This is a genomic window from Citrobacter sp. Cf088 (genome assembly GCF_030334295.1).
GTDB lineage: Bacteria > Pseudomonadota > Gammaproteobacteria > Enterobacterales > Enterobacteriaceae > Citrobacter > Citrobacter freundii.
The window spans coordinates 1-172,126 of the sequence record NZ_JAOWEE010000058.1 but is presented as its reverse complement, the minus strand read 5'-3'; the positions used below and the strand labels follow the sequence as shown (position 1 = coordinate 172,126).

Annotated in this window: 158 protein-coding genes, 3 tRNA genes and 1 other RNA gene; 59 read left to right on the top strand and 103 right to left on the bottom strand. The window is 52.2% G+C overall.

The features are described 5' to 3' along the window. Positions 1 to 2: 2 nt before the first annotated feature. Positions 3 to 79 (top strand) — tRNA-Met (locus OGV71_RS24145). A gap of 74 nt (positions 80 to 153) precedes the next feature. On the opposite strand, the gene amiC is transcribed toward OGV71_RS24145, so the two are convergent. Beyond that, positions 154 to 1,407, bottom strand: coding sequence for an N-acetylmuramoyl-L-alanine amidase AmiC (gene amiC / locus OGV71_RS24140; RefSeq protein WP_110249150.1), 1,254 nt, complete (start codon positions 1,405 to 1,407; stop codon positions 154 to 156). Between the two features lie 234 nt (positions 1,408 to 1,641). Between amiC and argA the strand changes: the two genes are divergently transcribed. Continuing rightward, complete coding sequence (argA, locus tag OGV71_RS24135) at positions 1,642 to 2,973, top strand: amino-acid N-acetyltransferase (RefSeq protein ID WP_003034012.1); 1,332 nt, start codon at positions 1,642 to 1,644, stop codon at positions 2,971 to 2,973. Positions 2,974 to 3,097: 124 nt separating this feature from the next. On the opposite strand, the gene recD is transcribed toward argA, so the two are convergent. From recD to rppH, 12 genes are all read right to left on the bottom strand, one after another. Next, positions 3,098 to 4,927, bottom strand: a complete 1,830-nt coding sequence (gene recD, locus OGV71_RS24130; protein ID WP_204583304.1) for an exodeoxyribonuclease V subunit alpha — start codon at positions 4,925 to 4,927, stop codon at positions 3,098 to 3,100. Next, a complete protein-coding gene (gene recB, locus OGV71_RS24125; RefSeq protein WP_204583303.1) occupies positions 4,924 to 8,469 on the bottom strand; it encodes an exodeoxyribonuclease V subunit beta in 3,546 nt (1,181 codons plus the stop codon). The genes recD and recB overlap by 4 nt, the downstream gene beginning before the upstream one ends. Next, positions 8,462 to 11,350, bottom strand: a complete 2,889-nt coding sequence (gene ptrA, locus OGV71_RS24120; protein ID WP_204583302.1) for a pitrilysin — start codon at positions 11,348 to 11,350, stop codon at positions 8,462 to 8,464. The genes recB and ptrA overlap by 8 nt, the downstream gene beginning before the upstream one ends. Before the next feature lie 179 nt (positions 11,351 to 11,529). Then, the gene (recC, locus tag OGV71_RS24115) at positions 11,530 to 14,898 is read right to left on the bottom strand and encodes an exodeoxyribonuclease V subunit gamma (RefSeq protein WP_204583301.1); all 3,369 of its coding nucleotides are present in this window, start codon (positions 14,896 to 14,898) and stop codon (positions 11,530 to 11,532) included. A gap of 12 nt (positions 14,899 to 14,910) precedes the next feature. Further along, positions 14,911 to 15,234 (bottom strand): prepilin-type N-terminal cleavage/methylation domain-containing protein, encoded by a 324-nt coding sequence (locus OGV71_RS24110; protein ID WP_003846470.1) that lies wholly within the window; start codon positions 15,232 to 15,234, stop codon positions 14,911 to 14,913. Further along, the gene (locus tag OGV71_RS24105) at positions 15,219 to 15,626 is read right to left on the bottom strand and encodes a DUF2509 family protein (RefSeq protein WP_086550438.1); all 408 of its coding nucleotides are present in this window, start codon (positions 15,624 to 15,626) and stop codon (positions 15,219 to 15,221) included. Before OGV71_RS24105 ends, OGV71_RS24110 begins: the two co-directional genes overlap by 16 nt. Further along, the gene (locus tag OGV71_RS24100; RefSeq protein WP_003033995.1) at positions 15,623 to 16,186 is read right to left on the bottom strand and encodes a prepilin peptidase-dependent protein; all 564 of its coding nucleotides are present in this window, start codon (positions 16,184 to 16,186) and stop codon (positions 15,623 to 15,625) included. The genes OGV71_RS24105 and OGV71_RS24100 overlap by 4 nt, the downstream gene beginning before the upstream one ends. Further along, a complete protein-coding gene (locus OGV71_RS24095; RefSeq protein ID WP_003033993.1) occupies positions 16,177 to 16,647 on the bottom strand; it encodes a prepilin peptidase-dependent protein in 471 nt (156 codons plus the stop codon). The genes OGV71_RS24100 and OGV71_RS24095 overlap by 10 nt, the downstream gene beginning before the upstream one ends. 183 nt (positions 16,648 to 16,830) lie before the next feature. Continuing rightward, positions 16,831 to 17,625 carry a thymidylate synthase gene (gene thyA / locus OGV71_RS24090; RefSeq protein WP_003033990.1) on the bottom strand — a complete coding sequence of 265 codons (795 nt, stop codon included), beginning with the start codon at positions 17,623 to 17,625 and terminating at the stop codon, positions 16,831 to 16,833. 6 nt (positions 17,626 to 17,631) lie between these two features. Then, a complete protein-coding gene (gene lgt, locus OGV71_RS24085) occupies positions 17,632 to 18,507 on the bottom strand; it encodes a prolipoprotein diacylglyceryl transferase (protein WP_003033987.1) in 876 nt (291 codons plus the stop codon). A gap of 188 nt (positions 18,508 to 18,695) precedes the next feature. After that, on the bottom strand, positions 18,696 to 20,942 hold the full coding sequence (ptsP, locus tag OGV71_RS24080; RefSeq protein WP_003033984.1) for a phosphoenolpyruvate--protein phosphotransferase: 2,247 nt from the start codon (positions 20,940 to 20,942) through the stop codon (positions 18,696 to 18,698). A gap of 12 nt (positions 20,943 to 20,954) precedes the next feature. Then, positions 20,955 to 21,485, bottom strand: a complete 531-nt coding sequence (gene rppH / locus OGV71_RS24075; protein WP_003033982.1) for an RNA pyrophosphohydrolase — start codon at positions 21,483 to 21,485, stop codon at positions 20,955 to 20,957. A gap of 684 nt (positions 21,486 to 22,169) precedes the next feature. On the opposite strand from rppH, the gene mutH reads away from it, so the two are divergent. From mutH to OGV71_RS24055, 4 genes are all read left to right on the top strand, one after another. Next, a complete protein-coding gene (mutH, locus tag OGV71_RS24070) occupies positions 22,170 to 22,865 on the top strand; it encodes a DNA mismatch repair endonuclease MutH (protein WP_071697461.1) in 696 nt (231 codons plus the stop codon). Between the two features lie 75 nt (positions 22,866 to 22,940). Beyond that, complete coding sequence (locus tag OGV71_RS24065) at positions 22,941 to 23,654, top strand: TerC family protein (protein WP_003033961.1); 714 nt, start codon at positions 22,941 to 22,943, stop codon at positions 23,652 to 23,654. 144 nt (positions 23,655 to 23,798) lie between these two features. Next, entirely contained in the window at positions 23,799 to 24,017 is a 219-nt protein-coding gene (ygdR, locus tag OGV71_RS24060) for a lipoprotein YgdR (protein ID WP_000758660.1), read from the top strand. A 106-nt stretch (positions 24,018 to 24,123) separates the two neighbouring features. Further along, positions 24,124 to 25,164: an NADP(H)-dependent aldo-keto reductase gene (locus tag OGV71_RS24055; RefSeq protein WP_204583300.1), complete on the top strand. Its 1,041-nt coding sequence runs from the start codon at positions 24,124 to 24,126 to the stop codon at positions 25,162 to 25,164. An 82-nt stretch (positions 25,165 to 25,246) separates the two neighbouring features. Here OGV71_RS24055 and lplT read toward each other — a convergent pair whose 3' ends face one another. Both lplT and aas read right to left on the bottom strand, forming a co-directional pair. Further along, on the bottom strand, positions 25,247 to 26,440 hold the full coding sequence (lplT, locus tag OGV71_RS24050; RefSeq protein WP_003033951.1) for a lysophospholipid transporter LplT: 1,194 nt from the start codon (positions 26,438 to 26,440) through the stop codon (positions 25,247 to 25,249). After that, a complete protein-coding gene (gene aas / locus OGV71_RS24045) occupies positions 26,433 to 28,592 on the bottom strand; it encodes a bifunctional acyl-ACP--phospholipid O-acyltransferase/long-chain-fatty-acid--ACP ligase (protein WP_003033949.1) in 2,160 nt (719 codons plus the stop codon). The genes lplT and aas overlap by 8 nt, the downstream gene beginning before the upstream one ends. A gap of 597 nt (positions 28,593 to 29,189) precedes the next feature. Here aas and galR point away from each other — a divergent pair. Further along, on the top strand, positions 29,190 to 30,218 hold the full coding sequence (galR, locus tag OGV71_RS24040) for an HTH-type transcriptional regulator GalR (protein WP_003033945.1): 1,029 nt from the start codon (positions 29,190 to 29,192) through the stop codon (positions 30,216 to 30,218). 13 nt (positions 30,219 to 30,231) lie between these two features. Then, positions 30,232 to 31,242 carry a LacI family DNA-binding transcriptional regulator gene (locus tag OGV71_RS24035; RefSeq protein ID WP_003846454.1) on the top strand — a complete coding sequence of 337 codons (1,011 nt, stop codon included), beginning with the start codon at positions 30,232 to 30,234 and terminating at the stop codon, positions 31,240 to 31,242. 107 nt (positions 31,243 to 31,349) lie between these two features. On the opposite strand, the gene lysA is transcribed toward OGV71_RS24035, so the two are convergent. Beyond that, positions 31,350 to 32,606, bottom strand: a complete 1,257-nt coding sequence (lysA, locus tag OGV71_RS24030; RefSeq protein WP_204583299.1) for a diaminopimelate decarboxylase — start codon at positions 32,604 to 32,606, stop codon at positions 31,350 to 31,352. 118 nt (positions 32,607 to 32,724) lie between these two features. On the opposite strand from lysA, the gene OGV71_RS24025 reads away from it, so the two are divergent. Continuing rightward, complete coding sequence (locus tag OGV71_RS24025; protein ID WP_003033937.1) at positions 32,725 to 33,660, top strand: LysR family transcriptional regulator; 936 nt, start codon at positions 32,725 to 32,727, stop codon at positions 33,658 to 33,660. On the opposite strand, the gene OGV71_RS24020 is transcribed toward OGV71_RS24025, so the two are convergent. After that, positions 33,632 to 34,339: an aspartate/glutamate racemase gene (locus tag OGV71_RS24020; RefSeq protein ID WP_032937454.1), complete on the bottom strand. Its 708-nt coding sequence runs from the start codon at positions 34,337 to 34,339 to the stop codon at positions 33,632 to 33,634. The genes OGV71_RS24025 and OGV71_RS24020 overlap by 29 nt on opposite strands. A 141-nt stretch (positions 34,340 to 34,480) precedes the next feature. Between OGV71_RS24020 and OGV71_RS24015 the strand changes: the two genes are divergently transcribed. Together OGV71_RS24015 and OGV71_RS24010 are read left to right on the top strand one after the other, a co-directional pair. Further along, positions 34,481 to 34,807: a cupin domain-containing protein gene (locus OGV71_RS24015; protein WP_003033932.1), complete on the top strand. Its 327-nt coding sequence runs from the start codon at positions 34,481 to 34,483 to the stop codon at positions 34,805 to 34,807. A 196-nt stretch (positions 34,808 to 35,003) separates the two neighbouring features. After that, a complete protein-coding gene (locus tag OGV71_RS24010) occupies positions 35,004 to 35,891 on the top strand; it encodes an Rpn family recombination-promoting nuclease/putative transposase (RefSeq protein WP_003033929.1) in 888 nt (295 codons plus the stop codon). A gap of 55 nt (positions 35,892 to 35,946) precedes the next feature. Here the strand turns inward: OGV71_RS24010 and araE are convergent, their stop codons facing one another. The 5 genes from araE to OGV71_RS23985 all read right to left on the bottom strand — a co-directional run bounded on the left by araE (position 35,947) and on the right by OGV71_RS23985 (position 41,972). After that, positions 35,947 to 37,365, bottom strand: a complete 1,419-nt coding sequence (gene araE / locus OGV71_RS24005) for an arabinose-proton symporter AraE (RefSeq protein ID WP_003840970.1) — start codon at positions 37,363 to 37,365, stop codon at positions 35,947 to 35,949. 315 nt (positions 37,366 to 37,680) lie between these two features. Continuing rightward, positions 37,681 to 38,442 carry a 2-dehydro-3-deoxy-D-gluconate 5-dehydrogenase KduD gene (gene kduD, locus OGV71_RS24000; RefSeq protein ID WP_003033923.1) on the bottom strand — a complete coding sequence of 254 codons (762 nt, stop codon included), beginning with the start codon at positions 38,440 to 38,442 and terminating at the stop codon, positions 37,681 to 37,683. A gap of 56 nt (positions 38,443 to 38,498) precedes the next feature. Beyond that, positions 38,499 to 39,335, bottom strand: coding sequence for a 5-dehydro-4-deoxy-D-glucuronate isomerase (gene kduI / locus OGV71_RS23995; RefSeq protein ID WP_003840972.1), 837 nt, complete (start codon positions 39,333 to 39,335; stop codon positions 38,499 to 38,501). 471 nt (positions 39,336 to 39,806) lie between these two features. Further along, on the bottom strand, positions 39,807 to 40,985 hold the full coding sequence (locus tag OGV71_RS23990; protein WP_003033912.1) for an acetyl-CoA C-acetyltransferase: 1,179 nt from the start codon (positions 40,983 to 40,985) through the stop codon (positions 39,807 to 39,809). A 102-nt stretch (positions 40,986 to 41,087) separates the two neighbouring features. Then, a complete protein-coding gene (locus OGV71_RS23985) occupies positions 41,088 to 41,972 on the bottom strand; it encodes a LysR family transcriptional regulator (RefSeq protein ID WP_071697464.1) in 885 nt (294 codons plus the stop codon). Between the two features lie 101 nt (positions 41,973 to 42,073). Here OGV71_RS23985 and OGV71_RS23980 point away from each other — a divergent pair, with 101 nt between their 5' ends. Continuing rightward, on the top strand, positions 42,074 to 42,529 hold the full coding sequence (locus OGV71_RS23980) for a multidrug/biocide efflux PACE transporter (RefSeq protein WP_071697465.1): 456 nt from the start codon (positions 42,074 to 42,076) through the stop codon (positions 42,527 to 42,529). A 142-nt stretch (positions 42,530 to 42,671) separates the two neighbouring features. Further along, entirely contained in the window at positions 42,672 to 43,901 is a 1,230-nt protein-coding gene (locus OGV71_RS23975; protein ID WP_003033903.1) for an amino acid permease, read from the top strand. A gap of 52 nt (positions 43,902 to 43,953) precedes the next feature. Here OGV71_RS23975 and rcnR read toward each other — a convergent pair whose 3' ends face one another. Then, the gene (gene rcnR / locus OGV71_RS23970) at positions 43,954 to 44,226 is read right to left on the bottom strand and encodes a Ni(II)/Co(II)-binding transcriptional repressor RcnR (RefSeq protein WP_003033900.1); all 273 of its coding nucleotides are present in this window, start codon (positions 44,224 to 44,226) and stop codon (positions 43,954 to 43,956) included. A 120-nt stretch (positions 44,227 to 44,346) separates the two neighbouring features. Between rcnR and OGV71_RS23965 the strand changes: the two genes are divergently transcribed. Next, positions 44,347 to 45,216, top strand: coding sequence for a nickel/cobalt efflux protein RcnA (locus OGV71_RS23965; protein WP_286534112.1), 870 nt, complete (start codon positions 44,347 to 44,349; stop codon positions 45,214 to 45,216). A 44-nt stretch (positions 45,217 to 45,260) separates the two neighbouring features. On the opposite strand, the gene OGV71_RS23960 is transcribed toward OGV71_RS23965, so the two are convergent. From OGV71_RS23960 to OGV71_RS23930, 7 genes are all read right to left on the bottom strand, one after another. Beyond that, entirely contained in the window at positions 45,261 to 46,643 is a 1,383-nt protein-coding gene (locus OGV71_RS23960; protein ID WP_204583298.1) for an amidohydrolase family protein, read from the bottom strand. A gap of 12 nt (positions 46,644 to 46,655) precedes the next feature. Further along, the gene (locus OGV71_RS23955) at positions 46,656 to 47,606 is read right to left on the bottom strand and encodes a carbamate kinase family protein (protein ID WP_048217187.1); all 951 of its coding nucleotides are present in this window, start codon (positions 47,604 to 47,606) and stop codon (positions 46,656 to 46,658) included. A 26-nt stretch (positions 47,607 to 47,632) separates the two neighbouring features. Further along, positions 47,633 to 49,183: a hypothetical protein gene (locus OGV71_RS23950; RefSeq protein ID WP_003840986.1), complete on the bottom strand. Its 1,551-nt coding sequence runs from the start codon at positions 49,181 to 49,183 to the stop codon at positions 47,633 to 47,635. A 117-nt stretch (positions 49,184 to 49,300) separates the two neighbouring features. Then, entirely contained in the window at positions 49,301 to 50,719 is a 1,419-nt protein-coding gene (locus tag OGV71_RS23945; RefSeq protein ID WP_204583297.1) for a YlbE family protein, read from the bottom strand. After that, on the bottom strand, positions 50,719 to 52,266 hold the full coding sequence (gene fdrA / locus OGV71_RS23940) for an acyl-CoA synthetase FdrA (protein WP_003033884.1): 1,548 nt from the start codon (positions 52,264 to 52,266) through the stop codon (positions 50,719 to 50,721). Before fdrA ends, OGV71_RS23945 begins: the two co-directional genes overlap by 1 nt. Then, positions 52,244 to 53,143: an oxamate carbamoyltransferase subunit AllH family protein gene (locus tag OGV71_RS23935; protein WP_502873633.1), complete on the bottom strand. Its 900-nt coding sequence runs from the start codon at positions 53,141 to 53,143 to the stop codon at positions 52,244 to 52,246. The genes fdrA and OGV71_RS23935 overlap by 23 nt, the downstream gene beginning before the upstream one ends. A gap of 15 nt (positions 53,144 to 53,158) precedes the next feature. Then, positions 53,159 to 53,764 carry an ankyrin repeat domain-containing protein gene (locus OGV71_RS23930; RefSeq protein ID WP_003033877.1) on the bottom strand — a complete coding sequence of 202 codons (606 nt, stop codon included), beginning with the start codon at positions 53,762 to 53,764 and terminating at the stop codon, positions 53,159 to 53,161. A 390-nt stretch (positions 53,765 to 54,154) separates the two neighbouring features. Between OGV71_RS23930 and OGV71_RS23925 the strand changes: the two genes are divergently transcribed. Then, the gene (locus tag OGV71_RS23925; protein ID WP_003033874.1) at positions 54,155 to 55,084 is read left to right on the top strand and encodes a LysR substrate-binding domain-containing protein; all 930 of its coding nucleotides are present in this window, start codon (positions 54,155 to 54,157) and stop codon (positions 55,082 to 55,084) included. Positions 55,085 to 55,126: 42 nt separating this feature from the next. Here OGV71_RS23925 and OGV71_RS23920 read toward each other — a convergent pair whose 3' ends face one another. The 6 genes from OGV71_RS23920 to pgaA form a co-directional block, all read right to left on the bottom strand. Continuing rightward, complete coding sequence (locus OGV71_RS23920) at positions 55,127 to 55,399, bottom strand: GNAT family N-acetyltransferase (protein WP_003033869.1); 273 nt, start codon at positions 55,397 to 55,399, stop codon at positions 55,127 to 55,129. An 11-nt stretch (positions 55,400 to 55,410) separates the two neighbouring features. After that, positions 55,411 to 55,641: a 4Fe-4S mono-cluster protein YjdI gene (yjdI, locus tag OGV71_RS23915; RefSeq protein WP_049016515.1), complete on the bottom strand. Its 231-nt coding sequence runs from the start codon at positions 55,639 to 55,641 to the stop codon at positions 55,411 to 55,413. A gap of 82 nt (positions 55,642 to 55,723) precedes the next feature. Next, positions 55,724 to 56,230: a poly-beta-1,6-N-acetyl-D-glucosamine biosynthesis protein PgaD gene (gene pgaD, locus OGV71_RS23910; RefSeq protein ID WP_032949990.1), complete on the bottom strand. Its 507-nt coding sequence runs from the start codon at positions 56,228 to 56,230 to the stop codon at positions 55,724 to 55,726. Beyond that, the gene (pgaC, locus tag OGV71_RS23905; protein ID WP_003033859.1) at positions 56,227 to 57,561 is read right to left on the bottom strand and encodes a poly-beta-1,6-N-acetyl-D-glucosamine synthase; all 1,335 of its coding nucleotides are present in this window, start codon (positions 57,559 to 57,561) and stop codon (positions 56,227 to 56,229) included. Before pgaC ends, pgaD begins: the two co-directional genes overlap by 4 nt. Further along, entirely contained in the window at positions 57,558 to 59,579 is a 2,022-nt protein-coding gene (pgaB, locus tag OGV71_RS23900) for a poly-beta-1,6-N-acetyl-D-glucosamine N-deacetylase PgaB (RefSeq protein WP_003846429.1), read from the bottom strand. Before pgaB ends, pgaC begins: the two co-directional genes overlap by 4 nt. 9 nt (positions 59,580 to 59,588) lie before the next feature. Next, positions 59,589 to 62,051, bottom strand: a complete 2,463-nt coding sequence (gene pgaA, locus OGV71_RS23895; protein ID WP_204583295.1) for a poly-beta-1,6 N-acetyl-D-glucosamine export porin PgaA — start codon at positions 62,049 to 62,051, stop codon at positions 59,589 to 59,591. Between the two features lie 816 nt (positions 62,052 to 62,867). Between pgaA and OGV71_RS23890 the strand changes: the two genes are divergently transcribed. The 3 genes from OGV71_RS23890 to OGV71_RS23880 all read left to right on the top strand — a co-directional run bounded on the left by OGV71_RS23890 (position 62,868) and on the right by OGV71_RS23880 (position 65,713). Then, positions 62,868 to 63,404 carry a GNAT family N-acetyltransferase gene (locus OGV71_RS23890; RefSeq protein ID WP_032949993.1) on the top strand — a complete coding sequence of 179 codons (537 nt, stop codon included), beginning with the start codon at positions 62,868 to 62,870 and terminating at the stop codon, positions 63,402 to 63,404. A gap of 149 nt (positions 63,405 to 63,553) precedes the next feature. Next, a complete protein-coding gene (locus OGV71_RS23885) occupies positions 63,554 to 64,789 on the top strand; it encodes a tyrosine-type recombinase/integrase (RefSeq protein ID WP_003033850.1) in 1,236 nt (411 codons plus the stop codon). Positions 64,790 to 65,041: 252 nt separating this feature from the next. Next, positions 65,042 to 65,713 (top strand): EAL domain-containing protein, encoded by a 672-nt coding sequence (locus OGV71_RS23880; RefSeq protein WP_003033848.1) that lies wholly within the window; start codon positions 65,042 to 65,044, stop codon positions 65,711 to 65,713. A 27-nt stretch (positions 65,714 to 65,740) separates the two neighbouring features. Here the strand turns inward: OGV71_RS23880 and OGV71_RS23875 are convergent, their stop codons facing one another. The 11 genes from OGV71_RS23875 to OGV71_RS23825 all read right to left on the bottom strand — a co-directional run bounded on the left by OGV71_RS23875 (position 65,741) and on the right by OGV71_RS23825 (position 72,616). Further along, positions 65,741 to 67,603, bottom strand: coding sequence for an OmpH family outer membrane protein (locus OGV71_RS23875; RefSeq protein ID WP_046274928.1), 1,863 nt, complete (start codon positions 67,601 to 67,603; stop codon positions 65,741 to 65,743). Then, entirely contained in the window at positions 67,603 to 67,791 is a 189-nt protein-coding gene (locus tag OGV71_RS23870; RefSeq protein ID WP_003026858.1) for an uL22 family ribosomal protein, read from the bottom strand. The genes OGV71_RS23875 and OGV71_RS23870 overlap by 1 nt, the downstream gene beginning before the upstream one ends. 110 nt (positions 67,792 to 67,901) lie before the next feature. Next, positions 67,902 to 68,942, bottom strand: coding sequence for a major capsid protein (locus OGV71_RS23865; protein ID WP_008321365.1), 1,041 nt, complete (start codon positions 68,940 to 68,942; stop codon positions 67,902 to 67,904). A gap of 16 nt (positions 68,943 to 68,958) precedes the next feature. Then, positions 68,959 to 69,336: a hypothetical protein gene (locus OGV71_RS23860; RefSeq protein ID WP_003026868.1), complete on the bottom strand. Its 378-nt coding sequence runs from the start codon at positions 69,334 to 69,336 to the stop codon at positions 68,959 to 68,961. Between the two features lie 3 nt (positions 69,337 to 69,339). Then, the gene (locus OGV71_RS23855; protein ID WP_003026872.1) at positions 69,340 to 69,561 is read right to left on the bottom strand and encodes a hypothetical protein; all 222 of its coding nucleotides are present in this window, start codon (positions 69,559 to 69,561) and stop codon (positions 69,340 to 69,342) included. A 644-nt stretch (positions 69,562 to 70,205) separates the two neighbouring features. After that, positions 70,206 to 70,538 carry a hypothetical protein gene (locus tag OGV71_RS23850; protein ID WP_003026876.1) on the bottom strand — a complete coding sequence of 111 codons (333 nt, stop codon included), beginning with the start codon at positions 70,536 to 70,538 and terminating at the stop codon, positions 70,206 to 70,208. Then, positions 70,528 to 70,737: a hypothetical protein gene (locus OGV71_RS23845; RefSeq protein ID WP_003026879.1), complete on the bottom strand. Its 210-nt coding sequence runs from the start codon at positions 70,735 to 70,737 to the stop codon at positions 70,528 to 70,530. The genes OGV71_RS23850 and OGV71_RS23845 overlap by 11 nt, the downstream gene beginning before the upstream one ends. Further along, on the bottom strand, positions 70,730 to 71,113 hold the full coding sequence (locus OGV71_RS23840) for a hypothetical protein (RefSeq protein ID WP_003026883.1): 384 nt from the start codon (positions 71,111 to 71,113) through the stop codon (positions 70,730 to 70,732). Before OGV71_RS23840 ends, OGV71_RS23845 begins: the two co-directional genes overlap by 8 nt. 109 nt (positions 71,114 to 71,222) lie before the next feature. Continuing rightward, positions 71,223 to 71,504 carry a hypothetical protein gene (locus OGV71_RS23835; protein ID WP_008321362.1) on the bottom strand — a complete coding sequence of 94 codons (282 nt, stop codon included), beginning with the start codon at positions 71,502 to 71,504 and terminating at the stop codon, positions 71,223 to 71,225. Between the two features lie 8 nt (positions 71,505 to 71,512). Next, a complete protein-coding gene (locus tag OGV71_RS23830) occupies positions 71,513 to 72,346 on the bottom strand; it encodes a winged helix-turn-helix domain-containing protein (protein WP_003026886.1) in 834 nt (277 codons plus the stop codon). A 102-nt stretch (positions 72,347 to 72,448) separates the two neighbouring features. Further along, entirely contained in the window at positions 72,449 to 72,616 is a 168-nt protein-coding gene (locus tag OGV71_RS23825; RefSeq protein ID WP_008321359.1) for a hypothetical protein, read from the bottom strand. Positions 72,617 to 74,659: 2,043 nt separating this feature from the next. On the opposite strand from OGV71_RS23825, the gene OGV71_RS23820 reads away from it, so the two are divergent. Together OGV71_RS23820 and OGV71_RS23815 are read left to right on the top strand one after the other, a co-directional pair. Continuing rightward, positions 74,660 to 75,238, top strand: a complete 579-nt coding sequence (locus OGV71_RS23820) for a tyrosine-type recombinase/integrase (protein WP_003026893.1) — start codon at positions 74,660 to 74,662, stop codon at positions 75,236 to 75,238. After that, the gene (locus OGV71_RS23815; protein WP_003026895.1) at positions 75,232 to 75,450 is read left to right on the top strand and encodes a hypothetical protein; all 219 of its coding nucleotides are present in this window, start codon (positions 75,232 to 75,234) and stop codon (positions 75,448 to 75,450) included. The genes OGV71_RS23820 and OGV71_RS23815 overlap by 7 nt, the downstream gene beginning before the upstream one ends. 128 nt (positions 75,451 to 75,578) lie before the next feature. Here the strand turns inward: OGV71_RS23815 and OGV71_RS23810 are convergent, their stop codons facing one another. From OGV71_RS23810 to actS, 3 genes are all read right to left on the bottom strand, one after another. Next, complete coding sequence (locus tag OGV71_RS23810; protein WP_032932915.1) at positions 75,579 to 76,046, bottom strand: DUF1643 domain-containing protein; 468 nt, start codon at positions 76,044 to 76,046, stop codon at positions 75,579 to 75,581. A gap of 551 nt (positions 76,047 to 76,597) precedes the next feature. Continuing rightward, positions 76,598 to 76,671, bottom strand: a tRNA-Gly gene (locus OGV71_RS23805). Between the two features lie 79 nt (positions 76,672 to 76,750). Then, positions 76,751 to 77,509 carry an amidase activator ActS gene (actS, locus tag OGV71_RS23800; protein WP_054528925.1) on the bottom strand — a complete coding sequence of 253 codons (759 nt, stop codon included), beginning with the start codon at positions 77,507 to 77,509 and terminating at the stop codon, positions 76,751 to 76,753. Between the two features lie 166 nt (positions 77,510 to 77,675). On the opposite strand from actS, the gene idi reads away from it, so the two are divergent. Then, complete coding sequence (gene idi, locus OGV71_RS23795; protein ID WP_003026905.1) at positions 77,676 to 78,230, top strand: isopentenyl-diphosphate Delta-isomerase; 555 nt, start codon at positions 77,676 to 77,678, stop codon at positions 78,228 to 78,230. 77 nt (positions 78,231 to 78,307) lie between these two features. Here the strand turns inward: idi and lysS are convergent, their stop codons facing one another. The 5 genes from lysS to xerD form a co-directional block, all read right to left on the bottom strand. Continuing rightward, the gene (gene lysS, locus OGV71_RS23790) at positions 78,308 to 79,825 is read right to left on the bottom strand and encodes a lysine--tRNA ligase (RefSeq protein ID WP_003026911.1); all 1,518 of its coding nucleotides are present in this window, start codon (positions 79,823 to 79,825) and stop codon (positions 78,308 to 78,310) included. Between the two features lie 9 nt (positions 79,826 to 79,834). Further along, positions 79,835 to 80,933 (bottom strand): peptide chain release factor 2 gene (gene prfB / locus OGV71_RS23785; RefSeq protein ID WP_096878465.1). Its coding sequence is split into 2 segments (ribosomal slippage): positions 79,835 to 80,857 and positions 80,859 to 80,933, totalling 1,098 coding nucleotides; the frame shifts between segments, so codons are not numbered across the junction. A gap of 91 nt (positions 80,934 to 81,024) precedes the next feature. Further along, a complete protein-coding gene (gene recJ / locus OGV71_RS23780) occupies positions 81,025 to 82,758 on the bottom strand; it encodes a single-stranded-DNA-specific exonuclease RecJ (RefSeq protein WP_204583294.1) in 1,734 nt (577 codons plus the stop codon). A gap of 5 nt (positions 82,759 to 82,763) precedes the next feature. Next, positions 82,764 to 83,477: a bifunctional protein-disulfide isomerase/oxidoreductase DsbC gene (dsbC, locus tag OGV71_RS23775; protein WP_003825520.1), complete on the bottom strand. Its 714-nt coding sequence runs from the start codon at positions 83,475 to 83,477 to the stop codon at positions 82,764 to 82,766. Positions 83,478 to 83,500: 23 nt separating this feature from the next. Further along, entirely contained in the window at positions 83,501 to 84,397 is an 897-nt protein-coding gene (xerD, locus tag OGV71_RS23770) for a site-specific tyrosine recombinase XerD (RefSeq protein WP_003026928.1), read from the bottom strand. Between the two features lie 113 nt (positions 84,398 to 84,510). Between xerD and fldB the strand changes: the two genes are divergently transcribed. Then, positions 84,511 to 85,032, top strand: coding sequence for a flavodoxin FldB (fldB, locus tag OGV71_RS23765; protein ID WP_003026933.1), 522 nt, complete (start codon positions 84,511 to 84,513; stop codon positions 85,030 to 85,032). 44 nt (positions 85,033 to 85,076) lie between these two features. Here fldB and OGV71_RS23760 read toward each other — a convergent pair whose 3' ends face one another. Both OGV71_RS23760 and sdhE read right to left on the bottom strand, forming a co-directional pair. Further along, positions 85,077 to 85,484 (bottom strand): protein YgfX, encoded by a 408-nt coding sequence (locus OGV71_RS23760; RefSeq protein ID WP_003026936.1) that lies wholly within the window; start codon positions 85,482 to 85,484, stop codon positions 85,077 to 85,079. Beyond that, entirely contained in the window at positions 85,465 to 85,731 is a 267-nt protein-coding gene (sdhE, locus tag OGV71_RS23755) for an FAD assembly factor SdhE (RefSeq protein WP_003026938.1), read from the bottom strand. Before sdhE ends, OGV71_RS23760 begins: the two co-directional genes overlap by 20 nt. Positions 85,732 to 85,987: 256 nt before the next feature. Between sdhE and ygfZ the strand changes: the two genes are divergently transcribed. Beyond that, on the top strand, positions 85,988 to 86,968 hold the full coding sequence (ygfZ, locus tag OGV71_RS23750) for a tRNA-modifying protein YgfZ (protein ID WP_204583293.1): 981 nt from the start codon (positions 85,988 to 85,990) through the stop codon (positions 86,966 to 86,968). 93 nt (positions 86,969 to 87,061) lie between these two features. Here ygfZ and trhA read toward each other — a convergent pair whose 3' ends face one another. Continuing rightward, positions 87,062 to 87,721 carry a PAQR family membrane homeostasis protein TrhA gene (trhA, locus tag OGV71_RS23745; RefSeq protein ID WP_003026947.1) on the bottom strand — a complete coding sequence of 220 codons (660 nt, stop codon included), beginning with the start codon at positions 87,719 to 87,721 and terminating at the stop codon, positions 87,062 to 87,064. A gap of 162 nt (positions 87,722 to 87,883) precedes the next feature. Continuing rightward, a complete protein-coding gene (gene yqfB / locus OGV71_RS23740; RefSeq protein ID WP_003026949.1) occupies positions 87,884 to 88,195 on the bottom strand; it encodes a N(4)-acetylcytidine aminohydrolase in 312 nt (103 codons plus the stop codon). A 52-nt stretch (positions 88,196 to 88,247) separates the two neighbouring features. Between yqfB and OGV71_RS23735 the strand changes: the two genes are divergently transcribed. Both OGV71_RS23735 and bglA read left to right on the top strand, forming a co-directional pair. Continuing rightward, entirely contained in the window at positions 88,248 to 88,976 is a 729-nt protein-coding gene (locus tag OGV71_RS23735; protein WP_003838265.1) for a MurR/RpiR family transcriptional regulator, read from the top strand. Positions 88,977 to 89,095: 119 nt separating this feature from the next. Continuing rightward, positions 89,096 to 90,529, top strand: a complete 1,434-nt coding sequence (bglA, locus tag OGV71_RS23730) for a 6-phospho-beta-glucosidase BglA (protein ID WP_102191048.1) — start codon at positions 89,096 to 89,098, stop codon at positions 90,527 to 90,529. 93 nt (positions 90,530 to 90,622) lie between these two features. Here the strand turns inward: bglA and OGV71_RS23725 are convergent, their stop codons facing one another. The 8 genes from OGV71_RS23725 to OGV71_RS23690 all read right to left on the bottom strand — a co-directional run bounded on the left by OGV71_RS23725 (position 90,623) and on the right by OGV71_RS23690 (position 100,840). Next, positions 90,623 to 91,366, bottom strand: coding sequence for an SDR family oxidoreductase (locus OGV71_RS23725; RefSeq protein ID WP_204583292.1), 744 nt, complete (start codon positions 91,364 to 91,366; stop codon positions 90,623 to 90,625). A gap of 61 nt (positions 91,367 to 91,427) precedes the next feature. Next, positions 91,428 to 94,301, bottom strand: coding sequence for an aminomethyl-transferring glycine dehydrogenase (gene gcvP, locus OGV71_RS23720; protein WP_204583291.1), 2,874 nt, complete (start codon positions 94,299 to 94,301; stop codon positions 91,428 to 91,430). Between the two features lie 131 nt (positions 94,302 to 94,432). Further along, positions 94,433 to 94,822 carry a glycine cleavage system protein GcvH gene (gcvH, locus tag OGV71_RS23715; RefSeq protein WP_003026965.1) on the bottom strand — a complete coding sequence of 130 codons (390 nt, stop codon included), beginning with the start codon at positions 94,820 to 94,822 and terminating at the stop codon, positions 94,433 to 94,435. A 25-nt stretch (positions 94,823 to 94,847) separates the two neighbouring features. Beyond that, a complete protein-coding gene (gene gcvT, locus OGV71_RS23710) occupies positions 94,848 to 95,942 on the bottom strand; it encodes a glycine cleavage system aminomethyltransferase GcvT (RefSeq protein ID WP_003026967.1) in 1,095 nt (364 codons plus the stop codon). 452 nt (positions 95,943 to 96,394) lie between these two features. Then, positions 96,395 to 97,597, bottom strand: coding sequence for an FAD-dependent 2-octaprenylphenol hydroxylase (gene ubiI / locus OGV71_RS23705; RefSeq protein ID WP_003838254.1), 1,203 nt, complete (start codon positions 97,595 to 97,597; stop codon positions 96,395 to 96,397). A 139-nt stretch (positions 97,598 to 97,736) separates the two neighbouring features. Beyond that, positions 97,737 to 98,915, bottom strand: coding sequence for a 2-octaprenyl-6-methoxyphenyl hydroxylase (gene ubiH, locus OGV71_RS23700; protein WP_204583290.1), 1,179 nt, complete (start codon positions 98,913 to 98,915; stop codon positions 97,737 to 97,739). Further along, on the bottom strand, positions 98,912 to 100,237 hold the full coding sequence (gene pepP / locus OGV71_RS23695; RefSeq protein WP_071697476.1) for a Xaa-Pro aminopeptidase: 1,326 nt from the start codon (positions 100,235 to 100,237) through the stop codon (positions 98,912 to 98,914). The genes ubiH and pepP overlap by 4 nt, the downstream gene beginning before the upstream one ends. Before the next feature lie 24 nt (positions 100,238 to 100,261). Then, positions 100,262 to 100,840 (bottom strand): YecA/YgfB family protein, encoded by a 579-nt coding sequence (locus OGV71_RS23690; RefSeq protein ID WP_003026978.1) that lies wholly within the window; start codon positions 100,838 to 100,840, stop codon positions 100,262 to 100,264. A gap of 167 nt (positions 100,841 to 101,007) precedes the next feature. On the opposite strand from OGV71_RS23690, the gene zapA reads away from it, so the two are divergent. The 3 genes from zapA to OGV71_RS23675 all read left to right on the top strand — a co-directional run bounded on the left by zapA (position 101,008) and on the right by OGV71_RS23675 (position 102,178). Then, complete coding sequence (gene zapA / locus OGV71_RS23685; protein WP_003026980.1) at positions 101,008 to 101,337, top strand: cell division protein ZapA; 330 nt, start codon at positions 101,008 to 101,010, stop codon at positions 101,335 to 101,337. A gap of 41 nt (positions 101,338 to 101,378) precedes the next feature. After that, a non-coding RNA gene (ssrS, locus tag OGV71_RS23680) (6S RNA) lies at positions 101,379 to 101,562 on the top strand. Positions 101,563 to 101,581: 19 nt separating this feature from the next. Further along, positions 101,582 to 102,178, top strand: a complete 597-nt coding sequence (locus OGV71_RS23675) for a 5-formyltetrahydrofolate cyclo-ligase (RefSeq protein WP_046670315.1) — start codon at positions 101,582 to 101,584, stop codon at positions 102,176 to 102,178. Between the two features lie 379 nt (positions 102,179 to 102,557). Here the strand turns inward: OGV71_RS23675 and serA are convergent, their stop codons facing one another. Next, complete coding sequence (gene serA, locus OGV71_RS23670) at positions 102,558 to 103,790, bottom strand: phosphoglycerate dehydrogenase (RefSeq protein ID WP_048217182.1); 1,233 nt, start codon at positions 103,788 to 103,790, stop codon at positions 102,558 to 102,560. Between the two features lie 271 nt (positions 103,791 to 104,061). Continuing rightward, positions 104,062 to 104,721, bottom strand: a complete 660-nt coding sequence (rpiA, locus tag OGV71_RS23665) for a ribose-5-phosphate isomerase RpiA (RefSeq protein WP_003026986.1) — start codon at positions 104,719 to 104,721, stop codon at positions 104,062 to 104,064. Positions 104,722 to 104,891: 170 nt separating this feature from the next. Here rpiA and argP point away from each other — a divergent pair, with 170 nt between their 5' ends. From argP to scpC, 5 genes are all read left to right on the top strand, one after another. Next, positions 104,892 to 105,785 carry a DNA-binding transcriptional regulator ArgP gene (argP, locus tag OGV71_RS23660; protein WP_003026988.1) on the top strand — a complete coding sequence of 298 codons (894 nt, stop codon included), beginning with the start codon at positions 104,892 to 104,894 and terminating at the stop codon, positions 105,783 to 105,785. 231 nt (positions 105,786 to 106,016) lie between these two features. After that, positions 106,017 to 108,161: a methylmalonyl-CoA mutase gene (scpA, locus tag OGV71_RS23655; protein ID WP_003838245.1), complete on the top strand. Its 2,145-nt coding sequence runs from the start codon at positions 106,017 to 106,019 to the stop codon at positions 108,159 to 108,161. Then, complete coding sequence (gene meaB, locus OGV71_RS23650) at positions 108,154 to 109,149, top strand: methylmalonyl Co-A mutase-associated GTPase MeaB (protein WP_048218558.1); 996 nt, start codon at positions 108,154 to 108,156, stop codon at positions 109,147 to 109,149. Before scpA ends, meaB begins: the two co-directional genes overlap by 8 nt. Positions 109,150 to 109,159: 10 nt before the next feature. After that, positions 109,160 to 109,945 (top strand): methylmalonyl-CoA decarboxylase, encoded by a 786-nt coding sequence (scpB, locus tag OGV71_RS23645; RefSeq protein WP_003026994.1) that lies wholly within the window; start codon positions 109,160 to 109,162, stop codon positions 109,943 to 109,945. Between the two features lie 24 nt (positions 109,946 to 109,969). Next, positions 109,970 to 111,436, top strand: a complete 1,467-nt coding sequence (scpC, locus tag OGV71_RS23640; protein WP_044700829.1) for a succinyl-CoA:acetate CoA-transferase ScpC — start codon at positions 109,970 to 109,972, stop codon at positions 111,434 to 111,436. On the opposite strand, the gene srsR is transcribed toward scpC, so the two are convergent. From srsR to OGV71_RS23595, 9 genes are all read right to left on the bottom strand, one after another. Next, positions 111,433 to 112,329: a LysR family transcriptional regulator SrsR gene (srsR, locus tag OGV71_RS23635; RefSeq protein ID WP_204583289.1), complete on the bottom strand. Its 897-nt coding sequence runs from the start codon at positions 112,327 to 112,329 to the stop codon at positions 111,433 to 111,435. The two genes, scpC and srsR, sit on opposite strands and share 4 nt — an antisense overlap. Positions 112,330 to 112,452: 123 nt before the next feature. Further along, positions 112,453 to 113,199: an oxidative stress defense protein gene (locus OGV71_RS23630; protein WP_204583288.1), complete on the bottom strand. Its 747-nt coding sequence runs from the start codon at positions 113,197 to 113,199 to the stop codon at positions 112,453 to 112,455. A gap of 93 nt (positions 113,200 to 113,292) precedes the next feature. After that, positions 113,293 to 113,928 (bottom strand): arginine exporter ArgO, encoded by a 636-nt coding sequence (gene argO / locus OGV71_RS23625; RefSeq protein WP_003027005.1) that lies wholly within the window; start codon positions 113,926 to 113,928, stop codon positions 113,293 to 113,295. A gap of 150 nt (positions 113,929 to 114,078) precedes the next feature. Then, positions 114,079 to 114,939 carry a small-conductance mechanosensitive channel MscS gene (locus OGV71_RS23620; protein ID WP_032937416.1) on the bottom strand — a complete coding sequence of 287 codons (861 nt, stop codon included), beginning with the start codon at positions 114,937 to 114,939 and terminating at the stop codon, positions 114,079 to 114,081. A gap of 126 nt (positions 114,940 to 115,065) precedes the next feature. Continuing rightward, positions 115,066 to 115,998: an HTH-type transcriptional activator AllS gene (gene allS / locus OGV71_RS23615; RefSeq protein WP_003027010.1), complete on the bottom strand. Its 933-nt coding sequence runs from the start codon at positions 115,996 to 115,998 to the stop codon at positions 115,066 to 115,068. Next, a complete protein-coding gene (locus OGV71_RS23610; RefSeq protein WP_071524481.1) occupies positions 115,916 to 116,788 on the bottom strand; it encodes an oxamate carbamoyltransferase subunit AllH family protein in 873 nt (290 codons plus the stop codon). The genes allS and OGV71_RS23610 overlap by 83 nt, the downstream gene beginning before the upstream one ends. A 38-nt stretch (positions 116,789 to 116,826) precedes the next feature. Further along, a complete protein-coding gene (locus tag OGV71_RS23605; RefSeq protein WP_048232768.1) occupies positions 116,827 to 118,089 on the bottom strand; it encodes a YlbE family protein in 1,263 nt (420 codons plus the stop codon). A 16-nt stretch (positions 118,090 to 118,105) separates the two neighbouring features. Next, positions 118,106 to 119,767, bottom strand: a complete 1,662-nt coding sequence (locus OGV71_RS23600; protein ID WP_286534103.1) for an acyl-CoA synthetase FdrA — start codon at positions 119,765 to 119,767, stop codon at positions 118,106 to 118,108. A 13-nt stretch (positions 119,768 to 119,780) separates the two neighbouring features. Continuing rightward, the gene (locus OGV71_RS23595) at positions 119,781 to 121,004 is read right to left on the bottom strand and encodes an MFS transporter (protein WP_115489258.1); all 1,224 of its coding nucleotides are present in this window, start codon (positions 121,002 to 121,004) and stop codon (positions 119,781 to 119,783) included. Between the two features lie 338 nt (positions 121,005 to 121,342). Between OGV71_RS23595 and OGV71_RS23590 the strand changes: the two genes are divergently transcribed. Further along, a complete protein-coding gene (locus tag OGV71_RS23590) occupies positions 121,343 to 122,248 on the top strand; it encodes a carbamate kinase (protein WP_048232771.1) in 906 nt (301 codons plus the stop codon). Positions 122,249 to 122,304: 56 nt separating this feature from the next. Here the strand turns inward: OGV71_RS23590 and fbaA are convergent, their stop codons facing one another. The 3 genes from fbaA to epd form a co-directional block, all read right to left on the bottom strand. After that, complete coding sequence (fbaA, locus tag OGV71_RS23585) at positions 122,305 to 123,384, bottom strand: class II fructose-bisphosphate aldolase (RefSeq protein WP_003027029.1); 1,080 nt, start codon at positions 123,382 to 123,384, stop codon at positions 122,305 to 122,307. Between the two features lie 88 nt (positions 123,385 to 123,472). Next, positions 123,473 to 124,636, bottom strand: coding sequence for a phosphoglycerate kinase (pgk, locus tag OGV71_RS23580; RefSeq protein WP_003027032.1), 1,164 nt, complete (start codon positions 124,634 to 124,636; stop codon positions 123,473 to 123,475). A gap of 39 nt (positions 124,637 to 124,675) precedes the next feature. Next, positions 124,676 to 125,704, bottom strand: coding sequence for an erythrose-4-phosphate dehydrogenase (epd, locus tag OGV71_RS23575; protein ID WP_003027035.1), 1,029 nt, complete (start codon positions 125,702 to 125,704; stop codon positions 124,676 to 124,678). Between the two features lie 374 nt (positions 125,705 to 126,078). Between epd and OGV71_RS23570 the strand changes: the two genes are divergently transcribed. The 5 genes from OGV71_RS23570 to OGV71_RS23550 are packed head-to-tail and all read left to right on the top strand — an operon-like array spanning position 126,079 to position 129,124. Continuing rightward, on the top strand, positions 126,079 to 126,504 hold the full coding sequence (locus OGV71_RS23570; RefSeq protein WP_003027037.1) for a PPC domain-containing DNA-binding protein: 426 nt from the start codon (positions 126,079 to 126,081) through the stop codon (positions 126,502 to 126,504). A gap of 24 nt (positions 126,505 to 126,528) precedes the next feature. After that, the gene (locus OGV71_RS23565; RefSeq protein ID WP_003027040.1) at positions 126,529 to 127,107 is read left to right on the top strand and encodes an ECF transporter S component; all 579 of its coding nucleotides are present in this window, start codon (positions 126,529 to 126,531) and stop codon (positions 127,105 to 127,107) included. After that, positions 127,108 to 127,815: an energy-coupling factor transporter transmembrane component T gene (locus OGV71_RS23560; protein WP_071697480.1), complete on the top strand. Its 708-nt coding sequence runs from the start codon at positions 127,108 to 127,110 to the stop codon at positions 127,813 to 127,815. After that, entirely contained in the window at positions 127,803 to 128,480 is a 678-nt protein-coding gene (locus OGV71_RS23555) for an ABC transporter ATP-binding protein (RefSeq protein WP_003846369.1), read from the top strand. Before OGV71_RS23560 ends, OGV71_RS23555 begins: the two co-directional genes overlap by 13 nt. Next, on the top strand, positions 128,474 to 129,124 hold the full coding sequence (locus OGV71_RS23550; RefSeq protein WP_071697481.1) for an ABC transporter ATP-binding protein: 651 nt from the start codon (positions 128,474 to 128,476) through the stop codon (positions 129,122 to 129,124). The genes OGV71_RS23555 and OGV71_RS23550 overlap by 7 nt, the downstream gene beginning before the upstream one ends. Positions 129,125 to 129,183: 59 nt before the next feature. Here the strand turns inward: OGV71_RS23550 and tkt are convergent, their stop codons facing one another. After that, positions 129,184 to 131,175 (bottom strand): transketolase, encoded by a 1,992-nt coding sequence (gene tkt, locus OGV71_RS23545; RefSeq protein ID WP_003027049.1) that lies wholly within the window; start codon positions 131,173 to 131,175, stop codon positions 129,184 to 129,186. 279 nt (positions 131,176 to 131,454) lie between these two features. Between tkt and loiP the strand changes: the two genes are divergently transcribed. Next, entirely contained in the window at positions 131,455 to 132,213 is a 759-nt protein-coding gene (gene loiP, locus OGV71_RS23540) for a metalloprotease LoiP (protein ID WP_003027053.1), read from the top strand. Positions 132,214 to 132,409: 196 nt separating this feature from the next. Here the strand turns inward: loiP and speB are convergent, their stop codons facing one another. From speB to yqgG, 4 genes are all read right to left on the bottom strand, one after another. Next, entirely contained in the window at positions 132,410 to 133,330 is a 921-nt protein-coding gene (gene speB / locus OGV71_RS23535; RefSeq protein WP_003027056.1) for an agmatinase, read from the bottom strand. A 237-nt stretch (positions 133,331 to 133,567) separates the two neighbouring features. Further along, positions 133,568 to 135,544: a biosynthetic arginine decarboxylase gene (gene speA, locus OGV71_RS23530; protein WP_003027059.1), complete on the bottom strand. Its 1,977-nt coding sequence runs from the start codon at positions 135,542 to 135,544 to the stop codon at positions 133,568 to 133,570. Positions 135,545 to 135,552: 8 nt separating this feature from the next. After that, positions 135,553 to 135,684, bottom strand: coding sequence for an acid stress response protein YqgB (yqgB, locus tag OGV71_RS23525; RefSeq protein WP_003027062.1), 132 nt, complete (start codon positions 135,682 to 135,684; stop codon positions 135,553 to 135,555). 91 nt (positions 135,685 to 135,775) lie between these two features. Then, the gene (gene yqgG / locus OGV71_RS23520; protein ID WP_269147429.1) at positions 135,776 to 135,913 is read right to left on the bottom strand and encodes a small protein YqgG; all 138 of its coding nucleotides are present in this window, start codon (positions 135,911 to 135,913) and stop codon (positions 135,776 to 135,778) included. 540 nt (positions 135,914 to 136,453) lie between these two features. Between yqgG and metK the strand changes: the two genes are divergently transcribed. The 8 genes from metK (at position 136,454) to ruvX (ending at position 143,633) form a co-directional block, all read left to right on the top strand. Next, positions 136,454 to 137,608 carry a methionine adenosyltransferase gene (gene metK / locus OGV71_RS23515; protein WP_003027071.1) on the top strand — a complete coding sequence of 385 codons (1,155 nt, stop codon included), beginning with the start codon at positions 136,454 to 136,456 and terminating at the stop codon, positions 137,606 to 137,608. Positions 137,609 to 138,007: 399 nt separating this feature from the next. Then, positions 138,008 to 139,393 carry a sugar porter family MFS transporter gene (locus OGV71_RS23510; protein ID WP_286534097.1) on the top strand — a complete coding sequence of 462 codons (1,386 nt, stop codon included), beginning with the start codon at positions 138,008 to 138,010 and terminating at the stop codon, positions 139,391 to 139,393. A 77-nt stretch (positions 139,394 to 139,470) separates the two neighbouring features. Continuing rightward, on the top strand, positions 139,471 to 139,968 hold the full coding sequence (locus tag OGV71_RS23505) for a SprT family zinc-dependent metalloprotease (RefSeq protein ID WP_003838223.1): 498 nt from the start codon (positions 139,471 to 139,473) through the stop codon (positions 139,966 to 139,968). Between the two features lie 94 nt (positions 139,969 to 140,062). After that, the gene (gene endA, locus OGV71_RS23500; RefSeq protein ID WP_016150969.1) at positions 140,063 to 140,770 is read left to right on the top strand and encodes a deoxyribonuclease I; all 708 of its coding nucleotides are present in this window, start codon (positions 140,063 to 140,065) and stop codon (positions 140,768 to 140,770) included. Positions 140,771 to 140,843: 73 nt separating this feature from the next. Beyond that, the gene (gene rsmE / locus OGV71_RS23495; protein WP_003027080.1) at positions 140,844 to 141,575 is read left to right on the top strand and encodes a 16S rRNA (uracil(1498)-N(3))-methyltransferase; all 732 of its coding nucleotides are present in this window, start codon (positions 140,844 to 140,846) and stop codon (positions 141,573 to 141,575) included. Between the two features lie 19 nt (positions 141,576 to 141,594). After that, entirely contained in the window at positions 141,595 to 142,542 is a 948-nt protein-coding gene (gene gshB, locus OGV71_RS23490) for a glutathione synthase (protein ID WP_003027083.1), read from the top strand. A gap of 111 nt (positions 142,543 to 142,653) precedes the next feature. Further along, the gene (locus OGV71_RS23485) at positions 142,654 to 143,217 is read left to right on the top strand and encodes a YqgE/AlgH family protein (RefSeq protein WP_003027086.1); all 564 of its coding nucleotides are present in this window, start codon (positions 142,654 to 142,656) and stop codon (positions 143,215 to 143,217) included. Beyond that, positions 143,217 to 143,633, top strand: a complete 417-nt coding sequence (ruvX, locus tag OGV71_RS23480; protein ID WP_003027087.1) for a Holliday junction resolvase RuvX — start codon at positions 143,217 to 143,219, stop codon at positions 143,631 to 143,633. The genes OGV71_RS23485 and ruvX overlap by 1 nt, the downstream gene beginning before the upstream one ends. Here the strand turns inward: ruvX and OGV71_RS23475 are convergent. Next, a complete protein-coding gene (locus OGV71_RS23475) occupies positions 143,630 to 144,610 on the bottom strand; it encodes a type IV pilus twitching motility protein PilT (protein ID WP_204583286.1) in 981 nt (326 codons plus the stop codon). The genes ruvX and OGV71_RS23475 overlap by 4 nt on opposite strands. Positions 144,611 to 144,627: 17 nt before the next feature. Between OGV71_RS23475 and OGV71_RS23470 the strand changes: the two genes are divergently transcribed. From OGV71_RS23470 to hemW, 5 genes are read left to right on the top strand one after another with little or no spacing between them, the layout of a single operon-like run. After that, complete coding sequence (locus OGV71_RS23470) at positions 144,628 to 145,332, top strand: YggS family pyridoxal phosphate-dependent enzyme (RefSeq protein WP_071687445.1); 705 nt, start codon at positions 144,628 to 144,630, stop codon at positions 145,330 to 145,332. An 18-nt stretch (positions 145,333 to 145,350) separates the two neighbouring features. After that, the gene (locus OGV71_RS23465) at positions 145,351 to 145,917 is read left to right on the top strand and encodes a YggT family protein (protein ID WP_003027097.1); all 567 of its coding nucleotides are present in this window, start codon (positions 145,351 to 145,353) and stop codon (positions 145,915 to 145,917) included. Continuing rightward, complete coding sequence (gene yggU, locus OGV71_RS23460; protein ID WP_003027101.1) at positions 145,914 to 146,204, top strand: DUF167 family protein YggU; 291 nt, start codon at positions 145,914 to 145,916, stop codon at positions 146,202 to 146,204. Before OGV71_RS23465 ends, yggU begins: the two co-directional genes overlap by 4 nt. Before the next feature lie 7 nt (positions 146,205 to 146,211). After that, a complete protein-coding gene (locus tag OGV71_RS23455; RefSeq protein WP_003027104.1) occupies positions 146,212 to 146,805 on the top strand; it encodes an XTP/dITP diphosphatase in 594 nt (197 codons plus the stop codon). Next, positions 146,798 to 147,934 carry a radical SAM family heme chaperone HemW gene (hemW, locus tag OGV71_RS23450; protein WP_204583285.1) on the top strand — a complete coding sequence of 379 codons (1,137 nt, stop codon included), beginning with the start codon at positions 146,798 to 146,800 and terminating at the stop codon, positions 147,932 to 147,934. The genes OGV71_RS23455 and hemW overlap by 8 nt, the downstream gene beginning before the upstream one ends. 115 nt (positions 147,935 to 148,049) lie before the next feature. On the opposite strand, the gene ansB is transcribed toward hemW, so the two are convergent. From ansB to trmB, 4 genes are all read right to left on the bottom strand, one after another. Next, positions 148,050 to 149,096 (bottom strand): L-asparaginase 2, encoded by a 1,047-nt coding sequence (gene ansB, locus OGV71_RS23445; protein ID WP_003027108.1) that lies wholly within the window; start codon positions 149,094 to 149,096, stop codon positions 148,050 to 148,052. Between the two features lie 188 nt (positions 149,097 to 149,284). After that, the gene (locus tag OGV71_RS23440; protein WP_032950065.1) at positions 149,285 to 150,004 is read right to left on the bottom strand and encodes a YggN family protein; all 720 of its coding nucleotides are present in this window, start codon (positions 150,002 to 150,004) and stop codon (positions 149,285 to 149,287) included. A gap of 49 nt (positions 150,005 to 150,053) precedes the next feature. Continuing rightward, on the bottom strand, positions 150,054 to 150,380 hold the full coding sequence (locus OGV71_RS23435) for a YggL family protein (RefSeq protein WP_003027115.1): 327 nt from the start codon (positions 150,378 to 150,380) through the stop codon (positions 150,054 to 150,056). Beyond that, entirely contained in the window at positions 150,380 to 151,099 is a 720-nt protein-coding gene (gene trmB, locus OGV71_RS23430; RefSeq protein ID WP_003027117.1) for a tRNA (guanosine(46)-N7)-methyltransferase TrmB, read from the bottom strand. Before trmB ends, OGV71_RS23435 begins: the two co-directional genes overlap by 1 nt. A gap of 160 nt (positions 151,100 to 151,259) precedes the next feature. On the opposite strand from trmB, the gene mutY reads away from it, so the two are divergent. The 4 genes from mutY to OGV71_RS23410 all read left to right on the top strand — a co-directional run bounded on the left by mutY (position 151,260) and on the right by OGV71_RS23410 (position 155,249). Beyond that, positions 151,260 to 152,312 (top strand): A/G-specific adenine glycosylase, encoded by a 1,053-nt coding sequence (gene mutY / locus OGV71_RS23425; protein WP_003846351.1) that lies wholly within the window; start codon positions 151,260 to 151,262, stop codon positions 152,310 to 152,312. Positions 152,313 to 152,339: 27 nt separating this feature from the next. After that, positions 152,340 to 152,609: an oxidative damage protection protein gene (locus tag OGV71_RS23420; RefSeq protein ID WP_003027126.1), complete on the top strand. Its 270-nt coding sequence runs from the start codon at positions 152,340 to 152,342 to the stop codon at positions 152,607 to 152,609. Between the two features lie 86 nt (positions 152,610 to 152,695). Further along, positions 152,696 to 153,781 carry a membrane-bound lytic murein transglycosylase MltC gene (mltC, locus tag OGV71_RS23415; protein WP_204583284.1) on the top strand — a complete coding sequence of 362 codons (1,086 nt, stop codon included), beginning with the start codon at positions 152,696 to 152,698 and terminating at the stop codon, positions 153,779 to 153,781. Between the two features lie 211 nt (positions 153,782 to 153,992). Continuing rightward, positions 153,993 to 155,249 carry a nucleoside permease gene (locus tag OGV71_RS23410; protein ID WP_003027130.1) on the top strand — a complete coding sequence of 419 codons (1,257 nt, stop codon included), beginning with the start codon at positions 153,993 to 153,995 and terminating at the stop codon, positions 155,247 to 155,249. 52 nt (positions 155,250 to 155,301) lie between these two features. Here the strand turns inward: OGV71_RS23410 and OGV71_RS23405 are convergent, their stop codons facing one another. Continuing rightward, a complete protein-coding gene (locus OGV71_RS23405; protein WP_204583283.1) occupies positions 155,302 to 157,437 on the bottom strand; it encodes an ornithine decarboxylase in 2,136 nt (711 codons plus the stop codon). A gap of 468 nt (positions 157,438 to 157,905) precedes the next feature. Between OGV71_RS23405 and OGV71_RS23400 the strand changes: the two genes are divergently transcribed. Continuing rightward, entirely contained in the window at positions 157,906 to 158,613 is a 708-nt protein-coding gene (locus tag OGV71_RS23400; RefSeq protein WP_204583282.1) for a DUF554 domain-containing protein, read from the top strand. A gap of 105 nt (positions 158,614 to 158,718) precedes the next feature. Continuing rightward, positions 158,719 to 158,794: transfer RNA gene (locus tag OGV71_RS23395), tRNA-Phe, on the top strand. A 52-nt stretch (positions 158,795 to 158,846) separates the two neighbouring features. Here OGV71_RS23395 and OGV71_RS23390 read toward each other — a convergent pair. From OGV71_RS23390 to OGV71_RS23340, 11 genes are all read right to left on the bottom strand, one after another. After that, positions 158,847 to 160,187 carry a VasL domain-containing protein gene (locus OGV71_RS23390; RefSeq protein ID WP_286534087.1) on the bottom strand — a complete coding sequence of 447 codons (1,341 nt, stop codon included), beginning with the start codon at positions 160,185 to 160,187 and terminating at the stop codon, positions 158,847 to 158,849. A 1-nt stretch (position 160,188) separates the two neighbouring features. Continuing rightward, a complete protein-coding gene (gene tssE / locus OGV71_RS23385) occupies positions 160,189 to 160,632 on the bottom strand; it encodes a type VI secretion system baseplate subunit TssE (protein ID WP_003027143.1) in 444 nt (147 codons plus the stop codon). Beyond that, on the bottom strand, positions 160,632 to 161,165 hold the full coding sequence (tssJ, locus tag OGV71_RS23380; RefSeq protein WP_003027146.1) for a type VI secretion system lipoprotein TssJ: 534 nt from the start codon (positions 161,163 to 161,165) through the stop codon (positions 160,632 to 160,634). Before tssJ ends, tssE begins: the two co-directional genes overlap by 1 nt. Further along, positions 161,140 to 162,228, bottom strand: coding sequence for a type VI secretion system baseplate subunit TssG (gene tssG / locus OGV71_RS23375; RefSeq protein WP_003027149.1), 1,089 nt, complete (start codon positions 162,226 to 162,228; stop codon positions 161,140 to 161,142). Before tssG ends, tssJ begins: the two co-directional genes overlap by 26 nt. After that, positions 162,189 to 163,955, bottom strand: coding sequence for a type VI secretion system baseplate subunit TssF (gene tssF / locus OGV71_RS23370; protein WP_048218577.1), 1,767 nt, complete (start codon positions 163,953 to 163,955; stop codon positions 162,189 to 162,191). Before tssF ends, tssG begins: the two co-directional genes overlap by 40 nt. A gap of 28 nt (positions 163,956 to 163,983) precedes the next feature. After that, positions 163,984 to 165,582, bottom strand: a complete 1,599-nt coding sequence (gene tssA / locus OGV71_RS23365; RefSeq protein WP_286534085.1) for a type VI secretion system protein TssA — start codon at positions 165,580 to 165,582, stop codon at positions 163,984 to 163,986. Next, complete coding sequence (locus OGV71_RS23360) at positions 165,579 to 168,983, bottom strand: ImcF-related family protein (protein WP_502873632.1); 3,405 nt, start codon at positions 168,981 to 168,983, stop codon at positions 165,579 to 165,581. The genes tssA and OGV71_RS23360 overlap by 4 nt, the downstream gene beginning before the upstream one ends. Positions 168,984 to 168,988: 5 nt before the next feature. Then, positions 168,989 to 170,170 carry a KPHS_23130 family T6SS system protein gene (locus tag OGV71_RS23355; protein ID WP_286534082.1) on the bottom strand — a complete coding sequence of 394 codons (1,182 nt, stop codon included), beginning with the start codon at positions 170,168 to 170,170 and terminating at the stop codon, positions 168,989 to 168,991. A gap of 3 nt (positions 170,171 to 170,173) precedes the next feature. Next, positions 170,174 to 170,431 carry a PAAR domain-containing protein gene (locus tag OGV71_RS23350; RefSeq protein WP_071887387.1) on the bottom strand — a complete coding sequence of 86 codons (258 nt, stop codon included), beginning with the start codon at positions 170,429 to 170,431 and terminating at the stop codon, positions 170,174 to 170,176. Between the two features lie 27 nt (positions 170,432 to 170,458). After that, entirely contained in the window at positions 170,459 to 171,337 is an 879-nt protein-coding gene (locus tag OGV71_RS23345) for a hypothetical protein (RefSeq protein WP_115642856.1), read from the bottom strand. A gap of 37 nt (positions 171,338 to 171,374) precedes the next feature. After that, positions 171,375 to 172,126: formylglycine-generating enzyme family protein (locus OGV71_RS23340; protein WP_286534080.1), on the bottom strand; the 752-nt coding region annotated here is incomplete at its 5' end.

Here is a 172,126-nt window from a genome sequence, read left to right as displayed (position 1 = left end):
GACGCGGGGTGGAGCAGCCTGGTAGCTCGTCGGGCTCATAACCCGAAGGTCGTCGGTTCAAATCCGGCCCCCGCAACCAACATTATGAACACCCTGACGGGTGTTTTTTTGTATCTGCGGTCCGTAAAAAAAGCGCTTTTCAGCGCTTTTTTGTTATCCTCTTCTCGCCAGCGTCGCCCCATCGGCAAAATAGGCTTTAATCCCTGCCAGAATCGACTCTGCAACTTCCTGCTGGAAGGTCGCCGTTTTGAGTTTGCGCTCTTCCTCAACGTTACTGATAAATGCCGTTTCGACCAGAATGGACGGGATATCCGGCGCTTTTAGTACCGCAAACCCGGCCTGTTCAACCTGATTCTTATGCAGGTTGTTGATTTTACCAAGCTTATTCAATACCGCTTTACCAAACTTCAGGCTGTCGGCGATGGTCAGCGACTGCACCATGTCAAACATGGTGTGGTCGACGTAACGGTCACCGCTCTTACTGACGCCACCGATGAGATCCGAGGCGTTCTGGGTCTGCGCCAGATATTTCGCTGCGGTACTGGTCGCGCCTTTGGTCGAGAGAGCAAACACCGAAGAACCGCTGGGTTGTCGACTGGTAAAGGCATCGGCGTGAATAGAGACAAACAGGTCTGCACGCTGCTTCTGCGCTTTCGCCACGCGGACTTTAAGCGGAATGAAGATATCTTCATTTCGTGTCATAAAGACCTTCATGTTGCCCTCTTTCTCTATGAGGGCTCGCAGACGACGAGCAATCTGCAGTACCACATCTTTTTCTCGCGTCTTGTATTTCCCCACCGCACCGGAGTCTTCTCCGCCGTGGCCTGGATCCAACATAATGACAATGGGACGATCGCGCCCCGCTTTACCCGGCTGCGGGCCACTTTGTGCAGGTGGCACCTGTTTATCCAGATCGCCCTTGTTGTAATCTTCCAGCAATGCCAGCAGCGGGTCCTGAACGTCCTGGGCATTCGCGGGATAGAGATCCATCACCAGACGTTCTTTAAAGCCTGCCACCGGAGCCAGCGCAAAAAGTTGCGGCTTCACATTCTGTTTCAGCTCGAACACCATCCGCACGGTCTTTGGATCAAACTGGCCAACGCGCGCCGACTTAATATACGGATCGTCAGGACGAATCTGCGTCCCAATGCCCTTGAGCACCGAGTTCAAATTAACGTCTTCAATATCCACAACCACACGCTCAGGATTACTCAGGGCAAACTGTTTGTATTTCAGCAGACGGTTAGATTCTACCGTGACGCGGGTATAGCTGGACGCAGGCCAGATACGTACGGCAACGACCTGACTCGCGGCTGCCAGACCCACCTGGCTGACGCTCAAAAGCCACATAGCACCCGCACCTTTCAATAAACGGCGGCGACTGATTGCTGAATTGGATCCCGACATGCTTCTCCCGAGCAAAAGAAATCTTTTTAGAGGTAATACGTAAAACGTCCGAATTGACCGGAAACTTTAGCGAATGACGCATAATCTGTCATCTATAAAAGGGTAAACATTCTTTTTATATTCACGGTATTACTGAGAAAAATCTTCAGCATGGGTAAAAATTACGCTTGCGCACAGAACCAAAACAGAATAAAAATACACAAATTACGAATAATCATGCAATGAGGGTGTGCCGTGGTGAAGGAGCGTAGAACCGAACTGGTACAGGGATTCCGCCATTCTGTTCCCTATATCAATACCCATCGGGGAAAAACGTTTGTCATTATGCTGGGCGGTGAAGCCATCGAGCATGAAAACTTTTCCAGTATCGTCAATGACATTGGTCTTCTTCATAGCCTCGGCATCCGCCTGGTCGTGGTCTATGGCGCTCGACCGCAGATTGATGCCAATCTTGCGGCGCATCATCATGAGCCGGTGTACCACAAAAACACGCGCGTCACCGATGCGAAAACGCTGGAGCTGGTCAAACAGGCTGCGGGGCTACTTCAGCTTGATATTACCGCCCGCCTGTCGATGAGCCTGAATAATACGCCATTGCAGGGTGCACACATCAATGTGGTCAGCGGTAATTTTATTATCTCCCAGCCGCTGGGCGTTGATGATGGCGTAGATTACTGCCATAGCGGGCGTATTCGTCGCATCGATGAAGATGCCATTCACCGCCAGTTAGATAGCGGTGCGATTGTGCTGATGGGCCCAGTCGCCGTTTCCGTCACTGGTGAGAGCTTTAATCTGACGTCAGAAGAGGTCGCCACGCAGCTGGCTATCAAACTGAAGGCAGAGAAAATGATCGGTTTTTGCTCGTCTCAGGGTGTCACCAACGATGATGGCGATATTATTTCCGAGTTGTTTCCTAACGAAGCTCAGGCTCGCGTTGAGTTGCAGGAAGAGAAAGGCGATTACAGCTCCGGTACGGTGCGCTTCCTGCGCGGAGCAGTGAAAGCCTGTCGCAGTGGTGTACGCCGCTGCCATCTGATCAGCTATCAGGAAGATGGTGCATTGCTGCAAGAACTGTTCTCCCGTGACGGCATCGGTACGCAGATCGTGATGGAAAGCGCCGAGCAGATCCGTCGCGCTACCATTAACGATATCGGCGGGATTCTGGAGCTTATCCGCCCGCTGGAACAGCAAGGTATTCTGGTCCGCCGCTCGCGCGAGCAGTTGGAAATGGAGATCGACAAATTCACGATTATTCAGCGTGATAACCTGACTATCGCCTGTGCCGCTCTGTACCCTTTCCCGGAAGAAAGAATTGGCGAAATGGCGTGCGTAGCGGTACATCCGGACTACCGTAGCTCGTCGCGCGGGGAAGTGTTGCTGGAACGGATCGCCGCGCAGGCCCGGCAAATGGGGCTGAGCAAGCTGTTCGTGCTGACCACGCGCAGCATTCACTGGTTTCAGGAGCGAGGCTTCACGCCGGTAGATATCGACCTGCTGCCGGAAAGCAAAAAAGAGATGTACAACTATCAGCGGCGGTCAAAAGTGCTGATGGCGGATTTGGCATAGGAGTGGTTGCCAGATGCGGCATACAGTTCGCTGGCACATCTTTGGTATACAGATCGTAGGCCTGATCAGACGCGATAGCGTCGCCATCAGGCACACAGCCGGATGGCGCTGACGCTTATCCGGCCTACATCATGCCATCATTAAACAACGCCGACAATCCGCTGCGGCGCTCGGTTCGGGTGGCAATGGCGCCACTCAATATCCGTTCATCGGCATACAGCGACAAACGACGACGCGCGCGGGTAACGGCGGTATAGACCAGTTCGCGAGTCACCACAGGTGAATGCTGGTTGGGTAAAATCAGCGCCGCGTGGTCAAACTCAGATCCCTGCGATTTATGCACCGTCATTGCCCAAGTGGTTTCATGTTCAGGCAAGCGGCTGGGCTGGACCGATTTGATAGAACCGTCCGGCAGCGCAAACCACACCCTCAGACCCTGCCCACGATCCAGGGCAATGCCAATATCACCGTTAAATAATCCCAGCGAACTGTCATTGCGCGCGATCATCACAGGCCTTCCCTCATACCAGCGGCTATGCGTCGAACGGTGAATTTTGCGTTTTTGCACCATCACCTGCTCAATGCGTTCATTCAAACCACCCACGCCAAACGGACCTTCCCGCAGGGCACACAATAGCTGATACTCATTGAAGGCCTGAATGACAGCATCCGGCTCGGCACGCTCGTGCAGTAAATCCAGATAGTGACCATAACCCGCCAGCGCTTCCTCCAGCATCGCAGCGTAATCTTCGCTGCTGTGCAGAGCGCGTTTTTCGATGTCACCAAATCCCTGCTGGAAGACCGTTTTTATCGCGGCTTTGTCACCACGATTAATCGCCGCAGCCAACTGACCGATTCCGGAATCGCTACCGAAACGGTAGCTCTTTTGCAGCAGGCACAAACTGTCGCGCAGAGCAGCCGCCTGAGTTCCCGAACCAGCCGGAATAGTGGTTTCAGTAAGGCGACTAAGCTGGCGGGCACGCTCCGGGGTAAAACCATCACCGACGAAAGCACAGATATCCCCCAGTACCGCCCCCGCTTCAACAGAAGCGAGCTGGTCGCGATCGCCCAGAAAAATCACCCGCCCGTGTGGCGGTAGCGCATCGATAAGGCGCGACATCATCGGCAAATCGATCATCGAGGCTTCATCCACTACCAGCACGTCAAGATGCAGCGGGTTTCCTGCATGATGCCGCAAGCGTTGGCTACCAGGCTGAGCGCCTAATAATCGATGCAGCGTACTGGCATCATCGGGAATGCGCTTCTTTTGCTCATCGGTCAGCGGCAGTTCACGCAACGCCGCGCCCAGCGAGGCGGTCAGACGTGCTGCTGCTTTTCCCGTGGGCGCCGCCAGACGAATACGACAGCGTTCACCGTCCGCCATCTGAATCAACGCCGCCAGAAGCCTCGCCACCGTTGTTGTTTTTCCGGTCCCCGGTCCGCCGGAGATCACCGATATACGACGGGTCAGCGCGACAGCAGCGGCCACTTTTTGCCAGTTAACGCCTTCAACGGGCGGAAACAGCGCTGCCAGCGTGTGGGTCAGCCGTTGCTCATCCACCTCAATGGCGTAGTTAACTTCACCGAAAAAGCGCGCCACCGCGCGTTCGTTATGCCACATCCGGTTCAGATACAAACGATCACCGTACAGCACCAACGGTGTGGGCTGCTCGCCACGGCTTACCGCCCCGGAGGCCAGCAGGCATTCCGCCCAGTCTTCGGGCTCTCCGGCTTCAGCGAGCCAGGCGCTTAACAGAGGATGGGTATCCTCGCTTAGGGATAACCGTGAAAGCGGTAAGCAGACGTGCCCTTCTCCTGCTTCACGGCTGAGCAACGCCGCTGCCAGCGCAACGGCAGGGTTGTCACTTCCGGCAACCGCCAGCGCGAACTGGGCATCCAGAGGGCGGAGCTGCTTTTGCTCAACGGCTTCCAGTAATCGTTTCTGGATTGTCATGACATATCCTCCAGCGGCACACCGGCAAACAACTCGTCCATCAAAGCGATCAACTCTCCGTCAGGTCGGGTCGCATAAATTCCCTGCTGCGGATTTTCACTGTCAACGCCACGCAGGAAGAGATAGATAACGCCGCCAAAATGGCGTTCATAATCGTAATCAGCAATGCGATGGCGCAAGTAGCGATGCAGCGCCAGAGTATAAAGTTGATACTGCAGGTCGTAGCGATGCGCCTGCATGGCAGAGGCCATCGCCTGCTGCGTATAGGCGGAGCTGTCTTCACCCAGCCAGTTCGATTTGTAATCGAGCAGGTAATAGCGCCCCTGGTGGCGGAATACCAGGTCAATAAAGCCTTTTAGCATGCCGCGCACCTGCATAAAGTCCAACGCAGGGCACCCCGCCGAGAGCGGATCGTACTGGCGAATTAACGCATCAAGTTGGCTGGCCATCAGCGGCTGCGAAATCGGCAGATAAAACTCCATCTCCACCTGTTTTTCTCGCGCGGAAAGCTGGCTCAAACTCACGCCCGTCTCGTTGAGAGGCGCCTGCAAAATGGCGTCCAGCCATTCGGCCAAAACCGGCGTCCAGTGCGCGTCATAACCGCCCAACGCCAGTTGCTCCTCGACCCAATGCGGATCCACCGGTTGCGTAAAATCGAGATTTTCAAACAGGCTATGCAAGAACGTACCCGGCGAAGCGCCGCGCGGGAACTGATGCGGTGTGAGTCCTGATTCTTCAATAACCTCACCGACGCCTGCGGCATCGATATCCAGTCGTGGGATCAGATCCTGCGCGATACCATGTCCACGCTGTTGCAGACCGGAATAACTGGTCACGCGCCAGCTATCGCCGGGCGTACGCTGCAGTATTTTTGCACTCAGTTCACTGCTAACAGACTGCGCAACCTGCCAGGGTTCGCCGTCAGGCTGCGCGGGAGTCTGGCAAGCAATATCGTTGCTGCAAAGCGCTTCAATCGCACCACGCAGACCCGTGGCATCCATCGGCTCACCTTTTTGCAACAGGCGACCAAGGGCGCTCTGATGCACATCGGTATCCCCTTTTTTATCGCCCCGACGTCGTACCAACGGCGCAACGCCAAGGCTGCAGTGCCATACCGAACGGGTTAGCGCGACATACAGCAAACGCAGGTCTTCCGCCAGACGTTCCGCTTCTGCCAGCTCAACGCTCTCCTCGGCATCGCTGAGATCCAGCACCGCTTCATAGGAGCTGCGATCGTGGTAGAAAGCCTGATCCTGGACGCGGAAATTGGTGATAAATGGCAGCCAGACCAGCGGATATTCCAGCCCTTTCGATTTATGGATGGTGACGATTTTAACCAAATGCTTGTCGCTTTCGAGCCTGAGCTGCTGACTGGACGCATTGCTGTCGGGTTCAAGAATATGCTGGGACAACCAGCGCACCAGCGCATGCTCGCTTTCCAGCTGCGAGCCCGCTTCCTGCAACAGTTCGCTGATATGTAAAATGTCGGTCAGTCGACGTTCGCCCCCCGCCGTCGCCAGCAGGTTCTCCGCAATCTGGCGGGCAGCCATCAGCGCGCGCAGCATCGGCATCACGCCGCGTTTATGCCAGATCTGACGATAACCATCGAACTCCTCGACCACCGCATCCCAGGCATTTTCGTCGTTATTTAACGCTTCAAGATCCTGCGCATTCAACCCCATCATCGAGGTCGCCAGCGCGCTACGCAGCGTGTTCTCACGCTCCGGCGTCATCACCGCCTGCAGCACCCACAGTAACTCCTGCGCTTCCAGCGTTTCAAATACGCTGTCACGGTTAGAGAGGTAAACGGAGGGAATGGCCAGTTGCGTCAGCGCATCGCGGACCAGCGCCGCTTCCTGGCGGCTACGTACCAGTACGCTGATGTCCGACGCGCGTACCGGGCTGGATGCTTTGCCACTGACCAGTTGCGCAGCGCCAGAATGTCCGGCCTTAAGCCAGTCGCGAATTTGCGTGGCGCACACCTGCGCCATGTAGTTCTGATAGTCGCCGACGCCACAGCTTTCCCCTTCCATCAGCCACATACTCATGGCTGGCTGCGTTTCACCGTGTAAAACAAACTGAAGCGACTGGTTTTTTTCTGCGAATTTTACCGGGCTGAAGGGGATTTCGCGGAACATAAAGGCGTCGTCCATCTGGCTGAAAAGCGTATTCACGCTATTGACCATGCCAGGGGCCGAACGCCAGTTGGTATCAAGCGTATAGTGTGCGCTGACTTCGCTGCGCGCCTTCATATAGGTGAAGATATCCGCACCGCGAAACGCGTAAATCGCCTGTTTTGGATCGCCAATCAGCAGAAGTGCGGTATCCGGCTGATGCTGCCAGATCCGGCGAAAAATACGATACTGCTGCGGATCTGTATCCTGAAATTCATCGATCATGGCAACTGGAAAACGGGTGCGAATAGCCGTCGCCAGCGCATCGCCGCTTTCACTGCGCAACGCTGCATCCAGACGGCTGAGCATATCGTCAAAACCCAGCTCGCCGCGGCGGCGTTTCTCCTCGGCAACCGCCGCGCGGATCTCCGCCAGCGCCCGGGTGATCACCAGATCGCGCAGGGTTAACGGTTCGCTAAGCAGTTCATCAATAGCGACGAAAAGCGGGTGCTGAGGCGTTACGCCGCCCGCTTTGGTTCGCTCTTCTAAAAAGCGCTGGGAGAATTTCTCCAACGCATCAGGCAACTGATAGCTTTGGGTTTCTTCCTGCGCCCATGCGCTGATCTTTTCGATCCACTTACCCTGGTTAGCGCGATTAAATTTACGCCGATCGATCCCGGAGGCTTCCAGCAGACCATCCAGCTCATCAACAGAATCACGCCATTGCTGCTTGATCTGGTTAATGCGTGCAAGAATTTGTTCATGCCGGGAGGCCAGCGTTTCGTCATCGGGCGGAGGAGCCTTGATAACCGGTGCTTCCCCTTGCAGATAGCGATCGATATCTCTCAGCAGCGCCTGCGGCCCTTTCCACGTTTCAAAAACCACCTGCGCAATGTCGCGGGGCAACGGGTAGCAGTGCCGACGCCAGAAGTCCGCGCAGGCCTGATAGCGCAGCAGCGATTCATCCTCTATCAGCTGCTGTTCGAACAGCATGCCAGATTCAAAGGCGTTAAGGCTGAGCATACGCTGACAAAAACCGTGGATGGTAAACACCGCCGCTTCATCCATCTGTCTTTCAGCCAATAACAGCCACTGAGCAGCCTGTTTTTTATCGGCAATTTCATCTAACAAACGGGCATATAGCGGGTTGTCGGTGGTTTCACGCAGGCAGGCAATTCGCAGTTCATGAATGTTGCTACGAATTCGACCGCGCAACTCTTCGGTAGCCGCCTCAGTGAAGGTGACTACCAGCAGTTCTTCGACGGTCAGAGGACGAGGAAAGGCGGCAGAGCCGCCCAGTCCAAGCAGTAAACGTAAATACAGGGCGGCGATGGTAAAGGTTTTACCGGTGCCCGCAGAGGCTTCAATCAGACGCTCGCCCGTCAGGGGCAAACGCAGTGGATCAAGGGACTCAGCGGCATCATTCATTCTTATCACTCATCAGGGGTAAGGTTTGCTGCAACGCGCTGACGGTCTGCCACACTTTCCAGCCTTCCGGGTGCACATATTCTGCTTGCCCGTTCTGACTGCCGGAAACCTGTGACAATATCGCCATGCCTTGCGGCTCAACCACCGCCTGATGGAAGAAGTCGGCAAGTTTTTGCGGCGTCAGCAGTTTAATCTGAGCCACTATTTTATCACGTGAATCGAAGCGCATATTGCCGCGATCAAAATCTTTGCTTAACTGTGAGGCTTCTGCCCCCAGCGTTTGCGGCGCCTGCAGCATTTGCGCAATAATCGCCTGCTGAATTTGCGCGAACTCTTCAGGTTTCATCGCCCGCAGCTTCGCTTCCGCCGTCGGGAAGAACGCTTTATAACGCTCCCAGAGGTAAGACGGCTGCTTATCACTGCTTTGCAGCAGGAACCCCATTCCCCACTGACGGCCAACGCTCATCGGGAAAGCAAATACGGCGTAACCTAACTGTTCTTCAGTACGCAGCTGATTGTAGAACCACGGCTGAACAATCTGCCCCAACATGGCGCTGTAGGCTGAACTGGTGTATTCATCGTATCCGATTGGCACAAATACCGCCGCCAGTGCTGAATCCGTGCTGCTGCCTGCTTTTTCAAAGATGACGGACTGCTTCTTGTCCACCACCACATCTTTGTTGCGACACCACTGTGACCCGTTCGCACCAAGCTGTTTTTGGATATCCCGCGCCATGCTCGTTGTCTGAGCTTCGCTCATATTACCAATGACCAGGAATTCAGGTCGCGCACCGGTTTTTAAGGCGTCGCGGTAGGTCATCACCTCTTTCAGGGTGATGGAAGGCAGCAACTGACGGCGCTCATCACGTGAAAAATAAGGCACCTGAGAAAGCATCTGCACCGGCATAATAGCCTGATCGTAGGCTTTACCCTTTTCTGCGGAATCCATCATCTGGGCATACCAGGATTTCGCCTGTTCCAGTTGTTCATCCGTTGAGGTATAGCTGAAATAGCCGCTCAGCAGCGCCTGAAAAAGCTGCGGCAAACGTTGGGTGTAGCCGTTGGCGTTAAGCATCAACCCATTGTTAGCGTTGGTAGAGAAACCAATTCCACCTACCGATGCCTGGTTACTTAACTGATCGAGCGCAATCCCCGCCAGGTAATCGTTAAGTGCGAATAAGACCTGGTTGCGGGCGCTGTCCATGGCTTTCGGGTTACGCAGGATCACGCTGACGTCAGCCTTCGGCTCGCTGGCAAAATACTGGCTTGGGGCATACACCACGCGTAAATCCGGCTCATCAACAATCAGCTCCGGATGAGCGTATTTTTTATCCGTCTTAATCAGCGTGAAATCATCCGGAATGTAGGGGTTCACCTCCGGTAACGACAGCGCAATGCCCTGTGCTTTTTGCTGCCAGTCGGCAAAGGTTTTGTCGCTGATTTTATCCACCTGGTAAGGCGCATCGACAAAATAAGCGGTTTTATTATGCGGCTCTTTCGCGCTGATATACCAGATACGCGCATTCTGCGGCGTCATCATTGCCAGACGTTGCTCAACAGCTTTCGCATCGTACTGGTCAGCAATATTCACCGCATCCAGCGTATGCTCGACGGGAACGCGGATCATGGTATCAGCCAGCCATTCCACGTAGTCCATATCACGGGTGATGGAGGGATAACGGAAATCGAGATCCAGCACATGCGCCAGCTCGTCAAAATAGCGTTTATCGACGCCTTTCTCGCGTAACAAATTGAGGTAGCTAAAGATTGCCGCGACAACTTCATCGCGATTCGCCAGCCCCTTGTCGGTTAACGTCGCGGAAATGGCTAACACGCCGCTGTTCCCGTTGACCACCGGATCGGAGTCTGCGCGAATACCTTCAACCAGGCCCTGCTTTTGCAGCCAGTCAGACAATGTGCCCGGACTACGATTGCCAATCAGGTAGGTCACCAGCTCATCGGTTTTACTGCGGAACTGCGCGCTGTTGTTATCGATACGAAACTCGACGCGCAATACTTTACGCGGCATTGCCGGAACATAGTGGATGATGATGCCCTTTTGCGCATCAGTGACGACCGGTACGGTAATTTCAGGCTTTTCGATATTTCTGTTCGGCACGCGCCCAAAGGTGTCAGCCGCTATCCGCGCCAGCTCTGGCAGCGGTTTATTGCTATAAATCACCGCCTTCATCAGGTTCGCGGAGTAGTACTTTTCATGAAATTTTTGTAACGCCTGTACCACCGGGTTGCCCGGTTTGTCACTTAATGTCTCTAGATTCCCGCCAGAGAAACGCGAGCCAGGGTGCGCCGGGTTGATAGTCTCAGCGCTCACCTGAGCCATACGCATCCCGTCTCGGGTACGCGCCAGCGTCAGCTCGGAGTTAACCGCGTTACGCTCACGGTCGGCATATTTTTTATCCAATAATGGATCGGCAATAGCATCCGCCAGGCGATCCACCGCCCCCACCAACGCGTCATTTTCGACTTCAAGATAGAAGGCCGTACGATAAGGCGCAGTGCTGGCATTGTGGCTACCACCGTGCATTTTCAGAAATTCAGCCAGGCTGTCCGGCTGCGGGTATTTTTTCGAGCCCATCAGGCACATGTGTTCGAGATAGTGCGCCAGTCCCTGATGATCGTCCGGATCTTCCAGCGAGCCCACGGGGACTACCAGTGCAGAAAGGGATTTCACGGCCTGAGGATCGGATACCAGCAGCACAACCATGCCGTTATCAAGGCGCACGGCCTGATACTGACGGGTATCTTTATCGCTTTTACGGATGGTTTCAGCTAAAGGCTGCCAACCGGTATCTGCCTGACTTACGGGAACCCAAAGGGCGACGAACAACAGTAATGCGCTGAACCAGGTGCTGCGGGGCATTCACAAACCTCATCATTAACGTATTCACCTGTTCACTACAAACCACGCATAAATACATGGTCTGAACAGGGCAAGACTATGTGCTGAACGAGCCAGCATCTTCTCTTTGTAAGAATCAGTCCGTGACAGAATGCGCATCATAGTGGAAGCTATCGAATTGCGCAATTTTTATACAGCCATCATGACTGATTGAAGCGAAAAATCGGTAACAGGTAGCGTTGAGACTGTAAAACAATAGTCTCCAGCGTATCAGCATCCAGTTGACGCCAAAGACGCTGATACCAGATATCATCACCTTCGCCACGTACTATCATGTTGCCTTCATAGGCTTGCAGAAACTTACTGCGCGCTTTTTGCAACGTTGCATCGTCATCTAACATGGCATCATTTGCGGCGTCATAACAGGTTTTTATCCATGCACCGCCGCTTTCCGGCAATACCAGCAATGGTGACGACATGCCTTCCCGATACCCCTCAATGAGTTGCGACAGATACAGCAACGCCTGTTCTGCATCCAGCGGCGGAAAACGCCATTCCCCGTCTTTACGCAGGAATAATCGGCTCTCTCCCGTACCGCCACTCGCACAATAGACAAGATGTTCCAGCCAAAGTTGCACGCCCTGCGCAATGCTGATCAAAGATGGGCGCCAGCGCAACAAACCGTCCTCTTGTACCTGCGGCAACCAACCGGTGATTTGTACGCCGTTACAGTTAAGATCGATTTCCACGCTCTGACAGGGCTGACGACAGGCGATAATACGCTCAGCCAGCGACTGCATCTCCTGACGCTGCGTATCCCACAGAATTTCGCCAAACGGCCCATAGGGTAGCGTGCCCGCCGCGCGAAAACGGCGGAACAGTCGTTCAGCGTCGTTCTCTTCAACCAGTGTATTAAGCAATTGCTGATTAAGCTGATAGCGGGTTAATCCTTCAAGGGTGAAAGGCTCCGTGTCCGGGATCTCACTCTCTTCAGAGCGGAAGTTGACCCTCAGACGCATCTGGAAAAAGGCGCGTACCGGATGTGCCCAAAATCGCTGCAGTGTTTCCAGCGTTAGCGTTTCTGGCATTTCAAAAGGAAGAGGCTGCACAAAATCCGTGTGCGCTTTTCCTGACAGACTCGCCGCAGGCAGCCATTCCCGGGCATAGCTTTGCTGTTCACCCGGCAAATAGTTTTGTGCATCAAAGGGCATACGGGTATGCAAACGGGTAATGTGCGCTTTTACCCTTGCCTCGCTTTGATCGCAGGTCAACAATTCGTCACCCGGCAGATAATGGCTTTGCCCAATGTAGTCCATCAGTTCTTGCACCAGCACCGACGGGAAGCGCTCACTGTTATCCTGGATAGAGCGGCCAATGTAGCTGATGTAGAGCGTCTGCTGTGCCGAAATCAATGCTTCGAGGAACAGATAGCGGTCATCATCACGACGGCTGCGATCGCCCCGCATCGGTTTTTGACTCATTAAATCAAAGCCCAGCGGCGCAAGCTGGCGTGGATAAACGCCATCGTTCATACCCAGCAGGCACACCACTTTAAACGGAATGGAGCGCATCGGCATCAGCGTACAAATGTTAACGGGACCCGCCAGGAAGCGCTGGCTGATGCGTTCCTGATCAAGGCGCTGGGCCAGCTCATCACGTAACAGAGAGAGCGGTATAGCATCGCCGTACTCGGCCCCTAAACCTTCGGTGATAATAGCCTGCCACTGCTGTTCAATCAGCGTCATCGCCGCTTCGGTATCCGCGTCCGGCAGGAAGAAATCATTGAGCATTTCCCGACAAACAGGTAGCCACTCTTCCAGCGGTCGTTCCTGCGCTAACCCTCTACGCCAAAGATTAAGCTGCATCAGCAACGAGGCCAGATGCCCTACCAGCTCGGCAATCAAACCGCTGGACTCATCGTAAGGCAATACCGATTGCCACTCGCCCTGCGCGCTTTCCATCGCGTAGCCGAGCAGCATACGCGTTAAACCAAATTGCCAGGTATGCTGACCTGTAGGCGGAAGTTCCAGTTCACGCACGTTATCGTCGTCAATTCCCCAACGAATCCCGGATTCATTGACCCATAAGCGAAGATAGCGCAACCCTTCTTCATCAATGTTGAAACGCGCCGCCAGCACGGGGACATCCAGTAACGCCAGGACATCCTCTGAGACAAAACGGCTATCCGGTAGAGACAGCAGACTAATAAAAGCCTGTAAGACGGGATGAGACTGGCGTGCCCGACGGTCGGAAATCGCATAAGGTAAGTAACGCTCGGCTGGTGCACTGCCAAAGACTGACTGAATGAATGGGCTATAGCTGTCGATGTCCGCCACCATCACGATAATATCGCGCGGCGTCAGCGTTGGGTCCGCTTCCAGCATCGCCAACAGCCGGTCATGCAGAATTTCCACCTCGCGCTGTGGGCTATGGCAGACATGGAAAGTCACGCTGGTATCGTTCAGATCAAGCCGGCGTTTATTGTCACTACGGGAATATTCTTCCAGCGTGACGCCCGCCACGGCATGACTTTCGAGTTCCAGAATATCTGATTGAATATTATGCAAAAGGTTGTCAGGCGTAATGTCGACAAACGCATCCAGTTCCTGACTATTTTCCAGCTCCGAAAGCAAATAAATGTAATCACGCCCCAGCTTGCCCCACGAGGCCAGCATCGGGTTGCCCACATCCTGTTCGCCATCGCTGTTAAATAATCCTTCGGCTTTCTGGTTATCACGAAACAGCGGCAGGTGCCGTTCTTCAAAGCTGTGCCGACGCTGACGCGCCATCAGCTTCGCCAGCCAGGCAGGATCTTTAATATCTCCCCAGTAGTAGCGACAAGGGTTGGTAAACAGCAGATGAATATCGATGTGCTTACCCAGCGCTTGCAATGCCTGCAAATAAACCGGCGGCAGCGCCGAAATACCGCAAATAAAGACGCGAGAAGGCAGTCCCTGCGGGCACTCGGACGCGTTTTCCAACGTATGAATAAATCGTTGGTATAAATTGGCACGATGCCAACGCGGCTGGCCCAACTCCGCGGTGTATTCCACCAGCGCTTTCCACAACGGTGCCTGCCAGGCCTGAGACTCGCCGAGTCCCTCAACCAGTCGCCCCGCTTCCCACTGGGTCAACCAGTCAGGGCGGTAGACTAAATACTGGTCGAAAAGGTCAGCCGCGCGCGAGGAAAGCTGAAAAAGCTTACGTTTATCGGTGTCGTCCGTCAGATAGTGGCGCAGCAATGCAAAGTCATCGCCATCCAGCAATTGCGGCAACAGCGTCATCAACTTCCAGCTCATGCTCTGTTTGCTGAACGCGCTCTCTTTCGGGATATCCGGCAGCACGCGCACAAACATATCCCAGATAAAACTCGCGGGCAGCGGAAAATCGATATTGGCGGCAATACTAAACTTCTGTGCAAGAGTCATTTGTAACCACTGCGCCATACCGGTACTTTGAACCAGGATCATCTCAGGCTCAAAGGGGTCGTCCAGCCGCTCGCGCTCAACGATAAACTCCATTAACGCTTCCAGCACATCCAGACGGTTGGAGTGGTAGACCCTTAACATAGCGACTCCTGACTACTGACGATTCGGGCAATGCAGACGCGTCATCTGACCCTGCCTGCCGAGGGGTGAAGAAATTATGACGTTGATGCTGACACATCCCGCTCTCGTTGTCTGCATTCGGTTAACCTGCCAGTTCACAGGCGATGAAAACTGGTACAGCTGGCTTTGCTGCCAGGCGTGACGCCAGAGTTGTTGATACTGGTTTCTGATAATAAAGCTGTTCATTAGCACCCGCTGGTATCCTGACAACGCGGTCACAATCATGATCATCAGTACCATTGCCAGCATAACTTCCGGCAGACTAAAGCCACGCTGACTGTTCAGGGGATCTGGCATAACGTCTGCTCCTTAATCGGACAAAAATCGCTCCAGCCATGCGCCGAGAATTCTATGTTGCCATCAATAACCGCCCCCTGACGCCATAAAAATACTCCTTCATAGTGGGCGATTAGCAGCACGAAATTATTGGTAAGCAGGCGCAGGCAAACCGCGGCATTCTGCGTGGGATCGCGCCGACACTGTACAACGGGTTGTAAGCGCCAGGGTTGTATACGCCCCCATTCCATCGCGGATTGCACTACCGCCTGACGCTGCAGCGCCTGACTTTGTGTGACCACACGCGCAGCAAAACTAGCCTCCTGTCTGCTAACGCCTTCCAGCAGCAGACTACCGAGCACCAGCAGCAACAGGACCATTGCCAGAGAGGATACGCCTCGCTCACGATTCACAGGTTGAATCCCGTAACGCTGTAGACCGCTTCAACAACTTTTTGTGGTTCGTCATTGCTCACTCCACGCAAACGCAGCGTAAGAAGCGGGGAATATCCGCTGAAATTCAGCCGTTCAACCTGGAATGCCTCAATCTGGATGGTAGTCTGATCGGTCATTTTCTCCCATCCTTTTCCAGTGCAACCGGTGGCTCCACGCAGGGTTTCCAATACCTTGTCCTGTAGACGAAACCCGATAGCATCAGCCTCTTTCGCGGAACTGCTCTCCCAAACGCCGTTGCCGTTGACATCCCAGCGTGCAATGACACAGTCCCCCTTAGCCGATATCACCAGTCCCTCTCCGACACAGTTTCCCCGGCAATACCCCGCCCGTTGAAGATGCTTCGCCACGGTGTAGGCTCGCTGCCATATTTCATCTTCCAGCGCTAACTGGCGCGTGTTACGCAGAATCTCTCGCTGTAGCGCCGGTAAAAATCGTGCCGAGCTAAGTAATAAAATACTGCTAATCGCCATGGCAATGAGCACCTCCAGCAGTGAAAATCCCCGTTCGTTTACTGACATAATCTGGCCTCATCGCGCTCACAAAGCCTGATTCGCCCCCAGCCAGACACCACCACGCGCCATTCCCCTGCCGCATTTTTCAGGCGTATATGTCCGGCCCATGCCGTATTGCGCAGTCCAAAAAAAGCCAGTGAAGGCGTGATATCTGCCATTTCGACATCAGCCCAGAGTGGCGCAAATATCAACGGTGAAACAGGCTGACACGAAGCTTGTGATGTCGCTGAGCTTGCCAGACACCATGTCCCCCCTTCGCGGAGTACGTTGATGACGTGATCACGATTACGCCAGTTAGCATCTTCACGCAGTTGCAGCAGGTAGTCCCGCACCTGGCAGGCGGTCTGCCACAGCCGCTGTTGCTGCTGCCAGCGCTGCCAACCATACAGCCCAGATGCACCAAGCGCCGCGACGATCAGCATCGCAATCAGGGTTTCGAGAAGCGTGTAACCTTGTTGTTTTTTCATGTCGCCAGTATGGCGTGAGGAAAATGAATAACGAGCGGGAAATTCGGTTTCTACGGCGAGCTACGGGAAATATTCGTCGCGTTGCAGACCGTTGCACTACTTCAGGAATGTTCGCCGAAGAACGTGATTTTAGACAAAAAAAACCGACGCTCACGGGCGTCGGTTGTGTCAGCATAAAGCTGGTTAGATAGCCACCGGCGCTTTAATACCCGGGTGCGGATCGTAGCCTTCAATTTCGAAGTCTTCGAAGCGATAGTCAAAGATAGATTCAGGCTTACGTTTGATAACCAGTTTCGGCAACGCGCGAGGTTCACGGCTAAGCTGCAGATGCGTTTGATCCATATGATTGCTGTACAAGTGCGTGTCGCCACCGGTCCAGACAAAATCACCCACTTCCAGATCACACTGCTGCGCCATCATGTGTACCAGCAAAGCGTAGCTGGCAATGTTAAACGGCAGGCCGAGGAACACATCGCACGAACGCTGATACAGCTGACAGGAGAGCTTGCCATCCGCGACGTAAAACTGGAAGAACGCATGGCACGGTGCCAGCGCCATTTTATCCAGCTCACCGACGTTCCATGCAGAAACGATAATGCGGCGAGAGTCCGGGTCATTTTTAAGCTGGTTTAACACGGTGGTGATCTGGTCAATATGGCGACCATCTGGCGTAGGCCACGCGCGCCACTGTTTACCATAAACCGGGCCTAAATTACCGTTTTCATCCGCCCATTCGTCCCAGATTGAGACGTTGTTTTCATGCAGATAGGCAACGTTAGTGTCGCCCTGCAAAAACCACAGCAGCTCATGAATGATCGAGCGTAAATGGCAGCGTTTCGTCGTAACCAGCGGGAACCCTTCCTGCAGATTAAAACGCATCTGATGACCAAAAATGGAAAGCGTTCCGGTTCCGGTACGGTCGTTTTTCTGTGTGCCTTCATCCAGCACTTTTTGCATCAGTTCTAAATACTGTTTCATGGTTCCTCAGGAAACGTGTTGCTGTGGGCTGCGGCGGTACGCCCAAACCATCATAATAATGCCTGCGACAATCATCGGGATAGAGAGGATCTGCCCCATGCTGATGTACTGTACCCAGGTGCCAGTAAACTGCGCATCCGGCTGGCGGAAGAATTCAACGATAATACGAAACGCGCCATAACCAATCAGGAACAGACCGGATACCGAGCCCATTGGACGCGGCTTACGAATGTACAGGTTGAGAATGATAAACAGCACAACACCCTCGAGCGCCATCTCATAAAGCTGTGAGGCGTGGCGCGGCAGCGAGCCGTAGGTATCAAAAATAGACTGCCATTGCGGGTTAGATTGCAGTAGTAAAATATCTTCGGTACGGGAGCCCGGGAACAGCATGGCGTACTTGAAGTTCGGGTCAACGCGTCCCCACAGCTCACCATTGATAAAGTTACCCAGACGCCCTGCACCCAGACCAAACGGAATCAGCGGGGCAATGAAATCAGAAACCTGGAAGAACGAACGTTTGGTGCGTTTGGCGAAGATAATCATCACCAGGATCACACCGATAAGTCCACCGTGGAAGGACATACCGCCGTCCCAGACGCGGAACAGATACAGGGGATTATCGAGGAATAACTCGAAGTTATAGAACAGTACGTAACCAATACGCCCACCGAGGAAAACCCCGAGGAAGCCCGCATACAGTAAGTTTTCTACTTCATTTTTGGTCCAGCCACTGCCCGGGCGATTCGCGCGGCGCGTCGCCAGCCACATCGCAAAAATAAACCCCACCAAATACATTAAGCCGTACCAGTGAAGCGCGACGGGTCCGATTGAGAAAATGACCGGATCGAAATCCGGAAAATGCAGATAGCTACTGGTCATCTGTCACCACAAGTTCTTGTTATTTCGCTGAAGTCAGACAGCAATTGATAAGCGCGCCTGCATAATGCAGGCGCTCCAAAGGTGCGAATGATAGCACAAGGGGTTAGAAGCGGATGCCGGGAAGATGTAAAAGATCTGTATAAGTAATCTTTACCCCGTAATGCCTGATGACGCTACGCTTATCAGGCCTACAATCCTCCGCGAATCAATCCCCCCATGCCGCGGCGCTCCATAAAGGCCGCTACCTGATGGCGTACCTCAGCCGCCATCTGCGCTTCCAGGCTGCGCTGCGCCAGCGTTTGCGCCTCATCAAAATCGATATGACGCAGCAGATATTTTACGCGAGCGACAGAACGACCGTTCATCGACAAATGACGGAAACCCAGGCCGATCAGAATAGCCACGCACATCGGGTCGCCCGCCATTTCACCGCACAGTCGTAAATCGATACCGCTTCTTTCGGCTTCCTGCGCAATCATCGCCAGCGCACGTAACATCCCCGGATGCAGACTGTCATAAATGCTGGCTACCCGTGTGTTGTTACGATCGACGGCCAGTATGTACTGGGTAAGATCGTTGGTTCCGACTGAGATAAAGTCAATCCGGTTTGTCAGATGCGGCAGCATGAACACCATCGACGGAACTTCCAGCATGATGCCAATGCGCGGTTTCGGGATCTCGTAACCGATCATCTCCTCCACTTCGCGTCCGGCGCGTTCAATCAAACGTCGCGCTTCGTCCACTTCATCAATGCTGGTTACCATCGGCAGCAAAATGCTGAGGTTGCCGGTTGCCGCGTTGGCACGCAGCATGGCGCGAACCTGGATCAAAAAGATCTCTGGCTGATCGAGCGTTATGCGGATCCCTCGCCAGCCAAGGCACGGGTTCTCTTCACTGATCGGCATGTAGGGCAGCTGTTTATCGGCACCGACATCCAGCGTACGTAGGGTCACCGGCTTGTCGTTAAACATTTGCAGCATGCCCTGATACTGCGCAACCTGTTCTTCTTCCGAAGGAAAACCGCTTTGCAGCATGAACGGGATTTCGGTGCGATACAGGCCAATACCGTCGATCCTGCTACCCAGCTTTTCTTCATGTTCCGGGCTGAGACCCGCATTGAGCATCACCTTCACGCGCTCGCCGCTTTTCAACTGTGCTGGCTGGTTGACGTCGTCTTCCGCCAGGCGGCTCAGCTCAATTTCTTCACTGATAAGACGCTGGTATTCCTGAATCAATACCGGTTCCGGATCGACCAGCAGTTCACCGCGATAACCGTCCACCACCAGCGTGCGGCGATGCAGCACCGACGGCTGGATATCGGCCCCCATAACGGTAGGGATACCCAGCGCACGAACCATAATTGCCGCATGAGAGTTGGCTGCGCCGTCCCGGACAACCACGCCGACTAACCGGTCCTGAGGAAGCTCCGCCAGCGTGGTCGCCGAAAGTTCATCCGCCACCAGTACGAAGCGTTCCGGCCAGGCATTCGGCCCCTGGATAGAGTCGTCAAGGTGGAACAGCAGACGCTGGCCGAGCGCGCGTAAATCTCCGGCCCGCTCTTTGAGGTAGTTATCGCTCAGCGCGGCAAATTGTTCGGCAAACTTTTCAATGATCGTTTTAACCGCCCACTCGGCCACTGAACCGTTATCCACTTCCGCAAACAGCTCGCGGCGCAGACGGGTATCGGAAAGCAAGTGCGAGTAAAGATCAAAGATCGCCGCCGTTTCTTTCTGCGCCCCAGCGGTAAAACGCTTGCTGTAACGGCGGAATTCGTTCGCCGCCTCTTCCAACGCACCGGTCAGTCGCTCGCGCTCAAGCACCGGATCCAGCGTTGAAGCCTGATAGACCTGCTCCATCAGCGGTAGCGTCGCATCCTGCCAGCCTTCAGCTATTGCCACGCCGGGGGCGGCAGGCAATGCACGGATGCGCGTTTGCCGGTATTGACCGAACAGCGCGTTTAGTTGCGACTGCGAAAGTATGGCCGCCATTTGCGTGGCGAGCGTGACGAGGAAAGACTCTTCACTTTCATCGTACTGACGCAGTTCACGCTGCTGCACCACCAGCACACCTAAAAGCTGGCGGCGCTGAATGATCGGTACGCCCAGGAATGCACGAAAACGCTCTTCTTTTACCGAAGGTATGTATTTAAAGCTGGGATGTTTTTGCGCATCGGCGAGGTTGATAGGTTCCGCCAGCCTGCCAACCAGGCCAACGATACCTTCATCAAACGCGAGTGCGACAGTGCGACCACGTGGTTTTTTCAGTCCCCGGGTCGCCATGAGGTAATAACAACGTCGATCGTGATCGGCCAGATAAACCGAACAGACCTCAGTATCCATCGCAAGACAGATGTCGGTAACCAGTATATTCAGCGCTTCATTCAGACGCGGAGCACTGGCCACCTTTTCGACTATTTCGCGCAGGCGGGTGAGCATAATTTGCGTAGCTTAACCTCTTTTACGTCTGTACGCAGGTGTGCTTTGCGGCTTAGGAGTGCTCTCCTGAAGCGCCATGACAACACTTGCGAATTCTTTCATCACCCTGCGATAGACATCGCGTTTAAATGACACCACCTGTCGAACCGGATACCAGTAACTCACCCAGCGCCAGCCGTCGAACTCAGGTGTACTGCTGGTTTGCATATTGATTTCAGCATCGCTGCTGACCAATTGCAGAAGAAACCATTTTTGTTTCTGGCCGATACAAACCGGCTTCGTGTCCCAACGCACCAAACGTTTCGGTAACTTGTAACGCAACCAGTTACGAGTAGAAGCAAGGATCCGTACATCTTTACGACTGAGACCCACTTCTTCAAAGAGTTCCCGGTACATCGCCTGCTCTGCTGTCTCTCCTGCGTTGATCCCACCTTGTGGAAATTGCCAGGAGTGCTGACCAAATCGCCGGGCCCACATGACCTGCCCCTGGCGGTTACAAATTACTATCCCTACATTCGGGCGGTAGCCATCGTCATCAATCACCGGACTACCTCAACATAAACCTTATATACAAACGATTGTTTCACACTCCTGAGGGGCGGTAAACCACTCTGTTAAGGGTGCGATATTCTAATAACAATTGAATAACTCACAGTTAAAGGCCGAGTTATAAACAGAAGAAGGGCAAGCAAGGCGATTTTATTCACCTTTTCTGTGGATATAGTTGTGAAGAAGTACGGAATTACTATGGGAAAACCCAGAACAGTCCGAATAAGACATTCGTCACAGAGTAAAAATAGTCTTATACATTCATAAAGTTAAAACTGATCCACGCAGATAAACACACAGAAATGTGATGTACATCACTCATACGATCTTCACGCTGATGAAAGATCGACCAGCGTCGGTTTTATCCACAGATTATGCCAATAAGTTAGGCACAATTTGTGTGAAAATTCGATTTTCGTCGCACGTCAAGGCTGTAAATTGAAACAGTAGTGGGGGTTTTTCACAGTTATCCCATCTTTCTGTGGATAACATGGTGTAAGATCCTGTTCATTGTCAGTGACCAGAATTGGAAAACCCGCTTCGCTGTTGCGCAACTCTGCAAACGTGAATCTAAAAACCAATATAAATCATATAATTGAATAAAGCATGTGGAAAAAGATAAACTCTGTCCACACGGTATAAAATCATTGCTTATTTTTTCACCTAAGGGTTAACCCGATGCCAGAACTCCGTCCGTTGCTTTCTCCCCCTGAATCTGAAGCCCAGTTGCTGAGCCAAGCACGACAGCTTTCGGGCTACGCGTTAGGAGAATTAGCGGCAATGGCGGGAATCGTTACGCCGAAGGATCTTAAGCGCGATAAAGGCTGGATTGGCGTGCTACTGGAAATCTGGCTCGGTGCCAGCGCGGGCAGTAAACCAGAGCAGGATTTTGCGGCGCTGGGCGTGGAGCTGAAAACGATCCCTGTGGACAGTCTTGGCAGACCGCTGGAAACCACCTTTGTGTGCGTGGCACCGTTAACCGGCAATACCGGCGTCACCTGGGAAACCAGCCATGTACGGCACAAACTCAAACGCGTTCTGTGGATCCCGGTAGAAGGCGAACGCAGCATCCCGCTGGCTGAGCGCCGCGTCGGCTCTCCCTTGCTGTGGAGCCCGAATGAAGAAGAGGACCGGCAATTGCGTCTGGACTGGGAAGAATTAATGGACATGATTGTGTTAGGTCACGTCGAACGCATCACCGCTCGCCATGGGGAAGTACTGCAACTGCGTCCTAAAGCCGCTAACGCCCGCGCGCTAACCGAGGCCATTGGTGCCAACGGCGAGCCCATCCTGACCCTGCCACGCGGCTTTTATCTGAAAAAGAACTTCACCCGCGCATTGCTTGAGCGACATTTCTTGCTCCAGGCGCAATAGGCACCGCCCGGCCTTTCACCCGCCGCGTTACGGGCCTATAATTACCGCTTCTTTTTTTTGGCAGGACTTTGTTCGATGTTATTTGCATGGATAACCGATCCTAACGCCTGGCTTGCGCTCGGTACGCTGACGCTGCTGGAGATCGTTCTTGGGATCGACAATATTATTTTCCTTTCTCTGGTTGTAGCCAAACTCCCGACAGCGCAACGCAATCATGCCCGACGTATTGGGCTGGCGGCGGCGATGATCATGCGTCTGGCTCTGCTGGCTTCTATCGCCTGGGTAACGCGACTGACAAACCCGCTATTCGAGTTGTTTGGCGAGGCAATATCAGCACGCGACCTGATCCTTCTGCTGGGGGGATTGTTCCTGATCTGGAAAGCCAGCAAGGAGATCCACGAATCCATTGAAGGTGAGGAAGAGGGGTTAAAAACCCGCGTATCTTCTTTCCTGGGCGCGATTGTGCAGATCATGTTGTTAGACATTATCTTCAGTCTGGATTCCGTGATTACTGCGGTTGGTTTGTCCGATCATCTGTTTATCATGATGGCGGCAGTAGTGATTGCCGTAGGCGTGATGATGTTTGCTGCTCGCCCAATTGGTGAGTTTGTCGATCGCCACCCTTCAGTAAAAATGCTGGCGCTCTCGTTCCTGATTCTGGTCGGTTTTACGCTGATTCTGGAAAGTTTCGACGTCCACGTTCCGAAAGGATATATCTATTTCGCCATGTTCTTCTCTATCGCGGTAGAGACCCTGAATCTGTGGCGTAATAAAAAAAATCCGCTCTGATAAAATTCATCGCTCCCCGCAAGGGGAGCGAATGCCCACCACACCTACCCCTTCTCACAGTTTAAGATTTTACTGCTTTCACCCTGCACAACTTCGCGTTATTACTAAACTATTGTCAGACGCAGGCCATGTGAGGATAAGCAGATGAAAAAATGGGCAGTTTTGATTTCCGCCGTAGGACTGGCTTTTGCCGTTTCCGGATGCAGCAGCGATTATGTAATGGCGACAAAAGATGGTCGAATGATCCTGACCGATGGAAAACCAGAAATTGACGATGATACCGGTCTGGTGAGCTATCACGACCAGCAGGGCAATGCGATGCAGATTAACCGCGATGATGTGTCCCAAATCATTGAACGCTGATGGTTGAGGTCAGCAGCGCGCTGGCCTTAACAATTTTACTTTCCTTTTTCGCTTCCCTCAGCCATTTTTATAATCCTTATGTCGTGATTATAAAAAGGAAACGGCTATGCAATATCACCGTATACCCCACAGCTCGCTGGAAGTCAGTACACTGGGGCTGGGCACAATGACGTTTGGTGAACAAAACAGCGAAGCCGACGCACATGCACAGCTCGATTATGCCGTAGCACAGGGCATTAATTTGATCGACGTTGCCGAGATGTATCCGGTACCGCCGCGTCCTGAAACCCAGGGTCTCACAGAAACCTACGTAGGTAACTGGCTCGCCAAACACGGCAGCCGCGAAAAGCTGATCGTCGCTTCTAAGGTCAGTGGACCATCACGCAACAACGACAGCGGCATCCGCCCGAATCAGGCGCTGGATCGAAAAAATATCCGTGAAGCGCTGCACGACAGCCTGAAAAGACTGCAAACCGATTACCTGGATCTGTATCAGGTTCACTGGCCGCAGCGCCCGACCAACTGCTTTGGTAAGTTAGGCTACAGCTGGACAGACTCCGCGCCGGTCGTTTCCCTGCTGGATACGCTGGACGCGCTGGCCGAGTTTCAGCGCGCCGGGAAAATTCGCTACATCGGCGTTTCTAATGAAACCACTTTTGGCGTGATGCGCTATCTGCACCTGGCGGACAAACACGATCTGCCACGCATCGCCACCATCCAGAACCCCTACAGCCTGCTGAACCGCAGCTTTGAGGTTGGACTGGCAGAAGTGAGCCAGTATGAAGGCGTTGAGCTGCTGGCCTACTCTTGCCTGGGCTTCGGTACATTAACCGGGAAATACCTGAATGGCGCGAAACCTGCCGGTGCACGCAATACGCTGTTTAGCCGTTTCACGCGCTACAGCGGCGAGCAGACGCAGAAAGCCGTTGCGGCCTATGTGGATATCGCGAAACGCCATAATCTGGATCCTGCGCAAATGGCGCTGGCATTCGTGCGTCGTCAGCCGTTTGTCGCCAGCACTTTGCTGGGCGCCACGACCATGGAGCAGCTAAAAACCAACGTTGAAAGTCTGCATCTGGAGTTGAGCGAGGAAGTGCTGGCAGAGATTGAAGCGGTGCATCAGGTGTATACCTATCCTGCACCTTAACATTTAGCGCCTGATGGCGCTGCGCTTATCAGGCCTACAGACAGCGTTCCCTGTAGGCCTGATTGCAACGGCATATAACAGACTAATGGCGGCGCTGCCAAATCCACAGCGCCGCAATCGCCAGCGCAAACAGCGCACCGAACCCAATACCAATCGCTACCGCCGGGATCCCCACCAGCACCGCCAGTGAGTAAATACCCAGCATCAGTAGCATCGCGCTGTTTTCACCCAGGTTCTGCACCGCAATCGCATTACCTGCGCCGACGCTTTTCTTACCCCGCTCCTGCAGTAACGCATTCAGCGGCACCACAAAGAACCCACCACACACGCCGATAAGCATCAGCAATGCGTAGGCCGGAAGCAGCGAATGTTGAAGAGAAAAAATCAGCACCACGACGCCAATCAGGATCCCTGCAGGCATACAGCGCGACACAGTTTCCAGCGTCACCAGCTTCGCAGCCGCCCCCGCGCCGACGACAATCCCGATCGCTACCATGGCATTGAGATAGGTCGGCGTGGCGTTATCGGTGATGCCGAGCGCCACCGGAACCCACAGTACCAGCAGAAAACGCAGCGTAACGCCCGCCCCCCAAAAAAGGCTGGTTCCCACCAACGAGAAGCGTGTTTCACCGTTGCGCCACAGCGAAGAGGCGGCACAGAAGAAACTGCGCGTCATTTTCCCCAGATGCCAGGACTGGCCAGGGCGAGCCGCGGCCAGTTTCGGGATATACAGGTTAGCGACCACTGCGCCAGCATAGGCCAGCGCACAGGCAGAAAGCGCGGCAATCACGTGCCAGTCGGCCAGAACGCCGCCGGCGACAGAACCGAGCAAAATCGCGGCAATGGTGGAAGCTTCCATCAGGCCGTTGGCTTTCACCAGTTTGTCGCCGGTGGTCAGTTCACCGAGAATGCCATACTTGGCCGGTGAATACGCCGCCGCGCCAATCCCCACTAGCGTATACCCGAGAAACGGATTAATGCCGAAGCAAATACTTGCCGCACCCAGCAGTTTCAGGGAGTTCGCGAACATCATCACTCTGCCTTTGGCAAAGCTATCCGCCACCTGTCCAACAAACGGCGCAAACAGAATGTAAGCACCCACAAACACCATTTGCAGGATAGGCTGGCTCCAGTCCGGATAAAATTGCTCCTTCAGCAACGCCAGCGTAGCAAACAGCAACGCGTTATCGCCAAACGCAGACAGAAACTGCGCGGCGATAACGGACATCATCCCTTTGGACCAGATTGACGTGTTAGTGTGCACTGACTCACTCATGTTGTTTTTCCGGCTCATCGACCCAGCTTTTCAGCGTAACAAAATCCGGCTTACCGCTGCCGAGTAATGGGAGTTGCTTCAGGTGGCGTATATCACGCGGTACGGCGAGTTCAGGTACGCCGTGTGCCCGCGCATACTGCTGGAGTTTTTCACGCGTGAGTTCGCTATCAGTGGTAAACAGCACCAGCGCCTCACCTTTGCTGGCATCACTCTTGATCGCAGTGGCGTGCATTTTGTCTGCTGACACCGCCAACGCCAGTTGCTCAACCATTTCCAGCGACACCATCTCTCCGGCAATTTTAGCAAAACGCTTAGCGCGCCCCTGAATCTGTACAAAGCCGTTTTCATCAAAGCGCACGATGTCTCCGGTGTCATACCAGCCGCGCTCAATCTCACCTTGCGCATTCTCTGCCGTTGGCACCTCCAGCACCCCAGGTTTTTCGACGCGCAAATATCCGCTCATAATATTAGGGCCTTTCAGCTGTAAACGCCCACCGTCCTCAATTCCCGGAACGGCCAACAGTCGAGCATCCATACCAGGCAAGATGCGCCCTACCGTTCCCGATTTTGCCGCCATCGGTACGTTAATCGACACCACCGGCGCACATTCCGTCACCCCATAGCCCTCAAGGACACGCAGGCCAAATTTCTCCTGCCATAGTTGCTTTGTGCTGTCCTGCAGTTTTTCTGCTCCCGCAACCACATAGCGCAGGCGATGGAAATCGTAAGGATGCGCGAAACGCGCGTAGTTGCCGAGGAACGTTGACGTACCAAACAACACGGTGCAGTTCCGGTCGTATACCAGCTCTGGCACAATGCGGTAATGCAGCGGGCTGGGATAAAGAAACACTTCTGCGCCAGTCAGTAGCGGCGTGAATAATCCCACCGTTAGCCCAAAGGAGTGGAACAGCGGCAGCGCCGACATAAAGCGGTCATCGGCGGTGAAATCGGCAATCGTTTTAATCTGCTCAACGTTCGCCAGAATGCTTTTATGACTGTGAACCACGCCTTTCGGATGGCCTTCTGAACCGGAGGTAAAGAGGATCACCGCAGCGTCTTCCGGCTGCTGCTTCACCTGCGCCAGATGCGGTGCCAGCAGATGTGAGAAAATCCACAGCTTATCGCTAAAGGTCACATCGGCTTTCAAGTCCTCCAGATACACCCAACGCACCTGGGTGAGCTGTTCTGGTAAATGCCAGAGTTTGCCTTTATCGAGAAACTGTCGGGATGTGAAGATCGTCTTTATTTCAGACGCAGTAATGGCGCTGGTTAATCCTTTCACACCCGCGGTGTAGTTCATCATGGCTGGAATGCGTCGACGCGCAATGGCGCCAAAAATGACCGCCGCGCTGATTCCCGCATTTGGCAGCATCAGGCCGATTCTTTCACCCTCGGTGCTGTATTTTTCCAGAATACGCGCGACAAACAGCGTTTTCGTCAGCAGTTTGCGGTAGCTGTCCGGAGTGAAATTAATATCTTCAATGCAGTTTTTGCCTGCGCCAAAACGGTATTTCGCCGCCAGCAGCGACTCGTAGAGCGTCTCACGCGGACGAACCGCCATGCGTGCTTCCATCATAATTTGATGCAGCATCTCTCCGGCGATTTTACGGCGATCGCGAGCTCGCGGTGCTTCCGGCATCGGCAGTTGTGTCGGCGGTAAGATGTGTAAGCGGATGCGCGGGAAGAATCGCTGTTTAACCAAACCTTTCAGGCGGCTAAAGCGGGAAAGCTCTGCGCCCTCAATGCGCACAGGTACGACCGTCGCTCCCGACTTAGCGGCGACAAACCCGGCACCGTCATAGATTTTCATTAACGAGCCGGTGGTCGAAATACGCCCTTCCGGAAAGATAACCACCGGGCGGCCCTGTTCGACCAGACGAACCAGATGTTTAATCGACATCGGTTTGGTTGGATCTAACGGTACGAAATCAATCAGCGGGGTTAGCCAGCGCATATACCATTGCTGGCTGATCGAGGTGTAAACAGCGAAGACGGGACGAATCGGTAAAAAGAGCGCCAACAGGATGCCGTCTATAAATGAGACATGGTTGGGAGTGATTAGAACGCGTTCTCCCTGTAGCGCGCTGACATCGCCCGTGACGCGAACGCGGAAAAGCACGCGAAACAGATTACGAAAAAAGCCAAATAGCATCTCAACTCCCTGTGCCATTAATTATATAAACATCAATGGTGGGAGAGTATACGAGTTGGGGAATAGGCGCGACAGGTAACTGTTAAATACAATCCGAAAAAAAACCTGCGCATCCGCGCAGGTTGGTGCAAGAGACAGGTACGAAGTGCGTACCGAATAATCTCACCAATCAATACCTCTGGGATCTTGATTGTGGTCGTCAGCAGCCAGATACGCCAGTGCGAAAACGCAAAGGAATGAACCCAAATGCAACGAGTTGTGTAAATTATCGGTTACTGTTACAGATAGGCTGAAGGTAAAAAAAAACCTGCGCATCTGCGCAGGCTGGTGTAATTCTAGTGATCAACCCGAAAGTTGATTTCACCTATCAATACCTCTGGGATCTCAACTCTAGCAATCTGCTCAGTTCCCTCACCAGCGAACAATCGCAACAGCACATCGCAAAGTGTAAGCAAAAATTAGCATTTTCTATTTTCTGTCTTACTTCGCTCGTGTGCGCTCACATTTGCGACGTTCTGACGGGCAATCTGCTTGAACAGCCAGCCATTTTCCGTAACACTGACGGAATGTAAGCGTTTACCCACAACAGGTACTATCATGGCGACCATAAAGGATGTAGCCCGACTAGCAGGTGTATCAGTCGCCACCGTTTCTCGAGTGATTAATGATTCCCCTAAAGCCAGCGAAGCATCGCGCCTGGCTGTAACGAGTGCAATGGAATCACTCAGCTACCACCCCAACGCCAATGCGCGTGCGCTGGCACAACAATCCACAGAGACCATCGGTCTGGTAGTTGGTGATGTGTCCGATCCATTCTTTGGGGCAATGGTTAAAGCTGTCGAGCAGGTGGCCTATAACACCGGTAATTTTTTACTGATTGGCAACGGCTACCATAACGAACAGAAGGAACGACAGGCGATTGAACAGCTCATTCGGCACCGCTGCGCAGCCCTTGTTGTCCACGCAAAAATCATCCCGGATGCTGAGCTGGCATCACTAATGAAGCAAATCCCCGGCATGGTATTAATTAACCGAATTCTGCCAGGATTCGAACAACGCTGCGTTGCCCTTGATGACCGTTTCGGCGCATGGCTCGCGACCCGACACCTCATTCAACAGGGCCATACACGCATTGGCTATCTGTGCTCCAATCACACAATCTCAGATGCGGAAGATCGTCTGCAAGGCTATTACGACGCGCTGGCAGAGAGCAATATACCGGTCAGCGATCGCCTGGTAACGTTTGGTGAACCGGATGAAAGCGGCGGTGAACAGGCGATGACCGAGTTACTTGGTCGTGGCAAAAACTTCACTGCGGTAGCCTGCTACAACGACTCAATGGCGGCTGGTGCCATGGGCGTATTAAATGATAACGGCATTGATGTACCGGGAGAAATCTCGCTGATTGGTTTTGATGATGTGCTGGTTTCCCGCTACGTGCGCCCGCGTCTGACCACGGTGCGCTATCCGATCGTGACGATGGCAACCCAGGCTGCCGAACTGGCGCTCGCGCTGGCGGAGAAGCGCCCCGTGCCTGAAATTACCCACGTTTTTAACCCAACTCTGGTGCGTCGCCATTCCGTTTCGACGCTGACAGAGCCGGGGAATTCATCGTCAAACGATTAACCAGGATAGCGTTATGACTACGATGTTGGACGTTTCACGACACGCAGGCGTCTCAAAAGCGACCGTTTCGCGCGTACTGAATGGCACGGGTCAGGTAAAAGAGAGCACGCGCCAGAAAGTGTTTAAGGCCATGCAGGCACTTGATTATCGGCCTAATTTTTTAGCACGATCTTTGGCAAACCGCACCAGCAACAGCATTGGTCTGGTGGTTTCTACATTTGATGGATTCTACTTTGGCCGGCTGCTGCAACAGGCTTCACGCCAGACGGAATCTCACGGCAAGCAGTTGATCGTCACCGACGGACACGACACACCAGAGCGTGAGCAGGAAGCCGTGCAAATGCTGGCGGACAGACAGTGCGACGCCATTATTCTCTATACCCGCTATATGAGTGAAAAAGAGATAATGTCGCTGATGAACAGCATCGCTATGCCCTTGCTGGTCATCAACCGTGATGTCAGCCAGGCCCGCGATCGCGCGATTTTCTTTGAACAGGAAGACGCGGCCTATCAGGCGGTCAATTATCTTATCTCCCAGGGCCATAGCGATATTGCTTGTATCACTGTGCCAGGCCATACCCCGACCGGTAAATCCCGCCTGATGGGGTATCGTAAAGCGCTGGAAAAAAACGGTATTCCCTGGAATCCCGACAAGGTCAAATACGGCGATTCCACGATGACACGAGGCTATGAAGCCTGTCGTGAACTGCTGGAGGAAGGGGTGAAATTCAGCGCATTGTTCGCCTGTAACGATGACATGGCATTAGGCGCATCAAAAGCGTTACATCAGGCCGGGCTGAGGATCCCAACGGACGTCTCACTGTTTGGTTTTGATGATGCACCCAGCGCCAAATGGCTGGAGCCGGGGCTGTCTACCGTTTATCTGCCGATTGATACCATGATAACCACGGCAATCGACCAGGCTATCCGGCTGGCCAACGGTGAGAGCGTCGAGCCAATCCCACCGTTTACCGGCAAACTGGTACTACGTGACTCAGTAACGCTCGGGCCGTACTTTAAGTAATTAAATGCCGGATGGCGGCACAAGCGCCTTATCCGGCCAACAGGCCCCACAGTTAATTTCATAGGCCGGATAAGCGTAGCGCCATCCGGCATTTCACCACGCTGTAATCAGATTAATTCCAGCGCTAGCAGCTCATCAATGGTCTGGCGACGGCGAATCAGCCGCGCCACGCCGTTATCGAACAAAACCTCCGGCAGCAGAGGACGGCTATTGTAGTTTGACGACATAGACGCGCCGTACGCCCCGGTATCATGCAAGACCAGATAATCACCCGGCACCACCGCAGGCAACAGACGGGTTTCCACATTTCCGCCCTCCTGCTGGGTAAACACGTCGCCAGATTCGCACAGCGGCCCGGCCACCACGGTTTCCCGTTGCGGGGTGTGTTCCAGAGAGCGACCATCCCCAGCCAGCGCGGAGATATGGTGATAGCTGCCGTACATCGCCGGGCGCATCAGATCGTTGAAGCCCGCATCGATCAGTACAAAGTGACGGCTACCCATCTCTTTTACGCTGCGTACCTGTGCTACCAGCACGCCGGCTTCCGCGACCAGAAAACGACCCGGCTCTATCTCAAGCGCGACCGGGTGACCCAGGTATTTAGCAATCTGCTCACGCGCAGCGTTCCACAATCCAAAGTAGTGATCGGTATCGATCGCCTCTTCACCTTCGCGATACGGGATTGATAAACCGCCGCCCGCAGAGATCGCCTCCAGATCCTGATCAAATTCAATCACCTGACGCACCATCGCACCGCACACCTGCTCCAGATGCGCGTAGTCCACACCGGAGCCAATATGCATATGAATCCCCACCAGCTTCAGCTTGTAGCGCTGAATCACCTCCAGCGCCGCGGGAAGATCGCTATACCAGATCCCGTGCTTGCTGTTTTCGCCGCCGGTATTGGTTTTCTGACTGTGTCCATGCCCAAAGCCAGGGTTTACGCGTAGCCACACGCGATGGCCCGGCGAGACCTGACCCAGTTGTTCCAGCATATCCACCGACCCGGCATTTACCGGAATGCGCAATTCATGCACCCGCGCAAGCGTCGCTTCATCAATCATATCGGCGGTAAAGACTATTTCATCTTTCCCCGGTACAAAACCTGCCGCTAGTGCACGTTCAATTTCGCCAAGCGAGACGGAATCAACCTTTACGCCCTGCTCGCGCATCAGGCGCAAAATATGAATATTCGAACATGCCTTCTGGGCAAAACGCACCACGTCAAACTGACTCAGTTTGGCAATCTGGGCGCGTATAATCTGCGCATCATAGACCCACACCGGGCAGCCGAATTCGGCAGGCAGGCGCTGCAGGTTGTCGGCGGTCAGGTCAGTGTCTGTGTTGTTGAGTGGGCGCGGCATGGTGTGCTCCGGTATTGGCTTTTTTATGATTACGCCACAGCCCGAAAAGAATAAAAAATATCGTTTTATCGTGAGTCTATGCAAAAATGATATGGATTGGTTCATTCGAGGATTGCCCATGCCCGCCGTTAACCTGCGACACATCGAAATTTTTCACGCCATCATGACGGCAGGCAATCTGACGGAAGCCGCGCGCATGCTACATACCTCGCAGCCCACCGTCAGTCGGGAACTGGCCCGATTCGAGAAAGTACTGGGATTAACGCTGTTTGAACGCACGCGCGGCCGGCTGCACCCAACCGTGCAAGGGTTACGTCTGTTTGAAGAGGTGCAACGTTCGTGGTATGGCCTGGACAGAATTGTGAGCGCCGCCGAAAGCCTGCGCGAGTTCCGCCAGGGCGAATTGTCGATTGTTTGCCTGCCGGTATTCTCACAGTCCTTTTTACCGCCACTACTGCAGCCATTCCTCGCACGCTATCCGCAGGTCAATATTCAGATAGTGCCGCAGGAGTCACCGCTACTGGAAGAGTGGCTGTCAGCGCAGCGCCACGATCTGGGGTTAACGGAAACGCTGCATACGCCTGCCGGAACAAAACGCACCGAATTGCTGGCGCTGGATGAAGTGTGCGTGCTGCCCCAGGGGCATCCGCTGACTAAGAAAGCGGTGTTAACGCCGCAGGATTTTCAGGGGGAAAACTACATCAGCCTGTCACGGACCGACAGTTACCGTCAGCTACTGGATACCCTGTTTAATGAGCACCAGGTGAAGCGCCGTATGGTGATTGAAACCCATAGCGCCGCTTCAATTTGTGCAATGGTGCGGGCAGGCGTGGGGATCTCGGTGGTAAACCCACTGACCGCGCTGGATTACGCCAGTAGCGGGGTCGTCATCCGCCGCTTCAGTATTTCGGTACCCTTTACGGTCAGCCTGATTCACCCACTTCATCGCCCCGCCTCGGCGCTGGTTGATGCTTTTACGGCGCATCTGCAGGACCATCTACCAAGTCTTATTGACCCGCTGGAGGCTATTTTGCATCCACAACCGAAAGCATAAATGCCACCGCATCTTGCGCATGGATTGCCGCGGTGTCGAAAACCGGTAGTGGGCTTAGCTCGGCGGGAACCAGCAGACCAATCTCAGTACAGCCAAATATCACCCCTTGCGCCCCCTGTTTCGCCAGTTGGTCGATGACGCCCAGGTAATAATCGCGGGAAGCCTCGCTGAACTCACCGAGACACAGCTCATCGAAAATAATCTGGTTTATTTTCTGACGGTCATCAGCTTCAGGAATCAGCGTGCTAATGCCAAATTCAGTCTGTAAACGACCGCGGTAAAAATCCTGTTCCATGGTGTAGCGCGTACCCAGTAGCGCCACGTTGCTCATCTGCTGCTTTTGTATCGCCCGCCCCGTCGCGTCGGCAATATGCAGGAACGGCACATCACAGGCGCTTTCAATCGCCTCAGCAACTTTGTGCATGGTATTGGTACACAGCACAATCCCTTGCGCTCCGGCTTGCTGTAGCGCTGTGGCGGCCTGCGCGAGGATCTCACCGGCTCGCTGCCAGTCACCGCTTGACTGACAGACTTCAATCTCGTGAAAATCCACGCTGTGCAACAGAATCTGCGCAGAATGCAGGCCACCCAGACGCTGTTTTACCCCTTCATTAATGAGTCGATAATAAGGAATGGTAGATTCCCAGCTCATACCGCCTAACAGACCGATCGTTTTCATCATTTCCCCTGACTCGTTGTTGTCTCTCCAGTGAACCAAAGATGTGATCAACTTTCCACATCTGTTGGCGTGCATTTCTTTTTTTAATTTTCTGATATAGGTTTAATGAAACATTGTTTTAATTAATTACAGGAAGGCCGGATGTTTATTTTTCATAAAGAGACCACGCTTGACGATCTGGGCAATGGCGTTACCCGGCGCATTCTTGCTCACGACGGTAACATGATGGCGGTTGAGGTGAACTTCGAGCAAGGCGCGATAGGCCCGATGCACAATCATCCGCACGAGCAGCTGACTTACGTGTTGTCCGGTGAGTTTGAATTTACCATCGGCGAAGAAAAGCATGTCGTTAGGGCGGGCGATACCCTGTATAAACAACCCAACATTATGCATGGCTGCGTCTGTTTAAAACCGGGAACGCTGCTGGATACCTTTACGCCCATACGCGAAGATTTTCTACACGGGTAATTTCGTTGTTCTCAAGCCGTGCTACTGACCGGCTTGAGAACACGCTAAAATGCGTACTCAGTTCCCTAAAAATGAATACGTTACAATGTGGGGCATTTTCCTTCGATACCAATTCGCATAAGCATTAATCACCCGATGCGTCTCGCCATGTGGGCGATTACAGTCACGTTATCTTAATTAACGGTGACGGATCGCCATGACAAAAATGACAACATCCACTCCACATGACGCAGTCTTCAAACAGTTCTTGTACCATCCTGATACCGCAAGAGATTTTCTGGATATCTATCTTCCATCAACCTTGCGGGAGCTATGTGATCTGCAAACACTAAAACTGGAATCAGGCAGTTTTATTGAGGATAGCCTGCGAGCCAGCTACTCCGACGTACTGTGGTCATTAAAAACAAATGAAGGCGATGGGTATATCTATGTTGTTATCGAGCATCAGAGTTCGCCAGACGCTCACATGGCATTTCGGCTAATGCGCTATGCAATGGCCGCAATGCAACGCCATCTGGATGCTGGCCATAAAACATTACCTTTGGTGATACCGATGCTGTTTTATCATGGCGCACTCAGCCCCTACCCCTTTTCACTCTGCTGGCTGGATGAGTTTGACGACCCCATAGTGGCACGACAGCTATACTCAGCAACATTTCCGCTGGTAGATATCACCGTAATACCCGATGACGAAATTATGCAACATCGCCGTATAGCACTGCTGGAATTGATGCAAAAACATATCCGCAAGCGTGATTTAATGGGATTAGTGGAACAACTGGTCTCGTTGCTGGCTACGGGATACGCTAATGACAGCCAGCTCAAAACGCTATTTAATTACATGATGCAGTTTGGAAATACGCCTCACGTAGATAAATTTATCCGTGAAGTCGCTCAGCGGGTACCACAGCAAAAGGAAAGTCTGATGACTATTGCGGAAGTGTTGCAACAAGAAGCCAAACAACAAGAAGCGTTACGCATTGCCCAGATGATGTTAGCGAATGGTATTAGCCATGAAATTATACTAAAGATAACCGGGCTGTCTGCTAAGGATCTCCTCGCAAGGCAGGCGGCTCCACACTGAAATAAGTAGTAATGAGAGCCCGATAATCAGTTGTTCTATCGGGCTCCCTGCTCACTTACACGCCAATATCTCTTAACTTCTCACCTGCCATCAGCTTACGTTCGATATGCTCAAGCGTGACGTTTTTGGTTTCTGGAATCAGCCAGAACGTAATACCGATAAACACGACGTTCAGCGCAGTATATAGCCAGAACGTGCCGGCGGCGCCAATGCTATCGAGCAGCGTCAGGAACGTTGCGCCAATGATCATGTTCGACACCCAGTTGGTGGTGGTGGAGCAGGTAATACCAAAATCACGGCATTTCAGCGGTTGAATTTCCGAACACAGGATCCACACCACCGGCGCGGCGCTCATCGCATAGCCTGCAATACACATCATCGTCATGCCAACTGACAGCCAGGATAGTCCACTGGAAGCCGTGCCGTTATCAAACTGCATCAGGCAATATCCGAGCACCAGCGTCCCGATGGCCATTACGCTGAACCCAATTTTCAACGCCGGTTTACGTCCTGCTTTGTCGACCGTGAAGACGGCAATAAAGGTAGCGAACATAAACGTTAAGCCAACCACCAGCGTGGCAATCATCTGCTGCTCTGTGGTGGTAAAACCCGCCATTTTGAAAATGCGCGGCGCGTAATACATGATGATGTTCATCCCGGTGAACTGCTGCATCGCCTGCAGTAACATCCCAAGAAAAACTGCGCGGCGCACGTTACGGTTAATTTTAAACAGCGCCCAACCACCCTGCTTCAGCTTCAAGCTTTCACGGATTTCGTTCAGCTCATCGCGGGCCTTTTCTGACGTATCGCGCAGCATGCGCAATACTTCTTCAGCTTCAATGTGGCGACCTTTTTCCGCCAGCCAGCGCGGGCTGTTGGGCAGGAACACAACCAGAATAATCAGCAATACAGCCGGAAGCGCCAGCACGCCCAGCATAGCGCGCCAGTTACCGCTGTAGCTGAACGCGGTATCAGACAAAAAGGCCAGAACGATGCCCAACGTCACCATCAGTTGATACATGCTGATCATCTTGCCACGCACGTTTTCGCTGGCCATTTCGGAGAGATAGAGCGGTGCGGTGTAAGAGGCGATCCCCACCGCAACGCCCAGTACCACGCGGGCAAAAATGAGCATTTCTACGCTGGAGGCAAACGCCGAGCCCAGAGATCCGACGACGAAAAGGATCGCCCCCGCCATCAGACTGTATTTACGTCCCAGACGGAATGACAGCCAACCGTTAAACAGCGCACCAATTGCCGCGCCCAGCATCATGCTGCTGACCACCCACTCCTGCAGGCGGCTGGTCAACACAAAGTGATCGGTGATGAAAGGCAACGCCCCGGCAATCACGCCAATGTCCAGGCCGAATAACAACCCTGCGACAGCCGCAGAGATAGAAACAAACATATTCATACGTCGCGTATCGCGCACTGAGCGCGGCGCTAAAGCAGCATCATTATTTATTGAGACCATTTTTTCCTGCCAGATACAGAGTAACCATGCCATTGAAAGTAAGGGATCCCTTGCAGGAAGCGTCAGGCGGGAAACGGCAAAAACATGGATTAAATAGCTACACCACATCGTTATGTGATGGATATTCCAATTTTAAAATTTACCGACAATCACTCAATTAAATTTAAATTATTGATATTAAAGAATATTAAAAACAATAAATTGATACGTATGAAATTTAATATGGAATAATTTATAACCACAATATGGATTTTAATGATTCAAAAGTAAAAAAAACCCTGCCATTTAGCAGGGTTTGTTGGCTCTGGAAAGCAATTAACGCGCCAGCCAGCCGCCGTCTACCGCAACGGTATAGCCGTTGATATAGTCAGATGCGCTGGACGCCAGGAACACGACAGGCCCCATCAGGTCGCTCGGCAGACCCCAACGCCCCGCCGGAATACGATCGAGGATTTCTGCACTACGCTGCTCATCAGCACGCAGCTGTTGAGTGTTATTCGTCGCCATGTAACCCGGTGCAATCGCGTTGACGTTGATGTTATGTTTTGCCCACTCGTTCGCCATCAGACGGGTAACACCCATTACGCCGCTTTTAGACGCGGTGTAAGACGGCACGCGGATCCCGCCCTGGAAGGAAAGCATAGAGGCGATGTTGATAATTTTACCGCCGTTACCCTGGGCGATAAAGTGCTTCGCCGCGGCCTGAGACATAAAGAACACGCTCTTAATGTTCAGGTTCATCACGTCATCCCAGTCTTTTTCGCTGAAGTCGATCGCATCGTCACGACGGATAAGACCCGCGTTGTTGACCAGAATATCGATATGGCCGAATTCTGCCACTGCGCGCTCCAGCAGCGCCGGAATACCGTCGATTTGACGCAGATCGGCGGTCAGGCTTAAAAAACGGCGGCCCAGTGCGGTCACACGTTCGATGGTTTCTGTCGGTTCAACAATGTTGATACCGACGATATCGCAGCCCGCTTCCGCCAGGCCCAGCGCCATACCCTGACCCAGACCGGTGTCACAACCGGTCACAACGGCGACTTTACCTTCAAGAGAGAATGCATTCAAAATCATTGTAAATCCTTAATTTTTATAATGCCCGCCGCAGCAGGCACGGCTGTCGCCCGCAACTAGCGCAGATCTTTTACTGCAACATGGTCCATATCATCAAAGACCTGGTTTTCGCCTACCATGCCCCAAATGAACGTATACGCTTTTGTGCCGACACCGGAGTGAATAGACCAGCTTGGAGAAATCACCGCCTGCTCGTTGTGCATCACAATATGACGCGTTTCCTGAGGCTGCCCCATCATGTGGAAGACGCAGGTATCTTCTTCCATATTGAAGTAGAAATAGACTTCCATACGACGTTCATGGGTATGACACGGCATGGTGTTCCACAGGTTACCCGGTGCCAGTTCAGTCAGACCCATGCTCAACTGGCAGGTTTCCAGAACATCCGGCACAAAGTATTTGTTGATGGTACGACGGTTACTGGTGAGGTTATCGCCCAGCGTCACTGGCGCAACGTCTGCAGGCGTGACTTTCTTAGTTGGGTAAGTCGTGTGGGCCGGCGCGCAGTTGTAGTAGAACTTCGCCGGTTTTGTCGTATCAATACTGGCGAATACCACCTCTTTTGCCCCTTTTCCGACGTACAGCGCGTCGCGATGACCAATTTCATAGCACTGACCGTCAACGGTAATCGTGCCCGGGCCGCCGATATTGATCACACCCAGCTCACGACGTTCGAGGAAATAGGTTACGCCCAGCTGTTTGCCGACTTCGCCACCCACAGAGACGGTTTTGGCCACTGGCATAATGCCGCCAACAATGATGCGGTCGATGTGGCTGTAGACCATGGTGTATTCATCTGCGACAAACACTTCTTCGACCAAAAACTCATTACGCAGCCCCTGAGTGTCCAGGGTTTTCGCATGCGCACTATGGATGCTTTGTCTTACGTCCACATTTACCTCCAGTGATAAATTGACCGTGAATGCTTAAACGAATAGCAAAACGCTGTTCCGTTTTATCTTATGCACTCATGATATTCCTCCCTGAATGTGTTTTCAATTATAAATAAAACGATGTTTCACTTTTTTCGCATCTTATTATCAAAAGTGTAAGTGCGATCACGCTAGCGCGTATGAATAGCGAAATGGACCTTAATAAAATGATTGAATAACAATACGATAAATTTATTTATTCATTAGGGGCGGGGATAAAAAATGGAAAATTCAGCCGAGATGATCAGTCGAAAAGACACCTTTTCTAACAAAGTGCGCAGTTAATCACATGAAATGAAACAATGTTTTGATAAGTTAACTGTGTTTAGAGTGTATGTTTCTGTAACTGGCCTTGCCCTCCTGCTGGAGGGCTTTTTTACAGGTGCAGGGAAAACACGTAGAAAGGCGTTTAAGACGGTAAATGTAAGATCGTTAATCTCGTTCGATAGCGAGCGCCACACCCTGACCACCACCGATACACAGCGTTGCCAGGCCCTTATGCGCCCGACGCTTCACCATTTCATGCACCAGCGAAACCAGAATTCGGCAGCCAGATGCGCCAATCGGGTGACCGAGCGCAATGGCTCCGCCGTTAACATTCACCCGCCGTTCATCCCACTCCAGCATTTTCCCAACGGATAATGCCTGCGCGGCGAAGGCCTCATTAGCTTCGATAAGATCAACATCAGCCAGTTGCCAGCCCACACGCTCAAGGCAGCGGCGCGTCGCATACACTGGCGCAATCCCCATGAGCGCAGGGTCGACCCCGACGCTGGCAAAGGCGCGAATACGGGCCAGTACAGGTAAGTTCAACTCTTGCGCCTTGGCCTCGCTCATCATCATCACCGCAGCGGCGCCGTCATTGATAGATGACGCGTTACCTGCCGTTACCGAACCGAGCCTGTCAAAGGTAGGATCCAGACGCGCCAGCCCTTCGGCGCTGGCATCGGTACGCGGCTGCTCGTCGGTATCCACCACCAATGATTGCCCATTACGCTGTGTTACCACCGGCACGATTTCATCTTTAAAGCGTCCAGCATCAATTGCCATCCGCGCTTTGTGCTGCGAGTGCAGCGCGTAGGCATCCTGTAATTCGCGGCTAATGCCGTATTCTCGCGCCAGGTTTTCCGCGGTAACGCCCATGTGATAATCGTTGAATGCATCCCACAGACCGTCATGTACCAGGCTGTCGACCAGTTGGCTGTTCCCCAGCTGTGCGCCGGTGCGGCTATCGGTAAGGACATGTGGGGCACGGCTCATATTCTCTTGCCCGCCCGCAATCACAATGTCGGCTTCGCCGCACTGGATAGCCTGGGTCGCCAGATGCAGCGCTTTCAGGCCCGAACCGCAGACATCGTTAATGGTGATGGCGGAAACGGTATTGGGTAGCCCACCATTGATGGCAGACTGACGCGCCGGATTCTGCCCGGCACCTGCGGTAAGCACCTGACCGAGGATCACTTCATCCACAGCATGAACGTCCACGCCCGTGCGTTCCAGTAACGCCCTGACCACCATGCTGCCTAATTCAACGGCAGAGTGGCGCGCCAGCGTCCCCTGGAAGCAGCCAATCGGTGTCCGTAACGCCCCGACTATCACAACCTCTTTCATCACCACCTCAGCGCAAAATAACACCGCAATAGTAGATGATTGTTAAAAAGAGTTATCAAGGTTGTTTAAAAACGGTGATTTTTATCACAAAGGAAATTCGTATCATTTATTGGTCATCTGAACGCCACTCTGCTGTAAATGGTCGCGCAGCCAACTTCCCGCCACGCCAGGCGGTGATTTCTTATTCCACAACAGATCGATAGAGATAGCCTTTGGCCAGCCGGGCAGCTTTAATTGAACCAATGGTTTTTCTGCCGCAAACTCCTCCACCAGCGCACACGGGAGCGCGCACCAGCCGAATCCCTGAACAGCCATACTTAGCAATAACAGGTAGTTAGGAGCCGACCAGACGGGACCGCGCGCCACGTTAGTCCCGCTTTCCAGATAGGTATTCAAACGCAGCTCGCGCCAGGTGTGTAGCTGCTCCCACTGCAGTTTTTCTTGAGCCGCCAACGGATGCGATGCCGCCACGTATAATCCCATCCAGGTTTGCATCGGCAGACGCGTAACGCCCATGTCGGTCGGGTAATCCTCCCGCGCTTCGATCAACCCCACCTGAGCACGTCCTTTTTGCAGCAGATCGATCACGTCCTCGTCTTCGCCAATCAGACATTCAAACTCGGTATGGGGAAACTTGCGATCAAACTGCACCATCAACTCTTCCAGCACATCCGGATGCAGCGTGTCTGACAACACGAAGGTCAGACGCGCTTCCGTTTCACCCGACAGCGAAATCGCCGCTTCATCCAGACGATCGCTGGCCGTCAGAATCGCCTGCACATAACCCAGCACCCGCTTACCTTCTTCGGTCAGCGTTGGCTGGCGTGATGAACGGTCAAACAGCGCAAAACCAAGGTCGGCTTCCAGATGCGCAATGGCCGTACTGATAGTGGACTGGCTTTTACGCAGCCGACGAGCCGCAGCAGAAAATGAGCCGCAGGAAACGGTCTCTACAAATGCCGTTAACGCTTCAGGAGAGTAACGCATGAACTATCTACTTTATCGATGGATACTATCTTTTAGATATCACATTAAACGATAAAATTGCCACCATTCCGTTATCCGGGCATCAAAGAAGGTTTTAGGTTATGCAACACGATACAGTCCAACGTCGCTCGTTAATGGAGCGCATTTTTCATGCCGTCTGCTTTGAAGGCATTGCCACCGCTGTTCTCGCACCAACCACCGCATGGTTGATGCAGCGCTCGGTGCTGGAAATGGGCGGACTGACAATTCTTCTCGCCACTACAGCGATGATCTGGAATATCATTTATAACGCCCTGTTTGACCGTCTGTGGCCGTCGCACCTGGTAAAACGTACGGCGAAAGTGCGAGCATTTCACGCCTTAGGTTTTGAAAGCGGTTTTATTGTGATCGGGGTGAGCATCGTGTCGTATGTGCTGAACGTCAGCCTGCTTCAGGCATTCACGCTGGAAATAGGTTTCTTCCTGTTCTTCCTGCCGTATACCATGTTCTATAACTGGGCTTATGACACGTTACGCGAGCGTGTTATGAAGCGCCGCCAGCAGCGCGTTACTGCCTGATTATTCAAACAATAGTCGGAATTTTCTCGGTTCCGGCTATTCATCCATTCACCAGCCCGCTTGTTCACATCTCCCCCAGCCCCTGCCATTTGTGGTAAATTGCGCTTCTTTTTGTTTATTTTATAGTTGATACGTTCAAATAATGTCGAAATTTTGGTCAAAAGAAGAGACTCTCTGGAGCTTCGCACTATATGGGACTGCCGTCGGCGCAGGAACCCTCTTCCTCCCCATACAGCTGGGTTCTGCAGGTGCGGTGGTACTGTTTATCACTGCTCTCGTCGCCTGGCCTTTAACCTACTGGCCGCACAAGGCGCTATGCCAGTTTATCCTGTCTTCAAAAACGTCGGCTGGTGAAGGGATTACTGGCGCGGTTACACACTACTACGGCAAGAAGATTGGCAGCCTGATCACCACCCTCTATTTTATTGCCTTCTTTGTGGTGGTGCTGATCTACGCCGTGGCGATAACCAACTCACTCACTGAACAGCTGGCAAAACATATCACTATCGACCTGCGGATCCGCATGCTGGTCAGTCTGGGCGTGGTACTGGTACTGAATTTAATTTTTCTGATGGGTCGACAAGCCACCATCCGGGTCATGGGCTTTTTGGTATTCCCGCTCATCGCGTACTTTTTGTTCCTTTCGCTCTACCTGACCGGAAGCTGGCAGCCAACGCTACTCACCGGCCAGATGTCTGTCGATCAGCACACGCTTCATCAGGTTTGGATATCTATTCCCGTGATGGTTTTCGCTTTTAGCCATACGCCAATTATCTCTACGTTCGCCATCGACAGAAGAGAGAAATACGGCGAGCAGGCCATGGGTAAATGCAAAAAAATCATGAAGGTAGCCTACGTTATCATCTGCCTGAGCGTACTGTTTTTCGTCTTCAGCTGTTTGCTTTCGATTCCGACAAACTATATCGAGGATGCAAAAAATGAAGGTGTGACCATTCTTTCCGCGCTGTCGATGATGCCTAACGCACCGGCATGGCTGTCGATTTCCGGGATCATCGTTGCCGTCGTAGCGATGTCAAAATCGTTCCTTGGCACCTACTTTGGCGTGATTGAAGGGGCTACGGAGGTAGTAAAAACATCGTTGCATCAGGTGGGTGTGAAGAAAAGCCGGGCCTTTAACCGCGCTCTGTCCATTATGTTGGTCTCAAGCATCACGTTTATCATCTGCTGCATCAATCCTAATGCTATTTCAATGATTTACGCGATTAGTGGGCCGCTGATTGCCATGATTTTGTTTATCATGCCGACATTGTCTACCTATCTGATCCCGGCGCTGAAGCCATACCGTTCAGTGGGTAACCTGATCACCCTGATTGTCGGTCTGCTGTGCGTATCTGTGATGTTTTTTGGCTAGAACGTGTTGCTTAACGGCTCATTCCATCACGTGGATGAGCCGTTAAACTGGCTTATTTGATGTACGAATCCAGTACTTTCAGAATCACATCCAAATCTTCTTCGCGCTTAATTTCATCGCCCTGATGCACAATGTGCTCGGTCAGATGACCTTTAATCACTTCGCGCATTAATCCATTTACCGCCCCGCGGATCGCCGCTATTTGCTGCAATACCGCCGCGCATTCATGCGGTTCATCCAGCATGGTTTTCAACGCCGCTACCTGCCCCTGAATCTTGCTGGTTCGGGCTTTCAGCTTTTGTTTGTCGCGGATCGTATGTGACATAACTTTACCTTTTTAACGTCTGGCTATAGGGACAATACCATCGACATTCTACTGGGGGGTAGTATTTGATACTGGGGGGGAGTAGAATCAGGCGAAATTAAACAACTAAGAATCATTCTCATGGGTGAGTTTTCTACGCTTCTTCAGCAAGGCAACGCCTGGTTTTTCATTCCCAGCGCGATTCTATTAGGTGTGTTGCACGGTCTGGAACCAGGGCATTCCAAGACGATGATGGCGGCCTTTATTATTGCTATTAAGGGGACCATCAAACAGGCGGTGATGCTGGGGCTGGCAGCAACGCTGTCGCATACCGCCGTAGTATGGCTGATTGCGCTCGGTGGGATGTATATCAGCAAAGCGTTTACCGCCCAGGCCGTTGAGCCCTGGCTGCAATTTGTCTCGGCGATAATTATTCTCGGGACCGCATTCTGGATGTTCTGGCGAACCTGGCAGGGAGAGCAGAACTGGCTGGCCCAGACGCATCACGACCACGATCACGGGCATCACCACCACCATGATCATGACGACCATCACCATCACCATCATCATGACCACGACCACGATCATAACCATGCCGCGTTAGCAGGGCTGAGCGAGGGTTCGAAAGAGTATCAGGATGCCCACGAACGGGCGCATGCCACCGATATTCAGCGCCGCTTTGCGGGCAAAGAGGTCACCAACGGCCAAATATTACTGTTCGGTCTGACCGGTGGGCTGATCCCGTGCCCAGCTGCCATTACGGTGCTGCTGATATGCATCCAGCTCAAAGCCTTCACGCTGGGCGCCACCATGGTGCTGTGCTTCAGCCTCGGGCTGGCGCTGACACTGGTAACGGTGGGCGTGGGTGCGGCAATCAGCGTGCAGCAGGCGGCCAAGCGTTGGAGCGGATTTAACACACTGGCACGCAAAGCGCCCTATTTTTCCAGCGTGCTCATTGCAATGGTCGGCTTATATATGGGGATTCACGGCTATATGGGGATCGTCGGTTAATATATGGGAGCGCAGCAGCGATAGCCGCTGCGCGGAAAACCAAACTAGCTTGCGACATTCCCCCACACCAGTTGGCCTTTGTGGAAGGTCGCAGTGCGTGGGGAGATTCGCGCGACCGCTTCCGCTGAGCATGAGGCATCTACCAGCACAAAGCTGGCTTCATCCTGCGCTTTCGGCCAGACGCGCTCACCTTTATCGTTAAGCGGCAGCACATCACCGGTAGCGAGGAACAGCGCCCGCGACAGATTAAGTTCATTCGGGCGAATATAGAGCTGCGCGTACAGATTCGCCTTCTCCAGCATGTCTCCCAGCCCGTACGGCGACCAGTGGTCAATCACGCTGTCGGTTCCGGTAATCACTTCCACACCTTTGTCACGCAGCTGCTTGAGCGGCATGTGCATCGTGCCAATCGGCACCGTCGAGGCAATGGTAATCTGCTGCGCCGCCATGCGGGTTGCGAGTTCATCCACCTGCTGTTCGTTCAGCGTAGACAGCGCAAACGCGTGGCTGATGGTCAGTTTGCCCTTTAACTGCGGCGTTTTCTCCACCGTTTCTACCATGTAATTCACCGCCGCCACGCCCGCCGGACTGGTTTCATGCAGATGGATATCCACGCCTTTGTTGTAATCGAGCGCAATCTGGAACATGGTGTCGAGGGATTTTTCCATCGCCCCATCCACGCTGGTTGGGTCCAGACCGCCGACATAATGCGCTCCCGCCTGCATCGCTTCACGCATTAGCGGTTCAGATTTTGATAACAGCAGACCATGCTGTGGAAATGCCACAATTTCACAGGCAAAACCCCGCTGGCGACGCGCCAGCACCGCCTGCAGGTTCTCCAGGTTTTTCAGTCCGGAAACCGGTTCTATGTTGCAGTGGCTGCGGGCAATCGAGGTACCTTTTGATTGCAGCAGATCGATCAGCTTTTCCGCGCGCTCCTGGGTGTAAGGCTGGAGTTCAGGCAGCAGCTTTTGTTCCAGGCGGATCATATCCTGAATGGTGGTGCCCGCCGGACGGTTCAGCGAACGCCAGGGACCGCCGTAAAAGGTTTTATCCAGATGGATATGCATGTCGCGCATGGCTGGCAGCATCAGCTTTCCACCCGCATCGTAGTGCGGCAGCGTCGCATCCGGATGCTGCTTATTCTCGCGCAGCGCAACTATTTTCCCGTCCTGGATTTCAACGGTTTGCAGCGCGGTTCGGGTGTGCACCACCACTGAGTTTTCGTAATCAAACCCCGCTTCCAGCAGGACGTTATCCAGGTAATAGTGCTTATCGTTAATCGTCATTGTGCTCTTCGACCCGCAGGTGTTCCCGACAGGATTAGCAGCATACGCGACTGGGGCGACTGCGCCAAACAGCGCGGCAGCAGTGACCATTTTTCCGCTCTGGCTTAAAAAATCACGGCGGCTGTTACTTTCCTTCATTCGCATCTCCTCTCAGGAATGGACAATATGGGTGCCCGTTTCGCCGCGCAGTGCGGCGGGCAGGCATTCCGGCGTGGTGATGATCACTCGTTTACCGCCACGCTCCAGAAACGCCAGGCTGGCAACAATCTTGGGTAACATGCTGCCCGGCGGGAAATGTCCCTCCTGCATGTAACGGGTCATCGTGGCGACATCCACCGTATCCAGCGCCTGCTGGTTAGGTTTGCCAAAATGAATACAGACCTGCTCGACGCCGGTGGTGATCACCAGAATGTCGGCGCGGATCTCCTGTGCCAGCAACGCCGTGGAGAGATCTTTATCAATCACCGCATCCACGCTCTGGTAATCCCCCTGATTGCTACGCACCACCGGGATGCCACCACCGCCCGCACCAATCACCACGAACCCCTGCTGAGTCAGCGTTTTGATCGCCTCTGCTTCAACAATACGTTTTGGTTCAGGGGAAGCCACAACCCGGCGATAGCCGCGTCCCGAATCCTCAACAAAGCGCCAGCCTGGATTGACCCGCAGCAACTCATCGCGCTGCGCTGCGCTAAAGAACGCCCCGATAGGCTTGGTCGGATTAGCGAAGCCCGGATCGTTTTTGTCGACCTCCACCTGCGTGACCACCGTGACTGCCTTCTGCTCGCCGCGCCGCGCCAGACGGTTGTTCAGCGCCTGTTGGATCAAATAGCCGATGCCCCCCTGCGTATCGGCGACGCAGTTTGCCAGCGGGGTAAGCGGCAACCCTTCACGCTCATGCGCGATTTCCGCACGTCGGAGATCCAGCCCCACCTGCGGCCCGTTACCGTGCGTCAGCACAATGTTGTAGTCCGATGCCAACATCTCCAGCACCGTATCCGCCACCGCCTTCACCGCTTCAGCCTGGTGCTCAATCGACTGGCTGGCGTTATCTTTGATAATGCTGTTGCCGCCAATGGCAACGACCACAAGTTCTTTCATAGTGTTATCTTCCGCTTACAGGCGATTCAGGTCGTTTTCGTCGGTTCCTGCTCAGGCGCAGTCACCGCTTCACGGCTATCAAGAACATGCTTGAGGACAAACATGCCGCTCATCATCAGGTAGGCCACAACAAACATCATCGAGCTGCCCTCAGCAAAGCCAACTGCCGGGGAGTGGATCACGCCAAACAGCGATAACAGTGCCCCAAAGGCTGCGGCAATCGCCCCGCGCAGCGGCTTATTCATAATGGCGAAGATAGCGACGCAGCCCCACAGCATGCTGGCCAGCGGCGCGCCGCTTCCCAGATGCACCAGTCCGTCGTAATAGACACCTTTGCTGTGCAGTAAGTCGCTACCCAGTTTCCCCGCGGATGTTCCGGCGGCGCCCATCACGCTGTTAACGATGGTCAATGCCCAGTTAGCGATCCACGGGAACAGGCAGATGAAGATAACGGGAACCTCGACTTTGGGCGTTTCTCGCACCACCTGGTTGGCGGTCACCACGCCGATAAACACCAGAATCGGCACTATCGCAGTCATCGGAATAATGGCGAGCATAAACGCGCCCAGGCCAAACAGCGGTACCAGGAACATGGTGATGCCTGAAGCGAGGGTATAGCCGATACTCGCGCCCATCGCTTTCCAGCCCGCATGCCCAACATACACGGTCACCGGGAACGGGTTGCCCAGCATGCAGCCGAGCATGGAGGCAAAGCCGTTCGCCATCATCACCTTACGGGTGTTGTACTCATCCCCCGCCGCGTGCGCACTTTCAATGTTCTCAAGGTCGAAAATGTAGTTCGCCAGACCCAGAGGAACCGCAGAAGCCAGATACGGCAGTGCATGCGGCAAACCTTGCAAGAAGCTGTCGACATGAATTTCCGGCGGGTTGAAGCCAAAGGAAGACATCGACGCTTTAATGGCTTCCGGGCTTTGTAAACCGGAGATCCACGCCAGGGCCGTACCGGCAATCAGCAGCAGCAAGCCGGTAGGAATGCGGGCAAAAATCGGCTTCTTACCGAACCAGTTAATGAAGATCAGCAACAGGACGATGAAAGAGACGGTCGGCGCTTCGAATGCCTGCAGCATCGGGTTCATCGCCAGCAGCAACAGTCCCAGGCCGGACAGACAAGAAAGCAGTACCGTACGTGGAATCATCTTGCGGATGGTCTCGCCCAGGAAGGAGCCGCCGACCAGGATCAACGCTTCGACAAAGCACCACACCAAGGCTATCTGGATAGCAAAGTTGGCATCTTTGGTTTGCTGATAAACCGGCATCAGTACCAGGAAGGTTACGGTAAAGATTGACGGTGCGCTCGGTCCGGACGGCAGCGCCGTCACGTCTTTACGCCCGGTGTGTTTTGCCATCTGCAGGCCAAACCAGGCGTAGCAGACGCTGGCCACCAGCACCGCCAGACCAAAGGCAGGCGCAATGCGACCATAGACAATTTCGGTAGGGATCCCGACGACAAAAATGAGCAGCCCCATCATTGTCAGCAGGTTAGTCAGGTTGTTGGTCATCAGCCCAAAGTAAGCTGCCCAGTCACCACGTTTCCATTCTAGTTTTATGCTGTTCATGGAATATCCTTAACAGGTTAAGCATCGTTTGCGATCGCGGAGATCGCCCAGCCCTGCAGGTAAGCAACGTTTTTCGCTTCGCTACTGTGGGGCTAACCGCGTTAGCCCCGATTGTTGTTATTGGCTGTAGCGGTCGCGCCAGTTGAGGATCGCCTTTTCAAAACAGGCGAACGGCGGGTGGACTATTCCGGCGCCGATCATGCCGATCCCCGCGTCTTTGTGCGCAATGGCGGTGTTAATCACCGGCAGAATGCCGGTGCTGCCCACGCGCGTAATATCGATAGCAGTCGGTACGCCCATAAAACCCAGCAGCGGAATGGTGACGTTGGGGTTTTCGCCGAGAGTGATTTCACGCATCTGGCGCGAGAAATCAACGGCCTCTTCGACCGTACCACCCACCAGTGCCACGATGGCCGGTGCCGTCGCCATGGCGAAACCGCCAATGCCGTAGGTTTCGGTGATCGCGCTATCGCCAATATCACGTCCGGAATCTTCCGGCTTGTAGCCTGCAAACATCGGGCCAATCACCTGCTGCGCCGGACCGGTAAACCACTGACCCGGTAAGCCGCTGATGCGCAGACCGAACTCAACACCGTTTCGCGCCATCGTCGTCACCACGGTGCTGTATTCAATGCCGTGGGCGGCGTCCATTGCGGCTTTACACATCGCCATCCAGGTCGGCCCGGAGAAGTAATCGCTGCTGAGGACGAACTCGAACACCTCACGCTGCTGCTCAACCGGATAACCGGTCTGAATAATCCACGGCGTCAGCGCCTGAATCAGCAGCGCCGTCCCGGCGTTGTTACGGTTATGGCACTCATCGCCCATGTGTAGCGCCTGCGCCAACATCAGGCGCAGATCGATTTCGCCCGCCAGCTTCATGGCGTCGCGCAGCATCGGTCCCAGCACATCACGCATCCAGTTCAGACGATCAATAACGCTCTGATCGTTCGCGCCCATACGCAGGATCTTCGCCATCTGCTCGCTCATATTGGTATATGCGCGGTTGCCGTAGGTTTTGTTCTCAACGATGTGCATAAACATCGACGCAGAGGTCACACCCGCCATCGAGCCAACGCAGTCATGCTCGTGACATGGTGAGAAGATAATTTCACCCGAGGCGGCCAGTTCGGCAGCTTCATCCAGATCTTTCGCCAGTCCTTCAAACACCAGCGCCCCGGTGACCGCGCCCTTCATTGCACCGCACATTTTTTCCCAGCGGATCGGCGGCCCGGCATGCAGGATGGTGTTGCGGGTCATCCCCGGTACGACATTGATTGCCTGGTCATAGCCAATCAGCACCGGATGCGACTGAATAATACGTTCCAGCGCCTGCTGGTTAGCGGCAGCGATTTTGTCTGCCAGCGGCGAATCGGCAATCTCGTCCAGTGCAGCAACCACCTGCATGTTGCCCTGACCCGGCGGCGTCCAGTCGAGCTGGGTCACTGGAACATTCTGCTTTTTCAGGTCATCGCTGAACATCGCGATACCGACGTTAATCACGTTCAGTGGCTGGTTAAACAGTGTCTGGCTCATCAGGCTTCCTCCCCTTTACAGATAAATTCACGCGCCAGCAATCCGGTGTTGGTGCTACTGCTCGCCCAGATAACGCCCGCATCAGTCAGCATCTGACATTGTTTTTCCAGCGACGGCGTATCAAGATCGGTCCCCAGCACATAGCCGAGGATCTCAAGCGGACGACCGTCTGCGGCGGCGATCGCTTTGGCTTCAACGATCGCGTCGAGCATCACGCCAACCGGATCTTCATGCGATCCAAAACCAAGGACGAAGTCCATCACGATCACGCCGACTTCAGGATCGCGCGCTTCCTGCAACAGACGACTAATGCGGTTGGTGGGATCGATCATCGGGTGCGGTTTACCGTTGGTAAAATCGTCATCACCGAAATCGAGGAAGGTATGCGCCACGCTGCGGTTGAGATCTTGCAGGCGGAACGCCGGGTCCGGATGAATGTTGCTGTAAACTTCGGCATGTTTTTCCATGGCAGCAAACATCGCCTCATCGCACAACGTGCCACCGCAGAACAAGCCACGGATGTACTTTTGTTGCGGGGTCAGACGGGCGCGAACCTCTTCAATCAGCGGCCAGTTGAGCGGATGCAGATCCAGGCTCTCTTTTTTCACGCCGGTAAGTAGTACAGCTTTCAACGCCGCCTCTTTAGTACCGCGGGCAAACTGCAGGCCTTTTTCATCCGCAGGCGCGGCTTCACGTCCGAGGAAACACACCACCACGGGCTTATGACAGGCGCGCGCACGTTCCAGCACCTTGCGCGCCACCGCTGGCGCAGGAGGTTTGGAGATAAGCGCGATGATCTCAGTTTGCGGATCGGCCTCCAGCATGCCAATCGCGTCAAGCATCATCAGGCCGCCAATCTTCTCACTCAGATCGCGTCCACCGGTGCCAATCAGCTGGGAAATTCCGCCGCCAAACTCGTGAATGCGTACGCTCAGCTCCTGGCTACCGGTACCGGACGCACCAATAATTCCGATGTTGCCGCGACGCACTGCGTTGCCAAAACACAGCGCCGCGCCGTTAATGATGGCGGTTCCGCAGTCTGGCCCCATCATCAACAGCCCTTTTTCGTGCGCCAGTTGCTTAAGCGTCAGCTCGTCTTCAAGAGAGACGTTGTCAGAGAACAACATCACGTTGAGGTTATTTTGCAGCGCCTGACGCGCTTCACGCGCGGCAAACAGGCCATTGACCGAGATCACCGCCAGGTTGCTGTCGGGAACGTGCTTCTTCGCGCTGGCCAGCGTGGCATAGCGCGCTTCGTGCTGGCCACCCTGCTCTTTATGCGTAAACAGATCGTCAATCGCCACCAGCGTTTGCGCGTTTGCTTCGTCGCTCGCGCCTTTAATGACAATCATCAGATCGCCACTCTTCGCCTCTTCCAGCTCAGGCGTGAGCAGGCCGAGATTCTTCAGCACGCCCTTATTCATTTCTGTCGCCATAGCCACGAACGCCTGCTCAACACCATCGAGCTTATTTGCGCGCGTGGAGATAGACATCAGTGAGACAGAATCAAAATACGTGTTCTTTTTAACAACTATCCTGATCGACATAATTCCCTCCGGACCTGTGGCTCAGGGCGCAGGCATCTGCCATGCCATACAGCATGTCGCAGCCAGAACTTGAGCCAATATTTTTAATGTCAGTAATATATTGTGTAGAAACGGGTTGTTGCTCAGTAATAAATTGGTTCAGCAGCCGTCCAATGCTTTCCCGATAACGCTGATGAAAAGCTTCCTCTAATGTTATTTTGCTGAGTAGCGTCGTATTATTTCCGGCACATTGTAAAGCTGCTAAAAAATCTTCACGATATTTCCTCAGCGGATGCCCGGGAATAAATAGAATAGTGCTTAGGCCCACTAAATAATCATCCGATGAGGGCGTCAGACCAATCCCCAGACCAATTAAATGGCTGACCGCTGTAGAGATATTTTCTCCTGTACGCAACGCCGTCAGTAATGTTTGTCGGCGGTTGTGTAATTGACGGGTGATTTCCTGAAAAAACGGATTGTCACCCTGATACAGAAATAATGTGTCGTCGCTTCTTAGCTGTTGGCGGATAACCTCATCCCAATGCTGCCAGCCGACTGCGGCAAGACTTGCTGCATCAGATGTCCACCGTGGTATTCGCCACAGCAGGCAACCGGCGGTTTCTATCCATTTATCATTGCCAACAACTATTCCCGACCCGCTAAAATTGACCAGCTCACCGGGGTGAAACAGGTCGTCACAATGCGTCAGCGCCAGCCGACAGCTGTTAGGTGCGTTATCACAATCTTCACTCAGTAACGTCAGCAGCCGCTGCTGTTCAGGTATCAACAGGTTTACCGCGTGGGAAAAAACCTGTTCAACCCGCCCCGTTCCCCGGAAAGTGAGAAACGCGCTGTCTGCGGTTAGCGCCCGTACGCATCGCCGTGATGGCGTAGCGATAATGGCGCTCCTGTGTCAGGCTCCGGCCGCAATCAGCAGCTCGGCAATTTCGTGGTACCCTTTCTCTCGCGCCAGTTCCAGCGGAGTTTTACCGTATTTATCCGTCATGTGCGGGTTTGCCCCATGGTCGAGCAGCAGCTTAACGATCTCCTGCTGCTTCGCGCCACCGTCATTAAGTACGATGGCTTCCAGGAGCGGCGTCCAGCCAACAAAATTAGTGTGGTTGACATTGATATCGGTACGCAGCAGCAGCTCACGCACGATCTCGACATGGCCTTTTTCGCTGGCTGGCGTAATACCGACACCGCCAAAACGGCTCAGACAATTAAGGTCTGGGTTAGCCGGTAATACCGTACGCAACAGCGTTAAATCATTCGTCAGGCAGCTAATCAGGAAGGGGTTAAAACAAGTTTGATCTTGTTTATTAATATCGGCACCCTCAGCAATCAATAAAGAAACACAGTCATAATGTTTATTCAGGCTGGCAATAATAATGGCAGTACGCCCCTGGCGGTTAGTGGCATTAATATCCACATTTTTTGCCAGACAGGATTTTAATCCATCGGCATTGCCCTGTTCTGCCGCCAGCAGAAATTCAGTAATGAGTTCTTTCTCTGACATAATCGCTCTCCTGCAGTTTTTTAGACTTTTTAAATATCCGATAACCTGAGAATAGCAACAGAGTGCAGAGAATAACATCCGCTTAAATTTCATTCATCGTTAGTGCATCGATTATTGAATCAATTTTAACAATGAGGACAAAACGTGCTGTAGTGCAATCTTTCCCTTATGGCTGGGGCCCTTTTAGCCACTAATCAGTAGTCCGGTGAATCAGGCGGTATGCTGCACGGATAGCGGCCTGCAATTAAAATACAGAAGTGTGATTGCCTTCAAATCAAATGTAAAACTAGTGTTAAATTTTGTTCAAAACTGATTGCTCTGTATAAGGATTACAAATACATTCAACAATCATCGTGTTGCGGATGCGCATTGTCGCCGGAGGGGAGAAAGATGAATTCAATATTTACCGAGGAAAACCTACTGGCGTTTACGATGGCTGCCCGCTACAGCAGCTTTAGCAAGGCGGCTGAAGAGCTAGGCTTAACCACATCGGCAATTAGTTACACCATTAAGCGCATGGAAATGGGTCTCGACGTGGTGCTGTTTACCCGCAGTACTCGCAGCATTGAACTGACCGAGTCCGGGCGCTACCTGTTTCGCAAGGCGACCGACCTGCTCAACGATTTCCACGCAATCAAGCGCAGCATTGATACCATCGCTCAGGGCATTGAAGCCCGGGTACGCATCTGTATTAACCAGCTGTTGTATACCCCTCAACATACAGCGCGGCTGCTGCAGGTACTCAAGAAACAGTTTCCAACCTGCCAGATAACCGTCACCACCGAGGTGTATAACGGCGTCTGGGATTCGATCATCAACAACCTGGCTAATATCGCCATTGGCGCGCCCGATACGTTACTGGATGGCGGCGGAATTGATTACACCGAGATCGGCGCGATCCGTTGGTCGTTTGCGATTGCACCGGATCATCCCCTTGCCTTTATGCCGGAACCCATTTCTGAGAGCCAGTTACGCCTGTACCCGAACATCATGGTGGAAGACACCGCACACACCATCAACAAGAAGGTCGGCTGGCTGTTACACGGACAGGAGTCGATTCTGGTTCCCGATTTTAATACCAAGTGCCAGTGCCAGATCCTGGGTGAAGGCATCGGTTTTCTGCCGGACTACATGGTGCGCGAGGCGATGGAAAAGTCGTTGCTGGTGACGCGGCAGATCCACAACCCGCGTCAGGATTCACGAATGCTGTTGGCCACCCAGCATTCGGCAACCGGTCGTGTAACTCAGTGGATTAAAAAAGAGTTTGGGCCACAAGGGATACTGACGGGGATTTATCAGGATCTGCTGCATCGGGAGTGATGAACCGGATGGCTGTTATACCTTCCGGTACACATAAGATGATCAGGCGCGGATATCGTCGTACTCGCGGGTTTTATCAAATTCATGTTTGGCAAACGGGCACAGCGGAATAACTTTGCGGTTTTCAGCGCGCATCTTCTCTACCACTTTCGCCACCAGCTGTTTGCCGACGCCCTGACCTTTCAGGCTGGGGTCGACATCGGTATGTTCAATGATGCTCAGATGCTCGCCCGTCGGCACAAATACTATCTCGGCAACCTGGTTGCCCTCAGCATCATTGACATAAAACTTGTTGTGGCCTGCAAGAATTTCCATGGTCCCCTCACTCATTTCTGGCGATATTTCAGCGCACCGCTCGGACAGGTATCGATGACCTTGATGACCGTCTCGACATTCACTTCATCCGGAATGATCCACGGTTTACGTTTCAGGTTAAACAGTTTCGCGCTTCCCCGCACGCAATTGCCCGAATGCTGACATATCGCCGTGTTGAAATAGACATCAATCTTCTCGCCGGTATAGGCCCGGTAACCTGCATCCAGTAGTTCCTTATCCACGACATTGCCTCACATTTTTTTATTGTCTGGGTCTAATCATAGACCTATGCGAGGCTGAAGGAAGCTGCTGAAAGCAGAAATATCACTCGGGCCTGTTCTGCAACGACGGCTGCTGCTCTGGTGGCAAATACTCCAGCATCGCAGGCGTTGGCGGCGGGAGGCGGTTATCGGCAATATCCCTGTCCACATCGATATGGCTGATTTCGCCACTCTCATGATGGTGGACCGTCAGCACCCTCGCCTTGTTCAGTTCCGTAACCAGCTCCCGGGTAATACGCAAACTTTCTGCCAGCTCATGGTCTTCCAGCCCGGGTCTGCGACTGCGGCGTTCCACCCGAAAACGAAACTGGTTGTACTTCGCCCAGCCAATTAGTACCAGGCCGTTGACCAGGGCGACAAGGATATAAAACGTGACCGTATCCAGCGTGGTGAAAAAGGGTCGCACCCCCATATACGGTGAATGCGCCAGGGCCGTGATCAATCCTTTATAGATCAGGTATAAGAAACCAACCCAGGCGATGAGCGTCAACAACACATCGATAATGCGAGGCAGCAGACGCCGCTCCGTAAAGATCAGTGGCTGATTCACGATTCGATCCTCCCAATTCCACGGTCAGGACTCACCCAACGCGCTCTGCCGCGTTTGCGTTTGAGCATCACTTTCGGGAACGCGACCAGCGTGGTGAACAGGCTTAGCATCCAGTACACCACCGGGAACCAGATAATCCAGAACAACGAAGCGCCAATGCCTTTTTCATAACGTCGTTCAATCATCAGGCTCACCGCAAACTGCAGCAAGCACACCACGCCGAGGATAAGTCCGGTAAAGGCTGGCGGGAACAGATGCTGCACATACAGCGAGTCCGGCATCGGGATCATCAGCCCTAACAGGAACAGCACGATACTGATCGCATAGGCAAACGACCAGGCGGTAGAAAAACAAAACTCAAGAAACAGCGGCCACATGCGACGGAACTCCCACGACCACAGACGACGCATGTTAACGATAAACACCTCTGCACCACCCTGCGCCCAGCGCAAACGCTGCTTCCACAGCCCTTTTAACGTTTCAGGCATCAGGATCCAACACAGTGCGCGCGGCTCAAAGAATACCGACCAGTGGCGCAATTGCAGCTTCCAACTGATATCAATATCTTCAGTGATCATGTCCGGGCTCCAGTAACCGACCTCAGCCAGCGCGCGACGACGAAACGCCGCAACTACGCCAGAAACGGTAAAGATCTGCCCATAGACTCGCTGAGTACGCTTAATTAAGCCGATAATGGAAGAGAACTCACCGACCTGCACACGGCCGATTAACGTAGAGCGGGTTCGAATACGCGGATTCCCCGTCACCGCACCAACGCGCGGGAACTGGATCAGTGGAGCCACAATATAGGCAACGGCATCACGATCCAGTAACGCATCGCCATCAATGCACACCAGGTAATCGCTGCGCGCCGCGGCCGCACCGGTCTTGAGCGCCAGCGCTTTGCCCTGGTTTTCAGCCAGATGAATCACCCGCAGGCTGGGGTATTCCACTGCCAGTTGTTCCAGCACGTCGTGAGTGTCATCCGTTGAACCATCGTTGATGGCAATCACTTCGATATTCTTATATCGCTGTGCCAATGCGGCCTCAATGGTTTCACGCGCGTTGATCCCTTCGTTAAAACAGGGGATCAGAATGGAAACCAGTGGATTCCCCGGCAGGGTCGGTGGTGGCGTGTCATCTCCCCATTTCCAGTGACGTTCACGGTAAAACCAGAAATAGACTCCGCCGCTTATCCACAAAGCAGACATGAACAAAGGCCAGAAGAAGACGAAGTTCAACATCACTTCACCTGTAAAGATGACAGCCACGCCAAACGGCAGGCTGAACATCAGGCAAAGTATCAGGAAAGCAATAATGCGATCGGTCATTTTTGCGGATACCAGTATGAGGAGAACGTCGAGCGAATCTCTGACATCTCAGGTTTGTCGCTGATGAAATCATCCGGGTAATAGCCGTAGTTACCTGCACCGCTTAATTTCAGCTGGCGCATCCATTCGGCTATTTGTTTTCCGCTGATTTCAGCCTGATCCCCGGATTTACGCCAGTCTCGTGCCTGCAGTTCAAACACGGTTTTATCCAGCGCCCCAGGGTTTTGTGCAACGGCATTCACCAGTCGGTCAAGCCATGCGTTGGCATCATTGGCCGGGATCTGTTCCATGAATGGCATCGCCATCGGCGCCGTCCAGTCATAGGTATTGAGGAAATCATTCAGGTTTTGTGCAAACCAGGCTTCACTTTCAGGCTCCAGTACCGGCATGGCGTAAATATTGCGCGCAGTTTGCACCTGTGGACCGCGAATATTACGCACAGACTGAGTCAGCTGTTTGGTGAAATCGATCAGCATCTTACTTTTCAGGCGCGTCCAGCGCTCGAACGCCTGAGGATTATTACGTATTTGCTCGATACTTCCCGGAAGCCCTGCGGCACGGTAGGCGGCTAACGCCTCCGGTGACGCATCTTCAAAGTCCGTCAGGAAAGCATCGTCATGAAACAAAATACCTTTGAAACTGGCGTGCTTCGCCAGGTCTTCATAGATTTCAGTGATGCGCTGACGCGCTTCGCTGCTCCAGGGTGAAAGGCGGACATAGTTCTCGTGATTGATAGCAGTACGTCCCGTTTTCGGATCCCATGCGGTTACGCGTGGAATAGACGCGTCGAGATCGAAAGCCAGAACCGGCATCCAGGCATATACCGTCACCCCTGCCCGCGTTTGTAATTGCCAGGAGATATAGTTAAAGAGATCGGCACGCATCGGCAGCCAGCGGTTGGGGAAATAGACCTCACGAATATTCCCGTCGCCTTTAGGGTCGGCATACGCCTGCAGGAAGACATGAGAAATACGCATGTCATAAACGCGCTGGATCAGCTTATCGATATTTCGCTTCTGCTGAGCAGGGTCCTTGTCATACACGTAATCCAGATCGACATGCATCACGCGCATCGTCTGTGGCTCACGGACCTGAGCGACCTGACTGGCAAAGCGCTTAAGGGATGGGTTATCAGAGATCAGCACGCGCGGAATATCATCGAGAAACGCGGCATTCGCCAACCCTTCATTAAGCGTAAAGGCCATCTTATAGCCATGCTCTTTGGCCAGGTTTAACGTCGTGCCGTTGGCTGCGCCGTACGGCCATACCCACGCGCGCGGCGATTTCCCTGTCACCGATTTTATCTTGTTAGTGATCAGAGAAATATCCGTGTTTATACGTCGCGTGTACTGTTCGTCCGTTTCGTAAGTGCCAGTTTTCTTATCATACAGGCGGTTCGCTACAGCTGGCTCTTTACTCCCCTGCGGATTGGCCTCAGCGCCAAAGTGCGAGTTCCAGGTGTGCGCACCGACTTCCACCAACGGCGATTTCCCCATTTCTTCGACCATTTTCCAGGTGGCGAATTTATCTCGCGCTGTCATTAAGCCGCCAAAATCGACTTTTTTGTTGGCTGGTGCATCAACCCAACTGCCTACTGGCGCCCAGAGCGCAGGCCAGTTGTAGGCTTTCAGCAATGGCCAGACGCGGGTATAAAAACTGCTATACCCGTCATCAAAGGTGAGTAATACCGCTTTTTCCGGCAGTACAATTTTACCGTCATGGGCATCCAGAATTTGCTGCACGCTGATCGGCTGATAGCCATTATCACGCAGCCAGGCCATTTGGTCGCTCAACGCGCTGGTACGCACAGAGAGGTAACGCTGGTCGGCAGCACCATCTTCAACATCGTGATAACCCAGTACCAGGAAACTATTTTTCGGCCACTGATGATCCGCCGTCAGCGGTGTTCTCTCCCCAGGAGGAACATAGCGAGGCGTTGTATTGTGCGCGCTGCTGCACGCGGTAATCATCAACCAGCCAGCGATTAATGCGCTAAGCCACAGGCATCTTTTCAGCATGAACAATCCTTAAAACCTGACATTTAAATCGAAAGCGAGGGAGATATTCCGCTCACGTTTACCGTCATAGGGGCGTTTATCCCAAATCAGCATCACCCCGCCATCTACGACGTTGTTCCATTTAAGCCGTTGTCCGTATCCTACCTGGACGATAGCGCCTGCATCTTCACCTTGCTGCCAGTAGCCACCTACGCCTGCCAGACCTTGCTGCGTCCAGACGGTATCATAGTGGCGGTAAAGAACCTGCTCTGCGCTCAGGCCAGGGACAACCGAAAAATCACTCTTCGGGTTGTAATACGGCACATTCTCTTTGGTGTTGGTGCTCCCGCCAATGCCCGGCGTAAAGTCCAGCGTGAAGCGAGGCGTGGTCCAGATGCGCTCTTTTCCGCTGAGTCCGTATTCGATGCGATCGTTACCGTCTGAGAAATGTGATGCAGCAAACGACAGTTGATATTCACGTCGTTCGTTTTGATACCAGCGAACGAACATATCGCCGCCGTTGGCATACACACCGCTACGCAGCGCGCGCAATGGCGTATTACGCGACAAGCGCTCGGCCGAACCGCCTACGCGCCAGTTGTCATTGAAGTCATGCCAGCCGGATAGACGCCCCCCAATCTTCTGACCATCGCCATAATTTCGGCCAGACACTTCCATTTCCGCCCAGTAATCACGGGAAGTCCATTCTGCACCCGCCGCCAGATCGCGGCTGATGCCCTTCCCTTCCTCAAATTCACCGGTAGCGAAGTTGAATCCAGTAAACAGTCGCCAGTTGTCATTAATCGGCGGACTGTAAATAGCCGTGTTGATGTTGAAGTCATTCTTACCGCTGACCGGGCTATCGGACGAGATCCCCTGCGTGCCGCTAATGCGCACTTCCGACATTTTGTGGACATCACGAATACGCGCGAGGCGCAGCGTCGCTTCATCATCCGGGCTACGGGCAATAACGTCATCCGTCAGTTCATCGGCCTGCTTCCATTCCTGGAGATCCAGCGCAACGTAAGCCTGCTGACGCTCCAGCTCCAGGTTGCTTGGCTCAATCACTTCCGCCAGCTTAAGCTCTTTCTCCGCCGCATGCGGCAATCCACGCGCTTCAAGCACAGAGGCATAGGAAATGCGCAGTCCCTGGTTACCGGAGCCTGTTCGTGCCAGATGCTCTGCGAGCTTTTCTGCCTCTGGCAGTTCATTGGCAGCGATATGATATTGCGTCAGCAGCGACTGTCCGAGCAGCCAGTTATCGTTAGGCTGCGGCGTTGGCGAGCCATAGATACGCCGCAGATACGGACTTTCTTTGATCAAATCATCGACTTGTTTTTTGGCAGCATCGAAGTTTTCATTATCAATGTGTGCATAGAACAGATCTTGTTGATCCTCTGGACTGAGCGGCGTCACCGGGATAGGCCCATTTGGGTAGTAGATGCTCGCCAACATCGCTTCGGTTTTTTCCGGCTGACGCTCGCTTAACCATGCTGATGCCACCCAACGTTTTGCGTAGTTTGGTACTTCGCCGCTTGCGGAAAGGGACTCATATTCCTCGATCACTTCGGCAGTACGCTTACGCACCAACAGGGCACCCATACGGTCTATTCTCGCCCGGCGGACATCATTCTGCGCAGACGGCTCATCTTTCCAGGCCGCCAACAACTGGTCATAACGGGCCAGCGCTTTATCCGCTACGATAAAACGTTCTTCTTCATTACGTGCGGACGTATAAGAGGATCGGACCATTTCAGCCGCCGCATCAAGCTCAAGGCGACGCTTCACAGGATCTGCCGTAGGTACGATTTCCGCCATATTTAAGGCTGGTCCGGAAACACGGTTCGCTGACAGCGCAGACAACAGCGTGGATTTTGCATTTTTGTTGCCAGGATCGACGTCATCCGCCTGGCTGGCAACCAACAGTGCATCCCAATTTTTCCCCTGAGAATGATATACATAGGCAAGCAATGCGTCGGAATCTGCGCCCGGATGTGCCTGAGCCCATTTATTCGCTTCGGTAAGGGCTTGCTGATTGTAGCGCGCATCTGCCAGCGTCATTATCCAGCCGGTGCGTACATCCACGTTATCAGGTTCTTGCTTTAAAACACTTTCCCACACCGCCAATGAATCATTCCAGTTTTTCTGGTTACGATACGCACGCGCTGCGGCGACTTTTCCCCGTGCAGGTACATCCATCTGCCCACGATACCGCTGCCAGATTTCAATTGTTGTTTTATCGTTGTTCTCAACCCAACTGGAAACTTGCAGCCAGTCGGCAACCTGGTTTGGCGTTAGCGCACTTTTCTTTCCCTGATCCTCAAGGTAGCGCAATAGCGGCGCACTATTCCCCCCCCGCGCTTCAATAACCAAAGCATCATAATCTGATACCGCAGCAGAGATTTGCATAGGGAAAAGAATGCTGGCCGTAAATAAACAGCTTACAGACTTAAAACGTTTAATGAAGTTGGCATGTCGACGCATACTGAACATATCTGCCCTTATATCTTACATCAGAGTAAAAATAAGCGTTTTCAATAAGTTAAGGTCAATCCCTGACGATTGCCGACCATGTAAGATGCACTGCCGCTTATTTCGTAATAGGGTTATAAAGCAATTAATTCTTTCGTCTTATTGACTACCCGCACCGCGTCCCCTAATCGTTGAGCAGGAGGCATAAACTCGGGAATTTTATCACTCCATGTAGTTCGTGGCTACGGAATAAGAAAATTCTTAGTCAAAAAAGTATTTTAGACTAAATAATCCTAATACTCTTGGGATTGAATTCTGGATTTAAACAAAGTTTGCCCGGTGACATCATGTGACGATGCTTACTATTGCTGGTTAGCATAGCTACACCGCGCAACTGTTTGCATGGTAACTATTTTGAGAGGTGAATAGAGAAAAGTCTGATAATAGGCTCTCTGCTAACAACAAAATATAACTTAATTTTTAGGGCTCAAACAGGGCCAATGAAATGAAAATAAGGGTACAGGCGCAAGAAGAATTAGATACAGAAACAACACATTGAAATCAAATAACTTTCTTCATCATTTTTCGAAACCTACCATAATTGGTATTTGGATACACGCTCGAAGACGTGCACAAATAATTGTGTATTACTCTACGCGTTAATGTATTTACCAACCTTGCGTATTATTGACAACATCAACCACAATCAATTATTTCCCCTTACAATATGAAAGCCTATTAGCATTGCAAGCAACTGATCGAAGCATAATTTTTTGCACTTACCTTCCCCTCAGTCTTTCAGGTAATCTGGGCAAAGACGCCAATGGGAGCCGGTCAATGAAAATCGTTAACGCAGAAGAAAAGCACATCCCCGCCATACGCGATATCTATGCACATCATGTTCTTCACGGTACCGGCAGCTTTGAAACCGAGCCGCCGGATGCTCACCAGATGTTTGCTCGTCTGGAAAAAATCCGCAGCCTCGGGCTGCCGTGGGTCGTCGCGCTACAGGAAGATAAGGTCATCGGGTATTGCTACCTCACCCGCTATCGCGAGCGTTATGCCTACCGCTATACCCTTGAGGATTCGATTTATATTGCTCCAACGGCTCAGCGTCAGGGTGTAGGAAAAGCTTTACTGCGTCATGTGATCGGCTGGGCTGAAGCACAGGGCTATCGGCAACTGATTGCCATCGTCGGCGACAGCAATAATCAGGGATCGTTAAAAGTCCATCAGCAGGCCGGATTTACGGAAATCGGCACACTGAAAAACATTGGCTTCAAACATGGACTATGGCTCGACACGGTATTGCTACAACGTAATCTGGGTGAAGGTAACAGCACACTACCACCGGATTTCGGTGTCGCTATTTAACATTTATAAAGAATAACTACAGGGAGAGAGTTTTGGAGCGGGCGAAGGGAATCGAAACTCTGTTTCATTTTTCCATAACGCGACGGTCATAGAATCAACATAGTAACTATTATTGATACTTGATTGCGAGATTTTAGAGGATCAATCTCATGACAATCAAGGGCCAGGAGTATCTTTATCTTTCACCGGACGGCGTTTGGCAGTTTCAAATCTACGTTCCTGCTTACATGCGCCACATGTTCGGCGGGAAGCGCCTCTACCGGAAAAGCACTGGTACAAGAGACATTTACAAGGCTCGACACTTCCGCAATCACATGCTGGTAGAGTGGAACAACCTGAAAGAACAATTCAAGCCAGATACAGAGGACAGGCGCATCCAGCTTGCGATCACTTCCCTGCACTCACAGATCCGCAAGAATAAAAACAAACCCCTGATTGAGGAGCGAGCCAGTTCTATTCCTCATCTGTGCCTATTACGTGACGAATACGCCACTGCTTACCGGGATCGGCGTTCACTGTCCACACTGAGCAAATCGGCGCGAGCCGTGGAGGTTTTTCTCCAGAGTATCGGGAAAGTTGATATCAGTTTGGATCAGATAGGACGGCGGCTGGTTACGGATTTCATCGAAGAACAGCAGAAACGCGACGTAGCAGGGCAGACGCTGCAAAACTGGTTAACGTCACTGGGAAGCCTCTATGAGTTTGCCAAACGTCGCTACGACGCTATAGCGCCGCTTAATCCGTTTCACGGCATGAACCTCGAAGCACGGCGCACTATTGAGAGCTACCAGCCGTTTGAATGGCATCAACTATCTACCCTGCTCAACGAAGCAGACGAAGAACTACGAGCCGTCATTCTGATCGGTTTGTTCTCTGGTGCAAGGCTGGACGAAATCGCCAGCTTGAAAAAATCAGATGTTGTTATAGTGGAAGGGATACAGACTTTCTTCATTAGCAAATCGAAAACGAAAGCAGGGGTTAGGCACATACCGATCCACGCTTTTCTGATCGGTATGGTGGATTATTATCTGAGTTTGAACACTGGAGATTACCTGTTACCACAGGCTAACAAGATTGAACGCAAAGACGGGAAAAAGGGGCCGTTCTATTCCCAGGCATTCACCCGCTTACGGCGTCGCGTAGTGCCTATGGCTACAGATCGCCAATGCTTTCACAGTTTGAGGGGGCATTTTATCACGTGTCTTGACCGTGCCGGAGTACCCGAACAGCGTATAGGCTACATCACGGGGCACTCTTCCCAAGCCGCAGCCACAGAAGCATTCAAGACATACAGCGCGGGGTGTTCCATGAAAGAATTGTCCGACTATGTGGAAATGGTGGATTATCCAGAGATCATCTTCCCTGAAACGGAAAAAGGGGCGTAAGCCCCTTATTTATAAACAAATTGATTAGATTAATAAGCTATTGTTTATGAATAATACACGCTAACTCTTGCTTTACGAACAAAGCAAGATTAAAACAGTAACAAAAAAGCATCAAAGCCATAACACTAAAACACCAAAAAAAACCCACCAAATTCAGCAGGTTACACACTTAAATAACAGAAACCATTATTGATTTTTTGTTACAAAGACCACATTATGAATGAACCTATGTAGAAATTTAAGGTGTTTGTTATGGATACTACATTCATTGCTGAACCTATAGTAAGCATTGACGAAAAGTTGTTGGGCGTTGAGCTTCTCACTCGCTTCATTTCCCCAGATGGACGCCCCCTTCATCCTGAGTTCGTAATTTCATCTTGGGATTTAGATAGGAAACGGCTTTTCCTATACGAACAATGCGGAAACATTGCCAGTATGCAAAAGTGGTTCGAACGAAAGAATCTATTTTGTACACTGAACATTGATCAGCAAATGGCTTTTCTGATACGTCATGACTACATACTTAGACAAACTTTCGAATCGATGCCATTCATCAAACTTGAGCTTTCTGAGAATTTCCTAGGTTTAGATAAAGGATTAAAAAACCCCTTGTTAAAGGCACTGAGCCAGGGTGTAAATGGGCTATGGCTCGATGACCTTGGCGCAGGAAACGCGAATGTAGTTAGTTTGATGGAAGGATACTTTGAGGTTGTAAAAGTAGATCGCTGCTTCTTTAATCAGCAGGTGCAGAAACCAACCTTCTACCCGCTGATTGCTTCCATTCAAAAACACTGCGGCAAAGTTATTATCGAAGGGATTGAGAATCGAGAACATTTGGGAATACTGCGTGAGGTGGGGATTTGGGGATTACAGGGGTATCTTATTAAATCTGTCCCTTTTAAAAATGTGGATTCATTGCTGTAGTGTTGAAACCATCACCCCTTTGATGTATCACCCACCTGTAGACGATTGACCGGACGACATTTGCAGCGTTAGCGACTGAGCAAAGCTGGCTTGAGAAGCTCTCGCCTGGAAATCAATGTAATCGCTTAATCTTGAGCTATCGCTGGCGATAGTGAGCGGTACGGATGCCTCAAGATTTAGATTGAATGTAGGATTCACCGTGTACACTGGCGCATTGCCGCTGCTGAGTGACATTGCGGAACCACGAAGAGAATCACCATTTAGGCTGTATTGATTTGCCGCTGTTCCAGCATTACCACCACCAACGCCTAACCAATCCATGATAGCTGGCCCCACTGAACGGGTATCAAAGCCAGTCTTATCCTGAATCCAATCCGCTGTAGCATTCGCAGAACCACCCACAGCACCATCGTAGAGGGCCTGGGCCGCTGGCTTATCACTATCAGTGAACCACTGAGGGAAACGAGAGCGAAGCCCTGCATTCAGATCGGAGATAACGCCGGAAATCTCTCCCACAAACCCTGTGATTTCTTTAGAAAGATTGCCTAAGCCCTCTCCAAGCATTCCAGCCGATTCAGTGATAACTTGAGTGTTTTTAACAAGCTCGTTGCCTCCATCGGCGAAACTGGACATAAAGCCAGTGAATAGACTGTTATCAACACCATTCATCAGATTACCCATTGCAACGGACAGATCGCCGTAAGCGTAGGCTTGTTTGATCTGCTCGTCGTTCAGCGTTTGACCGGAATCAACCAGATTTTTCAGAGTCGAAATAAATTGTTCACCGTTATTTTTGAAAAGATCGAGGTAGTGCATCCCATCATCAAAAGTATTTTCGAGAAGATGCCCGATCTCACCGTCTTTCATGCCACGACGCTGGCCTTCATTGACTATTGCTTGTAAGTAATCAAGCGGATCATCTTCATACTGTGATAGCTGCGATTTGTTCCAACCAAACTTATTTAACACTTCGTCAACAGCGCTATTTCCACCAGACCATTTACCGCCTTTGAACTGGCTGTTTAATACCGTTTCGCTGATTCTCTCGCGGGTATCTTTACCGAAGCCATCCGTTACTTTGTCCACAGATGCGGAATCAACACCGTGTTGCTGTCCCCAAGTGACTATCGCCTTAACAGCGTTGGGATTCAGTTTGGTACGTTCGGACATTCGGACAAGCTCCAGATTTTCATCTCCTTGCTGCTTGATACGAGACAAGACTCCTGCCCCACCCGCTAATGCAGCAGTAGCCCCGATGAAACCTGCACCGCCGCCGATAACATTCAGCCCCTTCTCTTTAATGTTAGCCGCTGCACCTTTGTAATCCGTTCTCTTCGCTTGACGCTGTGCAATCGCTTGTTGCTGTGTGCTGGCAGTGATACGGGCTTGTAATGCAGCCTCACGGCGTAAATCGGTAATACGTTCACGAATGGTAAAATTCATTCTCTGAGAAGAGATAACCCCTTTACGGAATTGTTCAGTTTGTTCCTGAATGAACTTTAAAGCCTCGTATTGTTTTGCAGGGTCTACGCCGTATTTTCCAGCAATTCCGCGAAGCTGTAAGCCAGCAGATTTAAATTTGATGTCTGCTGTTTCATTACGTTTAGCTATTTTGGCTTGTTCCCTTGCCTGAGTTTTAGCGGCTTTATCTGCAATACGTTGTTGTTTAGATTCTGACGATTTAACAGCGTTTTTTAGTTTAGCATCATCGGAAAGGGCTTCCGCTCTTCGCTGATTCTGTTTAAATGTCTTAAATCTAATTTTAGGATCTTGTAGTTTAGCAAAGTATTTCTGTAAGTCAGCAGCCGCCTTTTTAGCTTCTGCCATACTCGCTTTATCCACATTAAACGTAATGACATTACTTATTTTAGAAACGTTCAGTTCTAACATTATTTGCTTTCCTTACTGGTTAGATAATGCAGAGCATCGCTAACACTCATCCCACGGTGTAAAAGCTGGCGTAAATGTGTCGGGCTTACTTCCAGCAAACGAGCTACAGCAGAGAGATTTAATAGTTGTTCTGCTGTTGAATTATCAAGGTGCAGATGAACACCTTTACTCTTTAAAATGATTTCCATTGTTTAAACTCCATAGAGGGAAGAATACAAAGTATTTCCCTCCTTACAAATAAAAAAGGGGAAAGCGTATTTCTACCCCCTCCCCTATGCTCATGATTTTCTATTTATGGTCAGCTTGCTGAAACGCTACCGAAAACAATAGCCGTAGGAATGTTGTTAATCGCTAAATAGCTGGTTTCCGTTGCAATAGATGGGAATTGCCATTTAGCATCTGAAACAACATACTGATTGTGAAGGGTGGCAGACTTGCCAAGCGTCAGATGACGAACACCAATACCAGTATGAAGAACAAGCGCGTTTGCAGTGTCAGCCATGCGTGGGATGTAGGCGAAGCCGTCCACACCGATCTTGTCACTAATGAGGCTATAGCCTGTCACATCGATCACCGTGATCCCGTTCAGAGTCCACACCTCGTAAGCAGGGTTACTCTCTACAGTTCGTGTATAGAAGTTGTCAGAACTATTTACGCTTAGGGTGTACACCATAAAATCTTTAATAGATGGATGGTAACGCAGAGCCTTAGCAGCAGCGCCAGAAGCCAGGATCACAGCACCTTGTTTCTGTTGTGCCAGCCCTTCACCAAGAGCCACATTCTGAATACGGGCAATCTCGCTTAGTTGTTCGAAGATGTTCGCAGTGTCGGAAGTGTCCAGGGTGTATTCTGTACGAGTACCGCCAGCAAGGAAATCAAGATCGCCTTGTCCTGCATAGTCGCTATTAACACGAAGTCCTAACAGAGCATTCACCAGATCAATTTCAACGGCGTTTTCTGCCATAGAATACTGGCTATCTGAGAAATCACTCAATGCAATTGACACCTGATCGGCAGTGTCAGCAATTCCACGCGCGGCGTATTGTTGCAGGTCAAGAGAGGTTACACTGTTTAGAATACCGTGGTATTTAAGCTGGTATAGTGCATTGCTAAATTCTGGACGTTGTGCAGAGTTCCAATCGCTTTGAGCGTATGGGCTATTTTCCTTAGCCACCAGATTTTTAACATCGGTAATCTTTTCGAGGGCGATCAGATTTACGTTGTGGGATTCCTGACGGAATAAGCCCAGATTTGAAATAATACGGTTTAGCTGAGTGCTGAAAGTGAACGGGCTTGTAAAACTGTCGTACACTACACCAGAGAATAAATCTTTAGACATTATTTTAATTTCCTTATTAGGTAGTGCGTAGTGCTACAGTGTCAAAATCAGTGAAAGTAAAGCCAAGGGTTGCTAATTGCGCTTGAGCCAGAGATTTATCCAGGCTTCCAAATTCAACGCCAACCAGGGCTAAAATAGTATGTTCTGGAGAAGCTACAATAAACGCCTTATCACCAGCGCGTGCAGGTTCTACGACAACATACGCAATGTCACCAGGGGTGGCAGCTTTTGCACCTGTTGCGGTTACGAGATCGCCAACAATGAGATCGGCAGGAATACCGGATTCCACACGGATCAGCTTGTCCTGCATAATTGCATCAGATGCGTAAGCCACCACTTTATAACGGGCGTGGCTGTTATCCCCGTTTAATGTTTGAAATGTTCCAAATTGCATTGGTTATTTTCCTTTTGCTATTGCTATTATTTTTAATCGTTTCTCAAGCCCTGATAATGGGTGAGGGGTATTTGATTTTGTGATCGTGGCGGTAGGCCAGAATTTTTCTGTAGCCGCTCGAATCTCTTCTACACTTACTCCGAATACATCAGCAGCTTGTTTAATCATCTTTTCAGTGAGGACAAGTGAAGAGGATTTGTGAGTGATCACACGGTCATAGTTCATTAGAAAAATTGCTTTGTTTCCTTAACAAATTTGTTACTACAGGGGTGAAATAAACCCCAATTAAGGGGCTTATTGGGAGGCTGGCAATCTTAGGAGGAAATCCAGCCGAGATTATTAAACGTGTTTCCACGCTGGCAATAATAATCTATGGAATCTCATTAGCTATTCAACCTTTCGGGAAGCTCAATAATTAATAAGAGGGGTGCTTACATTACTGTAAGCTACAGGCAAACCATTATTCAAACACTTGATCATGTAGACATGAAACAGTTTCCCATTCATTTAAATAGTGTCGTCTGACAACTACACGTTGTTATAAACAAAGTAATAGCTGTAAAGAGCGGAATTGCTCTTCTATAAAATCACTCGTTGTGAATTATTGCTTTCAAAGGGAAGGTGTTCTCCACCGGATACCCCCTATTTATTGAGAAGAGGCAATAAATAAAGCAGTGGAAAATCCTTGCTAGAAACAAACGAAACGTAGCAATAAAGAACACAACCAAAAATCAAGAGGAATGATTTTAGAGAAGAGGACTATCCCTACAAGGGGAGGAATAGCCATCTATGGGAGAAGTGATTCGAATACTTACCCTATAACTTATTATGACATAAAAAGCACAAATTGTCAAGCTATTTCGTAACACTTATGTTATAGCGCATTCCTCTTTAATACCAGAGGATTTGAATTCTTCAATAATTTCATCCACTTGCTCTTTAACATCCTGAATGCTTGCTACAAGTTCGTTAAGCTCTTCCAGCAATGCCGGATCATCCTGTAGCCCTTCAACCTGCATACAAGCTGTAGAGATGCTCCCTAACTCGCTACAAGCCGTCATCATAAGCGCCACCACCTGCATCAGGCTTTGCGGTGTTCTGTCTCTCTGCATGGTGTTTACAGCTTCCAGGAGTGGGGCGTGATGTTCATAGTGGAATTGGTGCAGGACGTCTGTTAGCCATTCAGGGTGATTATTCTGCATCTTGCATACGCTCCTTAATAGCTTTGATAGCCTGAATCCCTGCCAGGAATGGCGCGGCCTCTGTAGCCAGTACATCAACGATAAGTGAGATCTCTTCTATTTTATTTTCTTTTTCGAGAGAGAGGGCTTGTCCGAATAGGTATTCTACGTATTCAACACGTTCTTTAAAATGTGGGTGTTGTGTGATTTCTTCAATCATAGTTGTCATTCTCCGTTAAAAATAAGCCGTCAAGTTCTCTCAATCCGGCTACGGTGTTATTTATCTGGTTATAAGTGATGTAATGCTCAAGGGATGAGAAGCCCAGGCATTGCCATTTCTTCAAATTTGAATCATCCCAACTATAAACTTTGCGTCTACGTGGTTTGTAATACAATCCGCTCGAACTTTCGAGAAGATCATTTAACGCGGCCCACTCTTCCACAGAGGGCGGTGTTGAATGTACTTCTGTCATTGTTTCAATTAATTCCCCTGAAATTTCTTCCAGAGATTTTACATAAAGACGGGTGTTTTTTTTGATTCTGCTTTTATTCTCTCGCTCAAGGCGGGAGAGCGTATTTCTTTCTTTTCGTCCCATTAATTCCTCGTAGAGGGAAACTTCCGTTTTTTCTCGTTAATGTCCATACTGCGTAAAATGCAAATAACCAATACATAGCGATGATCATAAAAGTTTCCCGTATTGTTTCTTAGTTGGTTGTAGTAATGAAGCTCACCGCTTCGTTTACGGTAATGTCGTAATACTTGCCGTGACGTTCCATAGTTATAACGGCTGCATCGTGCATTAATAACATCCAATACCGCGCCCCACTTTCACTTATACCGACACCATCAGCAATGTGTTTCACGGTGGCTTTTATTGCTCCGCTTTCACGTTTAAGAGATGCAAGGTGATAATAAAGACGTTGGCAGACAGTGTTACATTCTATTTGATGATGTGTGGCTTCGTTCAATAGGTATAGTTTATTCAATGTTACTCCTAAGTTTGTTGTGATCGTTCGTATGCTCCGCGTTTGGTTTTAAGATACTGGATTGAATGTTGATTTATTAACTTCCCCTGACTCTCAAACATTGCCAGATAAGGCAAATCAAAGTCATTAAATCCAGTAAACTGATCTGCATCGTTGTAGCGTTCCAAATACCACCAATCCCGGTTTTCATCTCGTGGCGTTTTAAACTCGAACGGGGAGACGGTTTGCTGTTTGGAGGGTGCTTTCCTTGCCGCTGGTTTCTTCGTGGGCTTTGGCTTGGGTGCTGGCTTCACTTTTTCCGGCGCTGGCGCTTCCTCTTCCGGTGCTTCGTCAAGGTTACACATCGGATCGTCGCTTTGCTCCTCCGGCTGAACGGCTGGCGCGGATTCTTTGGCGTTACCAAACACGGGATGTTTCAGACAATCCACCCAGACAGGCTTTTTTGCCGTCCCGGTGTTACGTTCGAGAAGAAATAATTCTGGAGTGAGATCGACAACTGTCCATTCGTAAGTTTTTCCAAATCTCTTTTTGGTTAGCAGTCCGGCGGCTTCCATTCTGCCAATTGCACTGCTCACTGTACCAACGTCAGAAACACCGATTGCCTCAGCGATACTTTCAATGGTGTCGTAGTGCTTACCAGTTGTATAATACTTATTGTCTGTTGATTGGTCGGTGAATAAATGAAATCTCTTTCGGAGGATCATGTATGATAATTTATCGTTACCGATTAGCTTTACTGACTCGCCTGTTTTGAGATTTGTAATTCGAGTTGCTGATAATAATGCTTCTTCGATTGAGGCGTATTTGTATACTTCCCCGTCGATAAAGTTGTTCTTTGCCATCGTTGTTTGCTCCTATGTATGCTCAGTAAATTACGAATGCTCTTCATTTAGTTTTCTCCGCTTCTCATTCGTGGGGTGGGTGTTAACGCTGGAACGCTGCTATTACGCGCCAGCTTTCGAGTATTTGACCGCCAGACTTTGGCATTCTTCAAGAAGGAGTGCGCTTACGCTCATTTTTCGGCGCTTCGCTTCTTTGAATAAAATCTGAAATGTCGCATCCGGGATCATTAACGATGTGGACGGCGGTAATTTGGTTCTCTTCTCGATCATACTGGTTTCTCCTTTCGGTATTGGTCATAACGGGCGAGAGCATCTGCGAAGATTTTCACTCGGTCTGTATACCCTCTCGATTTTGCTGCTTGCATAGATGCGTAAATAACGTGGCGTTTCACTTCGCCGTTCACCAGATCATTAAACACCTGGTCACTGCTGTAATACTTCAATAATGGCCTCCTTCGGATTTTGGATGCAAAAAGCCCCAGGCAGTTACCCCGCCCAGGGCTGAAAAGTTTCGGAAGGTTTTCTCCCCTTCTTAGTATTAAGAATACCATAGAACGCTAACGTTTGTCAATACCAAAACGGCAATTTCTTTGGATTTTTTTGATCTTTTTCAGGTGGTTATATTTTTGCTTTGCGATTAGTGCTCTTTATATACGAAATAAACAGTGGAAGTCAATCTATTTTTGTGGTAGAACTTGCCACCAGAGAAGACAGCCACCAACAAAACAGCATGTAACGCTCTCTACGGCGTTCTGACGCTTTCAGGCTACCAATCACCACCCACCCTATAAAAATCGCTCTACGGGCTTCCTGTGCGTACTGGTGACGTATGGCGCACCTCTGGCACTTACTCCCGAAATCAATAGCACAACTACAAAGGGATAACGGTAGTTATCAGGATAGTAGGTGTTGGTATTGGATTAAGGCTGGATGAACTGGAGCCATCAGCGAACAGTGAAGCCTTAGCCACTGACTTACTGAAACCTTGCATGGGTGAACGTTAGTTCATGAATAGATGGTTAAAGTTAGTCAGCTTATCAGATGGTCAATCAACGGTAGTTGGTTGGTCAGATGGTAATTCCGCGCACAGCGCAATGGTATTCGCCCGCGGCGAAAGCGATCTCTTGCCGATGGCAAATAATCGTTCGTGCCTGACTCTCGTCAGAAACGAAGTTTGCACGAGTCCAGAAGATACAGAGTAACGCTTTGCTGCGTCGTGAGCGGCTGACCGAGGAGCCACCCAAAGGCGAAACAGGTCACTTGCCAGGCGATACACGCCAGCAAATGATCTTTGCGACAAGCGCAAAACACAGATCTTTTAGAAATCTCTTTCTTTAGAATCGATTTCTAAAATCTCTTTCTATTGGGCGGGTTTTTCCCTGGTATCAGTGCCGAATACTTGGGTTTTTCCCGTGTATCCATTCTGAACAGTCGGGTTTTTCCCGAGTATCCTTCATCCTGCTAATTTCGATAGACGGGTTTTTCCCCGTGTATTACGAGAGTACCAAAACGTTACTTTCAGCCCTTCCCCCAACGGTAGACCGTCGCCCTGCTCACTACGAATCGCACATACAACAACACCTAAGATTAATCTTAGATTAACCAAAGGTTATCCCTATCAAACTGGAGCGTAATCCGCTGGTAATTCGCAGGTAAAGAAGGCCATTAATACGGGGGAAAGTTGCCATAGCCATCAAGATAGTAACAAATGAAACTATCAGTCATGTTACATAAAACCTTACGCCGTGCGGCTCACAGCGATCATTGTCCACAATGAACACTTTCATGGTAGGTGCAATTTGCTTAACGACTTTCTCTAAAAATGAAGCATCGGTTTATTTTTATGCCAAAACCGCCATTGTTGAGAACAATTCTCATCGACTCAAATCCCATCGTCACAAATGAGAAAACCTCTCATTTACCGTGCAGATCTCACCCGATTCGATACACTTTCGTAAAGTGTATTCTGTAAATTATTGATTTAGCTCATTCAGTATGCTTTTCCATCGTTTCACCGTGCAAACAGGGGTAACACCCCGCCATCAAAAATAAATCACTTGACAAAGCAACTGTTTCATGAACCATGTAATTCAATGTGTTTTCATTTATTTTTCAACCACTTACTGATATTTGCCATTTTCCACGACTGGAATTGGGGAAGTGCATCGGGCGGTGTTCGATAGGTCAGGCAACCGCGCACACATTTTGATCATTTTGTGCTCTTCTTAAATTTACGTATCGTACAACTTATTGAAAATGATCAATTTCTGATCAATGATGATTTCAACGAAACGAACATGAGGAGGGGTAAAGATGAAAGGTATTAGCCAGGCGCTAAAGAGTGCAGACGAAGTTAAAGCAGTGGCGGCAGAGCTACAGCGCAACGCCAGAAGCAACCTGTTCTATTGCTTGTGGGTGTTTATGTATGAGAGCGGGTTACGTATCTCTGACGTGCTCAAGCTCAAGTATGAGGATGTAGAAGGGCAATCTCACCTCAAGGTGAAGCAGGAGAAAACCGGAAACGTGGTAAGGCCGAAGGTGACAGCCGCGATGCTGTCAGTGGTGGCACAACGCAAGGCAGAACAAGCCGCTATGCCTGTAAAGACAGCTTTTATCTTTAGCAAGGGCGATCTCCGTAGCAAAGGCCACGCCGTCACCCGTAACACCGTTTTTACTGAATTTGGGAAGATGGGCCGTAGAGCAGGATTCTCTAATGTGGGATGCCATACACCACGTAAAAGCCGGGGCCGTGTGATGTTCGATGCAGGGGTAGCTATAGAGACAATCGCCCATTTCCTGGGACAGACAGATCCACGCTCAACCATGTATTACATCGGGTATGGTCAGGACGTGCAGGACGATTTAACAGAGGAGTTTTCTTTAGAATGGTGATCAACATGAAAGGCTTGATTGTGCTGACGCTGGCGCTACTGCCAGCCCTGGCAACCGCCGGACAGATAACAATGGTCAACCCACAGGAGGAACAGACGGAGAGCGGAAAAACGCTATGCACGTATCATAACAGCATTTATCTGTTCACCTACGTAATTAAGGGGAAATGTCCGTATGCGAAAACCTTCAATACAGAGGATTCAGAAGAGTGAAAAAAGAGGAAGAGCCGATCACCAGCTTTATCTGGAACGGTGCCACCGTGCGCGTTACAAATCCATGACATCGGCATTTTCCTTGCAGGATTAAGTATGTGTTACATTAATCACATTCAATTGATAATTTAAGTAAATGGAATTAGAACGGCATTTCTATTCACAAGGAGAGGATGTTTTGGTTCACCTGTTACATTGATTTTAAAACATTTCGTATCAGAAGGCAGAAGAGCACGCACGGTATCAGAGCGATTTAAATGCCGTCCGTCATCGCCCCATGCAGCAACCACCAATCCAGCATTAGCTACCGTTTCAACTATGTAGCGATCATTATCTGAACCAACAGGATTAGCCATTCTCATCATTTCGAAGCGATTAGTGTGTACGTATGCAAACAGATTGACAATACGCACCCCACCCCATCCCCAGCTTTTCGCAAACGAGATGCAACGGCCCATGGTACGATCGTCTTTTTCAGCATCAGCATAGGAAGGGTTCAGACCTATAAAGACTACATAGGGTTTTGTTTCATCCCAAGTCCTGGTTATTGAATAGCAATACTGCTTACAATCTGAGAACACCGCACTTTTTAACATTTCCATTTGAAAACCTTTTTTAGTTGTGTTCGTACCAACAGGTTTATCAACTTGTTAAGCGCCAGGCAATAGAAGTCTTTTAGCGCCGTGATGGGACACCATAAAAGCGCCATAGGCGCATCATCAGGGGTGTTTGTCAGTTAACCGTTCTCTTATCGAGTACCGTTCGTTTATGGCACGGTGAACACCACGAGAGAGCCAGCCCCTTTCCCGGACTGGTTAGGATTCCCATCATTTGCTCGTTTATCCGTGGCGTGTCATCACGACAGGCTGTAACGGGACACCGCGCTAAGTGTGGAACGGTTAAAAGTTAATGAGAAGTGCGATCCGTCGCTGCCTGGTGTAGGCTTTGCGTTCATTGTTGGACTATCGCGGTAAGAACTTGAAACCACCGCCGACGATTGGCTACACTCTCATTTCACCGAGTAACCATTCGTGACAAGTGTCAAAGTAGTGAACTATGGTAGAACGCATAAGCATGTTAGTAAGCACTACTGCGTAACATGCTGAAAGAACCGGAGATTTTCGAACGGTTCCACTTGGGGAGATTCTGGAGCGGGCGAAGGGAATCGAACCCTCGTATAGAGCTTGGGAAGCTCTCGTTCTACCATTGAACTACGCCCGCATTGAAGTGCGTAAGGGATTATAAACCTTACGCTCTTCTTGGCAAGGGACTAACCGACTGACTGGCGATTAATTCACCGTCAGCATTTTGGCTTACTCCCCTGCGGCGGTAAATAACGCAGCGGATCGATAGCCGTTGCCCGGTAGCGGATTTGGAAATGCAGGCGCACCGTCGTCGCATCCGAGCTGCCCATCGTCGCTATCTTCTGCCCGGCCTTCACGTTTTGACCGTTGTTCACCAGCATGGTGTCATTATGCGCATACGCAGTGATGTAGTCCTCACTGTGCTTAATCATGATGAGATTACCGTAGCCCCGCAGCTGATTACCGACATAAACCACCTTTCCTGCTCCGGCCGCATAAATCGGCGTACCGCGCGCAGCCGAGATATCAATGCCCTTATTGCCACCGTCCGCCGTAGAATAAGGCAGGATCACCTTACCGCTGGCAGGCCACTGCCAGCAACGTTGCCCTACTGGTGGCCAGGACGACTGCGGCACAGAAGAAGATGGTCTGACCGCCGCCGTTTTGGTTGAGGATTTCTTGGTTGTTTTGCCAGATCCAGAACTGGTTTTCGCGCCGCCGCTGACCTTCAGCTTTTGCCCCACTTCAATGGTATAGGGGGGTGAAATGTTATTCAGGCGAGCGATCTCTTTCACGCTGGTACCGGTGGCGCGCGAAATACGGTATAGCGTATCTCCCCGCTTCACGGTATACACGGAGCCGGAATAACTTCCTGTATCAGACGACTTGCTCCCGGAACAGCCCACTAACAGCAGACCGACACACAGCAGCATCACGATACCCAGGCCATTTTTCTTCAGGCGTCCTGCACTCAAAACAATACCTCGCAACATTTTCAGACGCTTTATCATAGCAGCCAGAAACCGGATGCCAAATCATATCGCGCAACGAACCGGCAGCTCTGGCATTTCACACCCTCTGTTAATCACTCTGACTTAATTAAGCATATAATGTGAGTGCTTAAGATTGATGGTGGACGCTATGCGACAGGAACATGTCATTTTATTGAATGAGCAGGACCAACCCTGCGGAACGCTGGAAAAGTATGCGGCGCATACCGCCACAACCCCCCTGCACTCCGCTTTCTCGTGCTGGATATTTAACGAGCAGGGCCAACTGCTGGTCACCCGCCGCTCGCTGCACAAAAAAGCCTGGCCAGGTGTCTGGACTAACTCTGTCTGCGGTCACCCGCAGTTGGGTGAAACCAACGAAGTCGCTATTGTCCGCCGGGCTCGCTTCGAACTGGGTGCAGATATCAACTTGCTCACCCCCGTATACGCTGATTTTCGTTATCGCGCCACGGACCCGAGTGGAATAGTTGAAAACGAAGTATGTCCGGTTTATGCCGCACATATCGTCAGTGAGCTACAGCTAAACCCAGATGAAGTGATGGATTGCCAGTGGAGCAATTTTGAGGATGTCTTAAGCGGGATTGACGCGACGCCGTGGGCTTTCAGCCCGTGGATGGTAATGCAGGTTGCAAACAAAGAAGCGCGTGCGCTGTTGCAGAATTACTGCCAACAAATTATTGCCTGATGGCGCTACGTTTATCTGGCCTACATAACGAATCGTAGGCCGGATAAGGCGTCAGCCGCCATCCGGCATTTCACATCTTACTTAACCGGGCGCATCGCCGGGAACAGGATCACGTCACGGATGGTGTGGCTGTTGGTGAACAGCATAACCATACGATCGATACCGATGCCCAGACCCGCAGTCGGCGGCAGACCGTGTTCCAGAGCGGTAACGTAGTCTTCGTCGTAGAACATCGCTTCGTCATCACCCGCATCTTTGGCGTTAACCTGATCCTGGAAACGCTGCGCCTGATCTTCGGCATCGTTCAGCTCGCTGAAGCCGTTACCGATCTCACGTCCGCCGATGAAGAATTCGAAGCGATCGGTGATTTCCGGGTTTTCGTCATTACGACGCGCCAGCGGAGAAACTTCTGCCGGATACTCGGTAATGAAGGTTGGTTGAATCAGGTGCGCTTCTGCAACTTCTTCAAAGATCTCGGTCACAATACGGCCCAGACCCCAGCTCTTCTCAACTTTGATGCCGATAGATTCAGCAATCGCTTTTGCAGAATCGAAGTTATCCAGATCGGCCATGTTGGTTTCCGGACGGTATTTCTGAATCGCTTCGCGCATGGTCAGTTTTTCAAACGGCTTACCGAAGTCGAAGACTTCTTCACCGTAAGGCACTTCAGTCGTTCCCAGAACGTTCTGCGCCAACGTACGGAACAGAGATTCAGTCAGTTCGATGAGATCTTTGTAGTCCGCATAAGCCATGTAGAGTTCCATCATGGTGAACTCTGGGTTATGGCGAACAGAGATGCCTTCGTTACGGAAGTTACGGTTAATTTCGAATACGCGTTCGAAGCCGCCAACCACCAGACGCTTGAGGTAAAGTTCCGGCGCGATACGCAGGTACATGTCCAGATCCAGCGCGTTATGATGGGTGATAAACGGACGCGCTGCCGCACCGCCTGGGATCACCTGCATCATCGGGGTTTCGACTTCCATAAAGCCGCGAGCAACCATGAACTGACGGATGCCAGCCATAATCTGTGAACGCACTTTAAAGGTATTGCGGGATTCATCGTTAGAGATGAGATCCAGGTAACGTTGACGATAGCGTGCTTCCTGATCCTGCAGACCGTGGAATTTGTCCGGCAGCGGGCGCAGCGCTTTGGTCAGCAGACGCAGTTCGGTGCAGTGGATAGACAGCTCACCGGTCTTGGTCTTGAACAACTTACCTTTCGCGCCGAGGATATCGCCCAGATCCCATTTTTTGAACTGCTCGTTGTAGACGCCTTCCGGCAGGTCATCGCGAGCAACGTACAGCTGAATACGGCCGCCAACGTCCTGCAGCGTAACGAATGATGCTTTACCCATAATACGACGGGTCATCATACGGCCAGCAACGGATACCTCAATGTTCAGCGCTTCCAGCTCTTCGTTTTCTTTCGCGTCGAAGTCAGCATGCAGTTGGTCTGAGGTATGATCGCGACGGAAATCGTTCGGGAACGGGATCCCCTGCTCACGCAGGCTCGCCAGCTTCTCACGGCGCGTTTTCAGTTCATTGTTAAGGTCGGCTACCGCGTCAGCGCCCTGTACGTGTTGTTCAGACATGTTGGTTCCTCATAACCCTGCTTTCAAACTTGCTTCGATAAATTGATCCAGGCTGCCATCCAGCACCGCCTGCGTGTTACGGGTTTCAACCCCGGTACGCAGATCTTTGATGCGGGAGTCATCAAGGACATAAGAACGAATCTGGCTACCCCAGCCGATATCTGACTTGGTGTCTTCCATCGCCTGTTTCTCGGCATTCTTCTTCTGCATTTCCAGTTCATAAAGCTTCGCTTTCATCTGCTTCATGGCCTGGTCTTTGTTCTTGTGCTGGGAACGGTCGTTCTGACACTGCGTCACAATCCCGGTCGGGATGTGGGTAATACGCACCGCAGATTCCGTACGGTTAACGTGCTGACCGCCTGCACCGGAGGCACGGTAAACGTCGATACGCAGGTCCGCCGGGTTGATATCGATATCAATATCATCGTCAACTTCCGGATAAACAAACGCCGAACTGAACGACGTATGGCGACGTCCGCCGGAGTCGAACGGACTCTTACGTACCAGGCGGTGTACGCCGGTTTCAGTACGCAGCCAACCGTACGCATATTCACCAGCAATTCTGATGGTCACGGATTTAATACCCGCTACTTCACCTTCAGACTCTTCAATGATTTCAGTCTTAAAGCCACGCGCTTCAGCCCAACGCAGATACATGCGCATCAGCATGCTTGCCCAGTCCTGCGCTTCCGTACCGCCAGAACCTGCCTGAATATCGAGATAGCAATCCGCGCTGTCATATTCACCGGAGAACATACGACGAAATTCCAGCTGGGCCAGCTTATCTTCCAGCGTATCGAGTTCTGCTACGGCTTCGTTAAAGGTTTCTTCGTCGTCGGCTTCTACAGCCAGTTCCAGCAGGCCGGAGACATCTTCCAGGCCCTGGCTCATCTGATCGAGCGTATCAACGATGGCCTCAAGGGAGGAACGCTCTTTGCCCAGCGCCTGAGCGCGTTCGGGTTCGTTCCACACGTCCGGCTGTTCCAGCTCGGCGTTTACTTCTTCCAGACGCTCTTTCTTGGCATCATAGTCAAAGATACCCCCTAAGAACGTCAGAGCGCTCCGTGAGGTCCTGAATGCGGTTATTTACCGGATTAATTTCAAACATTGTCTGATTTCTTTTATTGGACTAGTCAAAATGCGGTGATAAGAGCGGGATTGTAACTAATCCACGCCCTTTTTTATAGCGATTAGTGACGCTAAAGTGGCCAGATATTGTCGATTATAATCTGCAAGCTGCGGTTGCCGCGAAACTCGTTAATATCCAGTTTGTAGGCAAGCTGAACTTCGCGCACGCCGTTGTCCGGCCAGCAGGTGGTATCGACATTAAACGCAATACCGTCCAGCAGCGGACCACCGCCCACGGGCTCGACCATCACCTTCAGATGACGCTCACCGACCAGACGCTGCTGGAGCAAACGGAAATGCCCGTCAAACAGCGGTTCCGGGAACATTTGCCCCCACGGTCCGGCATCGCGCAGCATTTGTGCGATATCCATGGTCATCTCCGCCGCGCTCAGTGGGCCATCCGACACCACTTCACCTTGCAGTAAGGCAGGATCCAGCCACTCGGTTACCAGCTCGCCAAAACGCTGCTGGAAACGCTCAAACTGCGCCTCTTCAAGCGATAAACCCGCCGCCATGGCGTGACCGCCAAACTTGAGGATCATGCCCGGATAAAGGGTGTCCAGGCGCTCCAGCGCATCGCGCATGTGCAGCCCCTGAATCGAACGCCCGGATCCTTTGAGAGTACCGTCACCTGCCGGGGCAAACGCTATTACTGGGCGATGGAATCGCTCTTTAATACGCGATGCCAGAATCCCCACAACGCCCTGATGCCACTCGGGATGATACATTGCCAGGCCGCCCGGTAGCGTATCGCTACTGCGTTCCAGCTTTTCACACAAAGTCAGTGCTTCGGCCTGCATACCCTGCTCGATCTCTTTGCGCGTCTGGTTGAGCGCATCAAGCTCATTGGCCAGCACACGCGCTTCGCCAATGTTGTCGCACAGCAACAGCGCCACACCAACGGACATATCGTCCAGACGGCCCGCCGCATTCAGCCGTGGCCCGAGGGCAAAACCTAAATCACTGGCTGCCAGCTTTAGGGGGTCGCGATTGGAAATCTCCAGCAGCGCTTTAATACCAGGGCGACACTTTCCGGCGCGGATACGGCTTAAGCCTTGCCACGTCAGAATACGGTTATTGGCATCCAGCGGGACCACGTCCGCCACCGTGCCAAGTGCAACCAGATCGAGCAAATCCGCCAGGTTCGGCGGTGCAATGCCGCGTTCATCAAACCAGCCTTTGTCACGCAAAAACGTGCGCAGCGCCAGCATCAAGTAGAAGGCCACACCAACGCCAGCCAGCGATTTCGACGGGAATTCACAGTCGGGCAGGTTAGGGTTGATGATAGCCTCTGCGCCCGGCAGCGTATCCCCTGGCAGGTGGTGATCGGTCACAACGACCGGGATCCCCAACGTTCTGGCATGTTCGACACCCGCGTGAGACGAGATGCCGTTGTCTACGGTGACAATCAGCTGAGCGCCCCGGGCATGGGCCTGATCAACGACTTCCGGGCTTAAACCATAACCGTCTTCAAAACGATTTGGCACCAGGTAGTCAACGTTACTGCAGCCCAACGCGCGCATCGCCAGGATGCTTAGCGCCGTGCTGGTCGCACCATCAGCATCAAAATCGCCGACAACGATGATTCGGGTTCCTTCGCGAAAGGCGTTGTAGAGGATCTCAACCGCTTTTTCGACGCCGTTCAAATGTTGCCACGGCAGCATGCCTTTCACGCTACGCTCAAGCTCCTGCGCGCTACGTACACCACGGCTGGCGTATAAACGGCGCAGCAGTGGCGGCAAGTCGGCAGGTAGCTCGGCGGTCTCGTCGGCCTCACGCCGACGAAGTTGTATCTGTTGTTTCACGCGAATTATTTACCGCTGGTTTGTTTTGCATGTGCGTCGAGGAATTCTTTCATCTCTTTCGGGCCCTGATAACCAGGTACGACATAGCCATTGCTCAGCACAATCGCCGGTGTACCGCTGACGCCAAACTGTACGCCCAGCGCATAGTGGTTAGCGATATCCACATCACAGGTCGCCGCTTTTACACCCTTGCCAGTCATCGCGTCGTCAAAGGCTTTGTTTTTGTCCTTAGCACACCAGATAGACTTCATGTCCTGCTCAGCCTGGCTGTCCAGCCCCTGACGTGGGAAGGCCAGATAACGTACGGTGATCCCCAACGCATTGTAATCTTTCATCTCTTCATGCAGCTTGTGGCAGTAACCACAAGTGATGTCGGTGAAAACAGTAATGACGTGTTTTTCCTGCGGCGCTTTGTAGATGATCATCTCTTTTTCCAGCGCGTTCAGATGCTTCATCAGCAGTTGGTTGGTGACGTTCACCGGACTTGCGCCGCTCACGTCATACATCGGTCCCTGAATAATATGTTTACCGTCTTCAGTTACGTACAGCACGCCGCTATTGGTCAGTACGGTTTTCATGCCCGCAACCGGAGCAGGTTGAATCTCGGTGCTCTGCACACCCAGCTTTGCTAATGACTGGCGAATTGCCGCGTCGTCTGCATGTACCATGCCGGAAAACGCCGTCGCCAGCAGGGTGAACATCATAAAACGTTTTTTCATAGCCTATCCTATCCTGTCAGCACTCACGCTCGCGGGTGATGCTGTTGATGTAGTTGCCGCAAGCGCTCCGTTGCGACATGAGTATAAATTTGCGTTGTCGAGAGATCGCTATGCCCCAGTAGCATCTGCACCACGCGCAGATCTGCGCCATGGTTGAGCAGATGCGTGGCAAATGCGTGCCGCAGGACGTGCGGTGACAGCTTTTCGCTGTCGATTCCCGCCAACACAGCATAGTGTTTGATACGATGCCAGAAGGTCTGACGGGTCATCTGTTGCGCCCGCTGACTAGGAAACAGCACATCAATCGATACGCCGTTGAGCAACCATGGACGCCCATGCTCCAGGTATGTTTCCAGCCAGTACACTGCCTCCTCACCCAACGGGACAAGGCGCTCTTTGTTACCTTTACCGATCACCCGTACCACGCCCTGACGCAGGCTGACGTCACTCATCGTCAGTCCTACCAGTTCAGACACGCGCAGGCCCGTTGCATACAACACTTCCAGCATGGCCTTGTCGCGTAGCTCCAGCGGTTGATCGATAAGCGGCGCCTGCAGCAGTCGTTCTACCTGCGCTTCGCTGAGATCTTTGGGCAGACGCTGCGGAAGTTTAGGTGATGCAAGCGAGGCGCTGGGGTCATCTTCGCGATATTTTTCGCGGTACAGATGCTGAAAAAAACGTCGCGTCGCACTGAGCAAACGTGCAGAACTGGTGGCTTTATACCCTCCATCCATCCGCTCAGCCAGCAAGGCTTGCAGATCATCACTTTGCGCGGTCGCAAGCGAAGCGCCGCGGTGATGTAACCATTCCACAAGCATGGTCAGATCGCGACGATACGCACTTAATGTGTTTTCCGCCAGATTTCGTTCCAGCCACAGGGCATCAAGAAACTGCTCGATGCGCGCCAGATCCTGTTCCACTCGCGCCCCTTATTCCACTCTCATTTTTGATGCATTATGCCTCATTGTGCCGGGATTGCGGCGATTCTGTTACACTACCCGCAACGCTACAGCAGAATTGAGATGTTTACGTCATGAACATGGGTCTTTTTTACGGTTCCAGCACCTGCTACACCGAAATGGCAGCAGAAAAAATCCGCGATATCCTGGGTCCCGAACTGGTGACACTGCACAACCTCAAAGACGATTCCCCGACCCTAATGGAGCAGTATGACGTGCTCATTTTGGGCATCCCAACCTGGGATTTCGGTGAAATTCAGGAGGACTGGGAAGCGGTCTGGGAGCAACTGGACGACCTCAACCTGGAAGGAAAGATTGTCGCGCTTTACGGTATGGGCGATCAGTTGGGATACGGTGAATGGTTCCTGGATGCGCTGGGTATGTTGCACGATAAACTGATCACCAAAGGTGTAAAGTTTGTCGGCTACTGGCCCACCGAAGGCTACGAATTCACCAGCGATAAACCCGTCATTGCCGATGGACAGCTGTTTGTTGGTTTGGCGCTGGATGAAACGAACCAGTACGATCTCAGCGATGAACGCATTCAGGCCTGGTGCGAGCAAATTCTTGGCGAAATGGCCGAACACTGGTCCTGAATTTCTGCCGACTGACGGCTAAGGTCGCAACCTTACCGTCAGTGCTACTTCTGCTTCGCCTTTTGCAGCATCAACCGCCGTAAATCCCGCCACTCTGCATCATCCATACTGTCTGCCGCCAGCCACAAATGTTGACGTTTTCCGGCATCAGAGCGCAAACGCAGCATCATGCCTGTTTTAACCATCCAGGGGGCGCTAACGATAGACCACTCTTGCCCTTGCCAGCGCAGACGGCCATCCATCAACAGCCGAATCTCACCCTGACAGGCGTTGATTCGACGCTGACTGCGAACGCTATCGAATACCACCAGAGAGAGCAAAACCAGCCATAATGGGGTGTAGCTCAATGGCCAGGGCATCAATAAAATAAACACCGCGACCAGCCCATGAATTAGCAGTGAAAGCCACTGCGCGCGCCATGATACGCGTAAATCAGATTGCCACTGGACCACGTTCCCGATTCCGTGTCTGGATAAGTCGCACCATCTGCTCCAGCTCAGCATCAGCTGGTTTCCCATGATTCATCAACCAGTTAAATAAATCTGGATCATCACATTCTAGCAGACGGATAAAGATACGCTTTTCTTCGTCACTTAAGCTGTCATATTCATGTTCGAAAAACGGCATGATCGAGATGTCCAGCTCACGCATACCGCGGCGGCATGCCCAATGAATACGTGCTTTGTTGTTAATATCCATGTTCTTCTCCCTGTCTCGCGAAAACGAAGTATCCCGCTATTGTAACGTGTTTTTCCCGCTCTTTTACGGGAATATCAGTAAACTGAAGCTCGCTCGCTAAATAAAACCTTATTAAGCCAAAGGATTCACCATTTTTTGATGTTTCCTCGCAAAGCGCAATATATGGCACAAATAGCCTGTTTAAACCGCTTGCAATGGGCCATAGCTCTTTTACCATTAGTCATTATCACTGCGTTAAGCAAATCAGGACATTATTATGGCTTTTACATCTTTTCCTCCTCGCCAGCCTTTCGCGTCAACGCGTTTGCCTCTGACGCTAATGACGCTCGATGACTGGGCGCTCGCCACCATCACCGGTGTCGACAGTGAGAAGTATATTCAGGGTCAGGTCACGGCGGATGTCAGCCAGATGACCGAGCATCAGCACCTGTTAGCTGCACATTGTGACGCCAAAGGTAAAATGTGGAGCAACCTGCGTCTGTTCCGACAGGGTGACGGTTTTGCATGGCTTGAGCGCCGTAGCCTGCGTGATGCGCAGCTCACCGAGCTGAAAAAATACGCGGTCTTCTCGAAGGTGGCGATTGCCCCGGATGACGAGCGTGTCCTGCTGGGCGTTGCGGGATTCCAGGCACGTGCAGCGCTGGCCAATCTCTTTAGCGAATTACCGAACAGTGATAAGCAGGCCATTACCGAAGGTGCCTCCACGGTATTGTGGTTCGAACACCCTGCTGAACGTTTTCTGCTAATCGTTGATGCCACCACAGCAGAAACCTTGGTTGAAAAGCTGCGTGGCGAAGCAGAGTTAAATAACAGCCAGCAGTGGCTGGCGCTGGATATCGAAGCGGGTATCCCCGTTATTGATACAGCCAACAGTGCACAGTTTATTCCACAGGCTACCAATCTGCAGGCTTTGGGCGGGATCAGCTTTAAAAAAGGCTGCTACACCGGTCAGGAAATGGTTGCTCGTGCAAAATTCCGCGGAGCCAATAAACGCGCCATGTGGACTTTGGCGGGTGCCGCCGGTCGAGTACCGGAAGCTGGCGAAGACCTTGAATTAAAAATGGGCGAGAACTGGCGTCGTACCGGTACCGTACTTGCCGCAGTAAAACTGGCCGATGGTCAGGTACTGGTGCAAGTTGTGATGAATAACGACATGGAGGCCGACAGCGTGTTCCGCGTTCGTGACGACGCAAAAACGCTGCAAATCGTACCGCTGCCGTATTCGCTGGAAGAGTAAATGAATAATGCCTGATTGCGATGCGTCTATCAGGCATGCTGGCTTTTGTTTTGTAGGCCGGATAAGGCGCTAGCCTCCATCCGGCGTCAGTGATTACGCCTGACCAACGTACAGATAGATCGCCAGGAAGTGGCAAACGCTGCCGCCCAGCACAAAGCCGTGCCAGATCGCATGGTTATAAGGAATACGCTTACAGACGTAGAAAATTACGCCCAGGGAATACACCACACCGCCAACAGCCAGCAACGTCACGCCTCCCGCTGCCAACTTAACCGCCAGTTGATACACCACAATCAGCGATAGCCAGCCCATTGTCAGGTAGGTTACCAGCGACAGAACCTTAAATCGGTGCGCAATGGTCAGTTTGAATAAAATACCGATCAGCGCCAGGCTCCAGATAACAATCATCAGTCCACGTGCCAGCGGCGAATCAAGCCCCACCAGCAGAAATGGCGTGTAGGTCCCGGCAATCAGCAGATAAATCGCACAGTGGTCAAATTTTTTCAGCCAGACTTTCGCTCTCTGATGGGGGATCGCGTGATACAAGGTTGAGGCGAGGAACAGCAGGATCATGCTGCCGCCGTACAGGCTATAGCTGGTAATGGCCATAGCGCTGGCGTTGGTATCTACTGCCTGGACCAGTAATAACACCAGTCCGACAATCCCAAACACCAGCCCGATACCGTGACTGATGCTATTGGCTATTTCCTCTGCCAACGAATATCCCTGCGCGATTAATGGCTTCTGAACCATAAGTTACTCCCCAGAAACGAACACTTTCGTTATTGCGCCTCTAGCGTAACTGAGAATGGTTCCAGTGAACACCTGTTAGCTAAAATAAATATCACATTAATATTAATCCTTTAAAATCATTGTGTTGTAAGTGATTTTTCAACTAACAGATGTTTCTTTAAATCAAAGGCATTTAAAATCAATCACATAAAATTGCGTCTGATTCGGGTAAATCTCGGCAATCACATGTTTAAGTTCTTCAAGCGTCATGTTTTCCTGCTGGGCATGTTTATCCGTTAGCGTATCCAGCGTGACGGTTGAGGTGCCAACAACCTCAATCGTGCAGAAGTAACCGTCATCTTCGAAGCGCCCAACCCGTAAAATGTCCCCGGCTTTGAAGTGTGATTCGGACTCGTCACGAATGGTGATGGTCTTGCGTCCGGCCAGAATGTCATCCTGGAAACGCTGAAAAAAAGTGATGTCATTTGGCTGCATGTTATTATTCCCTGTAGATGAAGTCTGATGAGTGAGTTTTGCCATTGTGAGTATGTTCTCCCACGCTGCCATCGCCAGTCTCAACAATCTTGAGATGCTGGTCTACAACTATGTCATCAAAAACCGTGACAAAGTCATGTACATGACCATTCGCGAGCTGGCCGATGCCGTGGGTGTTTCCACTACCACCGTACTGCGCTTTTGCCGCAAGCTTAAATGTGAAGGTTACTCAGAATTTCGCGTGCGCTTCAAATTATATTTAGAGCAGAATGAACCGCAACAGGCTAATTTCGGTGCCAGCGAAATTATCAGTTTCTTTAAAGGCGTCAATAACGACGAGTTCGATAAACTGCTCGATCAGGCTGTTGATATTATATTATCGTCCGAACGTATTATATTCGTCGGAGCAGGAACGTCTGGAGCGCTGGCAAAATATGGCGCACGTTTTTTCTCAAACGTCGGTAAATTCAGTAATCACATTGACGATCCTTATTTCCCGGTAACTAACGACATGGCCAGAAACGCGCTGGCGATCGTGCTTTCCGTATCTGGTGAAACAGAAGAGATCCTGCGCTTTGCCAGCCAGTTCAGTCTGCACAACTGTAAGGTTCTGTCGGTCACCAGCCATGAACACTCTCGCCTGGCGAAACTCGCCGACTTTAACCTCTCCTGGCATGTTCCACAAACACGTATTGCCGGGGTATACGATATAACCACGCAGATCCCCGTTATTTATATTCTGGAATCACTCGGTCGCAAGCTGGCGAAAAGAATAGCGTAAAAAACAATCTGTTTTTTTGATGTAACAAATCACATTTACGCTATTTTGTTATATCGTGACATTTATCTTTCCTTTGTTAGACTCAAAATCAGATTGTATTAATTTGAGACTGAGCGCAGATGAAAAAACTTACCTTACCAAACGATTTTTTATGGGGCGGCGCGGTTGCGGCGCACCAGGTTGAAGGCGGCTGGAACAAAGGTGGCAAAGGCCCCAGCATTTGCGACGTACTGACCGGAGGGGCACACGGTGTTCCGCGAGAAATCACTCAGGAAGTTGAGCCCGGTAAGTACTACCCCAACCACGAAGCTGTCGATTTTTACAGTCATTACAAAGAAGACATCAAGCTGTTTGCCGAGATGGGGTTCAAATGCTTCCGTACCTCCATCGCCTGGACCCGTATCTTCCCCAAAGGGGACGAAATCCAACCGAATGAAGAAGGGCTAAAGTTCTACGACGACATGTTCGATGAACTGCTGAAGTACAACATTGAACCAGTCATCACCCTTTCCCACTTTGAAATGCCGCTGCACCTGGTTCAACAGTACGGTAGCTGGACCAATCGTAAAGTCGTCGATTTCTTTGTCCGTTTTGCTGAAGTCGTTTTTGAGCGCTATAAGCACAAGGTCAAATACTGGATGACCTTCAATGAGATCAACAACCAGCGTAACTGGCGCGCGCCGCTGTTTGGCTATTGCTGCTCCGGCGTGGTGTATACCGAGCATGAAAACCCTGAAGAGACTATGTACCAGGTGCTGCATCACCAGTTCGTGGCCAGCGCGCTGGCGGTAAAGGCGGCACGTCGCATCAACCCGGAAATGAAAGTAGGCTGCATGCTGGCGATGGTGCCACTGTACCCGTTCTCCTGTAAGCCTGAAGATGTGATGTTCGCGCAGGAATCGATGCGTGAGCGCTACGTTTTCACTGACGTTCAGCTGCGCGGCTACTATCCATCATATGTACTGAACGAGTGGGAACGCCGCGAATTCAACATCCGAATGGAGGCCGGCGATGAGCAAATCCTGCGTGAAGGCACCTGTGACTATCTCGGATTCAGTTACTACATGACCAACGCGGTAAAAGCGGAAGGCGGCAGCGGCGATGCCATTTCTGGTTTTGAGGGCAGCGTACCGAACCCGCACGTAAAAGCCTCCGACTGGGGCTGGCAGATTGACCCCGTCGGTCTACGCTATGCCTTATGTGAGCTGTATGAACGCTACCAGAAGCCGCTGTTTATCGTTGAAAACGGGTTTGGCGCTTATGACAAAGTAGAAGAAGACGGCAGCATCAACGACGACTATCGCATCGACTATCTGCGCGCCCACATCGAAGAAATGATGAAAGCGGTGACCTATGATGGCGTAGACCTGATGGGCTACACGCCATGGGGCTGCATCGACTGCGTATCGTTTACCACCGGTCAGTACAGCAAACGTTACGGCTTTATCTACGTGAACAAACATGACGACGGCACCGGCGATATGTCGCGTTCACGAAAGAAGAGTTTTGACTGGTACAAAGAGGTGATTGCCAGCAACGGCGAGAATCTGTAATTTTTGCCGGATGGCGGCGTAAACGCCTTGTCCAGCCTACAGGTTATACTCCCGTAGGCTGGATAAACGCAGCGCTATCCGGCAATCAAGTCCCTACTTCCCGCCCGCCAGTTCAAGAAAACTGCCCGTTACGTAAGATGCCTTCTCGCTCAACAGCCAGGTAATTGCCTGCGCGACTTCTTCCGGCTGCCCGCCACGCTGCATAGGCAACAGTGATTTCACGCGATCGACCCTTCCCGGCTCGCCGCCTGATGCGTGCATTTCAGTGTAGATAAGACCTGGTCGCACGCAGTTTACGCGGATCCCTTGCGCCGCAACCTCCAGCGCCAGGCCGGTGGTGAGCGTGTCCACAGCACCTTTCGAGGCCGCGTAATCAACATATTCGAATGGCGCACCAAGCCGCGATGCCGCCGAAGAGACATTTACAATCGCGCCACCCTGACCGCCGTGCTTGAACGACATGCGCTTTACCGCTTCCCGACAGCACAGAAAATAGCCGGTAACGTTGGTTGCCAGTACGCGATTAATTCGTTCGGCGGTTAAGTTTTCGACCGTGCTTTGCTCAAACAAGATCCCGGCATTATTCACCAGGGCAGTCAGTTGCTCGCCTTCACGGTCAATAGACTCAAACATTGCCACCACCTGGCTTTCATCACTGATATCCGCACGCAAAGCAAATGCTTTACCGCCTGCAGCGACGATGCTGTTCACCACCTCGGTTGCCGCACGAATATTGTGATGAAAATTCACGGCGACCGTGTAACCCTCTTGCGCCAGTTGCAGCGCGGTTGCTCGACCAATGCCACGACTGCCGCCCGTCACCAATGCTATAGCCATAACGTTTCTCCCAAAAAATAAAGGCGCCGAAGCGCCTTTAAAAGATAGTTGAATCAGCAGATTACTGATATTCGCTCATCGGTACACAGGAGCAGAACAGGTTACGGTCACCGTAAACGTCATCAAGGCGTTTCACGGTTGGCCAGTATTTGTTCGCCACACCCGCCGGGAAGACGGCGATTTCGCGGCTATAACCGTGATTCCACTCCGCGACCAGCTCGTTTTGCGTGTGCGGTGAGTTAACCAGCGGGTTATCTTCCAGTGACCATTCACCGGCTTTCACGCGATCGATCTCAGAGCGGATTGCCAGCATCGCATTGATAAAGCGATCCAGTTCCACTTTGCTTTCAGATTCAGTCGGTTCAACCATCAGGGTACCCGCGACCGGGAATGACATAGTCGGCGCATGGAAACCGTAATCGATTAGGCGCTTGGCAATATCCAGTTCGCTGATGCCGGTCTCTTCTTTCAGTGGACGAATGTCGAGAATACATTCATGCGCCACGCGACCATCGCGACCGGTATACAGTACCGGATAAGCATCTTTCAGACGGCTGGCAATGTAGTTAGCGTTAAGAATCGCCACCTGGCTTGCCTGCTTCAGACCTTCTGCGCCCATCATACGGATGTACATCCAGCTGATTGGCAGAATGGATGCGCTACCGAACGGCGCCGCAGAAACTGCGCCCTGACGGGTCAGCATCCCTTCAATCTGCACTACGCTGTGGCCCGGTACAAACGGCGCCAGATGTGATTTCACGCCGATCGGTCCCATACCTGGGCCGCCGCCGCCGTGCGGAATGCAGAATGTTTTATGCAGGTTGAGGTGCGAGACATCTGCGCCAATAAAGCCCGGCGTGGTGATCCCAACCTGAGCGTTCATGTTAGCGCCATCAAGGTAAACCTGGCCGCCGAACTGGTGCACAACGTCGCACACTTCACGGATCGTTTCTTCATAAACGCCGTGGGTGGATGGGTATGTCACCATGATGCAAGAAAGGTTGTCGGCATGTTGTTCTGCTTTTGCTCGCAGATCGTCCAGGTCGATGTTGCCGTTCTTATCACAGGCGACCACCACTACCTGCATACCCGCCATCTGTGCAGATGCCGGGTTGGTACCGTGGGCAGAAGCCGGGATCAAGCAGATATCGCGATGACCTTCGTTACGGCTTTCGTGATAATGACGAATCGCCAGCAGACCCGCATACTCGCCCTGCGCACCGGAGTTCGGCTGCATGCAGACGGCATCATAACCGGTCAGTTTAACCAACCACTCGGAAAGCTGGCCGATCATCTGGTGATAACCTTCAGCCTGCTCTGGCGGGCAGAACGGATGCAGCTCAGCGAATTCAGGCCAGGTGATAGGGATCATCTCGGCAGCGGCGTTGAGCTTCATGGTGCAGGAACCCAGCGGGATCATTGCCTGATTCAGCGCCAGATCTTTACGCTCCAGTGAGTGCATGTAGCGCATCATCTCGGTTTCACTGTGATAGCGGTTGAACACCGGATGGCTGAGGATCGCATCGTCACGCAGCATGCTTTCCTGAATAGAACGGCTGTCGAGCGCCACGTCTTTATCCAGCGTATCGATGTTCAGAGCGTGACTGTCGCCCAGCAGTACATTGAACAACTGCACCACGTTTTCACGGGTGGTGGTTTCATCGAGCGTAATACCTACCGCGTTATGGATATCGCTACGCAGGTTGATTTCTGCCGCTTCGGCACGCGCCAGCACTGCGGCCTTATCGGCTACTTCAACGCACAGGGTGTCGAAGTAGTGCGCATGACGCAGCTTCAATCCTTTCTGTTGCAGACCGGCTGCCAGGATATCAGTCAGGCGGTGGATGCGATTAGCAATGCGTTTCAGGCCAACTGGACCATGATAAACAGCATACAGACTGGCGATGTTGGCCAGCAGGACCTGCGAGGTACAAATGTTGGAGTTCGCTTTCTCGCGGCGGATATGCTGCTCACGAGTCTGCATCGCCATGCGCAGTGCGGTATTGCCCGCCGCATCTTTGGAGACGCCGATAATACGGCCTGGCATGGAGCGTTTGAATTCGTCTTTAGCGGCGAAGAATGCCGCGTGTGGGCCACCGTAACCCATCGGTACGCCGAAGCGTTGTGCAGAACCGAAAACGATATCCGCGCCCTGTTTGCCCGGAGCAGTCAGCAGTACCAGCGCCATAAAGTCGGCAGCGACACTGACCACAACTTTACGGGATTTCAGCTCGGTAATCAGTTTGCTGTAGTCATGCACTTCACCGGTGGTGCCAACCTGCTGCAACAGCACGCCAAACACATCCTGGTGATCCAGTGCTTTCGCCGCGTCATCAACAATCACCTCAAAACCAAAGGTTTGTGCACGAGTACGCACGACGTCCAGCGTTTGCGGATGAACATCAGCCGCAACGAAGAAGCGGTTGGCGTTTTTCAGTTTGCTGACGCGTTTTGCCATCGCCATCGCTTCAGCCGCCGCGGTGGCTTCATCCAGCAGAGAGGCGGAGGCCATGTCCAGACCGGTCAGATCCAGTGTGACCTGCTGGAAGTTGAGCAGCGCTTCCAGACGCCCCTGAGAGACTTCCGGCTGATACGGCGTATACGCAGTGTACCAGCCCGGGTTTTCCAGCATGTTGCGCAGGATAACCGGTGGCAACTGCACGGCGGTGTAGCCCATACCAATGTAGGACGTGAAGCGCTTGTTACGCCCAGCGATGGCTTTTAATTCAGCCAGCGCAGCGTATTCGGTCGCCGCCTCGCCCACCTGCGGCGGGGTTGCGAGCTGAATGTCTTTCGGCACAATCTGGCCGATCAGCGCGTTTAACGACTCGGCGCCAACCGCATTCAGCATCTCTTGCTGCTGCGCGGCGTCCGGTCCGATGTGGCGTTCAATGAAAGCGCCGCTGTTTTCAAGCTGGCTTAACGTCTGTGTCATGGGCGATGGTTCCTGAAACGTGCAGTGAATCGTGATTGTCTCTGTCTACGAGCCCGGCAGCGCTAGCGCTTACCGGGTCTACGCATGCTTTGTAGGCCGGATAAGCGCAGCGCCATCCGGCAAAAGCGTATTTACTCGTCTTCTAACAATGCTTCATATGCGGTCGCATCCAGCAGCGATTCAATTTCGCTTTCATCGCTGGCTTTGATTTTGAAAATCCAGCCGCCCGCATACGGCTCGCTGTTGACCAGTTCCGGGGAGTCGCTGAGCGCGTCGTTAACCGCCACAATCTCACCACCTACTGGCGCATAGATATCGGATGCCGCTTTTACGGACTCCGCAACGGCACAATCATCGCCCGCGCTCACAGTTGCGCCAACTTCTGGCAGGTCAACGAAAACCATGTCACCTAACAGCTCCTGAGCGTGTTCGGTGATACCAACGGTGTAAGAGCCGTCAGCTTCTTTGCGCAGCCATTCGTGTTCTTTGCTGTATTTCAGTTCTGCAGGTACGTTGCTCATCAATCAATCTCCAAAAAAGGATGAATTACGCGACGGCTTTGCCGTTACGCACAAAAACAGGTTTAGTCACTTTTACCGGCATTTCGCGGTTACGGATCTGCACGATCGCAGTTTCGCCGATACCCGCAGGGACACGCGCCAACGCGATGCTGTAACCAAGAGTTGGGGAGAATGTCCCGCTGGTGATAATGCCTTCCTGCTGGTTGCCGGAAGCATCGGTGAAGCGCACCGGCAGTTCATTACGCAGCACGCCTTTCTCGGTCATCACCAGCCCGACCAGTTGTTCGTGGCCTTTTTCACGCTGCATTTCCAACGCTTCACGACCGATAAAGTCGCGGTCAGCCGGTTCCCATGCGATGGTCCAGCCCATGTTAGCCGCCAGTGGAGAAATGCCTTCGTCCATCTCCTGACCGTACAGGTTCATGCCCGCTTCCAGACGCAACGTGTCACGCGCGCCGAGACCGCATGGTTTGACACCTGCTTGTACCAGCGCACGCCAGAAATCTGCCGCTTTTTCATTCGGCATGGCAATTTCATAACCTGCTTCGCCGGTATAACCGGTGGTTGCGATAAACAAATCACCCGCCTGAACGCCAAAGAACGGCTTCATGCCTGCTACCGCCTGACGCTGCTCGTCAGTAAACAACGTAGCTGCTTTTTCCTGTGCGTTTGGACCCTGTACCGCAATCAGCGACAGGTCGTCACGAACGGTGATGTCGATAGCGTATGGTTCAGCGTGTTGGGTAATCCAGGAGAGGTCTTTTTCGCGGGTGGCGGAGTTTACAACGAGGCGGAAGAAATCTTCAGTGAAGTAGTAGACAATCAGGTCATCTATCACGCCGCCCGAAGCGTTAAGCATACCGGAGTAGAGGGCTTTACCCGTCTTCGTTAGCTTTGCGACGTCGTTTGCCAGCAGATAACGCAAGAACTCCCGGGTGCGGCTACCGCGCAGGTCGACGATGGTCATATGCGACACATCAAACATTCCGGCATCGGTGCGAACAGCATGGTGTTCATCGAGCTGAGAACCGTAATGCAGTGGCATCATCCAGCCATGGAAATCGACCATGCGCGCGCCACACAGCGTGTGTTGTTCGTACAAAGGAGTCTGTTGAGCCATCTTTTCCTCGTTGAATAAGCGGGGCTACCAACTCTTTCGCGGTGAAATTTTCGCCACGAAACCCAGCACCGCAGCCGCTCCAGGGGCTACGACGCAAACGTTCTCTTTGTCCTGAACTTACCACCGAAACAGACGCTAAACCATAAGTCAAAATTAACCATCACATTAGCTTATGGCGAAAAACAGCCAGATCGCCAACAGAATAAAACTCTATTCACATAGTAATAAATCAGAATAAAAAACAAAGATAAGCGCAAACCTACAGCACCAATCCACATTAAATGTGGAAAAAATGTCAAAAATGGCGTTATGAAAAAAACGTGATATTAAAAAAACTAATGCGAAAAAAGGCGTGGAATTAGATTATTTCAAATGAGAGAAGCACCCCGGCGCGCAGGCCGGGAGAGGAAAGTGTGACGGGTCTCAAACTCTTAAGATTGTCCTTACGGACACTAACGTAACCACTCGGGAAGATCGTTCAGTCCCATCGCCTGACGGATGAGTTGTGGTTTTACGCCCGGGAGGGTATCGGCCAGTTTCAGCCCAATATCGCGTAGCAGTTTTTTCGCCGGATTCTCGCCTGCAAACAGTTCACGGAAACCCTGCATCCCTGCCAGCATCAGCGCTGCGCTGTGCTTACGGCTGCGTTCGTAGCGGCGTAAATAAAGATACTGACCAATATCTTTACCCTGACGCTGTAGCCGCTTAAGTTCATCGATCAGCTCCGCCGCATCCATAAAGCCAAGGTTAACCCCCTGACCCGCCAGCGGGTGGATGGTATGCGCCGCATCCCCCACCAGCGCCAGACGATGGGCGGCGAACTGACGGGCATAACGTCCCGTCAGCGGAAATGCCTGGCGTTCGCTTTCAAGGCTGCACAGCCCCAGACGATTATCAAAAGCGATATTCAGCGCCTGATTAAACTCGTCAACGCTTGCCTGCTGCATACGTTCTGCTTCCTGCGGCGAGAGCGACCAGACGATAGAACACAGGTGTGGATCGCTGAGCGGCAGGAATGCCAGGATCCCCTCGCCGTGAAACGCCTGACGCGCAACTGCACCGTGCGCTTCCTGCGTACGGATAGTCGCCACCAGCGCATGATGACGATAATCCCAGAAGGTGAGCGGAATATCCGCTTTGTTGCGCAGCCAGGAGTTAGCACCATCAGCACCAACGACCAGACGAGCCGTCAGCATTGCGCCATCTTTCAGGGTCAGAAATGCTTCGTTCTCACCCCAGGCCACCTGCTGTAATTCAGCAGGTGCCATCAGCGTAATATCCGCTGAACGCTGCGCCTTTTGCCACAGCGCATAATGAATCTCTGAGTTTTCGACAATGTGCCCCAAATGGCTGTAGCCCATGCTCTGGTCATCAAACGCAATACGCCCAAAGCTGTCTTTGTCCCAGACTTCCATGCCGTGGTAGCAGCAAGCGCGACGGGCAACAATGTCGGACCAGACGCCAAGACGGGTAAGCAGTTTTTCGCTGGCGGCATTAATGGCCGAAACACGAAGCTGAGGAGGTGCATCCGCCGCCAACGGCTGCGGAACATGTTGTTCTAATACAGCAACGCGCAACCCGCTGCCCTGTAAGCCGCAGGCAACCGCCAGTCCTACCATGCCGCCACCAACAATTGCTACATCAACACTTTGCACTGTTTGCTCCTGAAAATAGGACAATCAAAAACCGTAGGCCGGATAAGGCAAAGCCGCCATCCGGCATCAATTCCGCGACATTGCCTGATGGCGCTGCGCTTATCAGGCCTACTTCTTTAATTCGGCCTACAGATTATATTTAGCGCGCAACCCAGCCCAGGGTCCGCTCCGCCAGCGCATCGCGCGCAGGGGGGAATAATTCCATCGCCATCAGCCCGGCATTACGCCCAACAACCAGCGGGGCCCAGTGATTGGCAAACAAATACACTAAATTATTGGTCACACCAACCGTCGTATCACGATCGCTTTCGCGGCGCTGCTGATAGCGTGCCAGCACCGCATAATCACCCACATCTTCCGCGCCGTTTTCCGCCTGCGTCAACGTCTCAGCCAGGCTCATTACGTCACGCAGGCCCAGGTTGAAACCTTGCCCGGCAATGGGATGCAGCGTCTGGGCGGCGTTCCCTACCAACACGGTACGATGGGTAATCGCCTTCAGCGCTGTAGTTAACGAAAGCGGATAGGCGCTGCGTTTACCGGCCTGGGTAATACGTCCCAGTCGCCAGCCAAAAGCGGTTTGTAGTTCACGGCAAAACTGTTCGTCGGACCAGGCCATAATCTCATCACGCTGCTCCAGCGGATGGCACCACACCAACGAGCAGCGACCGTCAGACATCGGCAGCATTGCCAGCGGACCATATTGCGTGAAGCGTTCAAACGCTCGCCCGTCGTGCGGTACAGAGGTCGTGACGTTGGCAATTACCGCCAGTTGCTCATAAGGCTGTTGCAGCCAGTCAACACCGCAGGCGGTAGCCAGTGCGGAGCGCGTACCGTCGGCGGCCACCAGCAGGCGACCATCAATTATTTCGCCATTTTCCAGCGTTACTTCTACGCGCTCCTGTGTGCGCGACACGCTGGCTACGCGATCGGGGCAGTGCAATGTGATGCCCGGAGCTTTGCGCAGCAGCGCAAACAGACGCAGCCCGACGTCGTGCAGTTCTACCACCTGGCCCAGAGCCGGAATACGGTATTCCTGCGCATCCAGCGTCACAAATCCGGCATGACCGCGATCGCTGACGTGAACCGTTTTAATGGCCGTTGCGCAATCGGCAATCGCCTGCCATACGCCAATTCGCGCCAGCTGTTGGCAGGTTCCTGCCGCCAGAGCGATCGCCCTGGCATCAAACCCGGGATGGCGGTCAGTTTCAGGTTCGCTCGCTTCTATCAGATGAACCGGCAGAGTCCCATGGCTGAGCTGAGAAATGGCCAACGCCAGCGTCGCGCCAACCATACCACCACCAACGATAATCACGCTCATTGCAGTCGCGCCGCAGCCATTAAGGCTTCAATGTCATCCGCTTTCTTCACTACGCTGGCGGTCAGGTTTTCATTGCCGTCCTCGGTGATGAGAATGTCATCCTCAATACGAATGCCGATACCACGATAAGCCGGTGGTACATCGGCGTCTGGCGCGATATACAGTCCCGGCTCGACGGTGAGCACCATTCCCGGCTCAAGAATACGTGAGCGGTCCTGACCATAAACGCCGACGTCGTGCACATCCAGCCCAAGCCAGTGGCTTAGACCATGCATAAAGAATGGGCGATGTGCATTTTCGGTAATCAACTGATCGACATCACCGTGCAAAATACCGAGTTTCACCAGACCCGTAATCATGATGCGCACCACTTCGCCGGTGACTTCCTGAATGGACGTTCCGGGACGATACAGACGCAGGCTGGTCTCTAAGGATTCCAGCACGATATCGTAGATTTCACGCTGTGCTGGGGTAAATTTACCATTTACCGGAAAGGTACGCGTAATGTCGCCCGCATAGCCTTTGTATTCACAGCCAGCGTCGATCAGCACCAAATCGCCATCGCGCATTTCACTTTCATTTTCGGTGTAATGCAGGATACAGCCGTTTTCACCGCTGCCGACAATCGTGTTATAGGACGGATAACGCGCACCATGGCGGGTAAATTCGTGGTGAATCTCCCCTTCTAACTGGTATTCAAACATTCCCGGACGGCATTTTTCCATCGCACGGGTATGCGCCAGCGCGGTGATTTCTCCGGCACGACGCATGACCGCAATCTCTTCCGGTGATTTGAACAGGCGCATCTCATGCACCATTGGACGCCAGTCGATAATCGCGGCAGGTGCGTGCAGATTTTGTCTGGAGCCTTTACGCAGTTTATCCAGTGCCGTGCACACAATCTCGTCGGCCCAGGCATATTCGCCCTGTGCGTGGTAGACCGCGTCCAGGCCATTGAGCAACAGGTGCAGCTGTTGGTTGATTTCACTGAAGGCCAGCGCCCGGTCAACGCCAAGTTTTGCCGGGGCAGCATCCTGGCCCAGACGGCGACCAAACCAGATCTCCGCCGTCAGATCGCGAACCCGATTGAACAAAATGCTATGGTTATGAGTGTCATCGCTTTTAATCAACACCAGCACGGCTTCAGGTTCGTTAAAACCGGTGAAGTACCAGAAATCACTGCTTTGGCGGTACGGGTATTCACTGTCCGCGCTGCGCGTCGCTTCAGGCGCGGCAAAAATCAGCGCGGCGCTGCCGGGCTGCATTTGTGCCAGTAAAGCCTGGCGACGACGCTGGAATTCTTGCTGAGATATCTCGCTCATCACACTCTCCTTTGCGTTTCGTTCTTAGTGCAGAGTCGGTTTACGGACTTCCGGCGCAGTCGGCTGCTGACGCGTAAACGTGTCATGACACAGCAAAGCGGCTACGCGCACGTATTCGATGATCTCTTCGAGCGACATTTCCAGCTCTTCCTGATCTTCGTCTTCGTCATACCCTAACTGCGCGATATTGCGCAGGTCGTCAATCGCTTCCCCGGTTTCGCCGGTTACTTTGTCGAGCTTCGGCTGCGTGACGCCAAGGCCCAGCAAAAAGTGGTTTACCCATCCCGCCAGCGCATCAGCGCGATCGAACACGCTGACGTCATCCCCTTCAGGCAGATAAAGCTGAAAAAGGAAGCCGTCGTCTTCGAGGGCATCGCTGGTGGCAGAGTGCATTTTCAGCAGCGCCTGAGCCAGCTCGTGACCAAAGGCCAGACCTTCGTTCGTCAGGTCGTGCAACAGCGGCTGCCATGAGCTGTCGTTGTTTCCACCGCAAATCATTCCGCTTATCAAGCCGTGCATTTCGGCCGGGGTTAATCCAGCCCCTTGTTGGTTCAAAAACTGGCTAACTTCGTTGTAACCAGGCATTTCGTTCTGTATAGACATAAGCATTCGTCATCAAAGGGAGGAATATTCATGGTATGCTACCACTTTGGACCCTGGTGGACCAGAAAAGGGCTTGTATCTTGATACCAGGGTAGCTATAGTGTCGCCCCTTCGCGGACCCACGGTCTGGAGACGAAGGCAGCGCAGTCAATCAGCAGGAAGGTGGCATGTCTGCACAACCCGTCGATATCCAAATATTTGGCCGTTCACTGCGAGTGAATTGCCCGCCTGAACAAAGGGATGCGTTGAATCAGGCTGCGGACGATCTCAATCAGCGATTGCAAGATCTGAAAGTTCGCACTAGAGTCACAAATACTGAGCAGTTGGTTTTCATCGCCGCGTTGAACATCAGCTATGAATTAACTCAGGAAAAAGCGAAGACGCGTGAGTACGCGGCGAGCATGGAGCAACGTATTCGGATGCTACAACAGACCATCGAACAGGCGTTGCTTGATCAGGGTCGCATAACCGAAAAAACGGGCCAAAACTTTGAATAACACTTTTCGGTTTACTGTGGTAGAGTGACCGTGAAGACAAAATTTCTCTGAGATGTTTGCAAGCGGGCCAGTCCCCTGAGCCGATATTTCATACCACAAGAATGTGGCGCTCCACGGTTGGTGAGCATGCTCGGCCCGTCCGAGAAGCCTTAAAACTGTGACGACACATTCACCTTGAACCAAGGGTTCAAGGGTTACAGCCTGCGGCGGCATCTCGGAGATTCCCTTCTACCTGGCAACAGCCATGACATTACTTTCTGAACTCCCTTTATCCCGGCAAGAAATTCGTCAACTGATTCGGCAGCGTCGTCGTGCGCTTACCTCCGAACAGCAACGACAATACGGTCAGCAAGCCGCGACCCGAATGCTCAGCTTTCCCCCTGTTGTACTCGCTCATACGGTGGCAGTATTCCTCTCGTTCGATGGCGAACTCGATACCCAGCCGCTAATAGATCAGCTGTGGCGAGCGGGCAAGCGCGTTTATCTTCCGGTTCTTCATCCCTTCAGCGCCGGTAATTTGCTGTTCCTGCACTATCATCCGCATAGCGACCTGGTAACCAATCGCTTAAAGATCCAGGAACCACGACTTGATGTACGTGACGTATTACCGCTGTCACAGCTGGATGTACTGATTACGCCGCTAGTGGCGTTTGATGAATATGGGCAACGCCTGGGCATGGGCGGCGGATTTTATGACCGCACGCTACAAAACTGGCAGCAGCATAAGATCCAGCCCGTAGGCTACGCGCACGATTGTCAGCGAGTAGAAAAGCTGCCTGTTGAAGAATGGGATATCCCGCTGCCTGCGGTGGTGACGCCGTCAAAAGTATGGGAATGGTAGCTTTTTTGTCGATTGACAGCGCCGTTTTTTTAAACTAACTTTCTCGGTGAAGGGTGAGGGAGGCGAACCTCCCTCCTGCGTACTCTCTGTTAATATGCTGGCGAAGCGATGATTAACAGGATCAGCAGCATGATGACGTATCTCATCATCGTCCCTTTCCTTTTTAAAGCCTCTGCTTCGGTAGGGGCTTTCCCGTTTCAGCACGATGCTGAGCCCCTATCGTAAATTCCTTTTATTGATGTACAACGCAGAGCGCAGCCTTTAATTACCAATTGCGGCAAAGATCGAAAACGGAATGTATGCGTTACACAAAGAGATAGTAAGGCAGGATAATCAGAGGAAAGATGGGCAGGTCAACTGCCTGCCCATGTAGAGGAAATCAGTACAGCAGACGAGCGCGAATGGTTCCCGGAAGAGCTTTCATCGCCTGCAGCGCTTTCTCCGCCACATCTTCATCCGCTTCAATATCAATAACTACGTAACCTACCTGTGCGGAAGTCTGCAGATACTGTGCGGCAATGTTGACGCCCTGTTCGGCAAAAATCTGGTTCAGCGCGGTCAGTACGCCCGGACGGTTTTCGTGAATGTGCATCAGACGACGACCGCCGTGTAGCGGCAGCGAAACTTCCGGGAAGTTAACTGCAGACAGCGTAGAGCCGTTGTCGGAATACTTGGTCAGTTTCCCAGCCACTTCCAGACCGATGTTTTCCTGCGCTTCCAGCGTTGAACCACCAATGTGCGGCGTCAGGATCACGTTGTCGAAATCACACAGCGGCGAGGTGAAAGGATCGCTGTTGGTTGCCGGCTCGGTTGGGAATACGTCGATTGCCGCCCCTGCCAGGTGCTTGGTCGCTAACGCGTCGCACAGCGCAGGAATATCAACAACCGTACCACGTGCGGCGTTAATCAGCAGCGCGCCTGGTTTCATCAACGCAATCTCACGCGCGCCCATCAGATTTTTGGTGGAGGCATTTTCCGGTACGTGCAAACTGACCACGTCGCTCATATTGAGCAGGTCGGAAAGATGCTGCACCTGCGTGGCGTTGCCGAGTGGGAGTTTATTTTCAATATCATAGAAATAGACATGCATCCCCAGCGATTCCGCCAGAATGCCTAGCTGAGTACCAATGTGGCCGTAGCCGATGATCCCCAGTTTTTTGCCACGCGCTTCAAAGGAGCCGGTAGCCAGTTTGTTCCACACGCCGCGGTGTGCTTTGGCGTTCGCTTCGGGTACACCGCGTAGCAGGAGAAGCAGTTCGCCAATCACCAGTTCCGCAACGGAACGCGTGTTAGAGAATGGCGCGTTAAACACGGGGATCCCGCGCTTTGCCGCAGCGGTCAGATCAACCTGGTTGGTGCCGATACAGAAGCAGCCAATCGCGACCAGTTTCTCTGCGGCGTCAATCACATCTTCAGTCAGATGGGTACGGGATCGCAGGCCAATGAAGTGGGCATCACGGATGGACTCTTTCAGTTGTTCAGTGTCCAGAGCGCCTTTGTGAAACTCAATGTTGGTATAACCTGCTGCACGAAGGCTTTCGAGTGCTTTTTGATGCACGCCTTCTACCAGCAGAAATTTAATCTTATCTTTCTCCAGTGATACCTTTGCCATTTCCCCGACCCTGTCTTTTTTTATTCAAACTGATGTGTTGTGTGTGGGATTTTCATCCGCCTCTTCAACATATCAAAAAATAATATTGCGGCAATATGAACGTTTGCGTCGCCGTGCTGAAGAAATGTCATTCAGAGAGAAATGTCAGAGGAAAATACTGGCGATAACTTTTTCTTTGGAGAGATCGGCAGGACAATATTATAAACGTGACACAAGTCACCAAATTTGCCCTGCCAAAATTTTTTTAACGGGAGAAGACACTCCCATCAGATCATTTTACGATAGTTTTCACGCCGTCTGGGGTACCGATCAGCGCGACATCCGCACCACGGTTGGCAAACAGACCGACGGTTACCACGCCCGGAATCGCATTGATGGCGTTTTCCATGGCCACGGCGTCAAGGATCTCCAGACCATGTACATCAAGGATCACGTTGCCGTTGTCCGTCACTACGCCCTGACGGTATTCAGGACGACCGCCCAGCTTCACCAACTGGCGAGCCACAGCGCTGCGCGCCATTGGGATCACTTCAACCGGCAGCGGGAAGTTGCCGAGAATGTCGACTTCTTTGGACGCATCCGCGATGCAGATAAATTTCTTCGCCACGGAAGCAATGATTTTTTCACGAGTCAACGCTGCACCGCCGCCCTTAATCATCTGCATGTGGCCGTTGATTTCATCCGCGCCGTCCACGTATACGCCGAGACTATCAACTTCGTTAAGATCGAACACGTGGATGCCAAGGCTTTTGAGTTTTTCGGTTGAAGCGTCCGAACTGGATACCGCACCTTCAATCTGACCTTTCATTGTGCCCAGCGCATCAATAAAGTGTGCGGCTGTTGAACCTGTACCTACGCCCACAATGGTACCGGGCTGTACATACTGAAGTGCCGCCCATCCTACTGCTTTTTTCAGTTCATCCTGCGTCATGATCGTTTCGCCTGTGGTGTGAATATGGTGGGAAAATTCACGCGCATTATAGAACATTGTGCAGAAAAATGTCCCCACACCCGCTCGCAAGCGGCGGATTTCGTCTTTACCCAACCTAAATTTGTGTCATAGTGCAGAACAAGCAAAATTTTCAGGAGTGCGTCAAAGCAATGAAACGTCCGGACTACAGAACACTACAAGCACTGGATGCGGTTATTCGTGAACGAGGATTTGAGCGCGCGGCGCAAAAGCTGTGCATCACGCAATCCGCGGTTTCACAGCGCATAAAACAGCTTGAGAATATGTTCGGACAACCGCTGCTGGTGCGTACCGTACCACCACGCCCAACCGAACAGGGGCAGAAACTACTGGCGCTTTTGCGTCAGGTTGAACTGCTGGAAGACGAGTGGCTGGGTGATGAACAAACCGGATCGACGCCGCTGCTGCTCTCACTGGCAGTGAACGCCGACAGTCTGGCGACCTGGTTGCTTCCGGCGTTAGCCCCGGTACTGGCCAATTCACCGATTCGGCTGAACCTGCAGGTTGAGGATGAAACGCGCACCCAGGAACGTCTGCGTCGTGGTGAAGTGGTCGGGGCTGTGAGTATCCAACATCAGGCGCTGCCAAGCTGTCTGGTGGATAAACTCGGCGCGCTGGACTACCTGTTTGTTGGCTCCAAACCTTTCGCCGAGCGTTATTTCCCTAACGGCGTCACCCGCTCCGCCCTGCTGAAAGCCCCGGCGGTAGCGTTTGACCATCTTGATGATATGCATCAGGCGTTCCTGCAACAAAACTTCGACCTGCCGCCGGGAAGCGTGCCGTGCCACATCGTTAACTCTTCTGAAGCCTTCGTCCAGTTGGCACGTCAGGGCACCACCTGCTGCATGATCCCGCACTTACAGATTGAGAAAGAGCTGGAAAGCGGCGAGCTGATCGATTTAACGCCAGGTCTGTTCCAGCGTCGGATGCTGTACTGGCACCGTTTTGCACCGGAAAGCCGCATGATGCGCAACGTTACCGACGCGCTGCTGGAATACGGGCACAAGGTGTTGCGTCAGGATTAAACCGTTTATTGCTCCAGAGTGCCGGATGGTGGCGTAACGCCTTATCCGGCCGACAATCCTTACCCTCTTTTCATGCTATTCCCGCCACGTCTTTGAAATACATCACAAAATAAAACATGCCATGCGGCAAAAAACGACGCCCTGTTGGCTATTTTTTGCTGGCGACAAGCCAAATGAAAAAGCTCACCGTATCCGCAAAGATTCAACTTATTGCGTAATACGGAGCAAAAAATGGCAAATGTGCAGGAGTGGCAAACACTCGCTAATAAAGAACTCAGTCGACGGGAAAAAACCGTCGAATCGCTGGAAAGACAGACGGCGGAAGGAATTGCCATCAAGCCGCTATACACTGAAGCGGACCTCGATAATCTGGAAGTCACGGGCACTCTTCCCGGCCTACCGCCTTACGTGCGTGGCCCGCGCGCCACCATGTATACCGCGCAGCCGTGGACCATTCGCCAGTACGCTGGTTTCTCTACCGCCAAAGAGTCCAACGCCTTTTACCGCCGCAACCTCGCCGCCGGGCAAAAAGGACTTTCCGTCGCCTTTGACCTTGCCACCCATCGCGGCTATGACTCTGACAACCCGCGCGTGGCAGGTGACGTCGGCAAAGCGGGCGTGGCGATCGATACTGTCGAAGATATGAAGGTGCTGTTCGACCAAATTCCGCTGGATAAGATGTCGGTATCAATGACCATGAACGGCGCGGTGCTGCCGGTACTGGCGTTTTATATCGTAGCTGCAGAAGAACAAGGCGTAACGCCGGAGCAACTCACCGGGACCATTCAGAACGATATTCTGAAAGAGTACCTGTGCCGCAACACCTACATTTACCCGCCAAAACCTTCAATGCGCATCATCGCCGACATCATCGCCTGGTGTTCCGCCAATATGCCGCGCTATAACACCATCAGTATCAGCGGTTATCACATGGGGGAAGCCGGGGCGAACTGCGTCCAGCAGGTGGCGTTTACGCTGGCTGACGGCATTGAGTACATCAAAGCCGCGCTGTCTGCCGGGCTGAAAATTGATGACTTCGCGCCGCGCCTGTCATTCTTCTTCGGCATCGGCATGGATCTGTTTATGAACGTCGCCATGCTGCGCGCGGCTCGCTATTTGTGGAGTGAAGCAGTCAGCGGTTTTGGCGCAAACAACCCGAAATCTCTCGCTCTGCGTACCCACTGCCAGACCTCCGGCTGGAGTCTGACCGAACAGGATCCTTACAACAACGTGATCCGCACGACCATTGAAGCGCTCGGCGCTACGCTTGGCGGCACCCAGTCTCTGCATACCAACGCCTTTGATGAGGCGCTCGGGCTACCCACCGATTTCTCCGCCCGCATCGCACGTAATACACAGATCATCATTCAGGAAGAGTCAGAGATCTGCCGCACCGTCGATCCGCTGGCCGGATCGTATTACGTCGAGTCGCTCACCGATCAAATCGTGAAGCAAGCGCGCACGATCATCAAACAAATTGATGAGGCAGGCGGCATGGCGAAAGCGATCGAAGCCGGGCTCCCTAAACGGATGATCGAAGAAGCTTCCGCGCGCGAGCAGTCGCTGATCGACCAGGGTAAACGCGTTATCGTCGGCGTGAATAAGTACAAGCTGGATAAAGAAGACGAAACGTCGGTACTGGAAATCGACAACGTGAAGGTACGCAACGAGCAAATTGCCTCGTTGCAGCATATCCGCGCAACTCGCGACACAGATGCCGTCAATGCCGCACTCGCGGCGCTGACCCACGCCGCGCAGCATAATGAAAATCTGCTGGCCGCCGCCGTTAACGCCGCCCGCGTTCGCGCCACGCTCGGTGAGATCTCCGACGCACTGGAAACCGCTTTTGACCGCTATCTGGTTCCCAGCCAGTGCGTCACCGGCGTGATTGCGCAAAGCTATCACCAGTCCGACAAATCCGCCGATGAGTTCGACGCCATCGTTGCGCAAACCGAACAGTTCCTCGCGGAAAATGGTCGCCGACCGAGGATCCTGATCGCCAAGATGGGCCAGGATGGTCACGATCGCGGCGCGAAAGTGATCGCCAGCGCCTACTCCGATCTCGGCTTCGATGTCGATCTCAGTCCGATGTTCTCCACACCAGAAGAGATCGCCCGTCTGGCGGTAGAAAACGATGTGCATGTAATAGGCGCATCGTCACTGGCGGCGGGTCATAAAACGCTGATCCCGGAACTGGTTACCGCGCTCAAAAAATGGGGGCGTGAAGATATCTGCGTGGTAGCAGGAGGCGTTATTCCGCCACAGGATTACGCCTTCCTGCACGAGCATGGCGTGGCAGCCATTTATGGCCCCGGCACGCCAATGCTCGACAGCGTCCGCGATGTGCTAACCCGTATCAGTCAGCATCATGATTAACGCCGCCACGCTTGAGGATACCGTCCGTCGCTTGCGACTTGGCGAACGGGCAACGCTCGCCCAGGCGATGACGCTGGTCGAAAGCAGCCACCCGCGCCACCAGCCGCTGAGTACGCAGTTGCTGGACGCAATTATGCCGTTCACCGGTAACGCCCTGCGTTTGGGGATAACCGGTACGCCGGGCGCGGGCAAAAGCACCTTTCTGGAAGCATTCGGCATGCTGTTAATCCGTCACGGATTACGGGTGGCGGTGATCGCCGTCGATCCCAGCAGCCCGGTTAGCGGCGGCAGCATTCTTGGCGATAAAACCCGCATGACGGAGCTGTCTCGCGCCGAATCTGCGTTTATTCGCCCGGTCCCTTCCAGCGGTCATTTAGGCGGAGCCAGCCAGCGCGCCCGCGAATTAATGCTGCTTTGCGAAGCGGCTGGCTTTGACGTGGTGATTGTAGAAACCGTCGGCGTTGGGCAGTCAGAAACCGAAGTCGCAGGCATGGTGGATTGCTTTATCTCACTGCAAATCGCCGGCGGTGGCGACGATTTGCAAGGCATCAAAAAAGGTCTGATGGAAATGGCGGATCTGGTCGTCATCAATAAGGACGACGGCGAGAACCATGCCAGCGTGGCCATCGCCCGCCATATGTACGAATCCGCCCTGCATATTCTGCGCCGTAAATATGACGAGTGGCAGCCGCTGGTTCTGACCTGTAGCGCCCTGGAAAAACGCGGTATTGAGGAGGTCTGGCAGGCGATAACCGACTTTAAAACGTGCCTTAGCGCCAGCGGTCGACTGGAAAAAGTCCGCCAGCAGCAGGCGGTGGACTGGTTACACCAGCAGGCTGAAGAAGAAGCCCTACATCTGCTGTTTGCGCGGACTGATTTCGACCGCTATTTCCAGCAGACGCTACAGGCCGTCAAAAATAACGATCTGTCGCCGCGCACCGGTCTGCGGCACATCAGCGAATTTATCCAGCATCATTACTTTCAATAAAGAGAACATTATGTCTTATCAATACGTCAACGTGGTCATCATCCAGAAAGTCGCGGTTATTGAGTTCAATTACGCCCGCAAGCTCAATGCCCTGAGTAAAGTGTTTATTGACGATCTGATGCAGGCGCTGAGCGATCTCAATCGTGCGGACATTCGCTGCATCATTCTGCGCGCTCCGAGTGGAGCCAAAGTTTTCTCTGCCGGGCATGATATTCATGAACTCCCGACCGGACGTCGCGATCCGCTCTCCTATGACGATCCGCTGCGTCAGATAACCCGCATGATCCAAAAATATCCAAAACCGGTGATCTCTATGGTTGAAGGCAGCGTCTGGGGCGGCGCATTTGAGATGATCATGAGTTCCGATCTGATCATCGCCGCTGAAACATCCACCTTCTCGATGACCCCGGTCAACCTCGGCGTGCCGTATAACCTGGTCGGCATCCACAACCTGACTCGCGACGCCGGTTTTCACATCGTGAAAGAGCTGATCTTTACCGCCTCACCGATTACCGCTCAGCGTGCGATGGCCGTCGGGATCCTCAACCATGTGGTTCCTGTAGACGAACTGGAGGATTTCACTCTGCAAATGGCGCACCACATCTCGGAGAAAGCGCCGCTGGCGATCGCTGTCATTAAAGAAGAGCTGCGCGTACTGGGTGAAGCGCACACCATGAATTCCGATGAGTTCGAGCGCATTCAGGGCATGCGCCGCGCGGTGTACGACAGCGAGGATTATCAGGAAGGGATGAACGCGTTTATGGAAAAACGTAAACCTAATTTTGTCGGCCATTAATCACGTCTGAGGAAGGAGACGGCCATGAAACGGATGAGCGCCGAACAGGCGGCAGAAATTATCCAGCACGATGATATGGTGGCGTTTAGCGGCTTTACCCCCGCGGGTTCGCCAAAAGCGTTACCCACCGCAATTGCCCAACGCGCCTGCGAACAGCATCAGAACGGACAGCCTTTTCAGATCCGCCTGCTGACCGGAGCATCAATTGGCGCCGCCGCTGATGATGTACTATCCGCGGCGGATGCCGTTTCCTGGCGTGCGCCTTATCAAACGTCATCGGGCCTGCGCGAGAAAATTAATCAGGGCCAGGTGAGGTTTGTCGATCTCCATTTGAGCGAAGTGGCGCAAATGGTTAATTACGGCTTTTTTGGCGAGATCGATGTTGCCGTCATTGAAGCCTCAGCCATCGCGCCGGATGGCCGGATTTGGCTGTCCAGCGGTATCGGTAATGCCCCCACCTGGCTGCTGCGGGCGAAAAAAGTGATCATTGAATTGAATCATTACCATAATCCGCGTGTGGCGGAGTTTGCCGACATCGTGATACCCGGTGCGCCGCCGCGGCGTAACAGCGTACCCATTTTTCATACCATGGATCGCGTAGGCAGTCAGTGCGTACAGATAGACCCCAAAAAGGTGGTTGCGGTGGTGGATACCGAACTGCCCGATGCAGGAAATGCATCGGATAAAACCAATCCGGTCAGCCAACAAATTGCCGATAACGTAGTCTCTTTTCTGCTGGCAGAAATGGCGCACAAACGCATTCCAGCTGAGTTTCTGCCCTTACAAAGCGGGGTGGGCAATATCAACAACGCGGTAATGGCTCGACTGGGCGAGAACCCGGATATCCCGCCCTTTATGATGTATTCGGAGGTGTTGCAGGAGTCGGTGGTGCATCTGCTGGAAACGGGCAAGATAACTGGTGCCAGCGCCTCCAGCCTGACCATTTCAGCCCCGTCGCTACAGAAGATTTACGACAACATGGACTTCTTCGCCAGCCGGATTGTGTTGCGCCCGCAGGAGATCTCCAATAATCCGGAAATCATTCGTCGGCTGGGAGTCATTGCGCTCAACGTCGGTCTGGAGTTTGATATCTACGGTCATGCCAATTCCACGCACGTTGCGGGGGTGAACCTGATGAACGGCATCGGCGGCAGCGGAGATTTCGAGCGCAACGCCTACCTGTCTATCTTTATGGCGCCGTCGATTGCCAAAGGCGGGAAAATCTCAACCATCGTACCGATGTGCAGCCATGTCGACCACAGCGAACATAGCGTTAAAGTGATCGTGACCGAACAAGGGATTGCCGATCTGCGTGGGTTATCTCCGATGCAGCGGGCGCACACAATTATCAATAACTGTGCGCATCCGCTTTACAGAGATTACTTGCACCGCTATCTGGAGAAAGCGCCCGGCGGGCATATCCATCACGATCTCAGCCATGCGTTCGATCTGCATCGCAACCTTCTCGAAACAGGCTCGATGCTAGGTTAACTTGCACTACCGTCACGATCTTCAGCAATATTCTGGAGCATGGTGGCGGTATAGCGATGATTTTTCAGCGAATAGAGAAACTCCTGCATATACATGGGACTGCCGGGCGCGTCGAAATATTTCAGCGTCGACGGGTTCACCAGCCGCCAGGCGAAGTGAGGGATCACCGTCAAAAACTGCCCGCGCTCCACAGCGCTAATCTTGGCCATAAAGCTGTATGGACGGTAGATAATCGTCGGGTTGATCCCGCAGGGTCGCATGTATGCATCCAGCATCGCCTCAAAGTTGGCGCGATTCTGGAAGCGCATTTGCAGCCAGGGCAGCTCGCGCAGCAGATCCTGCGGCTGTTTTTCTTCATAGCGCCGGGAAACGAGAAACCCCAAACGCAGCGGAGGCAGTTCGCTGATCGCCAGATTTTCCAGCTCCTGCACGCGGGGGGAAACGTGCTGCGGCGAGATAATAAAATCCAGTTTGCGATCGAACAGGTTATCAATCACCCCATTCTCGCTGAATTCAACGGCCTGAGCCGTCACACCGTCATACTTGTCACCAAGGCTAATCAACTGGTCAAAAATAATCGTTGGGTAGGTATTGTCGATGCCGATAACAATTTCCCGCGAGCGGCGAGAGGCGTTATGGATTTCGTTATCAATGGCAGAGAGGCGCTGATAAACGGGAAACAGCTTCTGATACAGCTCTTGTCCTGCTTTATTCAGGCTGATGTTGTTATCTTTGCGGGTAAACAGCGTATAGCCGATTTGATCTTCCAGTGCAGCAATGCTTTTACCGAAGGGCGATGCGGTCATATGTATTTTTTCTGCCGCTCTGGCGATGTTATTGGTTTGCGCTAGCAGAATGAAATTACGCATCTTTTTCGAGATAAAAATATCCATAGCGTCCCCTTAAAAATCGCTATGGCCTATCCTCATTACGGCGAAAAAAAAGACCGGATGTGAAGTCTCATTTTTACAGTTGCTCACAGAAAAAACCCGGCTGGAAAGCCGGGTCTGCAACAATTACTGAGTTTTGGCTGGCGTTGCAGCTGGTTGCCTCGCCGTCGGCTCAATCTGGAAGACGACATCAACCTGATCGTCAAACTGAATAACCGGCTGTTCGTAGGTTTCCTGAGCAGAAGCAGCAGGTGCGGCATCGGCTTTCATCATCCGTACCATCGGGCTCGGCTGATAATTGGAAACGTGGTAGCGCACGCTGTACACCGGGCCAAGTTTGCTATTGAAGCCCGCAGCCAGTTGTTCTGCCTGATGAATAGCATCATCAATTGCCGCTTTACGCGCTTTATCTTTGTAAGCATCCGGTTGGGCAACACCAAGCGATACCGAACGGATCTCATTCAGACCAGCCTTCAGCGCGCCATCGAGCAGAGCGTTAAGTTTGTCCAGCTGGCGCAGCGTGACTTCAACGGTGCGCACCGCACGATACCCTTTGAGGATACTTTTACCGTTCTGGTAGTCGTAATCCGGCTGGGTACGCAGGTTTGCAGCGCTAATGTCTTTCTTCGCTATCTGGTTCTGTTCAAGGAAGGACAGATATTGCGCCACGCGCTCATCGGCCTGCTTCTTCGCTGAAGCCGCATCCTTGGCAGCAACGTTCACTTCAATTGCCAGCGTAGCGATGTCTGGTGTCGCATCCACGCTTGCTGTTCCGGAAGTCACGATGTGCGGTCCATTTGGCAACTCATTTGCCTGTACCGATAGTGCGCTGAATCCGACTAATGCCGCCAGGGCCATTATTTTGAACTTCACGGTCGTTCCTCCATGTTTCAATAATTACCCCGAAACTCAGGGCACATGCAGGCAAGCTTAGACGATCTCGCTGCGTTGTCCATCAGACAACACTTAGTTGAACAACGCATGAACGTGCGCAACACCTTCTTTTGCCAGTTGAAAAGCAATAAACCACATCACTAATCCTACCAGCGTATTGATGATGCGCTGCGCTTTAGCAGTGCGCAGACGCGGAGCCAGCCAGGCCGCCAACAATGCCAGACCGAAGAACCACAGGAACGAAGCGCTGACGGTTCCCAGCGCAAACCAGCGCTTCGGCTCAACGTCCAGCTGCCCCCCCAGACTCCCCAGCACCACAAAGGTATCCAGGTAAACATGGGGATTGAGCCATGTCACCGCCAGCATGGTGGCGATGATTTTCCAGCGCCCCTGCTTCATCACCTCGGCACTGGCCAGTTCCAGGTTACTGCTCATCGCCGTTTTTAACGCCCCGAAACCGTACCAGAGTAAAAAAGCCACCCCACCCCAGGTGACCAGCGCCATCAGCCATGGTGACTGCATCAACAAGGCGCTACCGCCAAAGATCCCCGCACAAATCAGCACTAAATCGCTGATAGCACAGAGTAAAGCAATCATGATGTGATACTGGCGGCGAATGCCCTGGTTCATCACGAAGGCGTTTTGCGGACCAAGCGGAAGAATCATGGCCGCACCAAGTGCAAGCCCTTGAAAGTAATACGATAACACGTTAATCATCCCGAACTGTTTCTCTTAGGAGCAGACTATAGCGCGGGGAAAACATTAGCGGAAATGGATAATTTTAATCGTAGATTAGGGAAATTAATGGAAAGAAAGTTTTTATCGGCCCGGAAAGCGATAGCGCCTCCGGGCGCGTAATTACTCTGCCGCGCGCTCTTTCACACGCTTGAAGTTCACATCCATCTGCGGATACGGGAAGCTGATGCCGTTGGCATCGAACTCGCGCTTAATGCGTTCCAGCACATCCCAGTAGACGCTTTGCAGATCGCTGCTGTTGCTCCAGACGCGTACCACAAAATTAATTGAGGAAGCCCCCAGCTCATTCAGGCGTACCGTCATTTCACGGTCTTTAAGAATGCGATCTTCCGACTGAATGATATCGGTGAGGATTTTTTTCACCAGATCGATATCGGAGTCGTAAGCCACACCGATAATAAATTCGTTACGTCGAACCGGCTCACGAGAGAAGTTAATGATGTTCCCGGCGATGATTTTGCCGTTTGGGATCACAACAATCTTGCCATCCACGGTACGCATGGTGGTAGAGAAAATCTGCACGTTGAGCACGGTTCCAGCCACGCCGCCGAGATCGACATACTCACCCGCACGGAACGGACGGAACATTACCAGCAGGACACCTGCGGCGAGGTTGGACAGCGAACCTTGCAGCGCCAGACCGACGGCTAAACCTGCGGCACCGAGAACGGCGATCACGGAGGCTGTTTGCACCCCAACGCGGCCCAGAGCGGCAATCAGCGTGAAAGCGATAATACCGTAACGCACCAGTGCAGAGAGGAAGTCGGCAACAGTGGCATCAATTTTACGCGCCAGCATCAGGCGGTTAACGGTATTTGATACAATGCGCGCCACGATCATACCGATAATGACAATCGCGATGGCCGCAACGATGTTGACGGCATAGCTCAACAGCAGTTCCTGGTTGCGCACCAGCCAGGTGCCCGCACCGTTTATGCTGTCGACAACATTCAAATCTTCCATTTAGTATTCCTTGGTCATGTCAAAAAAATTCATGAGATCATTCTCACAAAAACACTGTACTAAAGGTAAACAAAAAAGACCGAACATGCCATTTTTCAACATAATCCAATAAAAGCATTCGTAAATTCAATGCTCGGTTGGTTGATCAATCATCCGCAAGAACCCGCTGACCAGTGAATCTTTCTGCTTAAAGATTTCGGCAATTTCACTGACCACCTTTCCGCTACCTGCATTCTTCCAGGCGATAGAGAGCGGTGACGGTTGGCGTGGATTGATGACCTCACGGGCAACCAATGCTCCAGACTCAACATAAGGACGACACATCCTCTCCGGTAAAAAACCGACGCCAAGGCCGCTTAAATGACAGGCCAGCTTGGTGCTAAGATCTGGGACTTTTATCTCCTTTTGTCCACTAAGCAACCAGGCGACCCGACGCGTGAGGGTACGTGAGGTATCTTCAATATTAATCGCTGGGTATCGACGTAGCATATCATCTGACAGTACAGACGCGGGGTGGAGAGCCAAAGGATGATTCTGCGCCACCACAAACTGCCAGCTGATATCACCGAGCGGCAACAGAGAAATATTATTGGATAGCGACTCCGAACCGGTAACGCCAATCGCTAACTGGAAATCGTCATACAACAGTGAATCCCAGACGCCCATATACACCTGCCGGGAAATCTGGAATCGGGTAAAGGGGAATTGTTGATGCAGCCAGGTCAGCAAATCCGCTGTGGTTTGCGGCTGATATAGCAAATTATTGATTACAATATTCACCTGCCTTTCAACGCCCGCATTGATTTGCTGAAGTTCATCCGGCATAGCATCCAGCCAGTTGAGCCACTGTCGACAATGCTCAAGCAAATGCTGTCCGGCCAACGTCAGGCTGACAGTGCGCGTGGTGCGCATGAAGAGCTGAGTCCCCACCTGCTCCTCAAGCGTTTTGATACGATAGCTGATCGCCGCTGGCGTTTTATGGAGTGAGCTGGCTGCGCGGGAAAAACTCTCCGTCTCTGCAACCCAAATAAAAGTGCGTATTGTTTCCTGATCGAGCATGCATTCTCCTTGGATCGTTCCTCTGTAACCACTGTTGAGCTATTGCTATCCCTAGCAATATATCTGCTCCCGAGGTATGACCAACAGCAAGCAGATGCGCAATTGCAAAATAAGACTCACGCCCCGGTTGTAAACCGCGTATGACCTTCTGCACTGATGTAGAAAACTCTCCCACTCTGGCGCTGTTCAAATAGCTGCAACTTACTGATGTAGTGAGTTTTGCCAGCTGAGCCCCCGGAGGTAAAAAATACTGAAGTTGCTCAGAAAACCCTGCGGCATACAGTACGGCCAGCATGCCAGTCAGCATGTCATCACCGCTAGGCGTCAGCCCAGGTCCACATCCGATCAGCCAGCTCCAGTCGGGGGTCATGCCGCAATACCAACAATCAAGCTGCTTAATAATCTCAGAATAGTGCGACATCGTGTGAAGCGGTTGATTTAGCGCTCCACAGAGGCCACTGTGTTGCGTACAAAAAGAGAGGTCGACAGGGGCAATGGCGATGGAGTTCATTGGCAATTGCAGTATGCGACGCGGGCAAATTGTGATGTTTCTCCCTCGCAGGATATTTCCTTGTTTGCTTAGCCATTCAATCTGGGCCACGTGGGGAAACTGCGCGGTACTCAGCAATACGGCTGTCGGCCCCATCCCTTTTCCGTGGCGAAGCAACGTCAATAACTCCCCCTCAGGACGCCAAAAGTTAATCGCCTGCGAAAAACGGCTATGCCGTCTCCATTCGCCATCGGGAAGCCGATAAAACCCGGCGCAGGCTAGAGCATAAATTGTCTTCATTAGTAATACTCAGGGGCGGTTTTGCCGCCCCTTCAATATCAGGCGGTGATGTGATGTAGTTCGGCCAGAGCTTCAAGCGCTTTTTCAAAACAGAGCAGCGGTGCGCGTACGGTTCCCGCCCCCACCTGACCAATCCCCGCATCTTTATGTGCGATGCCGGTGTTAATCAGTGGCGTAATCCCTGTTTCGACTACACGGCGGACATCCAGCCCCAGACATGCCCCTTTGAAATCCCATGAGGGGATCTGAAACAGCGGGTTGTTGGCAAGATAAATCTCCGCCATCTCTTCTGAGGTTTCCAGCGCCGCGCCCATACCACCCGCGCCGACGAAGCGCGTTACGCCCGGCGCCGCAATCATTGCCGCACCGCCAATCCCTAATGTTTCCGTGATGGCGCTGTCGCCGATATCCGGATTCGCATCAGCCTGGCTATAGCCGGTAAAGAACAAACCCTGCGGCGTATTTACCGGCGCGGTAAACCAGCGATCGCCGGTTCCGCTCACGCGAATGCCGAAATCACGACCATTACGCGTCATAGCGGTGACCACCGAGCCTGCCTTAATTTCCGCCGCGGCATCCATCACAGCTTTACTGTAGGCCATCGCCAGGTTGAGGAAGAACTGGTCAGTGACGCTCAGGAATTGCAGCACTTCAATGATTTCCGTCTTCGGTCGATCCAGGCCAGCGATCACCGGAGAGAGTGTACGCAGTAACAGAGAAGAGGCGGCAATATTACGCTGGTGGAACTCATCGCCCATGGTGATGGCCTGCGCCATCATTGCCGTCAGATCGACGCCGTTTTCCATCTGCGAGAGCGCTTCCTGTAGTACTGGCGCCAGCGTGTCGCGCATCCAGCGCAAGCGCTTTTGCACGTCATCACCGTAGGCGCCAAAACGCATCACTTTGCCAATACCTTCATTGAGGTTGCAGCAGGACTGGTTACCATGCACAACGTCGCGCACCACCAGCACCGGCATATTAGCGGAGGTGATTCCTCCCATCGGACCTACCGCGCCAACGTGATGGCAGGGGATAAAATCAACTTCACCCTGCTCCAGCATCCGCACGGCATCTTCTTCCGTCACCGCCCAGCCTTCAAACAATGATGCGCCAATGCAGGCTCCGCGCATTGGGCCGGTCATCTCTTCCCAGGCGATCGGCGGACCAGCGTGCAATAATTTGCGTCCAGAAGACAATTCGGCCACCGCTTCTTTTGCAGGGCGCACAGCAACCCAGTGGGGACGCGCGGCTTTAATTCGTTCGATAATGGCTTCGTTGGCCTGTGCAATAGATGAATACATATCCGTACCTCTGAACTTAGTGTAACTGTTTGAGTAAACTGGCAAGACGGGCGTTTCCACCGGCAACAGGCGCCCACTGATAATGCACAACCGGCGTACCGCTGCTTTGCAGATCCAGCGCAAAGCTGCGTAATCCGGCGTTAATGACCTGTACGCCGTCAAGGAGTGCGCTATGGGATGCCGGGATGCTACGTTCCTGGTGATGTGTCAGGTTGACGGCGAGTAAAACTGCCTCTTCCAGCGTTTCTACCACCGCTATCCCAGCCTCGCGAAGTATCTCCGTCTGCCCACAGCGCCCCTGCGGATCGGCATCGGTTCCGGTCAGAGTGGCAATCACCACCAGCGGGGCGGCACGTTTGGCTCGCACCGACTCTACCGCCTCAACAACCGCTCCAGCCGGGTCAGCACAAGCGCCATAGCCCAGCACCACATCCAGAAGCAGTACGCCCACATCCGGCAACGCGGCCAGTTTTTCGATCTCAATACTGCGAGTCGTCGGGTCAATCATCGGATGCGGTCTGCCCAGGGTGTAGCTGTCGTCCCCGAGGTCGACAATGCGATGGCCTCCGCCTTCCAGCATCACTCCCTGGTCGTGGCTTTCGCTAACGGGTACTCCCAGCCCGGCAGAGAGCAACATAGCGGCTTCAGCTGCCAGCGTGCCGCCAGCATAAAGGCCATAAATACCTTTACCTGCTACTTCCGGTTGAATCTGTCTCTGCTGCGCCACACGCATCAGCAATACCGCCAGTTGCGCAGCATCAGAGAGTGAATTCGCCAACCAAACGTTACCTTCGCGACGCTGCTCCGGCTTGCTTCCCAGAAACAGTGCGACAACCGGTTTACCGACGTTTTGCATTGCGGCAATAATGCGGGTTCGCACCTGCGGCGACGGCGGTTTGGAGACAAACGCAATCACCTGCGTGGCATCATCCGTAGCCAGCATATCCAGCGCAGTCAATGCGCTGATACCACCAACATCGGCACTCAGGTCGCGACCACCCAGACCGATAGCGTGACTCACACCCTGCTGGTGTAGCGCAATCTGCGAAGTAATTTCCTGAATCCCAGTACCTGACGCGCCAATCACGCCAATCCCACCTTCAGGGAGTACGTTAGCGAAAGCTAATGGGCTGCCGGCTATCATCGCCGTTCCGCAGTCTGGCCCCATGACGAGAAGCCCACGCTCGCGTGCCAGCGTTTTCAGCTCAACTTCTTGTTCCAGCGGTACGTTATCGGAAAAGAGCATCACGTTTTTGTTGGCCAGCAGCCCCTCTCTGGCAACGGACGCGGCATACTCCCCTGCGACCGAAACCAGCAACAGATTAGCCTGAGGCAATTTCTGACACGCACTTTCGAAGCGGCGTGCTTTAACCAGTTGATGCGAGCTCCCAGACGCACTGGCAATCGCGTTCAGCTCTTTTTCCAGTTGCTCACGGATCAAATCCATTATCCCAGGCTCTTCGCCTTCAGTTCGGACCGCGACGCAAATATCGTTTGGGGTGGCGTCAGCAAAGTCGTCGTGCCAGAACCCTGTGGAATCCAGCATCGATTTATTGGCTGGCGTTCCCATCATGACTGAAACCTGATCAACTTCCGGGCGTTCACTAAGTTTTCGGGAAATGATCATCAGGCTGACGGAATCCTGAAAACTTCCCTTTTTAATAAAGGCGTAAATCATTACCGCTACCTCTTTATGTGCGTTTTTCTTTTAAAAACAGCATTGCAACTAAACCGATAGCCAGCAGAACGGCTGAAACATAGAAACTGGAAGCCAGGCTTCCGGTCATATCACGTGCCGCGCCGGCAATAATGGGGGCCAAAATAGATGAGCTCATGCCGATGAAGTTAAATAAACCAAATGCAGTACTGTAATTATTTTCATCCACACTGTCGGCAACCAGAGCGACCAGTACCGGATCCAGTGCCAGTTTACCCACCAGACCATAGACACACAGTGCAATGATTACCCCTGTCATATTCGGCATCCAAATAATTGACAGCATGCTGATAATCGCTACCGGCACCAGAAACATAATTAATGGTTTTCGCTTGCCTAATTTGTCAGAAAGGCTGGAGAATAACAGCGCTCCGGGAATTGAAATCCAGGCCACCAGCGAAGAAATAAACCCGGTTTCGCTGCCGGCAATACCACGTTCATTTTGCAAATAATAGGGAAGCCAAGTCAGGATCACGAAGAAACCGAACAGGCTACAGAACACCATTATATAAGTAATAATTAAGTTACGATTTTTAAGCAGGTCACTGAACTTACCTTTTTTCACCGGCACGCCATCAACATCTGCGGTACGTTTCTTCTCTTTTACGAATAACCAGATCGCCACCCCAACCAACACCGAGGGAACTGCCATCGCATAAAATGGCATGCGCCACGAATGACCTTGATCGTATACCAGCCAGCTTGAGGTCATCAAACCCAACGCAATACCAAAGGCCATACCACTGTTGATGATCGCACTGCCAAGAGAACGATATTTCTTCGGGATCTGCTCGGAAGAGAGACCGTATTGCGGACCGTAGTAGGTTCCTTCACCAGCCCCCGTTACCACACGGGCAAATAGCAACGTATACCAGCTTTTCGCCCAACCAGTAACCGCGGTGAAAACACCAAATAGAATAAATCCTGGAACCAGTACTTTTTTCTTACCAATTTTGTCGCCCAGAATTCCGGCTGGAACCTGAAGCAAAGCATAAGAAAAATAGAACACGGAATTAAGAATACCTAACTGTGTGCCGCTTAAACCAAATTCCTTTTCTAATTCGCCCATCACCGGATTGAGCACCGTACGGTCGGCGTACATAAAAATCCATCCGAGCCAGAACAGGAAAACGGTGACCCACCAGGCCGGTATTCCCTTTTTCTTTGTGGCCTCAGCCACTTCATATGAACCAGACATAAGCAATCTCCCGGTAATAATTACCGCTGAATACCCCATGTTACCTGACACGATACGTGAGGTTTGATGTTTTAACTGCGCCTACCTTATCGGGGTAAAAATATATTTCATTTGAACAAAGTCACACAAAACCCATTGTTATAAATCCCTGGGAACTGACCACAGCATTATTAAAAAAAGTCTAATAATCATTTTCAAAGCAATTTAAATAAAGAGACTGAGATCATCATTAATTATCGAGTTATTTTTGTAGATATTTTACTTGTCGCTCCCATCACATAATAAAGGTAATAAAACGTTATTTTGACCGCGAGATAATTTGCATAATGAGGTCATCAATGAAAAAGAGAATTGTCATTGCTCTTGGCGGTAATGCGTTATTACAGCGCGGAGAAATTTTGAGCGCAGAAAACCAGCGGCGGAGCATTCAGGTATTTGCTGAGATGGCAGCCGAATTAGCCCGTGACTATCAGTTGGTCATTGTTCATGGCAACGGCCCTCAGGTTGGCCTGCTGGCGCTACAGAATGCAGCATACAAAGAATCCCCAGCCTGGCCGCTGGATATTCTGGTCGCGGAAAGCCAGGGAATGATCGGTTTCGCTATTACTCAGGAACTGGCGTCATCCGCGGGCAACTCTCCCGTCACAATGCTGATGACCCGGGTTGAGGTGGATCCGCAGGACGAAGCCTTCTCAGTTCCCGGTAAGTATATTGGCCCCGTGTATCAACCGGATCAACAGGCAGAGCTGGAAGCATGCTATGGCTGGCAGATGAAAACCGATGGGCAATATATTCGCCGCGTGGTTCCCTCACCGACTCCGCTGAAAATTATCGATAGCGACGCCATCCGTACGCTGATGGATGCGGGACATACGGTTATTTGCTGTGGCGGTGGCGGTATTCCGGTTATTGCACAGGGTGATGGTTACCAGGGAACCGAAGCGGTCATTGATAAGGATTTGACCGCTGCCGTATTGGCACAATCCATCAACGCTGACCATCTGCTGATTCTGACGGACGCCGATGCCGTTTATGAAAACTGGGGAACACCGCAGGCGCGTGCGCTACGACATGCCACCGTTGAGGAACTTACGCCATTTGCCGCGCCTGATGGTGCGATGGGGCCTAAAGCGGCGGCGGTGATGCAATTTGTCAAACAGACAGGGAACGCGGCATTTATCGGCGCCCTGAAAGATGCCCCGCAAATTCTGGCCGGAGAAAAAGGCACCTGCGTGACAAAGTAAACCGAGATGAAAAAAGGCTTCCCGGAGGAAGCCTTGTTTGTCATTAGCAGACTGAATTACAGAACGTCAACCGCGTTCAGTTCTTTGAAAGCCTGTTCCAGACGGGTGATCATGGTTGCCTGACCAGCACGCAGCCATACGCGCGGATCGTAGTATTTCTTGTTCGGCTGATCTTCGCCTTTCGGGTTACCCAACTGGCCCTGCAGGTAAGCTTCGTTTGCTTTGTAGTAGTTCAGAACGCCTTCCCAGGTAGCCCATTGGGTATCGGTGTCGATGTTCATTTTCACTACGCCGTAGCTTACGGAGTCTTTGATTTCCTGAGCAGTAGAACCGGAACCGCCGTGGAAGACGAAGTTCAGGCTGTTGTGCGGCAGGTTATGTTTCTTAGAAACATAGTCCTGAGAGTCGCGCAGGATGGTCGGGGTCAGAACGACGTTACCCGGCTTGTAAACGCCGTGTACGTTACCGAAGGAAGCTGCGATGGTGAAACGCGGGCTGATTTTGCTCAGCTCGGTGTATGCGTAATCAACGTCTTCCGGCTGGGTGTACAGTGCAGAAGCGTCCATGTGGCTGTTGTCCACGCCATCTTCTTCGCCACCGGTGCAACCCAGTTCGATTTCCAGAGTCATGCCCATTTTGGACATGCGCGCCAGGTATTTGGAGCAGATTTCGATGTTCTCTTCCAGAGACTCTTCAGACAGGTCGATCATGTGAGAAGAGAACAGCGGTTTGCCGGTTGCTGCGAAGTGTTTTTCACCCGCGTCCAGCAGACCGTCGATCCACGGCAGCAGTTTCTTCGCGCAGTGGTCAGTGTGCAGGATAACCGGAACACCGTAGTGTTCAGCCATCTGGTGAACGTGATGCGCGCCAGAGATAGCACCCAGGATTGCAGCGCCCTGAGGAACGTCGGACTTCACGCCTTTACCCGCGATGAAAGAAGCACCACCGTTGGAGAATTGTACGATTACCGGCGCTTTAACTTTTGCAGCAGTTTCCAAAACGGCGTTGATGGAGTCGGTACCCACGCAGTTAACAGCTGGCAGAGCAAAGTTGTTTTCTTTAGCTACCTGGAAAACTTTCTGTACGTCATCACCAGTGATTACGCCTGGTTTTACGAAATCAAAAATTTTAGACATTTTACGAGTCCTGTATCTTCGGCCTTGGAAAGGGCGCGCGCCCTAAAGCGCGCTAAAATAAGGGCAGGTTTCCCTGCCCATTAAATTCTTACTTTTTAGCACGCTCTTCGAGCATGGCTACTGCTGGCAGTACTTTGCCTTCCACGAATTCGAGGAACGCGCCGCCGCCAGTAGAGATGTAGGAGATTTTGTCAGCAATGCCGAACAGGTCGATTGCTGCCAGGGTGTCACCGCCGCCTGCGATAGAGAATGCTTCGCTGTCTGCGATGGCATTAGCAACGATTTCAGTACCTTTGCGGAAGTTCGGGAATTCGAACACGCCAACCGGGCCGTTCCACAGAATGGTTTTCGCATTCTTCAGGATGTCAGCCAGCTGCTGTGCAGAAGCGTCGCCGATATCCAGGATCTGCTCGTCTTCTTTTACATCGCTAACGGATTTCAGGGTAGCCGGTGCGGTTTCAGAGAATTCAGTCGCTACGCGAACGTCGGTCGGAACCGGGATGTCGCAAGTGGTCAGCAGACGCTTAGCTTCGTCAACCAGGTCAGCTTCGTACAGGGATTTACCCACGTTGTGACCTTGAGCAGCAACGAAGGTGTTCGCGATACCACCGCCAACAATCAGCTGGTCAGCAATTTTTGACAGAGAATCAAGAACGGTCAGTTTGGTAGAAACTTTAGAACCACCAACGATAGCAACCATCGGACGAGCAGGTTCTTTCAGTGCTTTACCCAGTGCATCCAGCTCGGCAGCGAGCAGCGGACCTGCGCAAGCGACATCGGCGAATTTACCGATACCGTGAGTAGACGCCTGCGCACGGTGAGCAGTACCGAAAGCGTCCATAACGAATACGTCGCACAGAGCAGCATATTTTTTGGACAGCGCTTCGTCGTCTTTCTTCTCGCCTTTGTTGAAGCGAACGTTTTCCAGAACAACCAGTTCACCAGCAGCGACTTCAACGCCGTCCAGGTAATCTTTTACCAGGCGAACCGGAGCAGACAGTTTGTCTTTCAGGTAGTTAACAACCGGCAGCAGAGAGAATTCTTCGTTGTACTCGCCTTCGGTAGGACGACCCAGGTGGGAAGTTACCATCACTTTAGCACCCTGTTTCAGGGCCAGCTCGATGGTCGGCAGGGAAGCACGGATACGCGCATCGCTGGTTACTTTCCCTTCTTTAACTGGTACGTTCAGGTCCGCACGGATAAAAACGCGTTTACCAGCCAGATCCAGATCGGTCATCTTAATTACAGACATGGTGAATCCTCTCGTTGATTCATAAAGTTTTGTCGACGCTCAAGCGTCGAGCCTGAAACCAATAGCAGCCATCGCTAACGTCGTGTCGAGCATACGGTTAGCAAAGCCCCATTCATTATCACACCAGACCAGCGTTTTGATCAGGTGAGCGCCACTCACGCGCGTTTGCGTACCATCAACGATGGCGCTGTGCGGGTCGTGGTTAAAATCTACTGAGACCAACGGTAATTCCGTATAGTCAACTATACCATGAAATGCACCTTGTGCTGCTTTTTGCAGCAACTGGTTGACTTCACTGGCTTTTACTGGTTTTTTCACCGTCACGCTTAAGTCGATCGCCGTCACATTTATGGTCGGTACACGCACCGCTATCGCTTCAAAACGATCGTTAAACTGCGGGAAAATTCGCGTGATGCCCGCCGCCAGTTTGGTATCAACCGGAATGATCGACTGGCTGGCCGCTCGCGTGCGGCGCAGGTCAGGATGATAAGCATCAATAACCTGCTGATCGTGCATCGCGGAGTGGATCGTGGTGACGGTACCAGACTCAATGCCGTAAGCATCATCCAGCAATTTAATGACGGGTATTATGCAATTCGTGGTGCAGGAGGCATTGGAAACGATCCGGTGCTCAGCGCGCAGCTGATCCTGATTAACGCCAAACACAACGGTTGCGTCGATGTCGTGACTACCAGGATGTGAAAAGAGCACTTTCTTTGCGCCGGCGGCAATATGCGCCTCGCCGTGTTCGCGGCTGCCGAAGACCCCCGTACAATCCAGCACAACGTCGACACCCAGTTCGCGCCACGGAAGCGCATCGAGCGTTCGCTCATGAAGAATGCGGATCGCGTCATCGCCAACGATGAGCTGGTCTCGTTCCTGACGAACATCCCAGGCAAAACGCCCATGGCTGGTGTCATATTTCAACAAATGCGCCATGCCTGCAGCATCCGCCAGTTCGTTGATTGCCACCACGGTGATTTCCGCCCGACGCCCGGATTCATACAAAGCACGAACCACGTTGCGTCCGATGCGACCGAAACCATTAATCGCTACGCGTACGGTCATAGGTCTCCTGCAAGGATTTCTCAGAAACGATGTGGCAGACAGAGTAATGCAGCAAATCGCTCAGGGAAACCTTACCTGTCGCAAACTGCGACTAATTGGTTAATTGTCGAACATTTAATCGACTGAAACGCTTCAGCTAGAATAAGCGAAACGCGGAATAAAAGGAATGATTGTCCAGCAACAGAACACAGTTATCTGACTTACGTCACATTTTAACGTCCTTCAACGCGACTTTTATTCCATATTCCAGAATTACGAATAACCGTAGCAAGATTATTTCGTTGCCATGTCACAAATCCTGATTTATATCAGAAAGCTCCCTAACCCGCGTCTATATTATCAGCGCAACGTCCGAGTCTCGGAGTCCCTCAACTATGGCAACATTCTATCCCCAACCATCTGAAGCTCGCTTTCATGCGCTGCGTTTATTACCGGGCCAAGAAGTCTTTTCAGCGCTACACGCTTTTATCCAGCAGCATCAACTACAGGCAGCCTGGATAGCGGGTTGCACCGGCAGTTTGACCAACATTGCTCTGCGCTTCGCCGGACGTGAAGAAACCACATTACTTACGGGTACGTGGGAAATTATCTCTCTGAACGGCACGCTGGAACTTACCGGCGAGCATCTTCATCTGGCGGTTGCTGACCCACACGGCGCGATGCTGGGCGGACACATGATGCCGGGCTGTACCGTGCGAACCACGCTGGAACTGGTGATTGGCGAGTTGACGTCTCTGGCATTCAGCCGTCAGCCCTGCGCCGTTTCCGGTTATGACGAACTGGTTATTTCATCCCGCTAACGATTCACTTATACGAGGTCTTTTATGGCGCGTCGCCAATTTTCCAGCCAGTCTCTGGTTCTTATTGTCATTGCTATCGCCATCAACATGGTCGGTGGGCAGCTTATCAGCATGTTGAAATTACCTATTTTTCTCGACTCGATTGGCACGTTGATCAGCGCGGTGCTGTTAGGACCGGTTGTGGGGATGCTAACCGGATTACTCACTAACCTGTTGTGGGGGTTGCTGACCGATCCGATCGCCGCCGCCTTTGCGCCCGTCGCCATGGTTATTGGACTGGTCGCCGGTTGGCTGGCACGGGCGGGATGGTTTCGCACCTTACCCAAAGTCGTGGTCAGCGGCGTAATTATCACGCTTGCCGTGACCCTCGTTGCCGTGCCGATTCGCACGACTCTGTTCGGCGGTGTCACTGGCAGCGGCGCGGATCTTTTTGTCGCCTGGATGCACTCGGTCGGTCAGAACCTGGTGGAGTCCGTCGCCATCACCGTCATCGGTGCAAATCTGGTCGATAAAATCCTCACGGCAATCATCGTCTGGGTGCTGCTGCGACAGCTTCCGCTGCGCACCACGCGCCATTTCCCTACGATGTCTGCCGTGCGCTAAATGCATCCGTTTACGTCGTTAACTCTATGGGTGCTTGCCGCCTGCTCCACGCTCCTGCTGCCAGCCGGAGTGCCGCTCAGCTTGTACAGCGCCGCGACATTTGTCGGTTTGCTATGTATGAAGGCTACGCGGTCGCGGGCGAAATACGTACTCTGGCTGATGATTCCCTTAGGACTGGGGCTATGGCTGGTACACGGCGGATGGCTTACCGAGTGGATTAGCGGGCAGCCGCGCGTACCAGAACGCTGGGTCGATGCCGTTACTCTCTGGCTGCGGATCCTGGCCATTGTGTCGACATCGCAGATGTGGATGCAGTACGTGCCGGTTGCGCGTTTTATGCGCGCCCTGTTTGCTTCACGCCTGCCGCCAGGCGTTGCCTATCTGTTCGCAGGCCCGCTGCTGGTGGTTGAACAGCTCAAACACCAATTGGCGATTATTCACGAGGCTCAGCGCGCACGCGGCGTACCGCTGGATGAGTCCTGGTACCAACGTTTACGCGCTATGCCGGCATTAATTGTGCCGCTCACCCATAACGCGCTCAATGACTTGGCCGTTCGCGGTGCAGCGCTCGATATGCGGGGATTTCGCCTGCATCGCACTCGCACCACGCTATGGGCGCCGCCAGACAGCACCTTACAACGTCTGGCCCGCTACGGTATGGTGGTTCTGATGGCAGTTGAGACAGGAATCTGGATATGGTTACGTTAGAGCAGTTTCGCTATATTCCGACGCACGCTATGCGGCCATCCGCCTGTTACGATTTCCATTACGCCAGGCCTGGTATGGTGGCTATTTTTGGTGAGAACGGCAGCGGGAAAAGTACGCTGGCACAGCTGATGGCTGGCTGGTACCCCGACTTCCTTCCGGGAGAAATTGAGGGCACAGGCACGCTACTGGGTAATCCCATCGGGCAACTATCGCTGGTCGAGCAGTCGAGTACCATCCAGCTTGTGCAGCAGTCACCTTACCTGCAGCTTTCAGGTTGTACTTTCAGCGTGGAGGAAGAAGTGGCGTTTGGCCCGGAAAATCTCTGCCTTACCGAGACTGAAATTATGCAGCGCATAGATGCCGCCCTTACGCTGACGGAATGTCAGCCTCTGCGCCATCGTCATCCCGGCACCCTTTCCGGCGGGGAAACCCAGCGGGTAGTCATTGCCAGCGCACTCGCCATGCAGCCGAAAATATTGATTCTGGATGAAGCGTTCAGTCGCCTGACGGCGCAAGCCACGGCAATGCTGCTGGCGCGACTGCAACAGTGGGCACAGGAACAGCATGCTTTGGTGATACTTTTCGAACGCAACCCTTCACCTTTTCTCAGCTACTGCCAGCAGGCATGGCAGCTGCGCGACGGAGCATTGTCATCACTATGCTAACGCTAAACCAGATCAGCTATCGCTGGCCGAACGCCGCCGATGACTGTTTACGCAATATTTCGCTGGAACTCCAGGAGGGGGAATGGCTGGCGCTAACGGGCGATAATGGCGCAGGAAAATCCACACTTTTGCGCATCATGGCCGGGCTACTGACGCCCTCATCCGGCACAATAACCGTTCAAAATCGTGCTATTGCGCAACTGAAAAACCGGGAGCGCGCCAGGGTGCTCGGCGTACTGTTTCAGGAAGCGGAGAATCAAATCTTTCACAGCAAGGTTGCAGAGGAAGTTGCCTTCGGATTACGGCTACAGAAGCTTCCGGCGACTGAAATTGCGCAACGCACGATGGCGGCGCTGCAATTATGTCAGTTAGAGGATGTCGCCGACGCGCACCCGCTCGATCTGCATACTGCACAACGACGTATGGTTGCCGTCGCCAGTCTGGAAGCCCTCAAACCCGCTATTCTACTGCTGGATGAGCCCAGCCGGGACTTTGATGCACACTGGCTTGACGTCTTCGAAAACTGGCTGGCAGTGTGTCGTACACGTGGCACCAGCGTTGTAGCGATCAGTCATGACGCTGCATTTACGCAGCGCCATTTTTCGCGCATAGTACGTCTTGAAGCAGGTCAGCTACGCACGTAACTACCCTGATAAGCAAAAAAACGGGCCGCCTGAGCGACCCGTTTTCACCGTAATCGAAATTACAGCAGTTCTTTTGCTTTCGCGACCACGTTGTCTACGGTGAAGCCGAATTCTTCAAACAGCAGTTCTGCCGGTGCAGACTCACCAAAGGTAGTCATACCGACAATAGCGCCGTTCAGGCCCACGTATTTGAACCAGTAGTCAGCAATGCCAGCTTCGATAGCGACGCGAGCAGAGACGGCTTTCGGCAGTACGGATTCACGGTAAGCCGCATCCTGCTTGTCGAATGCATCGGTAGACGGCATGGAAACCACGCGCGCTTTCACGCCTTCAGCGGTCAGTTTGTCCCAGGCAGCCACGGCAAGTTCAACTTCAGAACCGGTGGCGATGAAGATCAACTCCGGCTGACCCGCGCAATCTTTCAGCACGTAGCCACCGCGAGCGATGTTCGCCAGTTGCTCTGCGGTACGTTCCTGCTGTGCCAGGTTCTGACGGGAGAGGATCAGCGCGGTCGGGCCGTCCTGACGCTCAACACCGTATTTCCATGCTACTGCGGATTCAACCTGGTCACACGGACGCCATGTGCTCATGTTCGGGGTCACACGCAGAGAAGCAACCTGCTCTACCGGCTGGTGAGTCGGGCCATCTTCACCCAGACCGATGGAGTCGTGAGTATAGACCATCACCTGACGCTGTTTCATCAGCGCAGCCATACGCACCGCGTTACGGGCATATTCCACGAACATCAGGAAGGTGGAGGTGTACGGCAGGAAACCACCATGCAGGGAAATACCGTTTGCGATAGCGGTCATACCGAATTCACGTACACCGTAATGGATGTAGTTACCGGCAGTATCTTCGTTGATGGCCTTAGAACCAGACCACAGAGTCAGGTTAGACGGTGCCAGGTCAGCAGAGCCGCCGAGGAATTCAGGCAGCAGAGGACCGAAGGCTTCAATCGCGTTCTGAGAAGCTTTACGGCTGGCGATTTTCGCCGGATTAGCCTGCAGCTTAGCAATGAACTCGTTGGCTTTCGCGTCGAAGTCAGACGGCATTTCACCTTTCATACGACGGGTGAATTCAGCAGCTTCCTGCGGGAAAGCTTTGGCATAAGCAGCGAACTTCTCGTTCCATGCGGCTTCTTTTGCCTGGCCGGCTTCTTTCGCATCCCACTGCGCGTAGATTTCAGACGGGATTTCGAACGGCGCGTATTTCCAGCCCAGCTGTTCGCGGGTCAGTGCGATTTCTGCATCGCCCAGCGGTGCACCGTGAGAGTCGTGGGTACCGGCTTTGTTCGGAGAACCGAAACCGATGATGGTTTTGCACATCAGCAGGGACGGTTTGTCGGTCACTGCGCGTGCTTCTTCAACAGCGCGTTTAATCGCGTCAGCATCGTGACCATCTACACCACGAATCACGTGCCAGCCGTAAGCTTCGAAACGCTTCGCGGTGTCATCGGTGAACCAGCCTTCAACGTGGCCATCGATAGAGATGCCGTTGTCATCGTAGAACGCAACCAGTTTACCCAGTTTCAGCGTACCAGCCAGGGAACATACCTCGTGAGAGATACCTTCCATCATGCAGCCGTCGCCCATGAAAGCATAGGTGAAGTGGTCAACGATGTCGTGACCAGGACGGTTAAACTGCGCCGCCAGCGTTTTTTCAGCGATAGCCATACCCACTGCATTCGCAATGCCCTGACCCAAAGGACCGGTCGTGGTTTCAACACCCGCGGTGTAACCCACTTCCGGGTGACCCGGCGTTTTGGAGTGCAGCTGACGGAAGTTCTGCAGCTCGGACATCGGCAGATCATAGCCGGTGAGGTGCAGCAGGCTGTAAATCAGCATTGAACCGTGGCCGTTAGACAGCACGAAACGGTCACGGTCAGCCCAGGACGGGTTAGTCGGGTTGTGGTTCAGGAAATCACGCCACAGGACTTCGGCAATGTCAGCCATACCCATCGGGGCACCCGGGTGACCGGATTTGGCTTTCTGTACTGCGTCCATGCTCAGCGCACGAATAGCATTGGCAAGCTCTTTACGTGAGGACATTTTGACTCCAGATCGGATAATGAAGGCCACGCCCTAAACGACTTGACGACAGCGCGTTTTGGGCTACGCCGGAAAAAAGTGCCAACAATGTAACCCAAGCCGCGTGTCATGTACATGGAGCATCCTTTTACCGCTTCAGAAATCTCTGGATCATGCGCGCAAGTTGCGCAATCTTCTCGCCCGCTTATTGTTCTTTTCTTTATACTTATGCCGAGCGTCGGTTCACCTGCAAACGACGCATTTTTTAGAATAATCCTGACTTTGTGCGGAAGAGAAAAAATGAAAATTCGCGCTTTACTGCTTGCTACGAGCATGGCGGCGGCATTGACCGGCTGCCAGAACATGGACTCAAACGGACTGCTTTCCTCAGGCGCAGAGGCTTTTCAGGCCTACAGTCTGAGCGATGCGCAGGTAAAAGCGCTGAGCGATCAGGCCTGTAAGGATATGGACAGCAAAGCTACGATCGCCCCGGCTGGCAGCGAGTATGCAACGCGTCTTGGCAAAATCGCCGCCGCGCTTGGCGATAACATTAACGGCCAGCCGGTGAACTACAAAGTCTATATGGCGAAAGATGTAAATGCCTTTGCCATGGCGAACGGCTGTATCCGCGTATACAGCGGCCTGATGGATATGATGACAGACAACGAAGTCGAAGCGGTGATCGGCCACGAAATGGGTCACGTTGCGCTGGGTCACGTGAAAAAAGGGATGCAGGTTGCGCTGGGTACGAACGCCGTGCGCGCAGCTGCGGCTTCCGCTGGCGGGATTGTCGGCAGCCTGTCGCAATCGCAATTGGGCGATCTTGGCGAGAAACTGGTGAACTCGCAGTTCTCCCAGCGTCAGGAATCCGAGGCGGATGATTACTCGTATGATCTGTTGCGCAAACGTGGGATCAATCCGGCTGGCTTAGCCACCAGTTTTGAGAAACTGGCAAAACTGGAAGCAGGACGTCAAAGCTCAATGTTTGACGATCATCCGGCATCCGCAGAACGTGCGCAACATATTCGCGATCGCATGAGCGCAGACGGGATCAAATAATCTTCGAACAGTGCCGGATGGCGGCGTGAACGCCTTATCCGGCCTACAGAATTACAAATTTAGTCCAATGATCGGGCGTTATTGGCGAGGCCAGTTTGAGACCGGACAGCGCACAGCCACCGGAGCGTACACGTAGTACGTGAGGATGGCGAGCACTGCCCGGGTTCAAAATGGCGAGTAAAATAGCCCGAAACCGTTACTCGCCTTTTTTCGCCGCCTGGATATAGAGCATTTCTAATGCTAACGTTGCCGCCGCCAGTGCGGTGATCTCTGACTGATCGTAGGCCGGAGCCACTTCAACAACATCCATCCCGACGATGTTCAGATCTTTCAGACCACGTACCAGTTTAATAGCACGATCGGAAGTCAGACCGCCGATCACTGGCGTACCGGTTCCTGGTGCAAACGCCGGATCCAGACAGTCGATATCAAAAGTCAGGTATACCGGCATATCACCGACAATCTGCTTAACCTGAGCGATAATGTCATCAACGCTGCGGTCGTTAACCTGGCACGCATCCAGTACGGTAAAGCCGTTGTCTTTGTCAAACTCGGTACGAATACCGATCTGCACAGAGTGATTCGGATCGATCAGACCTTCGTTCGGCGCAGTGTAGAACATGGTACCGTGGTCGAATTCGCAGCCGTTCGCGTAGGTGTCGGTGTGAGCATCAAAGTGCACCAGCGCCATTTTACCAAAGTGTTTAGCGTGTGCGCGCAGCAGCGGTAGCGTGACGAAGTGGTCGCCGCCAAAGGAGAGCATGCGCTTACCGGCAGACAGCAGCTTCTCAGCATGCGCCTGCAGTTTTTCACTCATTTCACGCGCATCCCCGAACGCATAAACCAGATCGCCGCAGTCCACCACGTTCAGGCGCTCGCGCATATCGAAGTTCCACGGGAATCGGTTGTGCTCCCAGGCCAGGTTGGTGGACACCTGACGGATTGCCGCCGGACCATGACGCCCGCCCGCACGACCAGACGTTGCCATATCAAACGGTACACCGGTGATCACCCAGTCGGCGTCGCTGTCGTACGGCATGAAGTTCATCGGCAGACGTAAAAAACCAAAGGCGTTAGAAACCAGGGAGTTGTCGTATTGATGACCTAAGGTGCTCATGTACTGACCTCTTTAAAAATCGATGAAAAAAAATCCCCTCCGCGTCGTTAAGCCCGACGAGGAAGGGATTGATTTGGTAACTGCATATTTACGGCAAATTATCGCCGTTATTTTGTACGGATTCAAGTGAGTGCCACAAATGCTGCCCCCGCGGATTCCGACTGCCGGATGGCGGCTTCGCCTTATCCGGCCTACTTTCGTAGGAACGGTAAGCGCAGCGCCACCAGGCATTTATCGTTACTCATCTTCCAGATAAGTATAACCGTACAGACCGGCTTCAAACTCTTCGAGGAACTGCTGTTGCAGCTCAGCGTCCAGATCGGTGTTTTTCACCTGGTCACGGAACTGCGTCAGCAGGGTGTTCGGATCCAGCTGCACGTATTGCAGCATATCCGCCACGGTATCCCCTTCGTCGGACAGCTCAACTTCTACGCTGCCGTCAGGGAAGACGAACACGTCAACCGCTTCGGTATCACCAAACAAGTTGTGCATGTTGCCGAGGATCTCCTGGTACGCACCTACCATAAAGAAGCCAAGCATCGGCGGGTTCTCAGGGTCGTATTCCGGCATCGGCATGGTGGTCGCAATGCCATCACCGTCAACGTAGTGGTCGATAGCGCCATCAGAGTCGCAGGTGATATCCAACAGCACCGCACGGCGTTCAGGCACCTGATTCAACCCTTCCAGCGGCATTACCGGGAACAGCTGATCGATCCCCCACGCATCCGGCATCGACTGGAACAGCGAGAAGTTGACGTAAATCTTATCCGCCATACGCTCCTGCAGCTCGTCGATAATCGGACGGTGCGCACGGTTGCTCGGGTCGAGTTGTTTCTGCACTTCATGGCACATGTTCAGATACAGCTGCTCTGCCCACGCACGCTCCTGCAGGCTAAAGGTGCCTGAAGAGTACCCAACGTGAATATCGTGCAGATCCATCTGGCTGTCGTGCAGCCATTCACGCAGCGAACGACGGGTTCCCGGTTCATGCATCTCTTGCCAGGTTTCCCACATGCTTTGCAGGGCACGTGGCGCATCGTCAGCCGGAGGTGTGGCTTCGGTGTGTTCGCTACGCTCAACGCCGATAATGTTAGATACCAGCACGGTATGGTGCGCGGTTACCGCGCGGCCAGACTCGGTGATTACCGTCGGATGCGGCAGACCGTGTTCTTCACAGGCGTCACCAATAGCCCAGATGATGTTGTTGGCGTATTCGTTCAAACCGTAGTTTACGGAACAGTCAGACTGCGAACGGGTACCTTCGTAATCCACACCCAGACCACCGCCCACGTCGAAGCACTGGATATTAACGCCAAGCTTGTGCAGCTCAACGTAGAAACGCGCCGACTCACGTACGCCGGTGGCGATATCACGAATGTTCGCCATTTGGGAGCCGAGATGGAAGTGCAGCAACTGGATGCTGTCCAGACGACCACGCTCGCGCAGAATTTCTACCAGTTGCAGCACCTGGTTTGCCGCCAGGCCGAATTTTGATTTCTCACCGCCGGAGGACTGCCACTTGCCAGAGCCCTGCGACGCCAGACGCGCACGCACGCCCAGACGCGGAACGACATTCAGGCGTTCAGCTTCATCCAGCACGATAGCGATTTCAGACATCTTCTCGATGACCAGATAGACCTTATGGCCCATCTTCTCGCCAATCAGTGCCAGACGGATATATTCGCGGTCTTTATAACCGTTACACACGATCACGCTACGGGTCATTCCGGCATGGGCCAGAACGGCCATCAATTCAGCTTTGGAACCAGCTTCCAGCCCCAGCGGTTCGCCGGAGTGGATCAGCGATTCAATCACGCGACGATGCTGGTTGACCTTGATCGGGTAAACGAGGAAATAGTCACCGTTGTAACCGTAAGATTCACGGGCTCGTTTAAACGCGGCGTTAATCGAACGCAAACGATGTTGCAGGATCTGCGGGAAGCAGAACAATGCAGGCAGACGCTGGCCCTGCGCTTCACGGGCTTTCACCAACTCAGCAAGGTCAACGCGCGCTTCGGGTACGTCCGGATCCGGGCACACGCTGATGTGGCCCAGTTCATTGACGTCGTAGTAGTTATTACCCCACCAGGCAATATTGTAAGTACGCAGCATCTTGCTGGCTTCCTGGGAACTCATTGCAACCTCCTGCATGGAGCGTAGTACACCGTGTTCGCCTGCTGACGAAGGCGAACCCAAAGAAATGTCGTCAGACATAGCGAACCTCAAATTTTATTAACAAGTGTAAAACAGTTGACTACTATCGCAATCCGAAGACGCGATAACAACCCAAATACAGGCAGAATTTGCAGCAGATAGTGCTGACGCTCCGACTGTGCGACCGGTTTCTTTTTCATATCAATGTAAACACGTAACCGAACTTAATGCTGACGGTTCGGCGAAACCACGAGAAAACTCTTGTTTACCAAGAGCGCCCTTGTTCAGTTCTTAGTGACCGTTACCGGCCCTGGAGTCCTGAGAAGCGCCGAGATGGGTATAACATCGGCAGGTATGCAAGATGCAGATTGCGGGGAACATATGTACACCAGAACGGTGCGACAGATTCAGCAGAATACAACGGTTCATTATCTCGTATCACCTCCACGGTTGCTCCTGACGGAACGAACCCACAAGCCAAAGCTAAAGTCTTAACCCGGCTGGAAGTGGCAACACGATGAAAACGTCGTGTGCTTTTGTCTATCCTAAATAATCCGAGTTGCGGGAAGGCGGCAACGCAGGGAGTCCCCCGGAGCTTACATGAGTAAGTGACTGGGGCAAGCGAGGAAGCCAACGCACATGCAACTTGAAGTATGACGGATATGAGCCGCGCGCCGCGTTTTATACCCATAAGGAAGTCAAAAAGCAAAAGATAAATGCGCGCATTGCCAGCACCGTCAGGAAAAATTTCCAGTTACATTTTCAGTACAATGCGACCTCAATCAAAAAAAGCTGGAAATCAGGCGAAGAACTGTCCTAAAATAGCCGTCCAGATGTTAATCCATCTATACCGATTAACACTCAGACTGCCAGTGTCCGTCATCTGCAGACTCATGGTAGAATCTTCTACACATGGCTATTCCACTCGACAGTTTGAGCTAACCAAATTCTCCTTAGGTGAAATTAAATATGGCAAAACACCTTTTTACGTCCGAGTCCGTATCAGAAGGGCATCCTGACAAAATCGCTGACCAAATCTCTGATGCCGTGCTGGATGCAATCCTTGAACAGGATCCGAAAGCACGCGTTGCCTGCGAAACCTACGTCAAAACCGGTATGGTTTTAGTTGGCGGTGAGATCACCACCAGCGCATGGGTTGATATCGAAGAGATCACCCGTAATACGGTTCGCGAAATTGGCTATGTGCATTCCGACATGGGCTTTGACGCCAACTCTTGTGCGGTACTGAGCGCGATTGGTAAACAGTCTCCGGACATCAACCAGGGTGTTGACCGCGCCGATCCGCTGGAACAGGGCGCAGGCGACCAGGGTCTGATGTTTGGTTATGCAACCAACGAAACCGATGTGCTGATGCCAGCTCCAATTACCTATGCTCACCGTCTGGTGCAGCGTCAGGCTGAAGTGCGTAAAAATGGCACCTTATCCTGGCTGCGTCCGGATGCAAAAAGCCAGGTTACCTTCCAGTATGACGACGGCAAAATCGTCGGTATTGATGCGGTTGTTCTGTCGACTCAGCACTCTGAAGACATCGATCAGAAATCGCTGCAAGAAGCCGTTATGGAAGAGATCATCAAGCCGGTACTGCCTACTGAATGGCTGACTGCTTCGACCAAGTTCTTCATCAACCCAACCGGTCGTTTCGTAATCGGCGGTCCAATGGGCGACTGTGGACTGACAGGTCGTAAAATCATCGTTGATACCTACGGCGGCATGGCGCGTCACGGCGGCGGTGCATTCTCTGGTAAGGATCCGTCTAAAGTTGACCGTTCCGCAGCCTATGCAGCTCGTTACGTCGCGAAAAACATTGTTGCCGCTGGTCTGGCTGATCGCTGTGAGATTCAGGTTTCCTACGCAATCGGCGTGGCTGAACCGACCTCTATCATGGTGGAAACGTTTGGTACTGAAAAAGTGCCTTCTGAGCAACTGACCCTGCTGGTGCGCGAGTTCTTCGACCTGCGCCCGTATGGCCTGATTCAGATGCTGGATCTGCTGCACCCGATTTACAAAGAAACTGCTGCTTACGGTCACTTTGGTCGCGAACATTTCCCATGGGAAAAAACCGACAAAGCCGCTCTGCTGCGTGAAGCTGCCGGTCTGAAGTAATTCCCTCACGGTTCAACGCTTATGAAGACCAGCCTCGCGCTGGTCTTTTTTATGTCCATTTCTCTTCCATACCCCATAGCCAAAGCTACGCTAACCTCCCTTGTTGTAAACAGCAAATGAAAGCGATTACATATCGTAGAATTTCGATCCAACATGAATCAACATCTCTTCGTTACTGTGATTGCATCACTGTTACATTATATTTCAGCATTATCTTAAACCCAGACAATCAATGTTATTCATGTGAAATAAATAACGTTATTTTTCAATCAAATAACCAATAACTTACATGAATGCCAGTGTAACCGATTACACTAATGTGATGTGATTCGCATTTTTTTACCCCGTACTCACCTACCCTTAACATCAACAAAACTAGCTACCCAACCGGAGGGCATCATGCCTGACAATAAAAAAACGGGGCGTTCCAACAAAGCCATGACATTTTTTGTCTGCTTTCTTGCAGCCCTGGCTGGATTACTTTTTGGCCTGGATATCGGTGTTATTGCCGGAGCTTTACCGTTCATCACCGACGAGTTCCAAATTACCCCCCACACTCAGGAATGGGTGGTGAGTTCGATGATGTTTGGTGCAGCCGTGGGTGCCGTCGGCAGCGGTTGGCTCTCCTTCAAACTGGGGCGTAAAAAGAGTTTGATGATCGGCGCAATCCTGTTTGTTGCCGGTTCACTGTTTTCCGCCGCGGCACCAAACGTTGAAGTGCTGTTGGTTTCCCGCGTGCTGCTCGGCCTTGCGGTAGGCGTTGCGTCTTATACCGCGCCGCTTTACCTGTCTGAAATTGCCCCGGAAAAAATTCGTGGCAGCATGATCTCTATGTATCAGTTGATGATCACCATCGGTATTTTGGGTGCGTATCTTTCCGATACGGCGTTTAGCTACAGCGGCGCATGGCGCTGGATGCTGGGCGTGATCATCATCCCTGCCCTGCTGCTGCTGGTTGGCGTTATCTTCCTGCCGGACAGCCCACGCTGGTTTGCTGCTAAACGTCGTTTTGTCGATGCTGAACGTGTTCTGTTGCGTTTGCGTGATACCAGCGCAGAAGCCAAACGCGAGCTGGATGAAATTCGTGAAAGTCTGCAGGTGAAGCAGAGCGGCTGGGCGCTGTTTAAAGAAAACAGCAACTTCCGCCGCGCGGTATTCCTTGGCGTCCTGTTACAGGTGATGCAGCAGTTCACCGGGATGAACGTCATTATGTATTACGCACCGAAAATCTTTGAGCTGGCGGGCTACACCAACACCACAGAGCAGATGTGGGGGACTGTTATCGTCGGTCTGACCAACGTGCTGGCAACCTTTATCGCCATTGGCCTGGTTGACCGTTGGGGCCCGCTGATCCTCGGCTTTATCGTGATGGCCGTCGGTATGGGCGTGCTGGGCACGATGATGCACGTGGGTATTCACTCGGCATCCGCACAATACTTCGCTGTACTGATGCTGCTGATGTTTATCGTTGGCTTTGCCATGAGCGCCGGTCCGCTGATTTGGGTTCTGTGCTCTGAAATCCAACCGCTGAAAGGCCGCGATTTCGGTATCACCTGCTCTACCGCAACCAACTGGATTGCCAATATGATCGTCGGTGCAACCTTCCTGACGATGCTGAACTCGCTGGGAAGCGCCAATACTTTCTGGGTCTACGGTGGTCTGAACGTCCTGTTCATCTTCCTGACCCTGTGGCTGATACCTGAAACTAAAAATGTCTCTCTGGAACACATTGAACGTAACCTGATGAAAGGTCGTAAACTGCGCGAAATTGGCGCACACGACTAATCACGAAAAGCTTCCTCCCCCGCGGGAGGAAGCCTTCCTCTTGCAGTCCCTTCCCTGCCGCACTATCCTCTGGCGTTATGAAAACCTCCCGTCTCCCTATCGCCATCCAGCAAGCCGTTATGCGCAGCCTGCGGGAAAAACTCGCTCAGGCCAATCTCAAGCTAGAACGCAATTACCCGGAGCCAAAGCTGGTTTACCAACAGCGCGGAACCGCCGCGGGTACCGCGTGGCTACAAACCTACGAAATTCGTCTGAATCCCGTCCTGCTGATGGAGAACGTTGACGCGTTCGTTAACGAAGTGGTGCCCCATGAACTGGCGCATTTACTGGTGTGGAAATACTTTGGCCGCGTGCCGCCGCACGGCAAAGAGTGGAAATGGATGATGGAAAGCGTGCTGGGCGTGCCAGCCCGACGTACGCATCAGTTCGAACTGCAATCCGTGCAGCGTAAGACCTTTACTTACCGCTGCAAGTGTCAGGAACACCAACTGACCGTACGCCGCCATAACCGCGTGATACGCGGCGAAGCCACCTACCGCTGCGTTCACTGCGGCGAACCACTGATTGCAGAATAATCTTCAGAATTATCAGGAACTTTTCTGATCTAACTGATTGCATACAGGAATGACTTTCGCTACGTTGCGGGCTCGTTTTGACACGGAGTTCGTGATGTACCGTAATTTTTCTTTTGCTGCGGCCTTGTTAGCCGCAGCATTTTCAGGCCCGGCTTTAGCCGAAGGCATCAACAGTTTTTCTCAGGCAAAAGCGGCGGGCGTCAAAGTTAACGCCGATGCACCAGGCGATTTCTACTGCGGTTGTAAAATTAACTGGCAAGGCAAAAAAGGGGTCGTGGACCTCGAATCCTGCGGCTATAAAGTGCGAAAAAACGAAAACCGCGCCAGTCGAATTGAATGGGAGCACGTTGTCCCCGCCTGGCAGTTTGGTCATCAGCGTCAGTGCTGGCAGGACGGAGGGCGTAAAAACTGCGCTAAAGATCCGGTCTATCGCAAAATGGAAAGCGATATGCATAACCTGCAGCCTGCGGTAGGTGAAGTGAATGGCGATCGCGCTAACTTCATGTACAGCCAGTGGAACGGTGGCGAAGGCCAGTATGGACAGTGCGCGATGAAGGTTGATTTCAAAGAGAAAGTTGCCGAGCCGCCTGCCCGCGCCCGTGGCGCCATCGCGCGTACCTATTTTTATATGCGCGACCAATACAACCTGACGCTCTCTCGCCAGCAAACCCAGCTTTTTAATGCCTGGAATAAGCAGTATCCGGTCACCGACTGGGAGTGTGAGCGCGACGAACGCATCGCGAAGGTACAGGGGAATCATAACCCCTATGTGCAACGCGCTTGCCAGGCGCAAAAGAGCTAACCTACACTAGCGGCAATATTTTTAACCATGCCCTGCCTGTTGCAGCCCAGGGCCATGACGCGGATGTTTAACTATGCGCATTCCTCGCATTTATCACCCAGAGCCACTCGCTTCCGGTAGCCAAATTTCACTGTGTGAAGATGCTGCCAACCATATCGGCCGCGTACTACGTATGGGGCCAGGCCAGCCGCTACAGCTGTTTGATGGCAGCAATCAGGTATTCGACGCCGAAATTACCCACGCCAGTAAGAAAAGCGTGGAAGTGAAGGTGCTTAACGCTGAACTCGACGATCGGGAATCACCGTTGCATATCCACCTGGGCCAGGTAATGTCGCGCGGTGAAAAAATGGAATTTACTATCCAGAAATCGATTGAACTGGGTGTAAGCCTCATTACGCCACTTTTTTCTGAGCGTTGCGGCGTTAAACTGGACAATGAACGCCTGAACAAGAAGCTCCAGCAGTGGCAGAAAATCGCCATTGCCGCCTGCGAACAGTGCGGTCGTAATCGGGTGCCTGAAATTCGCCCGGCAATGGACCTGGAAGCATGGTGCGCAGAACAGGACGAAGGACTGAAGCTCAATCTGCATCCTCGCGCCAGCGCCAGCATTAACACGCTGCCGCTCCCGGTGGAGCGTATCCGCTTGCTGATTGGCCCGGAAGGTGGGTTGTCGGCAGATGAAATTGCCATGACCGCACGGTATCAGTTTACTGATATTCTGTTAGGACCTCGCGTTCTGCGTACTGAGACAACTGCGCTCACCGCCATTACCGCGCTTCAGGTGCGTTTTGGCGATCTGGGCTAAGGCATAAACGGAGAAGAACATGATCAAGCTCGGCATCGTGATGGATCCCATCGCAAGCATCAACATCAAGAAAGATTCCAGTTTCGCTATGCTGCTGGAAGCGCAACGCCGCGGTTACGAAATTCATTATATGGAGATGGCCGATCTTTATCTGATCAACGGTGAAGCCCGCGCCCATACGCGTACCCTGAGCGTAGAGCAGAACTACGACAAATGGTATGAGTTCAAGAGCGAACAGGATCTCCCGCTGGCAGACCTGGACGTTATTCTGATGCGTAAGGATCCGCCGTTTGATACCGAGTTCATCTACGCGACCTATATTCTGGAACGTGCAGAAGAGAAAGGAACGCTGATCGTCAACAAACCGCAGAGCCTGCGCGACTGCAACGAAAAGTTGTTCACCGCATGGTTTGCCGATCTGACGCCGGAAACGCTGGTCACGCGTAATAAAGCGCAGCTGAAAGCCTTCTGGCAAAAACACAGCGACATCATTCTCAAACCGCTGGACGGCATGGGCGGGGCCTCTATTTTCCGCGTGAAGGAAGGCGATCCGAACCTTGGCGTTATTGCGGAAACGCTGACCGAGCACGGTACCCGCTACTGCATGGCGCAGAACTATCTGCCAGCCATTAAAGACGGCGATAAACGCGTGCTGGTGGTCGATGGCGAACCCGTTCCTTACTGCCTGGCGCGTATTCCGCAGGGTGGTGAAACCCGTGGCAACCTGGCCGCAGGTGGTCGTGGCGAGCCGCGTCCATTAACCGACAGTGACTGGGAAATTGCCCGTCGCATTGGGCCAACGCTGAAAGCGAAAGGTTTGATTTTTGTCGGTCTGGATATCATTGGCGATCGTCTGACGGAAATTAACGTCACCAGCCCAACCTGTATTCGTGAAATTGAAGCGGAGTTCCCGGTTTCGATTACCGGTATGCTGATGGATGCTATTGAAGCGCGCCTGCAAAAATAAAAGAACTCGCCGGTAGAAGGGACCCTACCAATACTAATAGTGACAGCGCTCCTGTTTGTACGCATACTGGGCGCTGTTGCTTTTTTGAACCAGGAAACAGAACCTCTGACAATGAATTTACAGCATCACTTTCTAATTGCCATGCCTGCTCTCCAGGATCCAATTTTCCGCCGTTCCGTGGTGTATATCTGCGAACACAATGAGAACGGAGCAATGGGGATTATCGTCAATAAGCCTCTGGAAAACTTACAAATTGAAGGGATTCTGGAAAAGCTGAAGATTACTCCAGAAGAACGCGATCCGGCCATTCGTCTGGATAAGCCCGTGATGCTCGGCGGCCCGTTGGCAGAAGACCGTGGATTTATACTTCATACCCCACCGTCGCGCTTTGCATCCAGTATTCGCATTTCTGATAACACCATCATCACAACCTCCCGCGATGTATTAGAAACTCTGGGCACGCAGGAGCAACCATCCGAGGTGCTGGTGGCATTAGGCTATTCATCATGGGAAAAGGGCCAACTGGAACAAGAGTTACTGGATAACGCCTGGCTTACGGCCCCTGCCGATCTCAACATCTTATTCAAAACGCCGATTGCCGACCGCTGGCGCGATGCGGCGAAGCTTATCGGGATAGATATTCAGACCATGCCCGGCGTGGCGGGACACGCATGATGAACGGAACATTACTCTCTTTTGATTTTGGTACGAAAAGTATCGGCGTCGCCGTGGGTCAGCGCATTACCGGTACGGCCAGGCCATTGCCCGCCATCAAAGCACAGGACGGTACGCCAGACTGGAATTTGATTGAACGCCTGCTGAAAGAGTGGCAACCGGATGAAATCATTGTCGGCCTGCCGCTCAACATGGATGGCACCGAACAGCCCCTTACCGCGCGCGCACGTAAATTCGCTAACCGCATTCATGGTCGCTTTGGCGTAACCGTAACGCTGCACGATGAACGTTTGAGCACCGTCGAAGCCCGCTCAGGCCTGTTTGAGCAAGGCGGTTACCGGGCGTTGAATAAAGGCAAAGTGGACTCCGCTTCTGCCGTTATTATCCTGGAAAGCTATTTCGAGCAAGGCTATTAAAGCCGCCCCTGCGCCTGTCGCTGCTGTAAACTTTGTGCAAACGTCTGCATACCTGTCTGCTGCCCGGTTTGAATCACGCCGGGTAGCTGATGCGTTTTCCCTTCGCGGATCAAATTGCCCACGGCGGGCGTGTTGACGAGCAGTTCGAATAGCGCCACGCGTCCCCCCTGCTTATCCTCCTCCAGTTTTTGCGAAAGAACCGCCCGCAGGCTATCTGCCAGTTGGTTACGCACAGGATCTTTCTCTGTTGCTGCAAAGGAATCCACCAGCCGCGCGATGGCCTGCGCCGCACCTCGCGTATGTAACGTTGCCAGCACCAGATGTCCGGTCTCCGCCGCCGTTAATGCCAGCCGAATGGTTTCCACGTCGCGCAGCTCACCCAGCAAAATAACGTCGGGATCTTCGCGTAGCGCACCGCGCAAACCGGTGGCGAAAGAGGCGCAGTGTGCTCCCACCTCCCGCTGTTGAATCAGACAACGTCGGCTGGTGTAGCGATATTCAATAGGATCTTCCAGCGTCAGAATGTGCCCCTCAATATGCTGATTAAGATACTCCACCATCGCAGCCAGGGTCGTAGATTTACCGCTGCCGGTAGCGCCTGTCACCAGAATCAACCCGTTTTCACTGTGAAGCAGTTCAGGTATGAACGCGGGAGGCTGAAGATCGTCTAAATGGGGACAATCCAGCGGTAGCAGTCTTAGCGCCAGCGAGGTTCCCTGCAGATGGACAAATGCGCTGGCGCGCAGCCGCCGGGAGTCCGTCAGGGTAACGGCAAAATCAATCTGCCCTTGCTCCTGCAACTGTACCTGTTGTTGCTCACTGAGCCAGCACATCAGCAGATTCTCTACGTCAGGCGCGGTAAACGGTGCGCTTTCGACTTTTCCATGTCTGCGCCAACGCGCAGGCCATGCATTGCACAGGTGTAGATCCGACACGTTATGCTTTACACTAAGGGCCACTATTTCTTCCATATTCATATGAACATCCTCGGAAAATGAACGATATCGCGCATAACCTGGCACATGTCCGGGACAAAATCTCAGCCGCCGCGACGCGTTGCGGGCGGTCTTCAGAAGAAGTTATGTTGCTTGCAGTCAGCAAAACCAAACCTGCGAGCGCCATCGAAGAAGCCATTACCGCAGGGCAACGTGCCTTCGGTGAAAACTATGTCCAGGAAGGGGTGGATAAAATCCGCTACTTTCAGGAAAAAGGCGTCAACGATCTGCAGTGGCACTTTATCGGCCCGCTGCAGTCCAACAAAAGTCGTCTGGTCGCCGAGCACTTTGACTGGTGCCATACGATCGACCGTCTACGTATCGCTGCCCGTCTGAGCGAACAGCGCCCGGCAGACCTGCAGCCGCTGAATGTGCTGATCCAGATTAATATCAGCGATGAGAACAGTAAGTCAGGGATTCCGCTGGCAGAGCTTGATGCCCTGGCCGCTGAAGTCGCTGCGCTGCCGCGCATTACCCTGCGTGGTTTGATGGCTATTCCCGCTCCTGAGTCAGATTATGTAAGGCAGTTTGAAGTTGCACAGCAAATGGCTGTAGCATTTGCCGGGTTGAAAACACGCTATCCAAATATCGATACGCTCTCGCTGGGGATGTCTGATGATATGGATGCCGCTATCGCGGCGGGTAGCACGATGGTGCGCATCGGCACTGCCATTTTTGGTGCTCGTGATTACACTAAAAAATAAGGAAAATTAAGGAACACCATGAATACGTTGACCTTCCTGCTCTCAACGGTAATTGAGCTGTATACCATGGCGCTGCTGCTGCGCGTGTGGATGCAATGGTCTCGCTGCGATTTCTACAACCCGTTCTCGCAGTTTATTGTGAAAATCACTCAGCCCATTATTGGGCCGTTACGCCGTATTATTCCGCCAATGGGGCCCATTGACAGCGCATCAGCATTAGTCGCGCTCGTTCTCAGCTTTATCAAAGCCATCGTGCTATTTAAGGTGGTCACGTTCCAGCCGATCATCTGGATCGCCGCCGTGCTGATTGTCCTGAAGACCATTGGGCTGCTGATTTTCTGGGTGCTGCTGGTAATGGCGATTATGAGCTGGGTCAGCCAGGGTCGCAGTCCGGTGGAGTACGTGCTGATTCAACTGGCGGATCCGCTGTTGCGTCCTATCCGTCGCATACTTCCAGGCATGGGCGGGATCGATTTCTCCCCAATGATTCTGGTTCTGCTGCTCTATGTCATTAACATGGGTATCGCGGAAGTGTTACAGGCGACAGGCAACATACTGCTGCCGGGGCTGTGGATGGCGCTATGAGTGCCGTTACACCCTGCGACGACGGTCTGGTTTTACGGCTCTATATTCAGCCGAAAGCCAGCCGTGACAGTATTGTGGGTTTACATGGCGACGAAGTTAAAGTCGCCATTACCGCCCCGCCGGTCGATGGACAAGCCAACAGCCATCTGGTGAAGTTTCTCGGCAAACAGTTCCGCGTAGCGAAAAGCCAGGTCGTTATTGAGAAGGGCGAGCTTGGTCGTCACAAACAGGTTAAAATTATTCATCCGCAACAGATCCCGCCCGAAATTGCGGCGCTAACTGATTAGGTATCCCATGCAAAAAGTTGTCCTCGCGACCGGCAATGCCGGTAAAGTGCGTGAACTCGCCTCTCTTCTGAGTGATTTCGGTCTTGATGTTGTTGCCCAAACGGATCTGGGAGTTGATTCTGCAGAAGAGACCGGACTGACGTTTATTGAGAACGCCATTCTGAAGGCGCGTCATGCCGCGCAAATTACGGGTTTGCCAGCCATTGCTGATGACTCCGGCCTGGCAGTAAATGCCCTTGGCGGCGCGCCGGGTATCTATTCAGCCCGCTATTCCGGCGAAGATGCGACCGATCAGCAGAACCTGGAAAAACTGCTGCACACCCTGCGGGATGTCCCGGATGACCAGCGTCAGGCGCAATTCCACTGCGTGCTGGTGTATATGCGCCATGCGGACGATCCCACGCCTTTAGTGTGCCACGGAAGCTGGCCGGGCGTGATTACCCGTGAACCGGCCGGAAACGGTGGTTTTGGTTACGACCCAATCTTTTTTGTGCCGTCCGAAGGAAAAACAGCTGCTGAGCTGACCCGCGAAGAAAAAAGTGCGATTTCTCACCGCGGACAGGCACTGAAGCTGCTGCTGGATGCCCTGCGCAATGGTTAACCTTCCGCCGCTAAGTCTTTATATTCACATCCCCTGGTGCGTGCAGAAATGCCCGTACTGCGACTTTAACTCGCATGCGCTTAAGGGCGAGGTTCCTCATGACGACTATGTTCAGCACCTGCTGAACGATCTGGATACTGAGGTGGCCCACGCCCAGGGGCGGGAAGTAAAGACAATTTTTATCGGTGGTGGTACGCCGAGCCTGCTTTCTGGCCCGGCAATGCAAACGCTGCTCGACGGCGTGCGTGCACGGCTGAATCTGGCCGCAGATGCAGAAATCACAATGGAGGCGAATCCCGGGACGGTGGAAGCCGATCGCTTTGTTGATTATCAACGCGCTGGCGTAAACCGTATCTCGATTGGCGTACAGAGCTTTAGCTCCGCCAAACTCGAGCGTCTGGGACGTATTCACGGGCCGGAAGAAGCCAAACGAGCAGCACACCTGGCGAGCGGTCTGGGGCTACGCAGCTTTAACCTCGACCTGATGCATGGTTTGCCAGATCAGACGCTGGAAGAGGCGCTGGGCGATTTACAGCAGGCCATCGCGCTCAACCCACCGCATCTTTCCTGGTATCAGTTGACCATCGAACCCAACACGCTGTTCGGTTCCCGACCGCCTGTTTTACCAGACGATGATGCGCTGTGGGATATTTTTGAGCAAGGCCACCAGTTGCTGACCGCCGCCGGGTATCAACAGTACGAAACCTCAGCCTATGCAAAGCCGGGCTATCAGTGTCAGCACAACCTTAATTACTGGCGTTTTGGCGACTATCTCGGTATTGGCTGCGGCGCGCATGGCAAAATTACGTTCCCGGACGGGCGCATTCTGCGTACCACCAAAACGCGGCATCCGCGTGGCTACATGCAAGGGCGTTATCTCGAAAGCCAGCGTGATGTCGCCGAAGCCGATAAGCCGTTCGAGTTCTTTATGAATCGTTTCCGGTTGCTTGAGGCCGCGCCTCGCGCGGAGTTCAGACAATATACCGGGCTTACCGAGGACGTTATTCGTCGACAGATCGATGAGGCTATTTCCCAGGGCTACCTGAGTGAATGCGATGAATACTGGCAGATTACTCAACACGGTAAGCTGTTTTTGAACTCTCTGTTGGAGCTGTTTCTGGCGGAGTAATACGGTAATGATGTAGGCCGGATAAGGCCTTGAGCCGCATCCGGCAAATTGCCTGATGGCGCTGCGCTTATCAGGCCTACAGGGTTAGGTCGATGAGCGCAGCCACCTTCAGCCATTAATACTGATTAAACATTTCCTGGATCTGCTTAGGATCCTTGGTTTGAGTCAGCGCAAGCTGCAGCAGAACACGTGCTTTTTGCGGGTTCAGGGAACCTGAAGCCACAAATCCGTATTTTGCATCATCAACTTCTGCATCCTGCGTGGTGGCACCCGTTGGTACACGAGATGAACGCACCACAACGGTACCTTTATGCGCGGCGGTTGCCAGCGTATCGAAAATGGTTTTATACAAGTTACCGTTACCTACACCCGCACTAACGATCCCTGCGTAACCCGCATCTACCAGCGCTTTTGCCGGCAGATCGGAGGCGTTAGCATAGTTGTAAACAATCCCAACTTTCGGCAGCTCGGTCAGCTTAGAAACATCGAACGGAGTAGACGTGGTGTGCTTACGCGCAGGCGTACGCTGGTAGTCGATTTTACCGTTATGAATGTAACCCAACGGGCCGTAGTTAACGGATTTGAAGGTAGCAACGTCGGTAGTGTTGGTTTTAGTCACGTCGCGACCATCCATAACGGTGTCGTTCATCACCACCAGCACTCCGCGGTTGGCAGAGGCTTTGTCTGCGGCAGTTACCACTGCGTTATACAGGTTGAACGGGCCATCAGCGCTCATACCCGTAGATGGACGCATGGCGCCGACCAGCACGACCGGCTTGTTGCACTTGACGGTCAGGTCGAGGAAATAGGCGGTTTCTTCCATGGTATCCGTACCATGTGTCACCACGAAGCCGTCGGTTTTATCACACTCGGTATTAATCTTTTTGGCCAGCGTTAACCAGACTTCGTCATTCATATCCTGGGAGCCGATGTTCACCACCTGCTCGCCTTTAACGACAGCGATATCTTTCAACTGAGGTACGGCCTCAACCAGATTTTCTACGCCAACCTTGCCTGCCGTGTAGTTAGATTTTGTCGCGGAATCACCACCGCCGGCAATCGTCCCGCCGGTCGCTAAAATGGTGATGTTTGGCAGTGCAAGCGCCGCGCCGCTGAAACCCATAACCAGTGCGGCAAGCGCCGTTTTCTTGAAAAACTCCATGTTATTTCTCCAGTTACTTGAATTTGCAGCATTATGTCTATCCTACAGATGAATAATGTGACGAGTTCCAATTAACCAGATTTATATCTCCATCAAATTGCCATTCTTAGAGATGGATATCAAAAAAACAGAAAAGTACAAAATAAAACGGCGCAGAATGTTTCTGCGCCGTTAAAAAGAGGTGAAGATTATTTCAGAGTGCTAACCAGCGTTTTACGATCGTTTTCCAGCGTCACGACGCGGGCACAAACATCTTTGCCAAACTGTTGGAAGTCTTGTTCCTGATTCTTCCATTCGTTTTGAATTGAGGTTTGCAAGCCACCAAGGCTACCGAGCACGCCCTGCAACGGATTACCACCACCTTTGAGTACGGCTTTGGCACCCATTTCGTTGATGCTGTCCTGCAAAATACCGCCCATCGCCTGATTAACCAGCTGTTGTCCGTCCGCGCGGACTTGATCAATCGCCTTATAATGGAAGGTCAGACCATCAGTTCGATGCTCGATGATACGGTTCATCTGCTCTTTCAATTGCGCATCCAGCTTGGTTAAGCGGCCACGCATGTTGCTGCTTTCACCGACCTCTTTGGCGATGATTTTATCCAGCGCCACGCGACCTTTCTCTACGCGCGCTCTGGCACCTTCGTCAATCCACGGCAGGCTGCTACGCAACGCCGCCTGATAATCTTTGGCCTGCTCACGCTGTGCGGCGTTCAGGCTGTACTGTTTACCGTTGAAGGTGACATCGCCGGTCTGGGTAATAATCAGGTCGCCGTTCTCGCCCTTCACCTGCACCGTTTGTGGGCTCAAAATCACATCGTCACGCGGGGTGACGCTGCACTGGTAATCTGCATGTGCGGCCATCGCCGTGAACGTTAGGACTGCCGCCAGCAGCGTTTTGCGCATCATATCTTTCCCTCAAGACAAATCGGGCCGGCATTTGCCGACCCTGTGCTACTTAGTCCCACCAAATATCGAAAAGTTCGCTGGTACGCACTTCTTCTAGTTTGTGCTCTTCCAGCCACTTACGCACGATTGCCTGGTGTTCTTCGGTGCATTTGCCGATTTCCTGCAGACAGATCAGACCTTCCCAGGCCAGATAGCCGCTGCCGTCAAAAGCCAGCTTGTTCGGTTCGATAACTTCATTGATAAAGTCATCAACGATTTGATCGACCTGCTCTCCAGATGTACCTTCCGGGAAACGCCATGCAACCGAAAATCCTACTTCCTGGAATTCTTCGATGTGCATCTTTTTACGCAGACGACGGCTACGGTTCTTTGCCATTATTTCACCCTCTCGAACATTAAGTCCCATACGCCGTGGCCAAGACGATGACCACGTTGTTCAAATTTGGTTACCGGGCGCGATTGTGGGCGCGGTACATAATCGTTACTCTCGGACTGGTTTTTATACCCGTCAATGGAGGACATCACTTCCAGCATATGTTCCGCATAAGCTTCCCAGTCGGTTGCCATGTGGAATACGCCGCCTAGCTTCAGCTTACTTAAGATATGCTCAGCAAACGGTACCTGAACGATACGGCGTTTATTATGACGTGCTTTATGCCACGGGTCAGGGAAAAACAGCTGAACCATAGATAAAGAATTGTCAGGAATCATTTTATGCAGGACTTCAACGGCATCATGGCACATGACGCGCAGGTTCTCGACACCCTCTTCATGGGCTGAAGCCAGACACGCACCAACGCCCGGCGAGTGAACCTCAATGCCAAGGAAATTCTGTTCCGGACGCGCTTTCGCCATTGCGACCAGCGACGCTCCCATACCAAAACCGATTTCCAGCGTGACTGGCGCATCACGGCCAAACAGTTCTGCGAAATTTACAGGCTCTTCGCTGAACTCAACGCCCATCACCGGCCAGTAGTTTTCCAGCGCGTGCTCCTGCCCTTTCGTCAGTCGCCCCTGGCGACGAACAAAACTACGAATCCGGCGCAGAGGGCGGCCGTTTTCATCAAATTCCGGTGAAATGACGTCGTTCTTCATAAAAGTTTAGTCTGCTGTGTTTGAGTTCTGAAAACGGGCATTATCCAAAGTTAGTTGCCGGATGCAAGTAAAGGAAGAAAGTGAGCAGCGGAAAGTTCCGGTTTACACCCCGTTGCCGCTGTGCTGCAATCTTGCCCCCGGCAATAATGAAACGGTAATCATGCAAGCGTCTCAATTCTCGGCTCAGGTTTTGAGCTGGTACGACAAATACGGGCGGAAAACGCTGCCCTGGCAAATTGATAAGACGCCTTACAAAGTATGGCTCTCTGAGGTAATGCTGCAACAAACTCAGGTTGCGACCGTTATCCCTTATTTTGAGCGCTTTATGGCGCGCTTCCCAACGGTAACGGATTTAGCCCATGCGCCGCTGGATGAGGTTCTGCATTTGTGGACCGGGCTGGGTTATTACGCCCGAGCGCGTAATCTGCATAAAGCCGCGCAGCAGGTTGTCACGCTGCATAGCGGTATATTTCCGCAAACTTTTGATGAGGTGGCCGCCCTACCTGGCGTCGGTCGCTCAACCGCAGGCGCGATCCTTTCCCTCTCTCTGGGTCAGCATTTTCCGATTCTCGACGGTAACGTCAAACGCGTGCTGGCTCGCTGTTATGCTGTAAACGGCTGGCCGGGTAAAAAAGAGGTCGAAAAGAAGCTGTGGGAGTTGAGCGAGCAGGTGACGCCCGCCCATGGCGTTGAACGTTTTAATCAGGCGATGATGGATTTAGGCGCCATGGTCTGTACGCGCTCAAAACCTAAATGTTCGCTGTGTCCGTTGGAAAATGGCTGTGTGGCCAGCGCCAATGCAAGCTGGGCGTTGTACCCGGGTAAAAAACCCAAGCAAACGCTGCCGGAACGAACGGGCTATTTTTTACTGATGCAGCATGATGACGAAGTGCTGCTCGCACAGCGACCGCCCAGCGGCTTATGGGGTGGTTTATACTGTTTTCCACAGTTTGACGACGAAGATGGACTGCGCAACTGGCTGGCGCAACGGCAAATTAACGCAGATAATCTGACCCAACTTAATGCGTTTCGCCATACCTTTAGCCATTTCCACTTAGACATTGTGCCTATGTGGCTTCCTGTGTCTTCATTCGGCTCATGCATGGATGAAGGCAACGCGCTCTGGTATAACTTAGCGCAACCGCCGTCGGTCGGACTGGCGGCTCCCGTGGAGCGTTTGTTACAGCAATTACGTGCCGGTACACACGTTTAACGTACCGGTCGATAGAGAGGATTTTTTATGAGCAGAACGATTTTTTGCACTTTCCTGCAACGCGAAGCAGAAGGCCAGGATTTTCAGCTGTACCCGGGCGATCTGGGGAAACGCATCTACAACGAGATTTCTAAAGAAGCATGGGCGCAATGGCAGCATAAGCAAACCATGCTGATTAACGAGAAGAAGCTCAATATGATGAACGTTGAGCATCGTAAACTGCTTGAGCAGGAGATGATCAACTTCCTGTTTGAAGGCAAAGACGTGCATATTGAAGGCTATACACCAGAGTCTTAAGAACCGTTGCCGGATGGCGCTACGCTTATCCGGCCTACGATTTAATCTGGTCCTTGCAAATAACAAACACAACACGCACTCCCGGAATGATGAAAAAATTTCTCGCGCTTGCCGTTATTGCGCCGTTGCTCATCTCCTGTTCCAGTTCGACCAAAAAAGGCGATTCCTATAACGAAGCCTGGGTCAAGGATACCAACGGTTTTGATATTCTGATGGGGCAATTTGCCCATAACATTGAGAATTTGTGGGGATTTAAGGAAGTGCTGATTGCGGGTCCAAAGGACTACGTAAAGTATACCGATCAGTATCAAACCCGCAGCCATATCAACTTTGATGACGGTACGATAACCGTCGAGACCATTGCCGGGACAGATCCCGCCGGACACCTGCGTCGGGCGATTATCAAGACATTGCTGATGGGGGATGATCCAGGTTCTATCGACCTCTATTCCGATGTCGACGACATTAAGATTTCCAAAGAGCCGTTCCTGTACGGGCAGGTGGTCGATAATACCGGCAATCCCATTCGTTGGGAGGGGCGTGCCACCAATTTCGCTGACTATCTGCTGAAAACACGCCTGAAAAGCCGCAGCAATGGTATTCGCATCATCTATAGCGTGACGATCAACCTGGTACCGAACCACCTTGATAAGCGCGCGCATAAATACGTCGGCATGGTGCGTCAGGCTTCGCGTAAGTATGGCGTCGATGAGTCGCTGATTTTGGCCATCATGCAAACCGAATCCTCATTTAACCCATATGCGGTCAGCCATGCCGATGCGCTGGGACTGATGCAGGTGGTACAGCACAGCGCCGGGAAAGATGTGTTTCGCTCGCAAGGGCGCTCCGGCACACCGAGCCGTAGCTTCCTGTTTGACCCGGCCAGCAACATTGATACCGGTACCGCCTATCTGGCTATGCTCAACAATGTCTATTTAGGCGGCATTGATAATCCAACATCCCGTCGCTACGCGGTGATCACGGCATATAACGGCGGTGCGGGCAGCGTGCTGCGCGTTTTCTCGAACGATAAAATCCAGGCCGCGAATATTATCAACAGCATGACCCCGGGGGACGTTTATCAAACGCTGACTACCCGACATCCGTCTGCTGAATCACGCCGATACCTTTACAAGGTCAATTCCGCACAAAAATCATATCGACGCCGCTAATATATCCCCTCTTCTGCCCCGGTAAACGGGGTCCGGAAGAGGGCAAAGTGTTAACTCCATCACTCTTTTGCTTTGCAATCAGAAATTGTTTGCAAATATTTGTCACAGGTAACAAAAAAAGAGGGTCCCTCGTTGATAGAATCACATCATCAAGCCCCGGCAAATGTGCCTTTTAAAACATTCATCCGCATTACGGTGTGAGGAAATTAACATGAATCTTAAGCTGCAGCTGAAAGTGCTCTCGTTTCTGCAGTTCTGCTTATGGGGTAGTTGGCTCACTACCCTCGGCTCCTATATGTTTGTCACCCTAAAATTCGATGGTGCATCCATTGGCGCAGTGTATAGCTCGCTGGGGATCGCCGCCGTGTTTATGCCTACGCTGTTAGGGATCGTGGCCGACAAATGGATCAGTGCGAAATGGGTGTACGCCATTTGTCACCTGGTCGGTGCAGCAACGCTGTTCGCCGCAGCCGAAGTCACCACCCCAGGCGCTATGTTCTTTGTGATCTTGCTTAACTCTTTGGCCTATATGCCAACGCTGGGGTTAATCAACACCATTTCTTACTATCGCCTGCAGTCAGCCGGGATGGATATCGTAACGGACTTCCCGCCAATCCGTATCTGGGGCACTATCGGCTTTATCATGGCGATGTGGGGCGTGAGCTTCTCCGGCTTCGAGCTGAGTCATATGCAGCTGTATATCGGTGCAACGCTGTCCGTTGTTTTGGCGCTGTTCACGCTGACGCTGCCGCATATTCCGGTGGCTAACCAGCAGAAAAACCAGAGCTGGTCGTCCATGCTGGGCCTGGATGCTTTCGCGCTGTTTAAAAACAAGCGCATGGCGATTTTCTTCATCTTCTCCATGATGCTGGGCGCGGAGCTGCAGATTACCAATATGTTCGGTAATACCTTCCTGCACAGCTTCGATAACAACCCGCTGTTCTCCGGTAGTTTCATCGTTGAACACGCCTCGGTGATGATGTCGATCTCGCAGATTTCCGAGACGCTGTTTATCCTGACCATCCCGTTCTTCTTGAGCCGTTACGGTATTAAGAATGTAATGCTTATCAGTATTGTGGCGTGGATGCTGCGTTTCGGCCTGTTTGCCTACGGCGATCCGACACCGTTCGGTACCGTGCTGCTGGTTCTGTCGATGATTGTTTACGGCTGCGCCTTCGACTTCTTCAACATCTCTGGCTCGGTATTCGTGGAGAAAGAAGTTCGCCCTGAAATCCGCGCCAGCGCACAGGGTATGTTCCTGATGATGACCAACGGCTTCGGTTGTATTCTGGGCGGACTGGTGAGCGGTAAAGTAGTTGAACACTATACGCTGAACGGTATTACCGACTGGCAGACCGTGTGGCTGATCTTCGCAGGTTACTCGCTGGTTCTGGCTTTTGCCTTCGTGGCGCTGTTTAAATATAAACACGTACGCGTTCCGGCAGGCACCCAAACTATCGCGCACTAACGTTTACGCAGAGAAAAGCGGGTTGCCAAAAGGTAACCCGTTTTTTTTGCGCTTACTTCACAACATATCCATACAGACGCTTAATACCGTCTGCATCCGTTTCACTGTAAACACCTTGCAGCTCCGGCGAGAAGCCCGGCAGCAGGTTAACACCCTCTTCCAGCGCCAGGAAATAACGTTGCACCGCCCCGCCCCAGATTTCGCCCGGAACCACGCACAGAACGCCTGGAGGATAAGGCAGCGCACCTTCTGCCGCAACGCGACCTGCGGCATCACAAATACGCACCAGTTCGACATCACCACGGATAAAGGCGCTGTTGGCATCCTGCGGGTTCATCGCCACGGCAGGCAAACTCTCCTGTCGGAACATCGCTTTTTGCAGATCCTTCACATCAAAGCTGACGTATAAATCGTGCATCTCCTGACACAGTTCACGCAGCGTGTAATCCCGATAGCGTACCGGATACTTGTTGAAGATGGTGGGCAGCACATCTGCCAGCGGCGTATCGTCCTCAATATGCTGCTCAAACTGCGCCAGCATCGCCACCAGTTGCGCCAGTTTCTCGGTGCTTTCTGCCGGGGTCAGCAGGAACAGAATCGAGTTAAGGTCGCATTTCTCCGGAACAATGCCGTTTTCACGCAGGTAATGCGCCAGAATCGTCGCCGGAATACCAAACTCAGTATATTGCCCGGTTTGCGCATCAATGCCCGGAGTAGTTAACAACAGCTTGCAGGGATCAACGAAGTACTGGTCGCGCGCGTAGCCGGAAAAACCATGCCATTTAGCACCCGGTTCAAAGCTAAAGAAGCGGCGTTCGCTGGCAATCACCGGCGTCGGAAAGCTTTCCCACGGCTTACCATCAACTACCGGAGGAATAAACGGCTGAATCATCTTACAGTGGGTAAGAATCGCTTTACGGGCGTCAATGCCCAGCGCTACACACTCCGCCCATAGCCGACGCCCGCTCTCGCCTTCATGGATTTTGGCGTTAACATCCAGCGCCGCAAACAGCGGGTAAAACGGACTAGTGGAAGCATGCAGCATAAATGCATTGTTCAGACGCTTATGCGGACAGAACCGCGCCTGACCGCGAATATGGTTATCCTTTTTGTGGATCTGCGAGGTTTGCGAGAATCCGGCCTGCTGTTTGTGTACCGACTGGGTGACAAAGATCCCCGGATCGTCAGCATTGAGCTCCAGTAGCAGCGGTGACCCATCGGCCATCATCGGAATAAATTGCTCGTAGCCAACCCAGGCAGAATCAAACAGGATGTAATCGCACAGGTGACCGATCTTGTCGATCACCTGCCGGGCGTTGTAGATCGTACCGTCATAGGTACCAAGCTGAATGATTGCAAGACGGAACGGACGCGGCTGGTCAGCCTTGTGCGGCGCAACGTCACGCAGTTGCTGGCGAAGATACGCCTCATCGAAGCAGTGCTCGTCAATGCCGCCAATAAAGCCAAACGGATTACGCGCCGCTTCCAGATAAATCGGCGTCGCGCCCGCCTGGATCAGCGCACCGTGGTGGTTCGACTTATGGTTGTTGCGGTCAAACAGCACCAGATCGCCGCGCGTCAGCAGCGCATTGGTCACCACTTTATTCGCCGCAGAGGTCCCGTTCAGCACAAAGTAGGTTTTATCCGCGTGGAAAACTTTCGCAGCAAATTTCTGCGCATGTTTCGCTGATCCCTCATGAATCAGCAGATCGCCCAGCTTAACGTCAGCGTTGCACATATCCGCGCGGAACAGGTTCTCGCCAAAGAACTCATAGAAATGTCTGCCCGCCGGATGCTTCTTAAAAAACTCACCGTGCTGGTGTCCCGGGCAGGCAAACGTGCTGTTCCCCATTTCGACATACTGGGTAAGCGTGTCATAGAACGGCGGCAGCAACTCTTCCTCATACTGACAGGCAGCAGACTCCAGCTCCAGCCAGTCCTGAGCCTGACCGCAAATCACCGCGTTAACGCCCGCAGGTACATCGGCATCAGACTCTGCGAACAAAAACACCGGTATATGAAAACCAGTGCGTTTCAGCAAAGCCAGAATCCCACTGCGGCTGTCCGCAACGGTAATGACGACTGCCGCGACGTCAGTAAAATCGGTGCTGTCCAGCGCAACCACCTGGCGATGGCTGGAAAGACGAGAAGCCAGTTCACAACTGGCGGCAATTTTCATTGATTTCATAAGCGCAATAACCCGTTTCGGGAAAATCAAAAGTCCCGGGCAAAGCCGCATTGCTTTGCCCACGAAATGACGGGTCAAACTGGTTACCAGCCCCGACCGCCAGACATCAGTAAAAGCAGATAGCCTCTGATCTTACTGTTATCCTGCAGTGAGCGTACGCTGCCCTCACCGCATGGTGAGAGCATGAAGATAAGTCGCAGGAAGGGGCGAACGTCGCGCAAAAAGGCGATGTTGAAGGCGATGTAGGGGGAGTAATATCATCCCAGGCAGCCCCATTCAGACAGGAGAAAATTCGCGCAATCATGGCACCTTTCACCTACTGGCGCAAGATAAAATCCTGTGCTTGAACCTCACAGATAAACAAGCATTTCGTCTGACAATAGCGGCATAATAATGCAATCTGAAACATAATTTCACCCAAACAGTTGCCTTTAACATCAAGACGATAATGGGTATGCAGGAGCAAACGTGGTAATCGGACCCTTTATTAATGCCAGCGCCATTTTATTAGGCGGTGTTCTCGGCGCGCTGCTCAGTCAGCACTTATCCGAACGTATTCGGATCTCAATGACCTCAATATTCGGGTTGTGCTCGTTGGGAATTGGTATCTTGTTGGTTATCAAATGCGTTAACTTGCCGGTGATGGTTCTGGCGACACTGATCGGTGCATTAATTGGCGAATTCTGCCATCTGGAAAAAGGAATCAATGCCGCGGTTGCCAAAGCGCAACAGCTTTTCACCAAATCGGATGTCAATGCAACACACGAATCCTTTATCCAAAGCTATGTGGCGATCATCGTGCTGTTTTGCGCCAGCGGGACCGGGATATTCGGGGCGATCCATGAAGGGATGACCGGCGATCCTAATATTTTAATCGCCAAGTCATTTCTCGATTTCTTCACCGCTATTATCTTCGCCTGCTCGCTAGGGATCGCCGTGTCTGCCATTTTCATACCGATGCTGGCAATTCAGTTGACGCTTGCCACCTGTGCAGCTCTGATTTTACCGCTGACAACCCCTGCTATGATGGCCGATTTCAGCGCTGTAGGCGGACTGTTGCTACTTGCAACCGGTTTGCGGATTTGCGGCATCAAAATGTTTGCGGTGGTGAATATGCTTCCTGCCCTTCTACTGGCAATGCCGCTTTCCGCAGCGTGGACGGCTTTTTTTGCCTGAGAATGCGTGCAATAGCAACAATGTGGTGATAGATTGTGCAGTCTGCATTGATTTGAAGAAATTTCGTTGACGAAACGAAGTGAATCGGGTTTAATGCGCCTCGTTGCCCGGATAGCTCAGTCGGTAGAGCAGGGGATTGAAAATCCCCGTGTCCTTGGTTCGATTCCGAGTCCGGGCACCACTATTTAGAAGAACCCGCCTATGGCGGGTTTTTTGCTTTTGGTGAATAGTCACTATTCTCTCTTCACCGAACTTTGTTTCAACAGCGCATAACGATTAAGAAGCTGATTAATCCGCATATCGAGTTGCTGATACAAAGCGGGTGATACCCTCCCCTGCATTTTGAATTCTTCATCTATTTGACGTAATAACTCTTCTGTCGGCGGCGTTTGGTCAAGCTGACGACGGATAGTGAAAATGGCTGATTTCAGCTCCGAACCCGTCAGATATTTACCTTTGTGTTCATCAAGCGAATTTAGCTGGGCAGTTAATGCCTCCAGCCCCTGCTGGGCATGATGCCAGTTTTGCAGTGCGCTTTCCGGCAACGCTTCCGTGGTTAACTGTTTTTGTAATCCGTTTGTGAATTCCGTAGTCAGCGATTCTTCCGGCCACAGGGTGGCTAGCTGCTGCGCTAATGATGCGGCATACTCCCTCGACCACAGAGGTGACAGGCGGGATATAACATCCAATTGCCCTTGCGCAGCGACGAAAAATTCCTGTTTCCGCTCCCCCAAATCTGAGGATTGCTTCAACGTGGATAATTGTTCAGGCGTCAACACCTGGGGCAATGGCCTGATCATTTCATATTCATCAGCTCGCATATGCGTAATACCGAGAAAAGCGCCTGTACTCACTACCGCAGTCACCATGACACCGATGGCAAACCCTAACCACATCCGTCGGGTTCCGTGATCGGTTTGAGTAGCAAATACCGCTGTGCTTGATTGCCCGGACGACGCGGGTTCATTCACCACAAAGATCAGCTGGGGCAAAGCGATCTCAGCGTTATTGGCTGAGCCAGAAGCCGGTATCATCACAACGGCTGAGCCCGAATCCGCCTCTGACTTCTCAAGGCGTAAAGCGGCATTATGCATCCAGGTAACGACAACCTCCAGTTTACTCAGCGCTTTCAGTTCAAGCCGTTGCAGCACTTCGCAGGCATGTTTTAAACGCTGTTCAATCCGATAAACCACTGATAAATCAGCATATGACAGCGTTAGCGTACGCAATTCTTGCTGTAAACGGGCTGACAGCCATGTCAGAATTTCAACGCGAGCATGGGTTTGCTGCGGCCATATGGCACTCCAGTGATGCGTCAGTAACGCCTCCAGAAGCTCGGCACCTTCGGCAAGTCCCAGCAGCCCGGCATTACGCATTCTACTGACGGTATACCAGGCCAGGGTTTGCAATTCGACGCCGTTATGGCGAAACAAAGTCAGGCTTAACTGTTCAACCTTTTGCCAGTCAACGTCCGGGCGCGCGGGATGAGTCAGCTTGCTGATTTCATCGCGTAGTTGCCCGAACTCCGTGAAAGCACGCGGGTCGCCACCGGTGCTGATGCGATTCGTCTCCATATCAGTACGCTCCTGTCTCAAGCCAACCCTGTTTTTTCAGGTGGCGGATGAGCACCCGTCCCTCGGGGGTAAAATCAGTGCCATAACGAACAACGCCAAGGTCCTGAAGTTCGGCATCGATGGAGTAGCGTAAATGCCCTGGCGTTTCCTGCTCCTGCATTGTGACCTGAATACTTTTCAGTCGCGGTTCATACTTCAACAAAACCTGAGAAAGCGTACTGATAAGTTGATGTGCCGTTCCCGGCATACCCTGGAGGATTTTGGTCATATCCGGCAGACCGTAGTCGGGTAAATGTTTAAGGCTACCGGCGCGCGTATTCAAAATGCGCTGCATATTATCCAAAACGGATAAGATGACCTGCGTGTTTTCACCAACTGCATGCAAAGGCAAACCACCGGAGAAATTACCCAACAAGATGTCATAAAGAGAAGGTCGTTTAATCATTACTCGTCCTCCGGCTTCAGGAGAACCAGAGCCTGAGAATTTAATTCAATCACTCGCGCTTTATCAGAATCGAGATCTTCTCGACGTATTACCACGCGCCATGAATCTTCAGACTGTTCGGGAGAAATAAACATTCCCGCCACGGCAACATACTGCGTTTCCTTTTCGAGTGGAATATCGATAGTTACGCTTTCACCAGGACGAACCCAAACATCTTTCTGAGCCAGTAAATCCGCTTTTACCACCGTGCTGTCTTGCGCAAATAAAGACTGATAATTCGCTGAGTCAAATGCTTTACGATCGTTGAGTTGGTAAATACGTACGACCGTTGAAAGCGCGATGCCCTGCGCATTTTTATTAGCGGCTTCTCTGGCGCAAAGATCCAAATGCAGCGTTTTAATTTCCTTATAAAAAATTGACTTCGTTAATGACACCGTGCCTTCAGATACTTTTTGTGTCAGACCACACCCTGTGATCAGGCTGGTCATGCCGGTTATTACGACAAAATTAATAGCGATAATCGCCAGCCTCATCGGCTTCCCTCCGCTGATCGTGTTGGCTAAGGCTCTGCCAAAGCCCAAGTTTAATGGTGATAAGTTGGTTCAGAGCTTTCGGGTTATTCAGACGCATAACAGCCGTGCGACCGAGCTGTACTGCATGTTCGCTTTTATTACTGGTAAGTTGAGCATCCGGAAGCACCGAGCGAGGAATACGTAATTGCAGCCTCGCATTCACTCTGGCACCTAAATAAACGTGCAGGAGCGCGAGAAAATCATGGTAAAGCTGACCGCCGGGTAACCAGTCGCAAACCCCATCAGGAACCTCCGTGGTTAGCGTAATGAGCACCTGACTGTTAATATCTACAGCGCTATGTCCCATCACCGGACGAGAATGAAGGCTAACGGGGTGCCGCGCACTCATTTTTAACGCCTTATCCAGCAGGACGAAGCGTTTATCATGTGGCGTCACGGTGATATTTGTTGTTGGCGATAATAAAGATACCAGCGCGGATATTCCTTCTGCCGTACGCGTTGGCATTCTCATTACTCCTAACAGCGCCAAAAAACGCGATAACGGGGCTTGCGTTTGCGTGGCGCATCCCTGAATGCCGAGCCCAGTCAGCCCCAGTAAATATTGTGAAGTCTCATCTGTACCGCCAGGGCGAAAAGTCGCTGGATAGCTGTATTTACGCCAGATTCGATAAAACTGCGTAATTAAGCGATGGTTGAAAATATCCAGAAACTCAGCGGCAACGTCCGAGCCTTCCTGACGCTGGGCAATATCATCCTGATAGGTTGTCGGCAGCGGCGATTCCACGCCATACAACCCCATAAATGTGACACTGACCGTTGGTGGCAGTGTGGGTTTTTGCGGATCATATTCTGTACTTTTTAGCTCCCCCGCCGGGAACCCCATCCCCGGATGAGGACGAAAACGAATAGCATCAAAGCGCGGACTTTGTTGGCTTCCTGGAGCTGGCGCTTGCGGATTCCACTGTTCCAGCAGTTGGCAAAAACGATAAAAATTGGTACGAGGCAGGTTATCGCCAAGGCTATTTAGCAACCAGGCAGTCGCTGATTGTGATTCTCTTTCCATCGCAAGCTTTTCCCTGCCGGCTGGATAATTAACGTAAGCTGATTAAACAAATGAATATCCGCATACAATGCAAAAAAGCGGTTAAGCATTTCACCAAACAGATGAATGTCGCCCTCACCTGTAAATCCGTTCTCATCAAGCGTTATTTCGATATCTACTCCACGAAGTAAAAATCCTTTTTCAAAGCGTTGTATTTCATGCTGCTGAACATCCATGATCGCATCCAGACGACGATAATTCAGCTCATCATCCTGCCAGTTATAGAGAGATAATGTTCCTTTGAGCACTTCTGCGCTGGCCATCATATTCAGAAAGCTGGACCCGAGGTGGCTTAAGACGCGCCAGTGAAAACGATCCTCGGCGGGAGGATAAGCCGGTAGCGTCGGTTTACACAGATTACGCACGGCAAGCGGCGTCTGGAGGATCTGCTCGCAACGATTAAGCAATGAACTCTGCAAAGCTCGCCTGGGTAGCTGACCGTTTGTTCCGGTCACTTTCAATGAGACGGTTTCATACTCAGCAAGACGATCCCGCTCCCAGGCGTCACCGCCGAGGATCAGCCAGGTGTCATACAATCCTGAGACGCCGCGCCTGACGCGTGTATGGTAGTAACGTTCGGGGGCATTACGGCGCATCATGCCTCCCTTGTGGCGAAAGCTGGTGAATGGGGCATAAACGGCATTACGCGCGCGCTGCGAACCAGAAACCGCATCCACCGAATAAATTTCCATGTGGCCATCCTGCAATCTGCGCGGACGCAGCAAATATTCGCTTTCCAGTCCATTAACCACCAGCGGATCGGCTTCCAGAGTGAAGAGATTAATAACTGGAACGCAGTGCAGACGTATATTTTCGCTACCCACGGGAAGCTCAGAATTCCACTGTTGAGTCAGTACCGCTTCGATTTCAAAGCAGTCGATGCCCGCAGGAAAGGTTATTTTTTCCAGACCGTTAAGATGGACAAACATAAATTTTTCGCGGAACGTAAAATACTCAAGCAATAATTGCCAGCCGCCAAACGCCGTATCGCCTTTTGGCCACAAACTGTCTTCATCGGCAAATCCGCCCGGGGAAAAGTAACCCTCCAGTCGAATACGTTCTACGCTGTTGGGGAGTCTCAAATAAAGAGAGGCCAGACGCTTTGTCAATGCAAGGTGCAGTGCGTGGGTCACCGGCGCGTCACCGCTCAGGTAAAGGCTGAGACGCGTCAGTTCGGTTTGCGACCAGTCCATCTGTGGATTGCACTTTATTCGCATACGGATGACTGAGCGTCCGTCAGGTTCAGCATCGATATTCACCGCCGTAACAGACAGTGGGCTGAGCGTGACGGGCTGGGTAGTACGATACTGACATACCGTTTTTTTAGGGCCAACGGGCTGGGACAATACGCCAAACCCCGCATTAATCCGCTCGCTCATTTTCAGCACGTCAGTATCAGGTAAAAGCTCGACAATGCTTAAGGAGGGAATGGTACGTAAATAATGTGGCCACAGCAGACTCATCAACCCTTCGGTAAATTCAGGAAGATGATCGTCTATTTTGGCGCGCAACCGCCCCATAGAAAATGCAAAACCTTCGAACAGCCGCTCCACATAGGGATCGGGGATACCGGCTTTGTCCAGATCCAACATAGCGGCACGATCCGGATGCGCCTGCGCAAACTCTTTTGCCGCTTCCCTTAAATAACGCATTTCCGCGTCATAATAACGCAGAGTTAAATCTTCCATTTTACAGTTCGCTTATTTTGTTTTTGCTTTAGCCGCATAAAACGGCGGCTCTGGCGGGATCAATGGCGACCAGCCCAGACAACAGTGACTCCATCTCTGACGCCAGACGCGCTTTGTCGCTTTCACTGCGATTGGCTTTCAAACGCAGAAGCTTTAGCCGCCGCGCTTTAACTTCAAACAGCAGTTCAGGCTCCCATTGTTTGAGAGTGAGAGAGTGCGCTGTGGTATTCAATTCACCAAGCAAATGCAGCGCGAGATCGTTGCGCCCACACTGTTCCGTCAGACGGGCCATCAACAGCTGGCGTAACCAACGCTGTCGACGTGAAATAATACCAGGGCGTGCCTGAAGCCAGGCGAGCGCTGCTTCAACGCCTTCGCTGTCCGCCAGCGTCAGGGCCTCGCTTTCAAGCAGCAGGATATCGTCATCCTTCCCGACGGTAGCCGCCGCGATTTTATCGGCCTGCCAGTCGCTTTCCTGCAACACGTCACGGGCAATCCATTCACGCGTGACGTCATCGGCAAAGGGCGTTCCGTCATTAAATGCCAGCGTTTCCAGACCCGGCATCCGATGCAACAACATTTTCAGATCGCTGATGATAATGGCGGCATGTTTATCCCATGGCGATCCCGCCCTGGTTAACGCCTGATGAAGATACCACTGCACGTCCAGCCAGAAATGATTTACCCCCTCAACAAATAAGCTGTCAGTTAGCTCAATCAGTTCAGTCCAGCTTTGCTGCAAATACAGACGCTTGAGCTGAGCGCGGTAATCACTTTTAGGTGGTACCAGGCGTGTACGCCCTGCGCCATCTGGCGGTGGAAGCTGGCTAACCGTATCGAGCCGCACGCTTTTCATCAAATGATGCGCCGCCAGCCAGCCGTCCGGCTGATCGCTCAGGTATTTCGCCAGCACCCGTGCCTGCTCCAGCAGCTCACGACCAGAGGCAATACTTTTTAGAACGGGAGTTTCTGCGCTGTACCGACCGGCTTGCGGACTGACATTTTGTGGAACCAGCGCCTGAGCGCCGCCAGACTGTGCCAGACGATTCTCCAGCGCGCTATACAGCGCCCCAAGCCCGGGACGAATACTCTCCTCTCGCTGACTAAACTGTTGCTCCAGCAGCATCAGCGCACCGGCGATCCGCTGCGCGTCAGGTCGTGAAACTTCGGGGAAACGTGCCAGACTATCCAGCATCCGCCCGCCGGCCAGCCATTCCAGGGCGGCCTTATGGCTATTGGCTCTTAGGGGATGGAGAGAATTGCCATACTGCTGCATCAGGCCAGCCAGCAAAATCAGACCATCCGCCAGGCCAGACTCGCCATCCTGATGCAAACGCGCCCAAGTGTAGTAGGTGACAACACGGACATCCTTACAGGTGTGGATCAGCAGTTTTTCCGCAAGCTCAACGATGAGATCCGTTTGTGCGCCAGAAAGTTTATTCACCTCCTCTCGCATGCGCTGAAAATCATCGTCATAACCGGGATCTTCCCCGCCCGGGTTGGCTGCGGAAACGGGCAATAACCAGTTTTGCCACAACGCTATTTGCGTTTGCGCCTGTTCCATCAGCTGCTGTTGTTCATCTGGCGAAGCCGTGCTGGCGGCCAGTAGACGTTGCAGAGCGCTCATTCTTCTTCCTCAGAGGGGGACTGGCTGACAACAAAAATGGTTTCTGGTAGTTCGAAATCGCGGAGTTTCAGTAACGCGAGCGGGCCTTCACCGGCCTCCGTTCGCAGGGTGTAGTTCAGCGGCAATCCATCCTGCGCAGTCCAGCGCAGGTTAAAACCGCTGCTCACGCCGGCGTTATCGCTGATCTCCGCTTTCTCAAGCAGTCTTATCCAGCCCCAGGTGCCGGGGTTATCTGAGTAGATTCGGGTTCCCGTATTCGTACTCACCCAGCTTAGGGTGGCCCCTGACGCTGACGTATCGGCTGGCCAGACAAGGTTTTTCCAGGTTGGCATCTGATTAACGTAGGTGAGTTTTTGCCCATCCAGTACGAGATCGGTTTGCATCACATCCCGCGCCGTTCCAGGGCGCAGTTCAAAACGCATCCCAGCTTGTCCACGAATAAATGCGACATCCGCAATCTGACTGAGCTGGTCCATCGCCTTAAGGAACGCCGGATTAAACTCCAGCCCCTGCGCATTCACAGTGTCGGCAACCCAGTGACTTCCCTGTTTATGCAATACGCCGCTTAAATGACTTTCGAGAAAATGCGGGATCCGGCCATTATCGCTTCGCAGATATTGCGCCAGCAGCGGCAGAGAAGCCTCGCTACCGACATCGCGAAACGGATAACGTCCGCCGAATGCGCTGTTCCAGTCATTCACAATCAGCGCCTTCCATTGCGCATTCAGGCCCGCCGCGGTTGGTTGCAACACCTGCTGCCATGACTGCTCCAGCGGCTGAACAAACATACTTTGACCAAATCCACTCCATGCCTGGCCTAAGCTTGCCGCTACCAGATTGCCATAGTCACGCGTGGTGGTGAGATCGACGGTTTTGCCCTGAAACACCGTTTGCGCCAGGGCCTGACTCATTCCCTGCGGATCGGCAGCGTTAGTAATCTGCTGGAGTTTCAGCCTGACCTGCGTTACCCGGGTCAGGTAGGTTTGCAAACTCAGATGGCTGATATCCTGCCCGCCCGATTGTTCATCCATCAATGCCAGGATTGGCGAGAAGGTACTCGCCATAGGGCCTTCTTCCCGCGCATGCTGGTCAATCGTCTGATTTTCTTTGGTGTTAAACAGATCCTTTGCCGACTTCACCAGTGAGTCCGACAGCGCTTCTCCGGTTAACCCTGTGCGTCCCTGAACGGCGAGCGTATTCATTAGCGCAACCAGAGGAGACTGACGGATATCTGCAATCAACGTGAGCTGATCGATGGCATCACTCAGCGTTTGGGTGCGCTGCCAGCGAATACTGTTGAGAAAATCCAGCCAGCTGTCGGCAAAATCCGTGAAGTAACGCTCGCTAAGACGCGCCTTTAAGGCCTGTGGAGAGAGAGGGTCGCTTGCAGAATGCGTATCATCTCCCAGTACCTGATCCATTTCTTCCCGGCGGTTGTTTACGATTTTCTCTATGGCGGGCAAAACCTCCTCTTCCCAGGCTTTGCGGGTATACACCCCAGCAACCGAATTCCGGGTATAAAATACGTGATCTGCCCGGGTATCGCCGGTCATGTCTTCCAGACGAAGATCGGTGTAATGCGGCGTTACCTGTTCAATGATTTTCTGATACAGAGCGGCTTCGCCATTGCGGATCCCCATCTGACGAATTAACAGCGTTCGCACCTGGTTAATAAGATTTTTATCCGCTGTTATTTTCCATTCAGGATGCGCCTGAAGGTTTTCGCCCCAGAACTGCCAAAGCCCAGGCCCAACGCCCTGCCATGATGCGCGCGAAATACCCGCTCTCTCCGGCCAGTCTTGCATCAGCGCCTGACTAAAAAATGATGCATCCATCTGCTCAGGCCGGGAGAGCATCAGATACATTTTCAGCTGGTTGTAGGCGATCTTTGCCCGAGCGACAAACTGCGGACTGTCTGGAGCCAGTCGGGTTAACGCCGTTAATTCCTGAGTGAGATGTTGCGCGGCTTCATCACGCAGGAGCGGAATAGCGATACGCGTATAACGTGGCAATAGCGCATCCAACAGAGCATCATTTTGGCTTAAGCCGAAGCGGTAGTACCACGGCGCCCCATTCAGCTGACGCCAGCGAAGCATGCCTGGGGTTTGCTGAAGCGCGGACAGCGCCGTAAGACGCTCGGCGAGCGGTTCATCCGCACCACCTGCCTGTCTCGCCTGATCCAGACTTTCGCCGATCAGATTGCGATTCGCCAGGAAAGATATCACCATTCCCGCGCCCCATAGCAGCATCAAACCAGCGGTACCGACTGCCAGCACTCGCATCCCTGAACGGCCTGTGCGCTGTGCCTTTAGCTCAGCAGGTAACGCAGGGAGCGAATCAAGCAGCGCGCGCCAGCGCTCATCACGCGCCCAGGCATGCGCCACGCGCGGTGAAGTACTTTCCACATGCTGACTCAAGATGACCGCCGCCAGCGGCAGAGGCCGATGCAGGCTGAAAAAAGTGGCTAACGCGTCGCTGATGGCTTCTGCGTTTTGCGTGAGCGCATTCGCCATTTTCAGTAAGAAGTTACTGTGGATATTGCGCGTAACCTGCTGCGAACCCTGTTCCGCCAACTGCATGACCAGCGCGGCCAGCTGCGAACGACATAACGCCGTTGTACATCCAGCAGGGAATAAACACGTCGCAGACTGGGCCATCGCGGCATTCAGAACGGATTGTGCGCCATGCAGCGACCAAAGGTATAACGGCACTCGCCAGCGAAGCGTGGTAAAAACAGCCTGAAGATGGCGGGCAGCATTATCTATTTGTTCTGCGGTTAAAGAGACAACAGGTGCCGATTGAACCAATGAATCCTGGTGCTGAAAAGTGGGGGTTACCCATACAATCCCATCCAGCGGGCGCCGATGCAGCTTGCGTATCGCATCAAACAACGAAACATCTGGCGGTTCAGTGAGCGTACCTCCCCAGATTAACACCACGCCATCCCCTTCAACCCAGCGCAGAGAGGTGAGTTTTGGTACCAGTAGCTCAACCTGAATGACATCCCCCATCACCAGCAGAATACGGGTTTTGGCGCGCCAGCAATGGCCGTAACTCTGACGAAGATATGTGAGTACATGATTTAAAATTTCAGCACGACTATTTTTAATATCTTTCTTTGATTTATTTCCTGAAATACCAAAACCAGATAACAGATTAAAACGCTGAAAGTAACTTTTTGAAATAATTATTTGCCATAAACGAACAATTGCATCATCAAAAAGTAATATTGTGATACATACGCCAGCAATTGCCAGTGACGCATTTTGTTTTTTCTCCATAGTCGGAATATGAATCAATGGGTTTTCTACCCAGATGAAAAATCCCCCTATAATTATTATCAGCATAACAATAAACCATGTACTTACACGCTTATTATTTTTCACATCATCCTCCTTCATCAAGGTTATACCGGATGAACAATAAGCATATGAGTGGTTTTATCATTAATTAATAGCCATTGTGCCATATTTGATTTAGCCGCATGTTCATTAGCACAAATTAAAATGACATTTCCTACTACAGAATTCAGCCTGCCAAATGTATCATCCAACACGAAATCTCCTTTTTTCGATAACATATATCCAGATTGTTCCATTGACTGGAGTACCAGCGCCAGTGTTTCGCTTTGTATCTGGCTACGCCAAAAAAACCACGGGAGATCTGTCGTAATATTTCCCCATAACGTCACGGTTGTTACTGATTCCACAGCCTCGTCCATAACTACCGGACGATGTATCCATGACTGCGGTGTTACATGATGGTGAGTTAACCAATCAGGTGAGGCCAACAATATAGCAGATACCGATTCAACCTGCTGGTCTCGTGGTTCAAGGAACAAATTAATCTCAATAGAAATAATTAATATCGCCTCCTGACAATCCAGACAGTTATCAATCCACATTATACCGTCACTTTCTGTACAGATAGTCAGATTTTGGTCATCAAAAGATAATGAACAGACCCGACGCCAAACGGTATTAATCGTTTCATTCTTGAGCGTGCCATCGTGTTGAATACGGACATGGAGGTTTCCAGAAAATTTCTCTAATTCAGGTTGTAACTGTCGGATAATATCCGTCAGTAATTGTTCCATGCGTAGCAGATAACCGTCCTCACTCATATTGGTAAGTTGTAGGGAGATTAGTGCAGTACTTAACATCCTCTGGTATTGAGGGTAAAAAAATGGTTGAAGTTCACTCCCCCCTTGTAAAAGCGCTGCTGCCAGTTTATTTCTGGCGACTGGAGTAATATATGCTGTTGCCAACACCCCCATAGCCAATTTTCCTAAAGCAACCTGCTCATCGTATTGCTGCTGGTGTAAATGATTCCACCAAATGACACGATCGCGTTCATTTTCATAACGTCGCAATTGAAAAATATAACCCATAAAACCAATTAAAAAAGGAATAAAAAAAGAGCAAAACCAAAACCAGATTGTATGTGTAGGTTCATTTTCACGCCAAAATGAGAATACTAATATTGCTCCCAAAAAAACACAGAGAAGTATAGTAGTTAACCAACGAAATTTATCTGGGGGGACTGGTAATTCGGCTTTCTCAGGGATCTTTTTAAGATCGATTGGCATATATTACAGCCTTCCAGCAATAGGTAATGAGGAAATCAATGTACAACCGCATCCACAACGGTGGCCATGGAGAGCGATAGGCTTACCATTAATTCTGGAACCGAAATCTCCTTCAATTATAATTGTTTCGCCATGTATTGGGCAGAAAACTTTATCCAGCATACAAGAAACCGGCAATCCCATAAAAATAACGCCAGAACTCCCTTCAAGGACAATACCGCCATGAGTCGTTTTATCTGAAAGACGAATAACACCAAGCATATTTTACCCTCTTTATTTTGAACAAAACTATCCGATATCAACTGATAACATCTTCCATATACTCTCTTCCTGGATCATGACAATAGTAATATCGAATACATTACCATCGTTAAATTTAACACTTCCTGAAAGTACACCTCTGTTACCTTCAACGGAGATATTATTAAAACTATAATCCTCTATATTTTCAAATTTATAAGATTTCATTGCCAACTTAAAATCTTCACTTGTGATTTTCTCGCGCATCTCACTCGCAGTTTGTGCATAGGCTAAGATATAGGAATTGTCACGTAACAAATCTATTTCCGCTCTTGCTGCCTCCTTAACGCCGGTCGTCATAAAAAATATGAAGGAAACAATAGATATTGTAAGAATAGCGACAAATGCCAGACAGACAAAAACCTTCCATTTTGCTGATCTCTTCGCTCCAGCAGAAAAAGTTGATTTTACACGCCAGCCGGATTCTTTTACGACATTAAAAAGAGGAGCGGTAACACTGGATGATTCAAAATCGTAACTGTATATCTTTCCTACCTTGCCATTTTCTTTTAATCCCCAGGCACCTCCTAATTTGAATTCTTTTCTTCTCCCTAACTGAAATTCCTTTTTAAAACCAATTCTTTCTGGCCCAACTTCCCATTCAGCACTGGTTGATTTCTCCTGATAACCCACCTGTTTACCAACATCATCAAACACCAGTCGAATCTGAAAACTTTCTTTTAAACCTCCGGCATCATAGATATTTGACCAGTTAGCATCGACATAATTATAAATAACAATAAGGTCATCACTATCCTCCTGTATTGTAAATGGAATATCTTGACATTCATTTAAATCCAACAATCGTTTTTTTAAGGAAATTAGGGTACAAGACCCCGTTGATGATGTAGACATATTTTGAGGCATAATTCTCTCTTCTCAATTAATAAATAACAGTAAACGTTTATTTCACCGCCTCCGCAGCGTTCACCGTACAGCGTACGGTGGTGCCATCGGGAAAATAGTTATCCTTGATGGCATAGCCGCGAAAAAAGGTCAGGCCCACATCAAACCCGGGAGAAGGATTGTCACCTCCGCGGCGGACCTTCATATATTGCCCATTATCGTCATCCAGGATGACGCCCTTCTCCGGACCCTGCGGATCCTGGCGCGGAGATGTCGCGTAATAGTCCGGGTCATACCAGTCGCTCACCCACTCGTAGCCGTTCTCTGCCATGCCGTACAGCCCGCCGGGGGTCGGCGGATAGCGATCGACGGCATAACGCACGAAGGAACTTTCCACGCCAGTGGCCTCTTCCGTAGCCTGCCGGTCCTCGCTGGTGGCGTAGTTTTCACCGCGCCCGGTTTTCTCATCTTCACGCCAGTCGCCGTCATCCGTTGCCACCAGAATATACTGGCCCCGGTCACGCGCCGCATACTCCCACTGCGCTTCCGTCGGCAGGGAAAACGGCAGCCCCGTCTCCTTTTTCAGCCAGCGGCAGTAATTCTCGGCCTCTGTCCATGACACCACCGCCGGACTGTTTTTAAAATGGGTCATGGCCGCCAGCGTTTTATTATCGAATTGATCTTTGTAACGTAACTCCGGTAATCCCGCCATTTTCAGGTAAAAGGCGTAATCCTCATGGGTCACCTTGAAACGACCGATGGAATAGCTGCTCAGCGTCACTTCATGCACGGGTTTGGTATCTTTTTCCG

Excerpts from the sequence above, each read along its gene's own strand:
- gshB (WP_003027083.1), top strand. The coding sequence starts at position 141,595 with ATGATCAAGCTCGGCATCGTGATGGATCCCATCGCAAGCATCAACATC.
- recB (WP_204583303.1), bottom strand. The coding sequence starts at position 8,469 with ATGAATGATGCCGCTGAGTCCCTTGATCCACTGCGTTTGCCCCTGACG.
- OGV71_RS23475 (WP_204583286.1), bottom strand. The coding sequence starts at position 144,610 with ATGAATATGGAAGAAATAGTGGCCCTTAGTGTAAAGCATAACGTGTCG.
- OGV71_RS23350 (WP_071887387.1), bottom strand. The coding sequence starts at position 170,431 with ATGCTTGGTGTTATTCGTCTTTCAGATAAAACGACTCATGGCGGTATT.
- gcvP (WP_204583291.1), bottom strand. The coding sequence starts at position 94,301 with ATGACACAGACGTTAAGCCAGCTTGAAAACAGCGGCGCTTTCATTGAA.
- gcvH (WP_003026965.1), bottom strand. The coding sequence starts at position 94,822 with ATGAGCAACGTACCTGCAGAACTGAAATACAGCAAAGAACACGAATGG.
- rpiA (WP_003026986.1), bottom strand. The coding sequence starts at position 104,721 with ATGACGCAGGATGAACTGAAAAAAGCAGTAGGATGGGCGGCACTTCAG.
- OGV71_RS23880 (WP_003033848.1), top strand. The coding sequence starts at position 65,042 with ATGGATACTACATTCATTGCTGAACCTATAGTAAGCATTGACGAAAAG.
- OGV71_RS23955 (WP_048217187.1), bottom strand. The coding sequence starts at position 47,606 with ATGAAAGAACTTGTGGTCGTTGCCATTGGCGGCAACAGCATTATCAAA.
- lysS (WP_003026911.1), bottom strand. The coding sequence starts at position 79,825 with ATGTCTGAACAACACGTACAGGGCGCTGACGCGGTAGCCGACCTTAAC.
- allS (WP_003027010.1), bottom strand. The coding sequence starts at position 115,998 with ATGCTCGATCAGGAAACAATACGCACTTTTATTTGGGTTGCAGAGACG.
- OGV71_RS23985 (WP_071697464.1), bottom strand. The coding sequence starts at position 41,972 with ATGCGTTACTCTCCTGAAGCGTTAACGGCATTTGTAGAGACCGTTTCC.
- tssE (WP_003027143.1), bottom strand. The coding sequence starts at position 160,632 with ATGATTAAACGACCTTCTCTTTATGACATCTTGTTGGGTAATTTCTCC.
- OGV71_RS23825 (WP_008321359.1), bottom strand. The coding sequence starts at position 72,616 with ATGATCGAGAAGAGAACCAAATTACCGCCGTCCACATCGTTAATGATC.
- OGV71_RS23990 (WP_003033912.1), bottom strand. The coding sequence starts at position 40,985 with ATGAAAGAGGTTGTGATAGTCGGGGCGTTACGGACACCGATTGGCTGC.
- OGV71_RS23885 (WP_003033850.1), top strand. The coding sequence starts at position 63,554 with ATGACAATCAAGGGCCAGGAGTATCTTTATCTTTCACCGGACGGCGTT.
- yqgG (WP_269147429.1), bottom strand. The coding sequence starts at position 135,913 with ATGAACCGTTGTATTCTGCTGAATCTGTCGCACCGTTCTGGTGTACAT.
- pepP (WP_071697476.1), bottom strand. The coding sequence starts at position 100,237 with ATGAGCGAGATATCTCAGCAAGAATTCCAGCGTCGTCGCCAGGCTTTA.
- rcnR (WP_003033900.1), bottom strand. The coding sequence starts at position 44,226 with ATGTCACATACGATCCGCGACAAACAAAAGCTGAAAGCCCGAACCAGC.
- scpB (WP_003026994.1), top strand. The coding sequence starts at position 109,160 with ATGTCTTATCAATACGTCAACGTGGTCATCATCCAGAAAGTCGCGGTT.
- OGV71_RS24020 (WP_032937454.1), bottom strand. The coding sequence starts at position 34,339 with ATGAAAACGATCGGTCTGTTAGGCGGTATGAGCTGGGAATCTACCATT.
- sdhE (WP_003026938.1), bottom strand. The coding sequence starts at position 85,731 with ATGGATATTAACAACAAAGCACGTATTCATTGGGCATGCCGCCGCGGT.
- OGV71_RS23875 (WP_046274928.1), bottom strand. The coding sequence starts at position 67,603 with ATGTTAGAACTGAACGTTTCTAAAATAAGTAATGTCATTACGTTTAAT.
- OGV71_RS23725 (WP_204583292.1), bottom strand. The coding sequence starts at position 91,366 with ATGGCTATAGCATTGGTGACGGGCGGCAGTCGTGGCATTGGTCGAGCA.
- OGV71_RS23420 (WP_003027126.1), top strand. The coding sequence starts at position 152,340 with ATGAGCAGAACGATTTTTTGCACTTTCCTGCAACGCGAAGCAGAAGGC.
- OGV71_RS23945 (WP_204583297.1), bottom strand. The coding sequence starts at position 50,719 with ATGAGCCAGACACTGTTTAACCAGCCACTGAACGTGATTAACGTCGGT.
- endA (WP_016150969.1), top strand. The coding sequence starts at position 140,063 with ATGTACCGTAATTTTTCTTTTGCTGCGGCCTTGTTAGCCGCAGCATTT.
- OGV71_RS23830 (WP_003026886.1), bottom strand. The coding sequence starts at position 72,346 with ATGGCAAAGAACAACTTTATCGACGGGGAAGTATACAAATACGCCTCA.
- ptsP (WP_003033984.1), bottom strand. The coding sequence starts at position 20,942 with ATGCTCACCCGCCTGCGCGAAATAGTCGAAAAGGTGGCCAGTGCTCCG.
- mltC (WP_204583284.1), top strand. The coding sequence starts at position 152,696 with ATGATGAAAAAATTTCTCGCGCTTGCCGTTATTGCGCCGTTGCTCATC.
- fbaA (WP_003027029.1), bottom strand. The coding sequence starts at position 123,384 with ATGTCTAAAATTTTTGATTTCGTAAAACCAGGCGTAATCACTGGTGAT.
- OGV71_RS23930 (WP_003033877.1), bottom strand. The coding sequence starts at position 53,764 with ATGTCAGAGAAAGAACTCATTACTGAATTTCTGCTGGCGGCAGAACAG.
- OGV71_RS23975 (WP_003033903.1), top strand. The coding sequence starts at position 42,672 with ATGTCGAAATTTTGGTCAAAAGAAGAGACTCTCTGGAGCTTCGCACTA.
- tssJ (WP_003027146.1), bottom strand. The coding sequence starts at position 161,165 with ATGAGGCTGGCGATTATCGCTATTAATTTTGTCGTAATAACCGGCATG.
- ptrA (WP_204583302.1), bottom strand. The coding sequence starts at position 11,350 with ATGCCCCGCAGCACCTGGTTCAGCGCATTACTGTTGTTCGTCGCCCTT.
- ansB (WP_003027108.1), bottom strand. The coding sequence starts at position 149,096 with ATGGAGTTTTTCAAGAAAACGGCGCTTGCCGCACTGGTTATGGGTTTC.
- kduD (WP_003033923.1), bottom strand. The coding sequence starts at position 38,442 with ATGATTTTGAATGCATTCTCTCTTGAAGGTAAAGTCGCCGTTGTGACC.
- OGV71_RS24015 (WP_003033932.1), top strand. The coding sequence starts at position 34,481 with ATGTTTATTTTTCATAAAGAGACCACGCTTGACGATCTGGGCAATGGC.
- OGV71_RS23950 (WP_003840986.1), bottom strand. The coding sequence starts at position 49,183 with ATGAACAGCATAAAACTAGAATGGAAACGTGGTGACTGGGCAGCTTAC.
- OGV71_RS24095 (WP_003033993.1), bottom strand. The coding sequence starts at position 16,647 with ATGAAAAAACAACAAGGTTACACGCTTCTCGAAACCCTGATTGCGATG.
- pgk (WP_003027032.1), bottom strand. The coding sequence starts at position 124,636 with ATGTCTGTAATTAAGATGACCGATCTGGATCTGGCTGGTAAACGCGTT.
- loiP (WP_003027053.1), top strand. The coding sequence starts at position 131,455 with ATGAAAATTCGCGCTTTACTGCTTGCTACGAGCATGGCGGCGGCATTG.
- OGV71_RS23865 (WP_008321365.1), bottom strand. The coding sequence starts at position 68,942 with ATGTCTAAAGATTTATTCTCTGGTGTAGTGTACGACAGTTTTACAAGC.
- trhA (WP_003026947.1), bottom strand. The coding sequence starts at position 87,721 with ATGGTTCAGAAGCCATTAATCGCGCAGGGATATTCGTTGGCAGAGGAA.
- OGV71_RS23960 (WP_204583298.1), bottom strand. The coding sequence starts at position 46,643 with ATGAAGGAAAGTAACAGCCGCCGTGATTTTTTAAGCCAGAGCGGAAAA.
- pgaB (WP_003846429.1), bottom strand. The coding sequence starts at position 59,579 with ATGCTGAAAAGATGCCTGTGGCTTAGCGCATTAATCGCTGGCTGGTTG.
- OGV71_RS23405 (WP_204583283.1), bottom strand. The coding sequence starts at position 157,437 with ATGAAATCAATGAAAATTGCCGCCAGTTGTGAACTGGCTTCTCGTCTT.
- OGV71_RS23735 (WP_003838265.1), top strand. The coding sequence starts at position 88,248 with ATGTTCTCCCACGCTGCCATCGCCAGTCTCAACAATCTTGAGATGCTG.
- OGV71_RS23815 (WP_003026895.1), top strand. The coding sequence starts at position 75,232 with ATGGTGATCAACATGAAAGGCTTGATTGTGCTGACGCTGGCGCTACTG.
- metK (WP_003027071.1), top strand. The coding sequence starts at position 136,454 with ATGGCAAAACACCTTTTTACGTCCGAGTCCGTATCAGAAGGGCATCCT.
- OGV71_RS23560 (WP_071697480.1), top strand. The coding sequence starts at position 127,108 with ATGCATCCGTTTACGTCGTTAACTCTATGGGTGCTTGCCGCCTGCTCC.
- OGV71_RS24010 (WP_003033929.1), top strand. The coding sequence starts at position 35,004 with ATGACAAAAATGACAACATCCACTCCACATGACGCAGTCTTCAAACAG.
- OGV71_RS23675 (WP_046670315.1), top strand. The coding sequence starts at position 101,582 with ATGACATTACTTTCTGAACTCCCTTTATCCCGGCAAGAAATTCGTCAA.
- tkt (WP_003027049.1), bottom strand. The coding sequence starts at position 131,175 with ATGTCCTCACGTAAAGAGCTTGCCAATGCTATTCGTGCGCTGAGCATG.
- OGV71_RS23965 (WP_286534112.1), top strand. The coding sequence starts at position 44,347 with ATGGGTGAGTTTTCTACGCTTCTTCAGCAAGGCAACGCCTGGTTTTTC.
- OGV71_RS23590 (WP_048232771.1), top strand. The coding sequence starts at position 121,343 with ATGAAAAAGAGAATTGTCATTGCTCTTGGCGGTAATGCGTTATTACAG.
- scpA (WP_003838245.1), top strand. The coding sequence starts at position 106,017 with ATGGCAAATGTGCAGGAGTGGCAAACACTCGCTAATAAAGAACTCAGT.
- meaB (WP_048218558.1), top strand. The coding sequence starts at position 108,154 with ATGATTAACGCCGCCACGCTTGAGGATACCGTCCGTCGCTTGCGACTT.
- OGV71_RS24035 (WP_003846454.1), top strand. The coding sequence starts at position 30,232 with ATGACTACGATGTTGGACGTTTCACGACACGCAGGCGTCTCAAAAGCG.
- fldB (WP_003026933.1), top strand. The coding sequence starts at position 84,511 with ATGAACATGGGTCTTTTTTACGGTTCCAGCACCTGCTACACCGAAATG.
- hemW (WP_204583285.1), top strand. The coding sequence starts at position 146,798 with ATGGTTAACCTTCCGCCGCTAAGTCTTTATATTCACATCCCCTGGTGC.
- OGV71_RS23600 (WP_286534103.1), bottom strand. The coding sequence starts at position 119,767 with ATGATTTACGCCTTTATTAAAAAGGGAAGTTTTCAGGATTCCGTCAGC.
- OGV71_RS23505 (WP_003838223.1), top strand. The coding sequence starts at position 139,471 with ATGAAAACCTCCCGTCTCCCTATCGCCATCCAGCAAGCCGTTATGCGC.
- ruvX (WP_003027087.1), top strand. The coding sequence starts at position 143,217 with ATGAACGGAACATTACTCTCTTTTGATTTTGGTACGAAAAGTATCGGC.
- OGV71_RS23465 (WP_003027097.1), top strand. The coding sequence starts at position 145,351 with ATGAATACGTTGACCTTCCTGCTCTCAACGGTAATTGAGCTGTATACC.
- OGV71_RS23810 (WP_032932915.1), bottom strand. The coding sequence starts at position 76,046 with ATGTTAAAAAGTGCGGTGTTCTCAGATTGTAAGCAGTATTGCTATTCA.
- aas (WP_003033949.1), bottom strand. The coding sequence starts at position 28,592 with ATGCTATTTGGCTTTTTTCGTAATCTGTTTCGCGTGCTTTTCCGCGTT.
- mutY (WP_003846351.1), top strand. The coding sequence starts at position 151,260 with ATGCAAGCGTCTCAATTCTCGGCTCAGGTTTTGAGCTGGTACGACAAA.
- lysA (WP_204583299.1), bottom strand. The coding sequence starts at position 32,606 with ATGCCGCGCCCACTCAACAACACAGACACTGACCTGACCGCCGACAAC.
- yqfB (WP_003026949.1), bottom strand. The coding sequence starts at position 88,195 with ATGCAGCCAAATGACATCACTTTTTTTCAGCGTTTCCAGGATGACATT.
- ygdR (WP_000758660.1), top strand. The coding sequence starts at position 23,799 with ATGAAAAAATGGGCAGTTTTGATTTCCGCCGTAGGACTGGCTTTTGCC.
- epd (WP_003027035.1), bottom strand. The coding sequence starts at position 125,704 with ATGACCGTACGCGTAGCGATTAATGGTTTCGGTCGCATCGGACGCAAC.
- OGV71_RS23980 (WP_071697465.1), top strand. The coding sequence starts at position 42,074 with ATGCAACACGATACAGTCCAACGTCGCTCGTTAATGGAGCGCATTTTT.
- rsmE (WP_003027080.1), top strand. The coding sequence starts at position 140,844 with ATGCGCATTCCTCGCATTTATCACCCAGAGCCACTCGCTTCCGGTAGC.
- OGV71_RS23565 (WP_003027040.1), top strand. The coding sequence starts at position 126,529 with ATGGCGCGTCGCCAATTTTCCAGCCAGTCTCTGGTTCTTATTGTCATT.
- fdrA (WP_003033884.1), bottom strand. The coding sequence starts at position 52,266 with ATGTCGATCAGGATAGTTGTTAAAAAGAACACGTATTTTGATTCTGTC.
- tssG (WP_003027149.1), bottom strand. The coding sequence starts at position 162,228 with ATGGAAAGAGAATCACAATCAGCGACTGCCTGGTTGCTAAATAGCCTT.
- OGV71_RS23855 (WP_003026872.1), bottom strand. The coding sequence starts at position 69,561 with ATGAACTATGACCGTGTGATCACTCACAAATCCTCTTCACTTGTCCTC.
- OGV71_RS23510 (WP_286534097.1), top strand. The coding sequence starts at position 138,008 with ATGCCTGACAATAAAAAAACGGGGCGTTCCAACAAAGCCATGACATTT.
- OGV71_RS23410 (WP_003027130.1), top strand. The coding sequence starts at position 153,993 with ATGAATCTTAAGCTGCAGCTGAAAGTGCTCTCGTTTCTGCAGTTCTGC.
- zapA (WP_003026980.1), top strand. The coding sequence starts at position 101,008 with ATGTCTGCACAACCCGTCGATATCCAAATATTTGGCCGTTCACTGCGA.
- OGV71_RS24100 (WP_003033995.1), bottom strand. The coding sequence starts at position 16,186 with ATGTCAGTAAACGAACGGGGATTTTCACTGCTGGAGGTGCTCATTGCC.
- OGV71_RS24065 (WP_003033961.1), top strand. The coding sequence starts at position 22,941 with ATGTTATTTGCATGGATAACCGATCCTAACGCCTGGCTTGCGCTCGGT.
- OGV71_RS23860 (WP_003026868.1), bottom strand. The coding sequence starts at position 69,336 with ATGCAATTTGGAACATTTCAAACATTAAACGGGGATAACAGCCACGCC.
- recC (WP_204583301.1), bottom strand. The coding sequence starts at position 14,898 with ATGTTAAGGGTCTACCACTCCAACCGTCTGGATGTGCTGGAAGCGTTA.
- OGV71_RS24025 (WP_003033937.1), top strand. The coding sequence starts at position 32,725 with ATGCCCGCCGTTAACCTGCGACACATCGAAATTTTTCACGCCATCATG.
- argP (WP_003026988.1), top strand. The coding sequence starts at position 104,892 with ATGAAACGTCCGGACTACAGAACACTACAAGCACTGGATGCGGTTATT.
- pgaA (WP_204583295.1), bottom strand. The coding sequence starts at position 62,051 with ATGTTCAGTATGCGTCGACATGCCAACTTCATTAAACGTTTTAAGTCT.
- speB (WP_003027056.1), bottom strand. The coding sequence starts at position 133,330 with ATGAGCACCTTAGGTCATCAATACGACAACTCCCTGGTTTCTAACGCC.
- OGV71_RS23850 (WP_003026876.1), bottom strand. The coding sequence starts at position 70,538 with ATGCAGAATAATCACCCTGAATGGCTAACAGACGTCCTGCACCAATTC.
- bglA (WP_102191048.1), top strand. The coding sequence starts at position 89,096 with ATGAAAAAACTTACCTTACCAAACGATTTTTTATGGGGCGGCGCGGTT.
- OGV71_RS23555 (WP_003846369.1), top strand. The coding sequence starts at position 127,803 with ATGGTTACGTTAGAGCAGTTTCGCTATATTCCGACGCACGCTATGCGG.
- OGV71_RS23440 (WP_032950065.1), bottom strand. The coding sequence starts at position 150,004 with ATGATGCGCAAAACGCTGCTGGCGGCAGTCCTAACGTTCACGGCGATG.
- OGV71_RS24110 (WP_003846470.1), bottom strand. The coding sequence starts at position 15,234 with ATGCCAGATCCCCTGAACAGTCAGCGTGGCTTTAGTCTGCCGGAAGTT.
- OGV71_RS23485 (WP_003027086.1), top strand. The coding sequence starts at position 142,654 with ATGAATTTACAGCATCACTTTCTAATTGCCATGCCTGCTCTCCAGGAT.
- OGV71_RS23390 (WP_286534087.1), bottom strand. The coding sequence starts at position 160,187 with ATGGAGACGAATCGCATCAGCACCGGTGGCGACCCGCGTGCTTTCACG.
- OGV71_RS23610 (WP_071524481.1), bottom strand. The coding sequence starts at position 116,788 with ATGAAGACAATTTATGCTCTAGCCTGCGCCGGGTTTTATCGGCTTCCC.
- amiC (WP_110249150.1), bottom strand. The coding sequence starts at position 1,407 with ATGTCGGGATCCAATTCAGCAATCAGTCGCCGCCGTTTATTGAAAGGT.
- OGV71_RS23435 (WP_003027115.1), bottom strand. The coding sequence starts at position 150,380 with ATGGCAAAGAACCGTAGCCGTCGTCTGCGTAAAAAGATGCACATCGAA.
- OGV71_RS23820 (WP_003026893.1), top strand. The coding sequence starts at position 74,660 with ATGAAAGGTATTAGCCAGGCGCTAAAGAGTGCAGACGAAGTTAAAGCA.
- tssF (WP_048218577.1), bottom strand. The coding sequence starts at position 163,955 with ATGGAAGATTTAACTCTGCGTTATTATGACGCGGAAATGCGTTATTTA.
- OGV71_RS23345 (WP_115642856.1), bottom strand. The coding sequence starts at position 171,337 with ATGCCTCAAAATATGTCTACATCATCAACGGGGTCTTGTACCCTAATT.
- OGV71_RS23870 (WP_003026858.1), bottom strand. The coding sequence starts at position 67,791 with ATGGAAATCATTTTAAAGAGTAAAGGTGTTCATCTGCACCTTGATAAT.
- OGV71_RS23925 (WP_003033874.1), top strand. The coding sequence starts at position 54,155 with ATGAATTCAATATTTACCGAGGAAAACCTACTGGCGTTTACGATGGCT.
- yggU (WP_003027101.1), top strand. The coding sequence starts at position 145,914 with ATGAGTGCCGTTACACCCTGCGACGACGGTCTGGTTTTACGGCTCTAT.
- scpC (WP_044700829.1), top strand. The coding sequence starts at position 109,970 with ATGAAACGGATGAGCGCCGAACAGGCGGCAGAAATTATCCAGCACGAT.
- OGV71_RS23920 (WP_003033869.1), bottom strand. The coding sequence starts at position 55,399 with ATGGAAATTCTTGCAGGCCACAACAAGTTTTATGTCAATGATGCTGAG.
- thyA (WP_003033990.1), bottom strand. The coding sequence starts at position 17,625 with ATGAAACAGTATTTAGAACTGATGCAAAAAGTGCTGGATGAAGGCACA.
- OGV71_RS23605 (WP_048232768.1), bottom strand. The coding sequence starts at position 118,089 with ATGTATTCATCTATTGCACAGGCCAACGAAGCCATTATCGAACGAATT.
- ubiH (WP_204583290.1), bottom strand. The coding sequence starts at position 98,915 with ATGAGCGTGATTATCGTTGGTGGTGGTATGGTTGGCGCGACGCTGGCG.
- mutH (WP_071697461.1), top strand. The coding sequence starts at position 22,170 with ATGCCAGAACTCCGTCCGTTGCTTTCTCCCCCTGAATCTGAAGCCCAG.
- OGV71_RS23890 (WP_032949993.1), top strand. The coding sequence starts at position 62,868 with ATGAAAATCGTTAACGCAGAAGAAAAGCACATCCCCGCCATACGCGAT.
- srsR (WP_204583289.1), bottom strand. The coding sequence starts at position 112,329 with ATGGATATTTTTATCTCGAAAAAGATGCGTAATTTCATTCTGCTAGCG.
- trmB (WP_003027117.1), bottom strand. The coding sequence starts at position 151,099 with ATGAAGAACGACGTCATTTCACCGGAATTTGATGAAAACGGCCGCCCT.
- tssA (WP_286534085.1), bottom strand. The coding sequence starts at position 165,582 with ATGAGCGCTCTGCAACGTCTACTGGCCGCCAGCACGGCTTCGCCAGAT.
- araE (WP_003840970.1), bottom strand. The coding sequence starts at position 37,365 with ATGGTCTCAATAAATAATGATGCTGCTTTAGCGCCGCGCTCAGTGCGC.
- speA (WP_003027059.1), bottom strand. The coding sequence starts at position 135,544 with ATGTCTGACGACATTTCTTTGGGTTCGCCTTCGTCAGCAGGCGAACAC.
- OGV71_RS23360 (WP_502873632.1), bottom strand. The coding sequence starts at position 168,983 with ATGAAGGAGGATGATGTGAAAAATAATAAGCGTGTAAGTACATGGTTT.
- yqgB (WP_003027062.1), bottom strand. The coding sequence starts at position 135,684 with ATGAAAAAGAAACCGGTCGCACAGTCGGAGCGTCAGCACTATCTGCTG.
- OGV71_RS23840 (WP_003026883.1), bottom strand. The coding sequence starts at position 71,113 with ATGGGACGAAAAGAAAGAAATACGCTCTCCCGCCTTGAGCGAGAGAAT.
- OGV71_RS23620 (WP_032937416.1), bottom strand. The coding sequence starts at position 114,939 with ATGGAAGATTTGAATGTTGTCGACAGCATAAACGGTGCGGGCACCTGG.
- OGV71_RS23355 (WP_286534082.1), bottom strand. The coding sequence starts at position 170,170 with ATGCCAATCGATCTTAAAAAGATCCCTGAGAAAGCCGAATTACCAGTC.
- gcvT (WP_003026967.1), bottom strand. The coding sequence starts at position 95,942 with ATGGCTCAACAGACTCCTTTGTACGAACAACACACGCTGTGTGGCGCG.
- ygfZ (WP_204583293.1), top strand. The coding sequence starts at position 85,988 with ATGGCTTTTACATCTTTTCCTCCTCGCCAGCCTTTCGCGTCAACGCGT.
- lgt (WP_003033987.1), bottom strand. The coding sequence starts at position 18,507 with ATGACCAGTAGCTATCTGCATTTTCCGGATTTCGATCCGGTCATTTTC.
- dsbC (WP_003825520.1), bottom strand. The coding sequence starts at position 83,477 with ATGAAAAAACGTTTTATGATGTTCACCCTGCTGGCGACGGCGTTTTCC.
- OGV71_RS24055 (WP_204583300.1), top strand. The coding sequence starts at position 24,124 with ATGCAATATCACCGTATACCCCACAGCTCGCTGGAAGTCAGTACACTG.
- OGV71_RS23570 (WP_003027037.1), top strand. The coding sequence starts at position 126,079 with ATGGCAACATTCTATCCCCAACCATCTGAAGCTCGCTTTCATGCGCTG.
- galR (WP_003033945.1), top strand. The coding sequence starts at position 29,190 with ATGGCGACCATAAAGGATGTAGCCCGACTAGCAGGTGTATCAGTCGCC.
- OGV71_RS23455 (WP_003027104.1), top strand. The coding sequence starts at position 146,212 with ATGCAAAAAGTTGTCCTCGCGACCGGCAATGCCGGTAAAGTGCGTGAA.
- recD (WP_204583304.1), bottom strand. The coding sequence starts at position 4,927 with ATGACAATCCAGAAACGATTACTGGAAGCCGTTGAGCAAAAGCAGCTC.
- OGV71_RS23690 (WP_003026978.1), bottom strand. The coding sequence starts at position 100,840 with ATGTCTATACAGAACGAAATGCCTGGTTACAACGAAGTTAGCCAGTTT.
- pgaC (WP_003033859.1), bottom strand. The coding sequence starts at position 57,561 with ATGACCGATCGCATTATTGCTTTCCTGATACTTTGCCTGATGTTCAGC.
- OGV71_RS23550 (WP_071697481.1), top strand. The coding sequence starts at position 128,474 with ATGCTAACGCTAAACCAGATCAGCTATCGCTGGCCGAACGCCGCCGAT.
- serA (WP_048217182.1), bottom strand. The coding sequence starts at position 103,790 with ATGGCAAAGGTATCACTGGAGAAAGATAAGATTAAATTTCTGCTGGTA.
- OGV71_RS23595 (WP_115489258.1), bottom strand. The coding sequence starts at position 121,004 with ATGTCTGGTTCATATGAAGTGGCTGAGGCCACAAAGAAAAAGGGAATA.
- OGV71_RS23845 (WP_003026879.1), bottom strand. The coding sequence starts at position 70,737 with ATGATTGAAGAAATCACACAACACCCACATTTTAAAGAACGTGTTGAA.
- idi (WP_003026905.1), top strand. The coding sequence starts at position 77,676 with ATGCGACAGGAACATGTCATTTTATTGAATGAGCAGGACCAACCCTGC.
- lplT (WP_003033951.1), bottom strand. The coding sequence starts at position 26,440 with ATGAGTGAGTCAGTGCACACTAACACGTCAATCTGGTCCAAAGGGATG.
- OGV71_RS23470 (WP_071687445.1), top strand. The coding sequence starts at position 144,628 with ATGAACGATATCGCGCATAACCTGGCACATGTCCGGGACAAAATCTCA.